The 227,737-nt window shown below is 61.8% G+C and carries 206 protein-coding genes, 1 tRNA gene, 3 pseudogenes and 3 riboswitches (2 of these 213 running past the window's edge); of the genes and pseudogenes, 120 read left to right on the top strand and 90 right to left on the bottom strand.

Going from position 1 to position 227,737, the window contains the following annotated elements; all coding sequences use genetic code 11:
- The 10 genes from AC1PUL_RS18985 to AC1PUL_RS19030 all read right to left on the bottom strand — a co-directional run.
- Positions 1–369, bottom strand: the 5' portion of a protein-coding gene (locus tag AC1PUL_RS18985; RefSeq protein ID WP_298462941.1) for a septation protein A. 273 nt of this gene lie to the left of the window's left edge; 369 of the gene's 642 nt are visible here — the first part of the coding sequence; the start codon lies at positions 367–369; the stop codon falls past the left edge of the window.
- Positions 370–396: 27 nt separating this feature from the next.
- Positions 397–1,755 (bottom strand): signal recognition particle-docking protein FtsY, encoded by a 1,359-nt coding sequence (gene ftsY, locus AC1PUL_RS18990; protein WP_480465599.1) that lies wholly within the window; start codon positions 1,753–1,755, stop codon positions 397–399.
- A 19-nt stretch (positions 1,756–1,774) separates the two neighbouring features.
- Positions 1,775–3,067, bottom strand: a complete 1,293-nt coding sequence (gene mtaB / locus AC1PUL_RS18995; protein ID WP_480465600.1) for a tRNA (N(6)-L-threonylcarbamoyladenosine(37)-C(2))-methylthiotransferase MtaB — start codon at positions 3,065–3,067, stop codon at positions 1,775–1,777.
- Positions 3,064–3,972, bottom strand: a complete 909-nt coding sequence (gene dapF / locus AC1PUL_RS19000) for a diaminopimelate epimerase (protein ID WP_480465601.1) — start codon at positions 3,970–3,972, stop codon at positions 3,064–3,066. Before dapF ends, mtaB begins: the two co-directional genes overlap by 4 nt.
- Positions 3,973–4,059: 87 nt before the next feature.
- Entirely contained in the window at positions 4,060–4,665 is a 606-nt protein-coding gene (locus tag AC1PUL_RS19005) for a thiamine phosphate synthase (RefSeq protein ID WP_480465602.1), read from the bottom strand.
- Positions 4,662–5,438: a thiazole synthase gene (locus AC1PUL_RS19010; RefSeq protein WP_480465603.1), complete on the bottom strand. Its 777-nt coding sequence runs from the start codon at positions 5,436–5,438 to the stop codon at positions 4,662–4,664. The genes AC1PUL_RS19005 and AC1PUL_RS19010 overlap by 4 nt, the downstream gene beginning before the upstream one ends.
- A 1-nt stretch (position 5,439) precedes the next feature.
- Complete coding sequence (gene thiS / locus AC1PUL_RS19015) at positions 5,440–5,637, bottom strand: sulfur carrier protein ThiS (RefSeq protein WP_480465604.1); 198 nt, start codon at positions 5,635–5,637, stop codon at positions 5,440–5,442.
- Positions 5,634–6,617, bottom strand: coding sequence for a glycine oxidase ThiO (thiO, locus tag AC1PUL_RS19020; RefSeq protein WP_480465605.1), 984 nt, complete (start codon positions 6,615–6,617; stop codon positions 5,634–5,636). Before thiO ends, thiS begins: the two co-directional genes overlap by 4 nt.
- A complete protein-coding gene (thiC, locus tag AC1PUL_RS19025) occupies positions 6,614–8,452 on the bottom strand; it encodes a phosphomethylpyrimidine synthase ThiC (RefSeq protein ID WP_480465606.1) in 1,839 nt (612 codons plus the stop codon). Before thiC ends, thiO begins: the two co-directional genes overlap by 4 nt.
- Before the next feature lie 91 nt (positions 8,453–8,543).
- Positions 8,544–8,677, bottom strand: a riboswitch (TPP riboswitch).
- Positions 8,678–8,737: 60 nt separating this feature from the next.
- Positions 8,738–9,823, bottom strand: a complete 1,086-nt coding sequence (locus tag AC1PUL_RS19030) for an MBL fold metallo-hydrolase (protein WP_480465607.1) — start codon at positions 9,821–9,823, stop codon at positions 8,738–8,740.
- A 308-nt stretch (positions 9,824–10,131) separates the two neighbouring features.
- Between AC1PUL_RS19030 and ffh the strand changes: the two genes are divergently transcribed.
- The 5 genes from ffh to trmD all read left to right on the top strand — a co-directional run bounded on the left by ffh (position 10,132) and on the right by trmD (position 13,875).
- Positions 10,132–11,703 (top strand): signal recognition particle protein, encoded by a 1,572-nt coding sequence (gene ffh, locus AC1PUL_RS19035; RefSeq protein WP_480465608.1) that lies wholly within the window; start codon positions 10,132–10,134, stop codon positions 11,701–11,703.
- 10 nt (positions 11,704–11,713) lie between these two features.
- On the top strand, positions 11,714–12,034 hold the full coding sequence (locus AC1PUL_RS19040; protein WP_153763279.1) for a chorismate mutase: 321 nt from the start codon (positions 11,714–11,716) through the stop codon (positions 12,032–12,034).
- Between the two features lie 65 nt (positions 12,035–12,099).
- On the top strand, positions 12,100–12,474 hold the full coding sequence (rpsP, locus tag AC1PUL_RS19045; protein ID WP_113377842.1) for a 30S ribosomal protein S16: 375 nt from the start codon (positions 12,100–12,102) through the stop codon (positions 12,472–12,474).
- Positions 12,475–12,597: 123 nt separating this feature from the next.
- A complete protein-coding gene (gene rimM, locus AC1PUL_RS19050; RefSeq protein ID WP_298462922.1) occupies positions 12,598–13,176 on the top strand; it encodes a ribosome maturation factor RimM in 579 nt (192 codons plus the stop codon).
- Positions 13,177–13,182: 6 nt separating this feature from the next.
- A complete protein-coding gene (trmD, locus tag AC1PUL_RS19055; protein ID WP_480465609.1) occupies positions 13,183–13,875 on the top strand; it encodes a tRNA (guanosine(37)-N1)-methyltransferase TrmD in 693 nt (230 codons plus the stop codon).
- Here trmD and AC1PUL_RS19060 read toward each other — a convergent pair.
- Positions 13,857–14,603 (bottom strand): sulfite exporter TauE/SafE family protein, encoded by a 747-nt coding sequence (locus tag AC1PUL_RS19060; RefSeq protein WP_480465610.1) that lies wholly within the window; start codon positions 14,601–14,603, stop codon positions 13,857–13,859. The genes trmD and AC1PUL_RS19060 overlap by 19 nt on opposite strands.
- A gap of 279 nt (positions 14,604–14,882) precedes the next feature.
- Between AC1PUL_RS19060 and rplS the strand changes: the two genes are divergently transcribed.
- Positions 14,883–15,401: a 50S ribosomal protein L19 gene (rplS, locus tag AC1PUL_RS19065; RefSeq protein WP_185809055.1), complete on the top strand. Its 519-nt coding sequence runs from the start codon at positions 14,883–14,885 to the stop codon at positions 15,399–15,401.
- Between the two features lie 105 nt (positions 15,402–15,506).
- Here rplS and AC1PUL_RS19070 read toward each other — a convergent pair whose 3' ends face one another.
- On the bottom strand, positions 15,507–16,460 hold the full coding sequence (locus AC1PUL_RS19070; RefSeq protein ID WP_480465611.1) for an EamA family transporter: 954 nt from the start codon (positions 16,458–16,460) through the stop codon (positions 15,507–15,509).
- Between the two features lie 164 nt (positions 16,461–16,624).
- Positions 16,625–17,464: an AAA family ATPase gene (locus AC1PUL_RS19075; RefSeq protein WP_480465612.1), complete on the bottom strand. Its 840-nt coding sequence runs from the start codon at positions 17,462–17,464 to the stop codon at positions 16,625–16,627.
- Positions 17,465–17,819: 355 nt separating this feature from the next.
- Here AC1PUL_RS19075 and AC1PUL_RS19080 point away from each other — a divergent pair, with 355 nt between their 5' ends.
- The 4 genes and pseudogenes from AC1PUL_RS19080 (at position 17,820) to AC1PUL_RS19095 (ending at position 20,812) form a co-directional block, all read left to right on the top strand.
- Complete coding sequence (locus AC1PUL_RS19080) at positions 17,820–18,101, top strand: cold-shock protein (RefSeq protein ID WP_298462911.1); 282 nt, start codon at positions 17,820–17,822, stop codon at positions 18,099–18,101.
- Positions 18,065–18,202: a hypothetical protein gene (locus AC1PUL_RS19085; protein WP_185809058.1), complete on the top strand. Its 138-nt coding sequence runs from the start codon at positions 18,065–18,067 to the stop codon at positions 18,200–18,202. The genes AC1PUL_RS19080 and AC1PUL_RS19085 overlap by 37 nt, the downstream gene beginning before the upstream one ends.
- A gap of 118 nt (positions 18,203–18,320) precedes the next feature.
- Positions 18,321–18,975: pseudogene (locus AC1PUL_RS19090) on the top strand (thiamine diphosphokinase).
- 4 nt (positions 18,976–18,979) lie between these two features.
- Complete coding sequence (locus AC1PUL_RS19095; RefSeq protein WP_480465613.1) at positions 18,980–20,812, top strand: ABC-F family ATP-binding cassette domain-containing protein; 1,833 nt, start codon at positions 18,980–18,982, stop codon at positions 20,810–20,812.
- A 6-nt stretch (positions 20,813–20,818) separates the two neighbouring features.
- On the opposite strand, the gene AC1PUL_RS19100 is transcribed toward AC1PUL_RS19095, so the two are convergent.
- A complete protein-coding gene (locus tag AC1PUL_RS19100; RefSeq protein WP_480465614.1) occupies positions 20,819–22,609 on the bottom strand; it encodes an ABC transporter ATP-binding protein/permease in 1,791 nt (596 codons plus the stop codon).
- A gap of 124 nt (positions 22,610–22,733) precedes the next feature.
- A riboswitch (TPP riboswitch) is annotated at positions 22,734–22,848 on the top strand.
- A 94-nt stretch (positions 22,849–22,942) separates the two neighbouring features.
- Between AC1PUL_RS19100 and thiB the strand changes: the two genes are divergently transcribed.
- The 4 genes from thiB to AC1PUL_RS19120 all read left to right on the top strand — a co-directional run bounded on the left by thiB (position 22,943) and on the right by AC1PUL_RS19120 (position 28,062).
- A complete protein-coding gene (gene thiB / locus AC1PUL_RS19105; RefSeq protein WP_480468635.1) occupies positions 22,943–23,914 on the top strand; it encodes a thiamine ABC transporter substrate binding subunit in 972 nt (323 codons plus the stop codon).
- A 6-nt stretch (positions 23,915–23,920) separates the two neighbouring features.
- Positions 23,921–25,576, top strand: coding sequence for a thiamine/thiamine pyrophosphate ABC transporter permease (thiP, locus tag AC1PUL_RS19110; protein WP_480465615.1), 1,656 nt, complete (start codon positions 23,921–23,923; stop codon positions 25,574–25,576).
- Positions 25,569–26,312 (top strand): thiamine ABC transporter ATP-binding protein, encoded by a 744-nt coding sequence (locus tag AC1PUL_RS19115; RefSeq protein WP_480465616.1) that lies wholly within the window; start codon positions 25,569–25,571, stop codon positions 26,310–26,312. Before thiP ends, AC1PUL_RS19115 begins: the two co-directional genes overlap by 8 nt.
- A gap of 250 nt (positions 26,313–26,562) precedes the next feature.
- Positions 26,563–28,062 (top strand): M48 family metalloprotease, encoded by a 1,500-nt coding sequence (locus AC1PUL_RS19120; RefSeq protein WP_480465617.1) that lies wholly within the window; start codon positions 26,563–26,565, stop codon positions 28,060–28,062.
- A gap of 69 nt (positions 28,063–28,131) precedes the next feature.
- Here the strand turns inward: AC1PUL_RS19120 and AC1PUL_RS19125 are convergent, their stop codons facing one another.
- Together AC1PUL_RS19125 and leuB are read right to left on the bottom strand one after the other, a co-directional pair.
- Positions 28,132–29,007, bottom strand: a complete 876-nt coding sequence (locus AC1PUL_RS19125) for an RNA polymerase factor sigma-32 (protein WP_480465618.1) — start codon at positions 29,005–29,007, stop codon at positions 28,132–28,134.
- 323 nt (positions 29,008–29,330) lie between these two features.
- Positions 29,331–30,443, bottom strand: coding sequence for a 3-isopropylmalate dehydrogenase (gene leuB, locus AC1PUL_RS19130; RefSeq protein ID WP_480465619.1), 1,113 nt, complete (start codon positions 30,441–30,443; stop codon positions 29,331–29,333).
- A 188-nt stretch (positions 30,444–30,631) separates the two neighbouring features.
- Between leuB and AC1PUL_RS19135 the strand changes: the two genes are divergently transcribed.
- Entirely contained in the window at positions 30,632–31,564 is a 933-nt protein-coding gene (locus AC1PUL_RS19135) for a pyridoxal-phosphate dependent enzyme (protein WP_480465620.1), read from the top strand.
- 58 nt (positions 31,565–31,622) lie between these two features.
- Here the strand turns inward: AC1PUL_RS19135 and leuD are convergent, their stop codons facing one another.
- On the bottom strand, positions 31,623–32,228 hold the full coding sequence (leuD, locus tag AC1PUL_RS19140; RefSeq protein WP_480465621.1) for a 3-isopropylmalate dehydratase small subunit: 606 nt from the start codon (positions 32,226–32,228) through the stop codon (positions 31,623–31,625).
- Between the two features lie 164 nt (positions 32,229–32,392).
- Positions 32,393–32,623 (bottom strand): hypothetical protein, encoded by a 231-nt coding sequence (locus AC1PUL_RS19145; RefSeq protein WP_480465622.1) that lies wholly within the window; start codon positions 32,621–32,623, stop codon positions 32,393–32,395.
- A 110-nt stretch (positions 32,624–32,733) separates the two neighbouring features.
- Between AC1PUL_RS19145 and AC1PUL_RS19150 the strand changes: the two genes are divergently transcribed.
- From AC1PUL_RS19150 to AC1PUL_RS19170, 5 genes are all read left to right on the top strand, one after another.
- Complete coding sequence (locus AC1PUL_RS19150) at positions 32,734–33,654, top strand: HpcH/HpaI aldolase/citrate lyase family protein (RefSeq protein WP_480465623.1); 921 nt, start codon at positions 32,734–32,736, stop codon at positions 33,652–33,654.
- Positions 33,651–33,857 carry a DUF1737 domain-containing protein gene (locus tag AC1PUL_RS19155; RefSeq protein WP_136539253.1) on the top strand — a complete coding sequence of 69 codons (207 nt, stop codon included), beginning with the start codon at positions 33,651–33,653 and terminating at the stop codon, positions 33,855–33,857. The genes AC1PUL_RS19150 and AC1PUL_RS19155 overlap by 4 nt, the downstream gene beginning before the upstream one ends.
- Positions 33,858–35,092: 1,235 nt before the next feature.
- Positions 35,093–35,170: riboswitch (SAM riboswitch) on the top strand.
- Between the two features lie 92 nt (positions 35,171–35,262).
- The gene (metA, locus tag AC1PUL_RS19160; protein WP_480465624.1) at positions 35,263–36,192 is read left to right on the top strand and encodes a homoserine O-acetyltransferase MetA; all 930 of its coding nucleotides are present in this window, start codon (positions 35,263–35,265) and stop codon (positions 36,190–36,192) included.
- A 93-nt stretch (positions 36,193–36,285) separates the two neighbouring features.
- Positions 36,286–37,470, top strand: a complete 1,185-nt coding sequence (locus tag AC1PUL_RS19165) for a vWA domain-containing protein (protein ID WP_480465625.1) — start codon at positions 36,286–36,288, stop codon at positions 37,468–37,470.
- Between the two features lie 40 nt (positions 37,471–37,510).
- Positions 37,511–38,521, top strand: a complete 1,011-nt coding sequence (locus tag AC1PUL_RS19170) for an aldose epimerase family protein (protein WP_480465626.1) — start codon at positions 37,511–37,513, stop codon at positions 38,519–38,521.
- A gap of 111 nt (positions 38,522–38,632) precedes the next feature.
- Here the strand turns inward: AC1PUL_RS19170 and AC1PUL_RS19175 are convergent.
- A tRNA-Gly gene (locus tag AC1PUL_RS19175) sits at positions 38,633–38,707 on the bottom strand.
- 275 nt (positions 38,708–38,982) lie between these two features.
- On the opposite strand from AC1PUL_RS19175, the gene AC1PUL_RS19180 reads away from it, so the two are divergent.
- The 4 genes from AC1PUL_RS19180 to AC1PUL_RS19195 all read left to right on the top strand — a co-directional run bounded on the left by AC1PUL_RS19180 (position 38,983) and on the right by AC1PUL_RS19195 (position 41,493).
- Positions 38,983–39,486, top strand: a complete 504-nt coding sequence (locus tag AC1PUL_RS19180; RefSeq protein WP_480465627.1) for a prolyl-tRNA synthetase associated domain-containing protein — start codon at positions 38,983–38,985, stop codon at positions 39,484–39,486.
- Between the two features lie 67 nt (positions 39,487–39,553).
- Positions 39,554–40,528, top strand: coding sequence for a thioredoxin (gene trxA, locus AC1PUL_RS19185; RefSeq protein ID WP_480465628.1), 975 nt, complete (start codon positions 39,554–39,556; stop codon positions 40,526–40,528).
- 86 nt (positions 40,529–40,614) lie between these two features.
- Positions 40,615–41,292: an LON peptidase substrate-binding domain-containing protein gene (locus AC1PUL_RS19190; protein ID WP_480465629.1), complete on the top strand. Its 678-nt coding sequence runs from the start codon at positions 40,615–40,617 to the stop codon at positions 41,290–41,292.
- A gap of 3 nt (positions 41,293–41,295) precedes the next feature.
- Positions 41,296–41,493, top strand: a complete 198-nt coding sequence (locus AC1PUL_RS19195; RefSeq protein WP_480465630.1) for a Trm112 family protein — start codon at positions 41,296–41,298, stop codon at positions 41,491–41,493.
- Positions 41,494–41,534: 41 nt separating this feature from the next.
- Here the strand turns inward: AC1PUL_RS19195 and AC1PUL_RS19200 are convergent, their stop codons facing one another.
- Positions 41,535–42,779 (bottom strand): ubiquinone biosynthesis hydroxylase, encoded by a 1,245-nt coding sequence (locus AC1PUL_RS19200; RefSeq protein ID WP_480468636.1) that lies wholly within the window; start codon positions 42,777–42,779, stop codon positions 41,535–41,537.
- Positions 42,780–42,832: 53 nt separating this feature from the next.
- Here AC1PUL_RS19200 and tesB point away from each other — a divergent pair, with 53 nt between their 5' ends.
- The 6 genes from tesB to AC1PUL_RS19230 all read left to right on the top strand — a co-directional run bounded on the left by tesB (position 42,833) and on the right by AC1PUL_RS19230 (position 50,297).
- The gene (tesB, locus tag AC1PUL_RS19205; protein ID WP_298461116.1) at positions 42,833–43,717 is read left to right on the top strand and encodes an acyl-CoA thioesterase II; all 885 of its coding nucleotides are present in this window, start codon (positions 42,833–42,835) and stop codon (positions 43,715–43,717) included.
- Between the two features lie 215 nt (positions 43,718–43,932).
- Positions 43,933–44,283 (top strand): P-II family nitrogen regulator, encoded by a 351-nt coding sequence (locus AC1PUL_RS19210; protein ID WP_076396987.1) that lies wholly within the window; start codon positions 43,933–43,935, stop codon positions 44,281–44,283.
- Between the two features lie 27 nt (positions 44,284–44,310).
- Positions 44,311–45,744 carry an ammonium transporter gene (locus tag AC1PUL_RS19215; protein ID WP_480465631.1) on the top strand — a complete coding sequence of 478 codons (1,434 nt, stop codon included), beginning with the start codon at positions 44,311–44,313 and terminating at the stop codon, positions 45,742–45,744.
- Between the two features lie 202 nt (positions 45,745–45,946).
- Positions 45,947–48,598, top strand: coding sequence for an FtsK/SpoIIIE family DNA translocase (locus AC1PUL_RS19220; protein ID WP_480465632.1), 2,652 nt, complete (start codon positions 45,947–45,949; stop codon positions 48,596–48,598).
- Between the two features lie 110 nt (positions 48,599–48,708).
- The gene (locus AC1PUL_RS19225) at positions 48,709–49,377 is read left to right on the top strand and encodes an outer membrane lipoprotein carrier protein LolA (RefSeq protein WP_480465633.1); all 669 of its coding nucleotides are present in this window, start codon (positions 48,709–48,711) and stop codon (positions 49,375–49,377) included.
- Positions 49,378–49,493: 116 nt separating this feature from the next.
- Positions 49,494–50,297: an exodeoxyribonuclease III gene (locus AC1PUL_RS19230; protein WP_480465634.1), complete on the top strand. Its 804-nt coding sequence runs from the start codon at positions 49,494–49,496 to the stop codon at positions 50,295–50,297.
- Positions 50,298–50,334: 37 nt separating this feature from the next.
- On the opposite strand, the gene AC1PUL_RS19235 is transcribed toward AC1PUL_RS19230, so the two are convergent.
- Positions 50,335–50,790, bottom strand: a complete 456-nt coding sequence (locus AC1PUL_RS19235; protein WP_480465635.1) for a cyclic nucleotide-binding domain-containing protein — start codon at positions 50,788–50,790, stop codon at positions 50,335–50,337.
- Between the two features lie 117 nt (positions 50,791–50,907).
- The gene (locus AC1PUL_RS19240) at positions 50,908–51,591 is read right to left on the bottom strand and encodes a response regulator transcription factor (RefSeq protein WP_480465636.1); all 684 of its coding nucleotides are present in this window, start codon (positions 51,589–51,591) and stop codon (positions 50,908–50,910) included.
- Between the two features lie 124 nt (positions 51,592–51,715).
- Between AC1PUL_RS19240 and AC1PUL_RS19245 the strand changes: the two genes are divergently transcribed.
- Both AC1PUL_RS19245 and AC1PUL_RS19250 read left to right on the top strand, forming a co-directional pair.
- On the top strand, positions 51,716–52,273 hold the full coding sequence (locus tag AC1PUL_RS19245) for a L,D-transpeptidase family protein (protein ID WP_480465637.1): 558 nt from the start codon (positions 51,716–51,718) through the stop codon (positions 52,271–52,273).
- A 151-nt stretch (positions 52,274–52,424) separates the two neighbouring features.
- Positions 52,425–53,255 carry an aldo/keto reductase gene (locus tag AC1PUL_RS19250; protein ID WP_480465638.1) on the top strand — a complete coding sequence of 277 codons (831 nt, stop codon included), beginning with the start codon at positions 52,425–52,427 and terminating at the stop codon, positions 53,253–53,255.
- A gap of 65 nt (positions 53,256–53,320) precedes the next feature.
- On the opposite strand, the gene AC1PUL_RS19255 is transcribed toward AC1PUL_RS19250, so the two are convergent.
- Entirely contained in the window at positions 53,321–53,827 is a 507-nt protein-coding gene (locus AC1PUL_RS19255) for a nuclear transport factor 2 family protein (RefSeq protein WP_480465639.1), read from the bottom strand.
- Positions 53,828–54,051: 224 nt separating this feature from the next.
- Between AC1PUL_RS19255 and AC1PUL_RS19260 the strand changes: the two genes are divergently transcribed.
- Genes AC1PUL_RS19260 through AC1PUL_RS19270 form a run of 3 tightly spaced genes read left to right on the top strand, consistent with a single transcriptional unit; the run spans position 54,052 to position 56,709 of the window.
- Positions 54,052–54,849: a basic amino acid ABC transporter substrate-binding protein gene (locus tag AC1PUL_RS19260; protein ID WP_480465640.1), complete on the top strand. Its 798-nt coding sequence runs from the start codon at positions 54,052–54,054 to the stop codon at positions 54,847–54,849.
- Positions 54,850–54,886: 37 nt separating this feature from the next.
- Positions 54,887–55,705, top strand: a complete 819-nt coding sequence (locus tag AC1PUL_RS19265) for an amino acid ABC transporter permease (RefSeq protein WP_480465641.1) — start codon at positions 54,887–54,889, stop codon at positions 55,703–55,705.
- Positions 55,702–56,709 carry a glycosyl transferase family 90 gene (locus AC1PUL_RS19270; RefSeq protein WP_480465642.1) on the top strand — a complete coding sequence of 336 codons (1,008 nt, stop codon included), beginning with the start codon at positions 55,702–55,704 and terminating at the stop codon, positions 56,707–56,709. The genes AC1PUL_RS19265 and AC1PUL_RS19270 overlap by 4 nt, the downstream gene beginning before the upstream one ends.
- Positions 56,710–56,713: 4 nt before the next feature.
- Here AC1PUL_RS19270 and ppk2 read toward each other — a convergent pair whose 3' ends face one another.
- A complete protein-coding gene (ppk2, locus tag AC1PUL_RS19275; RefSeq protein ID WP_480465643.1) occupies positions 56,714–57,607 on the bottom strand; it encodes a polyphosphate kinase 2 in 894 nt (297 codons plus the stop codon).
- Between the two features lie 332 nt (positions 57,608–57,939).
- On the opposite strand from ppk2, the gene leuC reads away from it, so the two are divergent.
- Both leuC and AC1PUL_RS19285 read left to right on the top strand, forming a co-directional pair.
- Complete coding sequence (gene leuC / locus AC1PUL_RS19280) at positions 57,940–59,349, top strand: 3-isopropylmalate dehydratase large subunit (RefSeq protein WP_298461078.1); 1,410 nt, start codon at positions 57,940–57,942, stop codon at positions 59,347–59,349.
- A 184-nt stretch (positions 59,350–59,533) separates the two neighbouring features.
- On the top strand, positions 59,534–60,364 hold the full coding sequence (locus tag AC1PUL_RS19285) for a DMT family transporter (protein ID WP_480465644.1): 831 nt from the start codon (positions 59,534–59,536) through the stop codon (positions 60,362–60,364).
- Positions 60,365–60,684: 320 nt separating this feature from the next.
- On the opposite strand, the gene bfr is transcribed toward AC1PUL_RS19285, so the two are convergent.
- The 5 genes and pseudogenes from bfr to AC1PUL_RS19310 form a co-directional block, all read right to left on the bottom strand.
- Entirely contained in the window at positions 60,685–61,170 is a 486-nt protein-coding gene (gene bfr, locus AC1PUL_RS19290; protein ID WP_480465645.1) for a bacterioferritin, read from the bottom strand.
- 215 nt (positions 61,171–61,385) lie between these two features.
- A pseudogene (locus tag AC1PUL_RS19295) lies at positions 61,386–61,805 on the bottom strand ((2Fe-2S)-binding protein).
- Positions 61,806–61,824: 19 nt separating this feature from the next.
- Positions 61,825–65,181 (bottom strand): error-prone DNA polymerase, encoded by a 3,357-nt coding sequence (locus AC1PUL_RS19300; protein ID WP_480465646.1) that lies wholly within the window; start codon positions 65,179–65,181, stop codon positions 61,825–61,827.
- 16 nt (positions 65,182–65,197) lie between these two features.
- The gene (locus AC1PUL_RS19305; RefSeq protein ID WP_480465647.1) at positions 65,198–66,625 is read right to left on the bottom strand and encodes a Y-family DNA polymerase; all 1,428 of its coding nucleotides are present in this window, start codon (positions 66,623–66,625) and stop codon (positions 65,198–65,200) included.
- Between the two features lie 40 nt (positions 66,626–66,665).
- Positions 66,666–67,595 (bottom strand): hypothetical protein, encoded by a 930-nt coding sequence (locus tag AC1PUL_RS19310; RefSeq protein ID WP_480465648.1) that lies wholly within the window; start codon positions 67,593–67,595, stop codon positions 66,666–66,668.
- A gap of 160 nt (positions 67,596–67,755) precedes the next feature.
- Between AC1PUL_RS19310 and AC1PUL_RS19315 the strand changes: the two genes are divergently transcribed.
- Positions 67,756–68,199: a metallopeptidase family protein gene (locus AC1PUL_RS19315; RefSeq protein ID WP_006724327.1), complete on the top strand. Its 444-nt coding sequence runs from the start codon at positions 67,756–67,758 to the stop codon at positions 68,197–68,199.
- A 24-nt stretch (positions 68,200–68,223) separates the two neighbouring features.
- On the opposite strand, the gene ftrA is transcribed toward AC1PUL_RS19315, so the two are convergent.
- Positions 68,224–69,246, bottom strand: coding sequence for a transcriptional regulator FtrA (ftrA, locus tag AC1PUL_RS19320; RefSeq protein WP_480465649.1), 1,023 nt, complete (start codon positions 69,244–69,246; stop codon positions 68,224–68,226).
- Between the two features lie 68 nt (positions 69,247–69,314).
- Here ftrA and AC1PUL_RS19325 point away from each other — a divergent pair, with 68 nt between their 5' ends.
- Positions 69,315–69,713, top strand: a complete 399-nt coding sequence (locus AC1PUL_RS19325) for a rhodanese-like domain-containing protein (protein WP_480465650.1) — start codon at positions 69,315–69,317, stop codon at positions 69,711–69,713.
- An 18-nt stretch (positions 69,714–69,731) separates the two neighbouring features.
- Here the strand turns inward: AC1PUL_RS19325 and AC1PUL_RS19330 are convergent, their stop codons facing one another.
- The 10 genes from AC1PUL_RS19330 to obgE all read right to left on the bottom strand — a co-directional run bounded on the left by AC1PUL_RS19330 (position 69,732) and on the right by obgE (position 79,731).
- Positions 69,732–70,265: an RNA pyrophosphohydrolase gene (locus tag AC1PUL_RS19330; protein WP_480465651.1), complete on the bottom strand. Its 534-nt coding sequence runs from the start codon at positions 70,263–70,265 to the stop codon at positions 69,732–69,734.
- 7 nt (positions 70,266–70,272) lie between these two features.
- The gene (locus tag AC1PUL_RS19335) at positions 70,273–71,454 is read right to left on the bottom strand and encodes a divergent polysaccharide deacetylase family protein (RefSeq protein ID WP_480465652.1); all 1,182 of its coding nucleotides are present in this window, start codon (positions 71,452–71,454) and stop codon (positions 70,273–70,275) included.
- 82 nt (positions 71,455–71,536) lie between these two features.
- A complete protein-coding gene (locus tag AC1PUL_RS19340; RefSeq protein WP_480465653.1) occupies positions 71,537–72,856 on the bottom strand; it encodes a S41 family peptidase in 1,320 nt (439 codons plus the stop codon).
- A complete protein-coding gene (locus AC1PUL_RS19345; RefSeq protein ID WP_480468637.1) occupies positions 72,846–74,270 on the bottom strand; it encodes a murein hydrolase activator EnvC family protein in 1,425 nt (474 codons plus the stop codon). The genes AC1PUL_RS19340 and AC1PUL_RS19345 overlap by 11 nt, the downstream gene beginning before the upstream one ends.
- 159 nt (positions 74,271–74,429) lie before the next feature.
- Complete coding sequence (gene rlmH, locus AC1PUL_RS19350; RefSeq protein WP_136559888.1) at positions 74,430–74,912, bottom strand: 23S rRNA (pseudouridine(1915)-N(3))-methyltransferase RlmH; 483 nt, start codon at positions 74,910–74,912, stop codon at positions 74,430–74,432.
- Positions 74,913–75,015: 103 nt separating this feature from the next.
- Positions 75,016–75,426, bottom strand: coding sequence for a ribosome silencing factor (gene rsfS / locus AC1PUL_RS19355; protein ID WP_298461167.1), 411 nt, complete (start codon positions 75,424–75,426; stop codon positions 75,016–75,018).
- 128 nt (positions 75,427–75,554) lie between these two features.
- Positions 75,555–76,154, bottom strand: a complete 600-nt coding sequence (locus AC1PUL_RS19360; protein ID WP_480468638.1) for a nicotinate-nucleotide adenylyltransferase — start codon at positions 76,152–76,154, stop codon at positions 75,555–75,557.
- Positions 76,155–76,191: 37 nt separating this feature from the next.
- Positions 76,192–77,475: a glutamate-5-semialdehyde dehydrogenase gene (locus AC1PUL_RS19365; RefSeq protein WP_480465654.1), complete on the bottom strand. Its 1,284-nt coding sequence runs from the start codon at positions 77,473–77,475 to the stop codon at positions 76,192–76,194.
- Positions 77,468–78,643, bottom strand: a complete 1,176-nt coding sequence (gene proB / locus AC1PUL_RS19370; RefSeq protein ID WP_480465655.1) for a glutamate 5-kinase — start codon at positions 78,641–78,643, stop codon at positions 77,468–77,470. The genes AC1PUL_RS19365 and proB overlap by 8 nt, the downstream gene beginning before the upstream one ends.
- Positions 78,643–79,731, bottom strand: a complete 1,089-nt coding sequence (gene obgE / locus AC1PUL_RS19375) for a GTPase ObgE (RefSeq protein WP_480465656.1) — start codon at positions 79,729–79,731, stop codon at positions 78,643–78,645. The genes proB and obgE overlap by 1 nt, the downstream gene beginning before the upstream one ends.
- A gap of 87 nt (positions 79,732–79,818) precedes the next feature.
- On the opposite strand from obgE, the gene AC1PUL_RS19380 reads away from it, so the two are divergent.
- Positions 79,819–80,682, top strand: coding sequence for an endonuclease/exonuclease/phosphatase family protein (locus AC1PUL_RS19380; protein WP_480465657.1), 864 nt, complete (start codon positions 79,819–79,821; stop codon positions 80,680–80,682).
- Positions 80,683–80,715: 33 nt separating this feature from the next.
- Here AC1PUL_RS19380 and AC1PUL_RS19385 read toward each other — a convergent pair whose 3' ends face one another.
- The 5 genes from AC1PUL_RS19385 to AC1PUL_RS19405 form a co-directional block, all read right to left on the bottom strand.
- Positions 80,716–81,303 (bottom strand): GNAT family N-acetyltransferase, encoded by a 588-nt coding sequence (locus AC1PUL_RS19385; protein WP_480465658.1) that lies wholly within the window; start codon positions 81,301–81,303, stop codon positions 80,716–80,718.
- Positions 81,300–81,938 (bottom strand): GNAT family N-acetyltransferase, encoded by a 639-nt coding sequence (locus AC1PUL_RS19390; protein ID WP_480465659.1) that lies wholly within the window; start codon positions 81,936–81,938, stop codon positions 81,300–81,302. Before AC1PUL_RS19390 ends, AC1PUL_RS19385 begins: the two co-directional genes overlap by 4 nt.
- A gap of 127 nt (positions 81,939–82,065) precedes the next feature.
- Positions 82,066–82,335 (bottom strand): 50S ribosomal protein L27, encoded by a 270-nt coding sequence (rpmA, locus tag AC1PUL_RS19395; RefSeq protein ID WP_102021090.1) that lies wholly within the window; start codon positions 82,333–82,335, stop codon positions 82,066–82,068.
- A gap of 36 nt (positions 82,336–82,371) precedes the next feature.
- A complete protein-coding gene (rplU, locus tag AC1PUL_RS19400) occupies positions 82,372–82,686 on the bottom strand; it encodes a 50S ribosomal protein L21 (protein WP_185809110.1) in 315 nt (104 codons plus the stop codon).
- Positions 82,687–83,041: 355 nt separating this feature from the next.
- Positions 83,042–87,289 carry a beta strand repeat-containing protein gene (locus AC1PUL_RS19405; RefSeq protein WP_480465660.1) on the bottom strand — a complete coding sequence of 1,416 codons (4,248 nt, stop codon included), beginning with the start codon at positions 87,287–87,289 and terminating at the stop codon, positions 83,042–83,044.
- A 377-nt stretch (positions 87,290–87,666) separates the two neighbouring features.
- Between AC1PUL_RS19405 and AC1PUL_RS19410 the strand changes: the two genes are divergently transcribed.
- Positions 87,667–90,372, top strand: coding sequence for a cation-transporting P-type ATPase (locus AC1PUL_RS19410; RefSeq protein ID WP_480465661.1), 2,706 nt, complete (start codon positions 87,667–87,669; stop codon positions 90,370–90,372).
- A 26-nt stretch (positions 90,373–90,398) separates the two neighbouring features.
- Here AC1PUL_RS19410 and AC1PUL_RS19415 read toward each other — a convergent pair whose 3' ends face one another.
- A complete protein-coding gene (locus AC1PUL_RS19415) occupies positions 90,399–91,076 on the bottom strand; it encodes a GntR family transcriptional regulator (protein ID WP_480465662.1) in 678 nt (225 codons plus the stop codon).
- A gap of 159 nt (positions 91,077–91,235) precedes the next feature.
- Here AC1PUL_RS19415 and AC1PUL_RS19420 point away from each other — a divergent pair, with 159 nt between their 5' ends.
- Positions 91,236–91,922: a type 1 glutamine amidotransferase gene (locus tag AC1PUL_RS19420; RefSeq protein ID WP_480465663.1), complete on the top strand. Its 687-nt coding sequence runs from the start codon at positions 91,236–91,238 to the stop codon at positions 91,920–91,922.
- Positions 91,923–91,928: 6 nt separating this feature from the next.
- On the opposite strand, the gene AC1PUL_RS19425 is transcribed toward AC1PUL_RS19420, so the two are convergent.
- Positions 91,929–92,840: a LysR family transcriptional regulator gene (locus AC1PUL_RS19425; RefSeq protein WP_480465664.1), complete on the bottom strand. Its 912-nt coding sequence runs from the start codon at positions 92,838–92,840 to the stop codon at positions 91,929–91,931.
- A gap of 123 nt (positions 92,841–92,963) precedes the next feature.
- On the opposite strand from AC1PUL_RS19425, the gene AC1PUL_RS19430 reads away from it, so the two are divergent.
- Together AC1PUL_RS19430 and AC1PUL_RS19435 are read left to right on the top strand one after the other, a co-directional pair.
- Entirely contained in the window at positions 92,964–93,896 is a 933-nt protein-coding gene (locus AC1PUL_RS19430; RefSeq protein WP_298460987.1) for a ring-cleaving dioxygenase, read from the top strand.
- A gap of 61 nt (positions 93,897–93,957) precedes the next feature.
- Positions 93,958–94,566: an alpha/beta hydrolase gene (locus AC1PUL_RS19435; protein WP_480465665.1), complete on the top strand. Its 609-nt coding sequence runs from the start codon at positions 93,958–93,960 to the stop codon at positions 94,564–94,566.
- A 64-nt stretch (positions 94,567–94,630) separates the two neighbouring features.
- Here AC1PUL_RS19435 and AC1PUL_RS19440 read toward each other — a convergent pair whose 3' ends face one another.
- From AC1PUL_RS19440 to AC1PUL_RS19470, 7 genes are all read right to left on the bottom strand, one after another.
- Complete coding sequence (locus AC1PUL_RS19440) at positions 94,631–95,647, bottom strand: zinc-binding alcohol dehydrogenase family protein (RefSeq protein WP_480465666.1); 1,017 nt, start codon at positions 95,645–95,647, stop codon at positions 94,631–94,633.
- A 78-nt stretch (positions 95,648–95,725) separates the two neighbouring features.
- Positions 95,726–96,697, bottom strand: coding sequence for an ABC transporter permease (locus AC1PUL_RS19445; protein WP_480465667.1), 972 nt, complete (start codon positions 96,695–96,697; stop codon positions 95,726–95,728).
- A gap of 53 nt (positions 96,698–96,750) precedes the next feature.
- The gene (locus AC1PUL_RS19450; protein ID WP_480465668.1) at positions 96,751–98,304 is read right to left on the bottom strand and encodes a sugar ABC transporter ATP-binding protein; all 1,554 of its coding nucleotides are present in this window, start codon (positions 98,302–98,304) and stop codon (positions 96,751–96,753) included.
- A gap of 100 nt (positions 98,305–98,404) precedes the next feature.
- Positions 98,405–99,391 carry a substrate-binding domain-containing protein gene (locus tag AC1PUL_RS19455; protein ID WP_480465669.1) on the bottom strand — a complete coding sequence of 329 codons (987 nt, stop codon included), beginning with the start codon at positions 99,389–99,391 and terminating at the stop codon, positions 98,405–98,407.
- A 191-nt stretch (positions 99,392–99,582) separates the two neighbouring features.
- Entirely contained in the window at positions 99,583–100,029 is a 447-nt protein-coding gene (locus tag AC1PUL_RS19460) for an RbsD/FucU family protein (protein ID WP_480465670.1), read from the bottom strand.
- Positions 100,030–100,038: 9 nt separating this feature from the next.
- On the bottom strand, positions 100,039–101,058 hold the full coding sequence (locus AC1PUL_RS19465) for an aldo/keto reductase (protein WP_480465671.1): 1,020 nt from the start codon (positions 101,056–101,058) through the stop codon (positions 100,039–100,041).
- 28 nt (positions 101,059–101,086) lie between these two features.
- Positions 101,087–102,592, bottom strand: a complete 1,506-nt coding sequence (locus tag AC1PUL_RS19470; protein WP_480465672.1) for a UxaA family hydrolase — start codon at positions 102,590–102,592, stop codon at positions 101,087–101,089.
- A 251-nt stretch (positions 102,593–102,843) separates the two neighbouring features.
- On the opposite strand from AC1PUL_RS19470, the gene AC1PUL_RS19475 reads away from it, so the two are divergent.
- Complete coding sequence (locus tag AC1PUL_RS19475; protein ID WP_480465673.1) at positions 102,844–103,731, top strand: GntR family transcriptional regulator; 888 nt, start codon at positions 102,844–102,846, stop codon at positions 103,729–103,731.
- Positions 103,732–103,734: 3 nt separating this feature from the next.
- Complete coding sequence (locus tag AC1PUL_RS19480; protein WP_480465674.1) at positions 103,735–104,823, top strand: mannitol dehydrogenase family protein; 1,089 nt, start codon at positions 103,735–103,737, stop codon at positions 104,821–104,823.
- 12 nt (positions 104,824–104,835) lie between these two features.
- Here the strand turns inward: AC1PUL_RS19480 and AC1PUL_RS19485 are convergent, their stop codons facing one another.
- Complete coding sequence (locus AC1PUL_RS19485) at positions 104,836–105,759, bottom strand: helix-turn-helix domain-containing protein (protein WP_298460967.1); 924 nt, start codon at positions 105,757–105,759, stop codon at positions 104,836–104,838.
- Positions 105,760–105,909: 150 nt separating this feature from the next.
- On the opposite strand from AC1PUL_RS19485, the gene AC1PUL_RS19490 reads away from it, so the two are divergent.
- From AC1PUL_RS19490 to AC1PUL_RS19535, 10 genes are all read left to right on the top strand, one after another.
- The gene (locus tag AC1PUL_RS19490) at positions 105,910–107,142 is read left to right on the top strand and encodes an extracellular solute-binding protein (protein ID WP_298460965.1); all 1,233 of its coding nucleotides are present in this window, start codon (positions 105,910–105,912) and stop codon (positions 107,140–107,142) included.
- A gap of 88 nt (positions 107,143–107,230) precedes the next feature.
- Entirely contained in the window at positions 107,231–108,139 is a 909-nt protein-coding gene (locus AC1PUL_RS19495; protein WP_480465675.1) for a carbohydrate ABC transporter permease, read from the top strand.
- The gene (locus AC1PUL_RS19500) at positions 108,139–108,990 is read left to right on the top strand and encodes a carbohydrate ABC transporter permease (RefSeq protein ID WP_298460961.1); all 852 of its coding nucleotides are present in this window, start codon (positions 108,139–108,141) and stop codon (positions 108,988–108,990) included. The genes AC1PUL_RS19495 and AC1PUL_RS19500 overlap by 1 nt, the downstream gene beginning before the upstream one ends.
- On the top strand, positions 108,987–111,092 hold the full coding sequence (locus tag AC1PUL_RS19505; protein ID WP_480465676.1) for an alpha-galactosidase: 2,106 nt from the start codon (positions 108,987–108,989) through the stop codon (positions 111,090–111,092). The genes AC1PUL_RS19500 and AC1PUL_RS19505 overlap by 4 nt, the downstream gene beginning before the upstream one ends.
- Positions 111,085–112,176: an ABC transporter ATP-binding protein gene (locus AC1PUL_RS19510; RefSeq protein WP_480465677.1), complete on the top strand. Its 1,092-nt coding sequence runs from the start codon at positions 111,085–111,087 to the stop codon at positions 112,174–112,176. Before AC1PUL_RS19505 ends, AC1PUL_RS19510 begins: the two co-directional genes overlap by 8 nt.
- Positions 112,176–114,107 (top strand): beta-galactosidase, encoded by a 1,932-nt coding sequence (locus AC1PUL_RS19515; RefSeq protein WP_480465678.1) that lies wholly within the window; start codon positions 112,176–112,178, stop codon positions 114,105–114,107. The genes AC1PUL_RS19510 and AC1PUL_RS19515 overlap by 1 nt, the downstream gene beginning before the upstream one ends.
- 120 nt (positions 114,108–114,227) lie before the next feature.
- Positions 114,228–115,085, top strand: a complete 858-nt coding sequence (locus AC1PUL_RS19520; protein WP_480465679.1) for an SDR family oxidoreductase — start codon at positions 114,228–114,230, stop codon at positions 115,083–115,085.
- A gap of 42 nt (positions 115,086–115,127) precedes the next feature.
- Positions 115,128–115,934 carry an alkaline phosphatase family protein gene (locus tag AC1PUL_RS19525; RefSeq protein ID WP_480465680.1) on the top strand — a complete coding sequence of 269 codons (807 nt, stop codon included), beginning with the start codon at positions 115,128–115,130 and terminating at the stop codon, positions 115,932–115,934.
- Between the two features lie 68 nt (positions 115,935–116,002).
- The gene (locus AC1PUL_RS19530; RefSeq protein ID WP_480465681.1) at positions 116,003–116,719 is read left to right on the top strand and encodes an SDR family oxidoreductase; all 717 of its coding nucleotides are present in this window, start codon (positions 116,003–116,005) and stop codon (positions 116,717–116,719) included.
- Positions 116,713–118,251 carry a cryptochrome/photolyase family protein gene (locus AC1PUL_RS19535; RefSeq protein WP_480465682.1) on the top strand — a complete coding sequence of 513 codons (1,539 nt, stop codon included), beginning with the start codon at positions 116,713–116,715 and terminating at the stop codon, positions 118,249–118,251. The genes AC1PUL_RS19530 and AC1PUL_RS19535 overlap by 7 nt, the downstream gene beginning before the upstream one ends.
- Before the next feature lie 15 nt (positions 118,252–118,266).
- Here AC1PUL_RS19535 and AC1PUL_RS19540 read toward each other — a convergent pair whose 3' ends face one another.
- Entirely contained in the window at positions 118,267–120,012 is a 1,746-nt protein-coding gene (locus AC1PUL_RS19540; protein ID WP_480465683.1) for a glucan ABC transporter ATP-binding protein/ permease, read from the bottom strand.
- A 284-nt stretch (positions 120,013–120,296) separates the two neighbouring features.
- Here AC1PUL_RS19540 and AC1PUL_RS19545 point away from each other — a divergent pair, with 284 nt between their 5' ends.
- Positions 120,297–121,034, top strand: coding sequence for a LuxR family transcriptional regulator (locus AC1PUL_RS19545; protein WP_480468639.1), 738 nt, complete (start codon positions 120,297–120,299; stop codon positions 121,032–121,034).
- Positions 121,035–121,151: 117 nt separating this feature from the next.
- Positions 121,152–124,613, top strand: coding sequence for a pyruvate carboxylase (gene pyc, locus AC1PUL_RS19550; protein WP_480465684.1), 3,462 nt, complete (start codon positions 121,152–121,154; stop codon positions 124,611–124,613).
- A 65-nt stretch (positions 124,614–124,678) separates the two neighbouring features.
- On the opposite strand, the gene AC1PUL_RS19555 is transcribed toward pyc, so the two are convergent.
- Complete coding sequence (locus AC1PUL_RS19555) at positions 124,679–133,192, bottom strand: glycoside hydrolase family 94 protein (RefSeq protein ID WP_480465685.1); 8,514 nt, start codon at positions 133,190–133,192, stop codon at positions 124,679–124,681.
- Positions 133,193–133,549: 357 nt separating this feature from the next.
- A complete protein-coding gene (locus AC1PUL_RS19560) occupies positions 133,550–134,185 on the bottom strand; it encodes a TetR family transcriptional regulator C-terminal domain-containing protein (RefSeq protein ID WP_480465686.1) in 636 nt (211 codons plus the stop codon).
- 137 nt (positions 134,186–134,322) lie between these two features.
- Between AC1PUL_RS19560 and AC1PUL_RS19565 the strand changes: the two genes are divergently transcribed.
- Entirely contained in the window at positions 134,323–135,486 is a 1,164-nt protein-coding gene (locus AC1PUL_RS19565; protein ID WP_480465687.1) for a M20 aminoacylase family protein, read from the top strand.
- Here AC1PUL_RS19565 and AC1PUL_RS19570 read toward each other — a convergent pair.
- The gene (locus AC1PUL_RS19570; protein ID WP_480465688.1) at positions 135,468–136,346 is read right to left on the bottom strand and encodes a DMT family transporter; all 879 of its coding nucleotides are present in this window, start codon (positions 136,344–136,346) and stop codon (positions 135,468–135,470) included. The genes AC1PUL_RS19565 and AC1PUL_RS19570 overlap by 19 nt on opposite strands.
- A gap of 203 nt (positions 136,347–136,549) precedes the next feature.
- Between AC1PUL_RS19570 and AC1PUL_RS19575 the strand changes: the two genes are divergently transcribed.
- The 3 genes from AC1PUL_RS19575 to AC1PUL_RS19585 all read left to right on the top strand — a co-directional run bounded on the left by AC1PUL_RS19575 (position 136,550) and on the right by AC1PUL_RS19585 (position 139,884).
- Entirely contained in the window at positions 136,550–137,743 is a 1,194-nt protein-coding gene (locus AC1PUL_RS19575; protein ID WP_480465689.1) for an MFS transporter, read from the top strand.
- Between the two features lie 133 nt (positions 137,744–137,876).
- Positions 137,877–139,142, top strand: a complete 1,266-nt coding sequence (gene ispG / locus AC1PUL_RS19580) for a flavodoxin-dependent (E)-4-hydroxy-3-methylbut-2-enyl-diphosphate synthase (protein ID WP_298460932.1) — start codon at positions 137,877–137,879, stop codon at positions 139,140–139,142.
- Positions 139,143–139,218: 76 nt separating this feature from the next.
- Positions 139,219–139,884, top strand: coding sequence for a YiaD family glycine zipper/OmpA-like lipoprotein (locus AC1PUL_RS19585; protein WP_480465690.1), 666 nt, complete (start codon positions 139,219–139,221; stop codon positions 139,882–139,884).
- 55 nt (positions 139,885–139,939) lie between these two features.
- Here the strand turns inward: AC1PUL_RS19585 and AC1PUL_RS19590 are convergent, their stop codons facing one another.
- The 3 genes from AC1PUL_RS19590 to AC1PUL_RS19600 form a co-directional block, all read right to left on the bottom strand.
- The gene (locus tag AC1PUL_RS19590; protein WP_480465691.1) at positions 139,940–140,572 is read right to left on the bottom strand and encodes a LysE family translocator; all 633 of its coding nucleotides are present in this window, start codon (positions 140,570–140,572) and stop codon (positions 139,940–139,942) included.
- A gap of 62 nt (positions 140,573–140,634) precedes the next feature.
- Complete coding sequence (hisC, locus tag AC1PUL_RS19595; protein WP_480465692.1) at positions 140,635–141,690, bottom strand: histidinol-phosphate transaminase; 1,056 nt, start codon at positions 141,688–141,690, stop codon at positions 140,635–140,637.
- A gap of 1 nt (position 141,691) precedes the next feature.
- A complete protein-coding gene (locus AC1PUL_RS19600; RefSeq protein WP_480465693.1) occupies positions 141,692–142,606 on the bottom strand; it encodes a polyprenyl synthetase family protein in 915 nt (304 codons plus the stop codon).
- Between the two features lie 201 nt (positions 142,607–142,807).
- Between AC1PUL_RS19600 and mtgA the strand changes: the two genes are divergently transcribed.
- The 4 genes from mtgA (at position 142,808) to AC1PUL_RS19620 (ending at position 145,083) form a co-directional block, all read left to right on the top strand.
- A complete protein-coding gene (mtgA, locus tag AC1PUL_RS19605) occupies positions 142,808–143,485 on the top strand; it encodes a monofunctional biosynthetic peptidoglycan transglycosylase (protein ID WP_480468640.1) in 678 nt (225 codons plus the stop codon).
- A 51-nt stretch (positions 143,486–143,536) separates the two neighbouring features.
- Positions 143,537–144,211, top strand: a complete 675-nt coding sequence (locus AC1PUL_RS19610; protein WP_480465694.1) for a glutathione S-transferase family protein — start codon at positions 143,537–143,539, stop codon at positions 144,209–144,211.
- Between the two features lie 155 nt (positions 144,212–144,366).
- Complete coding sequence (rpmF, locus tag AC1PUL_RS19615) at positions 144,367–144,552, top strand: 50S ribosomal protein L32 (protein ID WP_003543812.1); 186 nt, start codon at positions 144,367–144,369, stop codon at positions 144,550–144,552.
- 135 nt (positions 144,553–144,687) lie between these two features.
- On the top strand, positions 144,688–145,083 hold the full coding sequence (locus AC1PUL_RS19620; protein WP_298460910.1) for a hypothetical protein: 396 nt from the start codon (positions 144,688–144,690) through the stop codon (positions 145,081–145,083).
- A gap of 41 nt (positions 145,084–145,124) precedes the next feature.
- On the opposite strand, the gene phaR is transcribed toward AC1PUL_RS19620, so the two are convergent.
- Positions 145,125–145,703: a polyhydroxyalkanoate synthesis repressor PhaR gene (phaR, locus tag AC1PUL_RS19625; RefSeq protein WP_480465695.1), complete on the bottom strand. Its 579-nt coding sequence runs from the start codon at positions 145,701–145,703 to the stop codon at positions 145,125–145,127.
- A gap of 223 nt (positions 145,704–145,926) precedes the next feature.
- Between phaR and AC1PUL_RS19630 the strand changes: the two genes are divergently transcribed.
- A complete protein-coding gene (locus tag AC1PUL_RS19630) occupies positions 145,927–147,108 on the top strand; it encodes an acetyl-CoA C-acetyltransferase (RefSeq protein ID WP_480465696.1) in 1,182 nt (393 codons plus the stop codon).
- 149 nt (positions 147,109–147,257) lie between these two features.
- A complete protein-coding gene (gene phbB / locus AC1PUL_RS19635) occupies positions 147,258–147,983 on the top strand; it encodes a beta-ketoacyl-ACP reductase (RefSeq protein WP_185809167.1) in 726 nt (241 codons plus the stop codon).
- A 337-nt stretch (positions 147,984–148,320) separates the two neighbouring features.
- On the opposite strand, the gene AC1PUL_RS19640 is transcribed toward phbB, so the two are convergent.
- The 3 genes from AC1PUL_RS19640 to AC1PUL_RS19650 are packed head-to-tail and all read right to left on the bottom strand — an operon-like array spanning position 148,321 to position 149,760.
- On the bottom strand, positions 148,321–148,575 hold the full coding sequence (locus AC1PUL_RS19640) for a glycine zipper domain-containing protein (RefSeq protein ID WP_148166217.1): 255 nt from the start codon (positions 148,573–148,575) through the stop codon (positions 148,321–148,323).
- A gap of 23 nt (positions 148,576–148,598) precedes the next feature.
- Positions 148,599–148,751: a DUF3309 family protein gene (locus AC1PUL_RS19645; RefSeq protein WP_480465697.1), complete on the bottom strand. Its 153-nt coding sequence runs from the start codon at positions 148,749–148,751 to the stop codon at positions 148,599–148,601.
- Positions 148,684–149,760 (bottom strand): alpha/beta fold hydrolase, encoded by a 1,077-nt coding sequence (locus AC1PUL_RS19650; RefSeq protein ID WP_480465698.1) that lies wholly within the window; start codon positions 149,758–149,760, stop codon positions 148,684–148,686. Before AC1PUL_RS19650 ends, AC1PUL_RS19645 begins: the two co-directional genes overlap by 68 nt.
- Before the next feature lie 365 nt (positions 149,761–150,125).
- Here AC1PUL_RS19650 and AC1PUL_RS19655 point away from each other — a divergent pair, with 365 nt between their 5' ends.
- The 4 genes from AC1PUL_RS19655 to AC1PUL_RS19670 all read left to right on the top strand — a co-directional run bounded on the left by AC1PUL_RS19655 (position 150,126) and on the right by AC1PUL_RS19670 (position 155,081).
- Entirely contained in the window at positions 150,126–153,182 is a 3,057-nt protein-coding gene (locus AC1PUL_RS19655) for a helicase-related protein (protein WP_480468641.1), read from the top strand.
- The gene (locus tag AC1PUL_RS19660) at positions 153,179–153,592 is read left to right on the top strand and encodes an RNA-binding S4 domain-containing protein (protein ID WP_480468642.1); all 414 of its coding nucleotides are present in this window, start codon (positions 153,179–153,181) and stop codon (positions 153,590–153,592) included. The genes AC1PUL_RS19655 and AC1PUL_RS19660 overlap by 4 nt, the downstream gene beginning before the upstream one ends.
- A 191-nt stretch (positions 153,593–153,783) precedes the next feature.
- The gene (fdxA, locus tag AC1PUL_RS19665) at positions 153,784–154,122 is read left to right on the top strand and encodes a ferredoxin FdxA (RefSeq protein WP_162549008.1); all 339 of its coding nucleotides are present in this window, start codon (positions 153,784–153,786) and stop codon (positions 154,120–154,122) included.
- Between the two features lie 383 nt (positions 154,123–154,505).
- The gene (locus AC1PUL_RS19670; protein WP_102021030.1) at positions 154,506–155,081 is read left to right on the top strand and encodes a CarD family transcriptional regulator; all 576 of its coding nucleotides are present in this window, start codon (positions 154,506–154,508) and stop codon (positions 155,079–155,081) included.
- Between the two features lie 143 nt (positions 155,082–155,224).
- Here the strand turns inward: AC1PUL_RS19670 and AC1PUL_RS19675 are convergent, their stop codons facing one another.
- The 3 genes from AC1PUL_RS19675 to AC1PUL_RS19685 all read right to left on the bottom strand — a co-directional run bounded on the left by AC1PUL_RS19675 (position 155,225) and on the right by AC1PUL_RS19685 (position 159,395).
- Entirely contained in the window at positions 155,225–155,962 is a 738-nt protein-coding gene (locus tag AC1PUL_RS19675) for a Bax inhibitor-1/YccA family protein (RefSeq protein ID WP_480465699.1), read from the bottom strand.
- A 176-nt stretch (positions 155,963–156,138) separates the two neighbouring features.
- Positions 156,139–158,685 (bottom strand): ABC transporter permease, encoded by a 2,547-nt coding sequence (locus AC1PUL_RS19680; RefSeq protein WP_480465700.1) that lies wholly within the window; start codon positions 158,683–158,685, stop codon positions 156,139–156,141.
- Entirely contained in the window at positions 158,682–159,395 is a 714-nt protein-coding gene (locus AC1PUL_RS19685) for an ABC transporter ATP-binding protein (protein ID WP_480465701.1), read from the bottom strand. Before AC1PUL_RS19685 ends, AC1PUL_RS19680 begins: the two co-directional genes overlap by 4 nt.
- A gap of 74 nt (positions 159,396–159,469) precedes the next feature.
- Here AC1PUL_RS19685 and AC1PUL_RS19690 point away from each other — a divergent pair, with 74 nt between their 5' ends.
- Both AC1PUL_RS19690 and thpR read left to right on the top strand, forming a co-directional pair.
- Complete coding sequence (locus tag AC1PUL_RS19690) at positions 159,470–160,117, top strand: arylesterase (RefSeq protein ID WP_480465702.1); 648 nt, start codon at positions 159,470–159,472, stop codon at positions 160,115–160,117.
- A gap of 66 nt (positions 160,118–160,183) precedes the next feature.
- Positions 160,184–160,777, top strand: coding sequence for an RNA 2',3'-cyclic phosphodiesterase (gene thpR, locus AC1PUL_RS19695; RefSeq protein ID WP_480465703.1), 594 nt, complete (start codon positions 160,184–160,186; stop codon positions 160,775–160,777).
- Here thpR and AC1PUL_RS19700 read toward each other — a convergent pair.
- Complete coding sequence (locus AC1PUL_RS19700) at positions 160,726–161,184, bottom strand: low molecular weight protein-tyrosine-phosphatase (RefSeq protein ID WP_480465704.1); 459 nt, start codon at positions 161,182–161,184, stop codon at positions 160,726–160,728. The genes thpR and AC1PUL_RS19700 overlap by 52 nt on opposite strands.
- Positions 161,185–161,212: 28 nt before the next feature.
- Between AC1PUL_RS19700 and AC1PUL_RS19705 the strand changes: the two genes are divergently transcribed.
- The 4 genes from AC1PUL_RS19705 to rlmN all read left to right on the top strand — a co-directional run bounded on the left by AC1PUL_RS19705 (position 161,213) and on the right by rlmN (position 164,207).
- On the top strand, positions 161,213–161,512 hold the full coding sequence (locus tag AC1PUL_RS19705; protein ID WP_480465705.1) for a 4a-hydroxytetrahydrobiopterin dehydratase: 300 nt from the start codon (positions 161,213–161,215) through the stop codon (positions 161,510–161,512).
- Between the two features lie 72 nt (positions 161,513–161,584).
- Positions 161,585–161,965 carry a YkvA family protein gene (locus tag AC1PUL_RS19710; RefSeq protein ID WP_480468643.1) on the top strand — a complete coding sequence of 127 codons (381 nt, stop codon included), beginning with the start codon at positions 161,585–161,587 and terminating at the stop codon, positions 161,963–161,965.
- Positions 161,966–162,230: 265 nt separating this feature from the next.
- Positions 162,231–162,734 (top strand): invasion associated locus B family protein, encoded by a 504-nt coding sequence (locus AC1PUL_RS19715; RefSeq protein ID WP_298461149.1) that lies wholly within the window; start codon positions 162,231–162,233, stop codon positions 162,732–162,734.
- Positions 162,735–163,025: 291 nt separating this feature from the next.
- The gene (gene rlmN / locus AC1PUL_RS19720; RefSeq protein ID WP_480468644.1) at positions 163,026–164,207 is read left to right on the top strand and encodes a dual-specificity RNA methyltransferase RlmN; all 1,182 of its coding nucleotides are present in this window, start codon (positions 163,026–163,028) and stop codon (positions 164,205–164,207) included.
- Positions 164,208–164,240: 33 nt separating this feature from the next.
- Here the strand turns inward: rlmN and AC1PUL_RS19725 are convergent, their stop codons facing one another.
- Entirely contained in the window at positions 164,241–164,882 is a 642-nt protein-coding gene (locus AC1PUL_RS19725; RefSeq protein WP_480465706.1) for a LysE family translocator, read from the bottom strand.
- Positions 164,883–164,955: 73 nt separating this feature from the next.
- Complete coding sequence (locus tag AC1PUL_RS19730) at positions 164,956–165,819, bottom strand: SDR family NAD(P)-dependent oxidoreductase (RefSeq protein ID WP_480465707.1); 864 nt, start codon at positions 165,817–165,819, stop codon at positions 164,956–164,958.
- A 238-nt stretch (positions 165,820–166,057) separates the two neighbouring features.
- Between AC1PUL_RS19730 and AC1PUL_RS19735 the strand changes: the two genes are divergently transcribed.
- Positions 166,058–167,281: an argininosuccinate synthase gene (locus AC1PUL_RS19735; RefSeq protein WP_480465708.1), complete on the top strand. Its 1,224-nt coding sequence runs from the start codon at positions 166,058–166,060 to the stop codon at positions 167,279–167,281.
- A gap of 53 nt (positions 167,282–167,334) precedes the next feature.
- Here the strand turns inward: AC1PUL_RS19735 and AC1PUL_RS19740 are convergent, their stop codons facing one another.
- Together AC1PUL_RS19740 and AC1PUL_RS19745 are read right to left on the bottom strand one after the other, a co-directional pair.
- Positions 167,335–168,525: a multidrug effflux MFS transporter gene (locus tag AC1PUL_RS19740; protein WP_480465709.1), complete on the bottom strand. Its 1,191-nt coding sequence runs from the start codon at positions 168,523–168,525 to the stop codon at positions 167,335–167,337.
- A 108-nt stretch (positions 168,526–168,633) separates the two neighbouring features.
- Positions 168,634–169,062, bottom strand: a complete 429-nt coding sequence (locus AC1PUL_RS19745) for a hypothetical protein (RefSeq protein ID WP_480465710.1) — start codon at positions 169,060–169,062, stop codon at positions 168,634–168,636.
- A gap of 196 nt (positions 169,063–169,258) precedes the next feature.
- Here AC1PUL_RS19745 and AC1PUL_RS19750 point away from each other — a divergent pair, with 196 nt between their 5' ends.
- The 3 genes from AC1PUL_RS19750 to AC1PUL_RS19760 all read left to right on the top strand — a co-directional run bounded on the left by AC1PUL_RS19750 (position 169,259) and on the right by AC1PUL_RS19760 (position 173,994).
- Positions 169,259–171,322 (top strand): M3 family metallopeptidase, encoded by a 2,064-nt coding sequence (locus AC1PUL_RS19750; protein ID WP_480465711.1) that lies wholly within the window; start codon positions 169,259–169,261, stop codon positions 171,320–171,322.
- Between the two features lie 157 nt (positions 171,323–171,479).
- Positions 171,480–173,309, top strand: a complete 1,830-nt coding sequence (gene typA, locus AC1PUL_RS19755) for a translational GTPase TypA (RefSeq protein WP_480465712.1) — start codon at positions 171,480–171,482, stop codon at positions 173,307–173,309.
- Between the two features lie 178 nt (positions 173,310–173,487).
- Positions 173,488–173,994 carry an N-acetyltransferase family protein gene (locus tag AC1PUL_RS19760; RefSeq protein ID WP_480465713.1) on the top strand — a complete coding sequence of 169 codons (507 nt, stop codon included), beginning with the start codon at positions 173,488–173,490 and terminating at the stop codon, positions 173,992–173,994.
- A gap of 11 nt (positions 173,995–174,005) precedes the next feature.
- Here the strand turns inward: AC1PUL_RS19760 and AC1PUL_RS19765 are convergent, their stop codons facing one another.
- Complete coding sequence (locus AC1PUL_RS19765; protein ID WP_480465714.1) at positions 174,006–174,635, bottom strand: hypothetical protein; 630 nt, start codon at positions 174,633–174,635, stop codon at positions 174,006–174,008.
- Between the two features lie 126 nt (positions 174,636–174,761).
- Between AC1PUL_RS19765 and ppa the strand changes: the two genes are divergently transcribed.
- Positions 174,762–175,298, top strand: a complete 537-nt coding sequence (gene ppa / locus AC1PUL_RS19770) for an inorganic diphosphatase (RefSeq protein ID WP_480465715.1) — start codon at positions 174,762–174,764, stop codon at positions 175,296–175,298.
- 2 nt (positions 175,299–175,300) lie between these two features.
- Here the strand turns inward: ppa and AC1PUL_RS19775 are convergent, their stop codons facing one another.
- Complete coding sequence (locus tag AC1PUL_RS19775; RefSeq protein ID WP_480465716.1) at positions 175,301–175,615, bottom strand: DUF167 domain-containing protein; 315 nt, start codon at positions 175,613–175,615, stop codon at positions 175,301–175,303.
- On the bottom strand, positions 175,612–175,902 hold the full coding sequence (locus AC1PUL_RS19780; RefSeq protein ID WP_480465717.1) for a YggT family protein: 291 nt from the start codon (positions 175,900–175,902) through the stop codon (positions 175,612–175,614). Before AC1PUL_RS19780 ends, AC1PUL_RS19775 begins: the two co-directional genes overlap by 4 nt.
- Positions 175,903–176,026: 124 nt before the next feature.
- Between AC1PUL_RS19780 and AC1PUL_RS19785 the strand changes: the two genes are divergently transcribed.
- Positions 176,027–177,274: an MFS transporter gene (locus AC1PUL_RS19785; protein ID WP_480465718.1), complete on the top strand. Its 1,248-nt coding sequence runs from the start codon at positions 176,027–176,029 to the stop codon at positions 177,272–177,274.
- On the opposite strand, the gene AC1PUL_RS19790 is transcribed toward AC1PUL_RS19785, so the two are convergent.
- The 6 genes from AC1PUL_RS19790 to hemC all read right to left on the bottom strand — a co-directional run bounded on the left by AC1PUL_RS19790 (position 177,259) and on the right by hemC (position 183,057).
- Complete coding sequence (locus tag AC1PUL_RS19790; RefSeq protein ID WP_480465719.1) at positions 177,259–177,993, bottom strand: glutamine amidotransferase; 735 nt, start codon at positions 177,991–177,993, stop codon at positions 177,259–177,261. The genes AC1PUL_RS19785 and AC1PUL_RS19790 overlap by 16 nt on opposite strands.
- A complete protein-coding gene (locus AC1PUL_RS19795) occupies positions 177,983–178,462 on the bottom strand; it encodes a tellurite resistance TerB family protein (protein WP_480465720.1) in 480 nt (159 codons plus the stop codon). Before AC1PUL_RS19795 ends, AC1PUL_RS19790 begins: the two co-directional genes overlap by 11 nt.
- Before the next feature lie 10 nt (positions 178,463–178,472).
- Positions 178,473–180,119 carry a heme biosynthesis HemY N-terminal domain-containing protein gene (locus tag AC1PUL_RS19800; protein WP_480465721.1) on the bottom strand — a complete coding sequence of 549 codons (1,647 nt, stop codon included), beginning with the start codon at positions 180,117–180,119 and terminating at the stop codon, positions 178,473–178,475.
- Positions 180,120–180,122: 3 nt separating this feature from the next.
- Entirely contained in the window at positions 180,123–181,313 is a 1,191-nt protein-coding gene (locus tag AC1PUL_RS19805; protein WP_480465722.1) for a COG4223 family protein, read from the bottom strand.
- A 90-nt stretch (positions 181,314–181,403) separates the two neighbouring features.
- Complete coding sequence (locus AC1PUL_RS19810; RefSeq protein ID WP_480465723.1) at positions 181,404–182,123, bottom strand: uroporphyrinogen-III synthase; 720 nt, start codon at positions 182,121–182,123, stop codon at positions 181,404–181,406.
- 4 nt (positions 182,124–182,127) lie between these two features.
- On the bottom strand, positions 182,128–183,057 hold the full coding sequence (gene hemC, locus AC1PUL_RS19815; protein ID WP_480465724.1) for a hydroxymethylbilane synthase: 930 nt from the start codon (positions 183,055–183,057) through the stop codon (positions 182,128–182,130).
- A gap of 73 nt (positions 183,058–183,130) precedes the next feature.
- Here hemC and tsaD point away from each other — a divergent pair, with 73 nt between their 5' ends.
- From tsaD to AC1PUL_RS19840, 5 genes are read left to right on the top strand one after another with little or no spacing between them, the layout of a single operon-like run.
- On the top strand, positions 183,131–184,225 hold the full coding sequence (tsaD, locus tag AC1PUL_RS19820; protein ID WP_480465725.1) for a tRNA (adenosine(37)-N6)-threonylcarbamoyltransferase complex transferase subunit TsaD: 1,095 nt from the start codon (positions 183,131–183,133) through the stop codon (positions 184,223–184,225).
- The gene (locus AC1PUL_RS19825; protein ID WP_480465726.1) at positions 184,222–185,211 is read left to right on the top strand and encodes an NAD(P)H-dependent glycerol-3-phosphate dehydrogenase; all 990 of its coding nucleotides are present in this window, start codon (positions 184,222–184,224) and stop codon (positions 185,209–185,211) included. The genes tsaD and AC1PUL_RS19825 overlap by 4 nt, the downstream gene beginning before the upstream one ends.
- A 22-nt stretch (positions 185,212–185,233) precedes the next feature.
- The gene (locus tag AC1PUL_RS19830; protein WP_480465727.1) at positions 185,234–185,527 is read left to right on the top strand and encodes a YciI-like protein; all 294 of its coding nucleotides are present in this window, start codon (positions 185,234–185,236) and stop codon (positions 185,525–185,527) included.
- Positions 185,528–185,532: 5 nt separating this feature from the next.
- Entirely contained in the window at positions 185,533–185,964 is a 432-nt protein-coding gene (locus tag AC1PUL_RS19835; RefSeq protein ID WP_480465728.1) for an EVE domain-containing protein, read from the top strand.
- Positions 185,965–185,971: 7 nt separating this feature from the next.
- Entirely contained in the window at positions 185,972–186,616 is a 645-nt protein-coding gene (locus AC1PUL_RS19840; protein WP_298460828.1) for a class I SAM-dependent methyltransferase, read from the top strand.
- Here AC1PUL_RS19840 and AC1PUL_RS19845 read toward each other — a convergent pair.
- Positions 186,613–186,972 carry a hypothetical protein gene (locus AC1PUL_RS19845; RefSeq protein WP_480465729.1) on the bottom strand — a complete coding sequence of 120 codons (360 nt, stop codon included), beginning with the start codon at positions 186,970–186,972 and terminating at the stop codon, positions 186,613–186,615. The genes AC1PUL_RS19840 and AC1PUL_RS19845 overlap by 4 nt on opposite strands.
- 288 nt (positions 186,973–187,260) lie before the next feature.
- Here AC1PUL_RS19845 and sdhC point away from each other — a divergent pair, with 288 nt between their 5' ends.
- The 17 genes from sdhC to AC1PUL_RS19930 all read left to right on the top strand — a co-directional run bounded on the left by sdhC (position 187,261) and on the right by AC1PUL_RS19930 (position 204,623).
- Complete coding sequence (gene sdhC / locus AC1PUL_RS19850) at positions 187,261–187,656, top strand: succinate dehydrogenase, cytochrome b556 subunit (RefSeq protein WP_480465730.1); 396 nt, start codon at positions 187,261–187,263, stop codon at positions 187,654–187,656.
- Positions 187,657–187,667: 11 nt separating this feature from the next.
- The gene (sdhD, locus tag AC1PUL_RS19855) at positions 187,668–188,048 is read left to right on the top strand and encodes a succinate dehydrogenase, hydrophobic membrane anchor protein (protein ID WP_162548967.1); all 381 of its coding nucleotides are present in this window, start codon (positions 187,668–187,670) and stop codon (positions 188,046–188,048) included.
- A 6-nt stretch (positions 188,049–188,054) separates the two neighbouring features.
- Positions 188,055–189,899, top strand: coding sequence for a succinate dehydrogenase flavoprotein subunit (sdhA, locus tag AC1PUL_RS19860; RefSeq protein ID WP_480465731.1), 1,845 nt, complete (start codon positions 188,055–188,057; stop codon positions 189,897–189,899).
- A 15-nt stretch (positions 189,900–189,914) separates the two neighbouring features.
- Positions 189,915–190,694, top strand: a complete 780-nt coding sequence (locus AC1PUL_RS19865) for a succinate dehydrogenase iron-sulfur subunit (RefSeq protein ID WP_298460820.1) — start codon at positions 189,915–189,917, stop codon at positions 190,692–190,694.
- A gap of 183 nt (positions 190,695–190,877) precedes the next feature.
- Entirely contained in the window at positions 190,878–191,405 is a 528-nt protein-coding gene (locus tag AC1PUL_RS19870; RefSeq protein ID WP_480465732.1) for a protease inhibitor Inh/omp19 family protein, read from the top strand.
- Positions 191,406–191,465: 60 nt separating this feature from the next.
- Positions 191,466–192,641, top strand: coding sequence for a cell division protein ZapE (gene zapE, locus AC1PUL_RS19875; protein WP_480465733.1), 1,176 nt, complete (start codon positions 191,466–191,468; stop codon positions 192,639–192,641).
- A 160-nt stretch (positions 192,642–192,801) separates the two neighbouring features.
- On the top strand, positions 192,802–193,764 hold the full coding sequence (gene mdh, locus AC1PUL_RS19880; RefSeq protein ID WP_298460813.1) for a malate dehydrogenase: 963 nt from the start codon (positions 192,802–192,804) through the stop codon (positions 193,762–193,764).
- A gap of 45 nt (positions 193,765–193,809) precedes the next feature.
- Positions 193,810–195,003, top strand: coding sequence for an ADP-forming succinate--CoA ligase subunit beta (gene sucC, locus AC1PUL_RS19885; protein WP_138287210.1), 1,194 nt, complete (start codon positions 193,810–193,812; stop codon positions 195,001–195,003).
- A 17-nt stretch (positions 195,004–195,020) separates the two neighbouring features.
- Positions 195,021–195,923, top strand: coding sequence for a succinate--CoA ligase subunit alpha (sucD, locus tag AC1PUL_RS19890; RefSeq protein WP_113379200.1), 903 nt, complete (start codon positions 195,021–195,023; stop codon positions 195,921–195,923).
- A gap of 163 nt (positions 195,924–196,086) precedes the next feature.
- Complete coding sequence (locus AC1PUL_RS19895; RefSeq protein ID WP_480465734.1) at positions 196,087–199,083, top strand: 2-oxoglutarate dehydrogenase E1 component; 2,997 nt, start codon at positions 196,087–196,089, stop codon at positions 199,081–199,083.
- 57 nt (positions 199,084–199,140) lie between these two features.
- The gene (gene odhB / locus AC1PUL_RS19900; protein ID WP_480465735.1) at positions 199,141–200,373 is read left to right on the top strand and encodes a 2-oxoglutarate dehydrogenase complex dihydrolipoyllysine-residue succinyltransferase; all 1,233 of its coding nucleotides are present in this window, start codon (positions 199,141–199,143) and stop codon (positions 200,371–200,373) included.
- Between the two features lie 12 nt (positions 200,374–200,385).
- Positions 200,386–200,799 (top strand): MAPEG family protein, encoded by a 414-nt coding sequence (locus AC1PUL_RS19905; protein WP_480465736.1) that lies wholly within the window; start codon positions 200,386–200,388, stop codon positions 200,797–200,799.
- An 8-nt stretch (positions 200,800–200,807) separates the two neighbouring features.
- Positions 200,808–201,302 carry a hypothetical protein gene (locus AC1PUL_RS19910; RefSeq protein ID WP_480465737.1) on the top strand — a complete coding sequence of 165 codons (495 nt, stop codon included), beginning with the start codon at positions 200,808–200,810 and terminating at the stop codon, positions 201,300–201,302.
- Positions 201,299–202,048 carry an SDR family oxidoreductase gene (locus AC1PUL_RS19915; protein WP_480465738.1) on the top strand — a complete coding sequence of 250 codons (750 nt, stop codon included), beginning with the start codon at positions 201,299–201,301 and terminating at the stop codon, positions 202,046–202,048. The genes AC1PUL_RS19910 and AC1PUL_RS19915 overlap by 4 nt, the downstream gene beginning before the upstream one ends.
- Positions 202,049–202,073: 25 nt before the next feature.
- Positions 202,074–203,480, top strand: coding sequence for a dihydrolipoyl dehydrogenase (gene lpdA, locus AC1PUL_RS19920; protein ID WP_480465739.1), 1,407 nt, complete (start codon positions 202,074–202,076; stop codon positions 203,478–203,480).
- 125 nt (positions 203,481–203,605) lie between these two features.
- A complete protein-coding gene (locus AC1PUL_RS19925) occupies positions 203,606–204,106 on the top strand; it encodes a cytochrome b (protein ID WP_480465740.1) in 501 nt (166 codons plus the stop codon).
- 16 nt (positions 204,107–204,122) lie between these two features.
- Positions 204,123–204,623: a DUF2867 domain-containing protein gene (locus tag AC1PUL_RS19930; RefSeq protein ID WP_480465741.1), complete on the top strand. Its 501-nt coding sequence runs from the start codon at positions 204,123–204,125 to the stop codon at positions 204,621–204,623.
- Here the strand turns inward: AC1PUL_RS19930 and AC1PUL_RS19935 are convergent.
- Positions 204,604–205,693, bottom strand: a pseudogene (locus AC1PUL_RS19935) (TraB/GumN family protein). The gene AC1PUL_RS19930 and the pseudogene AC1PUL_RS19935 overlap by 20 nt on opposite strands.
- 90 nt (positions 205,694–205,783) lie before the next feature.
- Positions 205,784–206,707 (bottom strand): tyrosine recombinase XerC, encoded by a 924-nt coding sequence (locus AC1PUL_RS19940; RefSeq protein WP_480465742.1) that lies wholly within the window; start codon positions 206,705–206,707, stop codon positions 205,784–205,786.
- 140 nt (positions 206,708–206,847) lie between these two features.
- On the opposite strand from AC1PUL_RS19940, the gene AC1PUL_RS19945 reads away from it, so the two are divergent.
- From AC1PUL_RS19945 to AC1PUL_RS19980, 8 genes are all read left to right on the top strand, one after another.
- Positions 206,848–207,747 carry a GNAT family N-acetyltransferase gene (locus tag AC1PUL_RS19945; RefSeq protein ID WP_480465743.1) on the top strand — a complete coding sequence of 300 codons (900 nt, stop codon included), beginning with the start codon at positions 206,848–206,850 and terminating at the stop codon, positions 207,745–207,747.
- 60 nt (positions 207,748–207,807) lie between these two features.
- Positions 207,808–210,021 carry a primosomal protein N' gene (locus AC1PUL_RS19950; RefSeq protein WP_480465744.1) on the top strand — a complete coding sequence of 738 codons (2,214 nt, stop codon included), beginning with the start codon at positions 207,808–207,810 and terminating at the stop codon, positions 210,019–210,021.
- Between the two features lie 112 nt (positions 210,022–210,133).
- Complete coding sequence (locus AC1PUL_RS19955) at positions 210,134–210,517, top strand: AGROH133_08824 family phage infection protein (RefSeq protein ID WP_480465745.1); 384 nt, start codon at positions 210,134–210,136, stop codon at positions 210,515–210,517.
- Between the two features lie 263 nt (positions 210,518–210,780).
- The gene (locus AC1PUL_RS19960) at positions 210,781–211,347 is read left to right on the top strand and encodes a F0F1 ATP synthase subunit delta (RefSeq protein ID WP_480465746.1); all 567 of its coding nucleotides are present in this window, start codon (positions 210,781–210,783) and stop codon (positions 211,345–211,347) included.
- Complete coding sequence (gene atpA, locus AC1PUL_RS19965) at positions 211,347–212,876, top strand: F0F1 ATP synthase subunit alpha (RefSeq protein WP_480465747.1); 1,530 nt, start codon at positions 211,347–211,349, stop codon at positions 212,874–212,876. Before AC1PUL_RS19960 ends, atpA begins: the two co-directional genes overlap by 1 nt.
- Positions 212,877–212,905: 29 nt before the next feature.
- A complete protein-coding gene (locus AC1PUL_RS19970; RefSeq protein ID WP_480465748.1) occupies positions 212,906–213,784 on the top strand; it encodes a F0F1 ATP synthase subunit gamma in 879 nt (292 codons plus the stop codon).
- A 24-nt stretch (positions 213,785–213,808) separates the two neighbouring features.
- On the top strand, positions 213,809–215,272 hold the full coding sequence (gene atpD, locus AC1PUL_RS19975) for a F0F1 ATP synthase subunit beta (RefSeq protein WP_480465749.1): 1,464 nt from the start codon (positions 213,809–213,811) through the stop codon (positions 215,270–215,272).
- 69 nt (positions 215,273–215,341) lie between these two features.
- Positions 215,342–215,749 (top strand): F0F1 ATP synthase subunit epsilon, encoded by a 408-nt coding sequence (locus AC1PUL_RS19980; RefSeq protein WP_480465750.1) that lies wholly within the window; start codon positions 215,342–215,344, stop codon positions 215,747–215,749.
- A gap of 67 nt (positions 215,750–215,816) precedes the next feature.
- On the opposite strand, the gene AC1PUL_RS19985 is transcribed toward AC1PUL_RS19980, so the two are convergent.
- From AC1PUL_RS19985 to AC1PUL_RS20000, 4 genes are all read right to left on the bottom strand, one after another.
- Positions 215,817–217,436: a GMC family oxidoreductase gene (locus AC1PUL_RS19985; RefSeq protein WP_480465751.1), complete on the bottom strand. Its 1,620-nt coding sequence runs from the start codon at positions 217,434–217,436 to the stop codon at positions 215,817–215,819.
- Positions 217,437–217,445: 9 nt separating this feature from the next.
- Entirely contained in the window at positions 217,446–218,663 is a 1,218-nt protein-coding gene (locus tag AC1PUL_RS19990; RefSeq protein WP_480465752.1) for a mandelate racemase/muconate lactonizing enzyme family protein, read from the bottom strand.
- A 42-nt stretch (positions 218,664–218,705) separates the two neighbouring features.
- A complete protein-coding gene (locus AC1PUL_RS19995; protein ID WP_480465753.1) occupies positions 218,706–220,130 on the bottom strand; it encodes an aldehyde dehydrogenase family protein in 1,425 nt (474 codons plus the stop codon).
- Between the two features lie 101 nt (positions 220,131–220,231).
- Positions 220,232–221,158: a LysR substrate-binding domain-containing protein gene (locus AC1PUL_RS20000; RefSeq protein ID WP_480465754.1), complete on the bottom strand. Its 927-nt coding sequence runs from the start codon at positions 221,156–221,158 to the stop codon at positions 220,232–220,234.
- Positions 221,159–221,327: 169 nt separating this feature from the next.
- On the opposite strand from AC1PUL_RS20000, the gene AC1PUL_RS20005 reads away from it, so the two are divergent.
- From AC1PUL_RS20005 to fdhF, 6 genes are all read left to right on the top strand, one after another.
- Positions 221,328–222,260: an L-lactate dehydrogenase gene (locus AC1PUL_RS20005; protein ID WP_480465755.1), complete on the top strand. Its 933-nt coding sequence runs from the start codon at positions 221,328–221,330 to the stop codon at positions 222,258–222,260.
- A gap of 85 nt (positions 222,261–222,345) precedes the next feature.
- Entirely contained in the window at positions 222,346–222,711 is a 366-nt protein-coding gene (locus tag AC1PUL_RS20010; protein ID WP_480465756.1) for an ArsR/SmtB family transcription factor, read from the top strand.
- A 29-nt stretch (positions 222,712–222,740) separates the two neighbouring features.
- A complete protein-coding gene (locus tag AC1PUL_RS20015; RefSeq protein ID WP_480465757.1) occupies positions 222,741–223,679 on the top strand; it encodes a LysR family transcriptional regulator in 939 nt (312 codons plus the stop codon).
- 66 nt (positions 223,680–223,745) lie between these two features.
- Entirely contained in the window at positions 223,746–224,225 is a 480-nt protein-coding gene (locus AC1PUL_RS20020) for a formate dehydrogenase subunit gamma (RefSeq protein ID WP_480465758.1), read from the top strand.
- On the top strand, positions 224,222–225,790 hold the full coding sequence (locus AC1PUL_RS20025) for a formate dehydrogenase beta subunit (RefSeq protein ID WP_480465759.1): 1,569 nt from the start codon (positions 224,222–224,224) through the stop codon (positions 225,788–225,790). Before AC1PUL_RS20020 ends, AC1PUL_RS20025 begins: the two co-directional genes overlap by 4 nt.
- 151 nt (positions 225,791–225,941) lie before the next feature.
- Positions 225,942–227,737, top strand: the 5' portion of a protein-coding gene (gene fdhF, locus AC1PUL_RS20030) for a formate dehydrogenase subunit alpha (RefSeq protein WP_480465760.1). It continues 1,087 nt past the right edge of the window; only the first 1,796 of its 2,883 coding nucleotides appear in the window; the start codon lies at positions 225,942–225,944; its stop codon lies off the right edge, out of view.

The following is a 227,737-nucleotide window of genomic DNA, read 5'->3' on the forward strand; positions in this document are numbered from 1 at the left end:
CAGAACGACGCCGAAGAGCGTGTTGACGATTGTCGGCTTCATCTTGATGAAGGTTTCGTCCTGCAGCCAGATCGACAACCCGCCGAAGACCAGAACGACGATGCCCGAGACGAAGGGCATGACCGGCAGGTGCTTGAAGACGATCTTCGAAATGATCAGTGAAATGACCGTTGCGACCATGAAAAGGGCGGTCGCGATCAGAAGCGGTCCGCCGATCGCGGTGAGCTCCGGAAAGGTTTTCGCCAGCCATTCGCCGCGCAGGTTGCCGAAGAAGAAGATCAGGAGCGGCCCGAGTTCGAGCGCCATCTTCAGGACGGGGTTCTGTTTTTCGGCCTGGGAGGCCTGGGTATCGGTGGATGTGTCCGACATGATGTCGTTTCCTAACGTTTCCGGCGCTCAGCGCGCGATGCCGGCAATGGCGCTGGCGAAGTCTTCCGCCTCGAAGGGTTCGAGGTCGTCGATGCCTTCGCCGACGCCGATGAAATAGACGGGCAGCTTGTGTTTGGCGGCGATCGCAACAAGGATGCCGCCGCGCGCCGTGCCGTCGAGTTTGGTCATGATCAGGCCGTTGACGCCCGCCACGTTGCGGAAGATCTCGACCTGCTGCAGGGCATTCTGGCCCGTCGTCGCATCGAGCGTCTGCAGTACGGTGTGGGGTGCATCCGGATCGAGCTTGCCGAGAACGCGGACGATCTTTTCGAGTTCCGCCATCAGCTCCGCCTTGTTCTGCAACCGGCCAGCGGTGTCGATGATCAGAACGTCGGATTTCTCCGCCTTGGCGCGCTCGAAGGCTTCATAGGCCAGGCCTGCGGCATCGGCGCCGAGCTTGGTGCCGATGAAGGTCGAGCCGGTACGGTCGGCCCAGATTTTCAGCTGCTCGATTGCGGCTGCGCGGAAGGTATCGCCGGCTGCCAGCATCACCTTCAACCCTGAGCCCGAAAGCTTGGCGGCGAGCTTGCCGATGGTCGTCGTCTTGCCGGTGCCGTTGACACCGACGACGAGAATGACATGCGGCTTGTGGCTGAGATCAAGGGCCAGTGGCTTGGCGACCGGCTTCAGCACCTTGACGATCTCGGAGGCCATGATCTTGGTCACGTCCTCGCCGGTCACATCCTTGCCGTAGCGCTCGGAGGCCAGCGTGTCGGTAACGCGGAGCGCCGTTTCGACGCCGAGGTCGGCCTGGATCAACAGGTCTTCCAGCTCTTCCAGCGTCTCATCGTCCAGCTTGCGCTTGGTGAAGAGTGCGGTGATCTGGCTCGTCAGCTGCGAGGAGGTGCGGAAGAGGCCAGCCTTCAGGCGCTGGAACCAGCTCAGCTTTTCCGCCGGGGCCGGGGCCTCGGGTTCTGCCGCCCTGGTCTCAGCAGTCGCGAAACCCTTGGGCAGGACGGGGGCAACAGGCTCTGGTGCTGCCTCCTCGAGTGCCGGCGCCGCACTTTGAGGGCCCTGGTCGCCGGCCGTTACCATCTCGTTCGGGGTCTCTTTGAGTTCTTCCTCGGCTTCCGCCTCGAGCAATTCGAGAGGAACCAACGAGAGATCTTCGGGCGACAGATCGTCCGACGGCCCGCCGGCCGTTTCCATTTCCTCGGCGAGAACCGGATCCTCTGCCAGGGGAAGGTCTTCGTCGCGATCCCTAGGCTCGCTTTCCGCCGAGATCGCGGCCTTCTCCTCGACCGTCAACTCCGCCGGCGCGGCAGGCGTTTCTGCCGGCTTCTCCTTGCCGAAGGTGAAGACTTTCTTGATGAAGCCGAGGGCCATGGTCACTCTATTCCGTCTGTCAGGCAGCCGCGTCAGCCGCTGCCGATGCAATCGTCAGATGGCGGCCGGTGTGGCCGCCGATCGATACCTCGATGAGGCTGCCGGGTGTCATGCCGGGCGCTGCAACGAGGGTGAAGTCTTCCGTATGCGCCATTTCGTTGCGCTCGACCAGCAGCTTCTGGTGCGTGCTAACATGCGATGCGAGATGGATAGCCTGCAATCTTTCGGCCACCGCGCGGAGCTCCGCCGCGCGTGCCTTGATAAGAGCCCGGTCGAGCTGCGGCATGCGGGCCGCCGGCGTGCCGGGGCGGGGGCTGTAGGGGAAGACATGCAGATGCGCGATACCGATCTCCTCGGCAAGGCGCGCGGAGTTTGCTGCCATCTCCTCGGTCTCTGTCGGAAAACCGGCAATCATATCGGCGCCAAAGGCAAAGCCGGGGCGCAGGCGCCGGACCTGCTCGGCAAAGGCGATCGCATCGGAACGCGAATGCCGACGCTTCATGCGCTTCAGGATCATGTCGTCGCCATGCTGCAGCGACAGATGCAGATGCGGCATGAAGCGCGGCTCGTCAGCAATCAGGTCGAAGAGATGGCGGTCCGCTTCGATGCTGTCGATCGAGGAGAGGCGCAGGCGCAGAATCTCCGGCACCTGTTTCAGCAGTGTCTTGGCAAGCAGGCCAAGCGTCGGATTGCCGGGCAGGTCCGCGCCATAACTCGTCGCGTCCACTCCGGTCAGCACCACCTCGCGGTAACCGTTCTCGACGAGCTTGCGCGCCTGCTCGACGACGGCGCCCATCGGCACGGAGCGCGAATTGCCACGGCCATAGGGGATGATGCAGAAGGTGCAGCGGTGATCGCAGCCATTCTGTACCTGCAGGAAACCGCGCACATGGCCATCGATATGCGCGACCATCTGCGGTGCCGTCTCGGTCACGCTCATGATGTCGTTGACGGCAACCTTTTCTTCCGCCGAGACGCCGAAATCCGGCAGGCGACGATAGTGTTCGGCCTTGAGCTTCTCCTCGTTGCCGAGGACAGCATCGACCTCGGGCATATCAGCGAAGTTTTGCGCTTCCGTCTGAGCCGCGCAACCGGTGACGATGATGCGGGCCTCAGGGTTTTCCCGGCGCGCCTGGCGGATCGCCTGGCGGGCCTGGCGCACGGCCTCTGAGGTGACCGCACAGGTATTGACGAGGATGGCGTTGTCGAGGCCTGCCTTGGCAGCCTCGGCCTTCATGACCTCGGATTCATAGGTGTTCAGGCGACAGCCGAAAGTGATGACCTCGACGGCGCCTTGTCGCGCGGAGGTCACAGGGTGGCGGCCTCTGAATCGGCGCTCACATCGCGCTGCCAGCTTCCGGTCACCGGATCGACCGTGCCGGACCACTCCCATTCCGCGGGACCGGTCATGACGACCTTGTCGTCGGGGCGCCAGTCGATGGTCAGTGTGCCGCGATTGGGGCTCGACGCCACCGTGATCGTCACCTTACGCTCGGTGCGGCCGGTACGCGCAGCGGACACGCCAGCCGCGCAGGCAGCCGAGCCGCAGGCGAGCGTCAGGCCGGCGCCGCGTTCCCAGGTGCGCGTCACCATCGTCGTCTTCGAGGTGACCTGGGCCAGCGTGATATTGGCCTTTTCCGGGAAGATCGGATGGTTTTCGAGGAGCGGACCGAAGCGCTCAAGGTCATAGGTCATCGGATCGCGATCGACCCAGAAGACGGCATGCGGATTGCCCATCGACATGGCCGAGGGCGAATGCAGGATTGGCGCGTCGATCGGACCGATCTGCAACTCGATGCGGCTGGTGTCGTGGAATTCTTCCGAGAGCGGGATCTTGTCCCAGGCAAAGACGGGCTTGCCCATGTCGACGGAGATCGTGCCGTCCTGATGCTCGACGGCATTCAGGATCCCGGCGATGGTCTGAAAGGTGAAGCTCTTGCGGCCGGTTTCGGCAGCGAGTGCCTGAACCACGCAGCGCGTGCCGTTGCCGCAGGCCTGCGCCTTCGAGCCATCGCAATTCAGGATGTCGATATAGGCGTCGGTGCCGTCAACTCTCGGATCATGGATCGCCATGATCTGGTCGAAGGCGGTCGCGGGGTCGGCGGCGAGGGCGATGGCGGCAGCCGGCGTCACCCGGTCGGTGCGACCGCGCATGTCGATGACCAGGATCTTGTTGCCAAGCCCGTTCATAACAGCGAATTCGACCCGATCCGACATCGTCACTCCAGAAAGCTGCATTTTCAGCCTATATGGCGGAAAAGCAGCCGAATTACCAGTGGAGCGACCAAATCCGCGCATGCATGGTCAACGCCAGCGCTCGGTCACCACAAGCCATTCCCGGGTCCGCGCCTCGGGATCGGCATTGAGTGTGATGTCGGTGACCACCGCCGCGCTGTCTGCCCCTGCTGCGAAAACACCAGGTAGACGGTCAGGGCGAAGTCCCCCGATCGCGACCAGGGGCAGGGGGCCGATCTTTTCCTTCCACACTGTCAGCCGTTCCAGGCCCTGCGGCGCCCAGGGCATTTTTTTCAGGATCGTCGGATAGACGGGGCCGAGAGCAATATAATCGGGCTCGGCGGCCAGCGCCGTTTCAAGCTCGGCCTCGTTATGCGTCGAGAGGCCGAGCTTCAGGCCCGCGCTGCGGATGGCTGCGAGATCCGCCATCGCCAGATCCTCCTGTCCCAAATGCACGAAGTCGCAGGCCTCGTCGATGGCGATCTGCCAGAAGTCGTTGACGATGAGCTGGCAGCCGTGTTGGGCACAGCATTGCCGGGCGCGTCGAACATGCTGGCGAAGCACGCTTTCCTCGGCGTCCTTCATCCGCAGCTGCACCAGCTTGACCCCCAGCGGCACAAGCCGCTCGATCCAGTCGGCGCTGTCGACGATGAGGTAAAAGGGATCGAGCTTCATGCGAAGACCCCCTTTCCGATGACGGGGGTGGATGGCACCGCCATGTCGCGCGGTTCCAGCATGCCTGCTCGATGAGCGATATGCCCCGCCTCGATCGCCTTGGCAAAGGCCTCGGCCATATCAGCGGGATCGCCGGCGCTGGCGACGGCGGTGTTGAGCAGCACGGCGTCGTAGCCGAGTTCCATCACCGCTGTGGCATGGGAGGGACGACCGATGCCGGCATCGACGATCAGCGGCACGTCGGGAAATTCCGCCCGCATGGATTTGAGTGCCGGCAGATTCTGCGGCCCCATGGCGCTGCCGATCGGCGCGCACCAGGGCATCAGCACGCGGCATCCGGCGGTGAGCAGCTTCTCCCCGACCACCAGATCGTCTGTCGTATAGGGGAAAACCTCGAAGCCCTCGGCGTTCAAGATCTTCGCCGCTTCCACCAGTTCGAACACATCGGGCTGGAGCGTGTGGTGATTGCCGATCACCTCGAGCTTGATCCAGGTGGTGCCGAAGACCTCCCGCGCCATCTTTGCCGTCAGCACCGCCTCGCGGGCGCTGTGGCAGCCGGCGGTATTGGGCAGGACGTGCACACCGAGATCGCGGATCAGCTGGAAGAAGGCCCCGCCCGCCTTGCCGCCTGCGGTTTCCCGGCGCAGCGAGACGGTGACGATTTCGGTTTTCGAGCGCCGCACGGCTTCCGCCAGGATCGCAGGCGAGGGGTAGCGCGCCGTGCCGAGCAGGAGTTGCGAAGTGACGGTCTTGCCATAGAGTTCCAGGGCCATATCAGCCTCCTTGCATGGGCGAAAGGATCTCGATCCGGTCGCCCTCCTTCAAGGGATGGGCGGCGCGCTCTTCGCGGTGTACCAGATCGCCATTGACGGCGGTGGCCAGCCAGTCACCCTCGTAGTCGAGCTTGGCGAGCAGATCGTCGAGATTGCCGGCATCGAGCTCCAGGGCTTCTCCGTTGACGGTGAGCTTCATGTGCTCCTCCTTTTGTCAGATGCGTCTGTGATCGTCAGCCTGTCCGCCGCCTCACGCGCCAGTGCTGGAGCCAGCAGAAAGCCGTGGCGGTGCATGCCGGCCACTGCCAATCCTTCGGAGGTTTCGATGAGCCGGGGCACATTGTCCGGGAAAGCCGGGCGGATGCCGGTGCCGGTTTCCACGATGCGCGCCTCGGCAAAGGCCGGGTGCAGGGCATAGGCTGTGTTGAGCAGTTCCATCATCGAACGCGCCGCGATCGGCCCGTCATCCTCAGCCTCGACCATGGTCGCGCCCAGCATGAACAGCCCGTTGCCGCGCGGGACGATATAGAGGGGGTGGCGGGGATGCAGTAGGCGGACAGGGCGGGAGAGCGTGACATCGCCCGTCTCCAGATAGAGCATCTCGCCGCGCACCCCCCGCAGCCCTTCGATCTCGCCGATCGCCTGTGGTCCCCGGCAATCCACGACGCTCGCATAGCCTCCCGTCTCACCCGCTTCCTCCCCGAAGCGGAAGGAGACACCGAGCTGCCGTGCTGCCTGATAAAGCCCCCGCAAGGCTTGGCGCGGATTAAGATGCGCCTCCTCTGCGAAGAAGAGGCCGGTGCCGAAACGCCCCGCGAGATCAGGCTCAAGCTCTGCGATCTCATCCTCGCCCAGCCAGCGATGGCCGCGCGTGCGGGTCACAAAGCGCTTGAGGTCGGCGAGATCGCGGGGATTGGCCAGCACCAGCGTGCCCCGGCGCTGGACGAGACCGGGCAAAGCCTCGTCCCACCAGTCGGCAGCCAAGAGACCTGATGTCAGTACGATCTCTTCCGCCGCCTCCCGCTCGCAATAGGGGGCGAGCATGCCGCCCGCCCAATGGGAGGCGCCAAGCCCGATATCGGCCCGGCGCTCCACGACCTCGACAGGGATACCCCTGCGCGCCAGTTCGAGCGCCGTCGCCAGCCCTGCGACACCGGCGCCTTTCACCAGGATGGTCATGACCGCTCTCCCGCCCCAAGCGCTGCGATCTCGTCCGCCGTCATGTAGAGATCGCCGCCGGCGCGGTATTTCTCCGCCATGGCGGTCAGGCCCTCCTTCTGTGCCTCGGCGCGGATGTCATGGGATATGCGCATCGAGCAGAATTTCGGCCCGCACATCGAGCAGAAATGCGCGACCTTGTGCGCCTCCTTCGGTAGGGTTTCGTCATGGAAGGCGCGGGCCGTGTCCGGATCGAGCGAGAGGTTGAACTGGTCTTCCCAGCGGAATTCGAACCGGGCGCGGGACAGTGCATCGTCGCGCAGCTGGGCCGCCGGATGGCCCTTGGCGAGGTCGGCGGCATGCGCTGCGATCTTGTAGGTGATGACGCCGGTCTTCACATCGTCGCGGTCGGGCAGGCCTAAATGCTCCTTCGGCGTGACGTAGCAGAGCATGGCCGTGCCGAACCAGCCGATCATCGCGGCACCAATGCCGGAGGTGATGTGGTCGTAGCCGGGTGCGATATCCGTCGTCAGCGGCCCCAGCGTATAGAAGGGGGCCTCGCCGCAGGTCTTCAGCTGCTTGTCCATGTTCTCCTTGATCTTGTGCATCGGAACATGGCCGGGGCCCTCGATCATCACCTGACAATCTTTCTCCCAGGCAATCTTGGTCAGCTCGCCCAGCGTCTCAAGCTCGGCAAACTGGGCGGCATCATTGGCATCGGCAATCGAGCCGGGCCGCAGTCCATCGCCCAGCGAGAAGGAGACATCGTATGCGCGGCAGATGTCGCAGATTTCCTCGAAATGCTCGTAGAGGAAGCTCTCCTTGTGATGATGCAGACACCACTTGGCCATGATCGAACCGCCGCGCGAAACGATGCCGGTCACGCGGTTGACGGTCAGCGGGATGTAATGCAGCCGAACGCCGGCATGGATGGTGAAATAGTCGACGCCCTGTTCGGCCTGCTCGATCAGCGTGTCGCGATAGACCTCCCAGGTCAGGTCTTCGGCGATACCGCCGACCTTTTCCAGCGCCTGGTAGAGCGGCACGGTGCCGATCGGTACGGGCGAATTGCGGATGATCCAGTCGCGGATGTTGTGAATGTTGCGGCCGGTCGAGAGATCCATGACCGTATCGGCCCCCCAGCGGATCGCCCAGACCATCTTCTCGACTTCCTCGGCCATGGAGGAGGTGACGGCCGAATTGCCGATATTGGCGTTGATCTTCACCAGGAAATTGCGACCGATGATCATCGGCTCGAGTTCCGGATGGTTGATGTTGGCGGGGATGATTGCCCTCCCTGAGGCGATCTCCTTGCGGACGAATTCCGGCGTCACGTGATCGGGGATCGCGGCGCCGAAGCTTTCGCCGTCGCGGGTGAGCGCTTCTTTCATGGCCTTGCGGCCAAGGTTTTCCCGGATCGCCACATATTCCATTTCCGGCGTGATGATGCCGGCGCGGGCATAGGCAAGCTGTGTTACGGCTTTGCCGCCCGTGGCACGAAGCGGCTGATGTTTCACGGGAAACGCCGGTGTCAGTTTGTCGGCAGAGACAAAACCGTTGTCCTCGGGCTTTACATCGCGGCCGTCATAGGCCTCGACATCGCCGCGTGTCTGGACCCAGTCGAGACGGTGCCGGGCAAGCCCCTGGTCGATGGCGATTGTCGCCTGCGGGTCGGTATAGGGACCTGACGCGTCATAGACATTCACAGGCGGTTCGCCAGAGGTCGGGTGCAGGGCGATCTGGCGCAGGGGCACACGGATATCCGGGTGGATGTCCCCTGCCAAGAAGATCTTGGTCGAGGCGGGAAGCGGCCCGGTGGTGACGTCGGGCCTGTTGAAGTCAGGGGCAATGTTCATCATTGAGCTCCAAGTGTTCAGGTTGGAGACCCAGTCATGTCAGGCGGAATGATGGAAAGACGCCACGGGATTCGGATTCCGAATCATCGTTTTTGCAGCGCTCGCACCGTCCCTACGCCAGTATGAACTGGATCAGGTTCAACGGGTCACCGCGCTGCCATTGTCCTTATCGGGATTGGCGTAGCGATATCTCAGCCCCTTGTCGGGACACCCCTGGTGAATGCGCCAAGTCTGGCCAAAAGCGTGAGCCGTGTCAACGAGCCCCTGTCTCTTGTATTTTTGGCCTCAAGCGTTTGTCAGAGGCACCTCGAATTGCTGGCCGGGTCGCAATCCCTTGAAGCGGTCATTGCCGATACCGGCTGAGGACATGGCCACGGCCAGCGCCTTTGGCGGATCGTCGATGCCTTCATTGGTCAGCTGGAAGGTGCCGAAATGGTGGCCGATGCCGAAGGCCGCACCGCTTAAGCGGAAGCCTTCTATCGCTTCTTCCGGGTTCTGGTGCTGCGCCTTCATGAACCAGCGCGGCTCATAGGCACCGATCGGCATGATGGCGAGCCTGATGTCGCCATGCTTGGCCTTGAGCTCGCGATAATGCTTGCCCTCGGCATAGCCGGTATCACCGATGTGATAGATCTTGCCGCCCGGAGTTTCCAAGACGAAGGCAGCCCAGAGCGCCATGCGCCGGTCGCCCATGCCACGGGCCGACCAGTGATGGCAGGGCTCGCAATGGATGCTGACGCCCTTGCCGATCTCGATCTGGTCACCCCAATCCATGACGCTTGCCACCATGCCTGGCATGTCGTCGCGCATGATGGTGTCATTGCCGAGTGGTGTGACGATGCGCGGATTGTCCCGCCTGAAGAGGCGCCTCAGCGTCGCAGTATCCAGATGGTCGTAGTGATTATGCGTGACAATGACGATATCGATCTTCGGCAGGTCGTCGAAGGCAACGCCCGGCGGATTGTTGCGCTTTGGTCCGGCAAAGGAGACGGGACTTGCGCGTTCGGACCAGACAGGGTCGGTCAGGATGTTGAGCCCTGCTGTCTGGATGAGCAGGGTCGCATGACCGACCATGGTGACGACAAGCCGGCTTCCTTCGACGCGAGGTTCCGGTTTGGTCGTCACGACATCGGTAGCCTGGGCCGGTCTCGGCCACTCGATCTTGCCGCCGCCGAACTGCCAGCGCAGAAGATCGGTGAAGCCACGAGGCTCTTCTCCGCCCGGGTTGAAGAAGACCTTGCCGTCGAAATGATCGGAGATCGGACCGGTGTAATAGCGGTTGCCCGCATGTGCCTCCCGCAAGCCGAGACCTCCGAGTGTTGCGGCAACGAGGCCGAAGCCCGACCATTTGAGAAAGCTGCGTCTGTTCATGGCTCACCCATATGTGGTTTCGTCAATTCTACGGCAATAGGCGCACTGCAGATTGCTCGATGTGCCTGATCTCCCGAAAAATCGGGACTTTGCTTGACTTCCAGGCCGTTTTCCTGTTTATCCGCCGCAATCTGCGAAGAGACGAGTACTCCAAGCCGCCGACCGGGACCCGAAAAGGTATAAAGAGATCCCGGAGGTCAACACCCGACAGCGCGTTGCGCCCTCGGGTGGTTTTTGGCTTTGCGTCTTGTTTTCCGCGTGGAGAAGACCGAGGTTTGGGTTTCCCCTGACCATGCAAGGAAGAGCCGATGTTTGAGAACCTCCAGGACCGTCTTGGATCCATTCTGAATGGACTGACCGGCCGTGGCGCACTGTCCGAGGCGGATGTCTCGGCTGCTCTGCGCGAGGTCCGTCGTGCGCTTCTTGAGGCCGACGTCGCTCTCGAAGTGATCCGCGCCTTCACCGACAAGGTGCGTGAAAAGGCCGTCGGTGCCGCCGTTCTGAAATCGATCAAGCCCGGGCAGATGGTCGTCAAGATCGTCCATGACGAGCTGGTCGAGATGCTCGGCACGGAAGGCGTCTCCATCGACCTCAATGCCGCAGCCCCCGTCGTCATCATGATGGTCGGTCTGCAGGGCTCGGGTAAGACGACGACCACCGGCAAGATCGCGAAGCGCCTGACGGATCGCGACAAGAAGAAGGTTCTGATGGCCTCGCTCGACACGCGTCGTCCGGCCGCTCAGGAACAGCTTCGCCAGCTCGGCGTGCAGACCGGCATCGACACGCTGCCTGTGATCGCCGGCCAGTCGCCGACCGATATCGCCAGCCGCGCCGTTCAGGCGGCGAAGCTCGGTGGCCATGACATCGTCATTCTCGACACCGCCGGCCGTACGCATATCGACGAGCCGTTGATGATCGAGATGGCCGAGATCAAGGCCCGCTCGAAGCCGCATGAAATCCTGCTCGTCGCCGACTCGCTGACCGGTCAGGACGCGGTCAATCTCGCGCGCAATTTCGACGAACGCGTCGGAATCACCGGCCTCGTGCTGACCCGTATGGACGGCGATGGCCGTGGCGGTGCAGCCCTTTCGATGCGTGCCGTCACCGGCAAGCCGATCAAGCTGATCGGTGTCGGCGAAAAGATGACGGAACTCGACGAGTTCCATCCCCGCCGTATCGCCGACCGCATTCTCGGCATGGGCGACATCGTCTCGCTGGTCGAAAAGGCCGCCGAAAACATCGATGCCGAAAAAGCCCGCGCCATGGCCGAGAAGATGGCCAAGGGCAAGTTCGACCTCAACGATCTCGCCGAACAGATCAAGCAGATGCAGGCCATGGGCGGCATGGGCGGGATCATGGGCATGATGCCGGGCATGTCCGGCATGAAGGACAAGATGGCCGCGGCCGGCCTCGACGACCGAATCTTCAAGCGCCAGCTCGCGATCATCTCCTCGATGACCAAGGCCGAGCGCGCCAATCCCGACCTGCTCAAGCATTCCCGCAAGAAGCGCATCGCGGCCGGCTCCGGCACGGATGCCTCCGACATCAACAAGCTTTTGAAGATGCATCGCCAGATGGCCGACATGATGAAGGCCATGGGCGGCAAGGGTAAAGGCGGCATGATGAAGCAGATGATGGGCGGCCTTGCCTCGAAGATGGGTCTTGGCGGTATGGGGGGCGGCATGGGCATGCCGGATCTGTCCAAGATGGACCCGAAGCAGCTCGAAGCGCTCGCCAAGCAGGCCGAAGCCGCCGGGATCAAGCCGGGTGGTTTGCCTGGTCTGGGCGCTGGCGGCCTGCCGGGTCTCGGGGGCCCCAAGCTTCCCGGCCTCGGTGGTGGCGGTTTCCCGGGCCTTCCCGGCCTGCCGAAGAAGAAGTGAGAGGGCGCCGATGATTGATCCGTCCGTCAAGGAGCAGCTTTCCGGCTATCGCCAGTCGATCGACAACATCGACGCGGCGCTGGTCCACATGCTGGCGGAACGCTTCCGCTGCACCAAGGCCGTCGGCGTGCTGAAGGCCACACACGAATTGCCGCCGGCGGACCCGGCGCGCGAGGAATACCAGATCACCCGCCTGCGCCGTCTGGCTCAGGATGCCAATCTGGACCCGGATTTCGCCGAGAAGTTCCTGAACTTCATCATCAAGGAAGTCATCCGGCATCATGAAGCCATTGCCGCCGAACATGGCGGTGTCACCGAAAAGACCGCCTGACGGCGGCCTCAACAAGAACAGGGTTCGCTCCGGCGGCCCGGACTGAAAACCCAAGGAGTATTCACATGTCCCTCAAGATTCGTCTCGCCCGCGGTGGTTCCAAGAAGCGCCCCTACTACCAGATCGTCGTTGCCGACGCCCGCTCGCCGCGCGACGGCCGCTTCCTCGACAAGGTCGGTTCCTGGAACCCGATGCTTGGCAAGGACAACGAAAAGCGCGTCGAGCTTGACGTAGACGCCATCAAGGCCTGGGTCGCCAAGGGCGCACAGCCGACCGACCGCGTTCTGCGCTTCATGGCAGAAGCCGGTATTGCCGAACGCGCAGCCCGCAGCAACCCGGACAAGGCAAAGCCGGGCAAGAAGGCTCAGGAGCGCGCTGCCGAAAAGGCTCAGAAGGCAGCTGACGCTGCTGCCGCCGCGTCGGAAGCCGCTGCAGAATAATCGGCTTTCCGCCGTTTTCAGCGGGCGGTGGGTCACCCCACCGCCCGTTTTTGCGTTTTCTTTCCCCGCCGTTCCGCCTAAAAGGAATGTCGAACCGATGCATCTGCAGGACCGTTCTCACCGATGAGCAAGCTTGAAAACCCGATACTGATGGCCGTGATCGGTGCGCCCCAAGGGCTTCGGGGCGAGGTGCGGGTCAAGACCTTCACCGAGGATCCTCTGGGTCTCGGCGATTACGGGGTTCTCTATGCCGCCGATGGCCGCAAGTTCGAGATCCTCGAAATCCGTGACGGCAAGACGGTCGCCATCGTCCGCTTTCGCGGCATCAACGACCGAAATGCCGCCGAAGCGCTGAACGGCACCGAGCTTTTCGTCGACCGTGATGCGCTGCCGGATGATGATCTCGACGAAGACGAATTCTACTATGCAGACCTCGAGGGGCTCGAGGTCTATGATGCCGAGAACAATCACTATGGCGCGGTGACCGCCGTTTATGATTTTGGCGCAGGCGATCTGCTGGAGCTCAAGGGTCCCGGCAAGCGGCCCGTGCTCATTCCTTTCTCCGAGGCTGCCGTGCTCGAGATCGATCTGGAGGGCGGACGCATTCTCGTCGATCCGATCGCCGCCGGCCTGAAGGACGATGGTGAGGAAAAGCCTTACGGCAATGCCGGCGGCAAGCCGCGTCCCAACAACGGACGCTGAGTGCCCATGCCCTTCAAGGCTTCCATCCTGACGCTCTATCCGGACATGTTTCCGGGGCATCTCGGTTTGGCGCTTGCGGGTCGCGCGCTGGAGCGTGGCGACTGGTCGATCGAAGCGGTGCAGATCCGTGACTTCGCCGAGGACAAACATCGCAGCGTCGACGATACGCCGTCTGGCGGCGGCGCCGGCATGGTGTTGCGCCCCGATGTGCTGGCGCGGGCCATCGATTCCATAGCCGACGATGGAAGGCCCCGCCTGTTGATGAGCCCGCGTGGCCGGCCGCTGACCCAGGAGCGGGTTCGCGCATTGGCGGAAGGCGAGGGCGTGGTGATCGTTTGTGGCCGTTTCGAAGGGGTCGACCAGCGCGTGATCGATGCCCGCCAACTCGAAGAGGTTTCCATCGGCGACTATATTCTTTCCGGCGGCGAGCCTGCGGCGCTGACCCTGCTCGATGCCGTGGTCCGCATCCTCCCCGGCGTCATGGGCAACCAGTTGTCCGGCGTGCATGAGAGCTTCGAGGGTGGTCTGCTCGAACACCCGCAATACACCCGCCCACAGGTCTTCGAGGGGCGGGAAATCCCCGAGGTGCTCACCTCAGGCAATCACGCGGCGATCGAGAAATGGCGCCACGAGCAGGCCGTTGCGCTTACGCGCGAACGGCGTCCCGACCTTCTGCCCTCTCAGCCGGTGAAGAAGTAATAGACGGCGAGCGCCAGGCCGGCAGCCACCACGATCCAGCGCAGGACCGTCTGCGGGACCTTCTTGGCCACGGCAACACCGGCATAGCCGCCCGCTGCCACGGCCGGGATCATGATCGCGGCATGCAACCAGGACAGCGCGCCTGCGCCGACAAAGACGATGATCGCCACGGCTGCAATCACGATCGAGAGGAAGTTCTTCAGCGCGTTGAGGCGGTGATAATCGCCACCGCTTGCAAGCCCTAGTGATGCCAGCATCATGATGCCCATGCCGGCACCGAAGAAGCCGCCATAAAAGGAGGTCGCACCCTGGAGCGTCAGGCCCAGCGGGGTGGCAGGATGGCTTTCTCCCTTGGTCTTTGGCCGGAGCTTCGGCCCGGCCGCGAAGATCAAGGTCGCGCCCAAGAGCAGCCAGGGCACCATGGCGCGAAACGCCGGGTTGGACAGCGAGATCAGGAAGAGTGCGCCGCCGAGCGCGCCGACAGCCGAGACGGCCGCGAGGATCCAGGCACTCCGACCCATGGCCTTAAGCTCCTTGCCATAGGCCAGTGTCGAGGTGATGTAGCCCGGAAACTGGATGACCGATGAGGTCGCGTTGGCGCTGATCGGCGGCAGGCCGGCAAGCGTCAGAGCGCCAAAGGTCAGGAAGGTTCCGCCGCCCGCAATCGCATTGACTGCCCCTGACAGAAAGCCCGCCCCAAACAGCAGAAGTATCAGCGCAATCGACATCAGACCCCGTCTCCTCCGAAACCAGGTACCGTGATAGGGGGAGACATCCTGCCCCGCAAGGCGTCCGGCACTCTGCCGCAACGGAAAAATAAGACGTCGAAGGGGTGACAAGGCGGATGTCTTGGTGTATTGGCCGCCTCGGAAATGGGCGTTTCGCCCGTCTGCCACAAGAAAGAACTGCGTATTCGCTCCGGCCCGTCAGGGTCAATATCCTCAGGCATCGTTCCAAGGGATCATCGTCGAGCGCTCTGGCTGATTCAGAAGAAACCGAGGTTAGACATGAACATCATTCAGCAGCTGGAAGCCGAACAGGCCGCCAAGATCGAAGCCAAGCGCAAGCTCCCGGAATTCTCGCCTGGCGACACGCTCCGCGTCAACGTGACCGTCAAGGAAGGCAACCGTACCCGCGTGCAGGCCTATGAAGGCGTTTGCATCGCCCGTTCGGGCGCCGGCATCAACGAAAGCTTCACCGTTCGCAAGATCTCCTACGGCGAAGGTGTCGAGCGCGTATTCCCGGTCTACTCGCCGCTCGTCGAAAGCGTTGAAGTCGTCCGTCGCGGTAAGGTTCGTCGCGCCAAGCTCTACTACCTGCGCGACCGTCGCGGTAAGTCGGCTCGTATCGTCGAGAACACCGGCACCCGCGCCCGCAAGCTCAACGAAAACGAGCGCGCTGCGATCGCCGAGGAAAAGGCACGCATCGAGGCTGAAAAGGTTGCAGCCGCTCAGGCTCTCGCAGCCGAGAAGGCCGCAGCAGAGGCCGCCGAAAAGGCCGCTGCCGCTGAAGCTTCTGCCGAATAAGCAGCTGCCAGCCTGTCACATGATCAAAGGCTCCGGTTTCCGGAGCCTTTTTTCGTTGCGTGTACCGATCCAGATGATCAGGCCCCGATGACTAGGCCCAATTATCTAAGCATTGCGCGATGCGATGATGGCATCGGTCGCAAGCTTCAGCTTGCGCGCCTGGTTGAAGAGCGCAATCGCCAGACCGACCCCTGCAATCTGCAGGACAATACCGATCCCTTCCCACATCGTCGGCAGGCGGGCTTCATAGAGAAAGCCGAAGAACAGGCCGAACACCGTCTCGGCCACGATGAGCTGAGCGGCCAGCGCCAGCGGCATGCGCGTTGCGGCGATCAACCAAAGCCAGGTCGCCATGAGCGAGCCGGCGAGCCCCAGGAGCAGCGCCCAGAAGATGAAGCGGCCCGTGCCCTCGACGCCGGCTGCCATCAGGTCAGGGAAGGTTGCGAAGGGCAGGAGCAAGAGCACGCCGATGCCGGCGCCCATGCCCTGGATAGCCGTCCAGTGAAAACTCTGCGGCGGGTTCGGTCCGTTCATCACCACGGAGTTGATGAGCCCGTAGGCGACCCAGGTGGACAGAGCGACGAAGGACAGGAGGATCCCGAGCAAGAGGGATCCGAGTTCCGCCGGTTCGGTCCGTGCCAGGGTATCGACATTCACGACGCTGACGCCGATGAGGATCAGCAGAAGCGGCAGGGTCAGTCGCGACCAGGGCAGGGACCGATCCCGCGTATTGGCGATCACGGCCAACACCACCGGCATCAGGCCCACGATCAGGGGCGGGATGGCAGCGCCCGCCAAGAGAACGGCAAAGGCTGCCGCCAGGAAATATCCGATGTAACCGACGGAGCCGAGGGCAAGGCCAATCATCCACCTCTGGCGGCTGAAGCCCCGCGGGCGCAGCCGCGGATGGATCATCAGCACCAGGCAGCCCAGCGCGAAGGCACCGTAGCGCATGACAGTCAGGTCAAGAGCCGAATAGGGGTCGATCAGCCTTGGGGCGACGAAAGTCAGGCCCCAGAGGGCACAGGTCAGAAGACCCGCGAGAATGCCGAGCAGCATGAAAGGCTCCGGAACGTGGCGGATTGGCGTGCCGGGCCGCTTGCTTGATCAGGCACTGCAATCATGAGGCTTGAATTTGATCCTATCCGGCAGCCAGCCGTCAAGCGGGGCAGCGACACCGGATGTCGCATCACTCACGATCTGGCGGAAACAAGTGACGGCGATCAGCGGTCGCGTCGGGCCATGAAGGCGAGCCGTTCGAAGAGGTGAACATCCTGTTCGTTTTTCAGGAGCGCGCCATGCAGTCTCGGAAGCGCATTCTTCGCTTCGCCGCGCAGATCTGCCGGATCGACATCCTCGGAAACCAGGAGACGGATCCAGTCGAGTGCTTCCGAGGTAGAAGGCTTCTTCTTCAGCCCCGGCGTTTCGCGGATTTCGTAGAATTGCGTCAGCGCATTGCGCAGCAGGGTTTTCTTGATGCCGGGATAATGAACCTCGACGATCCGCTCCAGGGTCTCCATTTCGGGAAAGCGGATGTAATGGAAGAAGCAGCGACGCAGGAAGGCGTCCGGCAATTCCTTCTCGTTGTTCGATGTGATGATCACGATCGGTCTTACCCGCGCGGTCACCGTCTCGCCTGTTTCGTAGACGTGAAACTCCATGCGATCGAGTTCCTGCAGCAGATCATTGGGAAACTCGATATCCGCCTTGTCGATCTCGTCGATCAGCAGCACGCATTTCCGATCGGCGGCAAAGGCCTGCCAGAGCTTGCCCTTGCGGATGTAATTGCTCACGTCGTTGACGCGGGCATCGCCGAGCTGGCTGTCGCGCAGGCGTGAAACGGCGTCATATTCGTAGAGCCCCTGCTGCGCCTTCGTGGTTGATTTGACATTCCATTCGAGCATGTCGAGACCGAGCGCGGCTGCGACCTGGCGCGCCAGTTCCGTCTTGCCGGTTCCCGGCTCTCCCTTGACGAGCAGGGGCCGTTCCAGGCGGATGGCCGCATTGACGGCGACCATCAGATCCTTGTCGGCCACATAGTCGGCGGTTCCGGTAAACTGCATGATGTCTCGACCTCTTCCTTGACCGGGCTGAAACCTAGTCAGAGGACCATTCCCGCGCAAGTGAAGCAGACAGTTTCCCTGATCCGGGCAGATAAAGCTTGTGTTTTTGCCCCATTCTGACAACGTGAATTCACGAAAGCTGATGCGTGCCTTGTTGCAAATGCCCATTCCGCGAGGTCGGAACATCGGGCGCCGGGCATCACCGACCTTCCCACGACCAAGACTTCGCAGGCCGAACGATCGGTTTGGCCGCTATGGCCAGCCGTTTGCAAGGCCACACCGTCCCACAGATTCTTTCGGCCATGTCGCGCCGGAAGGCTTTCCCGATCGCAGCATCCCACTGCAGGAGACAGCATTGACCAGACACATCTACTCGATCGGCGACCTGCTCGTCCTCAAGGAAGGCCCAGTCCGCCTGGCCCGCAGCACTGGTACCTGCAAGGTGCTGGCGACGCTGCCTGAAACGGCAGGAAGCAGGCAGTACCGCGTGCGTTTCGAAAACGAGAGTTTCGACCGCTGCATCGCCGAAGGCGACATCGACCCAAGCCGCAGCAAGGCATCCGCCCGGGCACCGGCCACTCCGAAAAAGGAAAGCACATCATGGCTAAAGGCCAGCAGCGTTCGAACCGCGAAGTAAGAAAACCGAAGCAGGACAAGCCGAAGCCCTCCACGGCTCCGGTGTCGAGCTTCACCACCCAGATCAAGAATGCCGAGGCCGCTTCGCCCAAGAAGCGCTGACCCGGGGGCGTGGCGGTCTCATCGCAGTCCGCCATCCCGCCCCTGGATCGTTCGAACCTCCTGAATGCCCACGCTTTCGCCTTTCCCTTTTTGCCGAAGATGCGGTATGGGCAGGCGCATGAACGCGACCTCCTTCACTCTCCTGCTCGGCGGCAATCTGACCGTCACGGATCGCCTGCGGGCATTGACGCAGGGCAGCCGTGTGATCGCGGCCGATAGCGGTATGCGTCATGCCGTCGGTCTTGGCCTGACGCCTGAGCTTTGGGTCGGCGATTTCGACAGCAGCGACACCGCCCTGATCGACCGTTTCCCGTCGGTCGAACGCCGCACCTATCCGGCTGCGAAGGCCGTCACCGATGGTGAGATCGCGGTTGCCGAGGCCATCGCCCGCGGTGCAACCCGTCTCATCCTTGCCGGTGCGCTTGCCGGCGAACGCTCCGACCACGCCCTCCAGCACTATCTGAACGCGCTCGGCCTTGTCGAAGACGGTTATGAGGTGGTGCTCACTTCGGGCGAGGAAGAGGCCTATCCGTTTTCGGAGGAAAGCGAACTGGCGCTTGAGCTTCCCGGCAGGAGCGCTCTTTTCCGTGCTTGGCTTTACGGCGCTTGAGGGCCTGACGATCCGCAATGCACGCTATCCGCTGCAGGATTTCAAACTGCCCTTCGGATCGTCGCGCACCATATCCAACATCGCCGAGGGGCCGATCTCGGTCTCGCTTTCCCGTGGCCGGGCCATGTTGCTCGCCCGCCCCTATGACCTTTACGGAGCCTGATGCCTTGGCGCCTCCCATTCTGAAACTCGACGATATCCATCTTTCCTTCGGCGGAACGCCGCTTCTGGCCGGCGCCGGCCTGCAGGTCGAACCCGGCGACCGGATCTGCCTTGTCGGCCGCAATGGTTCGGGCAAGTCGACGCTGATGAAGATCGCGGCGGGCCTGGTGGAAGCCCAGTCGGGCGAGGTCTTCCGTCATCCGGCCTCGACGATCCGCTATCTGGAGCAGGCCCCTGATTTCGCCGGCTTCATGACCGTCCAGGCCTATGCCGAGGCTGGTCTTGGACCAGGAGACGATCCCTACCGCGTCACCTATCTGCTCGAACATCTCGGGCTGACCGGACAGGAAGATCCGACCCGTCTCTCCGGCGGGGAAGCGCGCCGTGCGGCCCTTGCCCGGGTGCTTGCGCCCGAGCCTGACATCCTGATGCTCGACGAGCCGACCAACCATCTCGACCTGCCGACGATCGAATGGCTGGAAGGTGAATTGTCAAAGAGCCGCAGCGCGCTCGTCCTGATTTCCCACGACCGCCGCTTCCTTGAGAAGATCTCGACCGCCACCGTCTGGCTCGATCGCGGCCAGTCGCGCCGGCTGAACCGGGGCTTTGCCCATTTCGAGGAATGGCGCGACCAGGTGCTGGAAGAAGAGGAAATCGAGCAGCACAAGCTCGGTCGCCAGATCGAACGCGAAGAACACTGGCTGCGCTATGGTGTCACCGCGCGGCGCAAGCGCAACATGCGCCGCCTCGGTAATCTCCAGGCGCTGCGCGCCAATTATCGGGGCCACAAGGGACCCCAGGGCACGATCCAGGCCTCGGTGACCGAGGGCAAGGAAAGCGGCAAGCTCGTCATTGAGGCCGACAAGATCGCCAAGACCTATGGCGATCGCGCCATCGTCGCACCCTTTTCGATCCGCGTTCACCGAGGCGACTGCATCGGTCTGATCGGCCCGAACGGAGCCGGCAAGACGACGCTCCTGAAGATGCTGACCGGTCAGCTGGAACCCGACGACGGCGTGGTGAAGCTTGGCACCAATCTGGAGATTGCGGTTCTCGACCAGAAGCGCGAGGACTTGAACCCCGATGACACGCTGGCCCATTACCTGACCGACGGTCGCGGCGAGAATCTTCTGGTCAATGGTGAGCAGAAGCATGTCACCGGCTACATGAAGGACTTCCTCTTCCAGCCGGAACAGGCCCGCACGCCGATCCGCAACCTCTCGGGCGGCGAGCGCGCCCGCCTGATGCTGGCGCGGATGATGGCCAAGCCCTCGAACCTCCTGATCCTCGACGAGCCGACCAACGACCTCGACATCGAGACGCTCGATCTGCTGCAGGAAATCGTTGCCGGCTATTCCGGCACCGTCATCCTGGTCAGCCACGACCGTGACTTCCTCGACCGCACGGTGACCTCGACGATCGCGCCGGCCAATCCGGACGCACCCGATGGTCGCTGGATCGAATATGCCGGCGGTTATTCCGACATGCTGGCGCAGCGCAAGGGCGTCGAGGACGAGCGCAAGCGGGTCGAAAAGGCCGAGAAGGCAAAGGCCCAGGAAGCATCAGGCGGCAAGCCCGCCGAGGCCGGCTCGAAGGGCAAGGGCAAACTCTCCTTCAAGCAGAAGTTCGCGCTCGAAAACCTGCCGAAAGAAATGGAAAAGGCCGAGAGGGAAATCGCGGCCCGCGAAGCCAAGATGGCCGATCCCAACCTCTTCACCAAGGACCCGGCGACCTTCAACAAGCTCGCCGCCGAAATGGAAAAGCTGCGCGCCGATATCACCCGTATGGAAGAGGAATGGCTGGAACTCGAGATGCTGCGCGAGGAACTGGAGGGCTGATTGCCCTCATGTGATCGCATCGGGCGAAGGCACGCCTGATTTCTCAAGGTGAACAGCCCTCGCCCCCGTCGCATTGGCAAAGGCAAGCGACCGGCCGAGATAGATGAGCGTTGTCTCGGCCAAATCCGTAGCCAGAATTTTCGTGAGCCGGCTTTCGGTTTCCGGCTCCAGCCCTTCCAGCACATCCTGCATCACCAGCCAGCGGGGCTTCCTCAGCAGGATATTGGCGAAAGCCAGCGCCATCTGCTGATCCTTGTCGAGAATCCTCTCCCAGCGTGCCTTTTCATCGAGACGGCGAGAAAATTCGCCAAGCCCGACCGTCTGCAGGGCCGAAACGAGAGCTGCATCATCGACGGTGGCAGAGAGCGACGGATAGGTGAGAAGGCTGCGCAAACGGCCTTCGGGCAGATAACTTGCCTGCGGCACGAAGACGAGTTCGTCCTCCGGCAGCAGGATGCGTCCTTCGCCGAAAGGCCAGAGCCCGGCCATGGCGTGGAAGAGCAGCTTGCGATTGACGCCCTGGTCGCCATTGACCATCACGCGATCGCCGGCAGAAATCATCACATCCCTTTCCTTGAGATGGAAAGCACTTTCGCAGGCATCGCCGTTGACGCGAACGCAGATCTCGAGGTTCTCCAGCCGCAGCGTCCCATCCTCGCTCCGCGCAAGCGTCAACCGCCCGCTGCCGCCCTCGTTGTCGTTCATCGTGGTCAGGGCGGCTCGGAGCACCGTAACGCGCATCAGGGCCGCCCGCCAATCGGCAATGGCCCCGAAATTGTCGACATACCAGCGCAGCGCCGAATAGACCTGGGTGAAGGCGGCAGCTGCCATCATCAGGCCACCGAAGGAAATGGTGCCGGCAAAATAGGCCGGTGAGGCGATCAGGATCGGCACGATGATCGCAAGCCATCCGAAGCCGGCCGTCACCCAGGTGAGATTGGTGAGCGCCAATGCCAGATGGCGGATCGACATCAGCACCCCATCAAGCGAATCATGGATATGCTGCCGCTCGGTCGCCTCACCGCGCGTGACGGCGATCGCCTCGAGGTTCTCGTTGGCGCGCATCAGCGAAAAGCGCAGATCCGCCTCGCGGGCATAGCGATCGGCATTCAGCCGCGACAGCTTGCGCCCCACCAATTGGCTGAGCAGCGATGCGGCGAGCGCATAGATGAGCGCACCCCAGACCATGTAGCCCGGGATCTGGAAGCTCCAGTCGCCGATCTTGAAGGTGAACTCGCTGGACAGGCCCCAGAGGACCCCGATGAAGCTGACGAGCAGGATCGTGGCATTGAACAACCCGATCGACAGTGAGGTCGTCATTTCGGCAAGCTTGCGCGCATCCTCGTGAAGGCGCTGGTCCGGATTGACGCCAAGCGCGCTCGACACCGAAAGCCTGTAGGCCCGCGCGCCGTTTAGCCACTGATCCACGACGTCACGCGACAGGCCCTCGCGCATGTAGAGCGCTGTCATCTGGTTCAGCCAGGCCTGCACGACATTCAGCACCAGCAGCACACCGGCAATGATCGCGAAGTTGCGGAGTTCCGTCAGAAACGCCGGCAGGTCGCGGCGTTCGAGCGCGTTGTAGAAGGGGGCGTTCCAGTGGTTGAGCTGGACGGTGCCGTAGACGGTGGCGAGGATCACGACCACAAGCGCAAAGGCAAAGCCGAGAATGCGATTGCGGGCATCGGACTTCCAGAAACTGTCCAGCGCCATGGCCAACTGACGGCTGAAACTGGCCTCGACCTCGGCAACGACGCGGTCCGTTTCACTTATGCCCTTCAACTGCAAGCCTGCCATGCGCACCGGTTCTCACTTATCCCGATACATTTGTAACACAGGCAACGTGTCAGTTTCCCCATGCCTGCGGCGATGCGGTCAATTGTCCCACCTTGCGCTCTGCAAAGCGGCGCGCTATCTCAAGGCTGCTCTAACGGGGTGCCTTCCGATCTCCAACGATCGGAATGCTGAGAGGCGTCAGCCAACCCGCGGAACCTGATCCGGTTAACACCGGCGGAGGGATTAGACGCGTCGATCGCAAAGCGCCCTATCCCGACAGTTATGATGATGAAGGAGGAGGGCGCCATGCGACCCACAACTGTTTCCATGTTTATCGGCGGCGTCGCAGCTGCCATGATCGGCTTCGTCTCGCCGGCCCTCGCCGAAGGCAAGACGCTGACCGTCTACACCTATGAGAGCTTCGTCTCGGAATGGGGTCCCGGCCCCAAGGTCAAGGAAGCCTTCGAGAAGACCTGCAACTGCACCGTCAACTTCGTCGGCGTCGCTGATGGCGTGGCGCTTCTGACGCGCCTGAAGCTCGAAGGCGAGACCTCGAAGGCCGACGTCGTTCTCGGGCTCGACACCAATCTCGTCGAGGAAGCCAAGCAGACCGGTCTCTTCGAAGCGCATGGCGTGGATGCCTCGGCTGTGAAGGTGCCGGGCGGCTTCAGCGACGATGTCTTCCTGCCCTATGACTACGGCCACTTCGCCGTGATCTATGACACCGAGACGATCAAGACCCCGCCGACGAGCCTCAAGGAACTGGTCGAGGGCGATCCGGCCCAGAAGATCGTCATCCAGGATCCGCGCACTTCGACGCCGGGGCTTGGCCTGCTGCTCTGGGTCAAGTCGGTCTATGGTGACAAGGCGCCGGAAGCCTGGGCCAAGCTCAAGGACCGCGTCCTGACCGTCACCCCCGGCTGGTCGGAAGCATACGGCCTGTTCACCAAGGGCGAAGCGCCGATGGTCCTCTCCTACACCACCTCGCCGGCCTACCACATGGTCGCCGAGGAAACCGACCGCTACCAGGCTGCCGAATTCTCCGAAGGGCATTACATCCAGATCGAGGTCGCCGGCCTTCTGAAGAACGCGCCGGAAAAGGCGCTCGCCCGCCAGTTCCTCGCCTTCATGCTTGAGCCCGGTTTCCAGGACACCATCCCGACCAACAACTGGATGATGCCGGTCGCCGCCACGTCCGAGCCTCTGCCAGAGGCCTTCGGCAAGCTCGTGCAGCCGAAGACCACCTTCCTGATGGACCCGGCCGAAGTCGCCGCGAACCGGCAGGCCTGGATCGACGAGTGGCTGAAAGCCATGACGCTGAAGTAAGACCGGATGCTCCGTCCGCTTCACCAGTCGAGACGCCAGAGGCTGCCCGCATTCGCGGGCGGCCTTTTCGTTTTGCTGGTGGTGGCGGGCTTTGTCGGCGTGGCGCTTGCAGCGCTGCTGGTGGGCCGGCTTTCCGGCGGTCTTCTGTCGGCCTTTGCTGATCCGGTCGTGCGGTCGGTGCTCTCCTTCACCCTCTGGCAGGCCTTCCTGTCGACGGTCATCTCCGTCGGCCTTGCCCTACCCGTTGCCAGCGCGCTGGCCAGACAGCCGGATTTCCCCGGTCGAATCTGGCTGATCCGCCTGATGGCCGTGCCAATGGGTCTGCCCGTTCTGATCGGCGCGCTCGGCCTGATCGGCATCTTCGGACGAAGCGGCATCGTCAATGATGCGCTGAGTTCTCTCGGTCTCTCCCAGCCGATCTCGATCTACGGGCTGACCGGCATCCTCGTCGCCCATGTCTTCTTCAACCTGCCGCTCGCGACACGGCTCATGCTGTCTGCACTCGAACGGGTGCCGGCGGAATACTGGCGGATGTCGGCGAGCCTCGGCCTTTCGCCACTCTCCACCTTCCGCTTCATCGAATGGCCAGTGCTCGCACGCGTCATTCCAGGCGCGGCAGGCCTGATCTTCATGCTCTGCGTCACGAGTTTCACGCTTGTTCTGGTCTTTGGCGGCGGACCGGCCGCAACCACGATCGAGGTCGCCATCTATCAGGCGCTGCGCTTCGACTTTAACCCCGAACGCGCCGTCTCGCTGGCCCTCCTGCAGATCACCGTCACGGCTGTCATCCTCGCAGCCTTGAGCCTTCTGCCCGCTGCCTCCGACACAGGCGTGACCAGCGGTCGCCGCTATCAGCGCTTCGATGGAAAGCGACCGCTGGTGCGTCTTGTGGATGGCTTGCTGCTTCTCCTGGCCGGTCTCTTCCTCGTCTTGCCGCTGGGCCAGGTGGTCGTGTCGGGGCTGCAGGCCGATCTCGGGCGGCTCATCTCCCAAGCCACCTTTCATCGAGCAGCCCTGACCAGCCTCGCCGTGGCGCTCGCGGCAGGCCTGCTTGCCGTCCTCCTCGCCTATGGCGCCGTGGCAGCGAGAACCGAGATCGCAACGATGCAAAACCGTCACGCCGGCAGTCGCATCTTCTCCATCGCGCTGGCCGCTGCCTCGTCGCTGGTCCTGCTCGTCCCGACCAGCGTCCTCGCCACCGGCTGGTTCCTGGCCTTGAGGTCGCGCGGCGACGTCGCCAGCTTTGCGCCCTTCGTGGTTGCCGGTATCAACGCATTGATGGCCCTGCCCTTTGCCGTCCGCGTGCTGGAGCCGGCCTATCGCGAGCATCGTGACCGCACCGCGCGCCTTTCTGAAAGTCTCGGCCTGTCTGTCGGGCAGCGCCTGCGCCGCATCGATTGGCCGGTCCTGAAGCGCCCTCTGTTGATGGCGCTTGCCTTTGCCATGGCCCTGTCGCTCGGCGATCTCGGCGCCGTCGCCCTGTTTGGATCGGAAAACATCTCGACCATGCCCGCCCTCATCTATGCCCAGATGGGCAGTTATCGCAGTACGGACGCCGATGGACTGGCCTTGCTCCTTGGTGTCGTCTGCCTGGCCCTTGCCCTGATCGGCGCTCCGGGACCACAGAAAAACGGTGATCAGCGGGAGAGACGCGATGCGTGAGAGAGATTTGAGCGCGATCCGCCTTGAAGATGCGCGCCTGACGCTCGGCAATCGCAGCTTCCATTTCGATTGTGCTTTCGACAGCGGGGGTATCACGGCCATTGTCGGCCCCTCTGGCTCGGGCAAGTCGACCCTGCTCAACCTCGTCTCAGGTTTCGAACAGCCGATATCCGGCCGCATCGAGATCGCGGGCGAGGATGTGACGGGTCTTGCTCCGGCGGAGCGGCCTGTCTCGCTGGTCTTCCAGGACAACAACCTGTTTTCGCATCTCGATCTCTTCACCAATATCGGGCTCGGCATCCATCCTGCGCTGCGGCTGACGCCAGGCGATCGCAAGGCGATCTCCGATGCTCTCGCCCGAGTCGGACTTCCCGGCTACGAGCGACGGCTTCCTGGGTCGCTGTCCGGCGGAGAACGGCAAAGGGCGGCCTTCGCCCGGGCGCTGGTTCGCAGACGTCCAGTGCTGCTGCTCGATGAGCCCTTTGCAGCGCTCGATCCGGGCTTGCGGGCTGCCATGGTGGAGCTTCTGGCCGATCTCCATGCGGAAACCGGATCCACGATCCTTCTCGTCACCCATGACCCACGCGACGTCGTGCGGCTCGCCGATCACGTCCTCTTTATCGATGACGGGCAGGTGCTTGTGCAGGCGCCCAAGGCGCAGTTTCTCGCAACAACGGACGTAAAACCGGTCCGCGACTTCCTCGGCGACACGGTTTTTGCAGGCAAATCGCCTTAATTTGGTCGTCCCCACCTGCCATGCGCGTAAGGAATGGTTGTTCCTTCGGCAGGACCATTGGTCATTTCCGTCGGCATGACTATCTTCTGGAGAATGCGGCGATTCCGCATTATGTGAAGCGCTGCCGGATCGTCATGAGGTGATCGTGGCAGATGGCAATTGGATGCTGCAACCCGATGTTCTGCCACACCGGCGAGATCGGAGCACAGCGTGAAGGGGCAGGATGCAGTTTTTGAGCCGGAACAGCGCGATGACTGCCGATCGAGATCGGTGGCGCCGGCCTGCAAGGCTCGCGTCGAGCGTTGCTGTGCTGATCTCGGCCGGGCTTGTGCTTTCCTCCTGCCAGTCGCTCTTCGAACAGGCCTATGAGCCCTCGGTCGCGCCCTCCAGCAATCCGCAGATCGTTGACGAGGTGCAGAAGGGTGACCCGCGCGCCCAGATGGGTGCGCGCGAGCATCCGCGCATCGTTGCTTCCTATGGCGGGGAATATTCCGACGCCAAGACCGAACGCCTCGTCGCTCGCATTGCCGGCGCGCTGACGGCGGTGTCGGAAAACCCGAACCAGTCCTATCGTATCACCATCCTGAATTCCCCGGCGATCAATGCCTTCGCGCTGCCGGGTGGCTATCTCTACGTGACGCGCGGTCTTCTGGCGCTTGCCAATGATGCCTCGGAAGTGGCCGCCGTGCTCAGCCACGAAATGGCCCACGTGACCGCCAATCACGGCATCGAGCGTCAGCGCCGTGAAGAGGCGGAAGTGATTGCCAGCCGCGTCGTCGCCGAAGTGCTCTCCAGCGATCTCGCCGGCAAGCAGGCGCTGGCCCGTGGCAAGCTGCGGCTCGCCGCCTTCTCGCGCCAGCAAGAGCTGCAGGCTGATGTCATCGGCGTGCGCACGCTGGGCGAAGCCGGCTATGACCCCTATGCCGCCGCCCGTTTCCTTGACTCCATGGCCCGCTACAGCCAGTTCAGCTCTGTTGATCCCGACGCCGACCAGAGCCTGGACTTCCTATCGAGCCATCCGAATGCACCGCAGCGTGTCGAGCTCGCCAAGCGCCATGCCCGCGCCTTCGGTCCGGAAGGCACCCATGGCGAGACGGGTCGCGATTACTATCTGAACGGCATCGACGGCCTGCTCTACGGTGATAGCCCGCAGGAAGGCTTCGTGCGCGGCCAGACCTTCCTCCACGGCCAGCTCGGTATCCGTTTCGACGTGCCGCCCGGCTTCCAGATCGACAACAAGGTCGAGGCTGTCCTGGCAACCGGTCCGGGTGACGTGGCCATTCGTTTCGATGGCGTTGCCGACAGCCAGAAGATCAGCCTGCCGAACTATATTTCGAGCGGCTGGGTGACAGGCCTGCTGCCCGATACGATCCGCACGATCACGGTCAACGGACTGGAAGCGGCGACCGCGCGCGCCTCGGCAGACCGCTGGGATTTCGACATCACCGTCATCCGCATCGGGCCACAGATTTTTCGTTTCCTGACCGCTGTGCCGAAGGGCAGCCCGGCGCTGGAATCGACGGCGGCACAGCTGCGAGCTTCGTTCCGTCGAATTACCCCGCAGGAAGCAGCGTCCCTGAAGCCGCTGCGTGTCCGCGTCGTGACCGTAGGGTCCAGTGATACTGTCGGCACGCTCTCTGCCCGCATGATGGGCACGGATCGAAAGCTCGAGCTCTTCCGCTTGATCAATGCACTCGGCCCGACCTCGACGGTCACACCGGGCATGCGCGTCAAGATCATCTCCGAGTAAGGCCTGAAGCCTCAAGCCAACAAAAAAGCCGGCTCGAAGGCCGGCTTTCGTGTGTCATCGGGGCTGATTTCAGTAGGCCATCTCGTAGCTGGCAGCGGCGGCGGGTGCCTTGTCGGTCAGCGCAATCTTCAGCTTTTCCAAGGCACGCGTCTCGATTTGGCGAACCCGCTCTTTGGAAATGCCGAGCTCTGCGCCGAGCTCTTCGAGGGTCGCACCGTCCTCGGTCAGACGGCGGGCCTTGATGATCCGGCTTTCGCGCTCGTTGAGCCGGTTCATCGCGTCCTTCAGCCAGCCGTTCCAGCGTTCGCCGTCGATGATCGAGGAAACCTGTTCGTCCGGCAGCGCCTCGTTGCTTTCCAGCATGTCGAGCTGTTCGGTGCCTTCACCGTTGCGACCGGCAACTGGCGTCTGCAGAGAAGCATCGTTGCCGGAGAGGCGCGCATCCATCGACTGGACGTCAGCGAGGCTGACGCCGAGCGCCGAGGCGATTTCCTGATGAATGGCCTGGTCGGAGAGGCGGTTGTCGCCCTGAGCAAGCTTGGCGCGCAGGCGGCGCAGGTTAAAGAACAGCGCCTTCTGGCTGGAGCTCGTGCCGCCGCGCACGATCGACCAGTTGCGCAGGATATAGTCCTGCATCGAGGCCCGGATCCACCAGCCGGCATAGGTCGAGAAGCGCACTTCCCGGCCTGGGTCGAAGCGGGCGGCAGCCTCGAGAAGGCCGATATAGCCTTCCTGGATCAGGTCGTTGAGCGGCAGGCCGAAGCCACGGAACTTGGAGGCCATGGCGATAACAAGTCGCATATGCGCCTGGGCGATGCGATTGCGGGCACCCTGGTCATCGTTTTCCTTCCAGCGGATGGCGAGGTCGAGTTCTTCCTCGCGCTCCAGATAGGGCTGTGACATGGCATACTTTATGATGTGTCTGTCAGCGGATGTGGCTTTCATCGAACATCTCCATGGTCTCTTGGGACCGCTGGCCTCTCGCAGGCCTGGTTGCCGGCATTGTCTGCTGAACGGCTTAATCCCGGTCAGGTTCCAACAATGTCGGACAAGGGCGGTGGTTGCGTCGCTCTCATCTGCTTGTCTGACCACCACTACGCGGCGCATGCGCCATCGGATTGCTGCATGGGGTGCGACCTTCTGTCGGACAGGGGTGATCACGGGGAAGTGAGAGCAAGGTCGGCAGCGGAGGGAGAGTAGCGGACCCCGAAAACGCAAAACAGCGCGGGTTGCCCCGCGCCGTAGAAAGCAAACTGGGTTGGGTTCAGTTAGGCAGAAAGCGCCTTGAACTCTGCGAGGATCGCATCACCCATCTCGACCGTGCCGACCTGGCGGCAACCCTCGGCCATGATGTCACCGGTGCGGATGCCCTTGTCGAGCACATTGGCGATGGCCTTCTCGAGGCGATCGGCTTCCGTGACCATGTTGAACGAGTAACGCAGGCACATGGCAAAGGAGGCGATCATGGCGATCGGGTTGGCGATGCCCTTTCCGGCGATATCCGGTGCGGAACCATGCACCGGCTCGTAGAGCGCCTTGCGCTTGCCGGTCTTGGCATCCGGAGCGCCGAGCGAAGCCGACGGCAGCATGCCGAGCGAGCCGGTGAGCATGGCGGCAACGTCGGAGAGCATGTCGCCGAACAGGTTGTCGGTGACGATGACGTCGAACTGCTTCGGTGCGCGCACCAGCTGCATGCCGCCGGCATCGGCCAGCATGTGGTCAAGCTTGACGTCGGAGAACTTCTCCTTGTGGGTCGCGGTGACCACCTGGTTCCACAAGACGCCCGACTTCATGACGTTGCGCTTTTCCATCGAGCAGACCGCATTCTTGCGGGTGCGGGCGAGTTCGAAGGCGACGGCGGCGATGCGCTCGATTTCGTAGGTGTCATAGACCTGCGTATCGACGGCGCGCTTCTGGCCATTGCCGAGATCGGTGATGGTCTTCGGCTCGCCGAAATAGACGCCACCGGTCAGTTCGCGGACGATGAGGATATCGAGACCCTCGACCAGCTCCGGCTTCAGCGACGAGGCATTGGCAAGCGCCGGATAGCAGATCGCCGGACGCAGGTTGGCGAAGAGTTCCAGATCCTTGCGCAGACGAAGCAGGCCGGCCTCCGGGCGAACCTCGTAAGGGACGTCGTCCCACTTCGGACCACCAACGGCACCGAAGAGAACGGCGTCGGCGGCGAGCGCCTTTGCCATGTCAGCCTCGGAAATCGCCGCGCCATGGGCATCATAGGCGGAACCGCCCACGAGGCCTTCGTCGGTGACGAAGCCGGCGCCATGCGCCTCGTTCATGTAGCCGATGATCTTGCGAACTTCGGCCATGGCCTCGGGGCCGATGCCGTCGCCGGGCAGCAGGAGAAGATTGCGAGCCGTCATGGAAACCCTCCACTCGAAAAAGAAGTCGCGGCTTCTTACGCGCCGGGCAGGGGCATTTCAAGCGAGATAGGCCGGAAACGGTACGGTTTGGCGCGCTTACCGAAGGGCGAGGGATGGTTGACCCGGCATGTCCAGAGGTTCAAAACACGGCACAGCTTCAGCTTCCCTTCCTGCCTTTCGAGTGCCCCATGCCGCTTTCTCCGCTCCACATCCAAACGCCCCTTCTGCGCACGGCCGCCGACTACAGCAAAAGCGGCCTGCCGCTCTGGCTGAAGCTCGATGCCTTGCAGCCCTCGGGAAGCTTCAAGCTGCGCGGCGTCGGCCTGCTGTGCCAGCACGAGGTGGCCAAAGGGGCACGCGAGATCTTCTGCGCCTCCGGTGGCAATGCCGGCATCGCGGCTGCCGTCGCCGGCAAGGCGCTCGGCGTGCCGGTGACGATCGTCGTGCCGGAAACAACGTCTGCCGAAGTCCGCGCCCGGATCGCTGCAACGGGCGCCAATGTGATGGTTCATGGTGTCGTCTTCGACGAGGCCAATGCCCATGCTGTGGCACTCGCGGCCGAACGCAAGGCCGCCTATGTCCATCCCTATGACCATCCGCTGCTCTGGGAAGGTCACGCGACGCTGATCGATGAAGTGGTGAAGGCCGGTGCCGAGTTTGACTGTGTCGTAACCAGCGTTGGCGGCGGCGGGCTGCTCGCCGGCATCGTCGAGGGGCTGCGGCGCAATGGGCTGGGCGATGTTCCCGTCATTGCCGTCGAGACGGAAGGTGCGGCCTCGCTGAACGCTGCCGTCCTTGCCAGGGAGCGCGTCACGCTCCCGGCCATCACCTCGATCGCCAATTCGCTCGGCGCACGTCAGGTCGCGCAACATGTCTTCGATCTGCTTGAAACCCATCCGATCGACAGTGTCACGGTCACCGACGCCGAGGCTGTTGCGGCTTGTCTGAAGTTTGCCGATGCCCAACGGATCCTCGTCGAGCCCGCCTGCGGTGCAGCACTCGCCGTCGCCGATGTGCATGCCGATCGGCTGTCGCGTTACAAGGCACCGCTGATCGAGGTCTGCGGCGGGATCGGCGTGTCGCTTGCCGCACTCGAAGCCTGGCGGGCCCGTTTCCTCTAAGGTCAAAGAAAAAGCCGGGCACTGGCCCGGCTTCATCACGTCACTTCTCAGCCAAGGCTCAGGCCCAAGGGCGCTGGGCGGCGTTGGACTGCTCGAAGGTCGAGATGCTCGATGCCTTCTCCAGCGTCAGGCCGATGTCGTCGAGACCGTTCAGCAGGCAGTGGCGCTTGAAGGCATCGATCTCGAAGGCGATCTTGCCTCCGTCAGGACCGGTGATTTCCTGGGCTTCCAGGTCGACGGTCAGCACGGCGTTGGAGCCGCGCGAGGCATCGTCCATCAGCTTGTCCAGATCGGACTGGCTCACGACGATCGGCAGGATGCCGTTCTTGAAGCAGTTGTTGTAGAAGATGTCGGCAAACGAGGTCGAGATCACGCAGCGGATGCCGAAGTCGAGCAGCGCCCACGGCGCATGCTCGCGCGAGGAGCCGCAGCCGAAATTGTCGCCGGCCACCAGGATCTGGGCATTCCGGTAAGCCGCCTTGTTCAGAACGAAATCCGGGTTTTCCGAACCATCTTCCTTGTAGCGCGCTTCGGCGAAGAGGCCGGTGCCGAGACCGGTGCGCTTGATGGTCTTCAGGTAATCCTTCGGGATGATCATGTCCGTGTCGATGTTGACGACCGGAAGCGGTGCCGCGACACCGGTGAGCTTTACGAACTTGTCCATCAGTCTGCCTTCGATCTGGCTAATGCGCGTTTGATGACCCGCCCATAGAGCAAAACCGGAATAAATTGAAGGAGAATCTTGAAGAGGCTGGATCGATGTCTTTCGCGAACGAAAGGCATCTCATCCGGATCCCGGATGAGATGAAGGATCGGCCTAAGGCCAGATCAGAGATCGATGATCGTGCCCTTGCCGTCGTTCCAGACGCGCACGTCTTCGCGACGCTTCGCCTTGACGTAGACCGGAGCGCGCTTCGTCTTGCCCATCAGCATGCGGGCGCCGAGCGTAACGGTCAGGAGCGCACCGACCACCAGCGTCAGCGAAACCGCGAAGGCGGCAGCGAGACCGACAAAGGCGAGGCCAGCGAGGGCGTAAACGGCGGATCGAAAATTCTGCATGATCGTGTCCTTTCTCAGATGCCAAGGTGGTCCTTATTCCAGGGCATTGCAAGGGCCTTTCACCCAATTGTCATCTTGCATGGCCGGGCAAAGCTTGCCAGAACTCGGCCATGACTTCAGAGGCCTCCTCCTTCCGCGCGCATCACCCGTCGCGTCTTCGCCGTTCGATCCTGACAGTTCCGGCGATCAACGACCGTGCCCTGGACAAGGTGGCGGACCTCGATTGCGATGCGGTCATCTTCGATCTTGAGGATTCCGTGGCCGAAGACCGCAAGGAGGATGGGCGCCTCAACCTTCTGAATTTCCTAAGAGATAGAGATCTTGGCCACCGGGAGCGGATCATCAGGGTCAATGCTGCCGACACCGCATTTTATCGCGAGGACATCAGCCTGGTCCTTGCCGCCCTGCCCGATGCCGTTCTTCTCCCGAAGGTCGAGGAGCCGGTGACGGTGCAGGACGTGGCGGACATGCTCAGCGAGAGCGATGCGGCGGAAGGTCTCAGGATCTGGGCAATGATCGAAACACCGCGCGGTGTGCTGAATGCCGCGGCAATCGCCTCATCGGGGCGCACCAGCGACAGCCGGCTCGATGCCTTCGTCGTCGGGTTGAACGATCTGCGCAAGGCGACCGGTATTCCGGCAGCGCCCGGACGCACCTATCTCGTGCCCTATCTGATGCAGGTCGTGCTCGCCGCCCGCGCCTACGGGCTCGACGTGATCGACAGCGTCTCGAACGATTTTCGTGACCTCCAAGCCTTCTCGGAGGAATGCGGGCAGGGCAGGGCCATGGGCTTTGACGGCAAGATGCTGATCCATCCGGTGCAGATCGAACCTGCCAATCGCCATTTCGGCCCCTCGGATGCCGCGATTGCCGAGGCCCGTATCGTGGCCGACGCCTTTTCCGACCCGGCCCATGCGGGCCTCAATGTCATCAACATCGACGGGCGAATGATCGAGCGACTGCATGCCGAGGAGGCTGCCCGCCTGCTTGCCAAGCTCGCTTTGATCGACGCCAGAAAGGACAAGCCATGAAAGTCTATCGTTTCCTCACCGGCCCGGATGATTCGAGCTTCTGCCACCGCGTGACCGACGCGCTCAACAAGGGCTGGGAACTGCACGGCTCGCCGAGCCACACGTTCAACGCCGCCGAAAACCGCATGTATTGCGGCCAGGCCGTGGTAAAGACGGTGCATGGCAAGGACTATGATCCCTCGATGAAACTCGGCGAGCAGTGAGCGTGCTCTCCCATCTCCCCCTTGGTGGGGGAGAAAGCGATTTCGATGAATTCGGCGAGCGCAAGCCGCCTAAACATCAGAAATCGCCAGAGAGGGGGTCTGTTCGTCGTGCCCGCAGCACTGATCCCCTCACCAGGAAAATCTGAAGTTTAGGCGGCTTGCGCTCGCCTAAGCCTTCGATTTTCCGTCCTCCCCCGCATGGGGGGAGGTGACACTGAACTGTCAAAAAGCCCAAGCTTCGCCGCCGGTCGGGATCATCTCCCTCCGGGTCATCAATGCTTGTTTCGGACGAGGCGCCAGAAGCAACCTGTCTAAGTAATGTATGTGGCTCCTTCCGGCGCCTCGTTCGGCGTTTTTTCCCGCTGCATGCGTCTCTCTGGCAAGGCGGCGACGGTCCTCGGGTCAGGCCCGAGGATGACCGGGCGCGGGTCCGGCTGCAGTGTCATACGAGATGACGCTTCAGCCTGGCCGGTGGCCCGGGAGGTTCCCGCCGGATGGTGCACCATTCCGACCGGGACCCTCGCCCGGGGGATGAGTTTGGATCATTGGCGATCCCAAGCCATCCCCGCCGTTTTATTCGCCCCGCTGTCTGGATGTTCGCGACAGCGCGGGCGCCTTGTTTGTGTGCCTCTCAGGCACGTCCTTCCGATCAGGGTATCCAGGTTTTGGGGCATCCGACCCCATCACCCTCGTCAAGCCCTTCGTCCGGAGGGAGACCGTTGCAGCGGGCCGGGGATTTGTGCCTGCGACAGCACGCGCCCCCGGCGCCGGCCCCGCCTCGCCTGACATCGCATCGTCAGGTGTATCCGAGGGCGGGACGGTGATTAGGGTAAGGCGGGAAAAATGGGCGGGGATGAAAAAAAGTTGTGACGTTGATTTTGTTGGGGGATTTTTGGAAGTCGTCCCCCTTTTTTCGAAAAGTGGGGCGGTTTGATGTGGCCGTCTGGCCTTGAAAGGCTTGTGACTGGATCCTCGGGTCAAGCCCGAGGATGACGACCTCTAGCGTGGAGGAAGGGATCCTCCTCAAGCGTTGTGCGATCGAAACGGTTGTGGAGGATACCTGTCGCTCCCCTCACACTTTGTCATCCTCGGGCTTGACCCGAGGATCCAGTCACAAGCCATGCGATCTACGAGTGGGAGAAGCGGCTCGGCTTCGGCAGGCTTCGAGAACAAATAAGGGCACACCCATCCATCCTCTTCCCCATTGATTCGCGTCCGTGACAGGCGTAAAAGGCCTCGTGTTCCGTGGTGATTTGGCCGGCCGGCTTGCAGCCACGTAAAATAAGTCGCTAAAGGGCCGAGGCGAGTTTGAAGACTTTCCGAGGGCCGGTGGCGATATAAAAGCTGCCGGTGTTTTTTGTTTCCGCGGTGTGAAACCGCCGTGACAAGGAAAGTCGAGAGTCACATGCCGATCAGGATCCCCGATACGCTGCCCGCCTTTGAAACCCTCGTGCATGAGGGTGTGCGGGTGATGACCGAAACCATGGCCGTTCGCCAGGACATTCGCCCGCTGCAGATCGGCCTGCTCAATCTCATGCCCAACAAGATCAAGACCGAGGTGCAGTTTGCCCGGCTGATCGGTGCCTCGCCGCTGCAGGTGGAGCTGACGCTGGTGCGCGTCGGTGGCCACAAGGCCAAGAACACGCCGGAGGAGCATCTCCTCTCCTTCTACCAGACCTGGGACGAGGTGAAGGACCGCAAGTTCGACGGCTTCATCATCACCGGCGCGCCGGTGGAAACGCTGCCCTTCGAGGAAGTGACTTACTGGCCGGAGCTGGAGGAAATCCTTGATTGGACGGAGACCAATGTTCACTCGACCATGAATGTCTGCTGGGGAGCGATGGCGGCGATCAATCACTTCCATAGGGTGCCGAAGCATGCGCTGAAGGAAAAGGCCTTCGGCGTCTATCGCCACCGCAACCTTGCGCCGTCCTCCGTCTATCTCAACGGCTTCTCCGACGATTTCCAGGTGCCGGTCTCCCGCTGGACGGAAGTGCGTCGCGGCGACATCGAGAAGGTGCCGGAGCTGAAGATCCTGCTCGAATCCGACGAGATGGGTGTCTGCCTGGTGCAGGAGAAGCGCGCCAACCGGCTCTACATGTTCAACCATGTCGAATATGATTCGACCTCGCTGGGGGACGAGTATTTTCGTGACAAGTCGGCGGGGATCCCGATCAAGCTGCCGTACAATTATTTCCCGCATAATGACGACACGCTCACCCCGCTCAACCGCTGGCGCGGCCATGCGCATCTCCTGTTCGGCAACTGGATCAACGAGATCTACCAGATGACGCCTTATGATCTGAACGAGATCGGCAAGGACCTGGCGGGCTGACGGCGGCGCGGGGGCGGGCGCGGATTTTGTGAGGACAGGCGGGGTGCTCTATGACAGGATGCCGCCGCCGATGAACCGAGCCATAGTCGTCCGATGTTCCTGCCGTTTTTTCTGCGCCTGAGAGAAGAGAAGGTTCCCGTGACCCTGCGGGAATACCTGGCTTTGCTCGAAGGCCTTGAAGCGGGTCTCGTCGATTTCGATCCCGAAGGCTTCTACTATCTCGCCCGCACCACCCTGGTGAAGGACGAGCGATTCATCGATCGCTTCGACCGGGTGTTTTCCGAGATTTTCGGCGGGATCTTGAGCGAGGGGGCCGCTGATGGCGTCGATCGGCAGACGATCCCCGAGGACTGGCTGCGCAAGCTGGCGGAAAAGCATCTGTCGGATGAGGACAAGAAGCTGATCGAGAGCCTTGGCGGCTTCGAGAAGTTGATGCAGACGCTCAAAGAGCGGCTGGCCGAACAGAAGGAGCGCCATCAGGGCGGCAACAAGTGGATCGGCACGGCCGGAACCTCGCCCTTCGGCGCCCATGGTTACAACCCCGAAGGCGTGCGCATCGGCCAGGAGCAAAGCCGCCATCGACGCGCGGTCAAGGTCTGGGACAGCAGAGAATTTCGCAATCTCGACGACCGCGTCGAACTCGGCACCCGCAACATCAAGGTGGCGCTTCGACGGCTGCGCCGCTTCGTGCGCGAAGGTGCGGCCGAGGAGCTTGATCTCGCAGGCACGATCCGCTCCACCGCCGAGCACGGCTATCTGGATGTGAAAACGCAAGCCGAGCGGCGCAATGCCGTGAAGCTCCTGATGTTCTTCGATATCGGAGGCTCGATGGATGACCATGTGCGCGAGGTCGAGGAGCTGTTTTCTGCCGCACGCTCCGAATTCCGGCACATGGAGTATTTCTACTTCCACAATTGCCCCTATGAGCGCGTCTGGAAGGACAATCAGCGCCGTCACGCCGATACCATTGCGACGGTGGATGTGATCAGGACATTCGGCGCGGACTACCGGCTGATCTTTGTCGGCGATGCGGCCATGAGCCCCTATGAGATCACCCATCCCGGCGGTTCGGTCGAGCACTGGAACACCGAGAGCGGGGCGGCCTGGCTCACACGACTGACCGACCATTTCCGGCGGCATCTCTGGATCAATCCCCTGCCACAGGCGAACTGGGACTATACGATGTCGGTCGGACTGATTCGGCGGCTGATCGGTGACCGGATGTATCCGCTGACGCTGGGCGGCCTGGAGGCCGCAGCCCGCGAGCTTTCGCGCTGAGACACAAGACGATGAAAATTTGAGGCGAGGAAACGACAAGATGACGAAGACGGTGTTTGGCGTGATGCCAACGGGAGAGGCGGTCGAGAAGGTGGTGCTGACGGGCGGTGGCCTGACGGCCTCGATCATCACCTTGGGCGCGGTCCTACAGGACCTCAGGCTCGACGGCCACGATGCGCCGCTGGTGCTCGGCTTCGAAGACCTTGCCGGTTATCTCGACCATTCCCCCTATTTCGGCGCGACGCCTGGCCGTTGCGCAAACCGTATCGGTGGCGGTCGCTTCACGCTGGATGGCGTCGACTACCAGCTGGAGCTCAACGAGAAGGGCATCACCCATCTGCATGGCGGCTCCGACGGCATGGGCCGGCGCAACTGGACGATCCTGGAGCATTCGACCGATCACGTCGTGATGGAGATCGAAGATCCGGAGGGGCGGGCGGGGTATCCCGGGACGACGCGCACCCGCGCGAGCTTCGCGCTCAAATCAGGCGGCGTCTTCTCGGCGGTCTATGAGACGGTGACCGACAAGCCGACCATCGCCAATGTCTGCCACCACGCCTATTTCAATCTTGACGGTCGCCCCGATATTCTCGGCCACGACCTGATGATTGCCGCCGACCACTACACGCCGGTCGACGAGCGCCTCATTCCGACGGGTGAAATCCGCCCTGTCGAAAACACCGCCTTCGACTTCCGCGACATGCGACCGATCCGTCTGGAGGTCGATGGGGTGCAGCTCGGCTACGATCACAATTTCTGTTTCTCGAGCAGCCGCGTTGCCAAGCGCAGCGTTTCGCTTGCGCGCAGTGTCAATTCCGGTGTGACGATGGAGATCCTGACGACGGAGCCGGGCGTGCAGTTCTATGCCGGCGGCAAGGTCTCGCCGGCCGTTCCGGGCCTCAAAGGGCGCCGTTACGGCGCCTTTGCCGGCTTCTGCATGGAGACCCAGGTCTGGCCGGATGCGATCAACCATCCGAACTTCCCGAACGCAGTGCTGCGGCCCGGCGAGGTGCTGCGCCAGGAAACGGATTACGTGTTTTCGAAGAGCTGACGTCAGGAGGGGGCCGGCTGCGGGGTGATCTGTGGCCGGCAAGGCTTTTCGACGAAAGACGCGCAAAGGGGCCATCAATCCCACAAATTCAAAAACTGTTTGGAGGAAGAATGGAGCGGGTGAAGCGATTCGAACGCTCGACCCCAACCTTGGCAAGGTTGTGCTCTACCCCTGAGCTACACCCGCTCATCAACCGCGATCCTGGGGTAGTGTCTGGATCGTGGGCCGTCCGTCTTGCGGCGACGGGCGCTATATGGCCCAACCGATTTTCAAATGCAACAGGGAAATGACGGATCCGTGCGAAAAAAATTTGGAGTGGCCACAACAGGCTGAGAAAGCTCAGCTTTTGCGGGGTTTTGGGCGGCAAGAAAGATTGCAGGATGTCGGTCTTGGGCCTATGCCTCGATACAAATCCCGTTACGCACGGGCCTGAAAACACCGACTTTGCAAGTGAGGCCATGATGACGACGCCGAAAACGCCTGACGATCTCTTCCGCTTTCTGGACGAGCTGGGAATTGCCCACAAGACCAAGAGCCATCCTCCGGTCTTCACGGTCGCCGAATCCGTGTCGCTGCGCGACGAGATCCCTGGCGGCCATACCAAAAACCTGTTCGTGAAGGACAAGAAGGACAATTTCTTCCTGCTGACGGTCGAGGAACATGCGTCCGTCGACCTGAAGACCGTGCACACGATCATCGGTGCGGCGAGCAAGGTGTCCTTCGGCAAGCCGGAGAAGCTGATGGAATATCTGGGCGTCGTCCCTGGCTCCGTGACGGCGCTCGGTGCGATCAACGATACCGGCAAGAACGTCACCTTCGTGCTCGACAAGGATCTGATGGAGCACGAGATCATCAACTGCCATCCGCTCTCCAATGATGCGACGACCTCGATCGGCCGCGATGACCTGATCCGCTTCATGGAGGCGACCGGGCATACGCCGCTTGTCTTGAAAGTCACGGCCTGACATACGATCTTAACGGCAAGGACGGCAGCCCCGGCAAGGGCTGCGAAACAGGCGGGAGATGCACAGGATGAGCGACTACGGCAACCCTTACGGCGGCTATGGCAACCAGACCATGACGGCCAAGGCCCAGTTTGGTGGCGCTCCCGAGGGTCAGGCTCCGGTCGGCGAGCTGATCAAGGACACGACGACGGCGAATTTCGCCCGCGACGTCATGGACGAATCGCGCAACCAGCCGGTCCTCGTCGATTTCTGGGCGCCCTGGTGCGGCCCCTGCAAGCAGCTGACGCCTGTCATCGAAAAGGCGGTCAAGGAAGCCGGCGGTCGCGTCAAGCTCGTCAAGATGAACATCGACGACCATCCGTCGGTCGCCGGCCAGCTCGGCATCCAGTCGATCCCGGCGGTGGTCGCCTTCGTCAATGGTCGCCCCGCCGACGGGTTCATGGGCGCACTGCCCGAAAGCCAGGTCAAGGCCTTCATCGACAAGGTTGCCGGTCCGGCCGGTGCGGACCAGGCGGCTGAAATCGCTGCCGTGCTGGAAGAGGCTGCCGGCCTGCTGGCCGCAGGCGATATCGATGGGGCAGCCCAGCTGTTTGCGGCGATCCTCCAGGCGGACCCCGACAATACCAAGGCGATTGCCGGGCTTGCCGATTGCATGATCGGGGCGAACCAGCACCAGAGGGCCCGCGAACTCGTGAGCCAGCTGCCGGAAGATCTGGCCAAGGCCGCCGAAATCCAGGCGGTTCTGAAGCGTCTGGACCAGATCGATGAGGCCCGGAAGCTCGGCGATCCCGTGGCACTCGAACATACGCTGTCGCTGAACCCGGACGATCACGAAGCTCGGATGAAGCTTGCCAAGATCCGCAATGTCGAAGGACGTCGCGAAGAAGCGGCAGAACATCTGCTGCTGATCATGAAGCGGGACCGGACTTACGAGGATGACGGCGCACGCAAGCAGCTCCTGCAGTTCTTCGAGGTTTGGGGCCCCAAGGATCCCGCAACCGTCATGGCACGGCGCAGACTTTCGTCAATCCTCTTTTCTTGAGCTGCCGCCGGCCTTGAGTTTTGGCCGCCGCGACCCAGATAGAAGCAGGAACGAACGCCGGACTTTTCCGGACAGGATGTGCTCCAATGCAAGTGGGAAATGCCCGATATCTGACGGCTGCGGACTTACCCGAGACGGTCCCGGTCTTCCCCATCTCCGGCGTGCTGCTCTTGCCGGGCGGACAGCTGCCGCTGAACATCTTCGAACCGCGTTATCTGGCGATGTTCGACGCGGCCCTCTCCGGGAACCGGCTGATCGGCATGATCCAGCCGGCGATGTCGGAAGTGCAGGCCAATATCCTGCCGGAGCGCCCCAACCTGGCCCCCGTTGGCTGCCTCGGCCGCATCACGTCCTTCACCGAAACCGGCGATGGCCGCTATATCGTCTCGCTCGCCGGTGTCTGCCGTTTCCGGCTGTTGGATGAGGCGACGACGACGAAGCCGTTCCGCAGCTTCCACATTGCGCCCTTCGTTGCCGATCTTGCGTCGGCGGAGGATGAGGCGCAGGTCAATCGTGCGGGGCTCCTGGCTGCGTTCAAGGCCTATCTGGAGGCCAACAAGTTGGAGGCGGACTGGGAGAGCGTCGAGCGCGCGTCGAACCTGACATTGGTGAATTCCCTGTCGATGATGTCGCCCTTCGGCCCGCCGGAAAAGCAGGCGCTTCTGGAGGCGCCTGATCTCAAGACCCGTGCCGAAACCCTGATCGCCATTACCGAGATCGTGCTTGCCCGGACCTTTGGTGACGCCGACACCATGTTGCAGTGACCCATGGCCGATAATCCGACCAGCCTGATTGATCCGAAGATGCTGGAGCTTCTTGTCTGTCCACTGACGCAAGGCATGCTGAAATGGGACCGGGACAAGAACGAGCTCATCTCCGAAAAGGCCAGGCTCGCCTATCCGATCCGCGACGGGATCCCGATCATGCTGGTGTCAGAAGCGCGCAAGCTCGAAATGCCGGCCTAGAGCCGGCGATCGGTTCCGGAGCTGACCGTAATCGGATGACCTCAGATGCTCTGGCCGCCGAGAAGTCGGGGGTGGTTTCGACCCGCTGCACCGGCAGCCTCGCGAATGAAATAATTCTTCACGGCGGGAATACGATCGACGACGCCGAGACCGAAGTCTCGGAGCACGCGAACCGGCGTCACATCGTTGGAGAAGAGACGGTTGAGCACATCCGTGGTCACGCCCATGCGGAAGGTGTCGAACCGCCGCCAGATCTGGTAGCGCTCAAGGACGTTGACCGAGCCGATGTCGAGCCCGAGGCGATCTGCGTCCACCACGGTTTCGGCGAGAGCCGCGACATCCTTGAAGCCGAGATTGAGGCCCTGACCGGAGATCGGATGGATGCCGTGGGCCGCATCGCCGGCGAGAGCGAGACGCGGGGCGATAAAGGCGCGGGCAAGCGTCAGGCCGAGCGGGAAGGCCCGGCGATCTTCCGTGGCCCGGATCGTCCCGAGCTTATGGCCGAAGCGCCGCTCGAGTTCCGCCTCGAACAGCAGATCGTCTGACGCCACGAGGCGGTCCGCGTCTTCCGTGCGTTCGGTCCAGACGAGTGACGAGCGATTGCCCTTGAGCGGCAGAATGGCGAAGGGGCCAGCCGGCAGGAAATGCTCTTCGGCCACGCCCTCGTGCGGGCGCTCATGCTCCACCGTCGTGACGATGCCCGACTGCCCGTATTGCCAGGTCACCGTCTTGATGCCGGCGAGATCCCGAAGTTTCGAGCGGACACCGTCGCAGGCCACAACGAGCCGCGTCGAAACGACGCTGCCATCCGAAAGCGTCAGCTCGGCGCTCGGGCCGGTATCGCGAAATCCCGTCGCCCGAAGGCCGTGGCGGATGGCGATGCCGCGCTCGGCGCAGGCGTCTCGCAAAGCTGCGACCATGCTGACATTCGGGATCATATGCGCGAAGGGACGTCCGTCCTCGACCGCACCGTCGAAGGTCAGGAAAACGGGGCGCACCGGATCGGAGGTCTTCGAATCGGTGACGATCATCCGGTTGATCGGCTGCGCATCGGGCTCGATCCTGTCCCACAGACCAAAGACGTCGAGCATCTTCGTTGCGGCCGCGATGATTGCCGAGGCGCGGGGGTCCTTTTTCCAGGCCTCTTCGGGTGCTGCTTCGACAACTTCGATCGCAAGATGCGGTGCTGCCTGTTTCATGGCGACCGCCGCGGAAAGACCGACATAGCCACCGCCGACGACGAGCACATCCAGCATGGCGAATTCCTTTGTTCTTGTAGACCTGATGTCACCTATATAGATCAGCCTTGAACGGGTGCCTATAAGCGGAGCAATGCATTATGTCGCAGCCATCAGGCCAGACCAAACCCATGCAAGAGCTGATCGAGCGTCTCGATCTGGAAAAGCTGGAGGAAAATCTGTTTCGCGGCAGCAGTCCGCAAAACGGCTGGCAGCGCGTCTTCGGCGGTCTCGTCATCGCGCAGGCACTGATGGCCGCACAGCGCTGCGTCGACCCCGACCGCATCGTCCATTCGCTGCATGCCTATTTCATGCGCCCAGGCGACCCTTCGATCCCGATCATCTACCAGGTCGAACGCATCCGGGACGGTTCGTCCTTCACCACGCGCCGGGTGGTGGCAATCCAGCACGGCAAGGCCATCTTCTCGATGTCGGCTTCGTTCCAGGTGGAAGAGCCGGGCTTCGATCACCAGGTGGCGATTCCGAATGTGCCCGCACCGGAATCCCTGATGGGAGAGGCGGAATTCCGCGCCGCCTTCCTCGCGCAGGCGCCGGAGACGGTGAAGAAGTACTGGGGACGCGAACGACCGATCGAGATCCGCCCGACGTCTTTGACGCATTATCTGTCGCGCGAAAAACTCGAGCCGGAAGCCCATATCTGGGTTCGCGCCTCGGGCATCGTTCCGGATGACAGGCATTATCAGGCCGCGATCCTTGCCTATCTTTCGGACATGACCTTGCTCGATACCTCGCTTTACGCCCATGGCACCTCGATCTTCGATCCGGAGCTGCAGGTGGCGAGCCTTGACCACGCCATGTGGTTCCACCGGCCCTGCCGGCTGGACGACTGGATCCTCTACACCCAGGACAGCCCAAGTGCTGCCGGCGCCCGCGGCATGACGCGTGGCAGCATTTTCACCCGGGATGGACGGCTGATTGCGTCGGTGGCCCAGGAGGGCCTGATCCGCAAACGGGCAAATGATTAAATCATAGGCAATTGGGTTTTTTTGCGCTTTTTTTGTGCGCACATTGTGCATTCATTTGCCTGTTTCTTGGGTGAATGCGACAGAACCTTTACATTTCAATAACTTATTGGGCTTCTTGAATCTGGCACGCCTTTTGAATGTCTTAGGCCAGTCGCTGCGCGAAAGTTCCTGCCGGCGGCAAGGAGAGTCGGCTCCGAGCCGAGGACAAGCAAAGGATGGGAAACCAGATGAAGATTGTGATGGCTATCATCAAGCCGTTCAAGCTGGACGAGGTACGCGAGGCCTTGACGGCTGTGGGGATCCAGGGGCTGACCGTGACCGAGGTCAAGGGCTATGGACGCCAGAAGGGGCACACTGAAATCTATCGCGGCACCGAATACGCCGTCAGCTTTCTGCCGAAACTGAAGATCGAGATCGCTGTCTCGTCCGAACTCGCCGACAAGGCCGTTGAAGCCATCGCTTCCGCTGCCAAGACCGGCCAGATCGGCGATGGCAAGATCTTTGTCTACGCGATCGATCAGGCCGTGCGCATCCGCACCGGCGAAACCAACACCGAAGCTCTGTAAGAACGGCTGTAAGGGGAGTTTTTTCTGATGTCATTTGCCAAGTTGAATTCCAATCTCGTGCGCCTTGGCGCCGCGTCGGCAGCACTGCTGGCGCCGGTTGTCGCCTTCGCACAGGAAGCTGCTCCGGCAGCAGCCGAAGCGGCAGCTGCTGCGGCGCCCGCCATGACAGTCGACAAGGGCGACACCACCTGGATGCTGGTTTCTGTCGTCCTGGTTCTCCTGATGACCATCCCGGGTCTCGGTCTGTTCTATGGTGGCCTCGTTCGCGCCAAGAACATGCTGTCCGTCCTGATGCAGGTCACCACGATCGCTGCCATGGCGATGATCCTCTGGGTGATCTACGGCTACTCGCTCGCCTTCACCAATGGTGGCAGCCTCAACTCCTTCGTTGGCGGCTTCTCCAAGATGTTCCTGTCCGGCGTCGACACCTCGACGATGGCAGAAAGCTTCTCCAAGGGCGTTGCCATTCCGGAACTCGTCTTTGTCTGCTTCCAGATGACCTTTGCGGCAATCACGCCGGCCCTCATCGTCGGCGCCTTTGCCGAGCGCGTGAAGTTCTCGGCCGTGATCCTGTTCTCGGCTCTGTGGCTCACCTTCGTCTACTTCCCGATCGCCCACATGGTCTGGTTCTGGGGCGGCCCGAGCGCCTATTCTGACCCGACCGGCCTGATCTTCGGCTTCGGCGCGATCGACTTCGCAGGCGGCACCGTCGTCCACATCAACGCTGGTATTGCAGGCCTGATCGGCGCGATCATGGTTGGCAAGCGTACCGGCTACGGCAAGGACATGATGGCTCCGCACTCGATGACCATGACCCTGATCGGCGCTGGCCTTCTCTGGGTGGGCTGGTTCGGCTTCAACGCCGGCTCCAACCTGGAAGCCAATGGTTATGCAGCGCTTGCCATGATCAACACCTTCCTGGCCACCGCAGCTGCCATCCTCTCCTGGGCTCTGGTCGAAACCTTCTCCCGCGGCAAGGCTTCGATGCTCGGCGCCGTCTCGGGTGCGATCGCTGGTCTCGTCGTGATCACCCCGGCTGCCGGCTTTGCCGGTCCGATGGGCGCGATCGTCATGGGTCTGGTCGTCTCCCCGGTCTGCTACTTCTTCTGCTCGACCGTGAAGAACAAGTTCGGCTACGACGACACGGCTGACGTCTTCGGCATCCACGGCGTTGGCGGCATCATGGGCGCGATTCTGGTCGGCGTGTTCGTCAACCCGGCCCTCGGCGGCGCTGGCATCGTCAACTATGCCGACCCGACCTTTGCCGCGATCTACGACGGCACGGCCACCCAGGTCTGGCGTCAGCTCCAGGGCGTCATCGTCACCGTCCTGTGGTGCGGTATCATCTCGATCATCCTCTTCAAGGTCGTCGACATGATCGTTGGCCTGCGCGTGCCGGTCGAGGCCGAACGCGAAGGTCTGGACCTCGCCTCGCACGGCGAAGCCGCCTACCACAACTGAGATCCCTGACGGATCTCAACCTCTCAAATGCGGCAGCGCCCGGGTCTCATCGCCCGGGCGTTTTCTGTTTCCGATGCGGCATATGCCGCGGGTGCATGGTTAATGCACCATTAACCCTCCATCCTGTAGGGTATCGGATGGATATCCCCGTGCTGACAGGGGATCTGCAACCACCACCGGCAACAGGACGGACAGACATTCCATGAGCAGAGGCCATTCCGCAGCGCTTCCGGAGCATTCCACCCGCTCCGCGTTGTCAGCGTTCCTGTTCCGTCAGTTTCTGGCCTTGACAGGGTTTGCGCTCTTCCTGCTGCTGGTGCTTGCCGTTGCGGCGCTTGCGACCTGGAACGTTTCCGATCCGAGCCTTTCCTATGCGACGGAAAACGAGCCCACCAATATTCTCGGGCTTTCAGGCGCCGTCTTCGCGGACCTGATGATGCAGTTCTTCGGGCTTGGCAGCCTTCTGGCCCTGCTGCCGGTTCTGGCATGGTCCTTTGCGCTGATCGGCGGACGCAAGCTGAACCGTGTGCCTGCCCGTCTCGGCGCCTGGATCGGCGGCGCCCTGGTGGCTTCGGCCGCCGTCGGCTGCTTTCCGCCGCCGACTACCTGGCCGCTGCCGAGCGGAACAGGCGGCGTGCTCGGCGATCTCATCCTGCGGTTTCCGGCGCTTTTCATCGGCGCCTATCCGACCTCGACCTTTGCCATGATCCTTGGTGTCGTGCTCGCCCTGCCGGCGACCTGGCTGATGCTGTTTGCCGCCGGCATCGTCGACAAGCCGGCCGAGGAAGCAGAGGATGACGAGCCGGTGGCGCCTCTTGTCCGCAGCAAGCCGAAGACCCCGGTCTTCGATGATGACGATGAAGAGGATGAACGGGAAGGCCCGATCGCCGTCGTTATCGGTGCGGTCACGCACAACTGGTACACCACGCGGGCGCGCGTGCGACGGCTGTTCGGCCTGACGTCCAACGACCGTCGCGACCGTGATTTCGAGCAGCCCTATGATTTCAACGATGACGAGTTCGGGACACTGAACGAGCCGGTGCGTGCCAAGGTGCCGCCGCTCAATGCGCGCGTCGAGCCGTCGCTGGATGGCGCACCGCTGCGTCCGGCGGGCCGTTCGATTGTTTCGCCCCCGCCGATGTCGGCCGGCAATTTCGAGGACGAAGACGACGATTTCGATCTGGACGACCTTCCGCGGCCAGCCGGCATCCTGTCCGGTGATGGCGTTCGGTCGGCACCGGCCAAGGCAGGTGCCGCCTCGGCGCGCGTTGCTTCACCCGCCGCCCGGCCGAAGCCCGGCCCGCGTGTCGATCGCGATGCCCAGGGATCGCTGCTGCGGCCGGATGGTTTCCAGCTGCCCTCCGTCCACCTCCTGGCCGAACCGCGGGCCGTGACCCGCGACGCGACGCTCTCGGCAGAGGCTCTGGAACACAATGCCCGTCTGCTCGAGGGCGTGCTCGACGACTTCGGGGTCAAGGGCGAGATCATCCATGTCCGCCCGGGTCCCGTGGTGACACTCTACGAACTGGAGCCCGCACCGGGCATCAAGTCGTCGCGGGTCATCGGTCTTGCAGATGACATCGCCCGTTCGATGAGCGCGATCGCCGCCCGTGTCGCGGTCGTGCCCGGCCGCAACGCGATCGGCATCGAATTGCCGAACCAGACCCGCGAGACTGTCTATCTGCGCGAGTTGATCGGTTCCCGCGATTTCGACGGCAACAAGGCGAAGCTTGCCATGGCACTCGGCAAGACGATCGGCGGCGAACCTGTGATCGCCGATCTCGCCAAGATGCCGCATCTGCTCGTCGCCGGGACCACGGGTTCGGGTAAGTCGGTCGCCATCAACACGATGATCCTGTCGCTCCTCTACAAGATGACGCCGGAGCAGTGCCGCCTGATCATGATCGATCCGAAGATGCTGGAACTCTCCGTCTATGACGGCATTCCGCACCTGCTCTCGCCTGTCGTTACCGACCCGAAGAAGGCTGTCGTTGCGCTCAAATGGACCGTCCGCGAGATGGAAGAGCGCTACAAGAAGATGTCGAAGATCGGCGTACGCAACATCGATGGCTTCAACGCGCGTGTTGCTCAGGCCCTGGAAAAGGGCGAGGTTCTGACCCGTACGGTCCAGACCGGTTTCGACCGCCAGACGGGCGAAGCGATCTACGAGACGGAAGAATTCGACCTGCAGCCGCTGCCCTATATCGTCGTGATCATCGACGAAATGGCCGACCTGATGATGGTGGCCGGCAAGGATATCGAAGGCGCGGTCCAGCGCCTGGCGCAGATGGCCCGTGCAGCCGGCATCCATGTGATCATGGCAACCCAGCGCCCCTCCGTTGACGTCATCACCGGCACGATCAAGGCCAATTTCCCGACGCGTATCTCCTTCCAGGTCACGTCGAAGATCGACAGCCGCACGATCCTTGGAGAGCAGGGCGCCGAACAGCTGCTCGGCATGGGCGACATGCTCTACATGGCCGGCGGCGGGCGCATCCAGCGTGTCCACGGCCCCTTCGTCTCGGATCACGAGGTCGAGGAGATCGTCGCCTATCTGAAAACCCAGGGATCGCCGCAGTATCTGGAGGCGATCACCATCGACGACGATGAAGATGGCGAAGACGGTGGTGGCCCTGTTGGAACCGGTAATCTCGGCGAATCGGACGATCCTTACGATCAGGCGGTGGCCATCGTGTTGCGCGACGGTAAGGCGTCGACCTCCTATGTGCAGCGTCGTCTCGGGATCGGCTATAACCGTGCCGCTTCGCTGATCGAGCGTATGGAGAAAGAGGGCATTATCGGCCCCGCAAACCATGCCGGAAAGCGCGAGATCCTGGTGCCGACGGAAGAGTGAGCGCCAGACGGTCCGTTGATGGAACAACAGGACCTCAAGACGAGTTGCCGCAGCGGCAGGGGCATTAATGGCCATGAAGCCGCCGCCTTTTTCGGCGAAACCGAAAGCATATGAAGGAGCACACCATGACACAGATGACAGAACGCGACGCCCAGCAGCCGTTGATGGCCAGCCGTCGCCAGTTCGTGCTTGGGACGGCAGCAGTGATGGCCTGTGCAGCCATGCCATTTCCTGTCTTCGCCGCAACGGGAGCCGCCCAGCAAATCGCCGACCATTTCTCCAGCGTGAAGACCATGATGGGCGAATTCGTCCAATTCGGTCCGCGCGGTGAGCAGACGGGCGGCAAGTTCTTCATTGAACGGCCCGGCAAGCTGCGTTTTAACTACGAAAAGCCGTCGCCGATGCGCGTGATCTCGGACGGCAAGAATGTCGTCATCGGCAACACCAAGCTGAAGACCTGGGATCTCTACCCCCTCAACAAGACGCCGCTCAGCCTGTTGCTGTCGGAGCGTATCGATCTGGGCAATCAGATGGTGCGCGATGTCAAGCAGGAGGCGGATCTGACGACGATCGTGCTGGGTGACCGGACGATCTTCGGCGATTCGACGATTACCCTGATGTTTGATCCGAAGTCGTTCGAGTTGCGCCAGTGGACGATCACGGATGTGCAGAAGAAGGACACGTCGGTGATGATCTTCAACGTTCAGAACGGCGTGCAGTTCGACCCGAGCGTCTTCGAAATTCCCTATGCGGAAGTGCATAGCCAGAAGCGCGGCTGATCCTGGTCCAATCTCATTGTGGAGAAGGCGGCATGTCCGACAGGGCGCGCCGCCTTTTCCTGTTCAGGGGGAGGCAAATCCCCTAAGAGGCGAGGATGGACAGGAAGGGATCGCCCATGAGCCTTGCAATCTCCACGTGGAACATCAATTCGGTGCGGCTGCGGTTGCCCATCGTGGTGGATTTTCTCCATAGGGTGAACCCTGACATCCTCTGCCTGCAGGAGATCAAGTGCCAGAACGACCAGTTCCCGGCAGAAGAGATCGCAGCCCTCGGCTATTCGAACATCGTGATCCATGGGCAGAAGGGCTATCACGGGGTGGCGATCTGCTCGAAGCTGCCCTTGGCGGAAGATCATCGGCAAGACTATTGCGGCGTCGGCGACAGCCGCCATATCTCGGCGATATTCGAGTGGGCGGGCCGGCGCATCCGGCTGCACAATTTTTATGTCCCGGCCGGGGGCGACGAACCGAACCGCGAGGTGAACCCGAAATTCGGCCACAAGCTGGATTTCGTCGAGGAGATGAAGGCGCTTTCTGCCGAGGCTGAGCCGAACACCGCTTCGATCCTTGTCGGCGATCTCAACATCGCGCCGCTGGAGCATGATGTCTGGTCGCACAAGCAGATGCTGAAGATCGTCAGCCACACGCCGGTCGAGACCGAAGGCCTGCTCGACATCATGCGGCAGGGCAAGTGGGTGGATCTCATGCGTCAGCATGTCCCGGCATCGGAGAAGCTCTACACCTGGTGGAGCTACAGGGCGAAGGACTGGGCGGCTGCGGATCGTGGCCGGCGTCTCGACCATATCTGGTCGTCGGCTGATCTTGCGCCGCTGCTGGCCCGTGTCGATGTCCTCAAGGAAGCCAGAGGCTGGAACCAGCCTTCTGACCACGTTCCAGTGACAGCTTACTTTCAGGCTTGATAGCCGGCGATAGACAGTCGGCTGTTTAAAGCGGCGCTCAGGAGAACTTCGGTGCCATGGCTTCTGCGCCATCGATCAGGGCGGCAAGCGACTGCTTGATGCGGCCTTCGACCTGGCGCGCCATCTGGGGATACTCTTCCAGCAGGCGGTGGAACAGGGCGCGCGTGATCCTGATGACATCGACGTCGTCGACAGCGACTGCCGTGTACTTGCGCTCGACCATGGTGATCAGTGCGAGCTCGGAGAGCATCACGCCGGGCCCGACGCGGGCCTCCCGATGCGGTTTGCCGTCGCGTCCGATGACGTAGAGTTCGATATCTCCGCGCGTGATCACATAGGCGCACTCCGCCGGCGCCTTCTCACGAAACAGGGCCTGACCCGTAGCCACCTGGCGATGTTCTGCGCCGAACGCGATCAGCCGGAGCTGATCCTTGTCCAGGCCGGAAAAGAGCGGCAGGGCCGACAGAAGCTCGATATCGTCGCTGAGTGACATGGCGTTTTCCCGATCGGCCTGAACTCGCTGCTCCGGCCGTGGTCCGTGCATAACGCAAAACGGGGATGAAGACGACCCGTCGGCCCGCCTCATCCCCGCAGCAATGCATGCACGGTTTTAGGGAACGATCTTGTAGCCGCCGTTTTCGGTGACCAGGATCTCTGCGTTCGACGGATCGCGCTCGATCTTCTGGCGCAGACGGTAGACATGGGTTTCCAGCGTATGGGTCGTCACGCCCGAATTGTAGCCCCACACTTCTTCCAGCAGGATATCGCGGGTCACCACCTTCTGGCCTGCGCGGTAGAGATAGCGGATGATCGCGGATTCCTTTTCGGTCAGGCGGATCTTCTTGCCGTCTTCCGTGGTCAGGAGCTTCTGGCTCGGCTTGAAGAGATAGGGACCCACCCCGAACGTCGCGTCTTCGCTCTGCTCGAACTGGCGCAGCTGCGCCCGGATACGGGCCAACAGAACCGCGAAGCGGAACGGCTTCGTCACGTAATCGTTGGCGCCTGCCTCAAGGCCGAGGATCGTGTCGGAATCCGTATCGTGCCCGGTCAGCATGATCACCGGAGACTTGAAGCCGCCCTTGCGCAGCAGCTTTACGGCTTCCCGTCCATCCATGTCGGGAAGGCCCACATCCATGATCATCAGATCGACCTGGGCGGTCTTGGCTGTCTGCATGGCGCGGGTGGCGTTGCTCTCCTGCAGGAGCGAGAACTCTTCATAGAGCGAGAGCTGCTCGACCAGGATCTGCCTCAGATCGTCGTCATCATCTACCAGCAGAATGGTCCGCGTCGTCATCCGTCATCCTTCCAGGTTGGTCCCATCCTCGGGTCTTGCTGCCCAAGTACACCGCATGTAAGCCTAACTCGCAGCCGTTTAAGGGCTATGAATACAACAATATTCACGAAGAAGGCAAAAAGTCGTGACCAAGAGGCGGGCTCCGGTGGAAAAGGCTGGAAAGGCAGTCAATCGGCTTCTGGTTCGACCTCGGCCCGGCAATCAATGCCAGGCTATCCTGCAGGCGGGCTCGCTGATCTTTCGCGCCGCTCTGGGGCGCAGCGGCCGCACAAGCCGCAAGCGCGAGGGGGATGGCGCAACCCCGATCGCCGTCATGCCGATCCTGTTCGGCTATCGGCGCGGCGATCGAGGACCGCTGCCGGCAACGCCGCTTGCCATGCGCCGATCGCGCACCGACATGCTCTGGTGTGACGCGGTCAGCGACCCGAACTACAATCGGCCGGTGCGGGCGCCGTTCGGCCCGAGCCACGAAAAACTCGCGCGTGCTGACGAGCTTTATGATGTTTGCCTCGTTCTCGACTGGAATTTCCGCTGTCGCCGGCGCAGATGCGGCTCCGCCATCTTCTTTCATATTGCCAGACCCGGCTACACACCGACCGAAGGGTGCGTGGCCATCAGCCTTAGCGACATGCGACGGCTGCTCCCGCATCTTAGCTCAAGGACCCTGCTTCAGGTTCTCTGATCGCAGTTTCAGGCATTTTGACTGTCTGTCCTCTTTCATCGATGCCCTGGCGGCCTAAATAGAAGAACGCGGACGGCACATCTTCCTCTTCGCCCCTGCCACCGGTTTCGCGCTTCAGCGCAGACACATTCCGATCCGGAGATATCAGCAAATGACAGAACAAACTTATATTGCCCTGAATGATGGCGCTCGCATTCCCCAGGTGGGCCTTGGCGTCTGGCAGACGCCGAATGATGAAGCCGCTCCTGCGGTCAAGGCCGCTCTCGACGCCGGTTATCGGCATGTCGATACAGCGGCAGTCTATGAAAACGAGGAGGGTGTCGGTGAAGGCATCCGTCAGTCCGGAATCTCCCGTTCGGAGATTTACCTCACGACCAAGCTCTGGAACACCGAGCAGGGTTACGACCAGACCCTTCGCGCGTTCGACGCCAGCCTGAAGCGCCTTGGCACGGACTATGTGGATCTCTATCTGATCCATTGGCCGTCGCCGCATCGCGGCCTGTTTGTCGACACCTGGAAAGCCTTCCTGAAGCTGAAGGAAGACGGACGGGTCAAGTCGATCGGGGTGTCGAATTTCTATCCGGAGCATATCGAGAAGATCGTTGCCGAAACCGGTATCGTTCCGGTGATCAACCAGATCGAGCTGCATCCGGACTTCCAGCAGCGGGAAGCCCGCGCATTCCACGACAAGCACCGCATCGCAACTCAGTCCTGGAGCCCTCTCGGCCAGGGCAAGCTGCTCGGTCATCCGGTGATCGCCGAGATCGCCAACAAACTTGGGCGCACGCCGGCACAGGTCATCATCCGGTGGCACATCGACAATGGTCTCGTGGTCATCCCGAAATCGGTCACACCGTCGCGCATCGTCGAAAACTTCCAGGTCTTCGATTTCAAGCTCTCAAGCGAAGATCTTGCCAAGCTGAACGGCCTGGATGACGCAGGTGCCCGCATCGGGCCGGATCCGAAGACGGCGACCTTCTGAGCCGTTGTGTATAAGCTCAACTGAAGTACGGGCCGCTTTCGATGGGAGAGCGGCCCGTTTTCTGTTTATTCCTTGACGGCCGAATCCCAATGTTCGTCGGCTTTGCCGTCAACAATCCGCCACGTATCATACCATGTCGTGGTGTAGGTCTTCGACGGATCTTTCGGGTCCTTCTCTTCCCTCACAATCGCCACAGTGACGAGATCGCCCTCGGCAGTTACGAAGGCGACGGGCGTCGATAGCTTTTCGGGGATCGGCTTCTTCTCGACCTGAAGCACTTCCGTGAAGAATTGCACCACGGTATCGCGACCCGAGGGTACGTTCGGGTTGTGCTGGATGTAACGTTCAGTGAGGAACTGGTCGGCCTTGTCCCAATGGCCCGCTTCCAGCAAGTCGCGCATGATATGATAAACCACCTGCTTGTTGGCATGGAGCTGCGGATCGGGGCTGGTGAACAGGGCTTCCTTGTCAACAGCTGCAACGACGGGTTCCTGCGCTGAGGCGGCGAGCGGGGTCATAGCCCCGGTGATCAGGGCGAAGGCAAGCAAAACATGTTTGGATGTGAAGGCCATTGTGGTTCCTTAAATGGCGGATGGCCTCAGACGGCCGATGCCGGCCAAAATAGGAGTTCGCCAGTCAGCGGAAAAGAAGGCAGTTTTTTCGGAGTTGGTTTGAAATTCAGAACCAGGTGCGCAAGCTTTGCGGCCCAGCGAACAAGGCCTCTTCGCTCAGCCACCTGCTTGCCATCCCCGAACAAGATGTGACACTGTGCGCTGCCACAATTCGGGAGATTTCCATGCTGTTTCGCCGCGCTGTCCTTGCCGGTCTCTCTGTCCTCGCGCTCTTGCCGGTTGCCACCCATGCCACAGGCCTGCCGGATCTCGGCGGCAAAACCGTTGTCGTCGTGACGGAAAACGCCTATCCGCCGCTGCAGTTCGTCGATCCCAAATCAGGCGAGCAGATCGGCTGGGAATATGATGCGATGAATGAGATCGCAAAGCGGCTCAATTTCAAGGTCGAGTATCAGAATACGTCCTGGGATGCGATGATCCAGGCCGTTTCCGACGGCCAGTATCAGATCGGCATGACCGGGATCACGATCAAGGAAGACCGCAAGGAAAAGGTGGATTTCTCCGATCCCTATATGCGCTCCGAGCAGTTCATGCTGGTGCGTGGCGACGAAAGCCGCTTCACGGATTCCAAGACATTCGCTGAGTTCGCGGATGGTCTGGTTGGCGCCCAGCCGGGGACGACACCCTTCTATACGGCGGTCTACGAGATCCTTGATGGTAACGAGCAGAATCCGCGCATCAAGCTGTTCGAAACCTTCGGTGCCACCGTTCAGGCCTTGAAGACGGGTGACGTCGATGTCGTGCTCACCGACGGCACGGCCGGCAAGGGTTATGTCGATGCCTCGAATGGCGGTCTGAAGCTGATCGGCGGCGCGCTTGGCTCGGAAGACTTCGGTTTCATCTTCCCGAAGGGCTCGGATCTCGTTGCTCCGGTCAATGCCGCGATTGCCTCGATGAAGGCCGATGGCACGATCGATGCGCTGAACAAGAAGTGGTTCCTCGACTACAAGATGGGCGAATGAGCCAGCGGCGTCCCTGCGACCTGAAGGCGGGTGACTGATGGCATTCCAGACCCTTCCACAGGGTGATCAGAAGGGCGACCGGCCTTGGTGGCTGGTCGCCTTCGTCTTGCTTGCGGTTGCGCTGGCCGGGGTCATCTTTGTCAGCGATCTCTATGCCCAGGTCTTCAACACGGTCGTGAAGGGCCTCTGGGTGACCGTGTTCGTCACTCTTGTTGGCTTTTCGCTTGCGACGGCCCTTGGTTTGCTGATCGCTCTCCTGGGTATGTCCGACAGTCTTGTCCTTCGCCAGATCGCCCGCTTCTATGTCGAGGTGGTGCGTGGCATTCCGATCATCGTGCTGCTCTTCTACATCGCCTTTGTCGGGGCGCCGGGCTTTGTTGCGCTCTACAATCTGGTGATGTCGCCGCTGATCTCTGCAGGTCTGTTCGATGCCATGGTCGTGCGCGACGTCTCCCTGATGTGGCGCGCGATCATCGCCTTGATGATCGGCTACTCGGCCTTTATCGCCGAGATCTTCCGCGCCGGTATCCAGTCCATCGACAAGGGGCAGATCGAGGCCGCCAAGGCTCTCGGCTTGAGCCGCAGCCAGCGTTTCCGACTGGTGGTCTTCCCGCAGGCAATCAGGGTCATCTTTCCGCCGCTCTCGAACGATTTCGTCGCCATGGTGAAGGACAGCTCTCTGGTCTCCGTGCTTGGCGTGGCCGACATTACCCAGATGGCCAAGGTCTATGCGTCCGGTTCATTCCGTTTCTTTGAGACCTATTCGATCGTGGCTTATGTCTATCTTGTGCTGACCATCGGCCTTTCGCTTCTGCTTCGAGGCTTCGAAAAGCGCATGCGGGAGCGTCGTGGATGAGGCTTCCCAATCTGGACCGCGCTGCAACCACCTTCAATCGTGTCCGTTACTATGCTGCGGGGATCGCCCGACATGTCTTGCCGAGGGAGTGGTTCGTGCGCCGGAGCCGGGCGATCCTGCGCGAGATTGAAGGTGCGCCTGAACTTGCCGAGCTTATGCGGCGAGCCAATTATTACAACAAATTGGAGCGGGATGCCGCCATAACCGGCGTGAGACTGGATGCGATAGACCGAGGTCAGAGCCGATATTATCTCGATCTCGACGAGTATCTGCGCTATTTCCGCCATCGCCTGAAGGTCAATTATCTTTTCGGTGACGTAACCTCGGTTCCGAATTCTCCATGCCTGGTCAAAAGCAGGCCAACCGATGTGGAGAATGCAAATTCGGTGCTGCTCAATCTCGACAAATTGCGGCATTTCCGGATCACCACGGACGATACGCCCTGGGAAGATAAGAAACCGCTGGCTGTCTGGCGCGGGGCGCCGAACAATCCGCTGCGCATCGAGCTGGTCAAACGTCATCGAACGAGCCCGTTCGCCGATGTGGGTCAGGTCGGAGAAACAGTCGAGGGGTTGGCGCCCAAAGACTTCCTCAGCCCCAGACAACAAATGGGCTATCGCTACATCATCTCCATAGAGGGCTATGACGTTGCGACCAATCTCAAGTGGATCATGGCCTCTGGCAGCGTCTGCCTGATGCCGAGGGGGCGTTTCGAGACCTGGTTCATGGAGGGCGCTCTGATCCCGGACTACCACTTCGTCGAACTGCGCCCGGATTTCAGCGACCTTGAAGACAAGATCGCCAGTCTTGAGAAAAATCCGCGATGGGCGCGGGAGATCGTCGCCAATGCAAACGCCTATGTGGCGTCGTTCTGCGACCGGGCAACCGAGCGCAAGGTTTCCCTGCTGGTGCTCCAAAAGTATTTCGAGGCGACCGGACAGCTTCCACCGTCCGCATTCAGCCACCTCTTCTTCGGGCAGCCGGGCGAAGCACGCCCCTCATGACGCCTCAATAGATGTCGGGCACATACATTTCGGCCGGGACCGGATGGCGAATGTAGTCGGCGTTGCGCACCCGGGCGGGTAGCTCCACGGGTTCCTTCGGGACATGCTCGTATGGCACCTGCTTCAGCAGATGGGCGATCATGTTGAGCCGCGCCTTCTTCTTGTCGACGGCCTGGACGACCCACCAGGGGGCCTCCGGGATATGCGTGCGCTCCAGCATCTCTTCCTTGGCGCGTGTATAGCTTTCCCAGTGAATCCGGCTTTCGAGGTCCATGGGTGACAGCTTCCACTGCTTCAGCGGATCGTTGATGCGCATGCGGAAGCGGAATTCCTGTTCTTCGTCGGTGATCGAGAACCAGTATTTGACGAGGATGATCCCGGAGCGGACCAGCATGCGCTCGAATTCCGGGACCGAGCGGAAGAACTCTTCCAGTTCATCCGGCGTGCAGAAGCCCATGACCCGCTCGACGCCGGCGCGATTGTACCAGGAGCGGTCGAAGAGGACCATTTCGCCAGCCGTCGGCAGATGCTGGACGTAGCGCTGGAAATACCACTGGCTGCGCTCGCGCTCGGTCGGTGCGGGTAGCGCCACGACGCGGCAGACGCGCGGGTTGAGCCGCTGCGTGACACGCTTGATCGCCCCACCCTTGCCGGCGGAATCGCGGCCTTCGAAGAGCACGACCATCTTCAGCTTCTTGTATTGCACCCAGTCCTGCAGACGCACCAGTTCGTGCTGCAGGCGGAAGAGCTCGCGAAAGTAGACGCGCCGGTCGATGGTCTGTTCCGCCATGCCGTCGGCAACGAGCTGATCGAGCCGCTCCTCGTCCAGCTGCTGCTCCAGTTCCTCGTCAAAGCTGTCGAGGATTTCGGTCTTGATGCGATGGATGTCTTCGTTCATGGCGCGGTTTCCAGCAAGGCGATCGGGTTCTGACGACGATCAAGCATGCTTGCACGACTGCTTCATGACAGGCGGATGTCAGAGCCGGCGCGAAGCAATTGCCGACATCCTCGAAAACTGGTAAGACCGCGCGCATGGGATCGAAATTCGGATGCCTCGCGAACCAGTTTATCGTGCTGCAGGACCACAAGCGTCTGCCGGCACGCTTTTTCGCGCGCGTTCAAGGGGCCCTGGCGAGCCTTCGCGGCTGAGCTCCTGCGACCGGACAACCGGCGCGATAAGACCTCACACTTCAAGAAATCCCGTTACTTCAGTCTGGATGGAACTCACCCATGAGCGCACCTCGCACCCTTTACGACAAGATCTGGGACGACCACGTCGTCGATCGCCAGGACGATGGCACCTGTCTCCTCTACATCGACCGTCACCTCGTGCATGAAGTGACGAGCCCCCAGGCCTTCGAAGGTCTGCGCATGGCCGGCCGCAAGGTTCGCGCGCCGCAGAAGACGCTGGCCGTTGTCGACCACAACGTGCCGACTTCGCCGGATCGCCACCTCGGCATCAAGAACGAGGAAAGCCGCATCCAGGTCGAGGCGCTCGCCAACAACGCGGCTGAATTCGGCGTCGAATACTACTCGGCCTCCGACAAGCGTCAGGGCATCGTGCATATCGTTGGTCCGGAACAGGGCTTCACGCTGCCGGGCATGACCATCGTCTGCGGCGACAGCCACACCTCGACGCATGGCGCTTTCGGCGCGCTGGCGCATGGTATCGGCACGTCCGAAGTCGAGCACGTGCTCGCGACCCAGACGCTGATCCAGAAGAAGGCAAAGAACATGCTGGTGCGCGTCGACGGGAAATTGCCCGAAGGCGTCACCGCAAAGGACATCATCCTCGCCATTATCGGTGAAATCGGCACGGCCGGCGGTACCGGCCATGTCATCGAATTTGCCGGTGAGGCGATCGAGGCGCTGTCAATGGAAGGCCGCATGACCGTCTGTAACATGACGATCGAAGGTGGCGCCCGCGCCGGCCTGATCGCGCCGGATGAAAAGACCTTCGAATACATCAAGGGCAAGCCGCGCGCTCCGAAGGGTGAAGCCCTCGAACAGGCGATCGCCTATTGGAAGACGCTGAAGTCCGACGAAGGCGCGCATTTCGATCGCGTCGTCGTTCTCGATGCCGCCAATCTGCCGCCGATCGTCTCCTGGGGCTCGTCGCCGGAAGACGTCGTCTCGGTTCAGGGCGTCGTTCCGAACCCAGATGATATCCAGGACGAGACGAAGCGCGCTTCCAAGTGGCGTGCGCTCGACTATATGGGCCTGAAGCCCGGCACGAAGATCACCGACATCGCGATCGACCGCGTCTTCATCGGCTCCTGCACCAATGGCCGTATCGAAGACCTGCGCGCCGTGGCCAAGGTTGTCGAAGGCAAGAAGGTGGCCTCCACTGTTTCCGCCATGATCGTTCCGGGCTCCGGCCTTGTGAAGGAACAGGCGGAAGCCGAAGGCCTGGACAAGATTTTCAAGGAAGCCGGTTTCGACTGGCGCGAGCCGGGTTGCTCGATGTGCCTTGCCATGAACGATGACCGCCTGAAGCCGGGCGAGCGCTGCGCCTCGACTTCGAACCGCAACTTCGAAGGACGTCAGGGTTTCAAGGGCCGCACGCATCTTGTCTCGCCTGCCATGGCAGCCGCTGCCGCGGTGGCCGGCCACTTCGTCGATATCCGCGACTTTCACTAAGTCAAAGAACTGACCTGAACCGAGATCGACCGCCCGCTCACACAGCGGGCGGTTTCTTTTTGGCCGCCGGTTGCAAACACAGGTGAAGCGACTATCGTCGCGCTGTCACAAAACTGTCATATGCGGCGCACAGGTCTCTCATGAACATCCACGAACTTCCCCTCTCGACCCGCAGGCAGCGGTCGTGAGCACGGTTGCCGTCGGCCTCGCGCTGCTTGCCGCTATCCTGCATGCGAGCTGGAATGCTTTTTTGAGAACGGGCGCGGATCGGCTGTGGTCGATCACGGTGATGAGCCTTGCGGGCAGCATCATCTGCCTGCCCTTTCTCTTCATCCTGCCGGTCCCCGGGGCGGCCGCCTGGCCCTATATTCTGGTCTCGGCGGGCCTGCAGGTGGGTTATAGCCTGTTCCTTGTCGCTGCCTATCGCCATGGAGAGCTTGGCCAGGTCTATCCGATCGTGCGTGGCACCGTGCCGCTCCTGGTGACGCTTGGCGGTTTCCTGTTCTTCGGAGAGGTTCTGGGGCCGTGGCAGACGCTCGGCGTCGTCATGATCGCGGCCGGCATCATGAGCCTGTCGCTCGGCAAGACGAGAGCCGCCACATCCTCGATCCTGTTTGCGCTCGCCACGGGCCTGATCATTGCCTGCTATTCGACGGTGGATTCGCGCGGCGTGAAGATGGTCGAGCAACCGGCGGCCTATGCGCTCTGGGTTCTCTTCCTCTTTGGCCTGATGATCACGATCGCCTTCGTGATCACCCGCCGGGGTCTTGTCATCGATTTGAAATCGCCGGTGACCTGGAAGGCCGTCGGGGGCGGCGTGCTGGCCATGCTGGCCTATGGCCTGGTGGTGGTGGCCTATGCCTATGCACCGGCAGGTCTTGTCACGGCGGTGCGGGAGACGAGCGTCGTCTTTGCCGTCCTGATCGGAGCGCTGCTGTTGGGCGAGCCGCTGACCCTGCGACGCCTTCTCGCCTGCGTCGTCGTGGCCGGCGGGGCAATCAGCATCAGCCTCTAATACCAAGTGTCGATGATAGGAACCCATAGGATCGGCTCGACCGCCCTTTCTGGCTAGGAGAGGTCCGAAGAGCGATGCTTGCGCATCGGTCAAGGAGCTCGACGACGCCAGAACGGGCGGGAAGCCGACCAAAGGTGGCTTGTTGCAGGCCCCTGGCGTTGTTGCGCCGCTTGGCCGATGCGACAGCATCGCCCGGCGCGCCGCGTCTAGCCAGAGACCCGCAATAAGCCATCCTATCGGTTCCTATCATTGACACTTGGTATAAGCGGCCAAAAAAGAAGCCCCGCGAACGGGGCTTCCATAGGGGTCGTTCGAGGAGATTACTCTGCCGAGTCGGCGGAGTTGGCGTTGAGCTGGCCGTATTTCTCTTCGCCGATCTTGGAGAGAAGTTCGAGCTGGGTCTCGAGGAAGTCGATATGGCCTTCTTCGTCGATCAGCAGCTGTTCGAAGATCTTCATCGAGACGTAGTCGCCGGCCTGATAACAGATGTCGCGCGAGGCCTTGTAGGAGGTGCGGGCGTCGTATTCGCCGGCGAGGTCGGCTTCCAGCACTTCCTTGACGTTCTGGCCGATGCGCAGCGGGGCTACCGTCTGGAGGTTCGGGTGGCCTTCGAGGAAGATGATCCGGTCGATGATCTTGTCAGCATGCTGCATTTCCTCGATCGATTCGGCCCGCTCCTTCTTGGCGAGCTTCGTGTAGCCCCAATCGTTGAGCAGGCGGTAGTGCAGCCAGTACTGATTGACCGCGCCGAGTTCGAGGAACAGCGCCTCGTTGAGCCGTTCAATGACCTTCGGATCACCCTTCATGATGTTCGTCCCTTGTGTGAAATCAATGATACAACTCTAGCGCCGGTGTTTTGACCTGTCGAGCCTTTTTTAGAAGGATTCTAATTCTGGAGAATGGCGTGAAACATTCATGACAGGATGCACAACGCGTTATGTGCCCTGTCTTTGCAGCGCTTATGACCGAAGCTTCGGAATTTCGAGCTGGAATATGTGGCGGTCTGTTCTGAGGTGAGGCGTCAGCCTGCAGCGCGCTTTGCAACCATCATCGCCTGACGACGCTCGGCGAGGGCGGCCTTCTGCTCTTCGTGGAACTGCTTCAGCCGTTCCATGAAATTGATGACCTTGGTTTCCTCGGTCTGGCGCGCGGCGTGATATTCCTCGGTGGTGCGAATGATGAGATCGACGACATTGGGGAAGCAGCCGCAGCAGCGACCGCGCTTGCCCATGGCATGGTAGACCTTGCCGGGGACGATCAGCTGCCAACAGTCTTCATCGAGCATCTCGGTGATGACGGCCTTGATGTCCTTGTCGGTGATGTAATTGCAGCTGCAGACCAGCATGGTCGGGCACTCGTCAAACATGACATTCACTGTCGTCTTTCTCTTAAACCAGATGCCCTTTGTCAAGAAAAATCGCGCAGGCGCGTCAGATGTGATCGCCGGCAAATCAAGCCTGTCAGTGGAAATTCCGTCCTTTCGGCATGAGATCCGCCATGGCGCTGCGGCGGGGATGGCCGGGCGGCGGGGCGGCGGGCAGAGGCGTGCGGGCAGGCTTTTCCCGTTTCGCCTGGCGTTGATCCACACCCGGACGGCGCACCTCGTCGGCATGGGCGAGCGTTTCGAAGCTCTTCAGGTCTTCCAGCAGCAGGCCGAGCCTGGAACTTGCATCGACCAGGTGGCCGGCGACGACATGAATGACCCCGTGCGCCTTTTGCAGACGCCCGCGCAAAGTGACCAGCCGGGCTCCCATGACGATCGGGCGGTAGCGCTCGAAGACTTTCGGCCAGACGATCACATTGGCCGTTCCGGTTTCGTCTTCGAGTGTCATGAAGATAACCCCCTTGGCCGAACCCGGCCTCTGGCGGACCAGCACCAGGCCGGCAACCGCCACCTTGGCGCCATGGGGAAGGGTTTCGAGATCGGCTGCGGATTTCAGCCCCGCCCGCTGCATGGCGTCACGCAGAAACGAGACGGGATGGGCTTTCAGGGAGAAGGTCAGGCTGCGGTAATCGCTCAACACTTCTTCGCCGGGCAGCATGCGGGGCAGGACCATCTCCGTTTCGCGCTGCAGATCGTCCTCAGGGCTGCTTTCGAAGAGGGGCAGCACTTCGACCGCCGCATCCCCATCGAGCGCCTGGGCGGCCCAAAGGGCATCGCGGCGGTTCAGTCCGAGTGAGGAAAAGCAATCCGCATCGGCGAGTTTCTCGATGACTGCGCGTGGCAGCCGTGTGCGCAGCCAGAGATCGCGGATGGAATCGTAACCGGTGCCGCGTCTTTCAACGAGATGATCCATGGCCTGTTTCGGCACGCCCTTGATCTGGCGGAAGCCGAGGCGGACCGCTTTTTTCGAGCGAATGACTGATGTCATGGATCGATGCCGGCTGGCGATGCGGGCAGGGTCGAAGGCGCCTTTCTCCTGCTCGTCTCCTTCCAGAAGACAATCCCAGGCGGAATGGTTGACATCGACGGGACGGATATCGACGCCGTGTTCGCGCGCATCGCGGACAAGCTGCGCCGGGGCATAAAAGCCCATGGGCTGGGAATTGAGGATCGCGGCACAGAAGACATCCGGATAGAAGGCCTTGAACCAGCAGGAGACATAAACCAGCAGGGCGAAGGAGGCGGCATGGCTTTCCGGGAAGCCGTATTCGCCGAAGCCTTCGATCTGGCTGAAGCAGCGGGCGGCAAAATCCGGATCGTAGCCATTGGCCACCATGCCCTCGATCATGCGCTTCTGAAAGCTCGAGACCTGGCCGGTGCGGCGGAAGGTGGCCATGGCACGGCGCAGCTTGTCGGCCTCTCCCGGGGTGAAGCCGGCAGCGGTGATGGCGATCTGCATCGCCTGCTCCTGGAAGAGGGGGACACCCAGCGTGCGCTTGAGAACCGTGCGCAGTTCATCGCTCGGATAGTCGATCGGACGGCCGGCGAGCTTGTCCTCCCGTCGCTTCAGATAGGGATGGACCATGTTGCCCTGGATGGGGCCGGGCCGGACGATCGCCACCTCGATCACCAGATCATAGAATTCGCGGGGCTTCAATCGCGGCAGCATGCTCATCTGGGCCCGGCTTTCGATCTGGAAGACGCCGATCGTATCGGCACGGCAGATCATGTCGTAGACTTCGGGGCGTTGGTCTTCGTTGATCGAGGCGAGGGTCTCCTCGACGCCATAATGGGCGGAGAGGAGCTTGAAGGCCTTGGCAAGGCAGGTGAGCATGCCGAGTGCCAGGACATCGATCTTCAGGATCTTCAGCGTGTCGAGATCGTCCTTGTCCCATTCGACCATAAAACGCCCATCGGCCGTGTTCATGATCGGGACGACTTCGTCCAGGCGGTCGCGGGTGATGACGAAGCCGCCGACATGCTGCGACAGATGGCGTGGGAAACCCTGCATGGCCTGGGCATAGGATAGAACCCGGCGGGTCGTCGGATCCTTGAGGTCGAGGCCTGCGGCATTCGCCTGTTCCTCGGTGAAATCGCTCGTCCACCAGCCCCAGATCGATCCGGCCAGCGCCGACTGTACGTCTTCCGACAGCCCGAAGGCCTTGGCGACTTCGCGGCCGGCAGAGCGGGCGCGGTAGCTGATCACGGCCGCCGTCAGGGCGGCATGTTCCTTGCCATAGGTGTCATAGATGAAGCGGATCACATCCTCGCGCTTCTCATGCTCGAAATCGACGTCGATATCCGGTGGCTCGTCGCGTTCGGTGGAGATGAAACGGTCGAACAGAAGGGTCGTCTTCTGCGGGTCGACCTCGGTGATGCCAAGGCAGAAGCAGACGGCGGAATTGGCGGCCGAGCCGCGCCCCTGGCAGAGGATGCCTGCCTTTCGCGCATGGCAGACGATGCGGTAGACGGTGAGGAAATAGGGTTCGTAGCGCTTCTCGGCGATCAGCTTCAGTTCGTAATCGAGGAGGCCGAGCACCTTGCGCGGAATGCCGTCCGGATAGCGTCTGCTGGCGCCTTCATAGGTCAGCCGCCGCAAGGCCAGGGCTGGAGATTCGCCATCGAAGATCTCGTCTGGATACTGGTGTGACAGTTCATCCAGAGAAAACTTAAGCCGGCTAAAGAAATTGACGTTGTTGTCGAGAGCTTCCGGCCAGGCGCGCAACAGACGGGCCATTTCGGCCGGGCTCTTCAGGTGCCGTTCCGCATGGGCATGCAGTCGAAGCCCTGCTTCGGCGATCGTGACATGCTCGCGGATGGCGACGACCACGTCGGCTACTGGTTTTCGGTCCGGGGCGTGATAGAGCGCGTCATTCGTGGCAATCAGCGGGATCCGCAGCCGCCTGGAAATTCCGTTGAGTTCCGCAAACGTCTTTTCGTCGAAACCGTCATGGCGGGGCACGAGCGCCAGATACAGACGATCCCCCAACCGATGACGGATGGATGAGAGGCTTGCCTCGAAGGCGTCGACATCGGTTTTCCCAGGCATGGAAGGCGGCATGGCGACGAAGAGGATGTCCTTGTCCCATGCCAGCAGATCCCTTTCCCAGAGCGTGCAGACCCCCTTCTTCGAGCGCAGATTGCCTTCGCTCAGCATGCGGCACAGATTGCCCCATCCCCTGCGGTTCATCGGATAGGCGAGAAGCTCGGGCGTGCCGTCGTCGAAGGCAAGACGGGCACCGGGCCGGAATTCGAGGCCGTTCAGTTTGGCGGCCGCATGTAGGCGCACCACCCCGGCCACGGTGTTTCGATCGGCAAGGCCGAGACCCGAGAGGCCGAGAAGAAGGGCTCGTTCCACCAGTTCCTCGGCATGGGAGGCTCCCTCCAGAAAGGAGAAGTTGCTGCGCAATCCGATCTCGTAAAACGGTTTCATCGTCACGGTCCGCGCTTCACGCGAAGAAACCCTGGAGGAACCAGTTCGGCGTCACCGTGCGTCGTTCGTAAAGACCCTCGCGATAGAGCCAGAAGCGCTGGCCGTCGGCGTCCTCGATGCGGAAATAGTCCCGTGGCGGGGCCTCTTCGCCGTCGACCCACCATTCCGGCGAGAGGCGTTCGGGACCTTCCGCCCTGACGACGCGACGCTGCACACGGCGCCAGCGAAAGCTGGCCGGCGGGCCGTCCGGCACGACGGACATGACCTCGACCTCTTCCGGTCGATGAAGCAGGCGCAAGGGCCGGAGGGCGCGCACCGGCCTAAGGGATATCTGAGGCCACGAAACGGCAAGATCCGTTGTCTTGAGTGCATCGGCGGCCGGTGCGTGGATCGATGCTCTCTCCGGCCAATGGCTGGCCAGGGCTACGGGAAGGCGAAGTGCCCGCTCGCCCAGCCTGGCCGTCACCTGGTCGAGGAAGCGTGTGAGGTCTTCCCGGCCATCCTCTTCGCTTTCGAGGGCTGCCTGGCGGACTTCGAAAGGCTCACTCAGGAGAACATTCAACCGGACGAGTTCGAAACCAAAACCTGCGTCGAGATCATCGTGGATGACGGAAAGCCGCTCCTGGAACAAAGCCCTGATACGGACGGGATCGCGCAAGGGTGCGGAGGCCCCGATCTCGATGCGAAAGACCTTTCCATCGACCCTGAAGACCAGGAGTTCGAACAAGCGCCCGCCTTCCCCCCGGGCTTCGAGCGAGACCTTCAAACCTGCCGCGAGACGACCGGCTATATCGAGGATCTGATCCTCGGTCATGATCGGATCTGCAAGCCGTCGTTCGGCCGACAAGATGGGGACATGCCGCCTCGGCGAAATCGGCTCTCCTTCCCGTCCGAGTGCCTGGTCTAGACGCAGCATGGGTTCCGGGCCGAAGCGACGCGTGATCGGAGGGCGCGGGGCAGGGATGATGTCACCGATGGTCTTCAGGCCGACACGGGCGAGGTTCATCACCGTCTGCGGGTCGAGCCTCAGGGCCGAGATCGGCAAGGGGTAAAGCGCCGACACTGCCTCCGTGGGAGTGACGCGCCGTGGGCCGTCAAAGCGGCTGCAGGCCCGGGCGAGACCCGGTGTCGGGCCGACCGCGATGCGGACAGCAAGACCGAAAGCCGTCATTCGGCGATCGACATCCTCGATCAGCCTCTCCTCACCGCCGAAAAGATGGGCGCAGCCGGTGATATCCAGCATCAGGCCGTCTTCGCCGTCGAGGGCAACCAGCGGCGTATAGCGGTCACACCAGTCGGCGATGGCATCGAGCAGAGCGCGGTCGGCGGCGGGATCAGCCTCGACCACGTCGAGGTTTGCACAGATGGCGCGGGCTTCCGCCAGGCCCTGGCCGGTTCGCAGACCGAAGCCTTCGGCGCTTTCATCCAGCGCCGTGATGCGCATGCTATTGGCCGAGCGGCCGGCACAGACCAGCGGCGCGCGCTCAGGATGCGCGGTCGAGCCGGGGGGTAAACGCCATGAGAGACCCCAGCGACGCCGGGCGATGCGATCGGTCGGGAGCCTTGGGAAAAACAGCGACAGAATGCGGCGATCCGAGGCCTGAGGGTGCGAGCTGTTCGAAAAGGCGAAGGCGGCGGTCATCGGAATTCCACTCCAGAATGAGTTCGGGTGAGCCCGGGATGCGGGATTTTTCAAGGGTGATGCGAAAGACGGGGGATCCTATGCTGCCGCCCAGCAGGGACCCGTCGGCAAGATGGCGCGCCGCCGCCGGCGCGGGTTCGACAGACAGGCGAAGAAGGGCGCTCGATGCTTCTTCTTCGCCGGCCTGGCGGAGTACCAACAGCCTGCCACCGGTGGCTCGCGCCTTGAGGCTCAGGCGCCTACTTTCGGTGAGGCCGAATTTCTTCGGATTGCCATGCACTTCGAGAAGCACGGTCGAAAAGGCGCGCGAGGCAAGGGCTGCCTCGGCGAGCCAGAGCGCATCCTCGATGCGGCGTGGCAGGGCATGCACCAGGGCGCAGGAGGTCAGGCCGAAATCCAGGAGGCCGGGGGCATAGGCAAGGCCGGCTTCGCGCACCACCTGGGGATCGGCGATGAAGAGCAGCCTTTGCCGGCCGACGCCTTTCGTTTCCGCCGCCATCAGGGCCATGGCCAGACCGAGACCTGTCACGCTCCCTGCCTGCTGCAGCTTCTGCCCGCGCAGCTCCAGCAATGTGCCGCGGGCCAGCATGTCCCGCATCAGTGTGTCGAAGAGATCCTGCTTTTCACGCTGTCCGTCCGAATGGACGGATGCCGATCTGTCAGCCGTGCCTTGGGCTGTCAGGCGTGCGGCATGGTCCGGCTTTCCCTCGATCCGGGCAATCGCCTCCCGCAAGGCAAAAAGCGTCTCGCGCGCCTGAGGGCTCTCGCCCATGACGATCTCTCCTGATGAATTGTTCTCTATTTGTTCCCTATGGATTCCAGAGCTTTCTAAAAGAGTCAACCGGATTCAGATAAGAATTTATTCCTCGGTTGAATTCACTCTCGAAATACGCTCGCAAACATCCTATATCTGCCGGCAGTAAGGAGTACTCATGGCCCGCATAGACCAGAGCGAGGATTGGCGCGAACGGCACGCCCCGACGATCAGCACATTCGAGTCGCTGGCGATCGAGGCCTACGGGCACCTGCCCCAGGAGTTCCGCGACCTGAGCCGCGATCTCATCATCGAGATCGCCGATTTCCCGACCGATGAAGTGTTCGAAGACATGGCGCTCGAGACGCCTTTCGACCTGCTCGGCCTGTTCGAAGGACGCGGGATTTCCGAGCGTTTTTCGATGGAAACCGGCATGATGCCGAACCGCATCATCCTCTATCGCCGGCCGATCCTCGACTACTGGGCCGAAAACGAGGAAACGCTGGGCGATATCATCACCCATGTGCTGATCCACGAGATCGGTCACCACTTCGGTCTGTCCGATGACGACATGGAGAGGATCGAGGAAAGCGCCGAAGAGGCCGCGGCTGCCGATCGCTGATTTCGGCTCATCATCCCAGGGATTTCAGCCCGAGTGTCCAAACCGTGCCCGGTAGGCGGCGGGGCTGGTTTGCAGCCGCGTGCGGAAATGATGGCGGAGCGTTGCCGGTGTGCCGAAGCCCGAAGCAATCGCGATGTCGTCGAGCGGCAGGCTTGCCTTGCGCTCCAGCAGGTCACAGGCGTGGCGCAGCCGGCGGGTCATGAGGAATTCACCGGGGCTCTGGCCTGTCAGGTCGCGAAAGCGGCGCTGGAAGGTCCGGTTGCTCATCCCCGCCCGTGCGGCCATTTCGGCGAGTGTCACCTCGTGCTGCAGATTGGCCTCGATCCAGTCGATCAGCGGGCCTATCCGCTGTCCTTCGCGCTCCTGTGGCACAGGCTTGACGATGAACTGTGCCTGTCCGCCTTCCCGATGGGGTGGGACCACAAGACGACGGGCAACGCTGTTGGCGGCCTCGGTGCCGAAATCGTGGCGGACGACATGCAGGCAGAGATCAATGCCGGCCGCACTGCCGGCGGCCGTCAGAATCTGGCCTTCGTCGACATAAAGCACATCTGGATCGAGATGGACGTCGGGATGTCTTTGCGCAATCGTGTCGGCATAGCGCCAGTGGGTCGTGGCTTTCAGGCCATCGAGGAGGCCGGTCGCGGCCAGCACCGCCACGCCGGAGCATAGCGACATCAGGCGTGCGCCCCGGACATGGGCCGCTCGCAGCGCCTCGATCAACGAGGCTGGGACCGGCTGGTCGATCCCGCGCCAGCCGGGCACGACGATCAGATCCGCCTCTGCCAAGAGTTCCAGCCCGCCGGAAGCGCTGACCGTCAGACCGCCGGCGGCGCGCAGCGGCCCCGGCTCGATCGCGGCTGTCGCGTGGCGATACCAGTGCTCTCCCATTTCCGGTCGCGCAAGGCCGAAGACCTCAACGGCAACCCCGAATTCGAAGGTGCAGAGGCCGTCATAGGCGAGCGTCACGACGCGGGGTCCCGTCAGCGGCGAGGATAGGAAAGGTGATGCTGGCGTCATTGGCGTGATCTTTACGCATGTTGTCATTCACGCCAGTTTTCTGAATTCCCCAGAAAAGGCAAGCTCCTGTCGTCAAACCTCGAAAGGAGTCCGCCATGCCAAGTCCCGTCAGTGAAATTCCCGCCGCCGATCCCGTCCTCGTCGCGCAGCACTATCAGGCGCGGCTCGCCTTCGAGACGGACTGCTGGGATGTGCATGAGGTGATGAGCCGCGGCGAGGCGGATTTCGTGCTTCTCGACGTGCGCGGACCGAAGCTTTACGAGCGGGGGCATGTGCCCGGCGCCATCAACCTGCCGCATGGCAAGATGACCGAGCGGAAGATGGCGGACTGGCCCGAGGACACGCTGTTCGTGGTCTATTGCGCCGGGCCGCATTGCAACGGCACGGATCGGGCGGCGCTTCGGTTGGCGCTGCTCGGGCGTCGGGTCAAGGTGATGATCGGCGGGATGACAGGTTGGGCCGATGAAGGGTTTGATATCGCAAGCGGGGCCTGATCCTGGCCAAAGGTTCGCTCATCCTGCCAGATGGGCGAACTCGGCGACGACCTCTTCGTAGACGCGGCGCTTGAAGGGCACGATGAGACCCGGCAGGTCCTGCATCGGCTTCCAGGCCCAGGCGTCGAATTCCGCTTCGTGCCCGCCCGGCGGCGGGTTGATTGCAATCTCGCTTTCGTCGCCTTCGAAGCGGAAGGCGAACCAGCGCTGGGTCTGGCCGCGGAACTTGCCCTTCAAGCCGATGCCGATCAGCTCGGCAGGCAGGTCGTAATTGATCCAGCGACTGGCTTCGGCCAAAAGCGACACCGTCTTGATGCCGGTTTCCTCGTAAAGTTCGCGCATGGCGGCCGGCAATGGGTCTTCGCCCGGATCGATCCCACCCTGGGGCATCTGCCAGAGCTGCGGCGAACCGTCATATTCGGAATTGCCTTCCGGAATGCGTCGGCCCGACCAGACAAGACCCTCCCGGTTCAGCACCATGATCCCGACACAGGGGCGATAGGGCAGGTCTTCGGCCTTCACCTTGGGCTTGGTCGATTGGAACTCGGTCATGATATCCTCAAGGTCTGTTTTCATTGGCGAGCGCGGAGACGCCGACGAATTCGATGCCGCGGGCAACCGCTTCATTACGCCATTCGGCGACCGCTGCAATGGTTTCGTCGAAGGCAGCGCCGACACCGATTGCCTGACCGTTGCGCCTTGCGATCCGTTCCAGTTCGTCCAGCTTGGCCAAAATCGCCTGGCGATCAACCTGCGTGTCGATCATCACGTCGGCAAAGGCATGCGGAAAACCGATGGCCTTGGCAAAATCGCCCGAGAGGGAACGGGCCGTCGAGCCGTCGTCGAGGAACATCAGGCCGCGCTTGCCGATATCCCGCATCACCGGATCCATGGCCTTGTCGTCGGAGAGGAAGCGGGCACCCATATAGTTCATGATGCCGGTGTAATTGGTGATCTGCGCCATGGCCTGATGGAGATTGGCGATGTTGGTCGCCGCCGACTTTTCCGTCAGCAGCGTGCCGCGCCCGGGATCATTGGCCGGGAAGTCGAAGGGCTCCATCGGCACCTGAAGCACGATCTCGTGACCCTTGCGGCGGGCCTCCTGCATCCAGCGCTGCAGACTGTTGCCGGTTGCGGCGAAGGCAAGCGTGATATCTTCGGGCAGGTCGCGAATGGCCATCTGGCTGCCGGTCTGGCTGAGGCCGATCCCGCCGATGACGATGGCAATGCGGGTTCCTCGCGCACCCGACCACGGGCGCGCGTAAAAATCCACCGGACGCAGACCCGAGGCGGAGACCGTCGGAAGCTCGCCCGCATCGGTCAATTCGATCAGGTCTTCATTGGGCTGGCCGGCAAGCCTCGGGTCCTGCGTCGGGGCGTTCCCGATAACGACCGGACCGGTGCGGGCATTGGGGCTGAAGGTGGTGACGACATTGCCATCGGCCGTGGTGGTGCGACGGAGCACGGCGCCATCGTTCGGGCCGCTGGTCGAAATGCCCGCCGGCTGATCGGTTGGGCGGCGCTCTGCCGTGTCCTCTGCGACAACAGCCGTTTCGGGCGGACGAGGGGTGAGATTGATCGGCGGTTCGCTGCGCAGTGCCGTCGGAGACAGTGAGGTCCAGGCGGAGAGGCCGACCAGTGTGAGCACGGCAAAGGCAGAGGTGACCTTGGACAGGCCAAAGCGACTTTTGCCCTGGGATCTGTCCTTTCGCTCCCGACCGAGCGGTGCATGCAGGTCCATGCGAAACTTCCAGTGATGCCGCCAAGCGGATGCAAAACGACCGCCCGCGCATCAGGGATACGCGGGCGGTCGGATCAGATGATTACTGCAAGGCAGCCTTTTGCGGATCGGCCGGGAAGGCCGGATCGGTCTTCACGCCGCGCAGCAGATCGAGTGCATAGTTGAGCTGCACGTCGTCCTTGGGCTCCGGCGGCACGTAAGCCACAGAGCCCGAGCCTTCCTCGTTTTCGTTCTGGCCCTTGATGTGGCCTGGTAGTGCCGATTCACCTTCGGTGCGAACCTTGCCCTGAAGCTCTTCCGGCAGCGGCTGCTCGACCTTGATGTCGGGCTCGATGCCCGTGCCCTGGATCGAGTTGCCCGAGGGCGTGTAGTAGAGCGCCGTCGTCAGGCGCAGCGCGCCCTTGTCACCCATCGGAATGATGGTCTGGACAGAGCCCTTGCCGAAGGAGCGGGTGCCGAGCACGGTTGCACGCTTCAGGTCCTGCAGGGCGCCGGCGACGATTTCCGATGCCGATGCCGAGCCGCCATTGACCAGCACTATGATCGGCTTGCCATCGGTGATGTCGCCTGCAGTTGCGTTGAAGCGGCGGGTATCCTGGGGATCGCGCGAACGGGTCGAGACCACTTCGCCACGCTCCAGGAAGGCGTCGGAGACGTAGATCGCCTGATCGAGCAGACCGCCCGGATTGAGGCGGAGGTCGAGAACATAGCCCTTCAGCTTATCGGCTGGGACTTCCTTCTTGATCTTCTCGATCGCAGCTTCCAGGTCGTCATAGGTCTTTTCGGTGAAGGAGATGACGCGGAGATAGCCGACATCGCCTTCGACGCGGGACTTGACCGCGCGGATCGGGATGATTTCGCGAACGACGGTGATTTCGAGCGGCTTGTCGGCGCCCTCACGCAGGATCGTCAGCTTGATCGGCGTGTTGACCGCACCGCGCATCTTTTCGACGGCTTCCTCGAGCTTCAGGCCGCGAACCGATTCGCCGTTGATCTCGGAGATGAAGTCGCCGGCCAGGATGCCGGCCTTGGCGCCCGGCGTGTCGTCGATCGGGGTGATGACCTTGACGAGCTCTTCTTCCATGGTGACTTCGATACCGATGCCACCGAATTCACCGCGCGTCTGGGTCTGCATGTCCGCCGCATCCTTGGCGTTCATGTAGACCGAATGCGGATCAAGCGAGGTCAGCATGCCGTTGATGGCACTTTCGACCAGCTTGTTCTCATCCGGCGGCGTCACGTACTGGGCGCGAATGCGCTCGAAGACGTCGCCGAAGATTGACAATTCCTTGTAGGTGGAAGCACCCGCCGCCTGGGCCGGGACACCTGCGGAATAGATGACGCTCATCGCGGTTGCGCCCATCAGTGCGCCGACGAGAAGAAGAGAGACCCTACGTATCATTCTGTGCCTTTCCAGAATCGCCTCCGACCCACCAGGGACGGGAATCAACCGGTTTACCGTCTTTCCGAAGTTCAATGTAAAGAGTTGGCCGATCGGTTTCCAGCGCGAATGCTGTCGCACTTGCCACTCTTTTCTCACCCATGGTCGCCAACGGCTCCCCGGAGAGCACAAACTTGCCCTGGCTGGTGCTGATCCGGTCCATACCGGACAGTACCATATGATAGCCGTCGCCCGTGTTCAGAATGATCATCTGGCCGTAGCTTCGGAAATTTCCAGCAAACACCACCCATGCATCCGCCGGTGCGGTAACCAGAGCGCCGGGCTGCGAGGCAATCACGATGCCCTGTGCCTGGTGGCCTGTCCCGTCCGGATCGCCGAACTGACGCAGGGTTTCGCCGGCAACCGGCAAGTCCAGTTTCTGCTTCAGTTCAGAGAAAGGATATGCTGGCGCAATACGGTTTTTATCGGGCAGTCCAGACTGGGCAAGCTCCAGCGCGCGGGCCCTCTGCTCCTCGCTCATCTGGCTGCGTTTGGCCTCTTCGGCACGGGCAAGTTCGGCTGCCTGGCGCACCGAGGTGATCTCGCTTTCAAGCGAACGGATGAGCGCTTCCATGGTCGAGGCCCGCTCGGCAAGTGCTTCCGATTGCTTGCGTTCCGCCTGCAGCTGCAGGGAATTGGTGCGGGCGAGACGCTCGTTTTCCGCCACCAGCAGATCCATGCGCCGCTCTTCTTCCTGGCGGTTGGCGATGGCTGCCACCAGGCCATCCATTTCCTTCTTGCCGGCGTCGCGGAGCGCTATCAACTCTTCGAGATCGGCGGCCAGCTTGTCCGTCTCGTGGCGGATGCCGGGCACGACGGCGCCGAGCAGAATGGCGGTGCGGACCGAGCCCAGCGCATCCTCGGGGCTGACGAGCAGGGCCGGCGGCGGGTTGCGCCCCATGCGCTGGAGAGCGGCCAGAACTTCCGCAAGCACGGCCCGGCGTTCCCTGAAGGAGCCACGGATCTGATCTTCACGCAGGCCGATATCGGCGAGCCGCTTTTCGCCTTCACTGATCTGCTTTTCGATGTCCTTGCGACGCTTGGCGGACTCGATCAGTGCCGTCTTCAGGCTTTCCGAGGTCTTTTCCAGCTCCGCGATGCTCTTTTCGAGCTCGCTCGCCTTTTCTTCCGAGAGCTTCATGCTGGCGGCGATTTCCTGCAGTTCGGAACTCACCTGGTCGCGCTTGGCCCGCAGCTCCAGTGCCGGGTCGGGTGCAGCGGCCTGGGCTACGCGTCGATCGCCGGTCTCCATCGCAGCGGTGGGCAGCGCTCCGGTCGTTTCGCCGACTGGCGTGCTCGACCCGGGGGCCGGGGGCGCTTCCGCCTCCTGCGCATGGATCGAAAGCGGGACTGTCGGAGCGAGCAGCCCTGCCATGACGCAGGCCAGGGCGAAGCCGGCCTTCCGGCGGCCGCCTTTCAGGGGGACTGCAATGTCTTGGACAAGGGTGGGCAATGGCTCTATCCGGTTCGGCGGCGAAAATACGCTGATTTGCGCACAAGGCAAAGCATTGCTCGCCGATCGGCATCGATGCGCTCAAACGCGGTGATAGGGATGTCCCGTCAGGATGGTCACGGCGCGATAAAGCTGCTCGGCGATCAGGATGCGGACCAGCTGGTGCGGCCAGGTGAGTTTGCCGAGGTTGAGGACGAGGCGGGCGCGATCACGCAGCTCCGGGTCGATGCCATCGGCGCCACCGATGACGAAGGCCATGTCGCGCTGGCCGTTATCGGCGGCATCGCCGACGAATTTCGCAAATTCGGCGCTGTCAAAGGCCTTGCCGCGCTCGTCGAGGACGACAATGAGCGCGCCGTCGGGGATCTGGCGGGAAAGCTCTTGGGCTTCCTCGCGCTTTCTCGTGTCGGCATTGCCGGCGCGGCTTTCATTCAGCTCAACCGAGCGGGTGAATTCCAGGCCGCATTGCGGTCCGGCCTTGGCGAAGCGGTCCAGATAGCGGGACGCGAGTTCCTTCTCCGGCCCGGCTTTCAGCCGGCCCACGGCATAGATGCCTATCTTCATGCGGGCAGTCCCTGGTTCAGGTCACAAAACCATCTCTATCGGCAGGAAGAGACCCGCCGTGTCAATCCGGCTTCGGGACCGTCCATCAGACGGCCGGCCGTTTTCAGTGCAGGCGATCCTCGATGTCCGGAGCGGCCCACATCTTTTCGATGTTGTAGAACTCGCGGATTTCGGGTCGGAACACATGCACGATGATGTCTCCCGTGTCGATCAGCACCCAGTCGCCGGTCTCCAGGCCTTCGACGCGGGCAGAGCCCAGGCCTTCGTCCTTGAGGTCGGACATCAGGTGTTCGCTGATCGCCGTCACATGACGGTTCGAGCGTCCGGACACGACCACCATGTAGTCGCCCAGCGCCGATTTACCGGCAATGTTGATGGAGACAATATCTTCTGCCTTCGAGTCCTCGAGGCTTGCGAGGACCAGCTCAAGCGCACGGGCTGCGGCATCGGCGCCACGTTCCATGCTCTTCGGGATTGCGCGGGAAGCGCGTCCCTTGGTGTGTACTGTTGTCAGAGTTCGTCCTTTCCTTGGAATAACAGAACAGCACGTCTGCGATTCTCATAACTTCGATCGCCACCAAAAGGTGGCATCGATCCGAAAAAGTTTCAAGGCATGGTCGAAAAGGTGCCGGGATCGGGCCTTCACGATTTTTTCGTTGCGGCGGCGGCGGCGCGGATCGCCGACGAGCTCAAGGTGGAGCGGGGGCCATGGATGAAGGTCCAGGCCGGCGCCCGTTTCTGCCAGAGCATGCCGGCATCCTCCTCGTCGATGCGGGCATAGTCGAAGGTGCGCGCCATCTTCGAGGAGAGATAGGCAAGCGTCGAGCCAGGGCGGTCGATCACGGCGATCGGGAAGGTTGTGGCGATCTTCTGCCAGCGCTGCCAGCGATGGAAGCCGGCGAGATTGTCGGCACCCATGATCCAGATGAAATGGACATGCGGATTGCGGGCGCGGATGAAGTCCAGCGTGCGGGCGGTGTAGCTGGTGCCGAGCGTCTTTTCGAAGGCGGTCACTTTGATCCTGGGATCGGAGGCCATGGTCTCGCAGGACGCGAGGCGCTCTGAAAGCGGGGCGAGTTCCCGGCGGTTTTTCAGGGGGTTGCCCGGAGTCACCAGCCACCAGAGTTGATCGAGACCGAGGCGGCGAAGCGCGATCTCGGCGACCAGCACATGGCCCTGGTGCGGCGGATTGAAGGAGCCGCCGAAGAGGCCGACCACCATGCCGCGCTCGACATGCGGCATCACGAGATGGCGATGGGCGAGCGCCTCGTCCGCCACGTCAGGGACGGACCTGGCCGTTGCCGCGGACGCGGTACTTGAAGGATGTCAGCTGCTCGACGCCGACGGGGCCGCGCGCATGCATTTTGCCGGTCGCGATGCCGATTTCCGCACCCATGCCGAATTCGCCGCCATCGGCAAACTGGGTCGAGGCGTTGTGCAGCAGGATCGCGGAGTCGATCTCGTTGAAGAAACGTTCGACGACGGTGGGATCTTCGGCGATCACCGCTTCGGTGTGGTTCGATGAATAGCGGGCGATATGATCGATGGCGCCACCGATGCCGTCGACCACGGCGACCGAAATCACCGCGTCGAGATATTCGGTACGCCAGTCCTCTTCCGTCGCCGGTTTCAGGCCCGGGATGACCCGAAGCACTGTCGCGGAGGCGCGGATCTCGCAGCCGGCTTCGGTCAGCGCCTCGATCAGCGGCTGGAGATGCGTGGCAATCGCCGCGCTGTCGACCAGCAGTGTCTCGGCGGCACCGCAGATGCCGGTGCGGCGCATCTTGGCGTTGACGACGATCTTCTTCGCCATGTCGAGATCGGCGGAACCGTCGACATAGACGTGGCAGAGGCCTTCGAGATGGGCAAAGACCGGCACGCGGGCTTCCTGTTGGACGCGGGCAACAAGGCTCTTGCCGCCACGGGGTACGATCACATCGATCGAGCCCTCAAGGCCCGAAAGCAGCGCGCCGACGGCTGCACGATCGGTTGTCGGCACCAGCTGGATCGCATCGGCGGGCAGGCCGGCGGAAACGAGGCCCTTGACCAGGCAGGCATGGATAGCGCGCGATGAATTGGCCGAGTCCGAGCCGCCGCGCAGGATAACGGCATTGCCGGCCTTGAGGCAAAGCGCGCCGGCATCTGCCGTGACGTTGGGACGGCTCTCGTAGATCACGCCGATGACACCGAGCGGCGTGCGGACACGCTCGATATGCAGGCCATTGGGGCGGTCCCATTCGGTGATAACGGTGCCGACGGGATCCGGCAGTTCGGCAATCTCCCGCATCGATTGGGCGATGGCTGCGACGCGGGCGGAATTCAGGGTCAGGCGGTCGATGAAGGATGCGGCAACGCCGGATTCTGCGGCGTTCCTCAGGTCTATCGCATTGGCGGCCAGGATTTCGGCCTCGGCCTTCACCAGGGCATCGGCCATGGCAAGCAGCGCCTTGTTCTTCGCCTCGGTGGATGCGATCGCGAGCGGACGGGCCGCGGCGCGGGCGCGGCGACCGATGTCGAGCATCAGGCCATCGACGGAATTCTGGTTCGACACGGTATCAAGCATGGGCTGCATCCTTCCGGTCGCCGGCGTTTGCGTCCCGCTGGCCGAGTTCTGTCATGACGAGGTCGTCGCGATGGATCATCGCGGCACGCCCGGCATAGCCGAGGATCTTCTCGATCTCGTTGGATTTGCGTCCGCAGATGCGGCGCGCCTCGTCGGCATCGTAACCGGCGAGACCGCGCGCGATCTCGCGGCCTTCGATCGTGACGATCGAAACGGTATCGCCGCGATGAAAGGCGCCGGAGACGGAGCGAACACCCGCCGGCAGAAGGCTTTTTCCCGAGCGGAGAGCCCCTTCAGCGCCGTTGTCGACCTGAAGCGTACCGGCCGGCTGAAGCTGACCGGCGATCCAGGTCTTGCGCGCCGTGACCGGCGACTTGGAGGCTGCAAACCAGGAATGACGGGCGCCGTTCTCGATGGCTGAGAGCGGATTCATGGTCTTGCCCGAGGCGATGATCATGGCGCAGCCGGCGCTGGTTGCGATCTTGCCGGCATCGATCTTGGTGCGCATGCCGCCGCGCGACAGTTCCGACGCTGCCCCTCCGGCCATGGCTTCGATTGATGGCGTGATTTCCTCGATCGTGTCGAGGAACTGCGCGTTCGGGTCGAGATGGGGCGGCGCCGTATAAAGGCCGTCGATATCGGAAAGCAGGACGAGCAGGTCGGCGCCGGCCATGGTGGCGACGCGGGCGGCCAGGCGATCATTGTCGCCATAGCGGATCTCGGTCGTCGCGACCGTATCGTTCTCGTTGATGATCGGCACGGCACCGATCTTCAGGAGTTGATTGAGGGTGGCACGGGCATTGAGATAGCGACGGCGCTCCTCGGTATCGCCGAGCGTCAGCAGGATCTGGCCAGCGACGATCTGGTGGCGAGACAGGCTTTCAGACCAGTGGCGGGCGAGCGCAATCTGGCCGACGGCCGCGCAGGCCTGGCTCTCTTCGAGCTTCAGCGCGCCCGAGGGCATGTCGAGCACTGTGCGGCCGAGCGCGATGGCGCCCGAGGAGACGACCAGCACATCCGTGCCGCGGGCCTTTAGCGCTGCGATGTCATCGGAGATCGCGTCGAGCCATGGCTTGCGAATGCCCGAGCCACGATCGACCAGCAAAGCAGAGCCTATCTTGATGACGACACGCTTGACGCGGGAGAGCGAACGGAGCCTGGCAGCCATCAGTCGTCGCCTTCTCCGTCGAGCCCTTCATCCAGGCTGCCGTCTTCGTCCCGCTTGTGGCGGTTCTTCTCGCGCTTTTCCGGCAGCGGCAGATTGCCCTGGGCGGCGACGATGACATCGCGGAGCGCGCGCAGCGCATCGGTCATGCCCTTGTTGGTGATGGCCGACAGAAGAAGGGGCGTCTGGCCGCAGGCCTTCTTCAGTTCCGTCGCCTTCTTCTTCAGTTCGGCTTCGTCGAGCACGTCGATCTGCGACAGGGCCACGATCTCCGGCTTGTCTTCAAGGCCGCCGCCATAGGCGTCGAGTTCATGACGTACGGTCTTGTAGGCCTTACCGACCTTTTCTTCCTGGGCGGAGACAAGGTGCAGGAGAACACGGGTCCGCTCGACATGGCCGAGGAAGCGGTCGCCGATGCCGACACCTTCATGGGCACCTTCGATCAGGCCGGGAATGTCGGCCAGGATGAATTCGCGGTCGTCGATGGTGGCAACGCCGAGGTTCGGATGCAGCGTGGTGAAGGGATAGTTGGCAATCTTCGGCCGGGCACGCGTGACGGATGCCAGGAACGTGGACTTGCCGGCATTGGGCAGGCCGACAAGGCCGGCGTCTGCAATCAGCTTGAGCCGCAGCCAGACGGTCTTTTCCTCGCCTTCGAGGCCAGGATTTGCCCAATCGGGCGCCTGGTTGGTCGATGTCTTGAAATGGGCATTACCGAAACCGCCATTGCCGCCCTTGGCGATGCGGAATCGCTGGCCTTCGACCGTCATGTCGACGATCAGGGTCTCGTTGTCTTCCTCGAAAATCTGCGTGCCGACGGGAACCTTCAGCGTCACGTCTTCGCCATTGGCGCCCGTGCGGTTGCGGCCCATGCCATGCGTGCCGGTCTTGGCCTTGAAGTGCTGCTGGAAGCGGAAGTCGATCAGCGTGTTCAGGCCGTTGACGGCCTCAACCCAGACATCACCGCCACGACCGCCGTCGCCGCCGTCAGGTCCGCCGAATTCGATGAATTTTTCGCGCCGAAACGATACAGCGCCGGCGCCGCCGTCGCCCGAGCGAATATATACCTTAGCCTCGTCGAGAAATTTCATCTTGCTGCCGTCAATTCTTCTGTCAGGGTCTGCGCGGAGAGTTGCGGCCATCGATATAGCCGCTTTGCGCGGAGGTCAAAGAGTATCGTGAAGTTCGTGAGCTACAACATCCAGTATGGGTTCGGTCAGGATGGACGATTCGACCCTGATCGCATTGCCGGCAGCATCCGCGATGCGGATGTCATCGCCCTTCAGGAGGTGACGCGCGGCTATAGCCGGAACGGCTATGCCGATCTTGTCGAGACCTTTTCCGCGCAGTTTCCCGCCTACTTCGTAGCCTTCGGTCCTGCCTGCGACGTGCTGGTGGATCACTCCGTGATCGACGGCCGGCTGCGCGAGCGACGTTTCCAGTTCGGCAACATGGTGTTGTCGCGCTATCCGATCCTTGCCAGCCGCAACCTGCTTCTGCCGCGCAGCCGCACCTTCGACAAGCTCAATCTGCAGCGGGGTGCGCTCGAGGCCGTCATCGATGCCCCTGATGGGGCGTTGCGCGTCTATTCCGTCCATCTCGACCATGTCTCGCCGGACGAGCGCATTGCGCAGATCGGCTTTCTCAAGGAGCGTGTCTTTGGCTACCTGTCCGAGGGCGGGGCGCTCACAGGTGCGATCGAATTCGCCGTGTCCGATCCGCCGCTGCCGGAGGACTTTCTTGTCATGGGCGATTTCAACATGGAGCCGGAGAGCCCAGAATACATCGCCATGGTCGGGCGAAACGACGCCTATTACGGACGCGCGCCGAGGGCTGGCCTGCCCACGGATGTCGAGGCGCATCTGAAGGCCCGTCCCGAAGGCGGCTATAGCTGGATCAGCGAGGACGGGTCGCGGCGCATGCATCTCGATTACTGCTTTGTCAGTGGTGGTCTCGTTTCCCGGCTCAAGGCCTGCCGGGTGGATGTGTCGGCCCGGGGATCCGACCATTTGCCGGTCTGGGTGGAGCTCTCGGGAGGATGAGCTCCGGGCGGCGGGCGCCCGGAGTATTGCTGGCTATGCTTTGCGATTGCGGCTGGCAAAATCCGTCTGGCCGAGCCGCATTTCGACGAGCGGCACCATCTGCCCGCGCGACTTCGAATAGACGTCGCGCACCCCGATGATGCGGAAGCCGCGGCCTTCCAGCACCCGGCGCGAGGCCGGGTTGTCGGCAAAGGCGCCGCTTGCGATCTCGATGCCGGGCAAACGTCGGAAGAAGCGCTCGAGCACCGCCTCGACCGCTTCGGACATGATGCCCTTGCCCCAATAGAAGCGGTTCAGCCAGTAGCCCAGGTGCCAGAGGCCATGGCGGACCTCCAGCGAGACGACGCCGACATGCACCCCATCCAGGGTGATTGCGAAGTGCCAGTCGGGCTTCAGGCCCGATGTCACCATGTTCAGCCAATCGCGGCCATCGTCTCGATCATAGGGGACAGGCACCCGCGTCAGCATGCGGGCGACGGCGAAATCGCCCAGCGAGTTGGCAATCGCATCCGCATCGTCCATCCGGTGCGGGCGCAGCACCAGGCGGGTCGTCTCGATGACCGGGCAGGGGCCCGGCAGGACCGGCGTTGTCGCCGGTCTTTCGGCCAGCATCGCGCTCATCGCATTTCCCCCCAGCTCTTCAGCGACAGCCAGGTCTTGCGGTCGAGCCTGTACCACTCGACCGGGACCATGCCGCCCATGGCCAGGTTTCCGACCATACCGGTGCCCTGGAATTGGAAGCCGCACTTCTGGATGACGCGGCGCGAGGCGATGTTGGTCACCCGGCAGCGCGCATCGATGCGGCTCACCCATTCGCGGGTACGGAAGGCCATGTCGATCAGCGCATGGGCGGCTTCCGTCGCATAACCCTTGTTCCAGTAGGGTTCCCCCAGCCAGTAGCCCATTTCCAGGATGGTATCGTCGGCCGGATTGGGCTCCAGCGCGCAGCAACCGAGGAATTCGCCATTGTCCGCTTTCGTGATGGCATAGACGCACTTGCCGATCTCGCCGATATTCGTGCGTCGCACGAAGTCGGCCGCGTCTTTTGCCGTGTAGGGATGCGGCATGCGCGCCACCATGGTGGCGATGGCGGCGTTATTGGCGAGATGGGCAAGGGCGTCGATGTCTTCGATGTGGGGTGCGCGCAGGACGAGCCTTTGCGACAACAAGACAGGGCAATCACTCCTCGGCCGATCGGGCCTTGGTTGTTCTTCGGGCGACCGTGATTGGTCATCCCTCAACATCAGACTTTGCATGGTTCAGTCTCCTTCGTTGGACAAGAAAAAAGGGGAGATGGCGCCCCATCTCCCCTTTTTGTCTGAACTGAACCTGGTGCGGCCAGCCGGGTCGATGAGACGCCGGCTGTTTTAGAGCGCTACCGGCTTATTCCGCTGCTTCGGCTTTCGGCATGATCGACACGTATACGCGGCCATTGGCCTTCGTACGGTAGTCCACATTGCCCGCCGTGAGTGCAAAGAGGGTATGGTCCTTGCCCATGCCGACGTTTGCGCCCGGATGCCACTGGGTGCCGCGCTGACGCACGATGATGTTGCCCGGAATGACGACTTCGCCACCGAACTTCTTCACGCCGAGGCGCTTGGAATTGGAATCGCGACCGTTGCGCGAGGAACCGCCAGCTTTTTTGTGTGCCATGGGAGTTCTCCTTTAAACCTTGTAGTTAGACGCGCTTCAGGCAGCGACGATGTCGGTGATGCGCACCACGGTGTGGTGCTGACGATGGCCGCGCGAACGCTTCGAGTTCTGGCGACGACGCTTCTTGAAGGCGATGACCTTCTTGCCGCGGGTCTGCTCGACGACTTCCGCCTTGACCTTGGCGCCGGCCACGAAGGGCGCGCCGATGGTTGCGGTTTCGCCTTCGCCGACGACCAGGATCTCGGTGAATTCGATGGTTGCACCAGCTTCGGCTTCCAGCTTTTCGATGGTCAGCACGTCGTTGGCGTTGACGCGGTACTGCTTACCGCCGGTCTTGATGACTGCGAACATTTTTTATCCTTTCATGTTCGTTCCGGCTCTCCCCTTGCGAGGGGCCGTCTTTTTGCCAGTCGGAGGAGCGGGATCTTTGATCCCGCCGGTTCAGCTTCGCGGATCGCGAAGAACAAAAGACGCAGTTCGCCCACGCTTTAAGTCGAGCGTCGCATACGTGAGGGTGTGCCTGGTGTCAAGGCGAAAGCGGAAAAATGCCTGCAGGCGTATCGAATAGCCTGATCCAGTTATCGGCCATCCGGTCGAGATCCAAGATCATAAATGTCACGGAGGACAGACCCTGGATCATCCGACCGCCATATACATCTCATTTGAATCAGGAGGTCGGCTGGTGGCAGACCTCCTGATTGAAGGATCAAACGGCCTGGTAGGCGGCCAGGATTGCGGCGATCTGTTCGGGGCTGAGATTATTCGACTGGGTGGCTGTGATTGCCTGGAGCTGCGCAGTCGTCATGTTCGAGATCTGGCTCACCGTTAGCCCAGGAATGGCCTGCTGGCTGATGGCCGCAAGGTCATCCGTTGAGAAGGTCCTGAGGTTGTTGGCCCCCAGGGCGGTCAGCTGTGCGGAACTGAGCCCTGCGACCTGTGTCGGTGTCAGGGCTTCAGCCTGTGCCGCCGTCAGGGCGCCAATCTGCGCTACGGTTAGACCGCCAATCGCCCTGGGATCCATGGCCGCCATTTGGGACGTGCTCAGCCAACCCATCCGATCCGTGCCGAGGGTCGCCAGCTGGATGGCGTTCATGGCGCCGACCTGGGCGCTCGTCATTGCACCGAACTGGGTTTGCGTCATCGCTCGCAGCTGGTGGTAGGTGAGGGCCGAGACCTGACCGGTGGTCAGTGCCGAGATCTGCTCAGGCTGCAAGGACGCAAAGATGGTGGGCGACAGGCCGCTGATGGCGCTTGGCGAGAGTGCCGCGATATCGGCAGAGGTCAGGGTTTCCAATGCTGTCTGACTGAAGGCCGCGAGCTGGGTAGCGCTCAAGGCTCCAAACTGTGCCGAGGTCATCGCGTCGATCTGACTTGGGGTCAGGGTGGCGATCTGCGCCGTGCTCAGGCCGGGAATGGCTCTTGCGGACAAGGCGGCGATCTGTGTCGTCGTCAGCGCGGAGATGGTTCCGGCCGATAGAGATGCGATCTGGGTTGCGGTCAACGCGCCGATCTGTGCGGGGGTCATCACCCCGAGCTGATCCGGTCTCAGCGCATTCAGCTGATCGAAGGTCAAGGACCCGACCTGTGCTGCGGTCAGCACGCCGATCTGTTCCTGGCTCAGCGCTGCAATATTGCCGGATGACAGACCCGAGATCGCCGCCGGGGCTATCGCTGCCAGCTCCGCATTCGAGAGTGTTGCAAGCTGGGCCGCAGACAGGGCGCCAATCTGGGTAGCCGTGAGAGCGCCGATCTGTGCCTGGCTCAAGCTCTCGATCTGCGTCGTTGACATGGATGCGATTTGCGATGCCGTCAGACCCGGTATCGTCTTCACGTTCAAGGCGGCAATCTTGTCGCTCGTGAGGGTGACAAGACTGTCGTTGGACAGGGCCGCCACCTGCGCGGCGGTCAGGGCGCCGATCTGCGTTGTCGATAGCAGCGTCACCTGCTGTGGCGTCAATGCGCCGACCTGGCTTGCGCTCAAGGCCCCAAGCTGGCTGGCTGTCATCGCAGCGATCTGATCGGCGCCAAGGGCAGCGATCTGCTGGGACGTCAGGCCGCCAATGCCGGCCGTACCGATTGCCGCGAATTTGGCTGCCGGGAGATTGGAAAGCTGTGTGGGTGTCAGGGCCGCCACCTGGGTGGCGGTCAGGGCGCCCATCTGCGCCATCGTCAAGGCTTCAATCTGGTTGGTCGACAGTGCTGCGATCTGGGTTGTCGACAGGGCTGCCACGGCGGTCGTGCTCAGGGCTGCGATCTGCTCCTGTGACATGATGCCCAGTGCCGCCGTGGTCAGAGCCGCTGCCTGGGTCGCACCCAAGCCCGCGATCTGCTTGGTGCTCAGTGCGTCAACCTGCGTTGCGGTCAGTGCGCCGATCTGCTGAGCGCTCATGGCGCCAAGCTGGGCTGGCGTCAGCGCCGCGACCTGATCGAGGTTCAGGGCTGCAATCGTCTCTGTGTCGAGGCCGCTCAGCGCACTGGTGGTGATTGCGGCGATTTCCGTCGGCTGGAAGGCCAGGATATCCGCGTTGCGCATGACGCTTAGCTGTTCAGCGGTGAGACCGGAGATCTGTATCGCTGTCATCGCTTCAATCTGACTGGATGACAGGGCTGCGATCTGATCCGTGCTCAGGGCCGAAACAGTGCGCGCGGAAAGTCCAGCGATCTGCTCGCGCGACAGGGAGGCAATGTTGCTCGGAGACAAGGAGGCGATCTGGGCTGCCGTGACGGCCTGAAGCTGGGTTGCGCTCAATGAGGCAAGCTGGGTCGGCGTGAAGGCAACGACCTGCTCGTTCGTCATCGCCGCGATCTGCGCGGTCGTCAGTCGGGCGATCTGTTCCAGGCTCAGGCTGTCGATCTTGCTGGCGGAGATGGAGGAGATGGCGCTGGTCGAAATTGCGGCTATCTCGGCCGGCGAGATGGCTGCCAGCTGCACCTCGGACAAGGCGCCAATCTGCGCACCGCTCATTCTTGCAATCTGAGCCGATGTCAGGCCTTCGATCTGGCTGTCATCAAGCGCCTCGATCTGATCCGTCGTCAGGCCGGTGATGGAGGTTGGGGAAATGGCTCCGATCTGGGAGGGCGACCAGGCCTTCACCGCCTGGACTGACAGGGCCGTCAGCTGGGCTGCACTGAACGATGCGATCTGCCCGTTGGTCATGGCTTCCGTCTGGAACCCTGTCAGACCCGCGATCTGCTCAGCTTTCAATGCCCTGATCTGGGTCGTGGTCAGTGCCGCGATCTGATCCGGCGCCAAAGCCGCCATACGTTCAGCCGTCAGGCCGGTGATGCCCTTGGCGCTGATTGCAGCAATCTTTGAGGGCGTTATGGCCGCGACCGTTTCTGCCGGGAGTGCTGCGATCTGGGCGGCACTCAAAGCGGTGATCTGGCCAGTCGAGAGCACGTCCAGCTGGTCGGCCGACATCGCTCCAATCTGATCGACCGTCAGACCCGCCACAGCCCGTACGTTCAGTGCGGCAATCTGCTCCTCGGAGAAGCTGGCAATTGCCTCTTCCGGCATGGCTGCTACCTGCGTGCCGGTCAGGCCCCGAATCTGGGTCGGCGTCAGTCCGGCGATCTGGTCAGGTGTCAAGGCTGCGACCTGGGTCGTCTTCAACGCCGCGATCTGGTTCGTTGTCATCATCCCCAGCTGGGAGAGATTGAGCGATGCGATCTGTGTCGTCGTGAGGCCTGTGACCGCTGCCGGGGTGAAGGCGCCGATCTGGGCCGGTGATAGAGCGGCCAGCTGTGTAGTCGAGAGACTTGAGACCTGGTTCGCCGACATGGCGGTCATCTGTGATGTGCTGAGGCTTTGCAGCTGTTCCGGGCTCATCGCCTGCAGTTGGGCGGCGGTCAGCCCTGCCACTGCTCTCGGCACAAGTGCTGCAATCTGTGTGGTGGTGAAACCGGCGACCGTGGCGGTTGGCAAGGCCGCGATCTGCGTGGCCCCAAGGGCGCGGATCTGGGTGGGGGTGAGGGCGGCCAGCTGGTTCTCGGTGAATGCCGACATCTGTGTGCCGGTCAGCGCCGTCATCTGGGCCGCTGTCAGTGCCGCTGTCTGTTGCGGGCTCATTCCGGCGATCTGGTCTGTCGTCAGACCCGAGATCGCCCGGGCGTTGATGGCTGCGATCTGCGTCGGCGAGAAGCCCGCGACCTGAGCGACAGTCAGAGATCCGAGCTGCCTCGACGTCAATCCCGCCATTTGCGCCGTGGTCAAGGCCGCGACTTTGTCGTTTCCGAGCGATGTGATCTGTGTCGTCGTCAAACCGACGATACCCCGGGCGCTGAAGGATGCGAACTGGGTGGTGGACATCGCGCCCAGCTGATCCGTCGTGAAGGCCGCGACCTGCGTTGCACTCATTGTCTGGAGTTGCGCCGGCGAAAGGGCGGCGGCCTGCTGAGGTGTGAGCCCGGCAATCTGTGCCGGCGTCAAGGCTGTAATCTGCGTGGTCCGGAGCGCTGCGATCTGCGAGGTCGAGAGACCGGCGAGCACCTGGACCGGCATGCTCCTCAGCGCCGCCGTGTTGACGGCCGCGATATCCGGTCCGGAGAATGTTGCCAGATCCTCAGCACTGAAGGCAGCCAGCTGGGTCGCCGTCAGCCGTGCGATCTGACTTGATGTCAGGGCTTCCGACTGGGCGGTATCCAGGCTTCCAAGCTGGGTCGACGTCATTGCCGCGACCTGAGAGGATTGCAGGCTGGAGACATCTTCCGTGGAGAGAGCCGTGATCTGGTCGAGCGTCAGGCCGGTGATGGAGCGTGGGGCGATCGCCCTGATCTGCGACGTCGAAAGACCCGCAATCGCCTCGGTCTGTAGCGCACCCACCTGTGACGATGTCAGGGCGCCAATTTGCGCGCTCGAGAGTTGGCTCACTTCGTCATCGGACCACGAACTGACGGTCTGGTTGGAGAGTGTCCGGATCTGGGCGGGGCTGAGCAGGGAAATCGGCGACGTCATGTCTATCGGCCTCTGGTTTGAAACGGATGTGCTGAAAAGGCGTTGGCCGGTCGGTATCCGGCCGACCGAGACAAAGTGTGTCGATCTTCCCAACGCCTTCCGGCACAAAGTTTTGCCTGGTGGGTCAAGGGAGACCGCCCAGACGACACTTTTCTAGTTCCCAAGCCTTGCCCGAGCCTGTGCTGACACAGCCCCCGGTTGGAGAGCTCAAACGGCCGGAGGTCCGGCGGGGGCGGTCAGAATTGTCTTAGATCAAGGTGAGCCTGGGATCGTCACGCCATGCTTCTGACCATGGTCAGCGTGGTCGGGCCTCTCATGGGTCTCGGACCGCAATCGCCGGTACGTCCTAAAAAGACGATGAGCACGAAGGATAAGGCATGACAGATCCCAAGACGCCCTCGGCGCCCTATGCCCTGCCAGCACAGGAGGTCCTGGCAAACATGGCGACGGATGTTACAGGGCTCCAGACCGACGAGGCAAAGCGCCGTCGGACGGTTTATGGCGGCAACCTGCTCCCCGCAGCTCCAAAGCGCCCTGCCATGCTGCGCTTCCTGTTGCAGTTCCATAATGTACTTATTTATGTGCTGATTGGTGCCGCAGTCGTCACTGGCTTCATGCAGCACTGGATCGACACCGGGGTCATTCTTGCCGTCGTGATTGGCAATGCCGTTGTGGGATATCTGCAAGAGGGGCGTGCCGAAGACGCCATGAGTGCGATCAGGGTCATGCTGGCACCGCATGCGTCGGTGCTCAGAGACGGTCGCCGAACATCCGTCGATGCCGCAGATCTGGTCCCCGGTGACATCGTCTTGGTCGAAGCTGGAGATCGTGTCGCGGCGGATCTCAGAATTCTGGATGCACGAAGCCTGAAGGTGGAAGAAGCGGCTCTAACGGGAGAGTCGGTGCCGGTGGACAAGACAAGTGAAGCGGTCTCCGCGCATTCTGTTCTGGGTGATCGAAGCTCTATGCTGTTCAGCGGCACTCTGGTTGCCACGGGTACGGGCCGTGGCGTGGTCGTCGCCACAGGCACAGCAACCGAAATTGGCAGGATCAGCGGTTTGCTGGATACCGTCGAAACGCTGTCTACGCCCCTCGTTCGGCAGATGGATATCTTCGCCCGCTGGCTGACCCTTTTCATCCTCATCATCGCGGGGTTGCTGCTCGTCTACGGTCTCGTTGTCGGGCATCTGCCGTTTGGTGAACTGTTCATGACCATTGTCGGTCTCTCCGTTGCGGCCATTCCCGAGGGGTTGCCTGCGGTGATGACCATCACGCTCGCTGTCGGCGTCCAGGCCATGGCGGGCCGCAACGCGATCGTGCGGCGTCTGCCTGCGATCGAGACGCTGGGATCGGTGTCCGTGATCTGCACGGACAAGACGGGCACGCTGACGCGCAATGAAATGGTCGTTGCGAGCCTCGTGTCGGCCCGGCATGTCTATGCCGTGGACGGTGAAGGCTACGCACCTCGCGGGGCCGTGCGTTGGAACGATGCAGACGCCAATCCTCAGGACCACGCGGTTCTCATCGAATTTGCCCGGGCCGCCGGGCTCTGCAACGATGCGGTTCTGCACTCGGCGAATGGGGCCTGGCGCGTGGAAGGCGACCCCATGGAAGGGGCCTTGATGGCGCTTGCCGGCAAGATAACCGGCCGTGGGCACGATCCTTTCACAGAGGGATGGCGGCGCGTGGATGCTATTCCGTTCGATGCGGCGCATCGATATATGGCCGTGCTGCATGTGGATGAGCACCATCAGCATCATATCCATGTGAAGGGCGCACCCGAAGCCGTGTTTGGTCTTTGTGCCATGCAGCGCGTGCCCGACGGCACCACAGCCGAGCTGGACATGCCCTATTGGGACCGGATGGTCGAGACGCTGGCGGCGGAGGGCCAACGCGTGCTCGCCGTGGCAGTGGGCTTCCCGCCGATTGGCGAAACAGCGCTTTGCCAGGAGACCATCCCGGGCACTTTGACGCTGGTCGGTCTGGTCGGGCTCATCGATCCGCCGCGCCCGGAAGCCATTCTCGCGGTGGCGGATTGTCATCAGGCAGGCATCCGCGTGAAAATGATCACCGGCGATCATGCCGCAACCGCGCGGGCGATCGGCGGGTTGATCGGTCTGAAGAACACCGAGAAAGTGCTGACGGGAGCGGATCTCGACCGGATGGACGATGCCGCGCTTTCTCTGGCCGCCGCCGAAGTCGATATCTTCGCCAGAACGTCGCCGGCCCACAAGCTCCGTCTGGTGATGGCGCTCCAGTCACGCGGTCTGACCGTGGCGATGACAGGCGACGGCGTGAATGATGCTCCGGCACTCAAGCGTGCAGATGCCGGGATCGCGATGGGCGTGAAGGGCAGCGAGGCGGCCAAGGAAGCGGCCGAACTTGTCCTTGCGGATGACAACTTCGCCTCCATCGCGGCTGCGGTGCGCGAGGGCCGTACTGTCTATGACAACATCAAGAAGGTGATCAGCTGGACCTTGCCGACCAATGCCGGGGAGGCGACGACGATCATCATCGCGCTGTTTGCCGGACTGGCTCTTCCGGTCACCGCCGTCCAGATACTCTGGGTCAACCTGGTCACGGCAATCACCCTTGGACTTGCGCTCGCCTTCGAGCCCTCCGAAGAGGGCACGATGCGACGGCCTCCGCGTCTGCGGAATGAGCCATTGCTGACTGCGGACCTCATCTGGCATGTCTTGCTCGTATCCGCCCTTTTCGCCGCTGCCGTCTTCGGCATCTTCTTCTATGCCCTGGAGAAGGGCCATTCCATCGAGCTTGCCCGCACCATGGCGATGAATACGCTGGTGGTCATGGAGATCTTCCATGTCTTCTTCATCCGCAACATTTATGGCACATCGCTCACATGGCGGGCCGTTCGCGGAACAAAGGTCGTCTGGATCTGCGTGATCTCGGTGACGCTTGCCCAGTTTGCCGTCACCTATCTGCCGATCATGCAGTCCTTGTTCGGCACGCAGAGCGTTCCGCTGCAAGATGGAGTGCTGATTGTCGGACTGGGTGTCGTGTTCTTCGCCTTGGTCGAGGTCGAGAAGCAGATGCGTTTTGCCCTGCGAAAGCGGCTCTGAGCCGCTTGGCTGGGTCTCTCAACGGGTCAAATCCGCGGGGGAGCAGCCTCGCGCAGAAAATGCCGACCGAGGTGGCCGACACCGTCCTGGATATCGGCCTCGATTGCCTTCGACAGGGCCATCGGATCCCTGGCGCGGATCGCATCCATGGCCTCGGCATGGCGGTCGATGCGGTAGCTCTCTTCGAGTTTTGCGGTTGCGAGCCGCATGAAGGGGCCAAGCCGCAACCAGACGGATTCCATCAGGTCGAGAATGACGCCGCTGGCACCGGGCTCGTAGAGGGTGCGGTGAAAGAGAAAGTTGAGTTCGGTCGAGCGCAGCAGATCGTCGGCCGCGTAGGCATCGTCGATCTGACCATCGATGACCTGCAACCGCTCAAGACGCTCGACATCGATGTGTGGCAAGGCCCTGACTGCCGCGAGTGTTTCCAACGCCGTTCGCGCCGCGATGATTTCCTCGAACTTCGAGAGTGTCATTTCGGGTACGCGGACGCGCCGGTTGTCGAGATACTCCAGGGCGCCGTCGGCAACCAGACGGTGAAGGGCTTCTCGAACAGGCATGGCACTGACGCCCAAGTCTTCTGCGACGCCGTTGATGGTGATCGGCAGGCCGGGAGCGACGGCGCCTGACATCACGCGCGCGCGCATCGTGCGGTAAACGCGCTGTTTCAGCGATTCTTCAGCTTTACGCTCGTCGCTTGCCATCGTTCAGCCGACATCTCCCTGTTCAGCTGGAGATCGCAGCCTGGACAATTCTGTCAAAGCGCGTTCACCCTCTTGAAATTTGATCAAACTAACATTTGGTATAGAGGACGACAGCGCAAGGCCTGAAGTGCCTCTTTTCGCGTGCTCTAGGAACATCACATGACCGCCAAGACCATCGGCATTCTCGTCACGGGTCATTCACCCGCCGAACTCACGTCCGAATACGGCAACTATGCCGACATGTTCGCAGCACTTCTCGGCAGCTTCGACTTCGCGTTCAAGCGCTATTTCGTCGTTGACGGCGAGTTTCCGCAGAGCCCCACCGAAGTCGACGGATGGCTTCTGACGGGATCGAAGTTCGGTGTCTATGAAGACCACGAATGGATCCGCAAGCTTGAGGATTTCATCCGCCAGGTGCATGCGGCCAAGGTGCCGATGGTCGGCATCTGTTTCGGCCATCAGGTGATGGCAAAGGCGCTCGGCGGTCATGTCGAGAAGTTCAAGGGCGGCTGGTCCGCCGGACCCGTGACCTACAAGCGCTCGGACACGGGCGAAGAGCAGGTGCTGCTCGCCTGGCATCAGGACCAGGTGATCTCTGTGCCCGAGGGAGCCGAAGTCGTCGGCAAGACCGACACCTGCGAGAATGCCGTCATCCGTTACGGTGACTGGGGTCTTTCCTATCAGCCGCATCCGGAATTTTCGCCGCGCTTCTTCGAGGGTCTGGCCGAGGCCCGCAAGGCGGCTATCCCCGAGACCCTGTTCGAGAAGGTGAAGAAGGTCGACGTACCGATCGCGACCGACCGCATCGCTCAGGAAATCGGCGAGTTTCTCGGACGCGACCGCTGATCTTGGTCAGGCGCTCCGTCCAGCGTCCCAGCTTTCCTTGATGAAGGCTTCGAAGAAATCCGAGAAGGTCGCGACCCTCAGCGGCAGCTGCTCATAGGGCGGATAGTAGAGGGTGAGCCAGATTTCCGGCGTGCTCCAGTCGGGGAGCACCTCAACCAATCGGCCTGCACGCAAGTCCTCCTCGACGATGAAATGCGGCAGAAGGGCAATACCCTCGCCTGCGGTGGCGAGCTTACAGAGGAAGTCGCCGTTGTTGATCGAGAAACGGCCCTTGGCTTCGATGGTTCTGGTCTGCCCGGGCCGGCTCAGCACCCAGGTCTCCGTTTTCAGCTGATCGTTATAGCTCAGGCATTCGAGCCCGCTCAGGTCCTCGGGCATAACAGGCATGCCATGGCGGGCGATGAAGGCGGGCGAGGCGACCAGCAGCCGGGGCACGGGGCGGATCTTGCGCCAGATCGTCGACTTGTCGGTCGGCGGGCCGGAAATGCGGATCGCGAGGTCGTAGTTCTCCTGAACGATATCGATGAAGCGGTCGGAGAGTTCGATCGCCACGCTGGTGCGCGGATGGATGATCGCAAACTGCGACAGGACGGTCGGCAGGACCTTCATGCCGAGCGACATCGGGGCCGAGACCCGCAGCGAACCGGCGGTCACCTTCTGCAGGTCGCGGGTTTCTTCCGTGGCGCGGGCAAGGCCCTCGACCAGCGGTGCGACGCGGGCGGCATAGGCGGCGCCCGCCGAGGTGAGCGAGACCTTGCGCGTGGTGCGCAGCAGAAGCTGGACGCCGAGCTGTTCCTCCAGGCTAGATACCGTTCGGGTGACCGAGGCGGGCGTCATGCCGAGCAGGCGGGCGGCGGCGCTGAAGCTGCTTTGGTCCGCGACCGTCAGGAAGGTTCTGATCGCCTCAAGTTCGCCCATCGGATTATTGCTCCCAGTGAAATAATATCCGCAATATTACAACTGTTCACAACAGAAAAGCCATGGCCCATATTCCGTTCAACAGAACAAGACCGGCGCCAGTGCCGGGAAAGGATCAAAGCCATGATTACCCAGATCAAAGGCCTGCATCACGTTACCTCCATGGCCGCGGATGCCCAGGAAAACAACGACTTCTTCACCAAGACGCTCGGTCTGCGCCGGGTCAAGAAGACCGTCAACTTCGACGCTCCCGATGTCTATCACCTCTATTATGGCGACGAAGTCGGCAATGCGGGTTCGGTCATGACCTATTTCCCCTTTGCCAATATGGGCAAGGGTGGTCGCGGTGCCGGCGAAGTGTCGGAGACCGTGTTCTCCGTGCCGAAGGGCACGCTCGGCTTCTGGCAGGAACGCCTGTCGAAGGAAGGTGTGAAGGAGCTTGGCTCCTATTCGCTCTTCGGTGAAGACCGCCTGCGCTTTGCCGGTCCGGATGGCGATGGCTTTGCCCTTGCGGAAGTCGATGGCGACAGCCGCGTGCCGTTTGCCGGTGGTCCGGTCGGTGTTTCCGAAGGCATTCATGGCTTCCGGGGCGTGACCATGCGGCTGCGCGACGAAGGCGCCACGGGTGAACTCCTGAAGTTCATGGGTTATCAGCCGGTCGACAAACAGGGTGACTTCGTTCGCTACGCAGTCCCCGGCGGAAATGGCGCCGATTATATCGACCTCGAAGTCCTGCCGGGTGCATCGCGTGCCCAGCAGGGTGCCGGATCGGTCCATCACGTGGCCTTTGCCGTCGAAGACCGGGCCGCCCAGCTCGAAGTGCGCAAGGCACTGCTCGACACGGGTTACCAGGTTACGCCTGTCATCGACCGTGATTACTTCTGGGCGATCTATTTCCGCACGCCGGGTGGCGTGCTGTTTGAAATCGCCACCAACGAACCGGGCTTCAACCGCGACGAAGACACCGCACATCTCGGTGAGGCGCTGAAGCTGCCGACCCGTTACCAGCAGTATCGCTCGCAGATCGAAGCCCATCTGACCCCGATCAAGGACTGAACGCACAGCGAGGATGGCGCCTGAACTCTCAGGCACCGTCCCTGTTGCGGAGGAAAGCATCATGGCAATCGAAAGCTACATCCATCATCACCAGGCACCGCAGGGTGCCGCACCGCTGGTCTTCACCTTCCATGGGACCGGAGGCGACGAACATCAGTTTCCGGGTCTTGTGAGACAGGTTTTGCCCGAGGCGGGAATCGTCTCGCCGCGCGGAGATGTTTCGGAATACGGGGCAGCCCGTTTCTTCAAGCGTACCGGCGAAGGCGTCTACGACATGGCCGATCTCGCCGAGCGCACGGCGAAGATGGCGGCATTCATCCGCGCTCACAAGGCGCAGAACCCGGATCGCCCGATCTATGGGCTCGGTTATTCGAACGGTGCCAACATTCTGGCCTCCGTCCTTTTCGAGGCACCCGATCTCTTTGACCGCGTGGTCCTGATGCATCCGCTGATCCCCTTCGATCCGCCGGCACAGCCGGGGCTTGGATCGCTCTCCGCGCTGCTCACGGCTGGTCAACGCGACCCGATCTGCCCGCTGCCGCTCACCGAGCGTCTGATCTCCTATTTCGAAGCGCAGGGGGCATCGGTCGAGACCTTCCTGCATGAGGGCGGGCATGAGGTGTCGCAAGGCGAGGTCGATGCGATCGCGGCCTTCCTGCAGAAGGCCTGAGATCAGGCTCATCCACTTGAGAAGGCCCGAGGCAGCGCTTCGGGCCTTTTGCGTTTCGGGGTTCTCAGCCGATCCGGATGAGGGCCTTGATCAGGCCGGACTTTTCGCGCGCCCAGTGCGGCAGGTCTTCCGCTAGATCGTCTAGCGTCGTGCGATGGGTGATCAGCTGGTCGATCGGCACCAGACCGTCCGCAATCGACTTGCGGACATGATCGAAATCCACACGGGTGGCGTTGCGGCTGCCGATCAGCATCATCTCGCGCTTGTGGAACTCCGGATCGGAGAAGGTGATGTCTTCCTTCACGACGCTGACCAGCACGAGGCTTCCGCCATGGGCGACAAAGCGGAAGGCGCGTTCCATCGAGGCACGGTAGCCGGTGGCATCGAAGACCACATCGAAGCCGTCGCCCCCGGTCAATTTCTCGACCGCCGCGTCCAGGCGATCATCGGCGAGCAGACCCGATGTAAAGCCGAGGCGGTCCGAGGCCATGGAGAGGCGTTCCGAACTGGTATCGAGCAGCGTCACCTCGTGGCCGGCGATCCGCGCGAAAATCGCCGTGCCGAGCCCGATGGGCCCTGCCCCGATGACCAGTGCTCTTGAACCTGCAGGCGCCAGAGATCGGCGCACGGCATGCGCACCGATCGCGAGGAATTCGACGGTCGCAGCCGCTTCGGGTGACAAGTCGTCCGCCGGATAGAGATTGCCAGCGGGAACGGTGATTTCCTCGCACATGGCGCCATCAGTATGCACGCCCAGCACCCGGATATGGGTGCAGCAGTTCGGCTTGTCCTTGCGGCAGGCGATGCAGGTACCGCAGGCGATGTAGGGATTGACGATGACCTTCGTGCCGACGGCAAGATCTACGCCTTCGCCGGCTTCGCGGACGACTGCCGAGATCTCGTGGCCCATGACTCGCGGGTATTCGAGGAAGGGGTGCTTGCCTTCGAAGATATGGTAGTCGGTCCCGCAGATCCCGACATGGCTGATGACGATGCGGGCTTCGCCCTGTCTGGGTCTGGGTGCGGGATCGCGCTCGACGATCTCCAACCGGCCCGGTTCAACACACAATGCGGCCTTCATGCCTATTCCTTTCGGTGACCCGGCAAGGTTTTGAAAAAAAAGGGGATGCCATTCGCGGCATCCCCACCTTGGGAAAAATCAGCGGCTGCCGCGGCGGCGAAGCTGGTCGAAATAGACGATCAGGATGATCAGGGCACCGGTGATGATGCGCTGCCAGAAGGAGTTGACGTTCATCAGGTTGGCGCCGTTGTTGATCGTCGCCAGAATGAAGGCGCCGAGCAGCGGGCCCTGGACCGAGCCGACGGCGCCGAAGAGGCTGGTGCCGCCGATGACAGAGGAGGCAATCGCCTGCAGTTCCCAGCCTTCCGCCTGGGTCGCATTGCCGATCCCGATGCGCGAGGCGAGCAGGATGCCGACGAAGGCAGCACAGGTCGAGGACAGGATATAGGCCATGTAGATGGTGCGGTTGACGTTGACGCCGGACAGACGGGCCGCTTCGCTGTTGGAGCCGACCGCAAAGAGATAGCGGCCCCAGCGGCTCAGGTGCAGGAAGATATAGGCGGGAACAGCGACCACGATGACCATCCAGAAGAGGCTGGGGACGCCGAGGAAGTCGGCACGGGCGAAATTGGTGAAGGCCTCGTTGGAGATCGAGATCGTCGAGCCATTGGTGATCAGGAGGCCGATGCCGCGCAGCGAGGTGAGTGTCGCGAGCGTGATGATGAAGGGCGGCAGGCCCATACGGACGATGCCGAAGGCGTGGAACATGCCGATAGCGACACCCATCAGCAGCGTCAGGATGATGGCGAGCCAGACCGGAACGCCGGCTGCGAGCAGCCAGGCGATGATGACGCTGGCAAAGCCGACCACGGCACCGACCGAAAGATCGATGCCGGCGGTGATGATGACGAAGGTCTGGCCGACGGCGAGGATTGCCGTCATCGAGCCCTGACGCAGCAGGTTGCTGATGTTGTTGGGCGTCCAGAAGCTGTTGGTGGCGAAACCAAGCAGCAGCCAGAGGAAGAGCAAGAGGCCGAGCAGCGTGAGGCTGAAGAGGATGCTCATGCCCCTCTTCGGCGCGACCTTGGTCTCGGTGGTGTCGGTGCTCATTGGTGTCCTCCCAGTCGTCTTTTCATGTCGTTTGTTCTTGAGGGCATCTCGTCTCAGACGCCGATTGCCTCGGTCAGCACATCTTCATGCGAGGCCGTCCGGTAATCGTGGCTCGCCACCAGTCTGCCCTGGCGGAAGACATGCAGACGGTCCGACAGTTCGTAGACCTCGGGCAGATAGGACGAGATCAGGATGATGCCTGCGCCTTGCTTCAGGAGCTCGGCAAAGAGGCGGTAGATTTCCGCCTTCGTGCCGACATCGACGCCGACGGTCGGTTCGTCGAAGATGAAGAGGCGCGCGCCATGGCTCAGCCACTTGCCGATGACGATCTTCTGCTGGTTGCCGCCGGACATGGCGGAGGCCAGCACGGCACGCGTCGGCGTCTTGATCTTCAGGTCGTTGATCTGCTTGTCGGCGTTTCCGGCTTCGAGCTTCGGGCTGATCGTCAGGCCCCGGCTCAAGCGGCCGAAAACCGGCAGGTTGATGTTGAGGCCGATCGGCAGGTTGAGGCAGAGACCCTGGTCGCGGCGGCTTTCGGGGGCGAGCGCAATGCCGAGATCCATGGCCTTGCGTTCGGTGTCGATGACGACCTTCTTGCCGTCCCAAAACACATCGCCTGCGCTGCATTTGTGGCGACCGTAAAGGCCGAGCGCGAATTCGCTGCGGCCGGCACCAATCAGGCCATAGAGGCCGACGATTTCGCCCGAGCGGACTGTGAGCGATACATCCGAGAAGCCCGGGCCGGACAGGCCCTTCGTCTCCAGGATGGTCGCGCCGATCGGCAGCTTTTCCTTGTGGTAGATCTGCTCGATCGAGCGGTTGATCATCAGCGAGATCAGCTCGGCATCGTTGGTTTCGCCGATCAGGCGCGTGCCAACATGCGTCCCGTCGCGCAGGACCGAGACGCGGTCGGCGAGTTCGAAGACCTCTTCCATGCGGTGGCTGATGTAGACGATGGTCACGCCTTCCGACTGCAGGCGGCGGATGAGGCGGAAGAGCTGGGCGGATTCCTGACGCGTCAGATAGGCGGTCGGTTCGTCGAAGATTATGAAACGGATACCGCGCATCGCGGCTTTGGCGGTGGCGATCAACTGCTGTTGACCGATCGTCAGGTTGCCGAGGATCTCGCCGGCGGGAAGATTGAAGCCGAGGTCGTCGAGGACGTTTTGCGCAGCCTGCGTCATGGCGCGCTGGCGCATGATGCCGCCTGATGACATCTCGTCGCCGAGGAACATGTTGGCAGCGGCGGAGAGATGCGAGCAGAGAACGACTTCCTGGTGTACGGCATTGATGCCGCGACTGATCGCCTCGTTCGGGGTGGCGAGTGCGACCGGCTTGCCGCACCAGCGGATTTCGCCCGAAGTGCGTGGAATGACACCGGTCAGGAGCTTGATGAGCGTGGATTTGCCGGCACCGTTTTCGCCGACGATGGCGTGAATTTCTCCGGCGAGGAAGGTGATGGTCGCAGGCTTCAGGGCCTCGACGGCGCCATACTTCTTCTGCAGGCCGACGAGCTCGAGGATCGGCGTTCCCGGCGGGATGTGATCGGTCTCCAGCAGTTCCGGCGCTTCATCGTGCCGGTGGCTCACATCGTGCAGCGAAGTCATGTCGTTCCTCCCAAATCACAGCGAAAGCGGCCGACGCCTCCCGCGTCTACCGTTTCCGGTCCGGCACGCGCGACGGATGCCGCGCGTGCCGAAGTCTCGATCAGTTGACCTTCGGGTTCAGAAGGGCGTCGATCTTCGGGTCCGCCATGTTGGCCTGGGTCACCAGGTTTGCACCGGTGTCGACGAAGGTTTCGACCTTCTCGCCCTTGGAGACGGCGAGTGCTGTCTTCACGCCGTCATAGCCCATGCGATACGGATCCTGGACGACGAGGCCGGCGAGAACGCCTTCCTTGAGGAAGCCGACGGTCTTTTCATCCGAGTCGAAGCCGATGACCTTGATCTTGTCGCCGAGCTTGTTTTCGGCGATCGCCTGGCCAACGCCCTGCGCCATGATCAGGTTCGAGGCGAAGACGCCAACAATGTTCGGGTTGGCAGTGATCAGGTCGGTCATCATGTTCAGACCGGTCGTCGCCTGGCCATCGGCGAAGCGGTCGACCGTCACCTTGATGCCCGGATACTTCGTCTTGATCTGGTCGAGGAAGCCCTCGCGGCGTTGATCGAGCGAGCCGACGCCGGGCAGGCTGGTGATGATGGCGACTTCGCCTTCTTCCTTGCCAGTCGCTGCCTTGATCGCTGCGACGAGACCGTCAGCGGCGATGCGGCCGCCCTGGACGTTGTCGGTGGTCAAGAAGGACGTGAAGGCCTGGGAGTCTGCGCCGGAGTCGATGCCGATGATCGGAACGGACTTTGCGGCTTCATCGATCGGCTTGCCGAGTGCCTTGAACTCGGTCGGCGAGATGACGACGGCGGCCGGCTTGCCGGCGACGGCGTTCTCAAGAATGCTGATCTGGCCGTTGATGTCGGACTCGGACTGAGCGCCCAGTTCCGGCACGTTCACGCCGAGGTCCTTGCCGGCCTGGCGGGCGCCGGCGAGCACGATCTGCCAGTAGAAGGACGTGGTGTCCTTGACGATGATCGGAATGGTCACGTCCTGGGCGAAGGAAGCGGCCGGCATCATCGACGTCATCATTGCAGCGCCTGCGATCCCCATGAGGGCGCGGCGAGTCATGCTCTTCAGAATGGTCATTGTGGGTTCTCCTCTCAACGCGTCCTGTTCCTCCGGTGAGATCGGCCCGCAGAACGCAACCAGGTCGATCTTTATCGATAAAAAACATTTTATCGAGGCACGCTACTCCAGCATCCTGGAGATTGCAAGCGGACAAAAGCGGTCTCCTCCAAACCCCTTTCGCCCTTGTTTTCAGGGCATTCCGGACCTTTTCAGACCCGGTGAACCTCTTCCGGATAAACGACGCCCTTCTTCAGGATGACGTTGCCGTAAATCCGCAATTCCGTGGTTGCGACGATATAGGCGGCTGTCTGCGCCCGCTCGTAAAAGGCAAAGCGTTCCAGACTTTCGAGCTGGAAGTCGCCAGCCAGCCTTGTGATCACCCCCTGGAACTCGGCGCAGATTTCCGGGACCGCATGCGGGTCGCCGACGACCTGCATCCGCCAGGCCGCATCGTCGACGAACTGGTCGAGCGGCATATGGGCCAGGATCGCCTCAAGGATCTCGACGGCGCCGACCCCGTCTGCCCGGATCACTGGCGGACCCATGGTCGATGCCGGAAAATTGCCGTCGGCAATGACGATATCGTCGCCGTGGCCCATGGTGGCGATGGCGTGCAGGAGGTCGGGTCCGAGCAGGGGATGAATGCCTTTCAGCATGGTGTGCTCCTATTCCCGGACCGCGTCATCGCCGAGCGGCGGTGCGACCAGTGTATGGGCGTCGAAGGGCGCAAAGGCAGAGGCTGGCAGCTCTTCTGTTGTCAGCGCCATGTTGCGGTCGAGGCTTTCCGGTTTTGCCGTACCGATGATGACGGAGGCGACCGCCTGGTGGTGCAGCGGGAATTGCAGGGCAAACTGAGCCAGCGGCTTGCCGGCCTGCTTCGCGAGCCCCTCCATGGCGCGCACCTTGGCAAGCACCTCGTCTGTCGCCCGCGTGTAGTCGAAATGCGCGCCCGGAACGGCGCCCGTCGCCAGGATGCCGGAGTTGAAAACGCCGCCGGCGGTGATCGATGTGCCCCGCTTCTCGCAGAGCGGAAGCAGCTCTTCGACGGCGGAGCGGTCAAGCAGGGAATAGCGGCCGGCCATCAGGATGACGTCGATGTGTATGTCGGCCATCATCTCCATGCAGGCCGGCACCTCGTTGACACCGAGACCGAAGGCCTTGATGGCGCCCGATGATTTAAGCTGGTCGAGCGCCTTGTAGCCACCGTCGCGCAGCTGCTTCACATAGCGATCATTGACCGCGCGGCCATGGGTATAGACGCCGATGTCGTGGACATAGAGGATGTCGATGCGGTTCAGGCCGAGGCGCGCATAGCTGAAATCGACCGAACGCATGATGCCGTCATAGCTGTAATCATAGACCAGCTTGAAGGGCAGCGGATCGACAAAGCCGACATTCGGGATCTGATCCTTCGGCACGGGTGCCAGCAGGCGCCCGACCTTGGTGGAGAGCACATAGCTGTCTTCCGGCTTGTCGCGCAGGAAGTCGCCGACATAACGTTCCGCCTGACCGAAGCCGTAATGCGGGGCCGTGTCGAAATAGCGGATGCCGTGATCCCAGGCCGCCTGCAGCGTGGCGATCCCGACATCGCGGGGGCAGGGCCGGTAGAGTCCGCCGAGCGGGGCCGTTCCGAAGGAGTATTCGGTCACTTCCAGGGCGGTCTTGCCGATGCGTCTCGTCTTCATGCTGATATCCGGATCCCTGTTGTCGCGGTCAGAGCGTGGCGCCGAGGTGCCACGGCACGAATTCGTTGTCGCCGTAGCCGAAGAGTTCGCTCTTGGTCTTCTTGCCTGAGGCGGTCTCGATGATCAGATCGAAGATGTCGCGGCCAAGCCCGGAGACGCTGGCATCCCCCGTGGCGATCACGCCGCAGTCGATGTCCATGTCCTCTTCCATCGACTTGTAGAGCGCGGTGTTGCTGGTCAGCTTGATGGAGGGCACCGGGCGTGAGCCGAAGCAGGAGCCGCGACCGGTGGTGAAGGCAATCACGTTGGCGCCACCTGCCACCTGTCCCGTTGCCGAGACGGGGTCGTAGCCGGGGGTGTCCATGAAAACGAGACCGTGTTCGGTGACGCGTTCGGCGTAATTGTAGACGGCGGTCAGCGGCGAGCGCCCGCCCTTGGCGACGGCACCGAGCGACTTTTCCAGAATGGTCGTCAGGCCACCCTTCTTGTTGCCGGGCGAGGGATTGTTGTCGAGGGATGCGCCATGCTGGGCGACATAGGCCTCCCACCAGGAGATCAGCCCGTCGAGCTTCACGGCGACGTCCTCGTTGACGGCACGGCTGCGCAGGAGATGTTCGGCGCCGTAGATCTCCGAGGTCTCGGAGAGGATGGCCGTGCCACCGGCACCAGCCAGGATATCGACGGCGACGCCGAGTGCCGGATTGGCGGTGATGCCGGAAAGGCCATCCGAACCGCCGCATTGCAAGCCGACGATGATCTCGCTGACGGAGATCGGTTCGCGGCGCATCGTGCCGACTTCGGCTGCGATCTCCTTGAGGATCGCAAGGGCGTTTTCGACCGCGCGGCGTGAGCCGCCGGCATCCTGGATGTTGAAGTGGCGCTTGGAGGCGCCGGCGCCGCTCTGGCCATACAGGGTCAGCTGATTGACTTCGCAGCCCAGACCGACCATCAGCACGCCGCCGAAATTCACGTGTCTTGTGTAGCCGGCTATCGTTCTGTGCAGCGTGCGCATGCCGTCGCCGGTCGAGCTCATGCCGCAGCCCTGGTCGTGGACGATCGGCACGAAGCCGTCGATGCCCTCGTAATTGGGCAGGATCGTGCGGTTGGCGGCATCGGCGATGGCGCGACAGACGGTGGTGGAACAGTTCACACTGGCGATGATGCCGATGTAGTTGCGGGTGGCCGCACGCCCGTCGGCGCGACGATAGCCCATGAAGGTGCGGCCCTTGTCTGCGGCCGTTGCGGCTTCGGGCTGGGCAAGTCCGCTGACCGAGAGGCGGTCTTCATCAAAGGCAAGATTGTGGGAATGGACGTGGTCGCCAGCCGCAATGTCCGTCGTGGCGCGACCGATCGCCTGGGCATATTTCACGACCGGTTCGCCCTTGCGGATCGCGCGCACCGCCACCTTGTGGCCGGGGTCGATCTTTGCCGCTGCAGCCGCACCGCCGGGCAGAACGTGCCCGGCTTCGATCGCAACAGTGGTCACGGCAACATTGTCGTCCTGCGAAAGCAGGATGCAGGCTGGTTTCGACACCCGATGTTTCTCCCATGCGTCCGGTGGCACCGGATCCTGTGTTTTGTCTTTTATCGGCAATAGACAGTTGCTCGTCAATGGGTATGATATCGATAAAGAACAATTTGCTCCATTCAGGGGCGGGAGGATCAGGACCCAAAGCAAGAGGAGGCAGGGCCGCTGCAATCGGCGGTTTCTGTTGCGCGAACCCGAGTCTTGCGCCATGAGGCGAGAGATCGACCCGCCCGCATCATTTCAACCCAGGCAGAGCCATGGCCAAGCAGAACACCGTCTTCAAGGACGCCTACAACCGCACGCTGAAGCTGATCGAGGAAACGGATACGCTTCCCTCGGAGCCGGAGCTTGGCGGTCTCTTGAGCGTCAGCCGGACAACGGTGCGCGCGGTTCTGACACGGCTCGGCGAAGTCGGGCTGGTGGCCTGGGACAAGCGTTCGAAGACGGTGCTGCGCAGGCCACAGCAGAGCGATTACTTTCCCGACGAGGAGACGAGTTCGCTCTCGGAAATCATCGAGCGCAGCTTCATGCGCCGGATCCTCGCCGGCGGGGCGCAGCCTGGCATGCAGATCAACGAGCTGGAGCTTGCGCGCGAGATCGGCATCGGTACGACCAGCGTGCGGGAATTCCTCATTCGTTTCAGCCGCTTCGGGCTGATCGAGAAGCGTCCGAACAGCCATTGGGTGCTGAAGGGCTTTACCCGCGAATTTGCGCTTGAACTGACCGAAGTGCGCGAAATGTTCGAGTTGCGCTCGGCGGCGGCCTTCGTGCATCTCGCGGAAGAGCATCCCGCCTGGGCGGAGCTCAAGGCTGTCGAGGCACAGCATCACGCGCTGCTGGCCGATATCGACAATCGCTACATGGAATTTTCGGAGCTCGACGAACGCTTCCATCTGCTGGTCCAGAAGGCGTCGAGCAACCGCTTCATCATCGACTTCTACGACATCATTTCGATCGTCTTTCACTATCACTATCAGTGGAACAAGACGAATGCCCGTGCGCGCAACCAGCGGGCGTTGGAGGAGCATCTCGACTATATCCGCGCGCTGTTTTCCCGCGATGCAGCCGCAATTGAGAAGGCTTGCCGACGGCATCTGAAATCCGCGCGCGAGACGCTGCTGCAATCGATCCAGGAGACCGCCTGATCCATGAACACGCCCATCCTGCAATTCGGCACGAGCCGGTTTCTCCAGGCGCATGCCGATCTCTTCGTCAGCGAGGCCATGGAGGCGGGAAAGGCGCTGGGGGCGATCACCGTGGTGCAGACGAGCGGTGACGCCTCCCGCGCCGGGCGGATCGGTGCGCTGTCGGCGCCGGAGGGCTTCCCTGTGATCATTCGCGGGTTGGAAAACGGGGTGGCTGTCGAGCAGACGCTTCGGGTCCGTTCGGTTGCCCGATCGCTGTCGACCGGGACGGACTGGGCCGAGGTGACGAGGATCTTCGTCGACGAGGCGCGTGTCGTTCTCTCCAATACCGGCGACAAGGGCTATGCGCTTGTCGATGGCGACAGCCTGTACGGCGTTCCGCAGTCCTTCCCAATGAAGCTTCTGGCGCTGCTCAAGGCACGTTACGCGGCCGGCGGCGGGCCTCTGACAATTCTTCCCTGCGAGTTGATTTCGCGCAATGGCGATGTGCTGAAACGCCTGATCGCCGATCTTGCCAGACAGCATGTGTCGGACCCGGCCTTCGAAGCCTGGCTTTCCGAACGGGTCATCTGGGGCAATACGCTGGTCGATCGTATCGTCTCCGAGCCGATCGAGCCGGCAGGGGCAATCGCCGAGCCCTATGCGATCTGGGCGATCGAGCGGCAACCTGGTCTCACCATCCCTTGCGAGCATCCCTCAATCAAGGTGGTCGACGATCTGACGCCCTATGAGCGGCTGAAGCTGCATATCCTCAATCTCGGCCATACGGTGCTGGCCGATCGCTGGCTGAAAGACGCAAGACCCGAGGCGGAATGCGTCAAGGACATCCTTGCGGATGCCGCAATCCGGGCGGAGCTTGAGGCGATCTACGCGCAAGAGGTCGTTCCGGGCTTTCGCCAGCATGGCCTGGGTGATGAGGCAGAGGCCTATGTCGCGACCACGCTTGAGCGCTTTCTCAATCCCACTCTCGACCACAGGCTGCGCGACATCGCCGGCAACCATGCCGAAAAGATCGTCCGGCGTATCATCGGTTTTCAGGACTGGTGTCCTGCCGTCGCCATGCCGAAACTGTCGGCGATCGCCGCTCGATAAGCGCGTGGTTGCTCAGGCCGGCGGCAGGCCTTTTGAACGCATGCGACGACGGAAGGCGGTCGGCTTCTCGACAAAGCGTTCGCTGAAGGCTTCGTAGAAACGCGAGACCGATCCAAAGCCGCTTTCGAAGGCGACATCGGTGATCGAGAGATCGGTCGAGATCAGCAGCGACTGGGCCGTGTCGAGGCGATGGCGGACGATCGCCTGGTTGATGGTGTGGCCAACGGCACGCTTGAAGATCGACATCGCGTAGTTGGGATGCAGGCCGACGGCACGGCCGACATCCTCGGCGGAGATGTTTTCAAGCGCGTGTTCGGCGATGAAGCGCAGCATGCGTTCGATGTGTTCGACGCGCTCGCTGTCATTGGCGCTGAAGCTCGCGATTGCCGATCCTTCCTCGCGCAGGTCACGCCAGCCATCGCGCTCGATGCGGAGAACCCGTGCGGTGAGCTCGTTGCGGACGATCTCGGTCAGGTTCTCGTCGCCGGCCAGCAGCTCCTCGCGCCAGCGCTGGAAAATGTCGCGGTCCCAGGAGCGGATCTCCAGCGCCTCGATCATGGCGCCACGAAACACGGCATCGCGGAAGCGGCTGAGATTGGCAAGTCCGAGGAAGACCGACATCGGCACATAGAGGCAGACGAAGCGCGTGCCTTCGCTGCGGTCGATCACCTGATGCGGGATCATGCCCCAGAAGAGGCAGAGGCGACCCTCGTCGACGGTCAGCTCGCGGCCATCGAACCAGTAGGTCATCTGACCCGTCAGGACGAAATTCAGCTCGATCTGGCTGTGCATGTGTGGCCCGGCCATACGGTGAACCGTCAGGCTCTCGCCGGCACAAAATCGGTGATCGCCGAAGATGACCAGCGGGTGTCGCGGGTCGTGATCGGGATGCACCGGAACGGATTCATCTGCCAGCAGGGGCTTCACATATTCCAAATCTTAGGATCCCGGAAAAGTTACAGCAAAACTCGGTAGATTATTACGGGTTTGAATCGGATGATCAAGGCGAGCTGATAAATCTGCCCCGGCGGGATCCGGGGTCAGGGCTCCGCAGATATGTTGCATACCGGTCATAGGGAGGAAAACATGACCTTTTTCAAAAGCCTGAGCGCCATCGCTCTGGGTGCCGTCCTGCTGTCGTCCACCGCATTTGCCGGTGAGATCGTTCTCAATTCGAACCATTCCGACCCGGCGCCGAAGAAGGCGATCGAGGACCTGATCGCGGACTTCCAGGCTGCCAACCCGGGCATCACGGTCAAGTGGAACAACTTCGACCATGAAGGCTACAAGTCCGCCATCCGCAACTTCCTGACCGCTGACGCTCCCGATGTCGTTGCCTGGTTTGCCGGCAACCGCATGGAGCCCTTCGTCAAGGCTGGCCTCTTCGAGGACGTGACCGACGTATGGGAAGCCAATGGCCTCAACGACCAGCTGAAGTCTGCTGCACCTTCGATGACCATCGATGGCAAGAAGTGGGGCGTGCCCTACACCTACTACCAGTGGGGCATTTACTACCGTAAGGACATCTTCGCCGAGCAGGGCATCGAGCCGCCGAAGACCTGGGCGGAGTTCCTCGCTGCCTGCGAAAAGCTGAAGTCCGCCGGCATCACCCCGATCACCATCGGTACCAAGGCTCTGTGGCCGACGGGCGGCTGGTTCGACTATCTGAACCTGCGCGTCAATGGCTACGAGTTCCACATGGAGCTGACCTCGGGCAAGGTTCCCTACACCGATCCGCGTGTAAAGGCCGTGTTCGAGAAGTGGGGCGAGCTGGTCAAGGCCGGCTACTTCAATGAGAACCATGCTGCGATCGACTGGCAGGATGCCATCCCGCAGATGGTGCAGGGCAAGGCAGCCATGTATCTGATGGGCAACTTCGCCGTCGCCACCATGAAGGATGGCGGTCTGAAGGAAGAGCAGATCGGCTTCATGCAGTTCCCGGAAATCACCCCCGGCATCCCGATGGCCGAGGAAGCTCCGACCGACACCTTCCACATCCCGTCGGGCGCGAAGAACAAGGAAGATGCGAAGAAGTTCCTCGCCTTCGTTGCTTCGCCGGCTGCCCAGTCGAAGATGAACGCCACGCTCGGCCAGCTGCCGGTGAACAACCAGTCGGAAAAGCCGGCTGATCCGTTCCTGCAGGCCGGTTTCGAGATGCTGTCCAACGCCTATGCGCTGGCACAGTTCTACGATCGTGACGCCGATGCCGAAATGGCAAAGGCCGGCATGGAAGGCTTCCAGGAATTCATGGTGAAGCCTGACCGTCTCGATGCGATCCTCGAGCGTCTCGAAAAGACGCGCGCCCGCATCCACAAGTAAGCCTTAGAGCTCCCTGCGCCGGGTGCTATGGGTCTCCCTGGGCCCATGGCATCCGGTTGCCGTTTCCCGTTCCCTCAGAGGTGCCGCCATGAGCAACACCGTTCCATCGACTTCCAGCTTCTGGAAGCGCAACCAGCAGACGCTCGCGCCTTTGCTCTTCCTGGCGCCCGGCATGCTGATGTTCGTGATCTACGTGCTCGTTCCGATCTTTCAGTCGATCTGGATCAGCTTCCACGACTGGGACGGCCTCGGCGCGATGACCTGGATCGGGCTCGGCAATTATGTCGAACTGCTCGACGACGATTCCTTCTACATCTCGCTTGAGAACAACCTGATCTGGCTGGTTCTCTATCTTCTGGCGATCCCCGCGGGTCTGGCCGTCGCGCTCTTCCTCAATCAGACGGTCACCGGTATCCGGCTCTACAAGTCGCTGTTCTTCTTCCCCTTCGTGATCAGCCAGGTCGTTGTCGGCCTGATGTTCACCTGGTTCTACGCGCCCGACTTCGGTCTGTTCTCCAAGCTTCTCGAAATGGTCACTGGCGAACAGTTCGCCGTGCTCGCCGACGAGCGCTTCGTCACCTACGGGATCATCGTGGCCGGTCTCTGGCCGCAGACGGCCTATTGCATGATCCTCTACCTGACGGGTCTCAACAACATCAATCCGGAGCAGGTGGAGGCCGCCCGCATGGATGGCGCCAAGGGCCTGAAGCTGCTCTGGTATGTGATCCTGCCGCAGTTGGCACCCGCAACCTTCATTGCCATGGTGGTGACGGTCATCGGCTCGCTGCGCTCCTTCGATCTCGTGTCGATCATGACCGCCGGCGGCCCCTACGGATCGAGCCAGGTTCTGTCCTACTTCATGTATGAGCAGGCGCTCTCCGAATATGGCTTCCGCATGGGCTACGGCGCATCGATCGCGGTCGTGCTGTTCCTCATCATGATGGTCTTCATCTCGCTCTTCATCGTCCGCATGCTCGCTCAGGAAAGGAACGCCTGATGTTCCCCACTCCGATCCAGAAGGCCTCGCCCTTTGCGCAGACGGCCTACAAGATCCTGCTGCCGATCTCGCTCTTCCTGTGGCTTTTGCCGCTGATCGGTGTCGCCATCACGTCGGTTCGCCCGGCCGGTGACCTCGCCGCCGGCAACTATTTCGGCATCCCCTCGGGTTTTGCCGGTTTCGAGAACTATTCGGCGGTCTTCAACAACTCGCCGATCGGCTACTACATCCTGAACTCGTTCAAGGTGACGATCCCGACGGTGATCGGCGCGGTGGCGCTGTCCTGCCTCACCGGCTTTGCGCTGGCGGTCTACAAGTTCAAGGGCAATCTGATCCTGTTCTTCATGTTCGTCGCCGGCAACTTCATTCCGTTCCAGATCCTGATGGTTCCGGTTCGCGACATGACGCTACGCGCGGGTCTTTACGACACGACCATGGGCCTCGTGCTCTTCCATGTCGCCTTCCAGACCGGGTTCTGCACGCTGTTCATGCGCAATTTCATCAAGGGCCTGCCCTTTGCGCTGATTGAATCGGCGCGCGTCGAAGGTGTCTCCGAATGGCGGATCTTCCGCTATATCGTGTTGCCGCTGATGCGTCCGGCCATCGCTGCCTTGTCCGTGCTGATCTTCACCTTTGTCTGGAACGACTACTTCTGGGCGACGGTCCTGGTGCAGGGCCAGCATGCCATGCCGGTGACGGCGGGTCTCTATTCGCTGAACGGCCAGTGGGTTGCCGCCTGGCATCTCGTCTCCGCCGGTTCGATCGTTGCGGCCCTGCCGCCGGTCGCGATGTTCTTCCTCATGCAGCGCCACTTCATTGCCGGCCTCACACTCGGAGCGACCAAGGGATGAGCGAAATCGTCGTCATCGATTCGGGCCAGCTGGCGCTGAGCCTGCGCCTGCCGGAGCTTGGCATGCCGGAGATCCTGTCCTTCGGCTCTGAACCCGTCGAAGCCGATTCCCTGTTCGAGATCGAACGCTCCAGCCGGGTCAACGGCATGGATATCGCCGTGCCCTCGAATGTGCTGCTGCCGACGGGCGGCATGGGCTTCTTTGGCTGGCCGGCGATTGCAGGTCACCGCGGGGGCCGCGATTTCGTGGCGCAGTTCGGCGGCTGGACCGTCCATCGCGACGGCAATCAGACGGTGCTGAAAGCTGTCGATTCCGTCGCCAGGCTCGGCATTGCCATCACGCTCACCGCACATAATTCCGGCCTGATCTCGATGGCGACGGAGTTAAGCAATCTCGGTGACGCGGATTATCAGCTTGATCGCTGCATGGCGGCGACCTTCCTGGCGCCTGCCGGCGATGTGCAGGTGATGAGCTTCACCGGCATCTGGGGGCGCGAGTTCCAGACTCGGCGCGAGCTTCTCGGCAACGGTACCTGGATCCAGGAAAGCCGGCGCGGGCGCACCTCGCATGATCGCTTTCCGATGCTGTTCATCGAAAGCGAGACCCAGATCTTCGGTGTCACGCTTGGCTTCAGCGGCAACCATCAGATGGTCATCGACCGCACCGATGACGGTCAGCGGCTGGTGCATCTCGGCGAACTCTTCGAACCCGGTGAAATCGTCCTGAAGCCGGGTGAAAGCTATCGCAGTCCGATCGCCTATGCCGGAGCCGACAGCCAGGACTTCCATGCCTTTGTCCGTGACGAGCTGACCCAATGGCCCGGCGGCACGATGAGCCCGCGCCCGGTGACGCTGAACACCTGGGAAGGCAATTACTTCGACCACCAGATGGACTCGCTGAAAGCCCAGGCAACAGCGGCGGCCGAACTCGGCATCGAGCGCTTCGTGCTCGATGACGGCTGGTTCGGCAAGCGCGACAACGACACCACGAGCCTTGGCGACTGGGATATCGATGCACGCAAATATCCCGATGGCCTGAAGCCGCTGGTCGATCACGTGACCGGGCTTGGCATGCAGTTCGGCATCTGGTTCGAGCCTGAGATGGTGAACCCGGTCTCCGAGCTCTACAAGGCGCATCCCGACTGGGCACTGACGATCGAGGGGCGTCCAATTCTGGAATCGCGCACCCAGCTGGTGCTGGATCTGACCCGTCCCGAAGTCTCTGACTATCTCTTCGGCAAGATCGACGCCGTGCTGTCCAACCATGCCGTTTCCTACATCAAGTGGGACATGAACCGCGACCTGACGCATACGGCCGGTCGCGACGGCAATGCGAAAACATCAGCCCAGACCCGGGCCGTGTATGCCTTGATGGACAGGATTCGCGCTGCCCATCCGGATGTCGAGATCGAGAGCTGCGCCTCCGGTGGCGGACGTATCGATTACGGTGCCTTGAAGCGTACCCATCGCGTCTGGACGTCCGATTGCACGGATGCGCTGGAGCGGCTGGAAATCCAGCGCGGCGCTTCGGTCTTCGTGCCGCCGGAAATTCTCGGCAGCCATATCTCGGCCTCGCCGAACCATCAGACCGGTCGTCGCCACACGCTTTCCTTCCGGGCGCTCGTGGCCATCGCCTATCATCTCGGTGTGGAGCTGAACCCGCTCGAACTCACCGATGAAGAGCGCGACGAACTCAAGGTCTATATCGAGACCTACAAGCGGCTGCGCGATCTCTTCCATGCGCCGGGCGCCAGTTTCCGCATGGAGCCGCTCGACGGTCGCTATGTCTGGGGTGCGGCTTCTGCCGACAAGATCGTGGTGATCGTCGCTCAGGGGCCGCAGATGGTGGGCGAACAGCCAGCACCTCTGCGCCTGCCAGAGCAGATCACACAGTTCGGTGGCCAGTGGCGGATCAAGACCGTGCTGCCGGCAGAACCGCAATTCATCCGTATCTCCGAGGGCCAGAAAGCGCTGCTTTCCGGTGCCGTCACCTTCGCGCTTTCCAGTGCCGGGCTTGCCGGACTGCCGCTGCCGATGCTGACGCCCGAAAGCGCACTTCTCCTCGAACTCGAACCGATCAAGGGAGGCAAGACCCATGGCTGATGTAAGCCTGCGTGGCGTCAAGAAACAGTTCGGCGCCTTGAGCGTCATCAAGGGTGTGGATCTCGACGTCAAGGACGGCGAGTTCTGCGTCTTCGTCGGCCCCTCCGGCTGCGGCAAGTCCACGCTTCTGCGCATGATTGCCGGGCTTGAAGAGATCACCGAGGGATCGCTTGCGATCGGTGGCCAGGACATGACCAGCATCGGCCCGTCAGAGCGTGGCGTTGCCATGGTGTTCCAGTCCTATGCGCTTTACCCGCATATGACGGTGGAGGAAAACATCGGCTTCGGTCTGAAGATGACCGGCCATTCCAAGGCCCTGATTGCGGAACGCACGGCGGTTGCCGCGAAGATGCTGCAGCTTGAGCCGCTTCTGCAGCGCAAGCCAGGCCAGCTTTCCGGCGGCCAGCGCCAGCGTGTCGCCATCGGCCGCGCCATCGTCCGCAATCCGGAAGTCTTCCTGTTCGACGAACCGCTGTCGAACCTCGATGCGGCGCTGCGCGTCCAGATGCGCACGGAGCTTTCCAAGCTGCATCAGGACCTCAAGGCGACAATGATCTACGTGACGCATGACCAGGTCGAGGCCATGACCATGGCCGACAAGATCGTCGTGTTGTCGGCAGGCCAGATCGAGCAGGTCGGTTCGCCGCTCGAGCTCTACCACCGCCCGAACAATCTCTTCGTCGCCGGCTTCATCGGCTCGCCGAAGATGAATTTCCTTAAGGTTCAGGCCTCGACTGCCGACGGTGTTGCCGTGGTGCGGCTGCCCGGTGGCGAGATCTCGATCCCGACGCATGGGGCGAGCGTTCCGGCCGGCGAACTGACCTTCGGCTTGCGTCCCGAGCATATCGACGCGACCGGCAAGGGCGATGTCGTGATCGAAGCGACCGTCAAGCTGGCGGAATATTTGGGGTCTGAGACGCTGTTCTTCGTTACGCTTGCCGATGGCTCGGAGCTTGCGGTGAAGGCCGATGGTCTGGCGAGCGAGAAGCCTGGCCAGACGCTGCGCCTCGGCATCAATTCCAAGGCCTGCCATCTGTTTGACAAGGACGGCAAGGCCGTCATCAATGGGGATCTGACACGATAATGCTGGGCGTCTGCTACTATCCGGAACACTGGGACGAAAGCCGGTGGAAAACCGACGCGCGCCGGATGCGCGAACTCGGCATCTCCTTCGTGCGCATCGGTGAGTTTGCCTGGTCTCGTCTGGAGCCCTCGCGCGGCAATTTCACCTTCGATTGGCTCGATCGGGCGATCGACGTGCTGCATGAAGCGGGCCTGAAGGTCGTGCTCGGCACGCCGACCGCAACTCCGCCCAAATGGCTCGTGGACGAATGCCCCGATATCATCCCCTATGACGAGCAGGGCCGCCCGCGCGGCTTCGGCTCGCGCCGTCACTACACGTTCTCGTCGGAGACCTGGTGGAAGGAGAGCGCGCGGATCGTCGAGGTGGTCGCCAAGCGCTATGGCGAGCACCCCGGCATTGTCGGCTGGCAGACGGACAATGAATATGGCTGTCACGATACGACGGTTTCCTGGGGTCCTGAAGATCTGAAGAGCTTCAAGCGCTGGCTTCGCCTGCGCTACCAGTCGACCGACCAGCTCAACGAGGCCTGGGGTTCGGTCTTCTGGTCGATGGAGCTCACAAGCTTCGACGACGTGGTGCTGCCGAACCTCACGGTGACCGAGCCGAACCCGGCAACGCGTCTCGACTTCTGGCGTTTCCATTCGGATCAGGTCGCGGCTTACGACAAGATGCAGTGCGAAATCATTCGCAAGCATTCGCCAGGTCGCTGGATCACGCATAACTTCATGGGCTTCGTCTCCGATTTCGACCACTTCAAGGTCGGCGACAATCTCGATCTCGCCTCCTGGGACAGCTATCCGATCGGCTTCGTCGAGAAGTTCCCCTTCACCGAAGAAGAGCGCAATCGCTGGGCCGAGACCTCGCATCCCGATATCGCGCCCTATCACCACGATCTCTACCGTGCCGTCGGCAAGGGACGGTTCTGGGTGATGGAGCAGCAGCCGGGTCCGGTCAACTGGGCGCCGTGGAACCCCGTGCCGAAGCCCGGCATGGTGCGTCTGTGGACCTGGGAAGCGCTCGCGCATGGGGCCGATGTCGTCAGCTATTTCCGCTGGCGCCAGGCACCGTTTGCGCAGGAACAGATGCATGCGGGTCTCAACCTGGCCGGTCTCGACGAATGGTCGCCGGGCGGCAAGGAGGCCATGCAGGTCTCGGACGAGCTGGCAGCCCTCGGCGCACTTCCCGAAACGGGTCAGGCGCCTGTTGCGCTGGTCTTCGATTATCAGAGCTACTGGTCGACGATGATCCAGCCGCAGGGCAAGGATTTCCGTTACGAGGAGCTGTGCTTCCGCTGGTACGAGGCGCTGCGCCATCTGGGATTGAACGTCGATTTCGTCCGTCTGGGCGCGTCGCTCGAGGGTTATCCGCTCGTTGTCGTGCCCTGCATGACGGAAGTCACAGAAGCGGCACGCGCCGAGCTCGAGAAGGCCAAGGGTGTCCTAGTGATCGGTGCGCGCACGGGTTCGCGTGACCGCAATTTCCGCATCCCGGACAACCTGCCGCCGGGTCCGCTCGGCGCACTCACGGGCAATCGCGTCATTCAGGTCTCCTCCATGCGTCCGGGGCTGTCGGATGGCGTTTCCGGTGCGGTTTCGGGTCATGCGATCCGCTGGCGCGAGTATTTGGAGACCTCGGCCTCGGTGCTCGCGACCTTCGACAACGGCGATCCGGCACTGACCGAGAAGGGCAATGTGCTCTATCTTGCCTGCTGGGCGGATGCCGGGCTTCTTGCCGAGGTGCTGGAACTGGCCACCAAGAAGGCCGGTGTTGCGACGCTGCGCGTGCCCGACTTCATCCGTATCCGCCGCCGCGGCGACCTCGTCTTCGCCTTCAACTACGGAAGCGATGACTGGGCGCTGCCTGCAGGTGCCGAGCCGGTGCTCGGCGAGCGCGTGCTGAAACCGCAGGCGGTCGCCGCCTGGCGGTCTTGATCTCAAAGCTTTCGAGGGCCGGCGTCATGCCGGCCTTCCTGTCTTTGCCCGGATCGAATTCCGGAACTCATCCATGGCTCACCGGTTTGACCCTCGACTTCAGCAAGGAGGAGATGACCCATGGCCGATTATCCCACACCGCCTTTCCCGCAGGAAAAGGTCCCGATGCCGGGCCGCACTGCCGACATGAATCCGAGGCCGGACCACGGCGAGGACAGCTACAAGGGCTCCGGAAAGCTCGAGGGACTGAAGGCCATCATCACCGGTGGCGACAGCGGGATCGGCCGTGCGGTAGCGATTGCCTATGCGCGGGAAGGTGCCGATGTGCTGATTTCCTATATCGAAGAAGATGACGACGCGAAGGATACCGCCCGCTGGGTGGAGAAGGCCGGTCGCAAGGCCGTGCTGGTCCGGGGGGACATCCAGAGTGCGGATCATTGCCGGGAGATCGTCGACACGGCGGTTCGCGAACTCGGTGGCGTCGATATCCTCGTCAACAATGCCGCGCACCAGGCGTCTTTCGAAGACATCACCGAAATCCCGGACGAGGAGTGGGAACTCACCTTTCGCGTCAACATCCACGCGATGTTCTACCTGACCAAGGCTGCCGTGCCGCATATGAAAAACGGCGGGTCGATCATCAACACGGCCTCGATCAATTCCGATAGTCCGAGCCCGCATCTTCTCGCCTATGCGACCACCAAGGGGGCAATCCAGAACTTTACTGCGGGACTGGCGCAAATGCTGGCCGAGAAGAAGATCCGGGCCAATGCGGTGGCACCCGGTCCGATCTGGACGCCGCTCATTCCATCGACCATGCCGGAGGACAAGGTGAAGAATTTCGGCAAACAGGTGCCGATGCAGCGCCCCGGCCAGCCTGCGGAACTGCAGACGGCCTATGTAATGCTCGCCGATCCGCTCTCCAGCTATGTTTCGGGTGCCACCATCGCTGTCACCGGCGGAAAGCCGATTCTCTAAGTCGGTCTTGCCTTTGGCGCGCGGCGTGGCAAGTTGCGCGCCATGAGCAAAGTGATCCTGATCGTTCTCGACGGGCTGCGCTATGACGTGGCCCGTACCTGTCTCGGCTATATGGAAGGCCTTGTGGCTGCAGGCCGGGCCGATGTGCGCAAGCTGACCTGCGAACTGCCCGCCATGTCGCGACCGCTCTACGAGACCTTGCTGACCGGTCGCAAGCCCGTCGACCATGGCGTGGTGAGCAATGGTGTCGTGCGTCGCTCGGTGGGTGACAATCTCTTCGCGCGGGTTCGGGCCCAAGGTGGCGTGACGGCTGCGGCCGCCTATCACTGGGTCTCGGAGCTCTATGTGTCCTGCCCGTTCGACCGGTACCGCGACCGGATTCTTGTCGATGGCACGGGCGATATCACCCATGGCGTCTTCTACTGGGACGATGCCTATCCCGACAGCCACCTCTTCGCCGATGCCGAATGGCTTCTCCGGTCCAAGGCGCCCGACTTTCTTCTGCTGCACCCGATGAATGTCGATGATGCCGGCCACAAGCATGGTGGCGACAGCATCGGCTATCGCAATGCGGCGCGCATGCAAGGCGATCTGCTTGCACGGCATGTGCCTGATTGGGTCGGGGCCGGTTACAGCGTCATCGTGACAGCCGATCACGGCATGGGGGATGACGGCAATCATGCAGGGCCGACGCCAGAGGAAACGGAAGTACCCTTCTACACGGTGGGCTTCCGGATCGAGAAAGCAGCCCTGCTGCAGCAGATCCAGATTGCCGGCCTCGTTTGCCGGCTGATGGACATCGATCCGGGTCAGATGCCGGCTTTCGAAGGCACCGTGGAGCGCCTCTGAGACAATCTGTGCCTGATCCGGTTTGGCTGTCTGCCGTAATGGGTAGCACAGACCTGCAGGAGATCCAGATGTCCGATTTTTCCGGAATGACGTCCTTCAATCCCGGCTACCGTGCGCTTGTGCTCGGGGCAAGCGGAGGTATCGGCGGCGCCTTTGCCGCTGCGATCAAGGCCGATCCTGCCTGTGGTGGCGTGACCGAGTTGTCGCGCAGCCGCGACGGGTTCGATATCACGGATGATGCCTCTGTCGGCGCGGCGGCCGCGCGGTTCTCGGAAGCGGGGCAGAAGTTCGATCTCATTCTCTGTGCGACGGGTGCGCTTGTCATCAACGGCAATGGCCCGGAAAAGACCATCAAGGCGATCCAGGCGGATGTGATGGCGGCGCAGTTCGCGCTGAACGCAATCGGCCCGGCGCTGGCGCTGAAGCACTTCGCGCCACTTCTTTCCAACGAGGGCAAGAGCGTGTTTGCCACGCTCTCGGCACGGGTCGGTTCGATCGGCGACAACAAGCTTGGCGGCTGGATCTCCTATCGCTCGGCAAAATCGGCTCTCAACCAGATCACCCGCACCTCGGCGATTGAGATTGCCCGTCTCAGACCAAAAAGCGTGGTGGTGGCGCTGCATCCTGGTTCCGTCGATACCGGCTTTTCCGGCGGCTTCTCGAAGACGCATGACAAGATCCAGCCGGGCGAAAGTGTCGCAATGATGCTTTCAGTGCTTGATGGCCTTGAGCCGGCGCAGACCGGTGGCTTCTTTGCCTATGACGGCCAGCCGATCGAATGGTGAAGGCGCAGCGCATCCATCTCGTTCTCGGTGACCAGCTCAGCCATTCGCTGTCTGCGCTTGCCGATGCCGATCCGGAGACCTCGCTGGTGCTGATGGCGGAAGTCATGAGCGAGGCGACCTATGTGAAGCATCACAAGAAGAAGATCGCCTTTCTGTTTTCCGCCATGCGGCACTTTGCCGAGCAGCTAAGAGAGAAGGGACTTCGGGTCCGCTATGTGACGCTGGATGATCCCCAGAATACGCAGAGCCTCAAGGGTGAACTGGCCCGTACCCTTGCCGAGAGTGGCGCCTCCGCCGTTATCACCACGGAATGCGGGGAATGGCGTCTGGCCGAGGAGATGCGGGTTTGGGAAGCCGCCCTCGGTGTGCCGGTCGAGATCCGCGCAGAAGATCGCTTTCTCTGTTCGATCGAGGACTTCCGCAGCTGGCGCAAGGGTCGCAAGCAGCTGCGCATGGAATACTTCTATCGCGACATGCGCCGGCGTCACCGGGTGCTGTTGGAGGGCGACGAGCCTGTTGGTGGGAAATGGAATTTCGACGCCGAGAACCGCAAGCCACCTGCCGAGGGCCTGCAAGGGCCTAAGCGGATCAGCCATACCAAGGATGCCATCACGAAATCGGTGCTGGCGCTGGTCGAGGAGCGCTTCGCCGGTCACATGGGCTCGCTCGACAGCTTCCATTTTGCTGTGACCGCTGATCAGGCGGAGATCGAACTGCAGCAGTTCATCGACGAGATCCTGCCAAATTTCGGCGACTATCAGGATGCGATGGTGAAGGGTGAACCCTATCTCTACCACTCGCTTATCTCCTCCTACATCAATGCCGGTCTTCTTCTGCCGATCGATGTCATCCGCCGGGCCGAAGCGGCGTGGTTCGAAGGGCGTGCACCGCTCAACGCGGTCGAAGGCTTCATCCGGCAGATCCTCGGCTGGCGCGAATATGTGCGTGGCATCTACTGGACGGAAATGCCTGGTTATGCGGGTCTGAACCATCTCTCCGCCTCCCGCCCGCTGCCGCAGATGTACTGGACGGCGAAGACCGACATGGCCTGCATGCAGTGTGCGATCGGTGATACGATCGAGCATGCCTATTCGCATCATATCCAGCGGCTGATGGTCACCGGCAACTTCGCCATGCTCGCCGGGATCGATCCGGCCGAGGTCTGTGAGTGGTATCTCGCGGTCTATTCCGATGCCTATGAATGGGTGGAACTGCCAAACACGCTCGGCATGGCGCTTTATGGCGACGGCGGAATCATGGCCAGCAAGCCCTATGCGGCGAGCGGCAAATATATTGACCGGATGAGCAATTTCTGCGGCGGATGCCGCTATGATCCCAAGCTGACGACGGGGCCCAAGGCCTGTCCGTTCAATGCGCTCTATTGGGACTTCCTCGATCGCAACACCGAAAAGCTGGCGCGAAACCCCAGGCTTTCGAACATGTATGCGACCTGGCGGCGGATGGATCCCTTCAAGCAGGACGCCATCCGGAAACACGCGTCCCACGTGCTGGAGACGCTCGACACGCTCTGAGCGTTTCGCAGGAGATCAGATCGCCGGGCTCGGCTCTTCCTTGAGAAGGCCGCTGGTCCGCAGCAGCGAACTGAAGCGACCGCCGAGCGCGCTCAGCTGGTCGTAATTGCCCATTTCGATGACGTGGCCATGGTCGAGGAAGACGACGAGGTCGGCTTCGCGAATGGTCGAGAGGCGGTGGGCGATGATGAAGGTCGTGCGGTTCTTGCGCAGCCGGTCGATCGCTTCCTTCACCCGCGCCTCGGTTTCGACGTCGAGCGCGCTGGTCGCCTCATCGAGGACGAGGATCGGCGCGTTCTTGAGGATGGCGCGGGCGATTGCGATGCGCTGGCGCTCGCCGCCGGACAGACGGTTGCCGCGTTCGCCGACATGGGTATCGTAGCCGATCATGCGGCTCTCGATGAAATCGGTCGCGGCTGCCGCCTCGGCGGCCTGGATGATCTCTTCCTCGGTCGCATCCTCGCGACCCAGGCGGATATTGTCCTTGATCGAGCGGTTCAAAAGGCCTGCGTCCTGGAAGACGGTCGCGATCGCATGACGCAGCGACTTGCGGGTGACTTTGGCGATGTCCTGTCCGTCGATCAGGATCTGGCCAGACTGGGGATCATAGACACGCTGCAGAAGATTGATGAGCGTCGTCTTGCCGGCGCCTGTCGGGCCGACGATTGCGACGGTCTGACCCGCGCGGACGCTGAAGGAGATATCGCGCACCCCTTGCGTCGTTGAGGCAAAGTCGAAGGAGACGCCCTTGAACTCAACATCGCCGCGTACCTGTTTCAGCTCGGCGGCGCCCACACGCTCCTCGCGTTCCTGGACGGCATCTTCCAGCTTGTAGAAGTCTTCGAGCTTCGAACGGGCCTCGAAAATCTGGTTCACGAAGGAGATCATCTGGTCCAGACGAGAGATCAGCAGCGTCGCAAAACCGGTAAAGGCAATGATGTCGCCGACCTTCAGCTCGCCGCGCTGGACGAGCAGCGTGCCGATTACGAGTATGACGAGCATCGAGAGGGTTGAGGCAATGCGGTTCAGGGCGCCGGCGAGCGCCCACCAGTCGAGGACCGGATACTGCGCCGACAAAAGCTTCGTCGTGTATTCCTTCAGGGCCCGGGTTTCGGCTTCGATACGGTTGTAGCTATGCAGGACCGAGACGTTGCTGATCGAGTCGCTGACATGCGAAAAGACGGTGTGATAGTGCCCCTCGACCGATGCCTGGCCTTCCTTCGTCCGGTTCATCACCGTCTTTCCGATGATCACGTAGAGCACGGCGAGCACGATCAGGACTGAGGTAAGGCGTACATCCATCGAAAAGGCTGTGGGGATCAGAAGGGCAAGGGCGACGGCCGTCGACAAGTGGGTGCGCATGAATTCCAGCCAAAGGCCGAACAGCGTCTCTCCTGCGCGCAGCAAGGTGTGCAGAGCATTCGACGTGCCCCGCTGGTGATGCCAGCTCAGCGGCATGGAGATGATCTTCTCGAAGGATTCGGTCAGCAGATCCGCACGTCTGCCATGGGCCAGCCGGTCTGCCTGGCGGGCAACGAGGACATAGGCGACGGTGTTGAACACGCCGAAGCAACCCCAAAGGATCAGGACGTTGGTTGCATCCTGCTTTTCCGAAATCGCATCGATGATCCGGCCGAAAAGAATCGGCTCAAGAATGGTGATCACCGCAAGAACGATGTTCGCTGCAACCACAAGGGAGACACGCAGCCTGTAGCGCGCAAGGTATTTCAGGGCCTTGAAATAAACCTGGAGCAGGGACAAGCTGTTTCACCTTTGTCTTTCAAAGCGGCATGCGCCCACTGAATTTTCGCTGGTCCGCTTGGGCCAGCCCGAAAGGATGCCTAATGCCACAAGCCGTCTACTGCAAGATGCCGCTTCACCGCCATCCTGCGTTCTGCCTCACGCGAACGCGAATTCCTGGTGCGCGCTTTAAGTTTCCCATAACCCGGATTCGCGATAAACGTTCACACTGCTTCGGGTGGTTGAAGAAACCTCTCCTCGTGGCTTTTTAATGGTATTTCATTTGATGATTTTGGAGAATGTTTGTGAATATCAACCAGTTGCTGCATTTCCTGGTCGTCGTCGATGAAATTCGCACGGCAACCGAGCTCGTGTCCGAGCTTGAGAAACTCGTGCGGAGCTACGGTTTCGAATTCTATGGTCTGGTGAGACAACCGAAGCCGGACGAGAACCCAATGGATCTTGTTTTGACAGGACACTGGCCTGAAGGCTGGCCGCAGCTCTATATCGCCAAGAAGTATGTGCTTATGGATCCGACGATCCGCTATCTTGGTCAGGCGCAGGCTGGCTTTCGTTGGCGCGATGCGCTTTACGCGTTTCGCAATGATCCGCATCGCAAGCGGATGGAGCGCATGCTCACTGACAGCATGCGTTTCGGGTTGATGGATGGATATATCTTCCCGGTTCATGGTCGCACCGGACTGCTTGGCAACATGACGGTCGGCGGTCAACCGGTCGATCTGTCGCCGACGGAAATCGCCCTTTTTGATGCAGTCGCGAAGAAGGCCTATTGGCGTCTGCTTGAGTTCAAGAACGCTGATGAAACGGAAGCGGCCAAGGTTATCGACACGCGGATGACCCGGCGCGAAATGGAAGTCTTGAACTATCTTGCCGATGGCCTGACCTCTAACGAAATCAGCAAGATCCTGAAGATCTCCAATCATACGGTCGACTGGTACATGAATGGTATTCAGGACAAACTAAACGCGAAGAACCGACAGCACGTGGTGGCCTTGTCGTTCCGCCTTGGGCTTGTGACCTAAGCTGAGGCGGAATCTTCTCCGCAGCCTCCAAGGCAAATTGAACTTCCTAAAACAACGCGCTATGAGTTTTCTTCGCAGGTGCACAATGCCCTGGCATATCGTTTTGGGGAGATCGAATTGCCAATATCCAAGATCCTTGTCGCCAACCGTTCTGAGATCGCGATCCGCGTCTTTCGCGCTGCCAACGAGCTGGGCCTGAAAACGGTCGCCATCTGGGCCGAGGAAGACAAACTCGCGCTGCATCGTTTCAAGGCGGACGAAAGCTATCAGGTTGGTCGGGGCCCGCACCTGGCGAGAGATCTCGGCCCAATCGAAAGCTATCTGTCGATCGAGGAAATCATCCGCGTTGCCAAGCTGTCTGGTGCCGATGCGATCCACCCCGGCTACGGTCTCCTGTCGGAAAGTCCCGAGTTCGTCGATGCCTGTAACGATGCAGGTCTGATCTTCATCGGTCCGCGAAGCGACACGATGCGTCAGCTCGGCAACAAGGTCGCCGCCCGCAATCTGGCGATCAGCGTCGGCGTGCCGGTCGTGCCCGCCACCGATCCGTTGCCGGATGATGAAGCCGAAATTCACCGTCTGGCGGCCGAAATCGGCTATCCCGTGATGCTCAAGGCCTCCTGGGGCGGTGGTGGTCGCGGCATGCGCGCGATCCGCGACCCGAAGGACTTGCTGCGTGAGGTCACGGAAGGCAAGCGCGAGGCAATGGCCGCGTTCGGCAAGGATGAGGTCTATCTCGAAAAGCTAGTCGAGCGCGCCCGCCACGTCGAGAGCCAGGTGCTTGGCGATACGCATGGCAATGTCGTGCATCTCTTCGAGCGTGATTGCTCTATCCAGCGCCGCAACCAGAAGGTCGTCGAGCGCGCGCCGGCACCTTACCTGAACGAAGCGCAGCGCCAGGAACTGGCCGACTATTCGCTCCGGATCGCCAAGGCAACCAACTATATCGGCGCTGGTACGGTTGAGTATTTGATGGATGCCGATACCGGCAAATTCTACTTCATCGAGGTCAATCCGCGCATCCAGGTCGAGCACACCGTCACCGAAGTCGTGACCGGCATCGATATCGTCAAGGCGCAGATCCACATTCTCGACGGCCATGCGATCGGTACGCCGGAGTTTGGCGTGCCGAAGCAGGCGGATATCCGCCTGAACGGCCACGCGCTGCAGTGCCGCATCACCACCGAAGATCCGGAGCAGAACTTCATTCCGGATTATGGCCGTATCACCGCCTATCGTTCAGCGGCGGGCTTCGGCATCCGTCTCGACGGTGGTACCGCCTATTCGGGCGCGATCATCACCCGCTACTATGACCCGCTGCTGGTCAAGGTCACAGCATCCGGCAGCACGCCGCAGGAGGCGATCAGCCGCATGGACCGCGCGCTGCGCGAATTCCGTATCCGCGGTGTGGCGACCAACCTCACCTTCCTCGAGGCGATCATCGGTCATCCGAAGTTCCGCGACAATTCCTATACGACCCGCTTCATCGACACGACGCCGGAGCTCTTCCAGCAGGTGAAGCGCCAGGACCGTGCGACCAAGCTGTTGACCTATCTCGCCGATGTGACGGTCAACGGACATCCGGAAGTGAAGGGCCGTCCGAAGCCGCCGGCAGATGCCGCCGAGCCGGTCGTTCCCTATATCGATGCCGATATCAGGCCGGGCACCAAGCAGCTGCTCGACGAGCTCGGTCCGAAGAAGTTTGGCGACTGGATGCGCAACGAAAAGCGCATCCTGATGACCGACACGACCATGCGTGACGGCCACCAGTCGCTGCTGGCGACGCGCGTGCGGACCAACGACATTGCCCGGATCGCCGATACCTATGCGCGGGCCCTGCCCAACCTCTTCTCGTTGGAATGCTGGGGTGGAGCCACGTTCGACGTCTCCATGCGCTTCCTGACGGAAGATCCGTGGGAGCGTTTGGCCCTGGTGCGCGAAGGCGCCCCGAACCTGCTTCTGCAGATGCTGCTGCGCGGCGCAAACGGCGTCGGCTACAAGAACTACCCCGACAATGTCGTGAAGTATTTCGTCCGTCAGGCAGCAAAGGGCGGTATCGACCTCTTCCGCGTCTTCGACTGCCTGAACTGGGTCGACAACATGCGCGTGTCGATGGATGCCGTGATCGAGGAGAACAAGCTCTGTGAGGCGGTCATCTGCTACACGGGCGATCTCCTGAACTCGACGCGTCCGAAATATGACCTGAAGTACTACACAACGCTCGCCACCGAGCTGGAAAAGGCCGGTGCGCATATCATCGCCGTCAAGGACATGGCCGGTCTTCTGAAGCCGGCTGCCGCCAAGGTGCTGTTCAAGGCGCTGCGCGAAGCGACAAGCCTGCCGATCCACTTCCACACGCACGATACCTCGGGCATTGCCGCTGCGACGGTTCTCGCGGCTGTCGAGGCCGGTGTGGATGCCGTGGATGCAGCCATGGATGCCTTCTCCGGCAACACCTCCCAGCCCTGCCTCGGCTCGATCGTCGAGGCCCTGCGTGGCTCCGAACGTGATCCAGGTCTCGACCCGCACTGGATCCGCCGGATCTCCTTCTACTGGGAGGCTGTGCGCACGCAGTACGCCGCCTTCGAAAGCGACCTCAAGGGGCCGGCTTCGGAAGTCTACCTGCACGAAATGCCGGGTGGCCAGTTCACCAACCTCAAGGAACAGGCCCGTTCGCTCGGTCTTGAGACCCGCTGGCACGAAGTGGCCCAGGCCTATGCCGATGCCAACCAGATGTTCGGCGATATCGTCAAGGTGACGCCGTCCTCCAAGGTCGTCGGCGACATGGCGCTGATGATGGTGAGCCAGGATCTCTCCGTTGCCGATGTCGAGAACCCGGCCAAGGATATCGCCTTCCCGGACTCCGTCGTCTCGATGCTGAAGGGTGATCTCGGTCAGCCCCCGGGCGGCTGGCCGGAAGCACTGCAGAAGAAGGTGCTGAAGGGCGAGCAGCCCTATACGGAGGTGCCCGGTTCGCTGCTGCCGTCAGCCGACCTCGATGCCGAGCGCAAGGCGATCGAAGAGAAGCTCGGCCGCGAAGTCACGGATTTCGAGTTTGCCTCGTATCTGATGTACCCGAAGGTCTTCACGGATTATGCGCTGGCCGCCGACATGTACGGCCCTGTCTCGGTCATCCCGACTCCGCAGTATTTCTACGGCCTGCCGGCCGGCGAAGAGCTGTTCGTCGATCTCGAAAAGGGCAAGACGCTCGTCATCGTCAATCAGGCGATCGGCAACACCGACGACAAGGGCATGGTCACGGTCTTCTTCGAGTTGAACGGTCAGCCGCGCCGCATCAAGGTGCCGGACCGCGCCCATGGTGCGTCTGGCAGCGCCATCCGCCGCAAGGCGGAGAACGGCAATGCCGCTCATCTCGGCGCTCCGATGCCGGGCGTCATCTCTCAGGTTGCCGTCTCTGCCGGTCAGGCGGTCAAGTCCGGTGACGTGCTGCTCTCGATCGAGGCGATGAAGATGGAAACGGCGCTGCATGCCGACCGCGACGGGACGATTGCGGATGTGTTCGTGCGCGTCGGTGACCAGATCGACGCCAAGGATCTGCTGATCGTCTATTCGGCCTGATCGACCAAACATCTCCTGAAAGAGAAGAGGCCCCGCCATCGCCGGCGGGGCCTCTTTTGTTTCGGTCATTCGGCGGTTTTCGCTTTTGGCTTGCGTGCCGGCTTTTTCGCCGGCGGTGGGGCGGTGGGCTCTGGCAGATCCTGGCCGATCACCTGCGCCTTGCCGTCCTGGGTCACGTCATAGCCTTCAGCATTGCGTGAGACGGCGACGTCGACCTTGCGTCCATCGATCTCGACCTTGGCCTTGAAGCCCTGCCAGTGCTCGGGAAGCGCGGGGGTGACGATGATGTCACTGCCCTTGCGGCGGATGCCGAGGAAGCCTTCGACCGCAAAGCGGTAGAGCCAACCGGCAGAGCCCGTGTACCAGGTCCAGCCACCGCGACCGGCATAACCGCTGCCGCCATAGATATCGGCTGCCACAACGTAAGGCTCGACGCGGTACAGCTCTGCTTCTTCCGGCGTGCGGGCATGGTTGATCGGGTTCAAGAGTTCGAAGACGCGCCAGGCGTCGGCGAGGCGTCCGGCCTTGACCAGCGAGAGCCCGAGCCAGATCGCCGCGTGGGTGTACTGACCACCATTCTCACGCACACCCGGTGGATAGGCGCCGATATAGCCCGGATCGACCTCAGGCTTCTCGAAGGCGGGTGTGAAGAGGCGGACAATGCCCGTTTCCGTGTCGACCAGTTTCGAGACTGCGGACTCGAGAGCCTTTGCGGTATGCGCGGGATCTCCGAGACCGGAGAGCACGCTCCAGGACTGGGCGATGGAATCGATCTGGCACTGCAGGGATAGGTTCGATCCCAGCGGCGAGCCGTCATCGAAATAGCCCCGACGATAGTGGTCGCCGTCCCAGCCGGCCGTTTCCAGCGCCGTCTTGAGCTTTGCGACATGGTCGCTCCAGCGGGCGCTGCGGTCCCGTTCGCCGCGCTTGTCGGCCTGGGCCTTGAAGCGCTCCAGCGTTGCCGCCAGAAGCCAGCCCAGCCAGACGCTTTCCCCGCGGCCTTCAATGCCCACACGGTTCATACCGTCGTTCCAGTCACCGCCAAGGATCAGCGGCAAGCCGTGTTCGCCGGTGCGGGCAATCGCCAGATCCAGAGCGCGGGCGGCATGCTCGTAGAGATCTGCCGTCTCCGCCGCCGTGTTCGGCAGGAAGAAGCTGTCATGCTGCCCCTGCTTCAGATCCGGGCCGTCCAGGAAGGGGACCTGTTCGGTGAGGATGGTGTCGTCGCCCGTGGCCGAGACATACTGGTCGATCGCATAGGCGAGCCAGACGACGTCGTCGGAGATCATGGTGCGAACACCCGCTCCCGTCTGCGGCAGCCACCAATGCTGGACGTCGCCTTCAATGAACTGGCGGGCTGCGGCCTTCAGGATCTGGCGGCGGGCAAGCTGTGGTTCTACGGTCAGGAAGGCCAGCGTATCCTGCAGCTGGTCACGGAAGCCATAGGCACCGCTCGCCTGATAGAAGCCGGCCCGCGCGAAGATGCGGCAGGCGAGCGCCTGATAGGGCAGCCAGCGATTGACGAGGTTGTCGAAGCCCTTGTCTCCGGTCTCGACCGAGAGTTTGCCGGTGAAGCCCGTCCAGAAATCGCTGTTGGTCTTCAGGATGGTCTCGAAGCCGGAGCCACGGACCGTCTTTACCAGATCGATCGCTTTTTCGGCCGTGTCGGTCTCGCCGAGCAGGAAGGTCATGTCGCGCGACTGGCCGGGTGCCAGCTCGACATCGAAGGCGATTGCGGCGCAGGGGTCGCTTTCGCTCTCGATCGATCCACTCAGACCGGAAGCTCGCGCAACGGCCTGTGGCAGCTTGATGGTGCCGTTGCGACCGATGAATTCGCGACGGCTTGCCGTATAGCCATCCGGCTGCTCCGGACCCGCCAGGAAGGCGAAACGACCGGGATAGTTGATGTCGTAGGGGTTCGACGCAAGCAAGGCGCCCGTTTCCTCGTCGAAGGTCGAGAGAACGAAGGGCGCGGTCCGGGCCTGGTTGTTGCCCAGCACCCATTCCGCATAACCGTAAATACGGAACTTGCGTGCTTCGCCGCTGACATTCTTGAGACGGATCTTCGTGAGCTTCACCGGACGCTCGCGATCGACCGTCTGTGTCAGTTCGATTTCGAGATCGCCGTGGCGGCTGACAAAGGTCGAGTAGCCGAGACCATGACGGGTCTCGAAACTCGCTGTCGGATCGAGGTTCAGCGCGCTCACTGTCGCATAGGCGCGACCGCTGACGAGATCGGCCACGTAGAAGGCTTCACCCGGGCGGTTGATCACGGGGTCATTGGTCCAGGGCGTGACCTGGTAGTCGCGGGAGTTCTGGCTCCAGCTGAAACCGGCGCCCTCTGCCGAGACGTGGAAGCCGAAGCTTTCGTTGGCGATGACGTTGATCCACGGATGCGGCGTGCTGGCGGTGCCACCGAGACGGACGACATATTCCTTGCCGTCTTTCGAGAAGCCGCCGAAACCGTTCCAGAAGTCGAGGTCTGCGCCGTCAGCCTTCTCAGCCGATTTGGCCGGTGCGGGCAGCGACGGGGGCAGGCCTGCCCATTCGGCTTCGCCGTCGATGGTGCGCGGTGTCGCAAACAGCGAGACGGCACGGTTCACCTGGTCGACGATCTTGCCGTTGCGGGTATGGAGAACGACGCGGGCTGCCGCGAGAACGGCAAGCGTTGCGCCCTCGTCTTGCAGATCGTCACGGACGGTGAAGACATGCTGGCGACCGCCCGGCAGGCGGTGGCGCAGATTGTCCGCCATCTGGTCGAGCGCATGCTGCATATCCTGCGCATAGGAGGTCGCGCGTTCGTTGATGATCGCGAGATCAGCCACGACGCCACGACGGCGCAGATATTCCAGCGCGCTCATCGCTTCGCGGGCGATGTCCATGTCCATGTCGTCGTTGATGCGCAGCGCAAAGATCGGGAAGTCGCCCGAAATTGCCATGGGCCAGAGAGCCGACTGCGACTTCAAGCCCTTGCGGACCGTTTCCGGGTCGGCGCGCAGATGGTTGTCCGGATAGGTGAGGTAGCGGCCGAGATGCTGGAAGGCGGCCGCCTGCTGCGAGGTGATGCCGATGTGGCGAAGCTCGACCTGCGCACGCGTCCAGGCATGGATCAGCTCGTGGCTGAAGGAATCCGGGTGGCGATAGCGTTCGATCGCCTTGTTGACTTCCTCGCGGTTCGGGGCGGCCATGGTCCAGAAGATCACCTGGACCTTCTTGCCGGCTGGCACGCGCACGACGCGACGCAGGCTCAGGATCGGGTCAAGCGTGAAGCCTTCCGTGCCGGACAAGGTCGCGCCCGGATCGAAGGCGGCTGCCTCGCCGAGACTGCGGCCACGGCCGAGGAACTTGCGGCGATCGGTCTCGAACTCGGTCGGACGGCCCTGGCCGGCACTGTCGACGACCAGATGGGCGACGCAGATATCCGGATCGGACGGGCTGCGCTTGTTGCGCTCGGCGCGGATGACGTCGCGGCGGCGGCCGAATTCGGTCTTCACGAACATGCGCGAGAAGAGCGGATGGGCATTGTCGCCGTCTTCATAGGCGAGGACCGGCTCGGTGTAGGAGGTCACCTCGATATAGCGGTCTTCCGTGCCGGTGTTGAGGATCGTCAGGCGACGGCCTTCGGCATCGTGCTCCGTGCCGACGATGCATTCCAGCGTGGTCGAGATGTCGCCGACGGTCTTGAAGAACTCGGCCTTGTCATCGCCGAAGATGACCTTGGACTTTTCGTTCAGGGCACTGCGCGGCGCCGATGTCGCCGACCACCACTCGTTGGTCGCGGTATCGCGCAGGAAGAGGAAGGTGCCCCAGCGATCTTCTGTTGTGTCCGGCTTCCAGCGGGTGACGGACTGGCCGTTCCAGCGGGAGAAGCCCGAGCCGGTGGCGGTCAGCATCACCGAGTAATGGCCGTTGGATAGGAAGACGACTTCGCGGTCCTTCGTGGCCGGGTCTTCGACGGTGCGGATTTCGGCGCGCAGCAGGTCGGCCTGGCCCTTGCCCGGCGTTTGCGGCTCGTATTTGGCGCTCATGACCGGGATTTCGCGCGGTGTCTTTTCCTGCAGGAGGAGTTCCGCCGCTTCGACCACGGGATCAGCATGGAAGAGGGCACGCAGGCGGCCATTGAAGGCGACGTTGGCGATGGCCGCAATCGACATGCCATGGTGGTGGGCATAGTAGTTGTAGACGACGGCGCATTTTTTGCCATCCGGCAGGCGCGTGGGCGTGAAGTCGACGGCATCGTAGAAGCCGTAGGCACCGAGCGCGCCCAGCTTGCGCAGTCGCTTCAGGTTCTCAAGCGCTGCCTCCGGGTAATACTGGCTGGCAAGGATCGAGGCATAGGGCGCCACGACGGCGTTCTGGCCCAGACCACGCTTCAGGCCAAGCGTCGGCACACCGAAGTTGGTATACTGGTAGTTCATCTCGTGGTCGCGGGCGTTGAAGGCCGCTTCCGAGATGCCCCAGGGAATGTTCAGGCGGCGCCCGTGGTTCATCTGCTCGATGACGACGAGATTGTTGGTCTGGTTGAGGATGCCACCCTGACGCTCCTGCATGACGAGCGGCGGCATCAGATATTCGAACATCGAGCCGGACCAGGAGATCAGTGCGGCGCGCGCGCCGATCGGAACGACCTGGCGGCCGAGGCGATACCAGTGCTCCGTCGGCAGATCGCCCTTGGCGATGGCAAACAGGCTCGTCAGGCGGCATTCCGATGCCAGAAGGTCGTAGCAGGCCTCGTCCAGTTCACGGGCATCGACGCGGTAGCCGATGGAGAGAAGACGGCGCTCCGGACGGAACAGGAAGGTGAAGTCCATCGAAAACGCGAGATTGCGGGCGCGCTCGGACAACTGGCTGAGACGCTGGCGCAGCGGGTCGATATTCGACAGGTCGAAAGCGGTGTCGGCGATATGCGCTTCGCAGACCGAGACCAGCGATTCCGTCCAGCGGACGACCTCGGCGCTCTGCTCCGAGCGCACTTCGTGATGCAGGTTGGCGGCCAGCTTCTGGACGTCCCGGGCAAGCACCGCGAGGTTGATGATGCGGATCGAGGCAAATTCGTGCTCGCGCTTGACCGCTGCAAGCGCCGTGTTGAAGCCGATGATGCGCTCTTCGAGGCGACGGCGAAGCGGACGGACCGTCTTTCGGTCGTCCGGCAGCTGGCCGAGGATTTCGAGCAGGATGCCGCCGACATCACCGATGCCGTCGAGATTGCCCTGGAGATGGGCGGAGGGGGCTTCCGCCCATTCGCGGCAAGCGGAGGAGATGGCGATCAGATGGCCGGCCAGGTTGCCGCTGTCGACGGCCGAGATGTATTTCGGGCCAAGGGTCTGGAGCGTGTCGGTGTAGTACCAATTGTAGAGATGGCCGCGATACTTCTCCATCCGCTCAACGGTCGCGATCGTCTGCTCCATGCGTTCGATCGTCTGTTCGAAGCTCAGCCAGCCGAAATGACGGGCGGAGACGACAGAGAGTAGGTAGACGCCGATATTGGTCGGCGAAGTGCGATGCGCGACGATCGCTTCCGGCGTTTCCTGGAAGTTGTCCGGGGGTAGGTAGTTGTCGCCGGCCGTCGTGAAGGTCTCGTAATAGCGCCAGGTGCGACGGGCGATCTTGCGCAGCTCGTAGGACACGTTTTCCGGCACTTCCAGGCTGTCTTCGGTTTCGGCCGACTGGCTGACATACCAGGCCAGCAGAGGCGATAGGACCCAGAGGAAGGCGAAGGGGAGCCCGATCAAGTAACCATAGCCGCCCGGCAGGGCTGCGACGCCGACCGAGAGAATGGCGAGGATCGGCGCGTGGCGCATGTTTTGGTAATAGGAGGCGATCGACCCCTGCGCGGCCGACTGGACGCTGGCTGCCGTGCGCCATTCGAGCAGCAGCTTACGGCTTACAAACATGCGATAGAGCGAGCGGGCGATGGCATCGGCCATCATGCAGGCATTGTCGGCGATGAAGACGATGCGCAGCGCAACCTGGGCGTTGATCGAGCGCACTTCCGACCAAAGGGTCTGGAAATGGGCGGCCGGAACGATGTCGGTCTGCCGTGGGACGATGCCCGACAGCAGCGACAGGGTCGGCGCAACGAAAAGGCTGAAGATGAGAACCAGTTGCCAGATGGTGGCACCGACCGGGTCCATGGTGGCCCAGCCGAGTACCGAGGCCGCATACCAGGCGATGGGTGTCAGCGAGCGGCGCAGGTTATCAACCATCTTCCACCGGCCAAGGCTGGTAATGCCCCGGCTGGTGTCGCCGATATAGGGGATGAGCTGCCAGTCGCCGCGTGCCCAGCGATGCTGGCGCGAGACTTCGACTTCGTAACGGGTCGGGAAGTCTTCCACCAGTTCGACGTCGGTGACGAGGGCGCAGCGGGCAAACGAGCCTTCGAGCAGGTCGTGGCTCAGCACGCTGTTCTCGTCGATCCGGCCCTTGATGGCCGTCTCGAAGGCATCGACGTCATAGAGACCCTTGCCGGTGAAGGTGCCTTCCGCCGTGATGTCCTGATAGACGTCGGAGACGGTGAAGACATATGGGTCCAAGCCGCGGTTCATCGAGAAGATGCGCTGGAAAACCGAGGCGTCCTTGCCTGTCGTCAGCGACGGGGTGACGCGCGGCTGAAGAACGCCGTAACCGCTGATCACGCGGCCGGTCTTTTCGTCGTGGACCGGACGGTTGATCGGGTGGTGCATCTTGCCGACGAGCTTGGTGACGGCGTCGCGCATCAGGCGCGTGTCGGCATCGAGCGTCATGACGTAACGCACGTTTTCCGGCACCATGTTGGCGCCCGGCAGATAGGACGTATCGCGATCGCCACGCAGCAGCAGGTTCAGCTCGTGCAGCTTGCCGCGCTTGCGCTCCCAGCCCATCCAGCAGCCCTCGGCCTCGTTGTAGAGGCGGCGGCGATGCAGGAGATAGAAGCGCGTCTTGCCGGCGAAGTCATAGCGGCCATTGAGTTGGGCGACTTCGCGCTTGGCATAATCGAGGACTTCCAGATCGGCAGTCGATTCTTCGGTCTGACTGTCCTTCCAGTCGCTCAGGAGCGCGAAGTAGATTTCGCCGTGCGGGTTGGTCAGGTAATGGACTTCGAGGTTGCGGACGAGTTCGTCGACGTCGTCGCGCTTGGTGATCATGCAGGGCACGACGACGAGGGTGCGGGCTTCCTCGGGGATACCCTCCTTGAACTCGTAACCGGTCAGGCGGAAGGGTTTGACGAAGAAGGTCACCAGCGTGTTGAAAAGGCCGGTGGCACCTTCCGAAACCGGCAGCGACACGAGGATCAGAAGAACCAGGATCAACGAGGTCGGCAGCGCCATCTGGTCCAGGAAGTAGCCAATGACCGAGAGGGCAGCAATCGTCAGGGCAATGACGGGAACGGCGATCGAGAGCCAGTTCAGCCGCTTGATGAAATCCGTCACAATCCGCGAGAGCGGCTGGCTGTAGCCGATGGCATTTTCCAGTTCCAGGCGACGGTTGCCGACCAGATAGCTGCCGACATCGAGATGTCCGTCCGGACCGGCCGACTGCGTGGCAAGTTCGATCGCCGTCTGGGCGATTTCGATTTCGGTCTGGTCACAACGGCGAGCCAGCTTTTCGATCGTGTTGCGATAGGCGTTGCGCGAGCCGAAATCGAGTTCGCGATAGTCGGTGTGCTGGCCAAGGATGCGGTCGACATGGCTGACCTCCTCGACCCAGACCGACCATTCCTTATCGTCGATCTCGCGTAGGCCACGGACGATGTTGCCCATCGTCACATTGCCAGAGGAGAGGCGATTGTGCTCGGCGTCCATCGCCTCCTGGGCGGTGCGTCCGGCTGCTTCCAGGCGGCTCTCCAGCCATTCGACGGCAAAACTCGTATTCTGCGAACCGTTGCGAAGGCGATAGAGAAACTGCGTCGCGAAGGTGTTGTCGTCGGCTAGCTGCTCGATCTGGCTGAGATAGGTTGCGGCTGCGACCGGATCGTTCAGCCGGATGATTTCGTCTGCCACCTCGTTGGCACGGCGGCGCATGCGGCGTGAGCGATCGACACGGGTCGCGATGCGGCGGAGGTTTTCCACCAGCACGAAGCGCACGATCGAGGGGAGTGCCCAGAGTTCGCCGATCTCCAGCGTCTGGTGCTGCTGATAGCCCTCGACAAGGGCGGTCATGCTTTCTTGGCTGACGGTCGAATGGGTGTGGGCGACATAGAGCCAGGCGAGCGCCATGGTGCGGGGAATTTCGCGACTACCGATCTTCATCGTCGGAAGCTGTCGGTAGAACTTTTTCGGGAAGTCGCGGCGAACTTCCTGAATGGCCTCTTCGATCACATAGTGGTTGTCGAGCAACCACTCGGCCGCCGGCGTAATGGCTGCACCGGCTTCTACATCGGCCGCAGTCGCGCGGTAGACGCGCAGGATTTCGCGTTCGTTTTCCTTGTGCCGGGCGAAGAAGTCAAAATCCATCAGCCCGGGAAGTTCCGTGGCGCCGTTCAGCGCCAGGGATTCCGCGCTTTCCCTCAATTCCTCGATGGTGAAATAGGCAGATCTGATGGAATCGTTGTGGTCGATCTGCTTGGTTTCGAGGTCGCGCGATGGGACATGCAGCGTCATGAAGGATGGTTTCTCGGTTCGGTGGTTTAATGGAAAGCCGTTGTGGTAGGACCGGCCCGGTCTTCGCCGTCGCGCCTCATTGCACAAAATTGGGCTGTTGACCAACAATCGGGGCAGAAAAAGGCCGTAATACGACGATAAAGGGTAGCGGCTAAACTCTCAGTGCGGCTTTCGCATCCAGGCAGGTGAATTGGCGTTTTTATGCCTTATTTCAAGCGGCTGGCCAAGGGGTTTGCGCGTTCTAACCATAAGCCGGTTCCTCCGTCCCGGCGATCCGCACGGGCGATCTGCGAGTGAGGTAACCAGATCCCAAATAAATGAAGCTTGCGGGTCTCGCCAAAGCCCCAATTCCGATCCCTACTTTCCATCCCTCAAGGACAGACCACCCAGCATAGCCTCTACGGCATCCAGTGCGATCTGCGGCAGACGCCCCTCGTCGAAGAGGTCACTTGCGAGAGAGTTTTCCAGCCATAGCCCATCGATAAGGCCGTTGATCGCGACCGCTAGATGGCGCACTTCGACAAATGGTGGCTTGTGCTGCTGTGCAGCGAGTGCGGCCTTGATCAGATCTTCGAGTATGCCGATGAAGATCAGATAGTTTTCCCGATGGATCTGTGCGAGCTCGTCGTTCGATCGCACACGACCGATGAAGGCGGCCCAAAGCGACAGGGCCTTGGGGTCGGCGATCGGTGGACTGACGTTTGCGACAATGAAGTCATGCAAGCGCCGCCTTGGGTCAGCGTCTGGCGCGGCCATGGCATCGATCGCCGTACCGGTCATCCCGGCCAGCATCTCGCGGTAGGCTGCCTGGATCATTTCGTCCTTGCCGGAGAAATAGTGGCGGATCAAGCCGCCCGTGACGCCTGCCCGGGCGGCGATGTCGCGGACGGTTGCCCCTTCCAGACCATGTTCGGAAACACTGTCCAGTGTTGCTGCAATCAGGTCCTTCCGGCGCTCGGCTTCACCGGCACGCTGGAACGTGCGTCGTGTCATCAGGGTGTCTCCGGGGCAGATAGCGGGAGCCACTTCTTCAGGGCGCCTGGAGCTTTTTATACGGTTGAACAACTAGCCGGCAAGTGCCACAGTCCGCGTGCCACATATCATGCCCTGACGACCGAGAAGGAATTTCCATGACGATCCACGCGCCCAATGTGATGGCTGAGGTGCTCGCAACGCGCCACCATCTGCACCGGTTTCCGGAGATCGGTCTGTCGGAATTCAACACGTCGGATTATGTCGCCGGGCAGCTGACGGCGCTTGGCTATGAGGTCACCCGGGGGCTCGCCAAGACCGGCGTGGTCGCGACGCTCAGGAACGGCAGCAGTGATCGCAGCATTGGCATTCGTGCCGATTTCGATGCCCTGCCGATCCTGGAGGAAACCGGTCTTCCCTATGCCAGCGAGATCCCCGGCGTGATGCATGCCTGCGGACATGACGGCCACACGGCCATGCTGCTCGGGGCGGCCAAGATCCTGGCCGAGCGGCGGAATTTCGATGGCACCATTCATCTCATCTTCCAGCCGGCCGAGGAGAATTTCGGCGGTGCGCGGATCATGATCGAGGACGGTCTTTTCGATCGCTTCCCCTGCGATGCCGTGTTTGCGCTGCATAACGATCCGGAAATCCCCTTCGGCCACATCGCGCTGCGCGAAGGGCCGATCATGGCCGCCGTGGACGAGTGCAAGATCACCGTCAATGGTCGCGGTGGGCATGGTGCCGAGCCTCAGTCGACGGCCGACCCGATCGTCTGTGGTGCATCCATCGTCATGGCGTTGCAGACCATCGTTTCGCGCAACATCCACCCGCTCGACCCGACCGTGATCACCGTCGGCGGGTTCCATGCGGGGGCCGCGAGCAATGTCATCCCGGAACGGGCAGAGATGGTGCTGTCGATCCGTTCCTTCGATCCCAAGGTGCGCGACCAGCTGGAACAGCGCATCCGGGCGGTGGCCGAAGGCCAGGCGGCAAGCTATGGCATGGGTGTCACCATCGACTACCAGCGTGGCTACGATCCGACGGTCAACCACAAGGCGGAAACCGATTTCGTCCGCGATCTCGCGGTGAGCTTTGCCGGCAAGAACAAGGTCTATGATCTTCCACGACCGATGATGGGCAGCGAGGACTTTGCGTTCATGCTCGCGGAACGTCCGGGCACCTATTTCTTCCTCGGCACGCAGCGTACGCCCAACGATCCGCCGTTGCACCATCCGCGCTATGACTTCAACGATGATATCCTGCCCATCGGGACCACCTTCTGGGTGGAGCTTGCCGAGCGTTATCTTTCGAGGCCCTGAGCCGGCATCCGACGGCGCTCGGCAAAGAGAATGATGAGGCCTGCGCCGGCGATCAGCACGGCGCCGGCCCAGACGTTTGGACCTGGAATGTCACCCCAGATCGCATAGCCGAGCGCGAAGGCCCAGACGAGAGCGGTGTATTCGAGGGGCGCAATCACGGAAATTGGCGCGCGGCGCAGGGCTTCGAAAAAGCTCAATTGTCCAAGGCCGCCGATCACGCCTACGACGATAAGCAGGATTTGTGTGGGCCCGCTTGGGGTACTCCAGGAAACCAAGGCGACCGGGGTCGTCAGCGCCAGGAAGAAAACATTGGTCATGGTCATCTGCACCATGCTGCTGGCGCTGTTGCTTGTGGTCCTGAGCAACGTGGTTGCGATCGCCCAGCAGACGGCAGCAACCAGAGCGAGATAGACGGGCCAACCCGTCGCCATGCCCGTTGGATTGCTGGCGATCACCACGCCAACGAAACCCGTTATCACGGCGATCCAGCTGCTCAGAGGCACCCGTTCGCCCAGAATCGGGATCGCCAGCAGGATCGCTGCAATCGGCGCGGCGAAGTAAAGCGTTGTGAGGTCCGCGAGCGGCAGATGCTTGGCGGCATTGAAGTAGCAGAGCCAGGCGGCAAGCAGGAAGAGGCTGCGCAGCATCATCGGTTTCAGCGCTGGCGACGTCACGGTTTCCCGGGCAAGCGCTCGGCCACCGATGATGTAACATCCGAGCAGGATGACCACGCTTCGGCAAAACAGGATTTGCCAAACCGTTGTCGTCTCGACGAGCAACTTGATCATGGCATCATGGGTTGCAAAGAAGAAATAGGCGAGACTGGAGAGCAGGATGCCCGCGCCAACTGCGGTTTTCACGGAAGCGTCTTTCAGGTCGGGCGGCGCAAGCGTTGGCCGCATGAAGACACCTGTGTCGGAGGTTGCTTGGGTTCTGTCAATCCCCGGCTGACGGAGCCGGCTTTGTTGTCGCGCGAAACAAAAATTTACAGCCGGCCTGCGCAAGGGGCGTTGTCGTCTAAATCGATTTAACTACAGTGCGCCTCCGATAGTGGGAGCAGGATATGAACGACATTGCGCATGGCGTTACGTCACCCGCCGGACCGGCACCGATCGTTACGCGAGAGCGGGCGGCCGTGGCCCTCTTGTTCTTCCTGAATGGTTTGGTGATCGGTGCCTGGGCCCCTAAGATCCCGTTCTTCTCGCAGGCACTTGGCCTGACGGAGCTGATGCTCGGTGTCATGATCTTCGTCTTCGGCGTCGGCTCGCTGGTTCTGATGCCGATCGCCGGCATGCAGATCGCCCGCTATGGCTCGCGGCGGGTTGTGGAAGTGACCACGCTCTTGTTCATTCCGACCATCGTGCTCGTCACACTGGTCGACGATATCTGGACCGGTGCCATCGCGATCTTCCTGTTCGGCGGTCTGACCGGGGCGATGGATGTGGCGATGAATGCCAATGCGGTTGAAGTCGAGCGCAATATGCGTCGTTCGATCATGTCATCCTGCCATGCCTTCTGGAGCCTGGGTGGTCTCTGCGGTGCGGCGACCGGCGGCTTCCTGATTGCCGCGCTCGGGGTCACCGGCCATGTGCTGTTGCTCGCAGCCGTCTGTGTTGTGCTTTTCCTCGTCGCACGACCGATGATTCTTGCCGACGCACCGCATCCGAGCGACGAGCCGGTGAAGGCCAAGCTGCCGATGACGCCGCTGCCCTGGCTGATCGGGACGATCGCGCTGTTCTGTATGATCCCTGAGGGCACCGTGCTCGACTGGAGCGCGCTCTATCTGCGCAACGAGTTGAATGCCTCGACCGAAATGTCGGGCTTCGCCTTTGCCGCCTTCTCATTCACCATGGCCGTGTGCCGCTTTGCCGGTGATTTCATCCGTGATCGCTTCGGTGCGGTGAATACGCTGCGCTTCTGCGGTGTGGCTGCCATCATCGGTCTCGTGATGGCCGGGCAAGCGACCAATGTGACCTTCGCGCTCATCGGTTTTGCGATCACCGGCATCGGCATCTCGAACATGGTGCCGATCGCCTTTTCGGCAGGCGGCAATATTCCGGGACTGGCGCCGGGCGTCGGTCTCTCGGTGGTGACCACGATGGGCTATTCCGGGATCCTCTTTGCGCCGTCGCTCATCGGCTTCATAGCCGAATACACCTCGCTGTCGACCGTCTATACCGCGATTCCGGCATTGTTGATCGTCGTCCTGGCACTGTCCGGACTTGCCCGTCATGCGGATCGGGCGGCCGGACACTGATAGCCGATGTGGGTGGGGTCGCTTTCGGGCGACCCGGCACGCGCGCATGTGATCGCGGGCCGCTGTCTTTCGGTTGACAAGCGAACGGCTTTGATCCACCTCCATGGCGATTGAGGCTTGCAGAGAACCAGCCATGACCGCACCCCTGATCCAACCCGCCGACGCCTTTGACCCCAAGCCGCGCCGTTCTTCGGTCGCCGTTGAAGTGGGTGGGGTCATCATCGGTGGAGGCGCCCCTGTTGTCGTCCAGTCGATGACGAACACCGATACCGCTGACATCGATGCGACCGTTGCGCAGGTCGCAGCTCTCTACAAGGCGGGCTCCGAAGTGGTGCGTATCACCGTCGATCGCGACGAAAGCGCTGCCGCCGTGCCGAAGATCCGCGAGCGTCTCTTGAGGCTCGGCCTGGATGTGCCGCTGATCGGCGATTTCCATTATATCGGCCACAAGCTGCTCGCCGATCATCCGGCCTGTGCCGAGGCGCTTGCCAAGTATCGCATCAACCCGGGCAATGTCGGCTTCAAAGACAAGAAGGACAAGCAGTTCGCCGAGATCATCGAGATGGCGATCCGCTATGACAAGCCTGTGCGTATCGGCGTCAATTGGGGGTCCCTCGACCAGGAACTGCTGACGCGCCTCATGGACGAGAATGCGGCGCAGGGATCGCCGCTTTCGGCCCGTCAGGTGACCCGCGAAGCAATCGTGCAATCCGCACTTCTATCGGCCGAACTTGCCGAAGAGATCGGCCTGCCGCGCAATCGCATCATTCTCTCTGCCAAGGTCAGCCAGGTGCAGGACCTGATCGCCGTCTATTCGATGCTCGCCGAGCGCTCGAACCATGCGCTGCATCTGGGTCTGACCGAGGCCGGCATGGGCACGAAAGGCATTGTCGCTTCATCCGCGGCCATGGGTTACGTGCTGCAGCATGGTATCGGCGACACCGTGCGCGTGTCGCTGACGCCCGAGCCGAATGGCGACCGGACGCGTGAAGTGCAGGTTGCGCAGGAGCTGCTGCAGGTCATGGGCTTCCGCCAGTTCGTGCCCGTCGTTGCCGCATGTCCCGGCTGTGGGCGGACGACCTCGACCGTGTTCCAGGAACTCGCCCAGAAGATCCAGGAGGATCTGCGCAAGAACATGCCGGTCTGGCGCGAGAAGTATCCGGGTGTCGAGGGGCTGAACGTGGCCGTCATGGGCTGCATCGTCAACGGCCCCGGCGAAAGCAAGCACGCCGATATTGGCATCTCGCTTCCGGGCACGGGCGAAAACCCGGCTGCCCCCGTCTTCATCGACGGGCAGAAGGCGATGACGCTGCGCGGTCCCAATATCGCAGCCGATTTCGAGGCGCTGGTCGCTGATTACATCGAGAAGCGCTACGGGCGGAAGTCGGCGGCGGAGTGAGCTTGGTAGCCAACTTTTTGTTGCCGCAATTTCACGGTTGACGGATTATCAGCCGAATCCTGGAGGGACACCGAGCATGATCAAGAAGATCGCCATTCTCGCGCTGTGCGCGACCTATCTGAGTGCCTGCACCACGACTGACCCCTATACCGGCCAGCAGAAGGTGTCGAATACGGCGGGTGGCGTGGCACTCGGTGCAGCAGTCGGCGCGCTCGGTGGTCTCGCGGTCGGCGGTTCGCCGGAAGGCCGCCGCAACGCAGCCCTCATCGGTGCCGGTATCGGTGCGCTCGCGGGCGGTGCCATCGGCAATTACATGGACCAACAGGAAGCCGAACTGCGCGCCCAGCTGCAGGGAACCGGGATCTCGGTCACCCGCGTCGGCGATCGCATCATCCTGAACATGCCGTCCAACATCACCTTCAACACCGATCAGGACGCGGTCATGCCGCAGTTCTATCCGACGCTGAATTCGGTCGCGATCGTGCTGCGCAAGTTCGACCGCACGCTGATCGATATCAACGGCCATACCGATTCGACCGGCAGCCAGGCCTATAACCAGGGTCTGTCCGAACGCCGTGCGATGTCGGTCGCGGGTTACCTCAACAGCCAGGGCATCGACCCGCGTCGTGTCTCGGCCGTCGGCTTCGGCCCGAACCAGCCGATTGCCTCGAACGCGACCCCGGAAGGCCGGGCGCAGAACCGCCGCGTGGAGATCCAGATCTCGCCGCTCACTCAGGGCTGAGAATTCAATACTGCAAGATCAGAAGGCGTCGCAGGCTTGCGGCGCCTTTCTCGTTTCAGCGGAACGTCAGCATCTTGACGCCGGCTGCCGCGAAGAGGACTGCCATCGTTCCGTCAATATAGCGGCGCGCGGCGCGGTAAATCCTTAGCGCTCCGGGTGTGGAGAACAGCAGCGCATAGCTCATAAAAACGGTCAGACCGGTCACGAGGCAGCCACCGACGACAATCGCGACGGCCGTTGGCGTCGCATTTGCCGGGAGGCCGAGCGAGATGGTGGCGAGCCAGCCGAAGATGGCTTTTGGATTGGTCAGGTGGATCGCATAGCCCATGAGGAACGTGCGTTTCAGGCTTTTGGCCGCCTTGCTCACGGAGAGTGGGTCAATCCGGCTGGCCGCCGAGCGGAAGGCCCGCCAAGCGAGATACAGGAGATAAAGCCCGCCGAGGATGCGGATCAGGACCAAGGCCTGCGCATATTGGGAGAGCAGTGCCGCAAGGCCAAGAGAGGCGGCAGTGGCCCAGGTCATCGAGCCGCAGAAGATGCCGGCTGCGATCGTCAGGCCATGTCTGCGCCCCTCGCCAAGGGATGCTGAAGCAATGGCCATGGTCGCGGGACCGGGACTGAGAACCGCGACGAGATAAACGATATAGGCGGCGAAGACCTGCGGCCAGTGTTGCAGGATTTCAGTCACGGACAGGCTCCGGCAATTGCGACACAAGCCGGACACTAGACGCTCGTTGCGATCCGCACACGTCAGATGATTTGATCGATCGCCTTCAGAAACTGATGGCATTCCTCCGTCGTGCCGATGGTGATGCGCAGGAAGTCGGAGATCCGGGGCTTGTTGAAATGGCGGACAAGAACCGCGCGTTCACGCAGACCCTTCTGCAGATCGGCACCCTGATGGGCCGGGTGGCGGGCAAAGACGAAGTTTGTCGATGATGGCAGGACTTCGAAGCCTCGGGCTTCAAGTGCCTTGGTCAGCATATCGCGGTTGTCGATGATCTTGCCTCGGGCCTCGTCGAACCAGGCTTCGTCCTCGATGGCAGCCGTAGCGGCGGCCTGGGCCAGCATGTCGACGGGATAGGAATTGAAGCTGTCCTTCATCCGCTCCAGCGCTTCGATCAGCGGCCGCTGGCCGAGCGCAAAGCCGACACGCAGGCCTGCGAGCGAACGGGACTTGGAGAAGGTCTGGACGACGAGCAGGTTGTCGTAGCGTGGGATGAGCGATGCTGCGCTCTCGGCACCGAAATCGACATAGGCCTCGTCGATGACCACAACCTGATCCGGATGGGCGGCGACGAGCGCCTCGATTTCGGACAGCGGCAGGGCGATGCCGGTCGGTGCATTCGGATTGGCGAGGATGATCGCGCCACAGGGGCGGTCGTAGTCGGCAATTTGAACGCGCAGGCCGTCATCCAGCGGGATCTCCTCGACCTTCACTTCGAACAGCCGCGCATAGGTCTTGTAGAAGCTGTAGGTGATGTCGGGATAAAGCAGCGGCGCGTCATGCTTCAGCAGGCCGGCAAAGGTGAAGGCCAGGACTTCGTCCGAGCCATTGCCGACGAAAACCTCGTCCATCGTCAGGCCGAAGCGCTTGGCGATCGCCTCGCGCAGGCCGGTGGAGGCCGGATCGGGGTAAAGCCGCAGACGCTCTCCAGATGCAGCCGTGATTGCGTCCAGCACCTTCTGTGAGGGGCCGTAGGGGCTCTCATTGGTGTTGAGCTTCACCAGGCCCGGGATCTTCGGCTGTTCGCCGGCGACATAGGGTTCCAGCGCGTGGACGGCGGACGACCAGAAACGGCTCATACTATTTCTTCCTGTAGGCAATGAAATGGGCGGCTTCCTTGAGCGCCTCGGCCTTGGTGCCATAGGGCTCCAACAGGGCATTGGCTTCCGCCACCAGTCGGTCGAGCTCGGCGCGGGCCCAGTCGGTGCCCTTGAGACCAACAAGCGTTGCCTTGCCCTTGGCGGCATCCTTGCCGGTTGCCTTGCCAAGGGTTGCGGCATCCGAGGTGATGTCGAGCAGATCGTCAGCGACCTGGAAGGCCCGACCGATGATTTCGCCGAAGCGGCGCAGGCGGTCACGATCGTCTGCGGGGCGACCGGCGATGATGGCGCCGGCCTCGCAGGCAAAGCGTAGAAGCGCGCCGGTCTTCATCGCCTGCAGCATCACGATACCCGCTTCGTCGGGCTGATCCTGTTCCGCCGCGAGATCGAGCATCTGGCCACCCGCCATACCGCCGATGCCGGCGGCGCGGGAAAGCTCAAGCACCAGCGCCACCTTTGCCGCATTGGGTAGGGGTGTTTCGGGTGCGGTGATGATGTCGAAGGCATAGGTCAGCAGGCCGTCGCCGGCGAGGATGGCGGTCGCCTCGTCATACTGCTTGTGAACCGTCGGCTTGCCGCGGCGCAGGTCGTCGTCGTCCATGGCCGGCAGGTCGTCATGCACCAGCGAATAGCTATGCAGGCATTCGAGGGCGCAGCCGACCTGAAGGGCAGCCTCGTCGCTTCCGCCGAACAGCCGTGTCGCCTGCGCGACCAGATAGGGGCGCAGCCGCTTGCCGCCGTTCAGTGCGCCATAATGCATGGCCTCGATCAGCTGCCGGGGCCGAGCAAGCTCCGCCGGGCGCGGCGTGGCATCAAGGAGGATCGCGAGCCGTGCCTCGACGATCTCGGCATGGGCGGACAGGCTCTTTTCAAAGACATCGGCGCTCTTGGTCATCTGGGCTATTTGGCACGCTGACCCCTGTCAGGCAACGGGAAATTCAGCGCGGGAATGGCGCGGAACAGCGCACCCAGACTGGTCATTTGCCAGGAGGACCGCTAAGAGGGTCCATCATCGACCACGGACCCAACTTCGTTGACACTGGAAGTCAAGGCATTGGAGAAAAACGAGCAGCTTTTGCCGACAGAAGAGCGGAGGCTGCGGCCCCGACTCTTCCGGGCCGCTGTGATCGCGCTCCTGGTCTTTCTGCTCGGGCCATATCTGCTCATTCTGCTCTATCGGCTCGAGTTCGTGCGGCCGGTCTCGACGCTGATGCTGGCAGATCTCGCGACCTTCCAGGGCTATGACCGGCGGTGGGTGGATTTCGAGGATATCTCGCCGAATGTCGTGCGTGCGGTGATGATGTCCGAGGATGGGCAGTACTGCAATCACGGCGGGGTCGACTGGACCCAGCTGCAGTCCGTCATCGACGATGCAATGGCGGGCGAAGCGACGCGGGGTGCCAGCACGATCCCGATGCAGACGGCGAAGAACCTCTTCCTGTGGAACGGGCGTTCTTTCATCCGCAAGGGCCTCGAATTGCCGCTGGCACTCGCGCTGGATGCCGTCTGGCCAAAGGAGCGGACGATGGAGATTTATCTCAATATCGCCGAATGGGGGCCCGGCATCTACGGGATCGAAGCTGCAGCGCGCTATCACTTCAAGACATCGGCGGCCAAGCTCAGTCGGCAGCAGGCGGCTCTGCTCGCAGTATCCCTGCCCAATCCGATCGATCGCGTTGCGAGCAAGCCGGGACCGGGTTTGAAGCGCCTCGCCGGGGTGGTGGATCGGCGCGCGCGTGCTTCGGGCGATTACATCACCTGTCTTTATGATTGAGATCAGAAGCATTCGTTGGCCCAGTCTGCCGTTCCCCGGCTAGGATCGGTGATGATCCAACTCACGGAGCGCGCCATGGCCGATGATCTTGTCCTCTATATCGCCAACAAGAATTATTCCTCCTGGTCGTTCCGGCCCTGGATCGCCATGACCGCTGCCGGCATTCCCTTTCGCGAAGAGCTGATCCCGTTCGGCCCGGGGGCCACCCATCCGCGCTTTCGCGAGTTGTCGCCGACGGGGAAGGTCCCTGTGCTGCATCACGGTTCCGTTCGGGTCTGGGAGTCGCTCGCCATCATCGAATATGTGGCCGAGCTCTATCCTGATGCGGGGTTCTGGCCTGCCGACCGCGAGAGCCGGTCGCTGGCGCGGTCCATATCCATGGAAATGCTGTCCGGCTTCCGGGCCTTGCGCAGCGCCTGCCCGATGAACCTTCGGCGGCCCGTGAAGGCAATCCCGCTGCCGGAGGGAGTTGCAGCCGACGTCGCACGCATCGAGGCGATCTGGCGCGAGATGCTGAAACGTTCGGGCGGTCCCTTCCTGTTCGGCACATTCTCTGCGGCGGATGCCATGTTTGCGCCGGTCGTCAATCGCTTCAGCGCCTACGACCTGGTAAAAGATGCCGGGACCATTGCCTACATGGACGCGATGCGCGCGCATCCGGCCTGGCTTGCCTGGGAAGGGGCAGCCCTTGCGGAACCCTGGATCGTGCCTGAGGACGAGGCCTGAACGGGCCTTTCTTAGATTCGAAAAAAGTGTGCTGGGGACTGGTCAAACCCACTTCGGGCATGTATAAGCCCGCCAAATTCCGAGATCGAGACAGGTTCTGTCCGGCCTCATCGAGGCCGCTAAACCTGTTTTGTCCGTCACGTGGAGTAACGAAAATGGCTGTACCGAAGAGAAAAACAAGCCCGTCCAAGCGCGGTATGCGCCGCTCTGCTGACGCGCTGAAGGCCCCGACCTATGTCGAGGACAAGAATTCCGGCGAACTGCGCCGTCCGCACCATATCGATCTGAAGACCGGTATGTATCGCGGCCGTCAGGTTCTGACGCCGAAGGAAAGCGCATAATTCCTGCGCTTTGTTTGACTGCTTTGAAGGGCCGGCGCTTGCGCCGGCCTTTTCATTTGTCATTAGGCATAGTTAAATTGCGCGGTTGACGGCTGCCGAAGCGGGCGCCGTCGCATTGCCAGAAAGGATTTCTGCATGCTGATCGCCGTGCCACTGATGATCGTGCCTTTCGTCTTCTACAATGCCGTGATGTTGGGCAGTGGCGTTGCAGCATTCTCGGGCGTGATCATGACCGTGCCGATGTTGTCTGGTGCGGTCTGGACGATGACGCTCGGCGATCTCGTCATCCTGTCGGCACTCGTTGCCCTGTTCTTCGAGGTCTTGAAGGCAACGCTCAGCAATCGCGGCTCGTTGATGAACCACATGCTCTCGATGCTCGTCTTCATCGCGTTCCTGGTGGAGTTCCTGCTGGTCAGGGAGGCGGCGACGCAGCTCTTCTTCAGCCTGATGGTGATTGCCTTCATCGACGTGGTCGCGGGCTTCACCATTTCCAATCGCGCGGCCGGTCGCGACGTCTCGATCGGCCTCTAGCCCTCAGATGAAAAAGGCCCCGTTCGGGGCCTTGTCTTGCATCAGAGATTGTCGAGCTTGTTCTGCAGGGAGCGCAATTGCTCCTTCAGCTCGTCGATATCCTTGGCTTCCGCCTTCTTCGTTTCCTTGGCCGGCTGCTGGCCGCCCAGGAAGGGCGAGAACATATGCATGGCCTGCTGGAACATCTCGGTGTTGCGCTTGACCTGCTCTTCCATGAGTTGCATCGGCATCTGCAGGTTCTTCGACAGCGGATGATCGCCGAAGGCCTTGGTCATCTGCTCGCGCATCTGCGTCTGCTGTTCGGAAAAGGCCTTCATCGAGTGCTCGAGGAAGCTCGGTACCACCATCTGCATCTGGTCGCCGTAATAGCTGATGAGCTGGCGCAGGAAGGAGATCGGCAGCAGCGTGTTGCCGGTCTTCGACTCCTGTTCGAAGATGATCTGGGTCAGGACGGAATGTGTGATGTCTTCGCCGGACTTGGCATCCTGAACTACGAAATCCTCCCCCTTCTTGACCATCTTGGCCAAGTCCTCAAGGGTCACGTAGGTGCTGGTTCCGGTGTTGTAGAGGCGACGATTGGCGTATTTCTTGATAACGATTTCGCCATCGGCTTTGGCCATTGCAGTCTCCTAACCCGTCGTTTTTCGATTGTTTTTGCTCTTCCCGGCCAGAGTGTAAGCGCAAATGAAGTCCGGTGACAATCTCTTTGTGCGATGCAGGATCGGCATTTGACGAAAGTCAGGCAAGCGCAACCAAAGAACGAGAAAGCCGAGTTTATCCTGTTTGACACAGGCGGCAGTCTTTGTCAGTTTCTCCTCAATCACAAAAACCGAGGAGACCTCCATGAGCACCCCGTCCATCGTCATCGCGAGCGCTGCCAGAACCCCGGTCGGATCCTTCAATGGAGCTTTGTCTTCCGTCGCGGCCCATGATCTCGGCGCCATCGCCATCAAGGGCGTGCTCGAACGTGCCGGCGTCGAAGCGGCCGAAGTCGATGAAGTCATTCTCGGCCAGATCCTCACCGCCGGTCAGGGACAGAATCCCGCGCGTCAGGCAGCCATGAAGGCCGGCATCCCGCAGGAAGCCACCGCCTGGGGGCTCAACCAGCTCTGCGGTTCGGGTCTGCGCGCCGTTGCCATCGGCATGCAGCAGATTGCAACCGGCGACGCGAAGATCATCATTGCCGGCGGGCAGGAATCCATGTCCATGGCGCCGCATTGCGCGCATCTGCGCAACGGCACGAAGATGGGCGACCTGAAGATGGTCGACACCATGATCAAGGACGGCCTGACCGACGCCTTCTACGGTTATCACATGGGCACGACGGCCGAGAATGTCGCCCGCCAGTGGCAGCTGACGCGAGACGAGCAGGACGCTTTCGCGCTCGCTTCGCAGAACAAGGCAGAGGCGGCACAGGTTGCCGGTCGTTTCAAGGACGAGATCGTTCCGGTCATCGTGCCCGGCCGCAAGGGTGACGTGACCGTCGACCAGGACGAATACATCCGTCTCGGTGCCACGCTCGAAAGCATGCAGAAGCTTAAACCCGCCTTCGACAAGGAAGGCACCGTCACCGCTGGCAACGCATCGGGCATCAATGACGGTGCTGCGGCTGCCCTGCTGATGACCGAGGCGGAAGCCGTGCGTCGCGGTATCGTGCCGCTGGCCCGCATTGCCTCATGGGCCACCGCCGGCGTCGATCCGAAGATCATGGGCACGGGCCCGATCCCGGCGTCGCGCAAGGCGCTGGAAAAGGCCGGTTGGAAGATTTCCGATCTCGATCTCGTAGAAGCCAACGAAGCGTTTGCGGCCCAGGCCTGCGCCGTCAACAAGGACCTCGGTTGGGATACCTCGATCGTCAACGTCAACGGCGGTGCGATCGCTATCGGCCATCCGGTTGGCGCATCGGGTGCGCGTATCCTCAACACGCTGCTGTTCGAGATGAAGCGTCGCGGCGCTAAGAAGGGCCTTGCCACGCTTTGCATCGGCGGCGGCATGGGCGTTGCCATGTGCCTCGAGGCCTTCTGATCCGGCCAACCCCGATGGGACCGGCTCACCACTAACATCGTCAGTCCCTGTCCCGGCGCATCACCGGGATGGGCAAGTCATGCCGTTGCGACGGGAACCGTAGCGGCGATCCAGATGGGAACCCAGAGAAGAAGAACGGGGAGGACAGCATGAGCAGAGTGGCTTTGGTAACGGGGGGCACGCGCGGCATCGGTGCGGCGATTTCGATCGCGCTCAAGAATGCCGGCTACAAGGTTGCGGCGAACTTCGCCGGCAACGAGGAGAAGGCGAAAGCCTTCGAAGCCGAGACCGGCATTCCGGTTTTCAAGTGGGATGTGTCCAACTACCAGGCCTGCGTCGACGGCATTGCTGCTGTCGAAGCGGCGCTCGGCCCGGTCGAAGTGCTGGTCAACAATGCCGGGATCACGCGGGACGCGATGTTCCACAAGATGACGCCGGACCAGTGGAACGAGGTGATCAACACCAACCTCACCGGTCTGTTCAACATGACGCATCCGGTCTGGACCGGCATGCGTGACCGCAGCTTTGGCCGCGTCATCAACATCTCCTCGATCAACGGCCAGAAGGGCCAGATGGGCCAGGCGAACTATTCGGCGGCAAAGGCCGGCGATCTCGGCTTCACCAAGGCTCTGGCCCAGGAGGGCGCTGCCAAGGGCATCACCGTGAACGCCATCTGCCCTGGCTACATCGGCACGGAAATGGTGCGCGCCATTCCGGAAAAGGTGCTGAACGAGCGCATCATCCCGCAGATTCCGGTCGGGCGCCTCGGCGAACCGGAAGAGATCGCGCGCTGCGTCGTCTTCCTCGCCTCCGATGATGCCGGGTTCATCACGGGCTCGACGATCTCCGCCAATGGCGGCCAGTTCTTCGTCTGAGGCGATAAGTGATTCTGACTTTGGGGCCGGCCTTGCGCCGGCCTTTTTCGTTCTTGGGGCTGTGATTGTGTCCGTTGGAGACAGGATTGCGATCGAGCAAAGACATCTTCTGCTTGTTAACGTTTGGCGGTGCATCAAGCCGGCCAACTCTTAATATCCACCGCGCCCTATGGTTAACCATCTGTTATTCCACAATATATAGCGGCGAACAAACCGGGAAGATGCTTCAGTCTGCGATTCGTCGCCGATTCGTTCCGGCTTTGATCGAGAGGTTAATGCCGGCAACGAAAAAGCCGCCGAACCTTTCGATCCGACGGCTTTTGGGAGGGTGGAGAACTTAGCGGCAGCGTGCTTCGTAGGTGCGGCCGTAGCGGTCGCGATAGACACAATAGCCGGCGCGTTCCTGCGAGTTGCCGATCAGAGCGCCTGCGACGCCACCGACGGCGGCACCCACTGCCGCGCCGCGAACATTGCCGGTGGCCACGCCGCCGATGATGGCGCCGGAGGCAGCACCAATGCCGGCGCCGCGTTCGGTGGCCGTGCAGCTGGCGAGAGGTGCGATCAATGCGATTGCCAGAAGGGTCTTTTTCATCGTCCTATACCTTTCACGTCGAGTTAGATTCGACCCATCAGCATCAGGATGATGATGATGAGCAGCACGAGCCCCAGGCCCCCTGACGGGCCATAACCCCAGCCGCGGCTATAGCCCCAGCTCGGCAGCGCACCGATCAGCAGTAGAATTAGAATGACGATGAGGATGGTACTCATTTGGACCCTCTCCTGAGCCTGGATGAACTACGGTTTGGTGTGCCGTTGGAACGCGACCGACGGCACTTTGTTCCGTTCGTTGAAGGCTGGTGGCCATCAGTTGGAACAGTTGGACGGCGGCGTTGCCGGTCAGCGCATTGGCCGGATGTCCTGTCTTCTCCCGCCGTATGGCCATCCCATCGACGAAGGCATTGATGATCCCGGTCGTGAGTGTCTGATGCTCGACCATCGGCAAGTGACCACAATTGCGCAGGAGCACAGTCTGCGCCTTCGGCAGCAGTTTCGACACCCGCAACTGATGCGCCGACGGCACGATCGCATCCTCTGCGCCCACGATGTTGAGCACGGGAATTCGGATGTGTGGGAGATCGTTCAGAAGGCTGGTGGCCGACATGAACCGGATGCAGGCGGCGATGTCTTCGGGGCGCGCCTGTTGCAGTTGCATGCGCACATCCTCCATGGCCGCCACGGCGCGATCATTCTGCCAGGGGCAGCCTTTGTCGAAAACGCATTCGATCGAGCCCCAGCGGAACTGCTCGCTGGTCGAGATCCAACGCTGAAAGAATTGGCGAAAGAGAAAGGGGCCGACACGTGGCACCCGCAACAATTTGGCGGGCAAACGTTCCTGACCCTCGAAGCGACCACAGGCGAAGGCACCAATCAGAACGATCGACTTCACGAGTTCCGGATAATGGCGGGCTATCAGGAGAGATACGAAGCCTCCTGTCGAGTGACCGATCAAGGTAACGGGTTTGCCGCGGAAATCGCGCCGGATCGCCTGCGAATAAGCATCGGCGACCGACTCGGGCGTTATCGGCTGGCCGGGCGCGGCAAGCTTCCAAGGATGGTGTCCCGGCAAAGCATATGCTGCACTTCGCGAGCTACGGACAGTGTCCGGTGCATAGGTGCGCCAGAAAGACGGCGCCATAACCATGCCATGGATCAGGGCATATCCGTGATCCAGTGTGCCGTTTCCGATCCATTCTGCAGGCGGTGGGGATAGTGTCATCGGGCTTCACCTCGCCGGCGCAACGAGCATTCGTTCCCGATTGTTCCATCGTCCCGTCAACCGGAACCTGCGTCACGCCCCAGAAGGCGATTCAGCATCTGGTGCGCAAAACGCAGCCGATCTCCCAGATATAGCCGTGAACAAAGCCTGAATCTGTCGGAGTCATCGATTCGTCGCTGATTCGTTCGCAAACTGTTCCTGATTCAGAAAGCTGATTCTGATCAAGGGTTTGCGAGGAATTCTGGGGTGATTGCGACAAGCGCCTTGCCTTTGCCCCTGTTCGTCGCCATGTGTTGCCCAAGGGTGCCGGAGTGCGCAATGAGCCGCGGTCCCGACAAGCGGAGCGGTCTTTGAATACCCAACCCATGATCCTGAGTGGCCGCGGCGTCAATGCTGTGCTGGGGCCAACGAACACCGGCAAGACCCATTTCGCCATCGAACGCATGGTCGCGCATGGGTCGGGCATGATCGGGTTGCCGTTGAGACTGCTTGCCCGCGAGGTCTATACCCGCGTGGTGGAGCGGGTCGGCGTGAAAAATGTCGCTCTCGTCACCGGTGAAGAGAAGATCAGCCCTCCGAACGCCCGCTTCTCAGTCTGTACCGTCGAAGCCATGCCGCGGGAGACCAAGGTCGCCTTCGTCGCCATCGACGAGATCCAGCTTGCCGGCGATCTCGAGCGCGGACACATCTTCACAGACCGCCTGCTGCACTTGAGAGGCCGCGAGGAAACGCTGCTTCTCGGGTCCTCGACCATGAAGTCGATCCTCATCCAGCTTCTGCCGGGTATCACGATCGTCGAGCGGCCGCGCCTGTCGCAGCTCTTCTATGCCGGTCAGAAAAAGATTACCCGTCTGCCGCAACGCACCGCGATCGTCGCCTTCTCGGCCGACGAGGTTTATGCGATCGCCGAGCTCATCCGCCGCCAACGGGGTGGTGCGGCCGTCGTGCTGGGCGCGCTGAGCCCGCGCACCCGGAATGCACAGGTCGGGCTCTATCAGGAAGGCGATGTCGAATATCTGGTGGCGACGGACGCCATTGGTATGGGCCTCAACCTCGATGTCGACCATGTTGCCTTCGCCCAGGACCGCAAGTTCGACGGCTATCAGTTCCGAAATCTCAATCCCGGTGAACTCGGCCAGATCGCAGGCCGTGCGGGGCGGCACATCAAGGACGGTACATTCGGGGTCACGGGTCGGGTCGATCCCTTCGATGATGAATTGGTGGAGCGGCTGGAGACGCATCAGTTCGATCCGGTGAAGGTTCTGCAATGGCGGACGGAAAAATTCGACTTCTCGTCGATTTCAGCGCTGCAGCGCAGCCTTGACGCGGTGCCCCGCGTTGAAGGTCTGACACGGGCCTTGCCGGCCACCGATCAGCAGGCGCTGGAGTTTCTCTCGCGCTATCCGGAGATTTCCGACATCACCGATCGACCTGAGCGGGTTGAAAAACTCTGGGAAGCCTGCGCGCTGCCCGACTATCGGCGCATTACGCCTGCACAGCATGCAGACCTGATTCAGAGTCTCTATTTCGATCTGGTCAGGCGGGGTACCGTCAACGAGGACTTTCTCGCGGAGCAGGTGCGCCGGGCAGACCGAACCGACGGCGAGATTGACACGCTGTCGGCGCGGATCGCCCAGATCAGAACGTGGACCTATGTGTCGAACCGGCCGGGCTGGCTTGCCGATCCGACACACTGGCAAGAAAAGACGCGGGAAATCGAAGACCGATTGTCCGATGCGTTACATGAACGGTTGACGAAACGCTTTGTTGATCGCAGGACATCTGTGCTCATGAAGCGCTTGAGAGAGAATGCGATGTTGGAAGCTGAAATCAGTGTGAACGGCGATGTCTTCGTGGAAGGCCATGCCATGGGGCAACTCTCCGGGTTCCGGTTCACGCCGATCTCCGGCATGGAGGGCCCTGACGCCAAGGCCGTTCAGGCAGCCGCCTACAAGGCTCTGGCGCTTGAATTCGAGGCAAGGGCTGCGCGCCTGCATGCGTCCGGCAACAATGATCTCGCGATCGGTTCCGATGGTCTCGTCCGTTGGCTCGGCGATCCCGTCGCGCGTCTGACGGGGACGGATCATATCCTGCATCCGCGCGTCATCCTGCTCGCCGACGAGCAGCTGACCGGCATCGCACGTGACCACGTCGCCGCCCGGATCGAGCGCTTCGTCAATCATCACATTTCCACGGTCCTGAAGCCGCTCGACGATCTGTCCCGTGCGGAAGACCTGCAGGGTCTCGCCAAGGGGCTTGCCTTCCAGCTGGTCGAAAATCTCGGCGTTCTGTTCCGCCGTGACGTTGCCGACGACGTCAAGACTCTCGACCAGGACGGTCGCGCCTCGATGCGTCGCTACGGGGTGCGCTTCGGCGCCTATCACATCTTCATGCCGGCTCTTTTGAAGCCCGCTCCGGCCGAGCTCATCACGCTCCTCTGGGCGCTGAAGCATGACGGTCTCGACAAGCCGGGTTACGGCGATCTGATCCCGGTGCTGGCTGCCGGCCGGACCTCCGTGGTCACGGATCCGAGCTTCGAGCGCATGTTCTACAAGCTCGCCGGCTTCCGTTTCCTCGGCAAGCGCGCGGTGCGCATCGACATCCTCGAGCGTCTCGCCGATCTCATCCGTCCGCTCCTGCAGTGGAAGCCCGGCTCCCCGGCCCGTCCTGATGGTGCCTATGACGGTCGTCGTTTCACCACAACGACCGCGATGCTCTCGATCCTCGGTGCGACGCCTGACGACATGGAAGAGATCCTGAAGGGTCTCGGCTATCGTGCCGACAGCGTCACTGCCGAAGAGGCCGCCGCCTTCCTCGCCTCGCAGGCGGGATCGGCTCAGGCCGAAGCGCCTGCTGCGGTTGAAAAGAGCGATGACGAAAGCGTCGACGACGCCGATCAGTCCTCTGAGGCTGCCGCTGAGGGTGAAGCCTCGGCTGCCGTCGCCGAAGAGGCCGCCCCGACCGAGGCCACTGCTGCCGAACAGGCCGGCGAGCCTGCCGAGCCCAAGCCGGTTCTGTTGTGGCGTCCGGGTGGTCGCAGCGACAATCAGCGTGGTGCAGGTCGCCCGGGCGGCGATCGGCGTCCGCAAGGCCAGCGCAATCAGGCGCCGCGTGAAGGCGGCGAAGGCCGCGGCGACAATCGAGGCGAAGGGCGCGGCGAAGGTCGCCGTGACGACCGTCGCTCCGACAATCGGGGTGAGGGCCGTGGGGACCGTCGCGATGACAATCGCGGCAAGTTTGCCGGCAAGGGTGACCGTCAGGATCGTGGCGACCGCAAGGACCGTGGTCCGCGTCCGGAACGCGACAACAACAAGTCGCAGCCGGCTCGCTTCGAGGCAAAGCCGCCCCGCAAGGAAAAGCCCGTTGATCCGGATTCGCCCTTCGCCAAGCTCGCGGCGCTGAAGGAGCAGCTGAAGAAATAATGGACGACAAGCAGCCACAAAGCGGTTCGCGCCAGCGCATCGACAAGTGGCTGTTCTTTGCTCGTGTGGCGAAATCCCGCAGCCTCGCCCAGGAGCGTGTGGCTGCCGGCCACGTCAGTGTCAATGGACAGACCGTCCGCCAGCCCAGCCACCAGCTGAAGGTCGGCGACCGCCTTGAGATCGCCATGCCCGAGCGCGATCTCGTGCTGGTCGTCAAGCTTCCCGGTGAACGACGGGGTCCTTATGAGGAAGCCAGGCTGCTCTACGAGGACCTGACGCCACCGCGTGAGAAGAAGCCCTTCACCGCGCTGGAACAGGCGACGCGCGCGCCGGGGGCCGGTCGGCCGACGAAGAAGGAGCGGCGGGCGCTCGACGATCTTCGCGGCGGGCCCGATTGGTCTTCGGATTAGAAAATTTCTACGAAGCCGCCGGAATTGAGGGCGTTTGTCCTTGCCTTGTCGTGGATTCCGCATTAGCTCACATGCCGTCCGACAGAAATTTCCGGCAGGGCGCGAGCCTTCCGAGCGGGGCGACGACCCTGACGGAACGACCCGCGTTCGTTCTTCTCCTGCCGTTCGAGAACGTCATCCTGGAGTGCCGCATGACCTATATCGTCACCGACAACTGCATTCGCTGCAAATACACCGATTGTGTCGAGGTCTGCCCCGTCGATTGCTTCTATGAGGGTGAGAACTTCCTCGTCATCCATCCGGACGAATGCATCGACTGCGGCGTGTGCGAGCCGGAATGTCCTGCGGAAGCCATCAAGCCCGATACGGAGCCAGGTCTCGACAAGTGGCTGAAGATCAATGCTGACTATGCCAAGATCTGGCCGAACATCACGGTCAAGAAGGATCCGATGCCCGAGGCCAAGGAAATGGACGGCGTCGAAGGCAAGTTCGAGAAGTTCTTCTCCGAAAACCCGGGCGCCGGCGACTGATCGGTCGCAAAGGGCGGTTTCGTCCGTGAATCCTGCCCAAATTTCCATCACTTGGCCGCCAAACTGCTGCCTGGTGCGTCACGATTGTGGCGCACTGCACTAAAATATTGATTTCCTCGTCTTTTTGTGATAGCGTGTTGGAACTGTTCCACTTTGCGGCATAGCTATGCCCTGAACCATCACGAAAGCAAATTCACCACCGCGCGATATACGTGACATCGGCGACACTTGTGTGTCGTGTCTTAGTCGCGACGAGGGTGGCGTTTGATTGTGTGGCGGACTGGATCAGGATGACAAGGCTCGCAATCTTGTCGTCTCATCCGGGCCTGACCGACCCGGCGCCGGCATCACGCCGGGAGCAAAACAGGGAGTATTTGAATAGAATGACGACCCAGCAGAAGAAGAATTCCTCGGCACGCCACGGCTTCAAGACCGGCGAGTCGATCGTATACCCGGCCCATGGCGTGGGTACCATCACCGCCATCGAAGAGCAAGAAGTCGCTGGCATGAAGCTTGAGCTTTTCGTGATCGACTTCGAAAAGGACAAGATGCGTCTGAAGGTTCCGGTTGCCAAGGCCGTGAGCATCGGGATGCGCAAGCTGTCCGAGACCGATTTCGTCGATCGCGCGCTGAAGGTGGTGCAGGGCAAGGCTCGTGTGAAGCGTACCATGTGGTCGCGTCGCGCTCAGGAGTATGATGCCAAGATCAATTCCGGCGACCTGATCTCGATTGCAGAAGTCGTTCGCGACCTCTACCGCGCCGAGAACCAGCCCGAACAGTCCTATTCCGAGCGCCAGCTCTATGAAGCAGCGCTTGACCGCATGGCTCGTGAAATCGCTGCCGTGAACAAGATGTCCGAGACGGAAGCCGTTCGTCTTGTCGAGGTCAATCTCGCCAAGGGCCCCAAGCGCGGCAAGACGATCGAAGAAGACGACACCCAGGAAGAAGAAGCCGCGTAAAGCTGCTTCACCCGCAAGGTCATGAAAAAACCTCCGGTGCGAACCGGAGGTTTTTTCGTGTCTGCTTCAGCCCCGCTGGGTGTCAGCTTTGCGCAAAAAACCCCGCCGAAGCGGGGTTTTTCCGAGTTCCCAATCTGGTCCTGTTAGTTGCGGTTTCCGAGGAAGCGCAGGAGGAACAGGAAGAGATTGATGAAGTCGAGATAGAGGCGGAGCGCACCCATGATGGCGTTGCGACCGGCCATCTCGCTCGAATGGCTTTCGTGGTAGGATTCCTTGATCGCCTGCGTGTCATAGGCGGTCAGACCCGCGAAGATCAGCACGCCGATCACCGAGATCGCGAAGTCCAGGGCCGAGGAGGCCATGAACAGGTTGACCAGCGAGGCGATGATCAGGCCGAAGAGACCCATCATCAGGAACGAACCCATGGCCGACAGGTCACGCTTGGTCGTGTAACCGTAGAGCGACAGGGCACCGAAGGATGCGGCCGTGACGAAGAAGGTCTGCACGATGCTTGCGCCCGTGTAGATCAGGAAGATCGACGACAGCGACAGGCCCATCATCGCGGCATAGACCCAGAAGGTGGTCTGTGCAGCGGCGACGCTCATCTTATGAATCCGGAAGCTCAGGAAGAACACCATGGCGACAGGCGCCAGGATGACCACCCACTTCAGCGGGCTCAGGAAGATTGCCTGACCGAAAGCCGTGAGTTCACCGGCGGAAACGGCCATCTGGAACGTGGCGAAGGCTGCAAGACCGGTGATGGCGAGGCCCAGTGCCATCAGGTTGTAGACCTTCAGCATATAGGCGCGCAGACCTTCGTCGATCATCGTGGCCGACTGGGTCTGCCCCTGACGGCTCTGATAGTTGCGAAGTTCGGACATGATTTCCTCTCTCAAAGCTTCGGAATAAGACGGCAGAGCCCGAATGGCCCTCGCGCCGCTGCGAAGCCCAGCATGCGTGCTTTCAATATGAGAGGTTCCCCAGTCCCCGACAAGGGCTGGAATCTTAAATCGCCGTAATGCGGTACGCGGCAGGCCGCAGCCTGCCGCTTTTCACCTTAAAGTTCTCGAAGCACGGGTGCCGCCTTCTGTCCGAGGATGCGCCATGTCCCGGCCAGGCCTATGCCGATCGTCACGACGAGGGCAATCACCAGTGTCATCAGCGCCACGTCCGGCAGGAAGCTGGACGGCAGGTTCATGATTTGGCTGAGCACGAACCATGCGATACCGCCACCGGCAATCAGCGCGAAGATCGCGGTGGCCGCACCGAGCAGCATGTATTCGTAGGTAAAGGCCCGGATCAGCATGGCGCGCGTTGCCCCAAGCGTTTTCAGGATCACGGCGTCATGGGTGCGTGCCCGATTGCCGGCAGCGAGTGCGCCCGACAAGACGAGGACGGAGGCAATCAGCGCGATTGCGGCGGCGGCACGAATGGCCGTTGCCAGCTGTCCGACGAGGCGATCCACGACATCGAGCGCGTCCTTGACCCGGACGGTCGTGATCGTCGGAAACTGTTGGGTGACCGACCTGAGGATCGCGGCCTCCTTTTCTGCCGTTGCGTCCTGATCGATCAGGGTTGCGAGCCAGGCATGCGGGGCACCGGCAAAAGTATTCGGCGAGAAAACCATGACGAAGTTCATCGACAGGCTTTCCCACTCGACCGTGCGGAAGTTCGCGATCCTGGCGGTGATGTTGCGACCGAGAACGTTGATCGTCACGGTGTCGCCGATCTTCAGGCCGAGTTCACGGCCTTCTTCCTCTGCAAAGGAGACCAGGGGTTCGCCGGTATAACCTTCCGGCCACCATTCGCCTTCCGTTACCGTGCTGTTTTCCGGCACATTGATCGCGTAGGTCAGGCCGCGATCGCCGCGCAGCACCCAGCGGCCTTCCGGCGGAACATCGACCTTGGCGACATGCGTGCCGTTCAGTTCGACGATCCGGCCGCGCAGCATCGGCACTTCGATCAGCTTGCCCTCGGGCGCCATGCCTTCGACAAGGGTACGGAAGCCGTCGATCTCGCCGCTCTGGATGTCGACGAAGAAGAAGTTCGGCGCGCGTTCCGGGAGATTGCCGGTCAACTCGCGTCGCAGATTGCCGTCGATGAGTGCCAGTGCCACGAGCAGGCTCAATCCGAGGCCGAGCGACAGCGTGACTGCCGGTGTCAGAGCACCCGGACGGTGGATGTTGCCCACAGCAAGCCTGAGCGCTGCGGAATGGATGCGAGGGCTGCGGCGCGCGAGCCAGGCAATGCCGAAGGCTACGACACGCAGCAGCACGAAACCGGCTGCCATTGCGGCCAGGAAGATCGTCGCGATCCGCTGTTGCTCGGAGGTGAAGATGGCGAGAGCCGCCAGCGCGCCGAGCGCAAGGACCATGGCGAGGAGATAAGGCCAGGAGGGAAGCCCAGAGGCTTCAAACCCCTGTTCGCGGAAGAGTGCGGTCGCCGGAACCTTGCGGGCATGGCCAAGCGGCAGAATGGCGAAGGCAAAGGTGACCAGCATGCCGAAGACCGCGGCGAGAAGCAGGGCGCGCGGGTAAAGGGTCGCTTCGGCCGAGATCGGCAGGATGCCGGCGAGATAGTTGGCGACGATCGGCGGGGCTGCTGCGCCCAGCACCAGTCCGGCCAGGATGCCGACCGAGGCGACCAGCGTGATCTGGATGAGATAGACCATCACGACAACCGAGGCCGGCGCACCGACGCATTTCAGCGTTGCGATGACCGTGCGTTTGGAATCGAGAAAGGCGCGGACGGCATTTGCAACACCGACGCCCCCGACCACGAGTGCGGTGAGGCCGACCAGGGTGAGGAACTGTGAGAAGCGTTCGACATTTTCGGTCAGCGACGGAGCTGCGCGATCGCTGCTGCGGATTGACCAGCCAGCCGACGGCTGTTCTGCCTGGGCGCGTTCGCGAATACCCTCAGGCGTCGGCGCGGGATCGTTGTAGCGGATCTTGTAGGCGTGTTCGACAAGGCTGCCGGTCGCGATCAGGCCGCTGGCGAAGAGGCCTTCGCGGCTGGTCAGGAAGCGCGGCGCAAAGCCGAAGCCGTCGGAAATGGAATCCGGCTCGGTGATGATCGTTCCATTGATGCGGAAGCGGGCGTTGCCGACCAGTAGTTCATCCCCGATCTTGAGACCCATGCGGTCCAGAAGAAGCGGAGCGACGACAGCGCCATAGGCGCCGTTGTCGGACGCAAGAAGCTCGTTGAGCGGGCGATCGGGATCGGCAACAAGCCTGCCGTAAAGCGGGTAGGCGCCGTCTACGGCCTTGATCTCGACCAGTGACTGGTCGGAGCCGTCGGCAAGGCGCGCCATGGAGCGCAGATTGGTGGTGACCGAAACCGTGCCGAAGCTCTCCAGGAAGGCCAGTTCCTCGGGGGTAGCCTCGCGATTGTCGAGTTCGAAGCGAACGTCGCCGGCGAGCAGTGTGCGGCCTTCGGAAGAAATCGCGTCGGTGATGGCCGTGGACACCGAGTTCACGGCGGCGATGGCACCTGTTCCCAGCGCGATACAGGCCAGGAAAATGTAGAAGCCCTTGAGGCCGCCGCGCAGTTCACGCAGCGCAATCCGGAAGGCGACGGCGAGACGAGCGTTGAATGACGTCATGCGGACACCGAAGCGAGACGCGTCTGCTCGTTTCGGCTGTCGCCGGCGATGCGGCCGGAGGCCACCTTGATCTGCCGTGTGCAACGGGCGGCGAGCGACGGATCATGGGTGACGAGGATCAGCGTCATGCCGCGCTCCTTCTGCTTGGAGAAGAGCAGATCGGCAATCTGGCGGCCGGTTTCAGTGTCGAGATTGCCGGTCGGCTCGTCAGCGATGAGGACAGCCGGCGAGGGGGCCAGTGCGCGGGCGATTGCCACACGCTGCTGTTCGCCACCGGAGAGCTGACCGGGATAGTGGCTGAGGCGCTCACCAAGGCCAACCGATTGCAGCTCCTGGCGTGCGATATCGAAGGCGCCCTTCACATTGGCGAGTTCCAGCGGCACGGCCACATTTTCGAGCGCCGTCATGTTGGCGATCAGATGGAAGGACTGAAAGACGATGCCGATGTTCTTGCCGCGAAAATCGGCCAGCCGGTCTTCGCTCAACGTGTGAAGGGGCGTATTGCGAACATTGATCTCACCGCTGTCGAGGCGTTCGAGACCGGCCAGCACCATCAGAAGCGTCGATTTGCCGGAGCCCGAAGGCCCGACGATGCCCACGGCTTCGCTTTCCGCGATCGAGAGGTCGATGCTCTTCAAGACGTGAACGGAGGCAGCGGCATTGCCCAGGGTGAGATCGGCGCTTTTCAGTTCGATGATGCTGTTTCTCACACTCGGACATCCTATATCTGGAACGATGAAGCTTCGCCGCACTGCGACATTCCAAGCAATCTAGGAAAGGCCCTATGACTTTTAAAGCTCAGCTCCTTCATTTCGCCGTGATCCTACTGGCCTTGGCCGCCGGTCCCCGGATCGCCGCCGCCGAGCCGTTGCAGCTGGTCGGCCTGGGTGACAGTCTGATGGCGGGCTATCAGTTGCCGCAGGAGGACGCTCTGCCGGCCCAGCTTCAACGACAGCTGGTTGCCAAGGGGCATGATGTGGTGATCGCCAATGCCGGCGTTTCCGGTGACACGACATCCGGCGGCCTGTCGCGTGTCGACTGGTCGGTCCCGGAGGGCACGGATGGCGTCATCCTCGAACTCGGCGCCAATGATGCGCTGCGTGGCATCCCGCCGGAGCAAACCGAAAAGAACCTCGACCAGATCATCACGCGGCTCAAGGAGCGCAAGATTCCGATCCTGCTTGTCGGCATGCTCGCGCCGCCGAACATGGGCGAGGATTACGGGCAGAAGTTCAACGCAATCTATCCGCGTCTTGCAGAAAAGCACGGTCTGCCGCTTTACCCCTTCGTGTTGGACGGCGTGATCACCGACCGCAGCCTGCTGCTCGAAGACGGCATGCATCCCAATACCCAGGGGCTGCAGGTCATGGCAGAGCGCATGCTGCCTCTCGCCGAATCTTGGGTGGCGGGCATCAGGGGGCAGGCGAATTAATCGCTTGCGCCTGATCTCATTGCATGATTCGCTGTGAGCACCTGCAAAAGATTCGGGGAGCGCTCCATGCCGAGATTGTTCACTGCCCTCGAAATTCCGCGCAACGCCGCCATGAGCCTCTCATTGCTGCGCGGTGGCCTTCCAGGGGCACGCTGGATCGACGTGGAGAATTACCACATCACACTGCGCTTCATCGGCGACGTCGACGGCCGGACGGCCGATGAGATCGTCGACAGGCTCGATCGCGTCGACCGGCCCGAATTCTCGCTCACACTGAACGGCATCGGTTCTTTCGGATCGAAGAAGCCGCATTCGATCTGGGCAGGCGTCTCCCCGGCGCCGGAGCTTTATGCGCTGCAGGGCGAAATCGAGCGGATCTGCCAGCGGATCGGTCTGCCGCCGGATCCGCGCAAGTTTACCCCGCATGTCACGCTTGCCCGGTTGAAGGCATCCCGCGTGGATGACGTCGTGCACTACTTGAGCGGACGCGGTGATTTTCACACCATGCCCTTCAAGATTGGTCGCTTCGTGCTTCTGTCCTCGAAGGAATCGGTCGGCGGGGGGCCCTATCTGACCGAAGAGGTCTTCCCGCTTTACGAAGCCGGCGGTTACTCGAATTTCGAGACCACCGCGCTGCAGCCCGAAAAGAGCATGGTGTAGACCTCCTCGAAATCGGAGAGGTCTCCGTAATAGGGGTCTGGTACGTCCTGATTGGTCCCGAAGGCAAGGCCGGCGAAAAGCTGCAGGCTTGCGGTCGCGTTTTCCGGCTTCAGGGTCTTCAGGCGGGCCAGATTGCTCCCATCCATCGCCAGGATCAGATCAAAGGCGTAGAAGTCCTCCTGTGTGACCTGGCGGGCCCGCTGCCGTGAGATGTCGATGCCGTGGATTGCGGCGATCTTGATCGATCGCTTGTCGGGCGGATTGCCTACATGCCAGTTGCCGATGCCGGCCGAAGCGATCACGGGCTTTTCGCTGGTCGCTATCGTCAGGTGGCGGTAGATTCCCTCCGCAAGCGGCGAGCGACAGATATTGCCCAGGCAGACGAACAGAATGGATGGTGCCGGCATCGGTTGATCCAGGAGGAGAGATTTCAGGATGAAATACGAAAAACTGGATGCGCCGTCCATTGCCGCGCGCCTGAGCGAATTGCAGGGCTGGGGACCCGCCCGTGACGGTGCTGCCATCGAAAAGACGTTTGTCTTTCGCGACTTTCGCCAGGCCTTCGGCTTCATGACCGAATGCGCACTGGCAGCCGAGAAGCTTGATCACCACCCCGAATGGTTCAACGTTTACAAGAAAGTTGATGTCGTTCTGACGACCCATTCCGCTGGTGGTGTGACGGAACTGGACTTCAAGCTCGCCGTTCTCATGGATCTGGCGGCGGCAAAGACCTGACGAGGGTGATTGAATCTGGAAGCCAGCATTCACATATGATTGATCGGGTCCGGACGAAAGGGATCGATGGCTATGGATGACGTGAAGATCGGTGAAATCCTGCTTCCTGGCGACGAGGAAACCCAGGAGCGACAGGAAGCAAAGGTTCGCAGCCGGTTCTGGCCAACCTTCAAGAAGGCTGCCCGCCAGATCCCGTTTTCGCGCGACCTGGTTGCCGCCTATTACTGCGCGACGGATCGCGAAACACCTTTTCGTGTGCGCGGCATTCTGCTTGCGGCGCTGGGCTACTTCATCATGCCGATCGATACGCTCCCCGACGTCTTGGCCGTTATCGGCTTCACCGATGACATTGCGGTGCTGACCACGGCCATCGCCTTGATAAATCGACATATCAAGGATCGGCACTACGAGGCTGCCGACAGTATATTGGCGGATGAGGAGCCGCTTCGGTAAGGGTTTGGTGGCTGATCCGAAATACGATGGTCAGCCCCACTCTTGCCTTTTTCTTTCCTTCTACATCCACGTGAGGATCGAGGTCCGCCAGCGTTTTTTGCCGGATTTCGGGGCGCCAAATGGAATGCCGACGCCAAAATATGACAAGAAGGCGCGCGCTGTTCATCGTTTGGTAAGGTAAATTAAGTCAAACTGAACACAGGTTTTGACGATGAACGTCCAGACGCATGGCTGGGCGATGGATGGAAACAACCGGCAGGAAGACATGTTCGTAAGAAGTAGCGTAACCGCACTGGCAATCCTCCTGGCGAGCAGCGGGCTCGCCAACGCGCAATCGCCCACGCGGATCGAACAGTTCAGGGCATGGGGTGCCTATTCCTACAAGGCGAATGGCGGCACGGTGTGCTACGTGTTGTCCGTTCCGACCACCAAGGAACCGGCAAGCGTCAATCACGGTGACATCTTCTTCGTGGTGTCGCAGCGTCCCGGTCAGAACATCTCGTACGAACCGCAGGCGATGATGGGGTACCCGATGAAGGGCGACTCCAAGGTCAATGTGAAGATCGACAACAAGAACTTCGTGATGTTCGTCAAGGACAGCTCTGCCTGGGTCGAGAACGCCGCCGAAGAGCCGGCGCTCGTCGCGGCGATGAAGGGCGGCTCCTCGATGACCGTTACGGCGACATCGGCTCGCGGCACTGCCACGAGCTACACCTATTCGCTGTCCGGTATTTCTGCGGCTCTGCAGAAAATCCAGGACTGCAAGTAAGTCTCGTTTGACGTTCATTCTCTTGAGGCCGGCGCGGTGCGCCGGCCTCTTTCATGCTTGCATGGCCGCTTCCGACGCGATCGGGGTGACGGATGGCAAAAAAGCTGCTATTGGCCGCTGCAATTCAGGACATAGGGCCTTTTCCCCTGTCCGCACGATCCATGAATTCATACCTGCCAGCCGGGAAACGCTCGATCACAGCGTGCCTGCCCCTATGGTCCAGAGGTTCAGACGATGACTGTCACCGTAACGCTGCCCGAGCGTAGCCAGACTGCGGCCCCGGTTCGCCCGATGGGTTCCGTCGAGAAGCCGAGCCTGATCGGTCTCGACCGCGAAGCTTTGGGCGACGCTCTGCGCGAAAAGGGCGTGCCGGAAAAGCAGATCAAGATGCGCGTCGCGCAGATCTGGAACTGGCTTTATGTGCGCGGCATTTCAGATTTCGACCATATGGCGAATGTCTCCAAGGACATGCGCGAAATGCTGAAGACGCATTTCACCATCGCGCGGCCCGAGATCGTCGAAGAGCAGGTGTCGAATGACGGTACCCGCAAGTGGCTGTTGCGCTTTCCGCCGCGCGGTGCCGGTCGTCCGGTCGAGGTCGAAAGCGTCTATATTCCGGAAGAAGGCCGCGGCACGCTCTGCATCTCGAGCCAGGTCGGCTGCACGCTCACCTGTTCCTTCTGTCATACCGGCACGCAGAAGCTGGTGCGCAATCTGACGGCCGAGGAAATCCTGTCGCAGCTGCTGCTTGCCCGCGACCGTCTCGGCGACTTCCCGGACCGCGAAATCCCTGTCGGCACGATGATGCCGTCGAGCGACCGCAAGATCACCAACATCGTCATGATGGGTATGGGCGAGCCGCTCTACAATTTCGAAGAGGTGAAGAAGGCTCTGCTGATCGCGACCGATGGCGATGGCCTGTCGCTGTCCAAGCGTCGCGTCACCCTGTCGACCTCGGGCGTTGTGCCGGAGATCTACCGGACCGGCGAAGAGATCGGCGTCATGCTGGCGATTTCGCTGCATGCGGTGCGCGATGAACTCCGCGACATGCTGGTGCCGATCAACAAGAAGTATCCGTTGAAGGAACTGATCGAAGCCTGTCGCAACTACCCCGGCCTGTCGAATGCCCGCCGCATCACCTTCGAATATGTTATGCTGAAGGACGTCAATGACAGCCTGGAAGATGCCAAGGACCTGATCCAGCTCTTGAAGGGCGTGCCGGCCAAGATCAACCTGATCCCGTTCAACCCATGGCCGGGCACCAACTATCAGTGCTCGGACTGGGCGCAGATCGAGAAGTTTGCCGACTTCATCAATCAGGCCGGTTATGCCTCGCCGATCCGCACGCCGCGCGGCCGCGATATTCTTGCCGCCTGCGGTCAACTGAAGTCGGAATCGGAGCGCATGCGCAAGACCGAGCGTCTGGCGTTTGAAGCGATGATGATCGCCAATCACGGCGAAGACGACGATTGAGATTGCGGCGGGACGTCTGTCCCGCCTGCGATATCACTTGGCCTGGGTCATGAAGATCTTCACCGCGAAGATCGAGAAGACGCCAGCGAAGGTGTAGTCGATGCCACGCAGAACCTTGCGGTTATTCTGCAGCCAGTTCGACATGAAATCCGCCCCATAGACGATGCCAATCCCTATCGGTAGCGACAGGATGATCGACCAGAGGCCGAGGAAGATCAGCTTGCCCGTCACGTTCGGGTCGGTGGCGGTGACGAATTGCGGCAGGAAGGTCATGAAGAAGATGATGACCTTCGGGTTCAGGAGATTGACCCAGAGCCCGTTCAGGAAGGCTCCCTTCTTCGACACGGCAGCATCCCCATCCGCCTTGATGACGAAGTTCGAGCCGTGTCGAACAGCTTGCAGCGCCAGCCAGAGCAGATAGGCCGCTCCCCCGGTTTTCAAAAGCAGGAAGGCCGTCGGCGAGGCGACGATGAGGGCCGAAATGCCGAAGGCGACCAGCATGGTGTGGATCGAGATGCCGAAGCTCGTGCCGGCAAGCGTCATCAGGCCGATGGCGCGACCGTCACGCAGCGACCGGCTGATCCAGAGTGTCATATCGGGACCGGGGGTGATGGCGAGCAGCAGGAGTGCCAGGCTGAAGGCGAGAAAGACGGGCAGGCTCGGGATAAAGTCCATGATGTCACCGCATGACGAAGCACCCGCGAGCTGCGGGTGCTTCATCCTTAGCGGCGTTCGATGACCTTGCCAATCAGCCTTTGGGGATCGACAGATAGGTCTTGAAAGCGTCTGCATAGTCCGGATGCCAGCGTGACAGCGGCGGACGGTTTTCGATGATATCGCCTGCGGCCCAGGCGATGCGCTTTTCGTCCAGCGCGCGGGTGACTTCATTGTCGGGGCAGAGAATGTAGAAATCGCCCGCGACCAGGCTTTCCAGCATGAAGTCGACCGTTTCTTCCGGCGTCCAGGCGCCTGCGGGCTTCTCGGTGCGGCCGTTTGCGGTCAGTCTGGTGAAGACGAAGCCGGGGATCAGCAAATGGGCGGTGACATTGCAGTCTGGCGTGTTGCGCAGCTCGTGTTGAAGAGCTTCGGTGAAGGCCTTCACGCCGGCCTTGGAGACATTGTAGGCCGGATCGCCGGGCGGCGTGGTGATCCCCTGCTTGGAGCCGGTGTTGATGATGAGAGCCGCATCCTTGTGGGCGACCATGCCCGGACCGAAGGTGCGTGTGCCATTGATGACAGCCATCAGGTTGACGCCGAGCACATTTTCCCAGTTTGCCTGCGGGCCGAAGAGCGCGCTGCCTGGCTGGATCCCGGCATTGTTCATCAGCACATGCACGCGTCCGAAGCGCTGGATGACGGCGCGTTCGAGAGCTTCGAGTTCGTCGAGCTTCGAGACATCCGTTGCGATCGCCACGATATCGGCTTCACCGCCGGCTGCAAGCGCCGTGACTTCGGCGGCCGCGCTTGCCAGCCGGTCGCCTTCGAGATCGACGAGGACGACGCAGAGACCCATGCGTGCAAAGGCCTTTGCCGCCGCGAGCCCGATACCCGAAGCAGCACCGGTGATGACGGCGACATGACCTTTCTGAAGCGCGGGATGCTGGATCGTCATGGGCAAACTCCTTTTAGGTCAATGGCTTTGACAGTGATGGCGATATGGTACCGGTGCTTGGCTTCGTCAACATGACGGCAAACTGGCCTCAGGTTCGCCTGGTGATCGGAGCCAACCGATCTTGGCCGCCACCTCGGCATGTCGATGCCCTTGCGCACCAGCGGAATCTCGCTAAAAGTGCCGCCATTCTTGATCCAGGCGGGGTTTTAGCCTCGCACCCTCCAGACGGAACATCGACATGGCACTCCCCAAAGACGTGAAGAAAGTCGTCCTCGCCTATTCCGGCGGCCTCGACACCTCGATCATCCTGAAATGGCTGCAGACCGAACTCGGCGCTGAAGTCGTCACCTTCACCGCCGATCTTGGCCAGGGTGAAGAGCTTGAGCCGGCCCGCAAGAAGGCCGAGATGCTCGGCATCAAGGAGATCTTCATCGAGGACGTACGGGAAGAATTCGTCCGCGATTTCGTCTTCCCGATGTTCCGCGCCAATGCTGTCTATGAAGGCGTTTACCTGCTCGGCACGTCGATCGCCCGTCCGCTGATCTCCAAGCACCTGATCGAGATCGCCAAGAAGACCGGCGCAGATGCCATTGCCCATGGCGCCACCGGCAAGGGCAATGATCAGGTTCGTTTCGAACTCTCGGCCTACGCGCTGAACCCCGACATCAAGATCATCGCGCCGTGGCGCGACTGGGCCTTCAAGAGCCGCACGGATCTCCTGAACTTTGCCGAACAGCACCAGATCCCGGTTGCTAAGGACAAGAAGGGCGAGGCGCCGTTCTCCGTCGATGCCAACCTGCTGCACTCTTCCTCCGAGGGGAAGGTTCTGGAAGATCCCGCTCAGGAGGCCCCGGAATACGTGCATATGCGCACGATCTCGCCGGAAGCCGCTCCGGACAAGGCGACCGTCATCAAGATTGGTTTCCGCAAGGGCGATGCCTGCTCGATCAATGGCGTCGAGATGAGCCCGGCGACGCTGCTCGCCGAACTCAACAATTATGGTCGCGACAACGGCATCGGTCGTCTCGACCTCGTCGAGAACCGCTTCGTCGGCATGAAGTCGCGTGGCGTCTACGAGACCCCCGGCGGCACCATCCTGCTTGCGGCCCACCGTGCGATCGAATCGATCACGCTCGATCGCGGCGCTGCGCACCTCAAGGATGAGATCATGCCGCGTTATGCCGAGCTCATCTATTACGGCTTCTGGTTCTCGCCGGAGCGCGAAATGCTGCAGGCCCTCATCGACAAGAGCCAGGAGCATGTCGAGGGCGAAGTGACGCTGAAGCTCTACAAGGGCAATGTCATGGTCATCGGTCGTGAATCGGCGAAGTCGCTGTATTCCGACCAGCTGGTCACCTTTGAGGACGACCAGGGCGCCTACGACCAGAAGGATGCAGCCGGCTTCATCAAGCTGAACGCGCTTCGCCTGCGCACGCTCGCCAAGCGCAATCTCGGCAAGTAATCAGCACGTCTGAAAACAGATCGCCCGCCTTCCCCTTGGGGAGGCGGGCTTTTTCATGCCCGGCGTTCGAGCCGGCGCAGCCAGAGGAAGCCGGCAACAGCGCTCAGTTCCATGAAGGGTATGATGATGCCGAAGGCGATTAGGGGATCGCCGATCGAAGCAGCCGCAACACCGCCGGCAAAGCCGGCGCTCATCTGCAGGAAGCCGGTGAGCGCCGAAGCTGAACCCGCAATGTGTGGAAAGGGCGCCATGCTGGTGGTGACGATATGCGGGCTTAAGAAAGCGAGGCCGAAGGTGCAGATTGCCACGGGCCCCATGATCGACAAAAAGAATGGGGGCACGAAGGCAACCGAGAGCGCCATGATGATGGCGCCGGTGCCGCAGAGCGCAATTCCGATCCGTGAAGCCGTCAGACCCGAGATGTGGCGGGACACGAGCTTCAGCGTCAGCGAACCGGTCAGATAGGCGCCCGATTGCATCAGCATGCCCATGCCGAACTGGGTGGGCGTCAGGCCGACCTCGTTGATCAGGACGAAAGGCAACATGGTCGACTGGGCATAAAGCGCGCCGATCGTGCCGCTGAGCACCAGCGATGCCGCCAGGAAGCGGGCATGGCCTGCAACCTCCAGATAGTTCTTGACCAGCTGGCCGGGGCGCAGTCGGCCGAGATCCGGAACGATCGTCTCCTTCAGCAGTGTCAGGGTGAAACCCATGGCCAACAGGCCGAACGCGACCATCAGGAGAAAGACCGCATTCCAGCCGAAGGCCGCAAGCGTCAAGCCGCCCAGCGTTGGCCCCATCGCCGGGCCGACCGCAAGGAATATGCCGATGGTGTTCAAGATGCGGCTTGCATCCACGCCGGTGTAGAGATCCCGGACAATCGCGCGTCCGACGACGACGCCAACCGATGCGCCGATGCCCTGGATCAGGCGTGCGGCCAGGATGAATTCGACGCTCGGTGCGAGCGTCGCCAGCAGTGAGCCCGCCAGATATATCGTCAGAAAGATAAGGGTCGCCATCTTGCGGCCCAGGGCATCGGCCAGCGGTCCGGCGACCAGTTGGGCGAGCGCGAAGCCGGCGAAGAACATCGAGAGGCTGAGCTTGATCGCCGCGTCTGTCGTGCCGAAGGCCCTCACCAGCTCGGGCATGGCCGGCGTGTAGATCGCCATGGAGATGGGGCCGAGCGTGGTCAGGAAGGCGCCTAGGAAGGTGGTGCGCCGCTCGCTCATGCGCATTTCGGTCATTCGATCAGGTCCGGCATCATGAAGAAAGGCGCCCCTGCGGCGCCTTCTGGAGATGACTTAGTGCTGTTGATGCCAGAGATCGAGTGCCAATCTCCGTCTGTCGTCTGGTCAGGTCGTCTTCGCGAAGAAGTCCAGGACCTTGGCGTAGGAGTCGGCCATGTCCATGTCGCCGATCATTTCGGCCAGTGACTGCTGCGTGCGGTAGTATTCCGCATAATCGAAATCGGAGTCGTCCGTCAGCGTGGAGAGGTCCAGGATATTTCCGTTTCGATCGACAGTCTGCAGGGGCAGTTCTGTCGAGAGCTCGCGATAGGTGTCTGCATCGATTTCATCTCGCTGGAAGCTCTCAGACGCGATCTCACGCAGGCGCCGAGGCGTCATGCTGGCGAAAACGGACAGCGCTTCTTCAAAAATCTCAGCTTCTTTTGTGATCTCAGTCTTCGGCGACAAGTCAGTCAGACGCACGTCGGACTGTGGGGTCGTTTCTTTGACGCGAAGGGATGAAACGCCTACCGGTTGGATTGGAAAGATTTCCATGGCCGTGACCGTCCTTTCATAGGATGAATCGATCTATGGGCCTATTCGAATGTACGTCAATTGGCCTCGGTTTCGCCTGAGGAAAAATCTCGTCTTGTTCACTGATTTTTGCGTGCCTGCAGCCCCTTTGCCGGGCTAACATGGTGGAAAATCAGTGCTTCGCCTGCATTCAAGCGAGGTTTCAGGAGGTTCATGCATGACTGATTCGCCCGCTTTCAATCCCGCCGTCATCGATTGGCAGGGCCCCCATGGCCTGCCGCAATTCGAACAGGTCGGTGATGGTGACTATGCGCCGGCCTTCGAGGCGGCGTTGCAAGAGCATAACGCGGAGATCGACGCGATCGCCGACAATCCGGAGCCGGCAAGCTTCGAGAACACGATTGTGGCACTCGAAATCGCCGGTGACGCCCTCTCGCGCGTCTCGGCTCTGTTCTGGAACCGGGCAGGTGCGCATACCAATCCTGGCATCCAGGCGCTTGAGCGCGAGATTGCCCCGAAGATGTCGCGTCATTATTCGAAGATTGGCATGAACGCGGCTTTGTTTGCCCGGATCGATGATCTCTGGAGCCGTCGTGCCGAGCTTGGCCTGACCGTCGAGCAGACGCGTGTTCTGGAGCGCCATTGGAAGGGCTTCGTCAAGGCGGGCGCCAAGTTGCCCAAGGCGGAGCAGGAACGCCTTGCGGCCATCAACGAGCGGCTGGCAAGCCTTGGCGCGAATTTCGGCCAGAATGTTCTGGCGGATGAATCCTCCTGGATATTGCCGCTCTCCGGCGAGGACGACCTTGCCGGCATTCCGGCCTTTCTCCGCGACGCCATGGCGTCCGCTGCGGCGGCCCATGGTGGCGGGCACAGCCATGTGGTGACGCTGTCGCGCTCGATCATCGAGCCCTTCCTCACCTTCTCGGAACGCCGTGATCTGCGCGAGACCGCCTTCAAGGCCTGGACGTCGCGCGGCATCAATGGAGGCGAGACCGACAATCGCGGCATCGTCAAGGAGACGCTGGCGCTTCGGGCGGAGAAAGCGGGGCTTCTTGGCTACAAGGATTTCGCCTCCTTCAAGCTCGACAACACGATGGCGAAAACGCCGGAAGCGGTGAATGGTCTGTTGATACAGGTCTGGGAAAAGGCCGTTTCGCAGGCGCGGGCAGAAGAAGCCGAACTCGCCGCCGTGATTGCCGATGAGGGCAAGAACCATAAGGTCGCGCCCTGGGACTGGCGTCACTATGCCGAAAAACTGAGGGCGAAGAAGTTCGATTTCTCCGAAGCCGAACTGAAGCCCTACCTGCAGCTCGAAAAGATCATCGACGCCTGCTTCGATGTTGCCGGCCGTATCTTCGGCATTCGCGCCGTGCCGCTTGCCAATGTCGTCGGTTACCATCCGGATGTGCGCGTCTTTGAAATCCGTGATCGCAACGACACGCTGGTCGCCCTCTTCCTCGGCGACTATTTCGCCCGTCCCTCCAAGCGTTCCGGTGCCTGGATGAGCAGCTTCCAGACCCAGCATCGGCTGCCCTTGAAGAACGGCCGTCAGGGCGAGCTGCCGATCATCTACAATGTCTGCAACTTCGCGAAGCCCGAACCCGGCAAGCCGGCGCTGCTGTCGCTCGATGATGCGCGGACGCTGTTCCATGAATTCGGCCATGCTGCCCATGGCATGCTGTCGAATGTCACCTATCCCTCGGTTTCCGGCACGGGCGTCTCGCGTGATTTCGTCGAGCTGCCGTCGCAGCTTTACGAGCACTGGCTGACGGTGCCGGAGATCCTGAAGACCTATGCGGTGCATTACCAGACGGGTGAACCGATGCCGCAGGCGCTGCTCGACAAGGTGCTCGCCGCCCGGACCTTCAATGCCGGCTTCAACACGGTCGAGTTCACCTCGTCGGCGCTGGTCGACATGGCCTTCCATACGCGGGCAGCCGTGGAGGACCCGATGGCCGTTCAGGCCGAAGTGCTTGAGAAGATCGGTATGCCCTCATCGATCGTCATGCGCCATGCCACGCCGCACTTCCAGCACGTCTTCTCCGGGGATGGTTACTCGGCGGGTTATTATTCCTATATGTGGTCGGAAGTGCTCGATGCGGATGCCTTCGCCGCCTTCGAGGAAACCGGCAATCCCTTCGATCCGGAGATGGCAACGAAGCTCAAGACACATATCTATGCGTCTGGCGGATCGGTCGATCCGGAGGATGCCTACAAGGCCTTCCGGGGCAAGATGCCGAGCCCGGAGGCGATGCTGAAGAAGAAAGGCCTTGCTGCCTAAGCGTCGCGACGCCGATCAAAAGGGCCGCCGGCGGTAACCATCGCCGGCGCTTCGGGCGTTTCCCCCTTTCGCAAATGCAAAAAACAGGGTATGAGCGCGCCAAAGTAAATCGGCGCCTCTCTCCCGTATTGCGCCCCAGCACTCAGAGATCTTGGATATGAACCTCCGCAATATCGCGATCATTGCGCACGTTGACCATGGGAAAACGACCCTCGTCGACGAGCTCCTCAAGCAGTCCGGCTCGTTCCGCGAGAACCAGCGCGTGATGGAACGCGTTATGGACTCGAACGACATCGAAAAGGAGCGCGGGATCACCATTCTCGCCAAGGCGACGTCGATCGAGTGGAAGGACACCCGCATCAACATCGTCGACACCCCCGGCCACGCCGACTTCGGTGGTGAAGTCGAGCGCATTCTCTCGATGGTGGATGGCGCAATCGTTCTCGTTGATGCTGCCGAAGGCCCGATGCCGCAGACCAAGTTCGTGGTCGGCAAGGCGCTTAAGGTCGGTCTTCGCCCGATCGTTGCGATCAACAAGGTCGACCGTCCGGACGCCCGTATCGACGAAGTTGTCAACGAAGTCTTCGACCTTTTCGCTGCGCTCGACGCGACCGACGAGCAGCTCGACTTCCCGATCCTCTACGGTTCGGGCCGCTCCGGCTGGATGAACACCGATCCGAACGGTTCGCAGGAAGAAGGCCTGACGCCGCTGCTCGACCTCGTGGTCAAGCATGTCCCGGCGCCGACGGTCGAAGAAGGCCCGTTTAAGATGATCGGCACGATCCTGGAAGCCAACAACTTCCTCGGCCGCATCATCACCGGTCGTATCGCTGCCGGCTCGATCAAGCCGAACCAGGCCGTCAAGGTCCTCGGTCAGGACGGCAAGCTCATCGAACAGGGCCGTATCTCCAAGATCCTCGCCTTCCGCGGCATCGAGCGCACCGCCATCGAAGAAGCCCATGCCGGTGACATCGTTGCGATCGCAGGCCTCTCCAAGGGCACCGTTGCCGATACCTTCTGCGATCCGGCCGTGACCGAAGCGATGAAGGCGCAGCCGATCGACCCGCCGACCGTCACGATGTCCTTCATCGTCAACGACAGCCCGCTTGCCGGCACCGAAGGCGACAAGGTGACGAGCCGCGTTATCCGCGACCGCCTGTTCAAGGAAGCCGAAGGCAATGTCGCGCTGAAGATCGAAGAGTCGGCCGACAAGGACTCGTTCTTCGTCTCCGGTCGCGGTGAACTTCAGCTCGCCGTCCTCATCGAAAACATGCGCCGTGAAGGCTTCGAGCTTGCCGTATCGCGTCCGCGCGTGGTCATGCACAAGGACGAAGCGACCGGCCAGATGATGGAGCCGATCGAAGAAGTCGTTATCGACGTCGACGAAGAGCATTCCGGCGTGGTCGTGCAGAAGATGTCCGAGCGCAAGGCCGAAATGGTCGAGCTTCGTCCGTCGGGCGGCAACCGCGTTCGTCTGGTCTTCTTTGCTCCGACCCGTGGCCTGATCGGCTACCAGTCGGAACTCTTGACCGATACGCGCGGCACCGCCGTGATGAACCGCCTGTTCCATGACTACCAGCCCTACAAGGGTGAGATCGGTGGCCGCGTCAACGGCGTTCTGCTCGCCAACGAAGCCGGCGAAGCCGTGGCCTATGCCCTGTTCAACCTGGAAGATCGCGGCCCGATGATCATCGATGCCGGCGAGAAGGTCTATATGGGCATGATCATCGGCATTCATAGCCGTGACAACGATCTGGAAGTGAACGTCTTGAAGGGCAAGAAGCTCACCAACATCCGTGCTGCCGGCAAGGATGAAGCGGTCAAGCTCACCCCGCCGATCCGCTTCACGCTCGAGCGTGCGCTGTCCTGGATCCAGGACGACGAGTTGGTCGAAGTCACGCCGAAGTCCATCCGCCTTCGCAAGATGTTCCTCGACGCCAACGACCGCAAGCGCATGGAAAAGGCCAAGTCCGCCGTCGCCGGCTGAACCTTTTGAAAATACGTCTCATTTTGAAACCCCGGTCGCCTCGGCCGGGGTTTTGTTTGTGAATGCGACCGGTTCTGCCTTGCGAGTAATCTTAAAAAAGCGTTAAATTTTCCCATTGGGCCGATGTAGGCCCGGGCTCCGCGTCTCCTTCCTCGGCGCGCCAGGGTGAGTTTACGTTATGAAGACGTTGTCGATCGACTTGCGCTTGGCAGGTCCCGGGGATGCCGCAGCGATCGCGGACGCCCATCGCAATGCCTGGATGCACGCCTATTCGGGGATCATACCCTACCGCGCTCTGTCCCGAATGATCGAGCGACGTGGCGAAAGCTGGTGGCGCAAGGCCACGCGCGGCCCTGCCACCATCCTCGTTGCGGAAGTCGCCGGTGTCGTCGCGGGCTATGCATCTCTCGGTCACAATCGCGCTCGAGCCCTGCCGCATGAAGGGGAGATTTACGAGCTCTATCTCCGACCGGAATATCAGGGCATCGGGCTCGGTTACCAGCTTTTCCACGAAGCACGGCGCCTGTTGAAGTCGCTCGGCTGCAAGGGCATGGTCGTCTGGTGCCTGGAAGACAGCGAAATCGCTGCCAATTTCTTCCGCACCAATGGCGGCGTCGATGCCGTCGAAGGCATGGAAGACTTCGACGACGTTCATTTAAAGAAGCTCGGCTTCATCTGGAACTGACGGGATCTCCCTCAGTCCACGACATAGCCTTCCGGCCAGCTGAAACTGCGCTCGCTCGTCAGATCCCCGCGCTTGCCGTACCATTCCGGCGGCTGCATGCCGCAGTCGAAACTGCCTGCAACCTCGTCAGCGACGCGCCTCGCGAGCTCATTTGCTTTGGGCGTCGATTTCGCATCCACCATGCCGACGAAGCAGGAGCCCGGATAGGCCGGTGTTCCGACACGGGAGATGACGAGCACCTGCCCCGTGCTTTCAGGGCTGGGTGAGCCGCTTGGTCCGGGATTTTCAATGAACCAGCGCAGGATGGCTGCGAAAGGCCGGCCATTGCCGTCGAGCCGCCACTCGATTTTCGTGTTGACCCGGTTGAAGGCGGCAAAGCTCTCGAAAGCCGCGTCGATCAGCTCCTGATCGATCTGACCGAACAGCACGCTCTGGCGCAGGTCGCCCTCCTTGAAATACACGGGATAACCTTTGTATCCCCGGCACCGGAGAGATGCGCCCATGGGATCCTCCGCCAGTGTTTCACAGGCATCGAGATTCAGATCCGTATAGGCGCTGTCATTGGCCATCGACGGGCTTGCCAAGGCGAGACCTCCGAGGATCAATAATCCCGACATCAGGTGTTTTACAGGCTTGGTCATCCGAATTCTCCCCCAGGTTTTGATCGTCGCCAGCACATGCTCAGGCTCCGCCGAAAGCCGTGTTGCATTGCGCCATGATACGCATTAGGTAGCGCAGGAATTCAACACTCTACGGGGTCCCACAATATGCGCATTGATGCAATTGCCATCGGCAAGAACCCGCCGGAAGATATCAACGTCATCGTCGAAGTTCCGGTTGGCGGCCAGCCGATCAAGTACGAAATGGACAAGGATGCCGGCACGCTCGTCGTCGACCGCTTCCTCTACACCCCGATGACCTATCCGGGCAATTACGGCTTCGTGCCGCACACGCTCTGCAAGGACGGCGACCCGCTCGACGTTCTCATCTGCAACACACGCCCGCTGGTGCCCGGTTGCGTCATCAATGTCCGCCCGATCGGCGTGATGATGATGGAAGACGATGGCGGCATGGACGAGAAGATCCTCGCTGTTCCGGTGCCGAAGCTGACGCGTCGTTACGACAAGATCGCCAACTACACGGACCTGCCGGAAATCACGCTGAAGCAGATCCAGCACTTCTTCGAGCATTACAAGGATCTGGAGCCCGGCAAATGGGTGAAGATCGGCGACTGGATGAATGTTGATGCCGCCAAGCAGATCATTCTGGAATCGATCCAGCGCGCCAAGGACGAAAAGAAGTAATTTCAGGCCGACGCCAGCGCGTCTATCCTTGATTTCAAGTCCTCCGGGTCGCCGTCGATCCGGAGGATTTTTTGTCTGGCGGTTTCGCCCGTCACGACAGTGATTTTGGATTTGGGCACCTTGATCGCCTTTGCCAGTAGCGCGATCAGTGCCTTGTTGGCCTTGCCCTTCTCCGGCATGGCGGTCACGCGGGCTTTCAGATGCGCCAGGCCATCACCTGCAATCTCCACGCCTTCCAACGCATCACGCCCGCCGTTGGGTGTCAGCCGGACGGCGAGCAGGATGTTATCACTGCAGAGGCGATAGGGGAGGGTCACGCCACCAGCGGATAGATGCTGTTCCAGAGGAAGGAGCGCAGGAAGAAGATGATCAGCAGCAGGATAATCGGCGAGATGTCGATGCCGCCGAGATCCGGCATGAAGCGGCGGATCGGGCGCAGGGCCGGTTCGGTTACGTTGTAAAAGAACTGGCCGAGGGTGGCGACGAAGCGGTTGCTGGAATTGATCACATTGAAAGCGTAGAGCCAGGAGAAGATGGCACTCCCGATCAGAATCCAGGTGAAGATGCTCAAGGCAAGGTCAATCGTCTGAAACAGGGCGTACATTCAGGTCTCCATTTCTCGGTTGACAGAGATGTAGACATTGGCGACTTAACGGACAAGTGGATGGGGCCCACGCAATCAGAATCATGTTTAACGGCGGGCCTGCCCGCAGCTTAAGGTATTTTCGATGCACCCGTCCTCGGCCGACGATCGTTTCGCGGCGTTTCGGCATTCCTCCTATACCCGCTTCTTCTTCGCCCGCTTTCTCGGCGCCTTCGCCACGCAGATCCTCAGCGTCTCCGTCGGCTGGCAGATGTACGACAAGACGGGCAATGTCTTCTATCTCGGCCTGATCGGTCTGGTGCAGTTCCTGCCGTCGCTGCTTCTGATTCTCGTGACCGGATCGGTTGCCGACCGGTATAACCGCCGGGCCATCGTCGCTATCTGCATGATCCTGAGCGCCATCTGTGCTGCTGCCCTGCTCTTCCTGACCGTCACCGATTCCTTCGAGCCGACCATCGTGTTCGCGATCCTTGTGGTCTTCGGGATCGAACGTGCCTTTGCCGCACCGGCGGTCCAGTCGCTTGCGCCCAATCTCGTGCCACAGAAGGATCTCTCGAATGCGGTCGCCTGGAACTCGTCTTCCTGGCAGACGGCCTCGATCGTCGGACCGGTCGCCGGCGGCCTGCTTTATGGCGCAAGCCCGGTCGTCGCCTATTCGGTGTCCTTCGGCTTTTTCGCTGCCGCCGCAGTGCTGGTCTTCCTTGTCAAGCGCCCACCGCAGCCAAGGTCCCAGAAAGCTGTCACGCTCGATACGCTGTTTGCCGGTTTCCGCTTCATCTTCGGGGAAAAGGTGGTGCTGGGCGCGATCTCGCTCGACCTCTTCGCCGTGCTGCTTGGCGGTGCTGTCGCGCTGATGCCGGTCTTTGCCCGCGACATCCTCGATCTCGGTCCCTGGGGCCTCGGCCTGCTGCGCGCAGCGCCCGGGCTCGGCGCCATCGTCGTCGCAATCGCGCTTGCAAGCTTCCCAATCCGCCACAATGCCGGGATCTTCATGTTCATCGGCGTTGCGCTGTTCGGGGCCGGCACCATCGTCTTCGGCTTGTCCGAATATGCGTGGCTTTCGATCCTCGCTCTGATGCTCATGGGCGCCGCCGACATGGCATCGGTTTATGTGCGCGAGACCCTGATCGCACTCTGGACCCCGGATGACGTGCGTGGCCGCGTCAACGCCGTCAACATGGTCTTCGTCGGCGCCTCCAACGAACTCGGCGAGTTCCGCGCCGGTACGCTGGCGCATTTCATCGGGCCCGTCCCAGCGGTTGTGCTTGGTGGTTTTGGAACGCTTGCCGTTGCCGCCGTCTGGGCGCTCGGCTTCCCGCAGCTGCGCAAGATCGACAGCCTGGAAGCGCCGGAGCGTCAGGAGACGCGCTGATCTCGCTCGAAGATCAGGTCGAGGAAATCCGATAGCCAGGCCTTGAGCGGCGCGTCGAAGATCATCCGGCCTTCCAGATGCTCGCGGCCCTGCTGGGCGTTCGGCAGGACGAAGCGATGGGCGCCGTGAACCACCCAGCGGTGCATCATGGCGCGGGTCAGTTCGGCGTGGAACTGCACGGCCCAGGCATTTTCGCCATAGCGGAAGGCCTGATTGGGATAGACGTCCCCGGTTGCCAGCAGCTTTGCACTACGCGGCAGGCTGAAGCCTTCGCGGTGGAAGTGGTAGACCATCTTTGGCCAGTGCATCAGCAACCGGCCATGCTCCGTCGGGTGGATCGGATACCAGCCGATTTCGGTGCGCTCTTCCCGGTCTGCCTCGACCTTGCCGCCAAGATGGCGGACCAGCATCTGGGCGCCGAGGCAGATGCCGAGGAAGGGCTTGTCCTCCTTGAGCGGCACGTCGAGCCAGTTGATTTCGGTTTTGATATACTCATCAGGGTCGTTGGCACTCATCGGGCCGCCAAAGACGACGGCGCCGGCATGGTCTTTCAGCGTTTTCGGCAGTTCCTGGCCGAGCACGGGGCGTCGGATGTCGAGGGGGTAGCCCTTCTCTTCCAGCATCTGTCCGACGCGGCCAGGGCTCGACCTTTCCTGGTGCAGAACGATGAGAACAGGCTGCTTGCGATCGCGCGGGCGCGACCGGTCCTCACGTGGCATCGTCGATGGCTCCAAGACCCGCCCGTTCGGCTGCTTCCTGTCGCTGGACGATGCGTTCCCGTCCGGAGACGCCGAGCAGATCGGCAACCCGCCAGATCGCATGATCCTCCATTTCGCTGCGGGTGCCATCGGCATAGACGATGTCCCAGAGGATGCCGACCAGATGCTGGCGCTCGTCTTCGTCCAGCTGGCGCTTCAGTTCGGTGGTGAAGCGATAGTAGTCGACCGCCTCGCTTTCGGCGTCCTGGCCGGCTTCGATCAAGGCATCGAGCGCGCCATCATCAAGCCCGTATTCTTCCTTCAGGATTTCTCGCAGTTTCATCCGCTCGGCATCGCGCACGACACCGTCTGCCTCCATGACCTGGAGACAGAGGGCAGCCACGGCAATCCGGGGATCATCGGGCGCAAAGACCGCCTTGGGACGATCCTGCATCACGGATTGGAAGAAGGCTTGCAGGCGATCGAGCATCAGGGCTCCGTCAGAAGAGTTTCAGGCGTGTCTTGGGTTCGGGTGCTGTGAGCGTCGGATCCTTGACACCGGGGTCATCCGGAGGGCGCCCGAAGAAGGGTTCCACGACGACCGCCTCCTTTGTCGGTAGGCCCTCTTTGGATGCCTCGGATGAGGGTGTTTCCGCCTTTGCAGTGTTGGCCGGATTGTTGGTAGGCGCGTCTGCGTCGATCACCAGCCCTTGGGCTTCCACCGGCTTCGGGGATGGCTTTTCGACCGCAGACTTCGGCTGTGCCGGCGCATCGGCTTTCAAGACCGGCGGCAGGGAAGCGAGTGCCTTTTCGCCGTCTGACACGCTGCCTTCCTCGATCGGTCCGGCGAGTTGGTCGAAGGGCGTTTTCCACTCAAAGGCGTCGAGACGGCCGGTGACCGGCGAGATCGGCATCCAGCGCTCGGAGACATGGCCGTCGGCCACCCAGGCGGGATCGCGCGGGGCTTTCAGTGCCTGGCCCATCCAGTGGCGGATGCGGCCCTGATCGCCGGTTTCGGCTTCCTCGATATCGGCAAGCAGCAGATAGACGCGCTCACGCGAGGCGATGCGGGCTGCCGCTTCGGCCTTGGCGCGGGCCTTCTTGAAGTCCTGCGCATCGAGTGCGGCTTCCGCGACCGCAAGCAGGGATTCGTAGTTGTTCGGCTTCAGGGCTTCCAGCTTTTCGGCCTTCTTCAGGCGGTCCACCGCGCTGTCGCCGCTTCGGGCTCTCACATAGGCGCGGGCGAGTTCCGGATGCGGTTCGATTTTCCAGACCTGTTCGAGCGTGCTCGATGCCTTGCGCAGATTGTCTTCGCGCATGTAGGCCTTGGCGGCGACGATCGCGGCCGGGACCAGATCCTTGGCCAGCTTCAGCGCCTTCAGGGCGCTGTCGCGAGCACCGGCCGGATCGGCTTCCAGCTGGTCTTCGGCCTTGGCCGTCAGCAGCACCGCCTTCAAGCGCTCTGCCTCGTGGCGCTCCAGCACATGGGCGATCTTCTGCTGGTCGAGCAGGCGGATCGCATCGTCCCAGTGTCCTGCGCGGCAGCGATATTCGAGCGTCGCCTTGGCGGCCCAGGGCAGGTACGGGGCCGCTTCAGCGGCCTGCTCGGCATATTGCCGGGCGGCCTCATGGGCACCCAGACGGTTTGCCTCGACATAGAGACCGCGCAGGCCTAGCTCACGGGTTTCGGGATCCTCCGACATTTCCTGGAACAGCCGGCGCGCTTCATCATAGCGCCCTTCGATCAGCGCTGCCTGGGCGTCGAGGACGCGGATCAGGGGCTCCTGGTCGGCGCGGATGAGACTGCGAGCCCGGGCGCTCATGCGCCTTGCGAGAAGGGCGTTGCCGGCGCCGGCGGCGATCAGACCGGTCGAGAGCGCCTGATACCCACGATCGCGCTTGCGGGCGCGGAAGAAGCGGCGGACCGAGTGGGGAGATGTCCAGAGGGCACGCAGCATCCACCACAACAGCATGATCACGGCGACGAGCGCGACGAGGGCGGTCACGGCGACCATCAGGCCCGTCTGGTATTGCTGTCCCTCCCAGACCAGCGAGATCTCGCCCGGGCGTTCGGCGATCCAGGAAAAGCCGAATGCCAGCGCCAGGATGAGGCCAAAGAAAAAGAGGATCTTGAGGATCGTGGTCATGCATCAGCCTCCGTTGCCAGCGACAGTCTGAGACAGGGCAGCAGATACGCTGTCTTCTGCCTCAATTCTGCTCTTCAGTCTGGTCGCGAAATCGGAGGATGCCTGCTTGCCCATCTCGGGCAGAGTTTCCCATTCGAGTGACGCACCCTTCAGGTCGCCATTTTGCAGTTTGTTTTCGATCCGGGCGACGATGGCTTCCGGTGTCTCGCCTTCGACATTGCCGACAGGCCGCACCTTCACCAGCGAGCGGGCGCTTGCCAGCAGGCGATCGGTCCAGCCTTCGCCTGTGGCAGGTTGATTGATGGCCGCCAGAATATCCTCTGCAACCTGGTTGAAGCCGCGCGCGAGATCGGAGCGGGAGGGCACACCGGCGCTTGCGAGCGGGGTCAGCGTTGCGATGGCCGGGTCTTCGGGCGAAACGCTTTTCAGGGCATCGAGTTCGGACAGGAAAGGGCCACCGCGATCAATTGCCGTTTTCAGGCCGGCAAGGGCTATCGCGCGCGCCATTTCTACATCGCTGCGAGGTTCTTCCAGCTTGCGTTCGGCTTCCGTCAGACGTGTCGCGCTTTGGTCGAGGGCCTGCTTGTTGCTGGCGATTTCGGCGCGCAGCGATTCGATTGCCTGCTCGGCGGCGACAAGCTGTGTTTTCAGAGCTTCTACGGCTGCAGCGTCAGCGGCCGGTGTAGATCCGGCATTCGCGACGCTGGTCTCCAGGGCCGCAATGCGCTCGGCAAGAGCAGGATCGGTTGCGGGGGTTGCGGGCTGGGCCGCAAGCCGGGCGACCTCGGCCTTCAGGGCGTCGAGTTCTGCCGTGTCGATTGCAGGGGCCTCGACCGTCTGTTCCGGTCCAAGGCCCGGCACGATGCCTGCATATTGCATGCTGCCGGCAAGCGCGAGGGCCACGAGCCCGCCGAAAATGCCAGAGGCGACCAGTGTCGAGGTCGGGGGCGATTGGCGCACCGGCTCTCGTGCTGGCGGTGTCTCTGATTTCGGCGTGGTATCGACGCTCGCGTCTTTCTCGTCGGCCGGCGTGCTTGCGGCGGAGGTCTCGGATGCCGGTGTCCAGGGATCAACTGGCGTGTCGGTCTCGGGATTCGCGCCATCCTTCGTGGCGGCGGTTTCCTCGGCGGTCAGGTCGATCGTCACCGGCTCATCGGTGGCTTTCGATCGACGGGGTGGCTTTCCGGAAACCATGGCAACCTCTTCATTTCGCGCGTGTGGCTAAACCTAGTCAGTCCTCGTGGCGAAGGAAAGGCCTGAGGTTCCATTTCACGCGGCACTGCATCAAAGCAGAAGAAGGAGCAGATCCTCGCGAGGTTCCATCGGCCAGTGGGCTCGCGGTTGAATTTCTGCGGGAAGCGCCTTCGCGATCTTCTCGCTAAGGCACAGGAACCGCACCTCGGACCAATCGAGGGATTCCTGGGTACCTTCGAAGATCTCGCCTATCCGCAGCGCCGTCTCCGAGGAATAGGCCAGAATGGCATCCGGCATCGGTGTCAGCGCTCGCGTCAGTTCGGCATCGTCATGAGCAGCCGGGATCATCTGGTAGCACTCCCGAACATCCACGATGCGACCAGCGTCGGCCAGGGTCGTTTCGAACTCCGGCGAGCGCGGTGTGCCGGTCAGGTAAAGGATCGGCGCACCCGGATTTTGGTCGGTTTTCGCAATGAGCAGCCGTGCGAGGGAACGGCCATCGCCATCGGCAACCGAAACTTCCTGGAAACCTGCCTCTCTTGCGGCGCGGGCCGTGGCGCGGCCGACGGCAAAGAGGGGCAGGGCGATGAAGGGGTGTCGCGCGTCGTTTGGCAGGCTCGCCAGCACGCGCATGGCTTCGGCGCTGGTCACGGCTATGGCGGCTATGCCGTGTGAGGGAGACGAAGCGAGGACTTCCGGCTGCTGGACAGCCTGCATCAGCGGCAGCAGGACCGGCTCATGGCCACGACGCCCAAGTTCGGCGGCGGTTCTGGCCGACGCCGGTTCAGGGCGCGTCACCAGAACGCGCATGGCCTCAGCTCCAGCTGTCGAAGAAGTCGCTGCCGGCCTTGGCTCGAACCGTACCGCCGGCGCGTGCACCAAGCATGGCCCCTTCCGTCCGGCTGCCCTCGATCTCGACATCGTGCCAGCGGCTGCCATCGGGCGTCAGTATCATGCCGGCAAAGCGGATTGCGTCTCCATCGACCGTCGCATGGCCAGCAATCGGCGTGCGACAGGAGCCATCGAGCGCGCCGAGGAAGGCCCGTTCGCAGCTCACTGCATCGAAGGTGTCGCGGTCATTGATGGCGTCGAGCAGGTCGTTGACCCTGGTGTCGCCGATGCGGCTCTCGATACAGATCGCCCCCTGCGCCGGTGCCGGGGGAAAGTCGGCGGGGTCGAGCAGTTCGGTCGGAACATCAGGCTTGCCGAGACGCCGGAGCCCTGCATAGGCGAGGAGGGTCGCGTCGACTTCGCCGTCGGCGAGCTTGCGCAGGCGCGTGTCCACGAGGCCGCGAAAGGTGACGACATTGATGTCGGGACGGATGCGACGGATGAGTGCCTGGCGCCGCAGCGAGGAGGAGCCGACGGTTGCTCCCTCCGGGAGTTCCTTCAGGGTCGGGGCCGTGCGGCCAACTACGGCGTCGCGGACATCCTCGCGTGGCAGGTAGGCGGAGAGGAAAAGCCCTTCCGGCAGCTTCGTCGGCATGTCCTTGGAGGAATGCACGGCGAAATCGAGATCGCCCGACAGCAGCTGTTCTTCCAGTTCCTCAGTGAACAGCCCCTTGCCGCCGATCTCCGACAAGGCGCGGTCGGTGATCCGGTCGCCCTTGGTGGAAAGCACCACGATTTCGAACATGTCCTCCGGCAGGCCATGTGCCTCCATCAGGCGGCGGCGGGTCTCGTAAGCCTGGGCCAGAGCGAGCGGGCTGCCGCGCGTGCCGATGCGGAAAGGTTTTGTTTGCATCCGAACTTGTCCGTTGTTACCGACAGATTTCGTAGACCGGTTTCTCGGCGACCGCAATCAATGAACAGGTTCCATGACATCCAAACTGCGCATCCTCGGCATCGAAACCAGCTGTGACGAGACGGCGGCGGCTGTCGTCACACGGCTTGCGGATGGCTCGGCTGTCACCGAGGCTGATGTCGTGTTGAGCCAGCTCGACGAACACAGCGCCTATGGCGGCGTGGTGCCCGAGATCGCGGCACGCGCCCATGTGGATGCGTTGGACACGCTGATCGAGGAAGCGCTGACCCGGGCAGGCATCACGCTTGCCGAGGTGGATGCCATCGCCGCCACGTCCGGCCCCGGCCTGATTGGCGGCCTTCTCGTTGGGTTGATGACCGGCAAGGCGATTGCGCGCGCAACGGGCAAGCCGCTTTATGCCGTCAACCATCTTGAGGGTCATGCGCTGACGGCGCGGCTGACGGATGGTGTTGCCTTTCCCTATTTGATGCTGCTCGTCTCCGGCGGTCACACGCAGCTCGTCCTGGTCAAGGGCGTCGGCGACTACGAGCGCTGGGGCACGACGATCGACGATGCGCTGGGCGAAGCCTTCGACAAGACCGCGAAGCTTCTTGGTCTTCCCTATCCGGGTGGTCCCGCTGTCGAACGGGCAGCCGCCAAGGGGGATCCGAAGCGGTTTGCCTTTCCGCGCCCGTTGGTTGGCGAGGCGCGTCTCGACTTTTCGTTTTCGGGACTGAAGACTGCCGTGCGCCAAGCGGCAGAAGGAATTGCACCGGTGACGGAGCAGGACATCGCCGACATCTGCGCTTCCTTCCAGCATGCCATCTCGCGCACGCTGAAGGATCGCATCGGCCGTGGTCTGCAGCGGTTCAAGGAAACCTTTCCCGAGGTCACCGAGCCTGCGCTGGTCGTGGCTGGTGGTGTCGCGGCCAATAAAGAGGTGCGCCAGACACTCGATACGCTCTGCGCCGAGCATCGCTTCCGTTTCGTTGCGCCGCCGCATCATCTGTGCACCGACAATGCCGTGATGATTGCCTGGGCAGGTCTTGAACGCATGGCGCTCGGCATGCCCTCGGATGATCTGGCTGTTGCACCCCGGTCGCGCTGGCCGCTGGATCAGGATGCCAAGGCCTTGCTCGCTTACGGCAAGCGCGGAGCCAAGGCATGAGCGGGATGCAGCGTATCGCCGTGATCGGCGCGGGTGCTTTCGGTACCGCACTTGCCGCCGTGATCGCCCAGACCGGGAAGGCGGAGGTGGTTCTGATTGGCCGCGATGCCTCGGTGATGGCGGATCTTGCCGCCAGTCGCATGCATGAGGCAGCACTCCCCGGGATCCGTCTGCCCGAAACGCTCACCTTTTCGTCCACGCCGAAGGATCTCGTCGGCGCTGACATCGTGCTCTTTGCCATGCCGTCCCAGGCGCAGATCGCGGCGGCGGAAACCTATGGGCCGCATCTGAAGCCGGGAGCGCCCGTCGTCATCTGCGCCAAGGGAATCGAGAAGCAGACCTCGCGTCTTCTGACGGATGTGCTTGAAAGCGCCCTGCCGGGCCATCCGATCGCCATGCTGTCGGGTCCCGGCTTTGCGGCGGATATCGCCAAGGGTCTGCCGACCGCGATGGCGATCGCTGCGGAAAATCTTGTTCTGGCCGAGCGGCTGGCCAAGGCGATTTCAGGCCAGACCTTTCGGCTTTATGCGTCCGACGATCGGATCGGTGTGCAGCTTGGCGGTGCCTTGAAGAACGTGCTCGCCATTGCCTGCGGCATCGTCGAGGGCATGGGTCTCGGCGATTCGGCACGTGCCGCGCTCATCGCCCGTGGCCTTGCGGAAATGTCGCGGCTTGTCGATGCCATGGGTGGACGCGGAGATACCGTGCGGGGTTTGTCGGGTCTTGGCGACCTCGTTCTGACCGCGACCAGCCACCAGTCCCGCAATCTCCGTTTCGGCATTGCGCTCGGCAAGGGCGAGCCGATCGGCACGCAGCAGGGATCGCTGGTCGAAGGCGCCTTTGCCGCTGCCGTTGCTGCAAGACTGGCCGAAGGCTACGCGATCGAAATGCCGATCACAGAGGCCGTTGCCGCGATCATCGACGGCCGGCTGGACATCCCGACCGCGATCACCCAACTGATGTCACGCCCGATCACCACCGAATAAGAGATCCCCTAGGAGAGACAAGATGCTGTTTGCTGTCATCTGCGCCGACAAGCCAGGCCACCTGAACCTTCGGATGGAAACGCGTCCGCCGCATGTCGAGTGGCTGAACGGGCTGAATGCTGCCGGCCAGCTGAAGATCGCCGGTCCTTTCCTCGACGCCGATGGCAAGCCCTGCGGTTCCATGCTGATCATCGCGGCCGACGACATCGAGGCTGCCAAGGCACTTGCCGCGCAGGACCCTTACGCCAAGGCCGGCCTGTTCGAGAGCGTCGAGATCAAGCCCTATAACTGGGTCTTCAACAATCCGGAGGCGTGAACGGCATGGCATTCTGGCTCTACAAGTCCGAACCCTTCAAGTGGTCCTGGGAAATGCAGAAGGCCAAGGGCGACGTTGGTGAAGAATGGACCGGCGTGCGCAATTATCTCGCCCGCAACAACATGCGGGCGATGAAGATCGGCGACAAGGGCTTCTTTTATCACTCGAACGAGGGGCTGGAAGTCGTCGGAATCGTCGAGGTCTGCGCGCTCTCACATCCGGATTCGACTGCCGAAGGCGATGCCCGCTGGGACTGCGTCGATATCCGTGCCGTTTGTGACATGCCGAAGCCTGTGAGCCTGAAGGACATCAAGGCGAATGAAAAGCTCGCCAAGATGTCGCTGGTCACGTCGATGCGGCTTTCCGTCCAGCCGGTGACCGAAGATGAATACTTCGAGGTCTGCCGCATGGGCGGCCTCGACAAGCCGCCCGTCTGATCCGCCCGTGAAAACAGACCCTGATCGTTTCATCCTCGAAAACACCAGCGTGCTCTCACCGCCGCATGTGCCGGAGATCCGGCTGCATCTCGCAAGCGAGGTGCATGATCTCTGGCTGAAGACCGAGGAGGATCTGGAAGCGATCGGTCTGCCACCGCCGTTTTGGGCCTTCGCCTGGGCGGGCGGGCAGGGGCTGGCGCGTTACATCCTCGATCATCCGGAAACGGTAAGGGGAAAACGTGTTCTCGATTTTGCCAGCGGCTCGGGGATGGTGGCGATTGCTGCTGCCATGTCGGGGGCGCAAGCGGTGCTCGCCGCCGACATCGATCCGTGGGCGAAATGTGCGGTGCGGCTGAATGCCGCTCTCAATGGCGTGAGCATCGATTTCACCAGCGACGACCTCATCGGCCGATCCGTCGATGTCGACGTTATCCTTGCCGGTGACGTCTTCTATGAGAGCGATTTCGCCAAGGCACTGGTTGCCTGGTTCAGCGCAACCGCGAAGGAAGGCTGCCTCGTCCTGGTCGGCGATCCCGGCCGAAGCTATCGCCCGACTGAGCACCTGGAACCGCTCGCGACCTATCAGGTTCCGGTCACACGGGTGCTGGAAGATAGCGAAGTGAAGAAGACGACGGTCTGGAAATTCCTCTAGTTCTTCGGCCGGATAACGCAGACGCCGGCTTCGAAGGAGCAGGCTTCTTCCGGATTTTCTGCTGAAATTTCAATGATCTTTGCCTTGGGGGCGCGATGGACGATGACCTTGGGCTGCGTGTTGCGATCGATTGCGAAGAAGACGCCGCTGCCCTTGATGCGCACGCCGGAGATGCTGCCGGCGAAGGTTCCGATGCCGGGGATGACGGACGGCAGACCATTGCTGCCGATCACTGCTTCGCCACGACCTGTGTGATGGCCATGGTGCCCGTCGTGGCGTTCGCCTGCGACGGCGAGGGTGGTGACAGAACTGAGTACAATCGTCGCGGCCGTTACAATGGAACCATACTTTAGCATGCGGCAGCCTCCGAAACGCGGTTAACAAATCATTAACGCAGCATGCCCCATCCGGTTGCTAAAGTCATCCAGTTCCACGATTTTTTCGTATTGCATCGTGTCGTTTCGCGTGACGCTAAAGGTCTGTTCACGCGAATCGATTAAATTGAAATCGTCAAGCGAATGTGCTTGTCGTCCGGGGTTTCGAGGATTAAACGTCCCCGTGATGCAATGCACTGCAAACGTTATGACGCATTGCGAAATGGATGTCCGAACTGTCGGACCGCATCGAGACGCCGCGAGGTTTAGATGGCGAATGTGACAAAAAACCGGCCCCTGTCGCCGCACCTGCAAATCTACAAGCCAATTCCCACCATGGTCATGTCGATCCTGCACCGTATCACGGGAGCAGCACTTTATTTCGGCACGGTCCTGGTCGCCTGGTGGCTGGTTGCAGCTTCGACGGGTGCCGAATACTTCGAATGGGTCAACTGGTTCATGGGCACCTTCATCGGCCGCCTGATCCTGTTCGGCTATACCTGGGCGCTGATCCACCACATGCTCGGCGGTCTGCGCCACCTGATGTGGGATGTCGGCTACGGCTTCGAGAAGCACTTCTCGACCAAGCTCGCCAAGGCCAACATCGTCGCATCCGTCGTCCTGACGATCCTCGTCTGGGTCGTCGCCTATATCATTCGCACCTGAGGCACCATTCCATGGATATGCGCACTCCGCTCGGCAAGGTCCGCGGTCTCGGCTCGGCCAAGGAAGGCACCGAGCATTTCTGGCGCCAGCGCGTCACCGCGGTCGCAAACATTCCGCTCATTCTGTTCTTCGTCGGCTTCCTGGTGATGTACAACGGCGCGCCTTACGCTGAAGTGGTTGGCGCATTGTCGCACCCGCTCGTCGCTGTTGTCATGGGTCTGGTCGTGCTTTCGGCCCTGATCCATATGAAGCTCGGCATGCAGGTGATCATCGAGGACTATGTCCATGCCGAGATCGCCAAGCTGCTTCTTCTGATGCTGAACACGTTCTTCGCGATCCTGATCGGTGGTCTCTGTCTTTTCGCCATCTTGAAGATCGCATTCGTAGGGTAAATCAACATGGCAACCATTCATAACTTCGCCCAGACCGGCAAAGCCTATACCTATGTTGACCATTCCTACGACGTCGTGGTCGTCGGCGCTGGTGGCGCCGGTCTGCGCGCGACGCTCGGCATGGCCGAACAGGGCTTCAAGACGGCTTGCATCACCAAGGTCTTTCCGACCCGTTCGCACACCGTTGCGGCCCAGGGCGGTATCGCCGCCTCGCTGAACAACATGACGCCCGACTGCTGGCAGTGGCACCTCTACGACACCGTCAAGGGTTCCGACTGGCTCGGCGATGTCGATGCCATGCAGTATCTCGCCATGGAAGCGCCGAAGGCGGTCTATGAGCTCGAGCACTACGGCGTTCCCTTCTCGCGTAACGAAGAAGGCAAGATCTACCAGCGCCCGTTCGGCGGTCACATGCAGAACTATGGCGAAGGCCCGCCGGTCCAGCGCACCTGCGCTGCTGCCGACCGTACCGGTCACGCCATCCTGCACACGCTGTACGGCCAGTCGCTGCGCAACAATGCGGAATTCTTCATCGAGTATTTCGCGCTCGACCTGATCATGTCCGATGATGGCAGCCGTTGCACCGGCGTCGTGGCCTGGAACCTTGACGACGGCACAATCCATCGCTTCTCGGCAAAGATGGTCGTGCTGGCGACCGGCGGCTACGGCCGTGCCTATTTCTCGGCAACGTCTGCCCATACCTGCACCGGTGACGGTGGCGGTATGATCGCCCGTGCGGGCCTGCCGCTGCAGGACATGGAATTCGTCCAGTTCCACCCGACCGGCATCTACGGCGCCGGCTGTCTGATCACCGAAGGTGCGCGCGGCGAAGGCGGTTATCTCGTCAACTCCGAAGGCGAGCGCTTCATGGAGCGCTATGCGCCGTCTGCCAAGGACCTCGCCTCGCGTGACGTTGTCTCGCGCTGCATGACGATGGAAATCCGTGAAGGCCGCGGCGTCGGCAAGAACAAGGATCACATCTTCCTGCATCTCGACCACCTCGATCCGGCCGTCCTGCACGAGCGCCTTCCCGGCATCTCGGAATCGGCGAAGATCTTTGCCGGTGTCGACGTGACCCGCGAGCCGATCCCGGTTCTGCCGACCGTTCACTACAACATGGGCGGCATTCCGACCAATTACTGGGGCGAAGTGCTGAATGCGGATAGCAGCAACCCGGAACGCATCATCCCGGGTCTGATGGCCGTCGGCGAAGCCGGTTGCGCCTCGGTTCACGGGGCAAACCGTCTCGGCTCCAACTCGCTGATCGACCTTGTGGTCTTCGGTCGCGCAGCCGCGATCCGGGCTGCCGAGGTCATCAACAAGGCCGAGCCGATCCCGCATCTGAATGTCGCTTCCTGCGACAAGATCATGGACCGCTTCGACAAGACGCGTCACGCTTCGGGCCAGACCCCGACTGCCGTGCTGCGCGACAAGATGCAGCGCGCCATGCAGGAAGACGCGGCCGTCTTCCGTACGCAGGAATCGCTCGAAAGCGGCTGCCGCCGCCTGGATGCGATCTGGAAGGAACTGCCGGATATCAAGGTCACCGACCGCTCGATGATCTGGAACTCCGACCTCGTCGAAACACTCGAGCTGCACAACCTGATGGCCAATGCGATCACCACGGTCTATGGCGCCGAGGCCCGCAAGGAAAGCCGCGGGGCGCATGCCCGCGAAGACTTCAAGGACGGTCCGATGGGCGGTCGCGACGATGCCAACTGGCGCAAGCACACGCTTGCCTGGGTATCGGAAGCGGGCGAGGTCAAGCTCGACTACCGCCCAGTTCACACCGAGCTCATCGCCGACGGGATCGATCCGAAGAAGATCGAGCCCAAGGCTCGCGTCTACTGATTTGAGGAACTCATCATGGTAGAACTCGCTCTCCCCAAGAATTCCCAGATCACCGAAGGCAAGGTCTGGCCGAAGCCGGCAGGCGCCAAGAACGTCCGCGAATACCGGATCTATCGCTGGAATCCGGATGATGGTGCCAATCCGCGGATCGACACCTATTACATCGATGTCGACGACTGCGGCCCGATGGTTCTCGATGGTCTTCTCTACATCAAGAACAACATCGACCCGACGCTCACGCTGCGCCGTTCCTGTCGCGAAGGCATCTGCGGTTCCTGCGCGATGAATATCGACGGCACGAATACGCTGGCCTGCACCAAGGGCATGGACGAAATCAACGGCACGGTGAAGGTCTACCCGCTGCCGCATATGCCGGTCGTGAAGGACCTGGTGCCTGATCTCACCAACTTCTACGCTCAGCATCGTTCGATCGAGCCATGGCTGAAGACGGTGTCGCCGACGCCGGCGAAGGAGTGGAAGCAGAGCCATGAAGATCGTCAGAAGCTCGACGGTCTCTACGAGTGCATTCTCTGCGCCTGCTGCTCGACGTCCTGTCCGAGCTACTGGTGGAATGGCGACCGTTACCTCGGTCCGGCCGTCCTCCTGCAGGCCTATCGCTGGCTGATCGACTCGAGAGATGAAGCAACCGGTGAACGCCTCGACAATCTCGAAGATCCGTTCCGGCTCTATCGCTGCCACACGATCATGAACTGCGCCCAGGCCTGCCCGAAAGGCCTGAACCCGGCCAAGGCGATTGCCGAGATCAAGAAGATGATGGTCGAGCGTCGCGCCTGATCTGCATTGTCAAAAGAATGAGAGGCCGCCCGGGAACTGTTTCGGGCGGCCTTAATTTATCCATATAGTGCCGGCTATCGATCCCACGCGATATGGAACTTGATTAACCATATTCACGTAACATATTTAAAACCCAGTTGTACGGCAGGTTGCGACGCAGGTCGCGAGAGCGGGAGTATAATGATGAAATTCAGCCATGCAGTTACCGGAGCAGCCATTCTTCTGGCGCTCGCGGGGTGCCAGCGTACATCCTACAGCAACATGAATGCCGCCAACAGCGCCCTTCCGCCGCTGCAGGCCCAGCCGGTTCCGTCGGTGCAATCGGGCCAACTTCCGCCTCCGGGCGTTACCGATCCATCGCAGTTTCCAGCTGCGCCGACGAACCCCACGGTCGCTGCCGTCGGGACCCCCGTGGCGCCGACCACTGCGCTTGACGTGACCAAGGAATCCATGGTCGGCAACTGGCGCGTCCAGAGCGCCGGCACGAGTTGCGACATGTTCCTGACGCTGACCAATCTCGGTAGCGGCTCGCGCGGCGGTACCCGTGGCTGTGCCGGCGAACTGACTACCATGGGCTCATGGGAAGTGTCCGGCAAGCAGGTCCTTCTGAAGGATCGTAACGGCAACACCATTGGTAGTCTCTACAAGACCGCCGATGCGCGCTTCGACGGCAGCACCGCTTCCGGTCAGCCGGTCAGCCTCAGCCGCTGATTATTCTCTCATCCCTGCGGTGGCCCCTTCCGGGCCACCCTCCCGGCGGGACATCCTTCCATGCAGCCAGTTCCTGATTACGGCTTGAGCGTCGTCGAGCAGTTGCGCGCGATGACGGAGGCGGGGACGCTTCAGGCAGACCGTTATCAGCTCGATGTCGCCGAAAAACTCGACCGCATCCTGACCGAATTGAAGGCGCGGCGACCGGCCGCCAAGAAGAGTGCGCTCGGCTGGATGTTCGCCCGGACGCGCAAACCGGAGAACCCGATCAAGGGACTCTACGTCCATGGCAGTGTCGGCCGCGGCAAAACGATGCTCATGGACCTGTTCTTCAAACTGGCCCCTATCGAAAAGAAGCGTCGCGCGCATTTCCATGAGTTCATGGCGGATGTGCATGCCCGCATTCACGCCCACCGGCAAAAGCTGAAGGCTGGCGAGACCAAGCAGGCCGATCCCGTGCCGCCTGTCGCTGCAGCACTTCGCGAAGAGGCGCAGCTCCTCTGCTTCGATGAATTCACGGTCACCGATATCGCCGATGCCATGATCCTCGCGCGGCTGTTCACGGAGCTTTTCGCCCGTGGCTGTATCCTGGTCGCAACGTCCAACGTTGAGCCTGACAACCTCTATCGGGACGGCCTCAATCGTGGGCTCTTCCTGCCCTTCATCGATCTCCTGAAGGCCAATGTCCAGGTTTCAACACTGGACTCGCCGACCGATTACCGGCTGGAGAAGATGGAAAGCCTGCCGGTCTATATCGCGCCGCTCGACGATGCCCCGAAGATGATGGACATCGCCTGGAAGCGGGTGACGGAGGGGGTGCCCGAGGCTTCGGTATCCATCCAGATGAAGGGCCGGACAATCGAGATCCCTCAGGCGGCTGGCCGTGCCGCGCGCTTCAGTTTCCAGGATCTCTGCGAGCGCCCGCTCGGCGCTTCCGATTATCTGGCCATCGCCAAACGCTTCGATGTCGTGTTTGTCGAGAACATTCCGCATCTGGGGCCGGAGAAGCGCAATGAGACGAAGCGCTTCATCATCCTCATCGATGCGCTTTACGATGCCAGCGTCCGGCTGTTCGCGTCTGCTGTCGCCATGCCCGAGGCTCTGCTCACGGAGAAAAAGGGCACCGAGGGCTTCGAATTCGATCGAACAGTGTCGCGTTTGTTCGAGATGCGCAGTGCAGATTATCTCGAGCTGCATCAGGCAAAACGACAGAATCGTGACGGATCGGTGACATAATATTTGACGTTTACGTAAGAATTTTATGTTCTAACCGATTGAATTTGATACACAGAAAATTATCGTTTGCGATTTAAACCCTTTGGAGCTATGCGGTTTGTCCTCAAGGGCAGGCTAAAACTGTCTCGGCCTTGGTCGCGGATCCAAAAGGAAGTCTACAATGGCGCGCAAAAAGATCGCTCTTATCGGTTCTGGAATGATTGGTGGAACGCTGGCGCATCTCGCCAGTCTGAAGGAACTGGGCGATATCGTCCTGTTCGACATTGCTGACGGCATCCCGCAGGGCAAGGGTCTCGACATTGCCCAGTCGGGTCCGGTCGAAGGCTTCAATGCCAAGCTCTCCGGTGCGAGCGACTATGCTGCCATCGAAGGTGCTGACGTCTGCATCGTCACCGCCGGCGTTGCCCGCAAGCCGGGCATGAGCCGCGACGATCTGCTCGGCATCAACCTCAAGGTCATGGAACAGGTCGGCGCCGGCATCAAGAAGTATGCCCCGAACGCCTTCGTCATCTGCATCACCAACCCGCTCGACGCGATGGTCTGGGCTCTGCAGAAGTTCTCGGGCCTTCCGACCAACAAGGTCGTCGGCATGGCTGGCGTTCTCGACTCGGCTCGCTTCCGCCACTTCCTGTCGGCTGAATTCAATGTCTCGGTCGAAGACGTCACCGCCTTCGTTCTCGGCGGCCACGGCGACACGATGGTTCCGCTCGCCCGTTACTCCACGATCGCCGGCATCCCGTTGACCGACCTCGTCAAGATGGGCTGGGTCACCAAGGAACGCCTCGAAGAAATCATCCAGCGCACCCGCGACGGCGGTGCCGAAATCGTCGGCCTGCTGAAGACCGGTTCGGCTTACTACGCACCCGCTGCCTCCGCCATCGAGATGGCCGAATCCTTCCTCAAGGACAAGAAGCGCGTTCTGCCCTGCGCCGCCTACCTTACCGGCCAGTATGGCGTGAAGGACATGTATGTCGGCGTTCCGGTCATCATCGGTGAAGGCGGCGTCGAGCGCATCATCGAAATCGACCTGAACAAGGCCGAGGAAGAAGCCTTCCAGAAGTCTGTCGGCGCCGTTGCCGGCCTCTGCGAAGCCTGCATCAACATCGCCCCGGCTCTCAAGTAATTGCCATAGCCCTCCCATCGGGCGGCCCAGAACAGGGACACGACAATGAACATTCATGAATACCAGGCCAAGGCTCTTCTGAAGAGCTTTGGTGCACCGGTCGCCGAAGGTGTGGCGATCTTCTCCGCAGAAGAAGCCGAAGCCGCTGCAAAGCAGCTGCCGGGCCCGCTCTACGTCGTCAAGAGCCAGATCCATGCTGGTGGTCGCGGCAAGGGCAAGTTCAAGGAACTGCCGCCGGAAGCCAAGGGCGGTGTGCGCCTCGCCTTCTCGATCGACGAAGCCAAGGCACATGCCAAGGAAATGTTCGGCAACACGCTGGTGACCGCCCAGACCGGCGACGCCGGCAAGCAGGTCAACCGTCTCTACATCGAAGACGGCGCCGACATTGCTCGCGAACTCTATTGCTCGCTGCTCGTCGACCGCTCGGTCGGTCAGGTTGCCTTCGTCGTTTCGACCGAAGGTGGCATGGACATCGAAGCCGTTGCGCATGACACGCCCGAGAAGATCCACACCATCGCGATCAACCCGGAAACCGGCGTGACCGCTGCCGACGTTGCCAAGATCTCGGCTGCGCTGGAACTTTCCGGTGCTGCTGCAGAAGACGCCAAGTCGCTCTTCCCGATCCTCTACAAGGCCTTCTCCGAAAAGGACATGGCACTGCTCGAGATCAACCCGCTGATCGTCATGAAGAACGACCATCTGCGCGTTCTCGACGCCAAGGTCTCGTTCGACGGCAACGCTCTGTTCCGCCACGACGACGTTCGCGCGCTGCGCGACGAAACGGAAGAAGACTCGAAGGAAATCGAAGCTTCGAAGTGGGACCTCGCCTATGTCGCTCTCGACGGCAATATCGGCTGCATGGTCAATGGTGCCGGTCTCGCCATGGCGACGATGGACATCATCAAGCTCTACGGCAAGGAGCCGGCAAACTTCTGCGACGTCGGCGGTGGCGCTGGCAAGGAGAAGGTCGCGGCTGCCTTCAAGATCATCACGGCTGACCCGAAGGTCGAGGGCATCCTCGTCAACATCTTCGGCGGCATCATGAAGTGCGACGTCATCGCGGAAGGCGTGATCGCCGCCGTGAAGGAAGTCGGCCTGAAGGTTCCGCTCGTCGTGCGCCTCGAAGGCACCAATGTCGAACTTGGCAAGAAGCTCCTGAACGAATCCGGCCTCGCGATCACCGCAGCCGACGATCTGGACGACGCTGCCAAGAAGATCGTCGCGGCGATCAACGGCTAATCTGAGGAACCTATTCGATGTCCATTCTTGTAAACAAGAACACCAAGGTCCTCGTTCAGGGCCTGACCGGCAAGACCGGCACATTCCACACCGAACAGGCGCTGGCTTACTACGGCACGCAGATGGTCGGCGGCATCCATCCGAAGAAGGGTGGCGAAAACTGGACCGGCTCCAAGGGTGAAACCCTGCCGATCTTCGCGACCGTTGCCGAAGCCAAGGAAAAGACCGGTGCAGACGCATCCGTGATCTACGTTCCGCCGGCAGGTGCAGCCGATGCCATCATCGAGGCGATCGACGCCGAGATCCCGTTCATCACCTGCATCACCGAGGGTATCCCGGTCATGGACATGGTGCGGGTCAAGGCCAAGCTCGACAAGTCGAAGTCGCGTCTGCTGGGCCCGAACTGCCCGGGCATCCTGACGCCGGAAGAGTGCAAGATCGGCATCATGCCGGGCTCGATCTTCCGCAAGGGTTCGGTCGGTATCGTCTCGCGCTCGGGAACCCTGACCTATGAAGCTGTGTTCCAGACTTCGAACGAAGGTCTCGGCCAGACGACCGCCGTCGGTATCGGTGGCGACCCGGTCAAGGGTACCGAATTCATCGACGTGCTCGAGATGTTCCTGGCCGATCCGGCCACCACCTCGATCATCATGATCGGCGAAATCGGCGGCTCGGCTGAAGAAGATGCAGCCCAGTTCCTCATCGACGAAGCCAAGAAGGGCCGCAAGAAGCCGATGGCCGGCTTCATCGCGGGCCGTACGGCTCCGAAGGGCCGCACCATGGGCCATGCCGGTGCTGTTGTTTCCGGTGGCAAGGGCGATGCCGAATCGAAGATCGCTGCCATGGAAGCGGCCGGCATCAAGGTTTCGCCTTCGCCGGCACGTCTGGGCAAGACCCTGGTCGAAGTCCTCAAGGGCTGAGACCTGACGAAAATCAAGCCAGGCGAAGGGTTGGTCAGGTAACCCTCCGCCTGGACTTTGCATATCTGAGGCGATCCGCTGTTGGAAGCGATCGCGAGCGGCAGGCCGGGCATCCGGCCATCAATTCTAGTCGGGAGGCGAGCCGAGACGCTCGCGAAACACCATGGGTAGGCAAGAAGCCAACGAGCAGTTTCTGATCACGTCCTTCCTCGACGGATCGAATGCGGCCTATATCGAACAGCTTTACGCACGCTATCAGGAAGACCCCTCCTCGGTCTCCGACGAGTGGCGTGCCTTCTTCAAGGCACTCGCCGACAATCCCGGTGACGTGAAGAAGGCGGCATCGGGCGCCTCCTGGAAGCGCAAGAACTGGCCGATCGCCGAGGGAGGCGATCTCGTCCATGCGCTCGACGGCAACTGGGGCGTGGTCGAGAAGGCCATCGAAAAGAAGGTTCAGGCCAAGGCTGAAGCCACCGCCGCTTCGACCGGCAAGGCCGTGTCCGAGGCCGAAGTGCTGCAGGCAACGCGCGATTCGGTTCGCGCCATCATGATGATCCGCGCCTATCGCATGCGCGGTCACCTGCATGCCAAGCTTGACCCGCTTGGTCTCGCCGCCCCGGTCGAGGACTACAACGAGCTCTCGCCGTCTGCCTATGGCTTCACCGAAGCCGATTACAGCCGCAAGATCTTCATCGACAACGTGCTGGGTCTGGAATACGCCACGATCCCGCAGATGCTCGATATCCTGCAGCGCACCTATTGCTCGACGCTCGGCGTCGAGTTCATGCATATCTCCAATCCGGAAGAAAAGGCCTGGATCCAGGAGCGCATCGAGGGTCCTGGCAAGGGCGTCGAATTCACGCCGAACGGCAAGAAGGCCATCCTCCAGAAGCTGATCGAGGCCGAAGGCTTCGAGCAGTTCATTGACGTCAAGTACAAGGGCACCAAGCGCTTCGGCCTTGACGGCGGCGAATCGCTGATCCCGGCGCTGGAGCAGATCATCAAGCGCGGTGGCCAGGAAGGCATGGAAGAAATCGTTCTCGGCATGGCCCATCGTGGTCGCCTGAACGTGCTCTCCCAGGTCATGGGCAAGCCGCATCGTGCCATCTTCCACGAGTTCAAGGGCGGTTCGTTCAAGCCCGATGAAGTCGAAGGCTCGGGCGACGTGAAGTATCACCTCGGCGCTTCCTCGGACCGCGAGTTCGACGGCAACAAGGTGCATCTGTCGCTGACGGCAAACCCGTCGCACCTCGAAATCGTCAACCCTGTCGTCATGGGCAAGGCCCGTGCAAAGCAGGACCAGCTCGCCAAGGTCTTCGACGGCGACATCATCCCGCTGAAGGAGCGCGCCAAGGTTCTGCCGCTGCTCCTGCATGGTGATGCGGCCTTTGCCGGCCAGGGCGTCGTTGCTGAAATCCTCGGCCTGTCCGGTCTGCGCGGTCACCGCGTCGCCGGCACGATGCACTTCATCATCAACAACCAGATCGGCTTCACCACCAATCCGGCCTTCTCGCGCTCGTCGCCCTATCCGTCCGACGTCGCCAAGATGATCGAAGCGCCGATCTTCCACGTCAATGGTGACGATCCGGAAGCCGTCGTCTACGCGGCCAAGGTCGCGACCGAATACCGGATGAAGTTCCACAAGCCTGTCGTCGTCGACATGTTCTGCTATCGCCGCTTCGGTCACAACGAAGGCGACGAGCCGAGCTTCACCCAGCCGAAGATGTACAAGGAAATCCGCGCCCACAAGACGGTCGTCCAGCTTTATGGCGAGCGTCTGATCGCGGAAGGCCTGATCTCGGAAGGCGAACTCGAGAAGATGAAGGCCGACTGGCGCGCCCATCTCGAGCAGGAATTCGAAGCAGGCCAGAGCTACAAGCCGAACAAGGCCGACTGGCTGGATGGCGCCTGGTCGGGTCTCAGGACCGCCGACAATGCCGACGAGCAGCGTCGCGGCAAGACCGCCGTGCCGATGAAGCAGCTGAAGGAAATCGGCCGCAAGCTGTCGACCATTCCGGAAGGTTTCAAGGCGCACCGCACGATCCAGCGCTTCATGGAAAATCGTGCACAGATGATCGAGACCGGCGAAGGCATCGACTGGGCCATGGGCGAAGCGCTCGCCTTCGGTTCGCTGTGCGTGGAAGGCCACAAGATCCGTCTGTCCGGCCAGGATTGCGAACGCGGCACCTTCTCGCAGCGTCACTCGGTTCTCTACGATCAGGAGACCGAAGACCGCTACATCCCGCTCGCCAATCTGGCACCCAACCAGGCTCGCTACGAAGTCATCAACTCGATGCTGTCGGAAGAGGCCGTGCTCGGCTTCGAATATGGCTATTCGCTGGCCCGTCCGAATGCGCTGACGCTCTGGGAAGCCCAGTTCGGCGACTTCGCCAACGGTGCACAGGTCGTCTTCGACCAGTTCATCTCGTCGGGTGAGCGCAAGTGGCTGCGTATGTCCGGTCTCGTCTGCCTCCTGCCGCACGGCTATGAAGGTCAGGGTCCGGAGCATTCGTCCGCCCGCCTTGAGCGCTTCCTGCAGCTCTGTGCCGAAGACAACATGCAGGTCGCCAACGTCACGACGCCGGCGAACTACTTCCACATCCTGCGCCGTCAGGTGAAGCGCGACTTCCGCAAGCCGCTGATCATGATGACGCCCAAGTCGCTGCTGCGCCACAAGCGTGCAACGTCGAGCCTTGCCGAAATGGCCGGCGAAAGCTCGTTCCACCGTCTGCTGTGGGACGATGCCGAGGTCATAAAGGACGGCCCGATCAAGCTGCAGAAGGATGCGAAGATCCGTCGTGTCGTCATGTGCACGGGCAAGGTCTATTACGATCTGCTCGAAGAGCGCGAAAAGCGCGGCATCGACGACATCTACCTGCTGCGCATCGAACAGCTCTATCCCTTCCCGGCCAAGGCGCTCATCAACGAGCTCAGCCGCTTCCGCAATGCGGAGATGGTCTGGTGCCAGGAAGAGCCGAAGAACATGGGCGCCTGGTCGTTCATCGATCCGTATCTGGAATGGGTGCTTGCCCATATCGACGCCAAGTACCAGCGTGTGCGCTACACCGGTCGTCCGGCTGCCGCCTCGCCGGCAACGGGCCTGATGTCCAAGCACCTCGCCCAGCTCGAAGCCTTCCTCGAGGACGCACTGGGCGGTTGATCCGCCCAGTCTTTCCCTCGCAGACCGTAACGTTCTCTGATCAACGGAATTGAGATCATGGCCACTGAAATCCGCGTACCCACCCTCGGCGAATCCGTCAGCGAAGCCACTGTCGGCACCTGGTTCAAGAAGGTCGGTGACACCGTCAAGGCCGACGAACCGCTCGTCGAACTGGAAACCGACAAGGTGACCGTCGAAGTCCCGTCGCCGGTCTCCGGCGTCCTGACCGAAATCGTCGCCCAGAATGGCGAGACCGTCGGTCTCGGCGCTCTGCTCGGCCAGATCGCCGAAGGTGCTGCCGGTTCTGCCGGTGCCGCAGCTCCGGCTCCGGCCGCAGCCCCTGCTGCCGCCCCGGCACCTGTCGCCGCTGCCGCTCCGGCGCCTGCTGCTACCTCTTCCATGCCGGCCGCCCCGGCGGCTGCCAAGCTTGCTGCCGACAACAACATCTCGACCGCCGACGTCGACGGCTCCGGCAAGCGTGGCCAGGTGCTGAAGGGCGACGTGATCGCTGCCATCGCCAAGGGCGTTTCCGCTCCGGCCCCGGCTGCCGCTCTGGCGGCTCCCCGTCCCGCCTCTTCGGCTGACGATGCCTCGCGCGAAGAGCGCGTGAAGATGACCCGCCTGCGCCAGACGATCGCCAAGCGCCTCAAGGACGCCCAGAACACGGCTGCCATGCTGACCACCTATAATGAGGTGGACATGAAGGCGGTCATGGACCTGCGCAACCGCTACAAGGACATCTTCGAGAAGAAGCATGGCGTGAAGCTCGGCTTCATGGGCTTCTTCACCAAGGCAGTGACCCATGCGCTCAAGGAACTGCCGGCCGTTAACGCCGAAATCGACGGCACCGACATCATCTACAAGAACTACTGCCACATCGGCGTCGCCGTCGGCACGGACAAGGGCCTGGTCGTTCCGATCGTACGCGATGCCGACCAGATGTCGATCGCCGAAATCGAGAAGGAAATCGGTCGCCTCGGCAAGGCAGCCCGTGACGGTCAGCTGTCGATGGCCGACATGCAGGGCGGCACCTTCACCATCTCCAACGGTGGCGTTTACGGCTCGCTGATGTCCTCGCCGATCCTGAATGCTCCGCAGTCGGGTATCCTCGGCATGCACAAGATCCAGGACCGTCCGGTCGTCGTCGGCGGCCAGATCGTCATCCGTCCGATGATGTATCTCGCGCTCTCCTACGATCACCGCATCGTCGACGGCAAGGAAGCCGTCACCTTCCTCGTTCGCGTCAAGGAAAGCCTTGAGGATCCGGAACGTCTGGTTCTCGATCTCTAAGGAGACCTCACGATGGAGCCGGTACCCGCGTCCGCCTCTCCGCTCGTCATGCTCCTTGCCTGGAGCGTGGTCCTGCTGGTTGCCCATGTCCTATTGCAGGGCGTGCTGGCAACCAAGGAGTTGGGGCAGGAGTGGAATGCCGGCCCTCGTGACGACAACAAGCAACCGGCGGGCAAGCTCGCCGGTCGCGCGGCGCGTGCCTCCTCGAATTTTCGCGAAACCTATCCGGCCTTCGTCGCCCTTGCCGCCGGGCTGCTCTTCACGGGCGAGACATCGGGTCTCGGCTTCGTCGGTGCGATCATCTGGTTCGTCGGCCGCATCGTCTACTACCCGCTCTACCTCGCCGGTATTCCCTATATCCGCTCGCTTGTCTGGCTCGGGGCCATGGCCGGTCTCGGCCTGATGTTCCTCGCGCTGGTGTTTTGAGGTGGATCATGGGCGCGTCATCAGGGGCAACCGTTCTTCTTGCCGCGCTTGCGTTCTCTCAGGCGGCGTCTGCCGCTGAGTGCCTGATCGAGAAAGCCACCTATCGCGAAGCCGAAACCGGGGTCGAGCTTGTGTTTGCCGCCGCCAGCGGCGAAAACACGCCCGTCACCCATGGCTTCCGCAGCGAGATCGGCAAGTTCAAGCTCAACGGCCATGTGCTCTACGATCCCGAGATCGAGCGGCCGATCGGCATGCTGATGAACAATTGCCCCGATGGTGACGTGACCGGTGCGACCATTGCCGCCTGCACCGTCTGGAAGGGTATCGTCTACGCCGTTGATGAAACAACTGGTCATGTCGACCTTCTCCCGCCTGAGGGTGCTAGCGCCCCCGATGTTCTTCTCCTTCCCGGCTTCGGCCCCGCCATCCTGCAGTCGGTTGTCGGCAAGGGCATGGAAAGCGCGCCCTGGGATGTGTTCGAGTTCAAGGGATGCGCGTCATGACCAGCCGTCCGCTTCTTCTCGTCACCGGCGGCAGTCGCGGCATCGGCGCTGCCATCTGCCGCAAGGCCGCAGCGCAGGGCTATGACCTCATCATCAACTATCGTTCGGACAAACAGGCCGCTGAGGCCGTTGCCGCCGACTGCCGCGCGCTCGGCGCCGGTGCCGAAATCGTCCGTGGCGACACCGCTGACGAAGAGGGCATTGCCGCGATCTTCGCCGCCGTTGACCGTCTGGGACCGCTCTTTGGCCTCGTCAACAATGCCGGCGTGGTCGATGTCACGGCGCGGGTCGAGGAATTCGACCGGGCGCGGCTAGACCGCATGTTCGCCGTCAATGTCATCGGCAAGATCCGCTGTGCCACGGAAGCGGTGAAGCGCATGTCGACGAAGCATGGCGGCAAGGGTGGGGTGATCGTCAACATCTCCTCCATGGCCGCCGTGATCGGCAGTGCCTCGCAATATGTCGACTATGCCGCCGCCAAGGCTGCGGTGGATACCTTCACTGTCGGCTTGTCTCGCGAGGTCGCGACCGAAGGCATCCGGGTCAATGCTGTCAGGCCCGGCATCATCGACACCGAAATCCATGCCTCCGGCGGCCTGCCGAACCGTGCCCGTGATCTCGCTCCCATCGTTCCGATGCAGCGCCCCGGTACGGCGGACGAAGTGGCCGACAGCGTTCTTTATCTCCTCTCGCCTCAGGCATCCTATGTGACGGGTGCCATCTTGAATGTCAGCGGCGGTCGGTAACCGTCGAAAACGAAGGAAGCTCCCCATGTCTTATGATGTCATCGTTATCGGCTCCGGCCCCGGCGGCTATGTCTGCGCCATTAAGGCGGCCCAGCTCGGCATGAAGGTTGCCGTCGTCGAGAAGCGCGCCACCTATGGTGGCACCTGCCTCAACATCGGCTGCATCCCGTCCAAGGCCCTGCTGCACGCGTCGGAAGTCTTCCACCATGCCGCCCATGGCATGGGCGATCTCGGTGTCGAAGTCGGCGCACCGACGCTGAACCTGCCGAAGATGATGGCGCACAAGGACGCGACCGTGAAGTCGAACGTCGAGGGCGTCGCCTTCCTGTTCAAGAAGAACAAGATCGACGGCATCCAGGGCACCGGCAAGATCCTCGGCGCCGGCAAGGTGCAGGTCACCAATGACGCCGGCGAAGTCCAGGTCCTCGAAACCAAGAACATCGTGATTGCCACCGGCTCCGACGTTGCCGGCATCCCGGGCGTTGCAGTCGAGATCGACGAGAAGGTCATCGTGTCCTCGACCGGCGGTATCGCACTCGAGAAGGTGCCCGCCAAGATGATCGTTGTCGGCGGCGGTGTCATCGGCCTCGAGCTCGGCTCTGTCTGGTCGCGCCTCGGCGCCAAGGTGACGGTCGTCGAATATCTCGACACGATCCTCGGCGGCATGGACGGCGAAGTCTCCAAGCAGTTCCAGCGCATCCTGGCCAAGCAGGGAATGGAATTCAACCTCGGCGCCAAGGTCACCGGCGTGGTCAAGTCGGGTGATGGCGCCAAGGTCACGTTCGAGCCGGTCAAGGGCGGCGAAGCCCAGACGCTCGACGCCGACGTCGTGCTCGTCGCCACCGGCCGCAAGCCTTACACCGCAGGTCTCGGCCTCGAAGAAGCCGGCGTTGCGCTTGATAACCGTGGCCGCGTTGAAATCGACGGTCACTACCGCACCAATGTTGCCGGCATCTATGCCATCGGCGACGTGGTCAAGGGTCCGATGCTCGCCCACAAGGCGGAGGACGAGGGTGTGGCACTTGCCGAAATCCTTGCCGGCCAGCATGGCCATGTGAACTATGATGTCATCCCGGGTGTCGTCTACACCCAGCCGGAAGTCGCCTCTGTCGGCAAGACCGAGGAAGAGTTGAAGGCCGCAGGCGTCGCCTACAAGGTCGGCAAGTTCCCGTTCACGGCGAATGGCCGCGCCCGCGCCATGCTCGCCTCTGATGGCTTCGTCAAGGTTCTCGCCGACAAGGACACGGACCGCGTTCTCGGAGTGCACATCATCGGTCTCGGCGCAGGCGAAATGATCCACGAAGCCGCCGTGCTGATGGAATTCGGTGGTTCGTCGGAAGATCTGGGCCGCACCTGCCACGCACATCCGACCATGTCGGAAGCCGTGAAGGAAGCCGCACTCGCGACCTTCTTCAAGCCGCTGCATATGTGATGCTGCTGACCTGACATAGGTCAAATATTATATTTCGGTAAGGTTGAAGGCCGTCGCTTGTTCCGCAAGTGGCGGCCTTTATCATGTGGCGATGCCTCCCTTTGCTCCTCCCGAAAGGCAAGATCATGGCCCATGTCGCACCCGCGTCCTATTCGATCCCGCAAAAGGCCCTGCATTGGCTGATGGTCCTGCTCATCCTGTTCAACCTCATCTTCTCGGATGCGATGGAGGAAGTGGCCGAAGCCTATGAACGCGGCGAGGTGCCTTCACCTGAGAACCTGACCTTCGCCAATATCCATGCCTATGCGGGGATCGCCGTACTCTGTCTCGGGCTCGTTCGTCTTGCCATCCGGCTGACCCGTGGCGCGCCGCCGGCGCCGACCGAGGAGCCGCCACTTCTGCAGCTCGCCGCCAAGCTTGCACATGGGACCTTCTATGCTCTTTTCTTCCTCATCCCGCTGAGCGGCATCGGCGCCTACTACTTCGGCAACGACACAGCCGGCTTTGTGCATGGCGGACCGCTGAAAAGCCTGATGTGGCTTTTGATCGCAGTGCACATCATCGCGCTTCTGGTACACCAGTTCTACTGGAAGACGCCGGTTGCGACGCGCATGACGCGAGGGTGACGGCAAGGGAGGACGGATGGGTCTCGTCGTTGAACAGCGTGTCACGCTTCCGCATCCCGACCTCCCCGAAGCCGACTGGGCCGACAGCTACAGTGTCCGCCTCGATCGAAACGATCTTGTGCCCATGGAGGTTGCGAGTGAGTTGATGGGGCGGGCGCCGCGCTGGGTCGGCGTTCTGCTCAAGATCCGCAACGTGATCGTCGGTTTTTTCGGATTGAAATCCGCCGAGCTTGAGCTGACGGGCCAGGACAGGATCGGTGGCTTTCCGGTTCTGACGCACGACGACCGGCACGTGCTGCTCGGCTTCAATGACAAACATCTCGATTTCCGGATAATTGTTACTGTCGAGCCGGAGGGCGTCCGTCATCAGCATGTGTCGCTGACGACACTTGTTCAGCGCCACAATCTCTTCGGCCGGCTCTACATCCTCGTCGTCACGCCGTTCCACAAGCTGATCGTGAAGACATTTCTGAAGCGTTTTGCCGCTTCAAGAGGTCTCAGCCGTCGATCCGCGTGACGGTATATCCCTGTTTGCGGATCAGTTCGACGAGACCTTCCTCGCCCGGCAGATGCAGGGCACCGACGGCGATGAAGGCATTGCCCTTTTCCAGATGGCTCTTGCTGCCTTCGGCCATCACAAGGTTGCGGTCGCGTACGATCCGGGTCTCGAAGGCGGCATAGGCGCTTTCGTCATCGCCGGATGTCGGGGCGACGGCCTTGAGCATCGGCATGGTCATGCCGATGTCACCCGCGAGATAAAGCTCGGTCATCGTCTCGATGACGTCTTCCATCTTGTCGCCGAGGGCAATCGTCTCGATCAGTGCCTTGAAGTGGAAATCAACAGGCAGGTCCGACATGGCTTCGAGCTGTTCAACGAGGGTTTCCAACCCGGCGACCGGCTTGCCGGCCTTTACCGCATCTTCCGCGATCTGCTTGTCGAGGAAGGATGCCCCGGCTGCCTTGCGCGACAGTTCGCAGGCGGGAAGCGCCACGAAGCTTGCCAGGATCCATGGTTTCATCCGGGCGACGGCGCCCAGTGCCAGGCCGCGCTCCTTCAGGCCGGCTTCCAGTTTTTCCAGTTCTGCGGCATTGAGATGGTCCTTCACCGACTTGCCGTCTGTGAACATGGTGAGTTCGGGATGCATCAGGAGAGAGGCGGCCGCCTTTTTCTCGTCGAGGATTTCATCAGAACTCGATGACCACCACATCGGCTGCGGCTGCCGCCTCGCGGGCACCCTTCGGCATGGTCAGAACCCGGGGATCGGTGACATGCATGGTGCCGAGCAGGTAGGAGGGCTTCAGACCCTCCTTCTCGACCTTCCAGAAAATGCCCTGGCCATTCGGCATCTTGGCCGCTTCAGCGCGGATCTTCGCGAGCTCTTCCGGCTTTTCCTTCTCCATCGCGACGAGCAGGTTCTCACCGTGGCAGGCCACATCGGAGGCACGCGCCGGGCTGGCCGCAAAAAGCGCCGAGAGCAAAAGGGCGACAAGCAGGAGTGGCAGCGCGCCGGCGATCCAGAGACCGATTTCAGATGGCGATAGGCGCGGCAGGTGTGGCCGCAGCGAGAAAAGGCGATGCGCGTTCATGTCGTCTCCTGTCAGAAGTCCGGAGAATAGAAGCGATCGCCCTCACGTTCGATTAAGGATCTTGGTTAACGCGGGCGGGATCGGCTCTCGTCACGCGCGGGGATGGGCGCGGTCGTAGATGTCGAGGAGCCGTGCGCTGTCGACGCCGGTATAGATCTGCGTTGTCGACAGGCTCGCATGGCCGAGCAGTTCCTGGATCGTCCTCAGGTCCCCGCCGCTGCCCAGAAGGTGGGTCGCAAAGGAATGGCGAAGCGCATGCGGGGTCGCCGTATCCGGCAGGCCCAGCGCCGAACGAAGCTTCTGCATTTCGCGCTGGATGATCGCCGGCTGCAGCGGACCACCTCGGGCACCCCGGAAGAGGGGCGCGCCGGGTTCGAGATGATAGGGGCAAAGGCCGTAATAGGTCTCGACTGCTTCCATGACGACGGGCAATAGCGGGACGAGCCGCGTCTTGCCGCCCTTGCCGGTGATGCGAAGGCTCTTCGGCCTGCCCTCAAAAACCTCAGGCGTCAGACCGAGCGCCTCGGAGATACGAAGACCGCAGCCGTAGAGCAGGGAGAGGACGGCTGCATCGCGCGCCGCGATCCAGGGCTCTTCATTCATCTGCGTGTCGACGGCGACCACGGCGAGCGCTTGGCGACCGCTGAGTGGCTTGGGCAAGGATTTTGGCTGCTTTGGCGATCGGATTGCGCTCGCACCCGCAGCATTGACCAGTCCCTTGCGCTCCAGATGGCGCAGGAACGATCGCAGGCCCGCAAGATGTCGGCCGAGCGAACGGGCGCCGGCCCCTTCCTTGCGGCGATGGGCAAGGAAGCCGCGCAGGTCTGCCGGGCGCAGCGCCTTGACGTCGTCGATCTTCACGGTGCCGCCGACATGGGCGGACAGGAATTGCAGGAATTGCCGCGTGTCGCGCTCATAGGCATCCAGCGTGTTGGCGGACAGGCGGCGCTCGGCGCCCAGGCTCTCCAGCCAGGCGGCACGTTCGCCGAGAAGTTTTTCGTCTGCCGGGATCAAATTGCGCGCCCTTTGCGTTTCTGGCTCTTGGTCACCCGGCTCACGATGGCGCGGGAGGGTTAACGAAAGACGAATGCCGGGGCTGTCATGAACGGATCACAAATCGCTGCCAGAACGCCTCTGGAACTCTGGCGAGGTATATGCTGATGCGCCGTTCTCCCGTCTCCACCTTTGCGACCGTCACCGACACGCTTTCGCTCCTGTCACAAGGTCGCCCGGGACACATCGTCGACACGCTGATTGCCGAGCGCGGGCAGAAGCTCGTCCAGCATCCGCTCTGGCCCGTCATGCGGCCCGTCCTTTACAGCGTTCTGCGCTATGACAAGGCGATCCAGTTTGCCAATGATGTCGCCAACCTGCCAGGCCCGCAGGTCTTCGATTATCTGAGTGCCGCCCTTAGCCTCGATATCCAGGTCCGGCATGCCGACCGCATTCCGTCATCCGGTGGCTTCATCCTGGTCAGCAATCATCCGACGGGGATCGCCGACGGGGTGGCAATGTATGACCTGCTGAAAGATCGTCGGCCCGACATGACCTTCTTCGCCAATCGCGATGCCGTGAGGGTCAATCCACGGCTTGCGGAAATCATCATACCCGTCGAATGGCGGGAGGAGCACAAGTCTAAGCTCAAGGCGCGCGAAACGCTGAAACTCACCACGCGGGCGGTGGAAGAGGGCAGGGCGACGGTACTGTTTCCGTCTGGCCGTATTGCATACTGGGATCAGGGCAGGCTCAACGAGCGGCCGTGGAAGACGTCTGCGATCTCGCTGGCGCGCAAATACAATCTGCCGATCCTGCCGGTGAACATGAAGGCGCGCAATTCCGGCCTGTTCTACTGGTTCGCCCGCTGGTCGACCGAGCTGCGCGACATGACCGTGTTCTACGAGCTTCTCAACAAGCGCGGCGGTCGCTTCGACTTTACCATCGGCAACCTCATTCCGGTCGAGGCGCTGGAGGGTGATCCGATGGACGTGACCCGAGCGCTGGAGGACTATACGGTCCATCAACTGCCTGCCGATCCCGACCGCAGTTTCCGCTGATCGCTCTCCTGACAGAAAGCCTGTTTTCTTTCTGTTCTTCCGGGGGCAAGTTGCAGCCCGATGAAGGACGATTCGAAAAGCCTGTTCGGAGAACTGTTCGAAACACCGCGCCGCAAGGTGGTGCCGGTGCTTGTTCCCATGCCAGCACCAACGGCCTACAGCTATGCCGTGCCGGATGGGTTGACGGTCGAGCCAGGCGCGATCGTGCAGGTGCCGCTTGGTCCGCGCCAGGTGATCGGCGTGGTCTGGGATGGCGGTGAGGACACATCCGTTGATCCGAAGAAGCTCCGGGAGATCACCAAGGTCTTCGATTGCCCGCCGCTCGACCAGGACATGCGCACCTTCCTCGATTGGGTCGCTGCCTATACACTTTCTCCGCCCGGCTATGTGGCCCGCATGGCGCTTCGGGCACCGGCAGCCTTCGATCCGGAGCCGATGATTGAGGGCCTGCGTTATGCCGGCTACCAGCCGGAACGGCTGACGCCGGCGCGGCAGAAGGTGCTGGAGATGGCGGCGGACGGTCTCTCTTGGACCAAAAGCGGGCTTGCTCATGCGAGTGGCGTCTCGACCAGCGTCATTGATGGTCTCGTCAAACAGGGCGTGTTTGAACAGGTCTTCCTGCCGCCTCCGCCGCTGGTCGCCGCTCCGGACCCTGATTATGCGGAGAACCGTCTTGCGGGTCCGCAGAAGGACGCCGCCGAAGAGATCCTCGACAGTCTGCGCAAGGGCGGCTTTGCCGTTTCCCTGATTGATGGCGTGACGGGCTCCGGCAAGACGGAGGTCTATTTCGAGGCGATTGCCGAGACGCTGAAACAGGGCAAGCAGGTGCTGATCCTGCTGCCGGAAATCGCGCTCACCGCCAATTTCCTCGAGCGTTTCCAGGATCGTTTCGGCTCCAAGCCTGGGGAATGGCATTCGGATCTTGCAACCCGCACCCGCGAAAAGGTCTGGCGTCAGGTGGCGACCGGCGAGATCCGCGTGGTGGCCGGTGCACGTTCAGCGCTCTTCCTGCCCTTCGAGAACCTCGGTCTGATCATCGTCGACGAAGAGCATGACCCCGCCTTCAAGCAGGAAGACCGCGTTTTCTATAATGCGCGGGACATGGCGGTCGTGCGGGCGCGCATTGCGGGATTTCCGGTCGTGCTGGTTTCGGCCACGCCTTCCGTGGAGAGCCAGGTGAACTGTATCGCCGGGCGCTATACGCGCATCCATCTGCCGACGCGCTTTGCCGATGCCGCGATGCCGGATCTGCATCTCATCGACATGCGGCGCTCACCGCCGGAGCGGGGAGGGTTCCTGTCGCCGGTGCTGCTGCGTTCCGTCGGCAAAGCGGTGGAGCGGGGCGAACAGGCGCTGCTCTTTCTCAATCGGCGCGGATATGCGCCACTGACGCTCTGCCGGGTCTGCGGCCACCGCTTCCAGTGCCCGCAATGTTCGAGCTGGCTGGTCGAGCACCGCTTTCGTGGTCAGATCCAGTGCCACCAGTGCGGCTATCACGAGCCGACGCCGAATGCCTGCCCGGAATGTGGGACGCTTGATCATCTTGTCGCCTGCGGTCCCGGTGTCGAGCGCATCGCCGAGGAGGTCGAGAAGCATTTTCCCGATGCCCGGACGCTTGTGCTGTCTTCCGATATCGGTGGGTTGAAGCGGCTCCGTCTCGAATTGGAAGCGATTGCCAACGGTGAGGCCGATATCGTCATCGGCACGCAGCTCGTCGCCAAGGGGCATAACTTCCCGCTGATGACGCTGGTCGGCATCATCGATGCGGATATTGGATTGTCGAATGGAGATCCACGGGCTGCCGAGCGCACCTTTCAGCTGCTGTCGCAGGTGACAGGCCGCGCCGGTCGTACCGGACGAAAGAGTCTTGGTCTGTTGCAGACCTTCCAGCCGCAGCATCCTGTTATGCAGGCCATCGTCTCGGGCGACGCCTCGGCCTTCTACGAAAGAGAGATCACCGAGCGTGAGCGCGCGCAGCTGCCGCCGTTCGGGCGTCTCGTTTCGATCATCGTCTCCGCCGACACCCGTGCGGAAGCCGAGGGGCATGCGCGCGGGCTGCGCCAGGCCGCACCACATGAAAGCGGGATTGCCATTCTGGGTCCCGCCGAAGCGCCGCTTGCCCTGATCCGCGGCCGTCACCGCTTCCGTTTGCTGGTCCATGGTCGCCGCAACAGCGATATGCAGGCCTTCGTCCGCAGCATGCTGGAACGCGGACCGAAGGAGCGCCGGTCGATCCAGGTGCAGGTGGATGTCGATCCGCAGAGCTTCCTCTGACGAATTCGCCCCGAATTTCGTCGAAGAGCTTCAGAAATAGGGCGCCCCAGCCATACCGTGTCGTCGAGATTCGTGTCATAAGCGCGCGGTTTGTTTCCAAGCGGGTAAATCCATGGAATTCTACTTCCCCACCGAACTCGGCGAGCAACTCGCCTTTCTTTCGGCCTCTGCAGCCGCCCTGATCGGATGCTTTATCCTCTTTGCACCGGGCATGACCCTGAAGGCGCTCGCGCTGGTGCCGGCCGAAGGCCGCCCCGAGGGACTGGGCGCCGCGCGCTCGATCGGCGGGTTGATTGTCGGGTTCTCCGGTACGGCACTGCTGCTGGCCCAGCCGACCGTCTATCTCGCCTTTGGAGCCGCTGCTGGCCTCTCGGTGTTTGCCCGCATCCTCTCCATAATGTCGGATCAGGGCGTCACCTGGCGCAATCTTCTCCTCCTGGTTGTGCAGGCGGTGATCGCCTCCCTCACGCTCGCCTATGTCTTTGGTCTGACTTGAAGATCGGTTTTCATGGGTCTGCGGCATTGATCTCGGCAATTTGACGCAGTTTCGGACAAAAAACGGCTCAAGGCCTTGCTCTCAAGGAGCAAACCGTTAATACGCGTGTTGCGAGTCTAGACCTGCTATGCTAGACGAACCGCGAAATTCGGAAAACGCAAGTGCAGCATGCTTGTGTTTTTGGGGAAAAACAAAACGATATCAGGAGCTTGAGAGGCCTCGCCCGAGGTGTCCGGCGCCCTGGATCCAGATCAGGGAATTTTTTGCCCGTGGCAGACGCATCCCAAGTGATTTCAGGCGTGGCGGAGCGTTACGCATCGTCGCTCTTCGAGCTTGCGCTCGAAGCCGGCACGATCGACGCCGTCGCTGCCGATCTCAACCGTTTCCAGGCGATGATCGACGAGAGCGACGATCTGAAGCGTCTGGTTCAGTCGCCCGTCTTCACGGCCGAAGACCAGGTTAAGGCCATCAGCGCAATCGGCGAAAAGGCCGGTTTGCATGCGCTGGTGTTGAACTTCCTGAAGGTCGTCGCAAGCAATCGCCGCCTGTTTGCCGTTCCTGGCATGGTGGCTGCCTATCGCCAGATCCTCGCCCGCCACAAGGGTGAGATGACGGCTGACGTCACCTCTGCTCACGCCCTTTCGGCAGAGCAGGAAACCGAACTGAAAGCGGCGCTGAAGGGCGTTACCGGCAAGGATGTGTCGATCTCCGTCACGGTCGATCCCTCCCTGCTCGGCGGCCTGATCGTCAAGATCGGCTCCCGCCAGATCGACACGTCTCTTCGCACCAAACTTTCCACCCTTAAGCTTGCACTGAAAGAGGTTGGCTGATGGATATCCGCGCCGCGGAAATTTCCGCAATTCTGAAAGATCAAATCAAGAACTTCGGCAAAGAGGCGGAAGTCTCTGAAGTTGGCCAGGTTCTGTCCGTTGGTGACGGTATCGCCCGCGTCTACGGCCTCGACAATGTTCAGGCCGGCGAAATGGTCGAATTCCCCGGTGGCATCCGCGGTATGGCGCTCAACCTCGAAGCCGACAATGTCGGTGTGGTTATCTTCGGTGCCGACCGTGGCATCAAGGAAGGCGATATCGTCAAGCGGACCGGCGCCATCGTCGACGTTCCGGTTGGTCCCGAGCTGCTCGGTCGCGTCGTTGACGCGCTTGGCAACCCGATCGACGGCAAGGGCCCGATCAACGCGACCCGCCGTTCGCGCGTCGACGTGAAGGCTCCGGGCATCATCCCGCGCAAGTCGGTTCATGAGCCGATGTCGACCGGCCTCAAGGCCATCGACGCCCTCATCCCGGTTGGCCGTGGTCAGCGCGAGCTGGTCATCGGTGACCGCCAGACCGGCAAGACCGCCATCATCCTGGACGCCTTCCTCAACCAGAAGGCCATCCACGACAACGGCCCCGAGAACGACAAGCTGTACTGCGTCTACGTCGCTGTCGGCCAGAAGCGTTCGACCGTCGCCCAGTTCGTGAAGGTCCTCGAAGAGCGCGGCGCTCTGCAGTACTCGATCATCATCGCCGCCACCGCATCTGACCCGGCTCCGATGCAGTATCTCGCACCGTTCGCCGGTTGCGCGATGGGCGAATACTTCCGTGACAATGGCCAGCATGCCCTGATCGCCTATGACGACCTGTCCAAGCAGGCTGTTGCTTACCGTCAGATGTCGCTTCTGCTGCGCCGTCCGCCGGGCCGCGAAGCTTATCCGGGCGACGTCTTCTACCTGCATTCGCGTCTGCTTGAGCGCGCCGCCAAGATGGGCGACGCTGCCGGTGCCGGCTCGCTGACCGCTCTGCCGGTCATCGAAACCCAGGGTAACGACGTTTCGGCCTTTATCCCGACCAACGTCATCTCGATCACCGACGGTCAGATCTTCCTTGAAACCGACCTGTTCTACCAGGGCATCCGTCCGGCCGTTAACGTCGGTCTGTCGGTTTCGCGCGTTGGTTCTGCCGCTCAGATCAAGGCGATGAAGCAGGTTGCCGGCTCGATCAAGGGTGAACTCGCCCAGTATCGCGAAATGGCCGCCTTCGCCCAGTTCGGTTCCGACCTCGACGCCGCCACTCAGCGCCTGCTGAACCGTGGTGCCCGTCTGACGGAACTCCTGAAGCAGCCGCAGTTCTCGCCGCTTAAGACGGAAGAACAGGTTTCGGTGATCTTCGCCGGCGTCAACGGCTACCTGGACAAGATCCCGGTCAACCAGGTCGGCAAGTTCGAGCAGGGCTTCCTTTCCTACCTCCGTTCGGAAGGCAAGGCGATCCTCGATGCGATCCGCGCCGACAAGGCGATCAGCGACGATACCAAGGGCAAGCTCAAGGCCGCCCTCGACACCTTCGCGAAGAACTTCGCCTAACTCAGGCTCAAGCCAAGGACGGATAACGGATGCCTTCACTTAAGGATCTGAAAAACCGGATCGCCTCCGTCAAGGCGACGCAGAAGATCACCAAGGCGATGAAAATGGTCGCTGCGGCGAAGCTGCGTCGTGCGCAGGAAGCGGCCGAGGCTGCCCGCCCGTACTCGCAGCGCATGGGTGTCGTCCTGGCCAACATCGCGCAAGCCGTGGGTTCGGACGACAGCGCACCGCGCCTGATGACTGGCACCGGCAAGGACGACGTGCATCTGCTCGTCGTCTGCACTGCCGAGCGTGGTCTGTGCGGCGGTTTCAACTCGTCGATCTCGCGTTTCGCCCGTGACCATGCGCGCAAGCTCCTGGCCCAGGGCAAGACGGTCAAGATCTTCTGCGTCGGCAAGAAGGGCTACGACAGCCTGCGCCGCGAATTTGCCGGCATGATCGTCGAGCGTATGGATCTGCGTGACGTGAAGCGTATCGGCTTCACCAATGCAGATGCCATCGGTCGCAAGGTCATCGGCATGTTCGAGCGTGGCGAGTTTGATGTCTGCACGCTGTTCTATTCCGAGTTCAAGTCGGTGATCAGCCAGATCCCGACCGCCCAGCAGATCATCCCGGCCGCTCCGGCCGAAGCTGCTCCGCAGGGTGGCGCATCTGCTCTCTACGAATACGAGCCGGATGCGGCTGGGATTCTTGAGGATCTCATCCCGCGCAATATCTCGGTTCAGATTTTCCGGGCCCTGCTCGAAAACGTTGCTGGTGAAATGGGCGCCAAGATGAGCGCCATGGACAATGCGACACGCAATGCCGGTGAGATGATCAACAAGCTGACGCTTTCGTACAACCGCCAGCGTCAGGCGCAGATCACCAAGGAACTCATTGAAATCATTTCGGGCGCGGAAGCGCTCTGAGGTTAAGGAAAGAGGGTAAGATAAATGGCTAAGGCAGCTACCCCCAAGTCTAAGGCGGTGAAGTCCGCAGCCGGTGCTCTCGGCAAGGTCACGCAGGTCATCGGCGCCGTTGTCGACGTCGCGTTCGAAGGCGAACTGCCCCCGATCCTGAACGCGCTGGAAACCGACAACGGCGGCAACCGCCTCGTTCTCGAAGTCGCGCAGCACCTCGGCGAAAACCAGGTCCGCACGATCGCCATGGACTCGACCGAAGGTCTCGTCCGCGGCCAGCCGGTCACCGACACGGGCGCTCCGATCTCGGTTCCGGTCGGTCCGGAAACGCTCGGCCGCATCATGAACGTTATCGGCGAGCCGGTTGACGAAGCCGGTCCGCTGGTCACCGAAGGCCGTCGCGCCATCCACCAGGAAGCCCCGGCTTACGTCGAGCAGTCGACCGAAGCCCAGATCCTGGTCACCGGCATCAAGGTCGTCGACCTTCTGGCTCCTTACGCCAAGGGCGGTAAGATCGGCCTGTTCGGCGGCGCCGGCGTTGGCAAGACCGTTCTGATCATGGAACTGATCAACAACGTCGCCAAGGCGCACGGTGGTTATTCGGTCTTCGCCGGTGTGGGTGAACGTACCCGCGAGGGCAACGACCTTTACCACGAAATGATCGAGTCCGGCGTTAACAAGCACGGCGGCGGCGAAGGCTCCAAGGCAGCCCTCGTTTACGGCCAGATGAACGAACCGCCGGGCGCCCGCGCACGCGTTGCTCTGACCGGTCTGACGATCGCTGAAGACTTCCGCGACAAGGGCCAGGACGTTCTGTTCTTCGTCGACAACATCTTCCGCTTCACCCAGGCAGGTTCGGAAGTGTCGGCTCTGCTCGGTCGTATCCCGTCGGCCGTTGGTTATCAGCCGACGCTCGCCACCGACATGGGTCAGATGCAGGAACGCATCACCACCACGACCAAGGGCTCGATCACCTCGGTTCAGGCCATCTACGTTCCCGCCGACGACTTGACCGACCCGGCTCCGGCCACCTCGTTCGCCCACCTGGACGCAACGACCGTTCTGTCGCGTTCGATCGCTGAAAAGGGTATCTACCCGGCCGTTGACCCGCTCGACTCGACCTCGCGCATGCTCGACCCGATGATCATCGGCGAAGAGCACTACGAAGTTGCTCGTAAGGTTCAGTCGACGCTGCAGCGCTACAAGGCCCTGCAGGACATCATCGCGATCCTGGGCATGGACGAACTGTCGGAAGACGACAAGCAGACCGTGGCCCGCGCTCGTAAGATCGAACGCTTCCTGTCGCAGCCGTTCTTCGTTGCCGAAGTCTTCACCGGTTCGCCGGGCAAGCTGGTTGCTCTCGAAGACACGATCAAGGGCTTCAAGGGCCTGGTCAACGGCGACTACGACCACCTGCCGGAAGCTGCCTTCTACATGGTCGGCTCCATCGAGGAAGCCATCGAGAAGGCCAAGCGCCTGGCTGCCGAAGCCGCCTAAGTATCGGGACTGCCGGCACGCGGGAAGCCTCGCGTGCCGCTCCATCCTTCATCAGAGAAGTGAACGACCATGGCCGACAATTTCAACTTTGAGCTCGTTTCGCCCGAGCGTCTTCTGCTCTCCGAACAGGTCAGCGAAGTCGTCATTCCGGCAACGGAAGGCGAAATGACCGTCATGGCCAATCATGCGCCGACCATGACGACCATCAAGCCGGGCGTGGTGACCGTGAAGCTCGCTTCCGGTCAGGTGTCCAAGTATGTGGTCTTCGGTGGTTTTGCCGACGTCTTGCCGACCGGCTGCACGCTGCTCGCTGAATCCGCCGTTCCGCTGGCCGAGATTTCGCCCGATACGCTGACAAAGCGCATCGACGAAGCCCGCAAGGAGCTGGAAGGTGTCGAGCATCACGAGCACCGCACCAAGCTTGAGCAGTACCTCGCCGAGCTCACCAACCTGAACGGCGTTCTCGTCGCCGCCTGATCGGCTGCTGACGACCGACACGAATTTGAGCCGGGCCCTCGGGTCCGGCTTTTTTCATGCCCTGATGTCAGGCGGAGGCAGCGTCTTCCAGGATCATCGCCGCACCCTTTTCGGCCACCATCATCGTCGGCGCGTTGATGTTGCCTGCCGTGATGTTCGGGAAGACAGAGGCATCGACGATCCGCAGCCCCGGCACGCCATGCACGCGGAGCCGAGCATCCACCACAGTTTCGCGGGGATCGCTGCCCATCGCGCAGGTGCCGCAGAGGTGATAGATGGAGCCGCTGTTAAGGCGGAAGTAGTCGAGCAACTTGTCGTCGCTGTCGACGGTCTTGGAAGGCGATACTTCCTCTTCCACCCAATCCGACAGCGCCTGGGCATCTGCGATCCGCCGCATCAACCGGCTGCCCTGCAGGACCTCCTCGATGTCCCGCGCCGTCGACAGGTAGTTCGGGCGGATCTGTGGAGCGTCTGCGGCATTGGGTGACGCGATGGTCACCGTCCCCTTGCTCGTCGGCCGGCAGGCATTGAAGGCGATCAGGAAGCCGGGATAGGGCTCGGGTGTCAGGCCGGCACGCGGATTGTCCGGAATGCGGTAGGAGAGCGGGTTGAAGTAAAGTTGGATGTTCGGCCTGATCTCCTCCGGCGAGCCCCGGAAGAAGCCGCCGGCCTGGTTGACGCTCATCGCAAAGGGGCCGCTGCGTTTCAACAGCCACATCAGGCCAAAGCGGGCCTGGCCAATGACACTGGCAAAATCGCCGTTCAGCGTCGGCTTCTTCGAGCGGTAGTAGAAGCTGGCGCAGAGATGGTCCTGAAGGTTCCTGCCGACGGCGGGCAGATGCTTGCGCGTTTCGATGCCCTGGGCAAACAGGGTTGCTCCATCGCCGAAGCCTGAAAGCTGCATCAGCTTGGGCGTGTCGACGGCCCCTGCCGCCAGGATCACCTCGCGGCGGGCGTTGAAGCGTCTCACCCGGCCATGCTGCATGACCTCGATGCCCGACACCCTGCCGTCGGTTTCGACCAGCAGACGCCGCGCATGGGCCTCGCGCTCGATCGTCAGGTTCGCTCGCTTGAGCGCCGGTCGCAGATACTCCGCGCTCGAATGCGAGCGCTGGCCGCGCCTTGTGTTGACGTCGTAGACGCCGGCGCCTTCGATCGTCGCGCCGTTGAAATCTTCGTTCAGCGGAATACCGAGCTCGTCACAGGCATCAAGAAAGGCGTCACTGACCGGATGCGTGGCGCCACGCATCTGGGTCACATGGATCGGGCCATTCGCGCCATGCCAGGGGCTCTCGCCACGGGCATGGGTCTCCAGCTTGCGGAAGTAGGGCAGCACGTCGTCGAAGCCCCAACCGGGATTGCCCGCGTCGCGCCAGTCGTCGAAATCCTGGCGCGCGCCGCGCACGAAGACCATGGCATTGATCGAGCCGGAGCCGCCCTGCACCTTGCCGCGCGGGGCGTAGATCCGTCGTCCGCCGAGATTGGGCTCGGGCTCGGTGCGGTACATCCAGTTGACCTTGGGATTGTAGTAGCTCTTGGCGTAGCCGACGGGGATCTTGAACCAGAAGGATTTGTCCTCGCCGCCGGCCTCGATCAGGAGCACGGTATGACGGCCGCTTTCGCTCAAGCGGCTGGCCACGATGCAGCCTGCGGAGCCTGCACCGACCACGATGAAATCGAAGATCATGGGATATCCTCAGCCCTTGGCCGGTGCGAAGGCCTTTACGTCGGCATGCTCCGCCGCCATCTGCAGATGCAGTCGTTCGCCGGTATAGGGCGTGTGCTTGGCGATGACCTCGTGGTTCAGTTCGATGCCGAGGCCCGGCTCGCGCGACGGAATGAGATAGCCGTCGTCGAAGCCGAGCTTCGCCTTCAGCACCTCGGCATGGAAACCGCCAAAATCCATGATCGCCTCGTGGATGAGGAAGTTCGGGCAGGTGGCTGCGAGCTGTATCGAGGCGGCGGCCCCGACCGGGCCGTTGTAGAGATGCGGCGCGATCTGCGCATAAAAGGACTCGGCCATCCCGGCGATCTTCTTCGCCTCCAGCAAGCCGCCGACGCGAGCGACATTCATCTGCAGGATGGAGGCAGAGCCAAGCTGCAATACTCTCTGGAATTCGTATTTCGTCGTCAGGCGCTCGCCCGTCGAGACGGGGATAGAAGTGGCGCGGGCGACTTCCGCCATCGCCGCTTCCTGGCCGGGCGGAACGGGCTCCTCGAACCAGAGCGGATCGTATTTCTCCAGCCGCTTGGCGAGACGGATCGCCGAAGAGGGGACCATCTGGCCATGGGTGCCGAAGAGGATGTCGGCCCGGTTGCCGATCGCATCACGGATCTTGCGGCAAAACTCCTCGCAGCGGTCCATGACCGGCAGCGACAGCTGGTGGCCGGAATAATTGGTATAGGGGCCGGCCGGATCGAATTTCAGCCCGGTAAAGCCGGCCTCGACCATGCGGATCGCCTCTTCGGCGGCGAGATCCGGATCGTTGTAGTCGTATTCCCCGGCTGAATTCTTCGGATAGAGATAGGTATAGGCGCGCAGCCTGTCGTGGACCGGGCCGCCGAGCAGATCGGCGACCGGCCGTCCCGCAGCCTTGCCGATGATGTCCCAGCAGGCGATTTCGAGACCGGAGATGATCCCGACCATGGTCGGGTCGGGCCGCTGGGTGAAGCCGCTCGAATAGGCCGCGCGCCAGAAGCGCTCGATCTGGTGCGGATCATGACCTTCGAGATAGCGGGTGAAGACGTCTTCGACGAGGACGGCGATGCCAGAGGGGTGGAAGGCGGTCGAATAGATTTCACCCACACCCTTGATGCCGCAGGCCGTCTCCAGCTCGACGAAGATCCAGTACATGCCGCCGATATGCGGTGCGGGCGTTGCGACAACGTGTGTCTTGAGCGAAGCGACTTTCATGGATGCCCCCGATGAAGAATTCTTGAGCCGGCTAATCGGCGATCAATGCTTGAGGATGACAAGGCGGGTCTGGGTGAATTCCAGCATGCCGTGCTTGCCGTCATCGCCGCCGAGGCCGGAGCGCTTCCAGCCGGCGTGGTAGCCCTGGTAGGGATCGGCCGGGAAGCGGTTGATGTAGAGCTCGCCCGCCTCGATTTCGTTCGCGGCCTTCATCACCTTGCGGTAGTTCTCGGTGAAGACGACGGAGGCGAGGCCGAACTGGTGGTCGCTTGCCATGTCCAATGCTGCGTCGAAATCGGTGTAGGGGATCACGGCAAGCACCGGGCCGAAGACTTCCTCCTGGACGATCTCCATGTCCTGGCGGCAGTCGGAGAGCAGCGTCGGCGGATAGAAATAGCCGTCGCCGGGCGGCAGAAATCCGCCCGTCTCGATGACGGCGCCATCGGCCTTGGCGCGTTCCACCATGTGATGGACGCGCAGGCGGGCTGCGGCATTGGCCAGCGGTCCCATGCGGCTCGGATCCTCGGCGCGATCGCCATAGTGACGACGTTCGAAGGCATCCTTGAGCTTGGCGAGAAGCGTGCCATGCACGGAGGCATGCACGTAAAGCCGCTCGACGGAGGTGCAGACCTGACCGCAATGGGCCGTCTTTGCCGCGAGCACGCTCCTTGTCACCACGTCAAGATCGGCATCCGGCTCGACGATGACCGGCGTCTTGCCGCCGAGTTCCAGCGAGGGCTTGGCGATATTGACCTTGCAGTAGTCCAGAACCGTCTGGCCGGCGGCGACGCTGCCGGTGAGGGTAATCATGCCGACCTCGCGGCGCGTCGCCATCACCTGGGCCACCTCGTGGCTCATGGCCATGATGCTGACCAGGCCTGCCGGAAGGTCTGCCTCCTGGATGGCTTCGGCGAAGACGAAGGCCGAAGTCGGTGTGTTGTTGCTGGGCCTGACGACCACGGCATTGCCGGTGATCAGGGCCGGTGCGATCTTGCGGACGAGCGTATAGATCGGGAAGTTGAAGGGGATCAGGCAGGCGACGACGCCGATCGGTGCCCGCTTCAGCATCAGCGTTTCATCCGGCGTGTCGCTCTCGATCACCTCGCCCTCGACGCGGCGCGCCCATTCGGCATGGTAGCGCATCAGCTCAACACCGTAGCCTGTTTCGGCCACGGCATCCTCGAGGCTCTTGCCGGATTCCTGCGCCAGTGCTGCGCCTATCCTCTGCTGATGCCGCTCAACGGCGTCGGCGAGCCTGCGCAGAGCATTGCCGCGTTCGATGGCCGGCAGGCGTCCCCAGGGCTTCTGGGCAACAGCGGCTGCCGTCACCGCCTCGATGACATCGGCTTCCGTCGCCGCCGTAACCGATGCAAAGACCTGGCCCTTGGCCGGGTTCTTCACCTCGATCGTCTGGCGGGCACCGGTTTCGCGAAAAGACCCGGCAATGAAGTTCTGGAAGGTGGTCATGGCAGGCGCTCCGGCAACGGACAGTCGCGCCAAGTAGGAAGTCGAGCTTGCCTCTTCGCAAGCGACTTATTGTCGGGTTGATCATTCCAAAAAGGAATGTTTCAGGCGCTGATCTGCTTCAGCGGTGGAAGCGAGCCTTCGCTGAGTTCGCGGCTCAGCCAGCGTCTGAGCGCCTCGACATGCGGCGACAGCGCCCGGTCGGTGCGTGTCACCAGCCAGTAGGATTCGTGCCCCTCCACCTCGACATCCAATACCTGTGTAAGCGCGCCCGTTTGCATCAGCGGTGCGACCATTGAGCGATCCGCAACCGCGACACCCAGCCCGTTGCAGGCGGCTTCGATGACGAGATCCAGCAGGTCGAATTCCAGTCCGCCTTGCGTGTCTGTTTCGGTGAGACCCGCCGCATCCAGCCAGCGCTGCCAGGTGAGATACCGCTGGTCGGCAGAGGCCAGCACATGCAGGAAGGTAAAGCGGGAGAGATCGATCGCTTCGCCATCCCGCATCCCTTCCATCAGGTATGGTGCACAGACGGCGATATGGCGTTCGGTAAACAGTCGTTCCGACTTGAGGCTCGGCCACTCGCCGTCGCCAAAACGTATGGCACAGTCGAGCATGCCGCGTTCGGAAAGATTGTCCTCGAGATCGGTGGTGATGCTGAGATCGACGTCGGGCAGGAAGGCCCTGAGGCTCATCAGTCGTGGCATCAGCCAGCGCTTGGCAAAGGTCGGCGGCACGTTGATCCTGAGACGGCGGAGATTGCTCTTCTCGCGAATGTTGCGAACGGTCATCTCGACCGTGTGGAAGGCCTGCTGCAGCGAGGCCAGCAGTTCTGCGCCAGACGGCGTCAGCTCCAGGTGATGATGCCGGCGAATGACGAGGGTTTCGCCCAGCTGTTCCTCAAGATTGCGCACCTGGCGGCTGACGGCGCTCTGGGTGAGGTTCAGCAATTCGGCAGCACGGGTGAAGCTGCGGGTCTGGCCGACCACCTCGAACACCTTCATCGCAGACAAGGCGGGCAGCCGTCTCATGATCCCTCAAACATCCCATTCAGAGCCTTGCCGCATTAAATCAGAGGCGAACATTATTCGCCATGCACATCTGACGCGAATGTGTCACGCTTTCCGCTATAGCAGGTTGATGGCATCGGGTGAGCGATGACATAAGGTTCAGGGTTTTGTGCATTCGGGGGAATTCAGCATGAAAGTCGGCATTGTGGGTGCGGGAATGGTCGGCAGTTCGGCGGGCTATGCGCTGGCGCTGATGGGGCTTGCGAGCGAGATTGTGCTTATCGACCGCAATGATGCGCTGGCGGTGGCGCAGGCCGAGGATATCGCCCATGCGGTGCCCTTCATGTCCTCGACCGTGGTGAATGCCGGTCAGTACCGCGATCTCGAAGGTGCCGGTGTCGTCATCCTCGCGGCCGGGGTCAGCCAGAAGCCGGGCGAAACGCGTCTGGAGCTCCTGGAGCGCAACGCTGCCGTCTTCCGTGCCGTGCTGGCCGAGGTGCTTCCGGTCGTGCCCGATGCCATCCTGCTGATCGCCTCCAATCCGGTCGACATCATGACCCAGATCACCACGCGTCTCTCCGGCATCGATCCGCGCCGGGTGATCGGCTCCGGTACCATCCTCGATACCGCGCGTTTCCGCAGTCTTGTCGGACGCCATCTCGGGATTTCGCCGCAGTCGGTGCATGCCTATGTGCTCGGTGAACACGGTGACAGTGAGGTTCTTGCCTGGACGAGTGCGCGCGCCGGCTCCGTGCCGCTGTCTTCCTTTGCCGCCCAGGTCGGGTCACCACTGACAGCGGAGGTGCGCGCCCAGATCGACGACGGCGTGCGCAACGCGGCCTACAAGATCATCAACGGCAAGGGTTCGACCTATTACGGGATCGGCGCCGGCCTTGCCCGCATCGTCAAGGCCATCGCGCGCGACCAGCGGGATGTCCTGTCTGTTTCCATCTCGACGCCCGAAGTTGCGGGTGTGCGCGATGTTGCTCTGTCCATCCCGCGGGTGGTGGGCGCGGACGGAGTGCTGGCGGATCTGTTCCCGGATCTCGATGATGCGGAATATGCGGCGTTGAACCGCAGCGCGTCGCTTCTGAAGGAACGAGCCGACGCCATTCCTTTGTAGGTAGCGCAGCCTATATGCTAGAAGATTGCGCAACAGGGTTCCCGTTGCCGTTAGTGAACACAACCCTTCATGTCTGGACCTCGTCATGAACGAAACGCCGCCACTCACGCCAGAAGCTCTCGAGGATTTCCTATCGAAGGCGCGCGCCGCAAGCGGTTTGTTGAAAGCCCTGTCACACGAGACCCGCCTTCTGATGCTCTGCATTCTGTGCCAGGGCGAAAAGACCGTGACCGAGATCGAGCAGTTTCTCGGCATCCAGCAGGCCGTCGTTTCGCAGCAGCTCGCGCGGCTCAGAAGCGACAAGGTCGTCCAGACCCGCCGTGAAGGCCGGCAGATCTATTACCGGATCGCCGATCCGCAACTCGCCGAACTGATCTCCGTACTCTACAAGATGTATTGCGGTCCGACGCCCGTCTTGCGCGGTGAAGCAGAGGCCCTTACCGACGCCTGAGTGCTCGGCGTGATCGAAGGGCGGGGGATATGATCGACAAGCTGGAATTCTTCATCGCGCTTGCCCGCCAGCAGCATTTCGGCCGTGCGGCGGAGGAATGCGGCGTGACACAGCCGACGCTGTCGGCCGGCATCCGGCAACTCGAAGAGCAGCTTGGCGTCATGCTCGTCCAGCGCGGTTCGCGCTTTCTCGGCCTCACCCCGGAGGGCCAGCGGGTGCTCGAATGGGCGCGGCGCATCGTTGGCGATACCCGCACGATGCGCGAGGAGATGCGGGCGGCGCGACGCGGTCTTGCGGGTCATATCCGTCTTGCCGTCATTCCGACGGCGCTTGCCATGGTGCAGAAGCTGACCGAACCCTTCCAGACGCGGCATCCGGACGTGACCTTTTCCGTCCTCTCGCGCACCTCGCTGCAGGTCTTGAGCTTGCTTGAAAACCTCGAGATCGACGCCGGCATTACCTATCTCGACAACGAGCCGCTGGGGCGCGTGACCAGCGTGCCGCTTTATTCGGAGCGGTATCACCTGATCACGGCTCTCGGCACGCTGCTTGCCGATCGCGACAGCGTCACCTGGAGCGAGGTAGCCGATCTCCGGCTATGCCTTCTGACCGCCGACATGCAGAACCGCCGGATCATCAACCAGCATATGGCGGAGGCCGGGGTGACGCCGAAGCCGACGCTCGAATCCAATTCGATGATCGTGCTCTTCTCGCATATCCGCACCGGCAAATGGGCCTCGATCATGCCGAAGAATGTGGCCGAATCCTTCGGCTTCGGCGAGGAGATCCGGATGATCCCGATCACCGCACCCGAGGCTGAACATCTGGTCGGGCTGGTCGCCACCCACCGCGAACCCTTCACCCCGCTCGTCTCCGGCCTGTTGCATGAGGCACGCTTGCTGGCGGCCTCGAATGCCTTCGATAGAAATCTTCTATCGAGCGACGGAAGCGCCGTATTGACCTCCTGACATCAGACCCATCATCATCTTTCGATGAACGACCCCGCCAGAGCTCGGCGGGTGAGGAGGATTTCGATGAATATTCGTGTGGCTGCGGACGACGTCTCCGCCCGCATATCGGCTGTGATCGCCGAGTTGCAGCATCTGGAGGGCCCGATGCTGCCGATCCTGCACCGCGTGCAGGAGGAATTCGGTTACATCCCTGAGATCGCCAAGCAGATCATTGCCAACGCGCTGAACCTGTCGCGCGCCGAGGTGCATGGCGTCATCACCTTCTACCACGATTTTCGCGCGCAGCCGGCGGGCCGGCATGTGTTGAAGCTCTGTCGCGCCGAGGCTTGCCAGTCGATGGGCTGCGAGCCTCTTGCGGAGACGATCAAGGCCAGGCTCGGCATCGACTGGCACGAGACGACGCCTGACGGTGCCGTCACTCTCGAACCTGTCTTCTGTCTCGGCCTCTGCGCCCAGGCGCCCGCTGCGATGCTCGACGGCGAGCTGCATGCCCGGCTCGACGAAGACTGTCTTTCCAACATTCTGGCGGAGGTGCGCTCATGAGCGTGCCAGACACCATCACTGTCTTCGTCCCCCGCGATGCGGCAGCGCTTGCCGTCGGTGCCGACAAGGTGGCGGCTGCCATCGAGCGCGAAGCCAAGTCGCGCGGCCAGAACGTTTCCATCGTCCGCAATGGCTCGCGCGGCATGCTGTGGCTTGAGGTGCTGGTCGAGGTCCGCACCGAGAAGGGCCGCGTTGCCTATGGTCCGGTCAAGGCCTCCGACGTACCGTCGCTTTTCGATGCCGGCTTCCTTGATGGCGGCGAGCACCCCCTCGGCCATGGCCTCACCCAGGACATCCCCTTCCTCAAGGGCCAGACGCGGCTCACCTTCGCCCGCTGCGGCGTCACCGATCCGCTTTCGCTCGATGACTATCGCCACTATCAGGGCCTCAAGGGTCTCGCGAACGCCATCGCCATGGCGCCGGCCGAGATCGTCAAACAGGTCACTGACAGCGGCCTGCGCGGTCGCGGCGGTGCAGGCTTCCCGACCGGCATCAAGTGGAAGACAGTCGCTGACGCCAGGGCCGACCAGAAATACATCGTCTGCAATGCCGACGAAGGCGACAGCGGCACCTTTGCCGACCGGATGATCATGGAGGGCGATCCCTTCGTGCTGATCGAAGGCATGGCGATTGCCGGGATCGCGGTCGGCGCCACCAAGGGCTATGTCTACACCCGCTCCGAATATCCGCATGCCATCGCCATCATGGAAGAGGCGATCGCGATTGCTAGGGCTGCGGGTATCCTCGGTCCGTCGGTGATGGGCTCGGCTTACGCCTTCGACATGGAGGTCCGCATGGGTGCGGGCGCCTATGTCTGTGGCGAGGAAACCTCGCTTCTGAACAGCCTCGAAGGCAAGCGCGGCGTGGTGCGCGCCAAGCCGCCGCTACCCGCCCTTCAGGGCCTGTTCGGCAAGCCGACCGTCGTCAACAACGTCATGTCGCTCGCCTCCATCCCCGTCATCATGGATCGCGGTGCGCAGTTCTACCGCGATTTCGGCGTCGGTCGTTCGCATGGCACGATCCCGATCCAGCTTGCCGGCAATCTCAAGCATGGCGGGCTCTACGAGACCGCCTTCGGCCTGCCGCTCGGCCAGCTGATCAATGAGATCGGCGGTGGAACGATCTCCGGGCGTCCGGTCAAGGCGGTGCAGGTCGGCGGGCCGCTCGGTGCCTATTTCCCGCCCTCGCTGTTCGATACGATCTTCGACTACGAGGCCTTCACAGCCGCCGGTGGCCTGATCGGCCATGCCGGTGTGGTGGTCTTCGACGATACGGCCGACATGCTGAAACAGGCGCGCTTTGCCATGGAGTTCTGTGCTGTCGAAAGCTGCGGCAAGTGCACGCCCTGTCGCATCGGCTCGACGCGCGGCGTCGAGACGGTCGACAAGATCGCCCGCGGCATCGAGCCGGAGAAGAACAAGGTGCTGCTGGAAGACCTTTGCAACACCATGAAATTCGGTTCGCTATGTGCGCTGGGTGGTTTCACGCCTTATCCGGTCATGAGCGCCATGACGCATTTCCCGGAAGATTTTGTGCCGGCACCGGTTCGGGAGGCTGCGGAATGAGTGTCAGTTCTCTTTCGTCATCCTCGGGCTTGTCCCGAGGATCTACCAAGATTGCCATTCGGGGCACGTTCATTGCTGGACCGGCTCCCGAAGTTGAGACGCAGCAGATCCTCGGGACAAGCCCGAGGATGACGGCGGAAAGGTAAGCGCCATGCCCCTCGTTCCTGAAATCGACTACGGCACGCCCGCCTCGCGCTCGGAAAAGCTGGTGACGCTCACCATCGATGGTCGCGAGATCACGGTGCCCGAGGGCACGTCGATCATGCGCGCCTCGATTGAGGCCGGCATTCAGGTGCCGAAGCTTTGCGCCACAGACATGGTCGACGCCTTCGGTTCCTGCCGCCTCTGTCTGATCGAGGTTGAGGGCCGCAACGGCACGCCCGCCTCCTGCACTACGCCCGTGGCACCCGGCATCGTGGTCCATACCCAGACGGAGCGGCTGAAGGCGATCCGCAAGGGTGTGATGGAGCTCTATATCTCCGACCACCCGCTCGACTGTCTCACCTGTGCGGCCAACGGCGACTGCGAGCTGCAGGACATGGCCGGTGCCGTGGGCTTGCGCGATGTGCGCTACGGCTATGACGGCGAGAACCACGTCAAGGCGCGGTCTGCCGAGGGTGGCATCAACGCCCAATGGATGCCGAAGGACGAGAGCAATCCCTATTTCACCTATGATCCGTCCAAATGCATCGTCTGTTCGCGCTGCGTGCGCGCCTGCGAAGAGGTGCAGGGTACGTTTGCGCTGACCATCGAGGGCGGTGGCTTCGACAGCCGCGTGTCGCCGGGTGCGCATGAAGCCTTCCTGTCGTCGGAATGCGTCTCCTGCGGTGCCTGCGTGCAGGCTTGCCCGACCGCGACGCTGACGGAAAAGTCCGTCATATCAATCGGCCAGCCGGAGCATTCGGCCGTCACCACCTGCGCCTATTGCGGCGTTGGCTGTTCCTTCAAGGCGGAGATGCGCGGCGAAGAGCTGGTGCGCATGGTGCCGTGGAAGGATGGTCAGGCAAACCGCGGCCATTCCTGCGTCAAGGGCCGCTTCGCCTATGGCTATGCCAGCCACAAGGACCGCATCCTCAACCCGATGATCCGCGAAAAGATCACAGATCCCTGGCGCGAAGTGACCTGGGAAGAGGCCTATGCGCATGTCGCCTCCGAATTCAAGCGCATCCAGTATCAGTATGGCCGGGAAGCGATCGGCGGCATCACCTCGTCGCGCTGCACGAACGAAGAGACCTATCTCGTCCAGAAGCTGATCCGCGCCGGCTTCGGCAACAACAATGTCGATACCTGCGCCCGCGTCTGCCACTCGCCGACCGGCTACGGCCTCGGTCAGGCTTTCGGCACCTCGGCCGGCACGCAGAACTTCGACAGTGTTGAGCATTCCGACGTCGTGGTCGTCATCGGCGCCAATCCGACCGATGGCCACCCGGTTTTTGGCTCGCGGCTGAAGAAGCGGCTCCGGCAGGGTGCCAAGCTGATCGTCATCGATCCGCGCCGCATCGATCTCGTGCGCACCCCGCATGTGGAGGCATCCTACCACCTGCCGCTGAAGCCCGGCACCAATGTCGCTGTCATGACGGCACTCGCTCATGTCATCGTCACCGAAGGCCTGTTCGACGAGCGCTTCATCCGCGAGCGCTGCGACTGGTCGGAATTCGAGGACTGGGCGTCCTTCGTTTCTGAGCCGGAGCATTCGCCGGAGGAGACCGAAAAGTTCACCGGCGTGCCGGCTGCTGAACTGCGTGGTGCCGCGCGGCTGTTCGCGACAGGCGGCAATGGTGCCATCTATTACGGCCTCGGTGTGACCGAACACAGCCAGGGCTCGACCACCGTCATGGCGATTGCCAACCTCGCCATGGTCACCGGCAATATCGGTCGCCCCGGCGTCGGCGTGAACCCGCTGCGTGGCCAGAACAATGTCCAGGGCTCCTGCGACATGGGCTCCTT

This window comes from Rhizobium sp. P43, from assembly GCF_056730705.1.

Coding starts and splice junctions, on each gene's coding strand:
- AC1PUL_RS19670 (WP_102021030.1), top strand. CDS start 154,506: ATGACGACCCAGCAGAAGAAGAATTCCTCGGCACGCCACGGCTTCAAG.
- AC1PUL_RS19925 (WP_480465740.1), top strand. CDS start 203,606: ATGGCCCATGTCGCACCCGCGTCCTATTCGATCCCGCAAAAGGCCCTG.
- AC1PUL_RS19535 (WP_480465682.1), top strand. CDS start 116,713: ATGGTGAAGGCGCAGCGCATCCATCTCGTTCTCGGTGACCAGCTCAGC.
- AC1PUL_RS19270 (WP_480465642.1), top strand. CDS start 55,702: ATGAGGCTTCCCAATCTGGACCGCGCTGCAACCACCTTCAATCGTGTC.
- ppk2 (WP_480465643.1), bottom strand. CDS start 57,607: ATGAACGAAGACATCCATCGCATCAAGACCGAAATCCTCGACAGCTTT.
- AC1PUL_RS19555 (WP_480465685.1), bottom strand. CDS start 133,192: ATGACGCTGCATGTCCCATCGCGCGACCTCGAAACCAAGCAGATCGAC.
- thiB (WP_480468635.1), top strand. CDS start 22,943: ATGATCGGCTTCGTCTCGCCGGCCCTCGCCGAAGGCAAGACGCTGACC.
- AC1PUL_RS19435 (WP_480465665.1), top strand. CDS start 93,958: ATGGCAATCGAAAGCTACATCCATCATCACCAGGCACCGCAGGGTGCC.
- AC1PUL_RS19260 (WP_480465640.1), top strand. CDS start 54,052: ATGCTGTTTCGCCGCGCTGTCCTTGCCGGTCTCTCTGTCCTCGCGCTC.
- AC1PUL_RS19765 (WP_480465714.1), bottom strand. CDS start 174,635: ATGACCAAGCCTGTAAAACACCTGATGTCGGGATTATTGATCCTCGGA.
- AC1PUL_RS19710 (WP_480468643.1), top strand. CDS start 161,585: ATGGATGACGTGAAGATCGGTGAAATCCTGCTTCCTGGCGACGAGGAA.
- AC1PUL_RS19865 (WP_298460820.1), top strand. CDS start 189,915: ATGGTAGAACTCGCTCTCCCCAAGAATTCCCAGATCACCGAAGGCAAG.
- typA (WP_480465712.1), top strand. CDS start 171,480: ATGAACCTCCGCAATATCGCGATCATTGCGCACGTTGACCATGGGAAA.
- AC1PUL_RS19715 (WP_298461149.1), top strand. CDS start 162,231: ATGTTCGTAAGAAGTAGCGTAACCGCACTGGCAATCCTCCTGGCGAGC.
- AC1PUL_RS19070 (WP_480465611.1), bottom strand. CDS start 16,460: ATGCTGCTCGGCATTCTCGCGGGTCTTCTGACCTGTGCCCTCTGGGGC.
- mdh (WP_298460813.1), top strand. CDS start 192,802: ATGGCGCGCAAAAAGATCGCTCTTATCGGTTCTGGAATGATTGGTGGA.
- AC1PUL_RS19085 (WP_185809058.1), top strand. CDS start 18,065: ATGGCTAAAGGCCAGCAGCGTTCGAACCGCGAAGTAAGAAAACCGAAG.
- metA (WP_480465624.1), top strand. CDS start 35,263: ATGCCGATCAGGATCCCCGATACGCTGCCCGCCTTTGAAACCCTCGTG.
- AC1PUL_RS19255 (WP_480465639.1), bottom strand. CDS start 53,827: ATGGCCTTCACATCCAAACATGTTTTGCTTGCCTTCGCCCTGATCACC.
- odhB (WP_480465735.1), top strand. CDS start 199,141: ATGGCCACTGAAATCCGCGTACCCACCCTCGGCGAATCCGTCAGCGAA.
- AC1PUL_RS19845 (WP_480465729.1), bottom strand. CDS start 186,972: ATGCTAAAGTATGGTTCCATTGTAACGGCCGCGACGATTGTACTCAGT.
- AC1PUL_RS19465 (WP_480465671.1), bottom strand. CDS start 101,058: ATGAAGACGAGACGCATCGGCAAGACCGCCCTGGAAGTGACCGAATAC.
- AC1PUL_RS19600 (WP_480465693.1), bottom strand. CDS start 142,606: ATGACCAAGAGCGCCGATGTCTTTGAAAAGAGCCTGTCCGCCCATGCC.
- AC1PUL_RS19240 (WP_480465636.1), bottom strand. CDS start 51,591: ATGACGACGCGGACCATTCTGCTGGTAGATGATGACGACGATCTGAGG.
- AC1PUL_RS19725 (WP_480465706.1), bottom strand. CDS start 164,882: ATGGACTTTATCCCGAGCCTGCCCGTCTTTCTCGCCTTCAGCCTGGCA.
- AC1PUL_RS19800 (WP_480465721.1), bottom strand. CDS start 180,119: ATGACCACGATCCTCAAGATCCTCTTTTTCTTTGGCCTCATCCTGGCG.
- AC1PUL_RS19305 (WP_480465647.1), bottom strand. CDS start 66,625: ATGCGCATCACGGCGCTGGATGAAAGCGCCGAAGGCTTCGGTCTGCGA.
- bfr (WP_480465645.1), bottom strand. CDS start 61,170: ATGAAGGGTGATCCGAAGGTCATTGAACGGCTCAACGAGGCGCTGTTC.
- AC1PUL_RS19675 (WP_480465699.1), bottom strand. CDS start 155,962: ATGTCCGAACTTCGCAACTATCAGAGCCGTCAGGGGCAGACCCAGTCG.
- AC1PUL_RS19410 (WP_480465661.1), top strand. CDS start 87,667: ATGACAGATCCCAAGACGCCCTCGGCGCCCTATGCCCTGCCAGCACAG.
- AC1PUL_RS19060 (WP_480465610.1), bottom strand. CDS start 14,603: ATGTCGATTGCGCTGATACTTCTGCTGTTTGGGGCGGGCTTTCTGTCA.
- AC1PUL_RS19790 (WP_480465719.1), bottom strand. CDS start 177,993: ATGCCACGTGAGGACCGGTCGCGCCCGCGCGATCGCAAGCAGCCTGTT.
- AC1PUL_RS19170 (WP_480465626.1), top strand. CDS start 37,511: ATGACGAAGACGGTGTTTGGCGTGATGCCAACGGGAGAGGCGGTCGAG.
- leuD (WP_480465621.1), bottom strand. CDS start 32,228: ATGGACAAGTTCGTAAAGCTCACCGGTGTCGCGGCACCGCTTCCGGTC.
- AC1PUL_RS19480 (WP_480465674.1), top strand. CDS start 103,735: ATGAACACGCCCATCCTGCAATTCGGCACGAGCCGGTTTCTCCAGGCG.
- AC1PUL_RS19180 (WP_480465627.1), top strand. CDS start 38,983: ATGACGACGCCGAAAACGCCTGACGATCTCTTCCGCTTTCTGGACGAG.
- AC1PUL_RS19780 (WP_480465717.1), bottom strand. CDS start 175,902: ATGTACGCCCTGTTTCAGACGATTGACCTTGCCTTGAGCATCTTCACC.
- AC1PUL_RS19990 (WP_480465752.1), bottom strand. CDS start 218,663: ATGAAAGTCGCTTCGCTCAAGACACACGTTGTCGCAACGCCCGCACCG.
- AC1PUL_RS19585 (WP_480465690.1), top strand. CDS start 139,219: ATGATCAAGAAGATCGCCATTCTCGCGCTGTGCGCGACCTATCTGAGT.
- AC1PUL_RS19345 (WP_480468637.1), bottom strand. CDS start 74,270: ATGGCAGGGCTGCTCGCTCCGACAGTCCCGCTTTCGATCCATGCGCAG.
- AC1PUL_RS19995 (WP_480465753.1), bottom strand. CDS start 220,130: ATGACCACCTTCCAGAACTTCATTGCCGGGTCTTTTCGCGAAACCGGT.
- AC1PUL_RS19810 (WP_480465723.1), bottom strand. CDS start 182,123: ATGCGCGTTCTGGTGACGCGCCCTGAACCGGCGTCGGCCAGAACCGCC.
- AC1PUL_RS19905 (WP_480465736.1), top strand. CDS start 200,386: ATGGAGCCGGTACCCGCGTCCGCCTCTCCGCTCGTCATGCTCCTTGCC.
- AC1PUL_RS19460 (WP_480465670.1), bottom strand. CDS start 100,029: ATGCTGAAAGGCATTCATCCCCTGCTCGGACCCGACCTCCTGCACGCC.
- AC1PUL_RS19760 (WP_480465713.1), top strand. CDS start 173,488: ATGAAGACGTTGTCGATCGACTTGCGCTTGGCAGGTCCCGGGGATGCC.
- rlmH (WP_136559888.1), bottom strand. CDS start 74,912: ATGAAGATAGGCATCTATGCCGTGGGCCGGCTGAAAGCCGGGCCGGAG.
- AC1PUL_RS19120 (WP_480465617.1), top strand. CDS start 26,563: ATGACTGCCGATCGAGATCGGTGGCGCCGGCCTGCAAGGCTCGCGTCG.
- sucD (WP_113379200.1), top strand. CDS start 195,021: ATGTCCATTCTTGTAAACAAGAACACCAAGGTCCTCGTTCAGGGCCTG.
- ffh (WP_480465608.1), top strand. CDS start 10,132: ATGTTTGAGAACCTCCAGGACCGTCTTGGATCCATTCTGAATGGACTG.
- AC1PUL_RS19475 (WP_480465673.1), top strand. CDS start 102,844: ATGGCCAAGCAGAACACCGTCTTCAAGGACGCCTACAACCGCACGCTG.
- AC1PUL_RS19930 (WP_480465741.1), top strand. CDS start 204,123: ATGGGTCTCGTCGTTGAACAGCGTGTCACGCTTCCGCATCCCGACCTC.
- AC1PUL_RS19440 (WP_480465666.1), bottom strand. CDS start 95,647: ATGAAGGCCGCATTGTGTGTTGAACCGGGCCGGTTGGAGATCGTCGAG.
- AC1PUL_RS19795 (WP_480465720.1), bottom strand. CDS start 178,462: ATGCTCGATCGCCTGCAAGCCTTCTTCCAATCCGTGATGCAGGATCGT.
- AC1PUL_RS19830 (WP_480465727.1), top strand. CDS start 185,234: ATGCTGTTTGCTGTCATCTGCGCCGACAAGCCAGGCCACCTGAACCTT.
- AC1PUL_RS19030 (WP_480465607.1), bottom strand. CDS start 9,823: ATGAACAGACGCAGCTTTCTCAAATGGTCGGGCTTCGGCCTCGTTGCC.
- AC1PUL_RS19500 (WP_298460961.1), top strand. CDS start 108,139: ATGTTCCCCACTCCGATCCAGAAGGCCTCGCCCTTTGCGCAGACGGCC.
- AC1PUL_RS19455 (WP_480465669.1), bottom strand. CDS start 99,391: ATGACCATTCTGAAGAGCATGACTCGCCGCGCCCTCATGGGGATCGCA.
- proB (WP_480465655.1), bottom strand. CDS start 78,643: ATGGCTGCCAGGCTCCGTTCGCTCTCCCGCGTCAAGCGTGTCGTCATC.
- AC1PUL_RS19495 (WP_480465675.1), top strand. CDS start 107,231: ATGAGCAACACCGTTCCATCGACTTCCAGCTTCTGGAAGCGCAACCAG.
- leuC (WP_298461078.1), top strand. CDS start 57,940: ATGAGCGCACCTCGCACCCTTTACGACAAGATCTGGGACGACCACGTC.
- AC1PUL_RS19230 (WP_480465634.1), top strand. CDS start 49,494: ATGAGCCTTGCAATCTCCACGTGGAACATCAATTCGGTGCGGCTGCGG.
- AC1PUL_RS19125 (WP_480465618.1), bottom strand. CDS start 29,007: ATGAAAGCCACATCCGCTGACAGACACATCATAAAGTATGCCATGTCA.
- rpmF (WP_003543812.1), top strand. CDS start 144,367: ATGGCTGTACCGAAGAGAAAAACAAGCCCGTCCAAGCGCGGTATGCGC.
- AC1PUL_RS19620 (WP_298460910.1), top strand. CDS start 144,688: ATGCTGATCGCCGTGCCACTGATGATCGTGCCTTTCGTCTTCTACAAT.
- phaR (WP_480465695.1), bottom strand. CDS start 145,703: ATGGCCAAAGCCGATGGCGAAATCGTTATCAAGAAATACGCCAATCGT.
- thiC (WP_480465606.1), bottom strand. CDS start 8,452: ATGAACATTGCCCCTGACTTCAACAGGCCCGACGTCACCACCGGGCCG.
- AC1PUL_RS19450 (WP_480465668.1), bottom strand. CDS start 98,304: ATGACTTCGCTGCACGATGTGAGCCACCGGCACGATGAAGCGCCGGAA.
- AC1PUL_RS19310 (WP_480465648.1), bottom strand. CDS start 67,595: ATGGGCGAGAGCCCTCAGGCGCGCGAGACGCTTTTTGCCTTGCGGGAG.
- rlmN (WP_480468644.1), top strand. CDS start 163,026: ATGGGTTCCGTCGAGAAGCCGAGCCTGATCGGTCTCGACCGCGAAGCT.
- AC1PUL_RS19315 (WP_006724327.1), top strand. CDS start 67,756: ATGGCCCGCATAGACCAGAGCGAGGATTGGCGCGAACGGCACGCCCCG.
- AC1PUL_RS19985 (WP_480465751.1), bottom strand. CDS start 217,436: ATGATCTTCGATTTCATCGTGGTCGGTGCAGGCTCCGCAGGCTGCATC.
- AC1PUL_RS19330 (WP_480465651.1), bottom strand. CDS start 70,265: ATGACCGAGTTCCAATCGACCAAGCCCAAGGTGAAGGCCGAAGACCTG.
- thpR (WP_480465703.1), top strand. CDS start 160,184: ATGCCGAGATTGTTCACTGCCCTCGAAATTCCGCGCAACGCCGCCATG.
- rimM (WP_298462922.1), top strand. CDS start 12,598: ATGAGCAAGCTTGAAAACCCGATACTGATGGCCGTGATCGGTGCGCCC.
- AC1PUL_RS20025 (WP_480465759.1), top strand. CDS start 224,222: ATGAGCGTGCCAGACACCATCACTGTCTTCGTCCCCCGCGATGCGGCA.
- AC1PUL_RS19420 (WP_480465663.1), top strand. CDS start 91,236: ATGACCGCCAAGACCATCGGCATTCTCGTCACGGGTCATTCACCCGCC.
- thiS (WP_480465604.1), bottom strand. CDS start 5,637: ATGAAGCTCACCGTCAACGGAGAAGCCCTGGAGCTCGATGCCGGCAAT.
- trmD (WP_480465609.1), top strand. CDS start 13,183: ATGCCCTTCAAGGCTTCCATCCTGACGCTCTATCCGGACATGTTTCCG.
- obgE (WP_480465656.1), bottom strand. CDS start 79,731: ATGAAATTTCTCGACGAGGCTAAGGTATATATTCGCTCGGGCGACGGC.
- AC1PUL_RS19645 (WP_480465697.1), bottom strand. CDS start 148,751: ATGAGTACCATCCTCATCGTCATTCTAATTCTACTGCTGATCGGTGCG.
- AC1PUL_RS19980 (WP_480465750.1), top strand. CDS start 215,342: ATGGCCGACAATTTCAACTTTGAGCTCGTTTCGCCCGAGCGTCTTCTG.
- AC1PUL_RS20010 (WP_480465756.1), top strand. CDS start 222,346: ATGAACGAAACGCCGCCACTCACGCCAGAAGCTCTCGAGGATTTCCTA.
- AC1PUL_RS20005 (WP_480465755.1), top strand. CDS start 221,328: ATGAAAGTCGGCATTGTGGGTGCGGGAATGGTCGGCAGTTCGGCGGGC.
- tesB (WP_298461116.1), top strand. CDS start 42,833: ATGTCGCAGCCATCAGGCCAGACCAAACCCATGCAAGAGCTGATCGAG.
- AC1PUL_RS19390 (WP_480465659.1), bottom strand. CDS start 81,938: ATGCAAAGTCTGATGTTGAGGGATGACCAATCACGGTCGCCCGAAGAA.
- AC1PUL_RS19430 (WP_298460987.1), top strand. CDS start 92,964: ATGATTACCCAGATCAAAGGCCTGCATCACGTTACCTCCATGGCCGCG.
- AC1PUL_RS19825 (WP_480465726.1), top strand. CDS start 184,222: ATGAGCGGGATGCAGCGTATCGCCGTGATCGGCGCGGGTGCTTTCGGT.
- AC1PUL_RS19225 (WP_480465633.1), top strand. CDS start 48,709: ATGAAGGAGCACACCATGACACAGATGACAGAACGCGACGCCCAGCAG.
- AC1PUL_RS19640 (WP_148166217.1), bottom strand. CDS start 148,575: ATGAAAAAGACCCTTCTGGCAATCGCATTGATCGCACCTCTCGCCAGC.
- AC1PUL_RS19250 (WP_480465638.1), top strand. CDS start 52,425: ATGACAGAACAAACTTATATTGCCCTGAATGATGGCGCTCGCATTCCC.
- tsaD (WP_480465725.1), top strand. CDS start 183,131: ATGACATCCAAACTGCGCATCCTCGGCATCGAAACCAGCTGTGACGAG.
- AC1PUL_RS19365 (WP_480465654.1), bottom strand. CDS start 77,475: ATGCTTGATACCGTGTCGAACCAGAATTCCGTCGATGGCCTGATGCTC.
- AC1PUL_RS19950 (WP_480465744.1), top strand. CDS start 207,808: ATGAAGGACGATTCGAAAAGCCTGTTCGGAGAACTGTTCGAAACACCG.
- AC1PUL_RS19220 (WP_480465632.1), top strand. CDS start 45,947: ATGAGCAGAGGCCATTCCGCAGCGCTTCCGGAGCATTCCACCCGCTCC.
- AC1PUL_RS19005 (WP_480465602.1), bottom strand. CDS start 4,665: ATGAAGCTCGATCCCTTTTACCTCATCGTCGACAGCGCCGACTGGATC.
- AC1PUL_RS19740 (WP_480465709.1), bottom strand. CDS start 168,525: ATGACCGAAATGCGCATGAGCGAGCGGCGCACCACCTTCCTAGGCGCC.
- AC1PUL_RS19210 (WP_076396987.1), top strand. CDS start 43,933: ATGGGAAACCAGATGAAGATTGTGATGGCTATCATCAAGCCGTTCAAG.
- thiP (WP_480465615.1), top strand. CDS start 23,921: ATGCTCCGTCCGCTTCACCAGTCGAGACGCCAGAGGCTGCCCGCATTC.
- AC1PUL_RS19040 (WP_153763279.1), top strand. CDS start 11,714: ATGATTGATCCGTCCGTCAAGGAGCAGCTTTCCGGCTATCGCCAGTCG.
- lpdA (WP_480465739.1), top strand. CDS start 202,074: ATGTCTTATGATGTCATCGTTATCGGCTCCGGCCCCGGCGGCTATGTC.
- AC1PUL_RS19335 (WP_480465652.1), bottom strand. CDS start 71,454: ATGGACCTGCATGCACCGCTCGGTCGGGAGCGAAAGGACAGATCCCAG.
- AC1PUL_RS19895 (WP_480465734.1), top strand. CDS start 196,087: ATGGGTAGGCAAGAAGCCAACGAGCAGTTTCTGATCACGTCCTTCCTC.
- AC1PUL_RS19520 (WP_480465679.1), top strand. CDS start 114,228: ATGGCCGATTATCCCACACCGCCTTTCCCGCAGGAAAAGGTCCCGATG.
- AC1PUL_RS19265 (WP_480465641.1), top strand. CDS start 54,887: ATGGCATTCCAGACCCTTCCACAGGGTGATCAGAAGGGCGACCGGCCT.
- hisC (WP_480465692.1), bottom strand. CDS start 141,690: ATGAGCCGTTTCTGGTCGTCCGCCGTCCACGCGCTGGAACCCTATGTC.
- ftsY (WP_480465599.1), bottom strand. CDS start 1,755: ATGGCCCTCGGCTTCATCAAGAAAGTCTTCACCTTCGGCAAGGAGAAG.
- AC1PUL_RS19955 (WP_480465745.1), top strand. CDS start 210,134: ATGGAATTCTACTTCCCCACCGAACTCGGCGAGCAACTCGCCTTTCTT.
- AC1PUL_RS19155 (WP_136539253.1), top strand. CDS start 33,651: ATGAAAGTCTATCGTTTCCTCACCGGCCCGGATGATTCGAGCTTCTGC.
- zapE (WP_480465733.1), top strand. CDS start 191,466: ATGCAGCCAGTTCCTGATTACGGCTTGAGCGTCGTCGAGCAGTTGCGC.
- AC1PUL_RS19010 (WP_480465603.1), bottom strand. CDS start 5,438: ATGGCCCTGGAACTCTATGGCAAGACCGTCACTTCGCAACTCCTGCTC.
- AC1PUL_RS19425 (WP_480465664.1), bottom strand. CDS start 92,840: ATGGGCGAACTTGAGGCGATCAGAACCTTCCTGACGGTCGCGGACCAA.
- AC1PUL_RS19360 (WP_480468638.1), bottom strand. CDS start 76,154: ATGCCGCATGTCGAGCGCGGCATGGTGGTCGGCCTCTTCGGCGGCTCC.
- hemC (WP_480465724.1), bottom strand. CDS start 183,057: ATGCAAACAAAACCTTTCCGCATCGGCACGCGCGGCAGCCCGCTCGCT.
- AC1PUL_RS19630 (WP_480465696.1), top strand. CDS start 145,927: ATGAGCACCCCGTCCATCGTCATCGCGAGCGCTGCCAGAACCCCGGTC.
- AC1PUL_RS19835 (WP_480465728.1), top strand. CDS start 185,533: ATGGCATTCTGGCTCTACAAGTCCGAACCCTTCAAGTGGTCCTGGGAA.
- AC1PUL_RS19510 (WP_480465677.1), top strand. CDS start 111,085: ATGGCTGATGTAAGCCTGCGTGGCGTCAAGAAACAGTTCGGCGCCTTG.
- ppa (WP_480465715.1), top strand. CDS start 174,762: ATGCGCATTGATGCAATTGCCATCGGCAAGAACCCGCCGGAAGATATC.
- AC1PUL_RS19490 (WP_298460965.1), top strand. CDS start 105,910: ATGACCTTTTTCAAAAGCCTGAGCGCCATCGCTCTGGGTGCCGTCCTG.
- AC1PUL_RS19445 (WP_480465667.1), bottom strand. CDS start 96,697: ATGAGCACCGACACCACCGAGACCAAGGTCGCGCCGAAGAGGGGCATG.
- AC1PUL_RS19195 (WP_480465630.1), top strand. CDS start 41,296: ATGGCCGATAATCCGACCAGCCTGATTGATCCGAAGATGCTGGAGCTT.
- AC1PUL_RS20015 (WP_480465757.1), top strand. CDS start 222,741: ATGATCGACAAGCTGGAATTCTTCATCGCGCTTGCCCGCCAGCAGCAT.
- sucC (WP_138287210.1), top strand. CDS start 193,810: ATGAACATTCATGAATACCAGGCCAAGGCTCTTCTGAAGAGCTTTGGT.
- ispG (WP_298460932.1), top strand. CDS start 137,877: ATGACCGCACCCCTGATCCAACCCGCCGACGCCTTTGACCCCAAGCCG.
- rplS (WP_185809055.1), top strand. CDS start 14,883: ATGAACATCATTCAGCAGCTGGAAGCCGAACAGGCCGCCAAGATCGAA.
- AC1PUL_RS19945 (WP_480465743.1), top strand. CDS start 206,848: ATGCTGATGCGCCGTTCTCCCGTCTCCACCTTTGCGACCGTCACCGAC.
- rplU (WP_185809110.1), bottom strand. CDS start 82,686: ATGTTCGCAGTCATCAAGACCGGCGGTAAGCAGTACCGCGTCAACGCC.
- rpsP (WP_113377842.1), top strand. CDS start 12,100: ATGTCCCTCAAGATTCGTCTCGCCCGCGGTGGTTCCAAGAAGCGCCCC.
- atpA (WP_480465747.1), top strand. CDS start 211,347: ATGGATATCCGCGCCGCGGAAATTTCCGCAATTCTGAAAGATCAAATC.
- dapF (WP_480465601.1), bottom strand. CDS start 3,972: ATGTCGGATCGGGTCGAATTCGCTGTTATGAACGGGCTTGGCAACAAG.
- AC1PUL_RS19650 (WP_480465698.1), bottom strand. CDS start 149,760: ATGACACTATCCCCACCGCCTGCAGAATGGATCGGAAACGGCACACTG.
- AC1PUL_RS19680 (WP_480465700.1), bottom strand. CDS start 158,685: ATGACGTCATTCAACGCTCGTCTCGCCGTCGCCTTCCGGATTGCGCTG.
- AC1PUL_RS19135 (WP_480465620.1), top strand. CDS start 30,632: ATGCCGCTTTCTCCGCTCCACATCCAAACGCCCCTTCTGCGCACGGCC.
- AC1PUL_RS19870 (WP_480465732.1), top strand. CDS start 190,878: ATGAAATTCAGCCATGCAGTTACCGGAGCAGCCATTCTTCTGGCGCTC.
- AC1PUL_RS19705 (WP_480465705.1), top strand. CDS start 161,213: ATGAAATACGAAAAACTGGATGCGCCGTCCATTGCCGCGCGCCTGAGC.
- AC1PUL_RS19150 (WP_480465623.1), top strand. CDS start 32,734: ATGACTTCAGAGGCCTCCTCCTTCCGCGCGCATCACCCGTCGCGTCTT.
- AC1PUL_RS19560 (WP_480465686.1), bottom strand. CDS start 134,185: ATGACACGACGCACGTTCCAGCGTGCCGGTGAAGCCGAGCGCCGGAAG.
- ftrA (WP_480465649.1), bottom strand. CDS start 69,246: ATGACAACATGCGTAAAGATCACGCCAATGACGCCAGCATCACCTTTC.
- AC1PUL_RS19785 (WP_480465718.1), top strand. CDS start 176,027: ATGCACCCGTCCTCGGCCGACGATCGTTTCGCGGCGTTTCGGCATTCC.
- AC1PUL_RS19215 (WP_480465631.1), top strand. CDS start 44,311: ATGTCATTTGCCAAGTTGAATTCCAATCTCGTGCGCCTTGGCGCCGCG.
- AC1PUL_RS19075 (WP_480465612.1), bottom strand. CDS start 17,464: ATGCAGTTTACCGGAACCGCCGACTATGTGGCCGACAAGGATCTGATG.
- AC1PUL_RS19530 (WP_480465681.1), top strand. CDS start 116,003: ATGTCCGATTTTTCCGGAATGACGTCCTTCAATCCCGGCTACCGTGCG.
- sdhD (WP_162548967.1), top strand. CDS start 187,668: ATGGATATGCGCACTCCGCTCGGCAAGGTCCGCGGTCTCGGCTCGGCC.
- AC1PUL_RS19165 (WP_480465625.1), top strand. CDS start 36,286: ATGTTCCTGCCGTTTTTTCTGCGCCTGAGAGAAGAGAAGGTTCCCGTG.
- AC1PUL_RS19915 (WP_480465738.1), top strand. CDS start 201,299: ATGACCAGCCGTCCGCTTCTTCTCGTCACCGGCGGCAGTCGCGGCATC.
- sdhA (WP_480465731.1), top strand. CDS start 188,055: ATGGCAACCATTCATAACTTCGCCCAGACCGGCAAAGCCTATACCTAT.
- sdhC (WP_480465730.1), top strand. CDS start 187,261: ATGGCGAATGTGACAAAAAACCGGCCCCTGTCGCCGCACCTGCAAATC.
- AC1PUL_RS19100 (WP_480465614.1), bottom strand. CDS start 22,609: ATGGCAGGCTTGCAGTTGAAGGGCATAAGTGAAACGGACCGCGTCGTT.
- AC1PUL_RS19970 (WP_480465748.1), top strand. CDS start 212,906: ATGCCTTCACTTAAGGATCTGAAAAACCGGATCGCCTCCGTCAAGGCG.
- AC1PUL_RS19565 (WP_480465687.1), top strand. CDS start 134,323: ATGACGATCCACGCGCCCAATGTGATGGCTGAGGTGCTCGCAACGCGC.
- AC1PUL_RS19145 (WP_480465622.1), bottom strand. CDS start 32,623: ATGCAGAATTTTCGATCCGCCGTTTACGCCCTCGCTGGCCTCGCCTTT.
- AC1PUL_RS19235 (WP_480465635.1), bottom strand. CDS start 50,790: ATGTCACTCAGCGACGATATCGAGCTTCTGTCGGCCCTGCCGCTCTTT.
- AC1PUL_RS19730 (WP_480465707.1), bottom strand. CDS start 165,819: ATGACGATCCAGCATCCCGCGCTTCAGAAAGGTCATGTCGCCGTCATC.
- rpmA (WP_102021090.1), bottom strand. CDS start 82,335: ATGGCACACAAAAAAGCTGGCGGTTCCTCGCGCAACGGTCGCGATTCC.
- AC1PUL_RS19750 (WP_480465711.1), top strand. CDS start 169,259: ATGACTGATTCGCCCGCTTTCAATCCCGCCGTCATCGATTGGCAGGGC.
- phbB (WP_185809167.1), top strand. CDS start 147,258: ATGAGCAGAGTGGCTTTGGTAACGGGGGGCACGCGCGGCATCGGTGCG.
- AC1PUL_RS19910 (WP_480465737.1), top strand. CDS start 200,808: ATGGGCGCGTCATCAGGGGCAACCGTTCTTCTTGCCGCGCTTGCGTTC.
- AC1PUL_RS19690 (WP_480465702.1), top strand. CDS start 159,470: ATGACTTTTAAAGCTCAGCTCCTTCATTTCGCCGTGATCCTACTGGCC.
- AC1PUL_RS19190 (WP_480465629.1), top strand. CDS start 40,615: ATGCAAGTGGGAAATGCCCGATATCTGACGGCTGCGGACTTACCCGAG.
- AC1PUL_RS19300 (WP_480465646.1), bottom strand. CDS start 65,181: ATGAAACCGTTTTACGAGATCGGATTGCGCAGCAACTTCTCCTTTCTG.
- AC1PUL_RS19385 (WP_480465658.1), bottom strand. CDS start 81,303: ATGAGCGCGATGCTGGCCGAAAGACCGGCGACAACGCCGGTCCTGCCG.
- AC1PUL_RS19700 (WP_480465704.1), bottom strand. CDS start 161,184: ATGCCGGCACCATCCATTCTGTTCGTCTGCCTGGGCAATATCTGTCGC.
- AC1PUL_RS19405 (WP_480465660.1), bottom strand. CDS start 87,289: ATGACGTCGCCGATTTCCCTGCTCAGCCCCGCCCAGATCCGGACACTC.
- AC1PUL_RS19325 (WP_480465650.1), top strand. CDS start 69,315: ATGCCAAGTCCCGTCAGTGAAATTCCCGCCGCCGATCCCGTCCTCGTC.
- thiO (WP_480465605.1), bottom strand. CDS start 6,617: ATGACCATCCTGGTGAAAGGCGCCGGTGTCGCAGGGCTGGCGACGGCG.
- AC1PUL_RS20000 (WP_480465754.1), bottom strand. CDS start 221,158: ATGAGACGGCTGCCCGCCTTGTCTGCGATGAAGGTGTTCGAGGTGGTC.
- trxA (WP_480465628.1), top strand. CDS start 39,554: ATGAGCGACTACGGCAACCCTTACGGCGGCTATGGCAACCAGACCATG.
- AC1PUL_RS19610 (WP_480465694.1), top strand. CDS start 143,537: ATGATCCAACTCACGGAGCGCGCCATGGCCGATGATCTTGTCCTCTAT.
- AC1PUL_RS19115 (WP_480465616.1), top strand. CDS start 25,569: ATGCGTGAGAGAGATTTGAGCGCGATCCGCCTTGAAGATGCGCGCCTG.
- AC1PUL_RS19805 (WP_480465722.1), bottom strand. CDS start 181,313: ATGGTTTCCGGAAAGCCACCCCGTCGATCGAAAGCCACCGATGAGCCG.
- AC1PUL_RS19415 (WP_480465662.1), bottom strand. CDS start 91,076: ATGGCAAGCGACGAGCGTAAAGCTGAAGAATCGCTGAAACAGCGCGTT.
- AC1PUL_RS19525 (WP_480465680.1), top strand. CDS start 115,128: ATGAGCAAAGTGATCCTGATCGTTCTCGACGGGCTGCGCTATGACGTG.
- AC1PUL_RS19515 (WP_480465678.1), top strand. CDS start 112,176: ATGCTGGGCGTCTGCTACTATCCGGAACACTGGGACGAAAGCCGGTGG.
- fdxA (WP_162549008.1), top strand. CDS start 153,784: ATGACCTATATCGTCACCGACAACTGCATTCGCTGCAAATACACCGAT.
- AC1PUL_RS19340 (WP_480465653.1), bottom strand. CDS start 72,856: ATGATACGTAGGGTCTCTCTTCTTCTCGTCGGCGCACTGATGGGCGCA.
- leuB (WP_480465619.1), bottom strand. CDS start 30,443: ATGACGGCTCGCAATCTTCTCCTGCTGCCCGGCGACGGCATCGGCCCC.
- AC1PUL_RS19735 (WP_480465708.1), top strand. CDS start 166,058: ATGGCACTCCCCAAAGACGTGAAGAAAGTCGTCCTCGCCTATTCCGGC.
- AC1PUL_RS19655 (WP_480468641.1), top strand. CDS start 150,126: ATGATCCTGAGTGGCCGCGGCGTCAATGCTGTGCTGGGGCCAACGAAC.
- AC1PUL_RS19505 (WP_480465676.1), top strand. CDS start 108,987: ATGAGCGAAATCGTCGTCATCGATTCGGGCCAGCTGGCGCTGAGCCTG.
- AC1PUL_RS19575 (WP_480465689.1), top strand. CDS start 136,550: ATGAACGACATTGCGCATGGCGTTACGTCACCCGCCGGACCGGCACCG.
- atpD (WP_480465749.1), top strand. CDS start 213,809: ATGGCTAAGGCAGCTACCCCCAAGTCTAAGGCGGTGAAGTCCGCAGCC.
- AC1PUL_RS19745 (WP_480465710.1), bottom strand. CDS start 169,062: ATGGAAATCTTTCCAATCCAACCGGTAGGCGTTTCATCCCTTCGCGTC.
- AC1PUL_RS20020 (WP_480465758.1), top strand. CDS start 223,746: ATGAATATTCGTGTGGCTGCGGACGACGTCTCCGCCCGCATATCGGCT.